Genomic DNA, 230,686 nt, shown 5'->3' on the forward strand with positions numbered 1-230,686 from the left:
AGCCGGGGCCTCCGGGCTCACGGACACGGCCACCGGTGAAGCGGTGAACCTGTCGCTCAACGGCACCGTGGTGGAAGGCCGCACAGCCACGACCAACCTGCTGGTGTTCACGGTCAGCGTGGCCGCCAATGGCGACGTCACCCTCGACCAGCTCCGCGCAATCGTGCATCCCGACACCACCAATCCTGACGATTCGAAGAGCCTGAGCTCGGACAATCTGGTAACGCTGACGGCGACCAAGACCGATGGGGACGGCGACAGCGCTCATGCCACCCTCAACATCGGACAGAACCTGGTGTTCAAGGACGATGGGCCAAGCATCAGCACCACCGGTACCGAGCCGACGCTGACGGTCGACGAGTCAAACCTGGCCATCAACGCCACGCAGAACTTTGCCGCCAACTTCAACTCGGCGTATGGCGCTGACGGTGCAGGCACACTGACCTATGCGCTGGGCGTGGTAGCCGGGGCCTCCGGGCTCACGGACACGGCCACCGGTGAAGCGGTGAACCTGTCGCTCAACGGCACCGTGGTGGAAGGTCGTACGGCCACGACCAACCTGCTGGTGTTCACGGTCAGCGTGGCTGCCAATGGCGACGTCACCCTCGACCAGCTCCGCGCAATCGTACATCCCGACACCACCAATCCTGACGATTCGAAGAGTCTGAGCTCGGACAATCTGGTCACGCTGACGGCGACAACGACCGACAAGGATGGCGACAGCGCTCATGCGACCCTCAACATCGGACAGAACCTGGTGTTCAAGGACGATGGACCAAGCATCAGCACCACCGGTACCGAACCAACGCTGACGGTGGACGAGACAAACCTGGCCATCAATGCCACGCAGAACTTTGCCGCCAACTTCAGTTCGGCGTATGGCGCCGACGGCGCCGGCACACTGACCTATGCGCTGGGCGTGGTAGCCGGAGGCTCCGGGCTCACGGACACGGCCACCGGTGAAGCGGTGAACCTGTCGCTCAACGGCGCCGTGGTGGAAGGCCGCACGGCCACGACCAACCTGTTGGTGTTCACGGTCAGCGTGGCTGCCAATGGCGACGTCACCCTCGACCAGATCCGGGCGTTGATACATCCCGACGCCACCAATCCCGATGACTCGATAACTCTGAGTTCGGACAATCTGGTGACGTTGACGGCGACCAAGACCGACAAGGACGGCGACAGCGCCCATGCGACCCTCAACATCGGGCAGAACCTGGTATTCCACGACGACGGCCCATCACTGGCGTACGGCAACCTGGTCGGAACCGGTAGCACCCTTGCGCAATACGGGTTCTGGGATCATTCAACCGGAGCCGACGGGCTAGGTGCAACCGGCCTGGATATTTCGTTGGTGAATGGCCAGTTCACCCTCGTCAGGCCAGACCACACGACCACGACCGGGACCGGCACGCTCACCGAGCAGGCGTCCTCACCGGACGCCAATGGCGCGTTCCATTTTGCAGGAACGTTGACCGGTGATTTCGACAACAACGCCGCAACACCGAACACCAGCGTCGACTACACGCTGACCGCTTTTGCGAATGGCACCTATGCACTGGATCTGGTGCAAGGCTTCAGTTCGACAATCGTGCTCAGCAGTGCCGACGGCTCGCTCTCTGCCGGCGGCCCGGATCCAGTGCGCACATTGGTAATTCCGACGACGAATCCTTCGGGATCTGAGGATGTTGTCTTCTTTTCCGCGAAGGCGCTCGCATCGACTTCGGACATCCTGACCGGTATCGGGCTCGGAGCTCCCGACCCCACCGAGGCCCAGCTACAGACCAATCCCCTGCCGTCGTACATCGACCCGGCGGCCATGAACGTCAGTACGTCCGGCATCGGCGTCGGCAATAACCTTCTCCAGGGAGACAACCTGGTGGCTATCGGCGCTGCCGATGAAAGTTTCGTCATCAATCCCCAGACCCTGCTGACGGGAATGAAGGTTTTTATCGACAACTCCGTGGGGGGTTACGACCCGGCGACCGAGGACCTGTACTACAGGATCTACTACGAGGATGGCACGTTTTCGAACCTCACCAAGGTGAACACCCTGACGCCAGAGGCCGGTGGAGAGGTGTCCTTCCTCGTTGAGAAGCAGGGATCGTCGTTAATCGATGCAGTCCAGCTCACGATGGGCCGGGGCGCAGTCAAGATCCCGGTGATCCAGTTCATTCAGCAAACCGATAACCTTGCCAGCGATGTCAAACTGTCGTTCAACGCGAAGCTGACGGACAAGGATGGGGACTCGGCGACGAGTACGTTTAACGCCAACCTGTTCGCCAATGACCCGCACAACGCAACCTTCGACTACACGCTGGTTGGCACGACCGGTGTGAATGATGCCTTCAACGTCGATTTGGCAGCCAATGAGAACAAGTACCAGATCACTGGGTTCGATGTGAACCCAGGCCAGAGAGACACCCTGGTGCTCAACGGCGACCACAACGCTACTGTCCAATCGATCGACAACACAGGAGCAAACAGCGTCGTGACGGTTGCCGAGTCTGGCGGACAAATAACGACCATCACCTTGGTCGGGATTGATCTTCAGGCTAGCGACATTGTTTTTGGCGCCTGATACATCGCGCGCGTGAAAAAATGCGAGGGTGGCGTAGGAGCCACCCTCGCATTGCTTCCAGCCGTTCTAATATGAAATCCGAACGATCGTATCCGCTGCGAACGCTTGAGGAGTTCAATCCAATTCCACCCAAGTAGACTCGGGCGGTTCTTCGTTGTTGGTGAGCCCGTGCTTCATCGCGTACATCAGCAAGTCGATGCGGTTGATGAGATCAAGCTTTTGATAGATGTTGCTGAGGTGGTTGTGCACAGTGTGCTCGCTGATGCCCAGGCGCTCGGCAATGCACGTGTATTTAGCGGACGGGTCCCCCACGATGGCGCGAATCAGTTCCCTCTCGCGCAATGTCAACCGCGCCTGTTTCGCCTGCTCCAGATTACATCTGCGGGGGACATACCTGGTTGTGGCATAGCCGGAAAGCCCACCAGCCCAGGCTCTGTCCAGTCCGATGTCGTTATGGTAGACCTTGATAATGGCTTGGGTGATCGATTCCGTCGGGTCTTCCGCCAGCACGATGCCGCGTGCGCCCGCCTCTATCGCCTGGGCAACGGGGACGGATTCGTACAATCCCTTGAGCACCAGCACTTTCATTTCGGCACTGCGAGCGAGTCCCGCGACGACCGCCAGCGGGTTCAGTGCATCCGGAAAAAAACTGAAAAAAATGACATCGGGACGCAACTGATCAGCAAGATTCAGCGCATGGGTATAGGTGGTGGCCTGGCCGCTCACTTCCATCTGGGGCTTCTTGGCATTGATCAAGTCGTGAAGGCCCATGAGAACGAGGGGACGACAATCGATCAGCATCACGCGTATCGGTTTTCTGTGGGCTGGCATTACGCGATTCCCTTGAAAATGAACTATGGCCCCCACTGACCTTCCTGGATCAACAGCTCGCTCACCTGACCAACGCGATTGAAGGACAGGTGCGAGCGCCGACAGGTGATGAAGTTCTCCCTCGAGCCGCTCAACTGAGTCTAGGCCAGCCCAATATACTGCCTGCCGTCCATCCGCCAGGCGTAAACGTTAGCCTCATGCGGATAGCCCGGCCGATGTCTGCCCTCACTCCTCGAAAATCAAGGTCTTAGGATTGTCACGGGCGACCTGCGACCAAAGTCTGGTCTCGATCAGAGTCGTCAATTACTCGACGAGTGGTGTGCAACCAAGCGCAACAGCAACGCAATCGTCAATTTCCCGGCGACAATATTTCTCTACGAGCCAAACCTTGGCGAAATCAGCAAATAGTACGGACCTCACCGCCCTGCTGGTGCGAAATGGCAACTGGCGCCCGCACCAGTCATGCAAGTGAGTCTCGCCGCGTTTTTTGCCTTGCAGGATCAGGGAGATGTGGGTTTTTGGCTGGAGCTGCCGGGGCTCAACCAGGCATTAACATTCTCGACACTCTCGGCAGGCGGCTTTCCCGCCCAGCGATTGAGCGTCAAGACATTGCTGACGAAATCGTATTGCGTCTTGAGCAGATCACGACGAGCCCGGAACTCGTTGCGTACGCTGGTCAGTACATCGACGGCATTGACCATACCGTAAGTGAGCGCTTTCTCTACTGCCACTCTGGACAGCTGTGCCGAAGCCAGGGCATGCCGGCTCGCGCTGACCTTTTCTCCGCTCGAGTTGGCGGTCAGGTAAGCGCTGGTGATCTCCTTGACCACCCGGCGCCGGACCGATTCCAGTTGCTGCTCGGCCGAAATCTGATCCTGGTAGAGCCCACGCACCCGCGCCGAGGTTGAGCCGCCGCTGTAAAGCGGCACTTGCAAGCCAATACCGGCAACATAACTGTCGGTGCGCGGCACCAGGGCATTGTTGTAGCCCTCGTTGGTCCGCTGCGCGCTCAGAGTCAGGCTCAGGGTCGGATAGTGCCCGCCTTTCCCGCTGCGCAACGCAGCGCCCGCCGCTTCGACGCTGCTTTCGTTGGCCTTGAGTGCCGGGTTTTGCGCTACCCCCTCGCGGACCCACGCTTCAAGACTCTGCGCTGATATTCGTAATGGAACATCGTCGCGAACGCGACTGAGTTTCTCCTTGACGGGACGGCCAACGATCTCCGCCAGCGCCTCCCGGCTGACGCTGACCTGGTTCTGGTTATCCAGCTCCTGAGCAGTCAGCCCATCGACCCTCGCTTTGAGGTCGAGCTGATCGGTAATCAATGCCAACTGCTTTTCGTACAATGCATTGACTCGATCCAGACTCTTTTGCGTGGTCCGAAGTTCGGCCCGGGTCAATTCCAGTTCGTCCTCGGCTGCCAACGCAGTGAAGTAACGCTGGGCCAGTTCCACCGTAGCTTCGGCCTGAGCCTCCAGCGCTTCGGACTCGGATTGTCTGGCCAGACTCTTGAGTTTTTGGTAGTTCTCCCACGCGGCCTTGTTGTAGAGGTACTGACGCAACACCAAGCTGTAGCTTTCGCTATCAAAACTGCGCTGCAGCAGGTCGTTTTCCTGGTGAATCCGATTCGCCCCTGCATTGAGCGAGACTTGCGGTAACAGCGTCCCCATCGCTTCCCTCTGGTATTCCTTGCCCGCCTGCGCTCGTGCATACGAGGCCAATATCCGCGGGTCCTCCAGCCGGGCCTCGCGATACAGCTGCATCAGATCGGTGGAGAACGCCGAGGCACTGACCCCGTTCGACGCCGACGCAGCGGATTGCGCCAAGGCAATATCGATTCCCAGTGCAAGCATGAGCAGACCGCCTGGCAGAGCTGCAAGCACTCGCACGGTCATTCCTCGATCATCGACTGAGAGAAGGCGTTACGGGCCGGCTGCATCAGGTAGTGCAACAGCGTGCGTTGCCCCGTGATGATCAACACATCCGCTGGCATTCCCGGCAGTAATTTGCGCTCACCCAAGGCGCGCGCACCGGCGTCGGTGACCCGGACCCGGGCCAGGTAATAGGGAGTCCCGGTCTTTTCATTGACCAGCCGGTCTGCCGAGACACTGCTGACCACGCCTTCGATCACCGGCGTCGTATAGCTATTGAACGCGCCGAAACGGATATCGGCACGCTTGCCGATGGCGATGCGATCGATATCGACGGGCGCTACCTGGGCCTCTATGACCAGCTCTGAAACCGAGGGAACAATATCCAGCAGCGGTGTCGCCGGGCGCACGATGCCCCCGATCGTATGCACCGTCATGCCAATCACCATACCTGGATCGGGTGCGCGGATGATGATATGGCTGAGCCGGTCCTCCAATGCGGAAGCTTTCTCTTGCAGGTCGTAAATCCTGGTCTGAACCTCGGCCAATTGTTTGGTGACGTCGGCATTGAAGTCTTTATCGATTTGTAGAATCTGCAGCTGTGTTTCGTTGATCTGCAGGCGAGTCTTGGTAATGGTGGAACGGTGTTCGACCATTTCGGTCCTGAGCATTTCGAGCTTGCGCTGCTGCTCAAGCAGACGTTGTTTGTCAACGAACCCTTGGGACAACAGGTCACTCAATTCAACTATTTCACCGCTGTAGGATTTATCCAGATGCCCCTTGGCACCGATCATCGCCTCCATCCCTTTGATATGTTGATTCAACTGACCAATACGCTCTTGCAGCACCGATATCTGGCCCAGCCGTGATCCCCGTCGTGCGTTGAATACCTGTGTCTCGCTCTGGCGCGCTTCGGCACCTCGCAGACTGTCGGGATCGGGCATGGTGCCAAAGCCGATTACCGACAGATTGTCCCGCTCAGCTCTGAGTCTTGCCTGCATGGCACTGGCTGCAACGAGCTGACTTCGGGTCGTCTCGTATTCGAATCGCAACTGGGCATCATCGAGAATAATCAGCGGGTCATCACGCTTGACGATGTCACCGTCATGGGCCAACACCTCTTTGACGATGCCACCTTCGAGGTGTTGAACCGTTTTTCGGTAAGCCTGCACGGTGACCACGCCAGGCGCGTAGGCAGCGCCATCGAGTGGTGCGAGCGCCGCCCAGGTGCCGAACAGTCCGAAAGTGACCAATACAATGCCAAAACCCAGACGACGTACTTTCCGGTCAGATACCGCCAGGTCAGCGAAGCTATCAATTTGATGACTGGGAATCGTACGATTCATCGACATCGCCCTTACCGGTAGCAACCGAAGCCGTACTTGCGACGGCTGCTTGCGCGGCATGCTTTTGCGCCTGCTGCTGCTGCTGCGCGTTTAGTTCGTCCAGCACGTTCTTGCGTGGCCCATAGAGACTGATAGCTCCACCGTTCATCACCATGAGCCGGTCAAGTTGGGACACGATGTTGGTTCGGTGGGTAATCACAAAAACGGTTGCGCCTGTCAGCTTGAGCTGCTGGATGGCCGCCGCCAGGGCGCGATCACCGACATCGTCGAGATTGGAATTGGGTTCATCGAGGATAATCAGCCGCGGGTTGCCATACAGGGCACGGGCCAGGCCTACGCGTTGGCGCTGCCCTGCCGAAAGCATGACGCCATCGCTGCCAATGACGGTGTCATAGCCATCCGGCAACATCAAAATCATTTCGTGAACGCCAGCCGACCTGGCAGCCAGAACGACCTTCTCGGAATCGACCTCGGCGAAGCGGGCAATGTTCTCGCTGATGCTGCCTTCGAATAATTCAATGTCCTGAGGCAAGTAACCTATATACGGCCCAAGCTCATGTTTGTCCCACGCGCTGATATCCGCACCATCGAGCCGAACCACGCCATGCAGCGGCACCCAGACCCCCATCAATGCCCTGGCCAGGGTGGACTTGCCCGCAGCACTTGGACCGATGATTCCGACAACACAGCCGGCAGGTACGCTGAAACTCATGTTTTTGATGATCGGGGTTTTCGAGCCGGGCGCCGCGACGATTAAACTTTCTACTTGCACGTGCCCCTGAGGCGCAGGCAATGACATACGTTCGGGCTGAGCCTGTTGTTTGCCGAGGATGTCGTTGAGACGACCGTACTGCGAGCGGGCGGCAATAAAGCCCTTCCAGCTGCCGATGATCAAATCGATGGGGGCCAATGCGCGCCCTAGCAGCACGGACCCGGCAAACACCATGCCGGCCCCCACCTGATGATCCACGGCCAGGTACGCCCCCAGGCCAAGGATCAATGATTGCACCAGGATCCGGAAGGACCTGGAAAGCGTGCTGACTATGGCACCCCGATCGCTCGCCCAGGCCTGCAGAAAAAGGACGTTTCTTTGCCGGCGCGCCCAACGGTCCATAAGGGTTTCAAGCATGCCCATGGACTCGATGACTTCAGCATTACGCAGATTTTTAGTGGTATGGAGCGTCGCACTTATATGTTCCTTGTTAGCCTGAGCGAGCGCCGGCCCTGTCAATTTCTCATTGATAAACGCAAGCAGTAACAACAACAGCGCACTGCCTATCGCTACCCAGCCAAACCAGGGATGAAACAGGAACATCACAGCGATATAGATAGGCAACCAGGGCGCATCGAAAAAGGCGAACAATCCATTACCGGTGAGAAACTGTCTCAAGCCCGTCAAGTCGTTGAGCGACTGGGCCGAAGCATCCATGCCGCCACTTTCCAGAGCCCGTTTGAAACTGGCCTTATAGACTTGGCGGCTCAGCAACACATCCAGCCGTGTACTGACCCGAACCATGATGCGCGAACGAACCCACTCCAGGGAGCCGAGCGTGACCACCAGTCCGGTCATGATCAGCGTCAGCATTGCCAGGGTGGTCAGACTTCCGCTGGTTATCACTCGCCCATACACCTGAAGCATATAGAAAGTAGGAACAAGCATTAATGCGTTAATGAATAAGCTGAAAAAACCAACGGAAACAAAGCTGCTCCTACAGGCTTTCAACGCATTTTGCAGACTATTTTCAGGTGGGCTTCGCATTGAAACTCCTGATAGAAAAGTCATCTTTCGTGGAGATTAGATCATGCCAAACGACTGTGCGTAGCAATTGGCGATATCGCCTCAGGCAACCAGAACTATCCCTGCCAAGCCCCGTCGGTGAAGAGTTCAAGCTACAAGCTGACCGGAGTCAATCATGTGCGTTATCGCAATCTGGCTACTGACGGGTCGGGAACTGTGCAAGCGCAGCAACAGGCTGCCCGGCAGCAAGTGGACGTTCTGAAAGCTGATCTGGAAAAAGCCAGGGCAGCGCTTGCCTGTGCGCATTCGCATCGATCCCGATCAGCCCGCTGCGGCGAAGCTGCGAGTCGGTATGTCCGTCACACCGAAAATCCGTATCGATCAATGACGTCATCAAATGGCCAAGAGACGCTGGCGATCGCGCTTAACGACCTCTGAAGATTTCTATCGGGCCGGCTTGATCGCTTGATCGAAAGCAGAGCTCGGATCGGGCGCTACCCAAGCAACTGACTCAACGCCGCTCGCAGCTTTCCGGGTTTGACCGGTTTGTTCAGCAGCGGCGCGCCGAGTCGTTGCAAGGAGCGGCGGCACTGATCGCTGCGGTCTGCGGTGATGATCACGGCGGGAATGGCGGCGGCGAAATGCTCGCGCAGGTGGCGAATCACGTCGCAGCCGATGACCCCATGGTCGAGATGGAAATCCGCCAGAATCAATTCCGGTGCCCGCCCCTGCAAGGCCAGCAGCGCACCGCTCTCGTCGGTTGCCGTCACCACCTCGCAGCCCCACTGGCCGAGCAATGCGCTCATGCTCTCGAGGATGCTCACTTCGTTATCCAGCACCAGCAAACGACGGCCCGGCAGAGGGTTGCCGGTACTCGGCTGCGGCGCCGCCTGATGGATGGGCAGCGGCACTTGCTCGCCGATCGGCACCTGAATGCTGAACATCGAACCACGTCCCGGCAACGAGCGGACCTCGACTTTGTGTTCGAGAATTCTCGCGATACGCTCGACGATAGCCAGCCCCAACCCGACGCCCTTGCGGTCGGCGGCACGTCCGACGTCCAACTGGTTGAACTCCAGGAAAATCGAGTCCAGACGGTCGGCCGGAATACCGCGACCAGTGTCCCAGACTTCCAGGCGCAGGTTCTTGCCACGTCGCCGGGCGCCCAGCAGGATGCTGCCCTGCTCGGTGTAGCGACAGGCATTGCTGAGCAAGTTACGGATGATCCGCGACATCAGCCGCAGGTCGGTGTGGATGGCAAAATTGCCCATGTGTACCCGCAGGTTCAACCCGGCCGCTCCGGCCACCGACTGGAACTCCGAGACCAACGGGCCCAGCAGTTCATCGAGGCGATACAGGGCGATGTCCGGTTTGACCGCGGCCTGATCGAGACGGGAAATATCCAGCAGATCGGTGAGCAGGTCTTCGGCGCCTTCCAGTGCCTGATGGGTGCGTTCGACCAGCACCTGTTCAACACTGGGCAACGGGCGTTCGCGTAAAGTGGAAATCAGCAGGCGCGCCGCGTTCAACGGTTGCAGCAGGTCGTGGCTGGCGGCGGCCAGGTATTTGTCCTTGCTGTTGTTGGCTGCCTGCGCTGCATCCCGGGCATCGCGCAAAGCCTGTTCGACCTGCTCACGCTGGGCGATCTGCTGTTGCAGGTTGCGGTTGGCTTCGAGCAATTCATCGGTGCGCGCAGTGACCCGTTGTTCCAGCTCATCGTTGAGCGTCTGCAAGCGTTGCTGGGCCAATTTGCGCTCGGTGATATCGGCGACAAAACCTTCCACCAGGCCCTCCTGATCCGGCTTGAGCAGCAGGTTCATCAACACATCGATGTGGCTGCCGTCCTTGCGTCGCAGCTGGGTTTCATAACCCAGCAGGCTGCGTTGAGCTTGCAGGGTCTCAGCGATGTCCTGCACTTCCTGCGCATCGCCGACGAACAACTGGCTTGCCAGATCGGCTCGGGAGAACAGCACTTCCTGAGGCGTCTCGTAACCCAGCATGTGCGCCAGCGCCGGGTTGGCGGCGAGCATGCCCTGTTGCAGGCTGGCCTGGAAAATTCCGTGGACAGCGTTTTCGAACAACCATTTGTAGCGGTTGCGTTCGGCTTCCAGCTCGTCGAGACGGGCCGCCAGCTCCGGGTAATGACTCTTGCGCGCCGAATGATTGCCCAGCCCCAGCAATCCGGTCAGCGCCCGTTGTTGCTCGTCAGAGGGCTTCGCCATAGACGACCTCGACATCACGCTGGCTGGACTCGCGGGGGTTGGTGAGAATGCACGGGTCATCCATCGCATGCTGGGACAGGAACGGAATGTCAGACGTGCCGACTCCGTGCAGTCCCAGGGTTTCGTGGAAGCCAATGGCGTGCTTCAGCGCGATCAGGTGCTCCACCAGGCGCCCACAGATCTGTCGATGATTGAGGCCGCGGCAGTCGATGCCGAAGGTCTCGGCAATCACTTTGAAACGCTCCGGTGCCGAGCTGTAATTGAACGCCACGACATGTTCCACCAGCACCGCGTTGCACAAGCCATGAGGCAGGTCGAGGAAACCGCCCAGGCTGTGCGACATGGCGTGCACCGCACCGAGAATCGCGTTGGAGAACGCCAGGCCGGCCTGCATGCTGCCCAGCATGATCTTTTCGCGCAGGGCGATATCTGTCGGGTTGGCGATCATCTGTACCAGATTGCCGTTGATCAGCCGCATGGCCTCCAGCGCATGCGGGTCGGTCAACGGGCCGTGACCGGTGGAGACGAATGCCTCGATAGCGTGCACCAGGGCATCGATGCCGGTACAGGCCGACAGAAACGGGTCCATGCTCAGGGTGGTTTCCGGGTCGATCAGCGACACGTCCGGCACCACCGCCTTGCTGACGATGGAGAACTTCATCCGCTCCTGCTGGTTGGAGATGATCACGAACTGCGAAACATCCGCCGAGGTGCCGGCGGTGGTGGGGATCAGGATCAGCGGCGGGCTCGGTACGCGGATCATGTCCACGCCCTCGAACTCGAGAATGCTGCGACCGTGGGCAACGACGATGCCGATGCCCTTGCCACAGTCCATGGGGCTGCCGCCGCCTACGGCGACGATCACATCGCAGTGGTTTTCACGGTAGATTTCGGCCCCCAGCATGACTTCTTCGACCCGCGGGTTGGGCGACACGGCGCTGTACAGGCAATAGTCGATGCCGAGGGCCTGCAGGCTGGCCTCGACATCGGCGACCCAACCGGCAGCGATCACGCCGGGGTCGCTGACCACCAACACCTTGCGCGCGCCGAAGGTCTTGGCATAGTTGCCGACGTTATGCCGGCAGCCGGCACCGAAGATGATTTCAGGCGAAACGAATTTACGCAGCTGGCTAAGATTCTGGCTCATTGGAAAGCCTGTTTTTATTGTTTTGGAAGGTAATAGCCAGCCTAAAGCATCCCGCTGCGAATGCAATCAGACCAAAGGGTAGCCCGCGCCTCAGCCGCGAAAGATCAACTGCGACGCCTTCTCGTTGCGCAAGGTCAGCTGCTCGATCCCCTGCCCCGGTGCTTCGGCTTGCCGGCGGGCCTCGAGGATCTTGCCATGGTGCGGTGACTTGCTGCACACCGGGTCCGCATTCGCGGCATCGCCGGTGAGCATGAACGCCTGGCAACGGCAGCCACCCAGGTCCTGGTGTTTTTCATCGCAGGAACGACAGGGCTCGGTCATCCACTCATCGCCGCGAAAGCGATTGAAACCGAAGGAGTCGTTCCAGATGTGCTCGATGCTGTGGTCGCGCACATTGGGAAACTGCACCGGCAACTGACGGGCGCTGTGGCACGGCAACGCGGTGCCGTCCGGGGTGATATCGAGAAACAGGTTGGCCCAGCCGTTCATACAGGTCTTGGGGCGTTCTTCGTAGTAGTCCGGGGTGACGAAGATCAGCTTGCAGGGGTGACCCTGCTGCTCCAGACGCTGGCGATACTCATTGGTAATGCGTTCGGCACGCTGCAACTGCTCACGGGTCGGCAACAGGCCGACGCGGTTGAGTTCGGCCCAACCGTAGAACTGGCAGGTGGCCAACTCGACGAAATCCGCCTCCAGCTCCAGGCACAGCTCGATGATCTGTCCGATCTGGTCGATGTTGTGCCGATGGGTGACGAAGTTCAGCACCATCGGATAGCCCTGGGCCTTCACCGCCCGGGCCATCGCCAGCTTCTGGGCGAATGCCTTGCGCGAGCCGGCGAGCATGTTGTTGACCGCCTCGTCGGCGGCCTGGAAGCTGATCTGGATATGGTCCAGTCCGGCCTCCTTGAACTGCCGGACCTTGCGCGTGGTCAGGCCGATCCCCGAGGTGATGAGGTTGGTGTAATAGCCCATGTCCCGGGCGGCCTTGATCAGCTCGGCAAGGTCCTGGCGTATCAACGGCTCGCCACCGGAAAATCCCAGCTGCGCAGCGCCCATGTCCCGTGCCTCGCGGAACACGCGGATCCACTCGGCGGTGCTCAATTCCTCACCGTGCAGGGCGAAGTCCAGGGGATTGGAGCAATACGGGCACTGCAACGGGCAGCGATAAGTCAGTTCCGCCAGCAGCCACAACGGCGGGCCCGGACGCGGGTCATCCGATCCAGTATTGAGCATGGGCCACCTCCAGGAACGCCAGCACATCTTCATCGATCCCCGGCACCTCGGGGAAACGCGCCGACAGCAGCTCGATGATCGACGCCACATTGCGCTGACCGTCCACCAGGCTGAGGATCTCGCCGGCACTGCGATTGAGTTTGATCATGCCTTCCGGGTAGAGCAGCACATGGCAATCCTGACGTGCTTCCCATTGCAGGCGAAAGCCACGGCGCAGTGCCGGTTGCAGGTGACGTTCGATGCCGCTCACAGGACAATCCCCCGATGCCAGACCGCCTCGCGGGTGACGCTGTGGTACGGCGGACGTTCCAGTTCATAGGCCATGCTCATGGCATCGAGCATGCTCCACAGCACGTCGAGCTTGAATTGCAGAATCTCCAGCATCCGCTGCTGCCCCTCATGCGTGACGTAATGCGCCAGGGTAATGCGCAAGCCATGTTCGACATCACGCCGCGCCTGACTCAGGCGTGTGCGGAAATACTCGTAGCCGGCAGGGTCGATCCACGGGTAGTGCTGCGGCCAGGCGTCGAGTCGGGATTGATGGATCTGCGGTGCAAAGAGTTCAGTGAGCGAACTGCTGGCGGCCTCCTGCCAACAGGCGCGGCGGGCGAAGTTGACGTAGGCATCCACCGCAAAGCGCACCCCCGGCAGGACCATTTCCTGAGAGAGCATCCGCTCACGCGCAATGCCCACCGCCTCCCCCAGCCGCAGCCAGGCCTCGATTCCGCCTTCGCTGCCGGGCACGCCGTCGTGATCGACAAGGCGTTGCAGCCACTCCCGACGCACCTCGCGATCCGGGCAGTTGGCCAGAATCGCCGCGTCCTTGAGCGGGATGTTCAGCTGATAATAAAAACGATTGGCGACCCAGCCCTGGATCTGTTCACGCGTGGCCCGGCCTTCGTACATCGCCTGATGGAACGGATGGTGAATGTGGTAATAGGCGCCCTTGGCGCGCAGTGCCTGTTCGAACTCAGCGGGAGCCAGTGGTGTGTCGGTCATTTCGGTTCTCCGGGGGAACGCTGCGGGCAACGCGTTCACAGCTCGATGCTCATGCCGTCATAGGCCACTTCAACGTTGCGCCGTGTCAGTTCGGCGCGTTCGGCCGAGTCTTCGTCGAGGATCGGGTTGGTGTTATTGATGTGGATGAGAATCTTGCGTTGGCGAGGAAATCCCTCCAGCACGTCGAGCATGCCGCCGGGGCCGCTTTGCGCCAGGTGGCCCATCTCGCTGCCCAGACTCTGGCCGACTTCGCACAGGCGCATTTCATCGTCGCGCCACAGCGTGCCGTCGAGCAGCAGGCAGTCGGCGCGCTGCATCCAGCCCAGCACCTCGGTATCGACCTCGCCCAGGCCGGGGGCATAGAACAGGCTCGCGCCGCTGCGCAGGTCCTCGATGAACAGGCCGATGGTGTCGCCCGGTTGCGGGTTGCCGCGATTGGGTGAATACGGTGGCGCGTTGCTGCGCAACGGGATCGCCCGCCATTGCAGGTGCGCGCAAGCCGCGATAGGGAATGGCTGACTGTCCAGCCCGATGGGCTGCCACTGCAAACCACCGTTCCAGTGGCTGAGCATGTTGAACAAAGGGAAGCCGCTGCTCAGGTCCTGATGGACCCGCTCGGTGCACCAGACCTGATGCGGGCAGCCTTCGCGCAGACTGAGCAGACCGGTGCAATGGTCGATCTGGCTGTCCAGCAGCACGACCCCGGCAATCGCCGTATCACGCAAGCGACGCGCCGGTTGCAGGGGGCCGAAGCTCTCGAGTTGGGTGCGGATGTCCGGTGAAGCATTGCACAAGACCCAGTCCACGCCATTGTCACTCAAGGCAATCGATGACTGGGTACGACGCTGCGCCCTCAGGCGGCCATTACGCACGCCGCTGCACTGGCGACAGTTGCAGTTCCATTGCGGAAAACCACCGCCAGCGGCGGAACCAAGAATACGGATATGCATGGACAGTGCTCCCGACAAGAGGCCCGGCCACCGTGCAGATGGCCGGACGGAACATCAACGATTGGCGAAATACATCGTCACTTCGAAGCCAATACGCAGGTCGGTAAACGCGGGTTTAGTCCACATGGGTCAATCCTCTTCTTGTGCCGGTGCATTCCGGTAGAGGCATTAATACACGCGAGGACTGACGCCCGAATGCTACTTTCGAAGGAGGTGGCGGGGTGCCTTGGTAGGGGGTACACGAGGCAGGGCCGAGACGGTTAAACGCGAAAATCAAAAGATCGCAGGCTGCGCCAGCTCCTACATCGCGGGAGTACATCCCGAGTCCTTAGAAGCTGCCGCAAGGCTGCGATCTTTTGGCCCGAACCTGTGGCAGCGTCTACGAGCGGTTAACGTTGCAGGTCAGAAGAAACCCAGCGGGTTGATGTCGTAGCTCACCAGCAGGTTCTTGGTCTGTTGGTAGTGGTCGAGCATCATTTTGTGGGTCTCACGGCCAACGCCGGACTTCTTGTAGCCACCAAACGCCGCGTGCGCTGGGTACAGGTGGTAGCAGTTGGTCCAGACGCGACCGGCCTTGATTGCCCGACCCATGCGATAGGCGCGGTTGATGTCGCGGGTCCACAGACCGGCACCGAGGCCGAACTCGCTGTCGTTGGCAATCGCCAGGGCTTCGGCTTCGTCCTTGAAGGTGGTAACACCCACCACCGGACCAAAAATTTCTTCCTGGAACACGCGCATTTTGTTGTGGCCCTTGAGCAGGGTCGGTTGGATGTAATAGCCGCTCGACAGGTCGCCTTCAAGACGTTCAGCCGCACCGCCGGTGAGCAGCTCGGCGCCCTCCTCCTGAGCGATTTTCAGGTACGAGAGGATCTTGTCGTATTGCTGCTCGGACGCCTGGGCGCCGACCATGGTCTCGGTGTCCAGCGGGTTGCCGCGCTTGATCTTGACGATCTTCTTCATGACCTCGGCCATGAACGGTTCGTAGATCGACTCTTGCACCAGCGCGCGGGACGGGCAGGTGCAGACTTCGCCCTGGTTGAAGAACGCCAGCACCAGGCCTTCAGCGGCTTTTTCGATGAACGCGGGCTCTGCCTGCATGATGTCGGCGAAGAAAATGTTCGGCGACTTGCCGCCCAGTTCCACGGTCGACGGGATAATGTTCTCGGCGGCGCATTTCATGATGTGCGAACCCACCGGGGTGGAACCGGTGAAGGCAATCTTGGCGATACGCTTGCTGGTGGCCAGGGCCTCGCCAGCTTCGCGGCCAAAGCCCTGGACGATGTTCAGCACGCCCGGTGGCAGCAAGTCAGCGATCAACTCGGCGAAGACCATGATCGACAGCGGCGTCTGCTCGGCCGGTTTGAGGACGATGCAGTTACCGGCGGCCAGGGCCGGAGCGAGCTTCCAGGCGGCCATCAGCAGCGGGAAGTTCCACGGGATGATCTGCCCGACCACGCCCAGCGGTTCATGGAAATGGTAGGCAGTGGTCAGTTCGTTGATCTCGGCGGCGCCACCTTCCTGGGCACGGATGCAGCCGGCGAAGTAGCGAAAATGGTCTGCCGCCAGCGGTACATCGGCGTTGAGGGTTTCGCGCACAGCCTTGCCGTTGTCCCAGGTTTCGGTCACCGCAAGCACTTCGAGGTTCTGTTCGATGCGGTCGGCGATTTTCAGCAGCACCAGCGAGCGATCCTGAGCCGAGGTCTTGCCCCAGGCGTCGGCCGCTGCATGGGCGGCGTCCAGGGCCTTGTCGATGTCTTCGGCGGTAGAGCGCGGGAACTCGGCGATCGGCTGGCCGTTGACCGGTGAAGTCGTGGTGAAGTACTGGCCTTTGACCGGGGCGACAAACTCACCGCCGATGAAATTGCCGTAGCGTGCCTTGAAGGAAACGACGGCGCCGGGTGTTCCGGGTTGAGCGTAAATCATGATAAACCTCTGCTGGGTCGAGGCCTGTCGGTCAACAGGCGATAGACCGATAGTAGAGAGCCCCACAGCCCGGACGAATGCGCCGTTGGCAGGGGGACTCTCGTCATTTGGTCGTAGTTTTGCCTTGAGGGTATTCAGGCCCCTCCAGGCTCAGATCAATGCTTGGCCACCAGGTCCTTGGGCAGTTTGAAGGTCCAGAGCATGCCGCCCTGGTTGAAGTCCTTGACCCGCTTGGCCACTTCGCCACCCCACAACGGGACAGCACCGCCCCAGCCGGACAGCACCGAGACGTACTGCTCGCCATCCATCTCCCAGGTAATCGGCGAGCCGAGCACGCCGGACCCGGTCTGGAACTCCCAGACCTTTTCCCCGGTCTTGGCGTTGAAGGCCTGCAGGAAGCCTTCCGGCGTACCGGTAAACACCAGGTTGCCCTTGGTGGTCAGCACCCCGCCCCAGAGCGGCGCGTAGTTCTTGTGCCGCCAGACTTCCTTGCCGGTTTTCGGGTCAATGGCGCGCAGCACGCCGATGTAGTCTTCGTTCAACGGCTTGATGGTGAAGCCGGCGCCGAGGAATGCCGCGCCCTTCTTGTAGGCGATGCCTTCGTTCCAGATGTCCATGCCCCATTCGTTGGACGGTACGTAGAACAGTCCGGTGTCCTGGTTGTAGGCCATGGGCATCCAGTTTTTCGCACCGAGGAATGCCGGTGCGACAAACACCGAACTGCCTTTTTCTTCACTGCCCGGCGCGCCCGGGCGGCTGGCTTCGTTGTAAATAGGCCGGCCGTCCTTGTCGAGGCCGCTGGCCCAGGTGATCTTGTCGACAAACGGGAAGCCACGGATGAACTTGCCGTTGGTGCGGTCCAGCACGTAGAAGAAGCCGTTGCGATCAGCGGTGGCCGCAGCCTTGATCTCTTTGCCGCCGTCCTTGTAATTGAACGAGATCAGCTCGTTGACGCCGTCAAAGTCCCAGCCATCGTGCGGAGTGCTCTGGAAGTGCCACTTGATGGTGCCGTCGTCCGGGTTCAGCGCCAGACGCGATGAGGAATAGAGGTTGTCGCCAGGGCGCAGGTGGGAGTTCCACGGTGCCGGGTTGCCGGTACCGAACAACAGCAGATTGGTTTCCGGATCGTAGTAGCCGCCGAGCCAGGGCGCGGCACCGCCGGTTTTCCAGAGGTCACCCGGCCAGGTCTTGCCGGCCTCTCCTCCAGAGATGCCGTTCTCGATGGCCTTGCCGTCCTTGTAGACGTACCCCATGTGCCCTTCGACCGTTGGCCGGGTCCACAGCAGGTCACCGTTTTTCGGGTTGTAGGCTTCGATCTTGCCCACCACCCCGAACTCGCCGCCGGCCACGCCGGTGATCAGCTTGCCGTTGATCACCAGAGGCGCGGCGCTGATGGAGTAGCCTTCCTTGTGGTCGGCCACTTTCTTGCTCCAGACCACTTTGCCGGTGTCCTTGTTCAGGGCCACGAGCTTGGCGTCCAGGGTGCCGAAAATCACCAGATCGTCGTACAGCGCCACACCACGGTTGATCACGTCGCAGCACGGCCGGATATCGTCCGGCAGGCGTGCATCGTACTGCCAGAGTTTCTTGCCGGTGTGGGCATCCACCGCAAACACCCGCGAGTAGGATCCGGTCATGTACATCACGCCATCCTTGACCATCGGCTGCGCCTGCTGACCGCGCTGCTTTTCACCGCCGAACGAAAAGGCCCAGACCGGGCGCAGTTCCTTCACGTTATTGACATTGAGGATGTCCAGCGGACTGTAGCGCTGGCCCTGGACGCCGAGGCCGTTGGTGACGACCTGCCCGGGGTTTTTCGGATCCTGGAGAATGTCCTGATCGGTGACGGCGGCCAGGGCCGAGCCGGACAGCAACATGGCACTGAGCAGCACACTGAGGGCGAAGGGTTGACGACGTACGGGGTGGGTCATGACGGCTACCTCTGCGGTTATTGTTGTACCCGGAAATTTCTCCGGTCTGACGCAGATTCTTGGGCGCCGCCGCCGACGCAACAATTGCCCGCAGTGCGGAGATTGCTAGTTCCTTAGTACATATCGAGGATGAGGGGAGCACGAGTGCCGGTACCGCCAGCGCTCGCCCGCAGCGCAACAGCCGACACAATGACGCCTATTGGTTATTGGTACATGTCGGGCACGTCATAGCGCAGACCATAGCTGGCATAGATCGCCTTGAGCGTGCCGTCGCGGATCAAGCCTTCCAGCGCTTCCTCTACCGCATAGGCCAGCTGACGGTTGCTTTCATGCACCGCCATGCCGATCTCCCAGAGCTGCTTGCCCATGTTCGGGTAGGCGTTTTCTGCCAGCGCCAATTGCGGATCGGCCGCCTCGTGCACCTGCCAGTCGATCTCGCCGCGCATCGCCATCACCGCATCGACCTCGCCGGCCTTCATGGCAGCAAAGGCCTGGGGTACGCCCGGATAGTGGTGAGTACTGGCCCTGAGCATGCCGCTGAATACCGAGGTCAGGTAGAACGACGGCACACTGTCGACCTCAACCCCGATGGGGTGATGCTCGAACACTGCAACGCTGCCTACCGACTCCAGTCGACGACGGTCGTAAGCGACCTGCCATTGCTCGTTCTGGTAAGGCCCGAACATCACCACGTGGCCGTTCTCCAGCTCACCGAGCTCGTTGCGCTTTTGTGAGTAGTCGCGGTCATACGGTACGCGCATCATCAGGTCGGCCAACTGCTGGTTGCGCAGTTGGCTGCCGCGCCAGATGTAGTCGCGCAAATCGTCGTCGAGCTTTTCTCCCGGCGGCGCCCAGATCAGCGTGAGACGGACACCGAGCGCCTTGGCCAGGGCCCGGGCCAGTTCAACATCAACCCCGCGTGGCGTACCCGCATCTTCGAAGCTGTAGGGAGCGAAATCCTTGTAGACCGCGACCTTCAGCTCCCCTTCGGCGATCATTTGGTCAAAGGTGCGGACCTGCGCCTGCACCGCCTGGCAACACAACAACACTGCACTGATGAACACCGCGAGCAGGCGCATGGGTCATTGCTCGACATGCACGCTGTCGAGGTAGGTGCGCACCGCCCACAGCGCTTCCTGGCTGAGGTAGTCGGCCATCTTCGGCATGTAGACCCGACCGTCGCGCACCGCGCCATTACGGACACGCTGGACGAACCATTCATCACCCGCTTCGCCGACATCCAGCAGGCGCAGGTCAGGGGCAATACCGCCGGACTTGGCTTCCAGGCCATGGCAGGCGGCGCAGTTCTGGTTGTAGGCCGAAGAGCCGATTTCCAGAGCCTTGTCATGTTCAGGGGAGGACCGATAGGGATTCGCCGCAGCCCAGCCATCGGCATCGACCTGCACGCCGGCATCCTTGATCGGGGTCAGGCCCTTGGTTTCCACTGCCTGGGGGACCACATTGCCATGAGCCCAGGTTGCACCGGCACCGAACAGGCCGGTCAGCAGCCCGGCAACCAGCAAGGCGTTGCGTTTTGTTGTCATTGTTTTGCCCTCAAGATTGCACGCAATACCTCTCTACAGAGGCTACGGACTCATCTTAGGAACAGCGCGGCACGATCCGAATGCTGCTTTGGTGGTCGCCCGCTCATCCCTTGGTAGTAGGGCTTGTGGCGAAGCGCTGGGCGATCGGCGGCGTGCGCACCTAATTCCCTGGGGTCACGGGGACCACCGGCACGGCGACAGGGCGGGCTCCGTGCAGTTTGTCGACGCCGATCAGGCTCAGGATCAGCAGCAACGGCAGGAGCAACGCTTTAAGAATTCGCATGATCGTTGTGCTCTGGATGGGTGGCTGTTACCCATGCTAAAACCGCGCCGCACGCGGCAAGTTACGACCTTGGTACTGGCTCACTGGTACTTTCTGCATATTTCACTGCCCTCCCGGACTTCCTATGCTGGCGCCATACGAAGTGGAGTGCCCTATGCGCCAGCTTATTGGTTACGCCCTGTTCTATTTGTTGGCGATCGCCTGCTCCGCGTTGCTGGCCACCCAGAGCCAGGCGGACGACGACCCGTTGCAAGTGCGCATCGGCTACCTGGGTTATCGCCCCGATCCCGGACCATTGCTGTCCACTGTCATTCCCGAACCCACCGATGCGGGATTGCGAGGTGCCGAGTTGGCAATCATCGACAGCAACAGCACCGGGCGCTTTCTCAAACACGACTATCACCTGCAAAGCACCGTCGTCGACAATCCCGAAGCGTTGCTCGAAGCCGCCAGAGTCCAGCACGCTCAAGGCTTGCGATTGTTCGTGGTGAATGTGCCGCTGGACAGTCTGCGCCAGCTCAGCGCCGCCCTGCCCGACAGCCTGCTGTTCAATGCCGGCAGTGCCGATGACAGCCTGCGCAGCACCGACTGCCTGGCCAACGTGCTGCACAGTCTGCCCAGCCGGGCCATGCTGGCCGATGCACTGGTGCAGTTCATGGTGGTGCGCAAATGGCAGCGGGCGTTGCTGATCGTCGGTCAGACGCCGGAAGACCAGGCCTATGCCGCCGCTCTGCGACGGGCCATGAAACGCTTCGGGCTGAAGATCGTCACCGAGAAACCCTGGACATTCGACAACGACCAGCGCCGCAGCGCCCAGGCCGACATGCCCCTGTTCACCCAGACCGCCGAATACGACGTGGTGCTGGTGGCGGATGAGCGCGGCGACTTCGGTGAATACGTCCCCTACCAAACCTGGTACCCGCGCCCCGTGGCCGGCACCCAGGGACTGACCCCAACCGGCTGGCACCACAGCGTGGAAACCTACGGGGCCGCCCAGTTGCAGAAGCGCTTCGAAGCCCTGGCCGGACGCAATATGAACGACCGCGACTTCGCCGCCTGGATCGCTGTGCGCAGTATCGCCAGCGCAGTCAGCAAACTGCGCCAGACCGACCCGGTCGCCATTCGCCAACTGGAACTCAGTGACCAGTTGCCACTGGACGGTTTCAAGGGCCGCAAACTCAGCTATCGCCCATGGAACGGCCAGTTGCGCCAGCCGATCCCCATCGTCCAGCCGCGAGCGCTGGTCAGCACCGCGCCCGAGGACGGCTTTTTACACCCCACCAATGAAATGGACAGCCTGGGTTTCGACAAACCTGAAGTGAGTTGCCGCTATCCCTGATCACACCACCACAACAATAAGGAATCCGCCATGCGCCGCACCCTGCTCACTTGCGCCCTCCTGCTCGCCGCCGGGCAAGCCGTGGCGAGCACCGCCTGGGTCTCCAACGAGAAAGACAACAGCCTGAGCCTGATCGACATGCAGACCCTGCAAGTCACCGAGACCCTGCCCGTGGGCCAGCGTCCGCGCGGGCTGTTGCTGTCCCACGACAACAAATTGCTGTACATCTGCGCCAGCGACTCGGACCGGGTCCAGGTGATGGATGTGGCCACCCGCAAGATCATCAAGGAGCTGCCCTCCGGCAAGGACCCGGAGCAATTCGCCCTGCACCCCAACAACCGCTGGCTGTATGTCTCCAACGAGGACGATGCGCTGGTGACGGTGATCGACACCGAAACCGCCAAGGTCCTGGGCCAGGTCAATGTCGGCGTCGAACCCGAAGGCATGGCGGTCAGCCCCGACGGCAAGTGGGCGGTCAACACCAGTGAAACCACGAACATGCTGCACTGGATCGACACCAGCACCCAGACCCTGACCGACAGTACCCTGGTGGATCAGCGGCCGCGTTTCGTCGAGTTCAATCGGGATGGCTCGCAACTCTGGGCTTCCGCCGAAATCGGCGGCACCGTAACCATTCTCGATGTGGCGACCCGCAAGATCCTCAAGACCCTGAAGTTCCAGATCAAAGGCGTGCACCCGGACAAGGTGCAACCGGTGGGCGTCAAGCTCAGCGCCGACGGCAAGTACGCCTTCGTCGCACTGGGCCCGGCCAACCATGTAGCCGTCGTCGATGCCAAAACCTTCGAGATCCTCGACTACCTGTTGGTCGGGCGACGTGTCTGGCAGATGTCGTTTACCCCGGATCAGAGCCAGCTGCTGGCCACCAACGGGGTCAGCGGCGATGTTTCGGTGATCGACGTCAACAGCCTCAAGGTCATCAACTCGGTGAAGGTCGGACGCTACCCATGGGGCGTGGTGGTCACGCCATGAACGCCCTTGATGTCTGCGACGTGAGCTTCGCCTACGGCCCACGCGAAGCGCTGAAACAGGTCAGTTTCAGCCTGGCGCCCGGGCGTTTCGCGGCACTGCTGGGGCCCAACGGCGCGGGCAAGTCAACGCTGATCGCCCTGCTCACCCGGCTCTATGACCTGCAGCGCGGGGACATTCGAGTCGGCGGTTGCTCGTTGCGCAACGCCGCGCGCCCGGCCTTGCGTCAATTGGGGGTGGTGTTCCAGCAAAGCACTCTGGACCTGGACCTGAGCATTGAACAGAACCTGCGCTATCACGCCGCGTTGCAGGGTATGTCGCGCGGCCAGAGCCAGCGACGGATCGATGCCGAACTGGCGCGCCAAAGCCTGAGCGAGCGACGGCACGAACGGGTTCGTGAACTCAATGGCGGGCATCGCCGGCGGGTGGAAATTGCCCGCGCCCTGCTCCACGAACCACGCTTGCTGCTACTGGATGAAGCCAGTGCCGGCCTCGACCCGGCCAGCCGCCTGGCGCTCAATCGGCACATTCGCACGCTGTGTCACGAACAACAGATCAGTGCGCTCTGGACCACCCACCTGCTGGACGAAGTGCACCCCAACGATGACCTGCTGATCCTCCATCAGGGCCGGCTGGTCGCCAGCGGACAGGCGGACGCGCTGAGCCGGGAGCACGGCGGCGACCTTGATACCGCTTTCGCCCGCCTCACCCCTTCACCCGGCCTTGCGGCCACTACCGGAGTCAGCTCCCGATGAACGCATACTGGCGGTGTTTCAGCGGTATCGTGTTGCGCGAATGGCTGCGCTTCGTGTTGCAACGCACGCGTTTTCTCAGCGCCCTGGTGCGCCCGCTACTGTGGCTGCTGGTGTTCGCCGCAGGTTTTCGCGCCGCCCTGGGTATCGCGATTATCGAACCCTACGACACCTACATTCCCTATGAGGTGTACATCATCCCGGGCCTGGCCTGCATGATCCTGCTGTTCAACGGTATGCAGGGCTCGCTGTCGATGGTCTACGACCGGGAGATGGGCAGCATGCGGGTGCTGCTGACCAGCCCTCTGCCGCGAGCCTTTCTGCTGGGCAGCAAACTAGTGGCCACCTCGTTGATTTCCCTGTTGCAGGTTTATGCTTTCCTCGCCATCGCCTGGCTGTACGGCGTGCAACCACCGGCGGCGGGACTGCTGCTGGCGTTACCGGTGTTGCTGCTGGTGGCCCTGATGCTCAGTGCCTTGGGGCTGCTGCTGTCCAACGCGATTCGCCAGTTGGAGAACTTTGCCGGGGTGATGAATTTCGTGATCTTCCCGCTGTTTTTCCTGTCATCGGCCCTGTATCCGTTGTGGAAGATGCTCGAGGCCAGTCAGTGGTTATACTGGCTCTGTGCCCTGAACCCGTTCACCCATGCGGTGGAGCTGGTGCGTTTTGCCCTGTACGAACGCCTCAATCCGTTGGCATTGGCGGTGTGCCTGGGGCTGACCCTGCTGTTCAGCGCGCTTGCGGTGCTGACTTTCAATCCCCAGCATGCGGCGTTACGCAAGGCCGGATAACCCGTCTCCTACTTTAGTACTGGTTTTCTTATCTATGGTCGCATTCACAAAGCACCGTCCCTGGCATGTAATGGGTCCATGACAAACAGGATGAGAGCCTGTGCCGAGTGCCTTGCGTCGCCGGCAGCCCCTTTCCCTGACGCCATAGCCTGAGAACCCTTGCCCCACCCTAATCACAATAACGAGGTGAAAGGCCATGTATAAAATTCTGATTGCCGACGATCACCCGCTGTTTCGCGAAGCCATTCACAACGTTATCAGCGACGGCTTTCCGGGCAGCGAGGTGATGGAGACCGCCGATCTGGACAGCGCCCTGACGCTGACCCGGCAGCACGACGACCTGGACCTGATCCTGCTGGATTTGAACATGCCCGGCATGCATGGCCTCAATGGCCTGATCAATCTGCGCAACGAGGCGCCGACCATTCCGGTGGTGATCGTCTCTGCCGAGCAGGACAAGCAGGTGGTGCTGCAAGCCATCACCTACGGCGCCGTGGGCTTTATCACCAAGTCTTCACCACGCTCGCAAATGACCGAGGCGATCGAGCAGATCCTCAACGGCAACGTCTACCTGCCGCCGGACATCATTCGCACGCAAAAAAGCGCCTTCACTCGACGCATGAGCGAAACCCCGAGCTTTCCTCCCGAATTGCTCCAGGCCCTGACCCGCAAGCAACTGCTGGTGCTCGAACGCATGACCAAGGGTGAATCGAACAAGCAGATCGCCTACACCCTGGACATCGCCGAAACCACGGTCAAGGCCCACGTCTCGGCGATCCTGCGCAAGCTCAACGTGCACAACCGGGTGCAAGCTATCCTCAGTGCCGGGGATATCGACTTCGGCGCTTATCTGCGGCGCTAAGTAATTCTGGCGCGAAAGCGAAAGATCGCAGGCTGCGATCTTTTACGCTTCGCTCGCACCTCAAGGCTGTCCGAGCAGATGGCTCATCGCAGTCTTGAGTTTCATCGGCCGCACCGGTTTGTGCATCAGGGTGTGGCCGCGTTCGCGGATCTGTTGCTTGAGTTCGTTGCTGTAGTTGGCAGTGATCATCATCGCCGGTATCGGCAGGGCCCGACGCGCGTTGATCCGCGCCACGGCATCGACACCGTTGCAGTCGTTATCCAGGTGGTAGTCGGCGATCAGCAGGTCGGCTTCGGCATGGTAATTGTCCACCTGACGCGCCAGGTCTTCTTCCGATAATGCCGTGACCACCAGGCAGCCCCAACCTTCAAGCAAGGTCCGCATGCCGGCGCAAATCGCAGCATCGTTGTCCAGCACCCACACCCGCGCACCGCGCAGGCGTTCGAGCATCGGCTCGCTGATCGCCGGGCTCGGCTGAGCCTTGGGCGCAGTGGCGCTGAGGGGCACTTCGACGGCAAACATCGAGCCCTTGCCCGGCCACGAGCGCACCCGAATCCGATGGCCGAGAATGCCGGATATTTTCTCGACGATAGCCAAGCCCAGGCCCAACCCGCGGTCCTGGTTCGGGCGCTGCACATCACCGCGTTTGAACTCCTGAAAAATCTCTTCCAGGCGCTCCTCGGCGATCCCGATGCCGCTGTCCCAGACTTCGATCGACAGGTGCCGGCGATGCCGTCGGCAGCCCAGCACTACCCGGCCGCCGGGGGTGTAGCGAATCGCATTGCTCAACAGGTTACGCAGGATCCGCGCCAAGAGCTGGATGTCGCTGCGCACCAGCGCCGAGCAGGCCACGAAGTGCAACTCAAGCCCTTCGCTGCGCGCTATCTGGGCATATTCGGTGGCCAGGTTGTCGATCAATTCGCTGAGGGCGAACGGCGCGATATCGGCCTTGATCACCCCGGCATCGAGCTTGGAAATATCCACCAATGTGCCCAGCAGATTCTCCACATCCTCCAGGGAATTGCTGACATTGCGCACCAGTGTCGCATTGGCTACCGGCTCGCGGCGCTCGAGCAGTGCACTGGTAAACAGCCGCGCCGCGTTCAACGGTTGCAGCAGGTCGTGACTGACGGCAGCGAGGAATTTGGTTTTCGACAGGTTGGCCTGTTCGGCCTCCAGCTTGGCCTCGCGCAAGCGCGATTCGACCCGGCTGCGTTCGTCGATCTCGCGCAGCAACTGGTCATTCAGGGTGGTCAGTTCGGCTGTGCGCTCGCGCACCCGTAGCTCCAGATTCTGATAGGCCTGGTGCAGCGCCTGCGCCGTTCTGCGACGCTCGGTGATGTCGCGGATCAGCACAAAAATCCCCACCACCTCACCACTGGCCAGGCGGTTCGGGACATAGGAGCGCAGCATGTAGCGCTCCTGATTATTGATGTTGGTTTCGGCCACTTCAAAGGTCACGCTCTCGCCCGCCAAGGCCCGCGCCACATAGCTCTCCAGCCGCTGATAATGCTGTTCGCTATGCACCTCGCGCAGACTCTGGCCGAGCATCACGCCCCGTGGCCAGCAGTACCATTCTTCATAGACCTTGTTGGTGAACTCGTAGACCAGGTCGGCATTCAGATAGGCGATCAGCGCCGGCACATGGTCGGTGATCAGGCGAATCCAGCGCTCGCTCTCACTGAGGGCCTCGGCATGCTGATAGCGTTCAGTGATGTCGGTGAAGGTGTTGACGAAGCCGCCGGTGGGCAGCGGATGGGTGCGGATTTCCAGTACCCGTCCGTCGTAAAGGCGCTGCTCGCATTCGTGGATGATCCTTCCGTTATCGTCGCGACTGTCCGGGGTCAGCAGGCGCAACTCACTGTCGCCGATCACCTCGGCAAAGGGCCGGTGAGCGGCCACCGGCGCCAGGCCGCTGAGTTCTAGGAAGCGCCGGTTCCACAACTCCAGGATGCCCTCGGCGCTGACCATGGCCACCCCTTGGGACAGGTTGTCCACCGCTCGCTGCAACAGACGGGATTTTTGCGCGACAGCCTGTTCGCGGCGCACGGTTTCGCTGAGCTTGACCTCGGTGATGTCGGTAAACAGCATCACCCGCCCGCCTTCCCGGGTGGAGCGCTCGCTGACTTGCAGCCAACAACCGCTCTGCAGTCGATAGAGCAGTTGCTCGTCGGCATGGCCCCGCGGTTCTTCGTTGAACAGCCCGGTGGCGGTCATCAGTCGCTTGACCTCGCCGAGCCGCATGCCAGCGATAATCCGCACCTTGCTGTTGGCCCAGAATGCCTTGAATCGACTGTTGAACAGCACAATGCGCTGGTCTTCGTCGAACAGCACGAAGGCATCGGAGATGCTCTCGATCGCGTCGATCAGATACCGGTGAGCAGTTTCGGCCCGTAGCCGGGCTTCGCTGAGCAAGTGATTGCCGGCCTTGAGTTCGGCCATGGCCTGGTTCAATGCATCGGTGCGCTCGCGGACCTGCTCGGCCAGCACCACCGAATGCTGAAAGGCCGAGTAAGGGTCATTGCCCCGCGTCACCCCGGACTCGATCCGCTCGATCAGCGCGTCATTGATGCGCTGTAACTTGCGGTTCTCATGCTGCAGTCGGGCGACCTGCTGTTGCAGTTCAACGACTGACAGGGGTTCGGTTCCGGGCAATGGCAACCCCGGTGAAGGTTTGGTTGATGTGCATGCCATTGAACTGTTCTCCATAGGTGTTGAAACCCATCACCCGCTGCTCGCGCAAGAACGCGCCGATCTGTTCCAGGCCATCACCGTCTTCCAGCTCCAGGCGCCGGAGAAAACAATCGCAACCGATGGTCAGCAGCAGCTCGCCGAGACGCGCCTGCAAACCGTCGAACAGATGTTGCAGATTCGGCAGCATGGGCCCGGGGGTCATGGCGGTCAGCACGATGCCGTTCTCCACCGCACAATAAAAACTCAGGCTCAGGTCCGGATGAACCTGCTGGATCGCCCGGACGTAATACTGGTCGTGGATCCGCACCGCCAGCGGGTGGGCGGCGAATACCCGGTGATCGAGCTCGGCCACCGGCACACCGATGTGGCGCGCGTACTCTTCGGCGGCGGGCTCGGCGTTAAGCTCAAAGACCCGACGCTGGGCGCTGTCAGCGCCAGTCACCACCAGTTTCTCTTCGCGGGGCAGGATGTGATGGGTGGTGAACACTTCGAAATCCAGCCAGGTATTGACCAGCACCACCACCGCCGCGCCGCAGTGGAATTCACCCTCGAAATAGACATGAGTGTGGGTCAGGTAATTGTCGTCGCCGGCTGAGCCACCGAAATGCGGAATGTCCCCCAGTGCCGCACTCAGGGCAGCCAGGACCATTTCCTCACGACTGGACAGGCCATCAAGCAGGGTCAGGGCGAAGCTGTTGCCCTTGATCGGCGCCAGGGTGTTGCTGCGACAGTCGCTGACCAGCCTCTCGACCATCCGCTGGGCGTCGATCAGGCTGAAGCGTTCCATTTCGTCGATCCGTTCGGTGGCGATGGAAAAGTGCCGATGATCAAAACCGACCGCTGTCACGCAATTGCGGCCATAGCCAAGGGGAGTGATTTCACCGGCGCTGGTGCAACCCACCAGGCGGATACCGCCGAAACTCTGCTCCAGGGCTTCGCCCAGCGCCTGCAAATCGTATTCGGCGGAACAGAAAAACAACACGAACCCCAAGTGCGGGTGTAACAGCTGCCGCGCCAGTTCCTGGGCCACCAGCCGGGCATCGGTCGCCTGGGACATTGCACTGACGACACCCTCGTTCTGGGCCTGCTGCATCTTCGCCTCCTGCCGGTGCGCACTATGAGGCCTGAGTGTACGAAGTCTGCCGGGGGCCACGAATGCTACTTGGGTAGGGGTTAACCGCTTCCATGGGATGAAAAGGCCAGTCGATCAGACGTTGCCGCCGAAGGATCGCAGCCTTCGGCGGTGCCTATGGGATGTGTGTGTGTGCAGCCATCTGAACAGGCACTGCAACAGGCGGCGATCCTGGCGATCGCGCCTGCAAAGACAGCCGGGCGGATGATCGGGGGGTTACCAGGTCAGCACGGCCCCGACGGCGAAGGTATCGGTATTCTCGTTCTGGGCACTGGTTTGATGGCCTTTGATTTCGAACTGGTTGTATTCGGCGACCAGCTTGAGGTTGTCATTGACCTCATGGAACAGTGCCACACCGTGGGTTTGATAATCCGCGCCGCTGCCGACTACGCCATTACCATCGTCCTTGGTTTTGCCATAAGACAGCGCCAGGCGATTCTTGCCGAGCGTGTAGGAGCCCTGCAGCAAGTAGCCATCGCTGTCGACATTTCTCAGGGTCGGCTGGCCGGCGTTGTTGGTAAAGAACGGATTGATACCCTTGGCCTGAAAGCCGGAACCGGTGAGCGACAGGCCGCCCATCTTCGCCTGCACGCCGTAACCGACGCCTTTGGAGGTGACCGAGTTGACGGTAGAGTCGGTGTTGTCCGAGGTCTGGTAGCTGCCGTTGACCCAACTGTAAATCTTCGCCCCCGCGACATCGAACTGGTAGGTGATCTCGCTCTCGGTGCGAGGGTTCTGCTGATAGGCCTTGCCGGTCGGACTGCTGTCGTTGGTGCTCACCGGATCCATGATGCCCACCGCGACTCGCAAGCCGTCCATGACCGGCGTGCGGTAGGTGATCTGCGAGGTGGGGAATGGGTACGGATAACCGCTGCCGATATTGCCGAACGACACCCCGCCGCCATCGACCAGGCCCAGGCTATCGCTGACCTGACCATACCCGGAGAGCAGTTCATCGAGCAGGATGTTGGAGCGCGCAAACAGCCCGAAATCCTTACCGATCAGTACCTCGCCCCATTCCGGATTGGCCACGGTGCCATAGAACTGGCGCACATCGATGGCGGTGTCGGTGCCCTTGGTCTGGCTGTCGTTGATGGTCACCCAGAAGGACGCCCGGGCCCCGAGTTTCAGGTCATCGACCTGCTTGCCCATGTTGAAGCCCAGATAGTTGGGCAGAAACCCCATCTTCACCCGGGCCTGGCGGCGGTCGAACTGATCGCCGGCGCGATCAACCTTGCTGTTCACGTAAAAGGCATTGATGTAGCCGTCGGTAGAGAACGTGGTCTGGTCCTTGTCGTACAGCATGATATCGGCCTTGGCGATGGCGCTCAGGCCAAGCATCGACAGGCCGACAATGACCGCGGGCAGAAGATGGGGCAAATTCTTATTGTTGTTGTGCATGGCGCGCTCCGAAATCGGGGGACGAAATGTCGGAGGCGATTATCGAAAGCTGGCGAACAGCCTTATACAGTGCCTTGGAGGGGGTTGGCAGATGCTTTGGGCCAGTGAGTGTGGCGCGATGATTTGGACCCTGACCGGGTCACGCCACGGTGCAATACTTAAGGTGCAAGCCTTGTGAGCAGCTGCAGAACGGCTACGACAACGCCATAGCCGAGAGTTTTTTCAGCGTCTAAAGCAGGAACGGATCACGCCAAAAATCCATACCACGCGGCAAGATGCCCGTTGCGATGTTTTCGATTAAATCGAGATGTTCTACAACGCGAACAAAGCACTGGGACGGTGACCAAACCGTCCCAATGCCAAACAAGCAGTGCTTTTTTTCCTTGAATCACCTAACGAAGGATATTCAGACACACCACCTTGGGTTGCGTCATTTCCTCATAGGCGAAGCGCACCCCTTCCCGCCCCAGGCTGCCGTACTTGAAGCCACCAAATGGCATCGCATCGAAGCGATAGTCGGAGGAGTCGTTGATCATCACGCCCCCGGCTTCGATCCTGCGCGCAGCCCTCATGGCCGTTGCCAGATTATTGGTGAAGATCCCCGCATGCAGGCTGTATTCCGGTTCGTTCGCCAGGGCGATAGCCTCATCGAAGGTCTCGAAGGGCTGCAACATCACCACCGGAGCAAACACTTCGTTGCGCCACAGCCGGCTGGCGTGATCGACATTTTCCAGCACGGTCGCTGTGTAGCATGCGCCCTGACGCTGATTACCGCACAGTAACCTGGCGCCCTCCAGCAGGGCTTCGCTCACCATTTGCTCAGCTTGTTTCGCCGCCTGCGGGGTAATCATTGGGCCGATGTCGGTGCCAGCCAGCGCCGGGTCGCCAACCACTAGAGCCTGAGCCTGATTGACGAAGCGCTCGCGGAAAGCCCCATAGATCGAGGCCTGGACCAACAGGCGCTGAGTGCCGATGCAGTTCTGTCCCGCCGCCCAGAAGGCCCCGGACAGGCAACTCTCGACGGCCGCGTCAAGGTCGCAGTCGCCCATCACGATCACCGGCGCATTGCCGCCCAGGTCCATGGTCAATTTCTTCAGGCCGGCGATACGGGCAATCTGCTCACCCGTGGCGAATCCACCGGTAAAGGAAATCATCCTCACCTCACGGGCGGCTACCAGGGCCCTGCCCAACTCTGCCCCGCCGGTGGCGACCGTGACCACTGACTCCGGCAGCCCGGACTCGACCAGATACCTCACCAACCTGATGGCCGACAACGGCGCCAGCTCGGACGGTTTGAGAATCACCGCGTTGCCGCCGGCAATCGCCGGGCCGAGCTTATGTGCTACCAGATTCAACGGATCGTTGTACGGGGTGATCGCCACAATCAAGCCCAGTGGTTCGCGGGAGAACCAGCCCTGCCGCGACTCGGAGCCTTCATAGGCGTCGAACGGCAACACTTCGCCAGCATTGCGCGTGGCCTCCTGCGCAGACAGCTTGAGGGTGTTGATACACCGTTTGACTTCTTTCTCTGCCTGCTTGAGGGTCTTGCCGGCTTCGTCGACGATCAACCGGGCAAAAGCGCGGGCATCGCGTTCGATACTCAATGCCGCCTGTTCAAGGATCCGCGCCCGGAGATAACGCGGTAACCCGGCGCTGGCCTGAGCTCCCTTGCGGCCTTGCTCCAGCAACTGCGGAACCTGTGTCATACAGACGTCCGCTACGGTCCCGACGACGCTGCCGTCAAAGGGGTTCAGTACATCAATTTGATTCTCCACAATGGCCAGGGCCGGACGCGATAGGTTCACAGGCCTTCTCCTAGTTGTGTGCAACGGACTGATGGATATTGATGATGTCCGAGAGCAGTGCGAATGCGGTTTCCGTGCGCCCGGCCCCCGGCCCCGAGACCGTCACCGTGCCGAGCAAACCGGTAGTGAATGACACCGCGTTAGTTGCACCGCAGATACCGGCCAGCGGGTGATCGTTGCTCAGCAGCCGGGGTTCGACATGGGCGCTGACCGAACCATCGGCATGCCGTGTGGCGGCGCCGATGAGCTTCCAGCGCGCACCGTCCTGACGGGCTCTTTCGATATCACTGAGGTTGAGGCCGCAAATACCCTTGCAGCTGACATCGCTGACGTTCAGTTTGGCGTCCAGCAGTTCATTGGCCAGGATCACTACTTTGAGGCGTACATCATGCCCCTCGACATCCGCAGTCGGGTCGGCTTCGGCGTAGCCCAGTTCCTGAGCCTTGCTGACCGCCTCGGCGAACCCCAGCCCGTCTTCCATGCTGCTCAACACAAAGTTGGAGGTGCCATTGAGAATCCCCTCGAAGCCGAGTATCGAGCTGCCCGCCAACGACTGCTTGGCCAGGCGGATCACCGGAGTGCCGCTCATCACCGAGCCTTCGTATTCAAAGGCGACGTTATTGCGTCGAGCGAGGTCCTTGAGCTCTGCAGCGTGCAAGGCAATCGGTCCCTTGTTGGTGGTGACCACATGCTTGCTGCCTTCCAGCGCCCAGCGACAGAACGAGGTGGCCGGCTCACCGTCGACCGGGTTGGTGAAAGTCGCTTCGACAACGATGTCCGCACCGGAGTGTTTGATCACAGCTTCATTGAAGGCTTCGGCATCCCCTCCCGGCAACTGCGCCAGAGCACCCTTGACCGCAGGCAAGTTAGCCAGCTGACCGGCATCCAGTCCTTCGCAGCCAATCACGCAGCCGAGGAACAGGTCGGTGACACCGACAATTTTCAGGGTAAAACCCAATTCTTTCTTCCAGCTTTCGTTACGCTCGGCAATCAGTTGAGCCAATGCCCGGTTGACACCACCGAAGCCGACCAGCGCCAGTTTGTATTCAGTCATTTTTTATTGCCCTTGATCCGAATGATGGGTTACTGGGCACTAGATTAGGCGGGCAGCCAAGGCAGTGAAATATGGCTATTTGCTCTATTTTATGGGCGTTTTGACCAGTGGCTGGGCAAAGCGTCAGGCATAAAAAAAGCCAACATGCGTTGGCTTTTATATCGGGGCAAAGCGGCTAGACAACAGACGAAAGCACGAATGAGGTTACGGTGTTTTCCACCCCAGGCAACGCGGATATTTCATTCCAGACTTTATGCACTCGCTCCGGGCTCGCGGCACCGACCCGCAGCATCAGATCGAACTCGCCGCTCATGACATCGCACTGGATAACTTCCGGAATCTGCCGCAGGGCCAGCAGCACTTCCGCGCCACGCATACGATCGTAGCGATAGACGAAAATCACCGCATTGATATTCGAAGAAGTCTGCCGCCCCTCCCCCGTACGCACCGTGTAGCCCTGTATCGCCCCGTCGCGCTCGAGCCGTTCGATGCGCTGGCGTACGGCATTGCGCGACAGGTTGACCCTGGCCGCCAACTCGGCGTGGGCGACCCGGGCGTTGAGCCGCAGTTCGGCGATGATGCGCTCATCGAGAGGGTCCAGAATTCGCTTCACTTAGCCTCCTTTACAGCGTCTTCACAGAGCGCCGAGCAGTTGATGGATGATCTCGAGGTCATCGGGCTGAATCCGGTAAACCTGTGACGGCCCTTGCCCCGGCACCGGGCTGCGCCGAGCCGGCGCGGTGATCCCCAGTTCGCCGAGCAGTAGCGCGGACTTGGCCGGTGATATCTCGCCCAGGGTGACCATGGGCGCCACAAGACTTCGGCGGTACAACCGGGCCGCGAGGACACCAGTGGCGGCATGAGGGTCAATGACGTAACCGGTATCGCTATACAGCGAGGTGATTTCCTTCAGGGTCTGCTCATCACTGACCGAGTAGGAATCGATGATCATCCGCGCCTGGAGCCAGAACTCGTTGGCGATGCTCATCTCGCCGCTGGATTCGAACTCGACCATCAATGCGCTCACCGCCTGATAGTCATGTCCATAGAGCTCCCAGAGAAAGCGCTCGAGGTTGGAAAAGATCGACAAGTCCATGGCCGGAGACAAGGTCTTGTTGGCCCGCAACCGGGAGTAGTGGTTCTTCAGGAACAACTGATGCAGCGCGTCGTTTTGATTGGTTGCGACAATCATCTGGGTAATAGGCAGGCCCATCTTTTGCGCAATATAGCCGGCGTAGACTTCAGCGAAACTCGCTGCCGGCACACTGAAGCCGATGGGGCGCTGCCCACCCCCCAGTTGCAGCACGGCATGGAAATAAAACACTAGCTGCGCCAGCACGCCGACCCAGTTGTTCGAGTTGAAACTGATGGCCTCGTATTGCGCGCACGGCCATTGCCGGAACAATCGGGTGACGATGGTCTGGCACTCGTCGAAGCTGCCATTTACCGCGAATCTGTGGACCCTGGGATGAGCCACCGCCTGCAGATCCTGTAACTGCTGCTCCGGCATGCCGGACTCCGGATAGATCACCACTACCATCGTATCGTCGCAGTGCTTGAACGCCTCGATGGCGGCCAGTCCGGTATCGCCGTTGGTGGCCCCCAGGACGATTCCGCGGCGCTGGCGTTTGCGCAGAAAGTATTGCACCAGTCGCGCCTGTAGCTGGGCGGCAAAGTCTTTCGAGGAACAGGTCGGCCCATGGAACAGTTCCAGCACCCATTCATTGCGGTCGACCTGGAGCAAGGGCGCGACGGAGCGATGGCTAAAGGTACTGTAGGCCTCCTTCAGCAGGCGTTTGAAATCCGCCTCGGGAATGGCATCGCCGACAAAAGGACTGATGACCCGATAGGCCAGTTCGTCATAGGGCAAGGTCGACCAATTGGCGATTTCCTGTGGCTCGAATAGCGGCAGGCCAACAGGCACGAACAGCCCGCCGTCGTCGGCAACGCCGGATAACACAACCTTCTCGAAATCAGCCTGTACGGCCGAACTTCGTGTACTCACATAGCGCATGGTTGACTCCGGCCATTCATTTATAACGATGTGCCTGCTCGACCAGCCAGGTGGAAAACATCACCGCGTCAGGGTGCTGATCGGCCTCGGCCCCCCGCACCAGGTAAAACGACTCGCTGGCCTCGATACGTTGCGCAAAGGGCTCGACCAGACGCCCGTCCTCAAGCATTTCGTCGACCATGGACGAGCGGGCCAGCGCAATGCCCTGCCCTAGCTCGGCCATGCGTAACGTGGAAATCAGGGTATCGAACTGCATACCGGTGGACGAGTCGACGGCGTGCGCACCGACCATATTCAACCAGTAACCCCAACCTTCTTCGTAACCCAGGACATGCAGCAGTGGATGGTGCACCACATCCTCTGGCACCTTCAGCGGCGAGCGGGCCATCAGAGCCGGCGAGCAAACCGGGAACAAGGTGTCCCAGGTCAGACGCTGAGACACCAGCCCCGGCCATTGTCCATGGCCCCAGCGTATCTCCATGTCGTCTTCGCCATCGAGCTCCTTGACCCAGATGTTGCTGATGTAACGGATGTCGACATGCGGATGGGCCTGCCGAAAGTCCACCAGTTTGGGCGCCAGCCAGTGCACGAAAAACGACAGGCTGCCGCGTACCTTGATGGGCCGGCGCTTGTGCTGACCAAAAATCTCGTTGGTCCCCACCGCCAGCCGGGTAATCGCATCCTGTACCACCGGCAGATAGGCTTGGCCTTCCTCGGTCAAACCCAGACCACGAGGCAAGCGCTTGAACAGCGCCACCCCAAGGTGGCTTTCCAATTGGCGGATCTGCTGGCTGATTGCGCCTTGAGTCAAAAACAGCTCTTCGGCGGCGTGGGTGAAGTTCAGACAGCGAGCGGACACCTCAAATGCTCGCAGCCAGTTCAATGGGGGTAACGTCTTTTGCTTCATGGCCTGGATCTCATTGACGCCCCCCGCACCGAGCACGTTTGCCCACCTCGTCGACAATGCCTAGAACGCATCGGACGGTTGTGCCAAGGGAGCAAGCGACAAGCGGCGCTCGCGGCTTTTGCGGGTAATGTAATACACGAAGTAGCACCAGGCGATGAACGGCACACCGAAGTACAGGGCCACCCGCTGCTCAGGGTCGAAGGCGATCCCGACACAGGCCAGGCTGCAGCTGGCCAGCGCCCCCAGTGGCACCCATGGGTAACCCCGCACGCGGAACTTCAGGTCGTGGATATCACCGCCATTGGCCACATAGTGTCGACGGAAAGCGATCTGGCTCGCAGCAATGCTCATCCATACCACCACCACTGCCAACCCGGAAATCGACACCAACGCCAGGTAGATAGTGTCGGCGGCAAACACACTACTGAGCAACGACGCCGCGCCACCGACCATGCTCAACACGATGGCATTCAACGGCGTGCCCATGCGGGTCAGGACCGAGAACTGCTTGGGCAGGTGACCCTGGTCGCTCAAGGTCCAGAGCATCCGCGAAGCGGCGTAAAGTCCGGAGTTGGCGGCGGACAGCAAGGCGCTGATGATCACGAAGTTCATGATGTCGGCGGAGTACGGAATACCGATGTAGGTGAATACCGTGACGAACGGACTCTCCACCAGCCCGGCCTGTTCCCGGGGAAGCAAGGTCGCCAGGACGAAGATGGTACCGACAAAGAAGATCGCCAGGCGCAGCACCGTGGTGCGAATGGCTCGCGGCACGTTGCGTTGCGGGTCCTTGGTTTCGCCGGCAGCGATACCGATCAGCTCGGTGCCAGAGAAGGCAAATGACACCGCGAGCAAGGTCATGGCAATCGACATGAACCCAGTGGGAAACAAGCCCTCACGGGTGAAGTTGCCCAGGCCAATACTGTGAGCCTGATCGATATGCAACAGGCCGAGAATAGCCCCGCCGCCGATCAGCAGGAACACTACCACCGTCACCACCTTGACCAGAGACAACCAAAACTCAGTCTCGGCGAACAAGCGCACCGAAATCACATTGGTCAGAAACACCACTCCAGCGAACAGCGCACTCCAGATCCATACCGGAGTCTGTGGGAACCAGCGCGCCATAAGGATACCGGCGGCAGTGAATTCCGAGCCAATAGCCACGGTCCAGGTCAACCAGTAAAGCCAGGCCACCGTGTAACCGGTCCCCGGGCCGAGAAAGCGTGTGGCGTAGGTGCTGAACGAGCCGGTTTCCGGCATCTGCACCGCCAGCTCGCCCAGGCACATCATGACCATGTAGACCATGAGCGCGCCGATGATATAAGCGATAACCGCCCCCAAGGGGCCGGCTTGGTTGACGGTGTATCCGGACGTAAGGAATAGCCCGGTACCAATGACACCGCCCAATGCCAACATGACAATATGGCGGGTCTGCATTTCCTGTTTAAAACCGGCACGCGCGTTGAGCTGTTGTTCTTTTATGGACATGATTGTTCTCATGAAAGTTATTAGGGCACGCATTCACTTCTGCGATGAGTTACTGGGCAGAATAAAAACAGGTTGCCACTAAGTTTTATTATTATTCCTCTTCATGAAGTCCTCATAGACTGCCTTGTCGTGAGGCATTAACTTTGAAACTTTAGTTGGGTACCTCGGTGCAAGATTCATTGATTGAGGGTTGTGTTTTTACCTGTACCTGTTCATGCCGTGAGCGCCTGACATAGGCGAATGCCTGCTTCAGATCGTCGAGCAAATCGTCGGTGTCTTCGATGCCGACCGAAACCCGCACCAGCCCTTCGGAAATGCCCAAGGCCAAACGCTCCTCCAGCGTGTTCTCCACATGACTGGTGGTCCTGGCCGGGCCGTAGATGGTTTCCACCGCGCCCAGATTCCCCGCGCAATGGGCAAAGCGCAGGCGTGGTAACAGTACTTTGACGGTGTCCATGCCACCGACCAGGACAAAACTGACGATGGCGCCGAACCCGCGCATTTGCGCGCACGCCACAGCGTGGTTCGGATGACCGGGCAAGCCGGGATAGTTCACCGATTCCACAAGGGGCTCGTTGCTCAGGAACTCTGCCAGGGCACGGGCACTGTGTTGTTGCTGACGCATCCGCAGTGCCAGGGTTTTCATGCCCCGGATGATCAAATAGGCCGAGAAGGGATCAAGCGCCGCACCGTTGATTTCCCGGTAATGACGAACCTTGGCCATCAAGGATTCAACGCCGCACACCAGACCGCCAAGCACATCGCCATGGCCGCTGAGGAACTTGGTCGCGCTGTGGATGACTACGTCTACGCCCAATGCCAGGGGATTCTGATTCAACGGAGTGGCGAAGGTATTGTCCGCCACCACCACGGCGCCGACGCGCTTGGCCGCACTCACCAGACGTTGGATATCGAGTATTTTCAGAGTCGGGTTGGTCGGAGTTTCCAGGTAGAGCACCTGGCAGCCTTTGGCGACTTCACGCTCGATCTCGTCATGATCGAAGGTTTCGCACAAGGTCACGTCCACCCCCATGCGCGGCAGGAACTCTTCGAAAATCTTGTTGGTGCCGCCGTAGCTGTCCTTGGTGGAAACTACCCGATTGCCGTGGGCAAGGAAGGTATAAAGCACACTGCTGATGGCCGCCATGCCGCTGCTGAAGGCCACCGCGGACTCGGCCTTTTCCAACTCGCAAATTTTCGCTTCGAGGGTCTCGACCGTCGGGTTGCTCATGCGGCTGTAGATAAATCCCGGAGCCTTGCCCAAAGCCACGTCGTACCAGACGTCAATGTCGTCGTAACCGTAGGCGGCACTGACCACGATAGGTGTTTGCGTGGCGTTATAGGGGTGCCTGACTTGCTCCCCGCCCCAGACCGCTCGGGTTCCCGTTCCGGCGTTATCAAGCCCTGCGCTGTCAGGTTTATTGTTCATTGAGACTACTCGCACTGAAGGGTGGCGACTGTTGAGTCATTCGCCGGGTCTGGTCGCCAATATAGTCAAAAGGATTGCACCCGAGAAACGATGTAATCAGTGCCAAAGGGCCGCTTTTATTAATGGCTGTTGATGTGCGAGGAAATCGAAATAGCTAACGCTTGTACCGTACGCCTCTCATTTTCCAGAGACTTATCCAAACCTCCCATTCATATACCAGTTGAAGGCTACGTCTTAACGTTCAGTCGAAAGGAAACCATATTTTCTGGCTCTTCACGGAATACCAGGAAACACAGAAACCAGAACGCCGATTTGATAGATGATGTTCGTGCGAGCAAACACATCTAACAAACCGGCGTTCTGATACCCAATATTAATACTTTCCTCCCTACAGTTTGCTCAGGAGTGGCCAGCGATGCGACAGACTCGTACCCACTGCCAATTTCCCAGACCCGCCGACCAGAATCGTTGAGAAGATGATCAGCAGCAGCCAGGCGAACTGGCCCTCGGCCAGGCTCCACTCGGGATGAACCCGGATAACCGATACAACCAGCAAAAAGAGCACAGGCAGTGTCGCAAGGCGCGTCAACAGTCCCACTGCGATGAATATCGGACAAAACACTTCCGCGAAAATTGCCAGCGACAAGGTCAACCGAGCCCCCATGCCAAACGGATCTTCGATCAACGTCAGTTCGTGCTCAAAATTGAACAGCTTAGGCAATCCGTGCACCAGCAACAGCATCAGTACACCGGTGATGCGTAGCCAACACAGCGCTACATCCGCTGCAGTCGTCGTATTCATATCAGATGTGGACATGTTCCATTGCTCCCCACCGCTCGCCTGAGTGCGCCTCCTCCCCTATCAAGGAAGAGGCGCAATTCAGATCAGTGACCTTCCGATGCGTTAAACATGGTTTTGGCATAAATCAAACCAAGACCATAAGCGCCGCCGTGAGCGATAGAGGTTTTCACCGTCTCGTTATAGGTGTCGCTGCGAGCCCAGTCACGTTGCAGTTCCAGCAGGTACTGGAGTGAGGTCATCGGACGCGCACCGGCTTGAATCATGCGCTCGATAGCGCGCTCATGAGCCTCATCCGAAACGTCACCGCACGCATCGCAAATGATGTAGACCTCGAAGCCTTGTTCAAGCGCCGAGATCGCCGGGCCGACAATGCAGACCGAAGTCCAGAGACCGGCAAGAACAATACGGTCGCGACCGATCTTGTTCACAGCGACAGCTATGCGCTCGTCTTCCCAGGTATTCATGCTGGTGCGGTCAATCAGTTCCTGACCGGCAAAAACCGAGGTGATTTCTTCAAACATCGGGCCCGAAAAGCTTTTTTCGGCGACGGTGGTAAGAATGGCCGGAACGCCAAACTCCTTCGCTGCCTTGGAGATCAGTGCAGCGTTATTGCGGAGTGAAACAGCGTCGATGGATTTGGTCGCAAATGACATCTGCGACTGAAAGTCGATCAGGATCAGAGCGTGGTTGCTTGGATTGATCAGACCTTTACCTGGTGCTGCTTTTGCGGTTGCCATAACACTTCTCCGGATATGTTTGAGAGGGGCTATTTTCGGCTTCGCTGTAGCAGAGCGATTGTATGGATGTGCGACTCTGGAAAAATCATGCTGATAAAATTTCTTTTTACGCCCACCGCCTCAGGCGTCCTCGGTCCGATCCAGCCGTTCACGCAAGAATTCGATCAACGCCTGCACCGGTCGCGAGCCCTGGCGATGCTGCGGATAAACTGCCGATAACGTCAACGGCGCAGGGCGGAAGTTGTCCAGCACCGGCACCAGCCGCCCGTCCTTCAAGGCCGAACCGACAATGAAGGTCGGCAAATAAGTAATGCCCATGCCGGCGATGGCCGCGTCCTTGAGCAATTCACCGTTGTTGACCCGCATCCTTCCGGTGACGTTCACGGTCAGTGGCTTGCCCTGCCCTTCGAACCGCCATTGCACCTGGCGACCGTGGCCGTAAGGCAGGCAGTCATGGCTGTGCAAGTCTTCGGGGTGAACCGGCGTGCCGCGCTCGGCCAGGTAGGCCGGGCTGGCGCAGTACACCCGCTGGATGGCGGCGAGGCGTCGGGCGATCAGCGTCGAGTCTTCCAGCACGCCAATGCGCAATGCCAGGTCGTAGCCTTCGCCGAGTAAGTCCACCGGACGATCACTCAAGTCCACTTCCACCGTGACGTCGCGATAGCGCTGCAAAAACACTGGCAGCAGGCACCCCAAGTGCGCCACCGCGAACGACAACGGCGCGCTCAAGCGAATGGTGCCGCGTGGCTCGGCGGTCTGCCCGGCGATGCCCTGCTCCACGTGTTCGACTTCGCTCAGTAGACGTAGCGCCGATTCGTAATAGCTCTGCCCCAGCGGCGTGACGTCCAGCCGCCGGGTCGAACGATTGAGCAGCCGCACGCCGAGGCGCTCCTCCAATTGCATCAGCCGGCGGCTGACGAACTGCTTGGACAGGCCCAACTGATCGGCCGCCGCCGTGAAGCTGCCGGAGTCCATGACCTGGCAAAAAATACGCATGTCTTCGAACGGGTTCATTGTCACTCCCTGGTTGACAGTTAAACGCTTTATAGCCGCTTTTTCACTTTCAGGCACCTCATTAATCTGTGCTCACGGTGTTGCTGAGACCTGAACCCCAGCGTCACAGCAGCCCGATCCCAAGGCATAAAAACTCGAACGATTGAAAAAGGAATTGACCATGAACATCAAGCAAACCCTCGCCGCGTCCCTCCTCGCCCTGTCCATCGGCAACGCTTTCGCCGCCGGCAGCCCCGGCGTCGAACACAACACCCAGGCCTTCCTCGATGCCCTCGCCGCCGGTGGTGGCAAACCGCTGGAGCAACTGAGCCCGAAAGACGCCCGCGCGGTGCTGACCGGTGCCCAGGCCTCGGTGAAGGTCGATCTATCCGGTGTTGAAGTCAGCGACAAGGCGATCAAGGTCGACGGCCAGACGATCAACCTGAAAGTGGTGCGCCCAGCCGGGGCCAAGGGCGAATTGCCGGTGTTCATGTTCTTCCACGGTGGCGGTTGGGTACTGGGCGACTTCCCGACCCACCAACGCTTGATTCGTGATCTGGTGGTGGGCTCCGGGGCAGTTGCCGTGTACGTCGACTACACCCCGTCGCCTGAAGCGCACTACCCGACCGCGATCAACCAGGCCTACGCCGCCACCAAATGGGTGGCCGAGCACGGCAAGGACATCGGTGTCGACGGCAAGCGTCTGGCGGTGGCCGGCAACAGCGTCGGCGGCAACATGGCGGCAGTGGTGGCGTTGATGGCCAAGGAACAGAACACCCCGGCCCTGCGCTTCCAGTTGCTGATGTGGCCGGTGACCAACGCCGGGTTCGATAACGGCTCGTACCAGCAGTTTGCCGAAGGCCACTTCCTGACCAAAGGCATGATGCAGTGGTTCTGGGACAGCTACACCACCAACCCGGCCGAACGCGTGCAGATCCATGCCTCGCCACTGAATGCCAGCGCCGAACAGCTCAAGGGCCTGCCCGCCGCGCTGGTGCAGACTGCCGAATTCGACGTGTTGCGTGACGAAGGCGAAGGCTACGCCCGCCACCTCGATGCGGCCGGCGTACCGGTGACCTCGGTGCGCTACAACGGGATGATCCATGACTTCGGCCTGCTCAATCCGCTGAGTCAGATTCCGGAAGTTAAGGCCGCAGTGCGACAAGCGGCGGCCGAGCTCAAGACCCATCTGAACTGAGTCCACATTGTGGCGAGGGAGCTTGCTCCCGCTGGGCTGCGCAGCGGCCCCAAAATCCTCAATACACCGACGATTTTGTGAGTGCTGCGCACTCAAGCGGAAGCCAGCTCCCTCGCCACAAATGTCATCCAGACTTTGGAGTTCCTCATGTCCTTTCTCCTCACCCACCTGCTGTCCTGGAGCGCCCTGCTTCTGGTGCTCGACACACTGCTCTGGCACCTCGCCCCGTTCAAACACCGCGCCTTGCGGGTCGGCGTGCGTCTGGGGTTGTTTCTGGCGTTCAGTGCGCTGGTCATCAACGCCGGTGTCAGCCCGTTGCAGGCGCCGTTGTTCGCCGATGACCCTGTTGCGCAACTGGGCGCCACGGCCCTGGGGATTCTCTGGTGGCTGTACGCCGCGCGGGTGCTGACCGAAGTGATCGGTCTGGCCCTGATGCGCCGCATCGGTCACAGCGGTCGGTTGTTGCAGGACGTGATCGGTGCGCTGGTGTTCCTGGCCGCCATTGTCGCTGCCGCCGGGTATGTGCTGGAGCTGCCGGTCAAAGGCCTGCTCGCGACCTCCGGGGTGGTTGCCATCGTGGTCGGTCTGGCGTTGCAGAGTACGTTGAGCGACGTGTTCTCCGGCATCGTGCTCAACACCACCAAGCCCTATCAGGTGGACGATTTGGTGATGATCGATGGTGTCGAAGGCAAGGTGCTCGATATCGACTGGCGCGCCACCCATCTGCTGACCAGCGCTGGCACCCTGGCCGTGGTGCCGAACTCGGTGGCGGCCAAGGCCAAGATCGTCAATCTCAGCCGCCCGACCCACCTGCACGGCGTGTCGATCAGCATCAAGGTGCCGAACCACGTCCGTCCGCGCCGGGTGCTCGATGCCCTCGAGCGGACTCTGCAAGGCAGCAGCAGTCTGTTGCTCGATCCGGCGCCGAAAGCGCTGCTCAAAGAGGCCGGTGAAGAAATGTCCGAATACGTGGCCAGCGGTTTCATCGCCGAACTGGGCAAGAAAGGCGACGTGCGCAATCAACTGTTCGACCTCGCCCATCGACACCTTGAAGCGGCGGGCATCTCGCGGCATCCAGACGGTTTGATCGAACCCTCGAGCCGCGCCCGCGCACTGCTCGATGAAGTGAAGATTTTCCGCTCGCTCAGCCATGAAGAACGTGACCGCCTCGCCGAATCGATGGTGCCGCAGCAGTACACTGCCGGCCAGGTGGTGCTGGATCTGGGCGAAGTGCCGGACAACCTGTTTGTGATTGCCACCGGTGTCGTCAGCGCCAGCGTGTCCGACGGCAATGGCCTGGCCGAGGCAGGTCGCATGGGGCCGAGCGAAGTCATGGGCGAACAGAGCATCCTTGCCGATACACCGTCCCAGGCGACGTTCACCGCGCTGACTTCCTCCATCATCTACCGTCTCGACAAGAACCTGACCCGCCAGTGTATGGAGCAGCGCAACGAAGTGGGCCAGGCGTTGAACAAGTTGCAAGCGGTACGGCAACAGAACAGTCGGCTGGCGTTGATGGCCAAGCCTGTGCCGGTCAGGAAAGGTGGATTTCTGGGGTGGTTGCAAAAACGTTGAGCAGAAAAATGCCCGCACATCGGCGGCAATGCTGTTCACTTAAGGAGGTCTGGAGGCCTGAGAAGTATCTGTGGCGAGGGAGCTTGCTCCCGCTGGACTGCGTAGCAGGCCCAATTCAGGGCCGCTTCGCGCCCCAGCGGGAGCAAGCTCCCTCGCCACAACTGCGGATATGCCTGAAGCATCGGCGTAAGTGAACAGCATTGCGCACATCGACGGGCATTTTTTTCAGCGGATTACTTGGCGGTGAACTTGGTATAGCTATTGATCAGATTGCGATAGTTCGGCAGACGCTGCGACAGCAGATTCGCCAAACCTTCCATGTCATTGCGCCAGTCGACTTGCAGCTCGCAGGCCACCGCGAACCAGTTCATCAGATGCGCACCGGCGGCCGACATCCGCGCCCACGCCGCTTGTTGCACGGTGGTGTTGAAGGTGCCGGAAGCATCGGTGACCACAAACACTTCAAAACCTTCAGCAAGCGCCGACAGGGTCGGGAACGCCACGCACACGTCAGTCACTACACCGGCGATGATCAGTTGCTTGCGACCGGTGGCCTTGATGGCTTTGACGAAGTCTGCGTTGTCCCAGGCGTTGATCTGACCAGGGCGGGCAATGAACGGCGCGTCCGGGAATTGCTCTTTGAGTTCCGGCACGATCGGGCCGTTCGGGCCGCTGTCGAAACTGGTGGTGAGGATGGTCGGCAGGTTGAAGAACTTGGCGATGTCGCCCAGCGCCAGGACGTTGTTCTTGAACTCGTTCGGGCTGAAATCCTGCACCAGCGAGATCAGGCCGGTCTGGTGGTCGACCAACAGCACAACGGCATCGTCTTTGTTCAGACGCGAGTAAGGAACGTTGCTCATGTGAAACTCCTCGATGGATGGTTGTTGCGGGGGAGCGCCGGTCACGAAGACCGGCGCTTTGTTTCGGAATCAGAAGGCGAAGCAGGAACAGCCGAATGCGCCCCAGAAACCGGCGAAATCGCTGACCGGCGCATTCGACTGGCGCGCCTTTTCATGGCTGTGCGTATGCACCGCGCACGGGCCGCTGCAATGGTGGACCTGAGCCTGCATCGGCGAATTCGGGCGCCAGTGGCCGGGGACTTTCATCACCGGCGACCAGTCCGGCAGTACCGGTACGCTGGCCGGCCCGAGTTTTTCGAAGTCGCCGGCGGCGTACACAACCTTGCCGCCGACCACCGTCAGTACCGACTCGATCCACTTGATCGCTTCTTCCTCGACGCTGAAGAAGTCCGCGCTCAACGCTGCCAGGTCCGCCAGTTGCCCGACCTTGATCTGGCCCTTCTTGCCCTGTTCGGACGAGAACCAGGCGCTGCCGTGGGTGAACAGTTCCAGCGCAGTGGTGCGCGGCAAGCCTTCCTCGTACAACGCCAGACCACCGACGGTGCGGCCGCTGACCATCCAGTACAGCGAGGTCCACGGGTTGTAGCTGGAAACGCGTGTGGCATCGGTGCCCGCGCCGACCGGCACACCCTCGGCGAGCATGCGTTTGATCGGCGGGGTGTGCTCGGCGGCTTTGCTGCCGTAACGGTCGACGAAGTATTCCCCCTGGAACGCCATGCGGTCCTGAATCGCGATGCCGCCACCCAGCGCCTTCACCCGCTCGATGTTTTGCGGGGTGATGGTTTCGGCGTGGTCGAAGAACCATGGCAAACCGTTGAACGGAATGTCGCGATTGACCTTCTCGAACACATCGAGCATACGGCTGATGGATTCGTTGTAAGTGGCGTGCAGACGGAACGGCCAGCGTTGCTCGACCAAGTGGCGAACCACCGGTTCCAGTTCCTCTTCCATGGTCTGCGGCAGGTCCGGACGCGGTTCGAGGAAGTCCTCGAAATCCGCCGCCGAAAACACCAGCATTTCACCGGCGCCGTTGTGCCGCAGGTAATCGTCGCCCTGATGCAGGGTGACGCTGCTGGTCCAGTTCTTGAAGTCGGTCAGCTCTTCCTTGGGCTTCTGGGTAAACAGGTTATAAGCAATGCGAATCGTCAGTTGCTGGTCCTTGGCCAACTGCTCGATCACTGCGTAATCGTCCGGGTAATTCTGGAAACCACCGCCCGCATCGATGGCGCTGGTCAAGCCCAGGCGATTGAGTTCACGCATGAACTGACGGGTTGAGTTGACCTGATAGTCCAGCGGCAACTTCGGCCCTTTGGCCAGGGTCGAGTAAAGAATCATCGCGTTCGGACGGGCCACCAACATGCCGGTCGGCTCGCCGTTGGCGTCGCGCACAATCTCGCCACCCGGTGGGTTCGGCGTGTTGCGCGTGTAACCGACAACCTTGAGCGCTGCGCGGTTGAGCAAGGCGCGGTCGTACAAGTGCAAAACGAACACCGGCGTATCCGGCGCAGCCTGGTTGAGTTCTTCAATCGTCGGCATGCGCTTTTCGGCGAACTGGAATTCGTTCCAGCCACCGACCACCCGCACCCATTGCGGCGTCGGCGTGCGATCGGCCTGGTCCTTGAGCATGCGCAGGGCATCGGCCAGCGATGGTACGCCCTCCCAGCGCAGTTCGAGGTTGTAGTTCAAGCCACCCCGAATCAAGTGCAAGTGCGAGTCGTTGAGGCCAGGGATAACGCAGCGGCCCTTGAGGTCAATGACCTGGGTGCCCGAACCGCGCAGGGCCATGGCCTCGGCATCGGTACCCACCGTGACGAAGCGACCATTGGTGATCGCGACCGCACTGGCGAGGGGTTTTTCACGGTCAACGGTATGAAATTGGCCATTGAACAGAATCAGATCGGCGTTCATTGGTTTTCCTCAGGCAGAGTGGGATGAGGTTGTCCGGCTTTCAGCCACGGCGCGAACAGACGCGTCGCCCTGGGCATGAACAGGTACACCACCGAAACCACAATGGTCACGGTGATCAGAAAAGTGGCAACCACGTAATTGGACAGAAAGGCGTTGAGCTTGAGCAGCGGGCCCCAGATCAGCGGCACCAGCAAGGTATGCGGCAGAATCACCAGCAGCGTCACCACGGCCTGTTTCCAGCGCGGCGGTGGCGAACCGGCATCGTCCTGTGGCGCGAACCAGAACTCCTTGACCGGGTTGACCTCAGTCTGGTCCCCATCCGCCAGCATCGGCTCGGCTTCGTTGACCAACTCCAGCCGTTGCGGCGATTCGAGCCAGCGCTGCATCGCCTCGGTAGAGCAAAAACGCAGCACGCAGGTAAACATGTCCAGGCCGGCGCTCTTGCCGCGAATCACATCCACCCCCAAATGCCCCTCGCTCTGCCCGGCAATACCGACAATCCGCCGCAGCCAGGCTTCATAGGGCACTTCAAAACCGGCCTTGACCCGGTGTTTGACGACCAGGGTCACGACTTCTTCGAAGCCACGCACCGGGTGGGTGGTTGCAGGGTCGAGTCGATTGGAATCAGGCATAACGAAAGGCTCCGGCGAAACGGAAATTGTGCGCAGCACAAGTGAAAACCAGCGGCGTTGATGCGCCAGGACTTGGTTCGATAATGCCGGTGTGAGGGAGGGGAAAATTGAACGTATGTGCTCTCTTTGCGAGCGGACTTGAGCCTGACACTTTCCTGTGGCGAGCGAGCTTGCTCGCGCCGGCCGGTCTGCGCTCGGGCGCGGCAGTCGTGGAACCGGCTGTCGTGTTCTACCTGATGAATCCCGGTGGCTGGTTTTGGGGCCGCTTCGCGCCCCAGCGGGAGCAAGCTCCCTCGCCACAGCAAGCTTGCTTGCCACAGAAGCGAAATCTGGCAGAAGTTTTTCCGCTATGAAGCTGGGATATTCAGCGGCTCGGACATGAACTGAGTAATCCGCGAGCGCAACCATCGCTCCGCCGGATCATTGTCGTGCACCCCGCTCCAGACCATCGACAACTGTGCCTTATCGATGGGAAACGGCGGATCTTCGGCCCTCAAGGCACAGCCTTCGACCAGCGCGCAGGCGGCATAGTCGGGAACGGTAGCGATCATTTCAGTCCCTGCGAGCAACGCCCGCAACCCACTGAACTGCGGCACCCCCAACACCACCCGCCGGGTGCGCCCGACCTTGGCCAGATCAAGATCAATGTTGCCGCTCAAATCCCCCGAGAACGACACCATCGCATGGGGCCGCTCACAGTACTCATCCAGCGTCAGTGCTTCTGGCCGGTTGTCTGCGCGCAGCACTTTGCAGGGGATATCCCGCAGTTTCTTGCGTTTGGCATTGGCCGGCAGTTCGGTGGTGTAACTGACCCCGACTGAAATCTCCCCGGACGCCAGCAACGTCGGCATCAGCAAATAATTGGCCCGGCGCACCACCACAATGATCCCTGGTGCCTCCTCCCGCAGATGGCTCAATAGCGACGGAAACAAACCAAACTCGGCGTCATCCGACAGACCAATGCGAAACACATCACAACTGGTAGCCGGATCAAACTCCCTGGCCCGGCTGACCGCCCCGGAGATGGTGTCCATCGCCGGCTGCAGCTCCTTGAGAATCGCCAGCGCCCGTGCCGTCGGCTCCATGCCGCGACCGTTGCGCAGCAACAGCGGATCGTCGAACAGATCACGCAACCGCCCCAATGCAGCGCTCACGGCCGGCTGCCCCATAAAGAGTTTTTCGGCGACCCGGGTCAGATTCTTTTCGAACATCAGAGCCTCGAAAATCACCAGCAGGTTCATATCGACGCGGCGTAGATCGTTACGGTTCATAGGTACGGTTCCATGGTGTTTTTTTAGCCAGGCAAAGTCTTTTGGACTTTACTCAATCAAAGGTTTGCGCTCGCTGTTAACCGGAGGAATTAACAACGTTTAACTCGCAAGCCAAAGCCCTGCGACCAACAATCAAACCTTCTACGCAAACCTGTTATTCCAAAAGGGATGGTGCTGACCCACCGTGCAGTGCGCCAGCGCATTCCCACCGACACGGACATTTGCCATGGCCCACGTTCAGCACAACGCCGCCCACGCATCAGCCACGCAAACGCGAAAAGCCACCACTGGCGGCCTCAGCCCCTGGCGGGAAAGCCTGGTCAAGCAATTGATCCTCGAGCGCCTCAGCGAAACCCTGGAAGTCACCGAACTGGCCCGGGCCTGCGCGATGTCGCGCAGTCATTTCTCCCGCACCTTCAAATGCAGCACCGGCCTGTCGCCTCAGGACTGGATTCGTTGCCAGCGTATCGCCCGGGCCAAGCAATTGATCCAGAACACCGACCTGACCCTGACTCAAATCAGTCTGGAGTGCGGGTTCTGCGATCAGGCGCACTTCTGCCACATGTTCACCCGCAGCGAGGGCATCAATCCGTTTGCCTGGCGTTGTCAGGCGGTGCGCGCCCTGCCCTCTCTCAACAGCAAAAGATCGCAGCCTGCGGCAGCTCCCGCGGGTGTACACATGTCCGTGTAGGAGCTGGCGCAGTCTGCGATCTTTTGATTTTGATCAGGCCTTGAGGAACGCCAGCAGATCGGCGTTGAGCTGATCCTTGTGGGTGTCGGTCAGGCCATGAGGCGCGCCTGGATAGACCAGCAGCTTCGAACCTTTGACGAGTTTGGCCGAGGCGATGCCGGCGGCTTCGATCGGCACGATCTGGTCAGCGTCGCCATGCACCACCAGGGTCGGCACGTCGAACTTTTTCAGGTCTTCGGTGAAGTCGGTTTCGGAGAACGCCTTGATACAGTCGTAGGCATTCTTGTGACCAGCCGTCATGCCCTGCATCCAGAACCAGTCGATCATGCCCTGGGAAGGTTTGGCACCCGGTTTGTTGAAACCAAAGAATGGCCCGCTGGCGACGTCTTTGTACAACTGCGAACGGTCCGCCAGGGACGCCTGGCGCAGACCGTCGAACACTTCCATCGGCAGGCCGCCTGGATTGGCCTCGGTCTTGAGCATCAACGGTGGCACCGCGGAAATCAGCCCGGCCTTGGCGACTCGCCCAGTGCCATGACGACCGATGTAGCGCGCCACTTCACCACCGCCGGTTGAGAAACCGAACAGCACCGCGTTTTGCAGATCCAGCAGCTCGATCAACTGCGCGAGGTCGTCGGCGTAGGTGTCCATTTCATTGCCGGACCAGGGCTGGCTGGAGCGCCCGTGACCACGGCGGTCATGGGCGATGACCCGGTAGCCCTTGGACGCCAGGTAGATCATCTGTGATTCCCAGCTGTCGGCATTCAGTGGCCAGCCGTGGCTGAAGACGATGGGCTGGCCGGTGCCCCAGTCCTTGTAGTAAATCTCGGTACCGTCGCGGGTGGTAAATGTGCTCATGGCGATTGCTCCTTAATTAAGGCGTGGGGGGGTGTTTGGGTGAGTCAATTCGATGGATGGCCCATGCGCTCGGCCAGGCGCGCCACCCGCTCGCCCAAGTGCGCGGCGGTGCGGCGATCTTCAAGAGGTGGCGCTTGTTCGGGAGACTGTTCGACATTCGACTGGGCCATGGCGCCCAGGGAGCTGCCCAGACGATTCAATTGCCCATCGAACACCCCGCTGCTGGAACGCGCCGGCAGCAGGTCGAGGCCGACCCAGATCATCGAGTGCTGAGCGGCGAACACGGCCATCTGCAGCAAGGTGTTGAGCTTGTCGCCGCACAGACAGCCGGAGTTGGTGAACCCGGCGGCCAATTTGTCGCGCCAGGGCTGCGCCAGGTAGAACGACGCAGTAGCCTCCATGAAGCCCTTGAACGACGCCGATGCGCTGCCCATGTACGTCGGGGCGCCGAAGATGATCGCGTCGGCGCGGTGCAAGCGGTCCCAGTGCCCATCCACTTCCTCGACCGCAATCAATTGGCAGGTACTGCCCAAGTGTCGCTCCACACCCTGAGCCACGGCTTCGGCGATAACCCGCGTATGACCATAGCCGCTGTGATAGACCACTACCACGTCGCTCATTCCGGCATCCTCCTGAAGTGTTCATCCCTTTTGCTGCACGAAGACCGGCGCCTTCGGTTGATGGACTGGAAGTAGTGTATTTTTGGGCGTAAACAGGGCGCAGGACGAGTTAAACGTTGTTAATTTTCAACGGTGCGCCTAAAGCCGCGACTCAGCCATTTGTCACCGCCGCGCCCAGTAAATACAGCGCTTGCGAACGGTGCCGCAAACGCTGCATACACTGCACACGCAGGACAGTCGCTCGGTCACTGCGTTGCGTTGACGAAAAAATCTGAAGAACATGCTCGAATACCGCGAGATAGAAGGACACAAGCAGGAGTGCCCCGTTGACCCTTTCCCCCGAACAGGCTGTGCATTTCGGCCCTTACCGGGTCTACCCCGGACAACGTCTGGTGCTGGAGGCCGACCAGCCGCTGCGCCTGGGTCGGCGCGCCATGGACATTCTGTTGATCCTGCTGGAACACGCCGGGAATGTCGTCAGCAAACAGCAATTGATCGCGCAGGTCTGGCCCAAATGCGTAGTCGAAGACATCAATTTGCGAGTGCACATCGCGGCGCTGCGCAAAGCCCTCGGCGACGGTCAAGCCGGCCAGCGCTACATCGTCACCGTGGCCCAGCGTGGTTACAGCTTTGTCGCGCCGTACTCGCTGGAGCACATCGAGCAACGTCCGCCGAGCAGCGGCCACGAGCAGAGCGTCCATAACCTGCCCATTCGTCGGACTCGCATGATCGGTCGCCAGGCCTTGGTCGACAGTCTGGTGACGAACTTGCCACGCCAACGCCTGATCACCCTCGTTGGCCCTGGCGGTATCGGCAAGACCACGGTGGCACTGCGCGTCGCCGAACAACTGATCGGTCGCTACCGGGACGGCATTCGCCTGCTGGACCTGGCCCAGATCAGCGACCCGTTGATGATCGCCACCCACCTGGCGACGCTGCTGGACCTGTCGTTGCACGACACTGAACCGATGAACTGTCTCACGACCTTCCTGCGCGAGCGGCAAATGCTGCTGGTCATCGACAACTGCGAACATCTGATCGACGCCGTTGCGTTGCTCAGCGAAAGCATCCTTCGTGGCGCGCCCGATGTGCACATTCTGGCCACCAGTCGCGAGAGCCTGCGGGCCGAAGGCGAATTCGTTCAGCGCCTCGAGTCCCTGGACTGCCCACCGCCCATCGCTGCGCTGGACCGCTCCCAGGCCTTGAGCTTTTCGGCTGTGCAATTGTTCATCGAACGGGCGATGGCCAGCCATGACAGCTTCGAACTGAGCGATGCTGAACTGCCTCTGGCGATCGAGATTTGTCGCCGCCTGGACGGCATTCCTTTGGCGATCGAACTGGCCGCAGCGCAAGTGAACAGCCTTGGTCTAAGTGGATTGCTGACGCAACTGCAAGGCAGTTTTCGTCTGCTCGCACAGGGCTGCCAGACGGCGCTGGGACGGCATCAGACCCTGCGCGCGACACTCGACTGGAGCTTCGAGCTGCTGAGTACCTGCGAACAAACCTGCCTGCGCCGACTGGGTGTGTTCAGGGGCGGTTTCACGCTGGAATCGGCGGCCGCGGTGATTGTCGGCGAACACATCGAACCCCGCGAGGTGTTTGGCGCGATTACGCAACTGGTGGCCAAGTCACTGCTGAACGTGGAGGTCGGCGACGAGCAGGTGTTCTACCGTCTGCTCGATACCACCCGCAGCTATGCCCTGGAAAAACTCGACCAGGCCAATGATTTGCCAGACACCCTGGAACGCCACGCCGAGCGCTGCCTGGCATTGATGCATCAGGCCCAGAACGACTGGGAGCACATCCAGACCGATATATGGATCGAGCGTTACGCCCGCAGTCTGGAAGACATCCGCTCGGCCCTGGACTGGGGCTTGAACGCTCAAGGACCGCAGGCTGTGGCGATCCGACTGGCTTCGGTTTCGACGCCACTCTGGCAAGAACTGTCGCTGCTCAAGGAACACGGCGTGTACGTGCGCAAGGCCCTGGCACTGCTCGAATTGACGCCCGAGCCCTGCCCTCGTCTGAAAATGGCCCTCAAGCTCGCCCTCGGCAGCTCCTGCTACCACACCCAAGGCGGCACCGCCGAAACCGTCGAAGCCTTTGTGAGCGCCAGAACCCTGGCCGAACGCTGCAACGATGTGGCCGGCCAGCTCAGGGCCGTGTCCGGGCACATGGCGGTCAACCTCAGTTGCGGCAACTACCAAACAGCTCTGGAACAGAGCCAGCAATTCGATCGCCTGGGTGTGCAAGGCAACGCCGCAGTGTCCCTGAGTACACACCGTTTGCAGGTGCTGGCCCTGCACTTTGCCGGGGATCAACAACGGGCACGGGAGAGTGCTGAACAGGTCATTCAGCGCATGGCCCAGAGCGGACACCTCAATCGCTTCACCCACGGCTTTGGCGTGCAGTACGACCAGAGCGTCGCCGCCCTGACCATTCTTGCGCGGATCCTCTGGCTACAAGGCCATCCGGAAAAGGCCTGGAGCACCGCGCGTCAGGCGTTGGACATTGCGCTTCAGATCGACCACGGCACGTCCATCTGCTACACGCTGGCACTGTCCGGTTGCCTGATCGCCCACTACAACGGCGACACTCAAACTGCCCGCGACCTCTTGCGCCTGCTGCTCGAACAAGCACAAAAACATTCGGTGCTGTTGTTCTACAACTGGGCCCGACACTATGCACAGGTGATCGATAGCCATGGTGCACATCCAGACCCGCAACCCGGCACCGGGCTGATCAAGGAAATCATGGTCACCCTCGATAGCGGTTTCGTCGATGACGCATTGCTGGCACGGGCTGAAAACGGCGCTGCGGGTTGGAGCACGGCGGAGATCCTTCGGGCCAGAGCGAATGCTCTGCTTGCAGAGAACAGCCGAAGTGCAGCCGAGACCGTGCTGCTCAAAGCGCTGGCAGTGGCAAAAGCCCAGGGCGCTCTGGCGTGGGAGCTGCGCACTGCCACATCACTGGCCGAGCTTTGGCAGCATCAAGGCCGCCTCCAACAAGCCTATGACCTGCTGGCGCCAATCTACAACCGCTTCACCGAAGGCTTTGCCACACCAGACCTAAGCAAAGTCCGCCGTTTGCTTGACGAGTTGCAACGGCATAGGCCGTCCTGAAACCCAGCGTGCCCGGCTGATGTAGCGGGCATAACGCATTTCAAATACTCGCCGCAGCCCGCTCAGTTCAAGCTTTTCCAGTACGTAAGTTCGGGTAGTGTTGAGAAACCGATAACGTGTCATGCCATCACCCTGTTCAACCGACAACAGCGATTTCAGCACCAGCCGTTCTATCACCTCTGCCAGACTGGTGGACCGCAGCACCGCACAACTGATGACGCCGATCGCAGCGTCCAACGTAAAAGCTATTTTGAACACCGCCAGCCCCTGCAGTACGGTCTGCTCCAGCGGGCTCAGCCGCTGATAGCTCCATTCCAGCGCGGCCTTGAGCGTCTGATGCCGTGGCACAGCGGTGCGCCGGCCTTGGGTCAGCAGTTGAAAACAGTTGTCCAGTTGTGCTCGCAGCCCAACCAGTGCCAGGGCATCGATCTGCGCCGCTGCCAGTTCGATGGCCAGGGGCAGACCGTCGAGGCGCCGACAGATTTCCCGCACAGCCTTGAGGTCCTGTTCACGCAGAGCAAAGCCTTGTTGGCGGGCACGGGCACGGCTGACAAACAGCTGCACCGCCGAATAGCTCATAACCTCGCTGACACTCTGCAGCGCCGACATCGGCGGCACCGCCAAGGCTGGCAATCGCTGGACCGTTTCCCTCGCCGCCCGCAGCGGTTCGCGGCTGGTGGCCAGGATCGAGACCCGTGGCGCCGAAACCAATAGACCTTCCACCAGTGATCGGCAACGTTCGAGCAGGTGCTCGCAATTGTCGAGCACCAGCAAAGCATGCCGTCGCGCCAGTGCATCCACGCCAACGTCCAGTTCAAGGGTCTGGCTCAGATAATCGACGAGCCGCGCGGGGTCATCGATTGCCGCCAGATCAACGATCCAGACGCCATCGCGATAGTGCGGCAACAGCAGTTCGGCCACACGCAAGGCCACCGTGCTCTTGCCAATGCCGGCGGGGCCGACCAAGGTCATGAAACGATAAACCGGCAACTGCCGGACCACACTGCCAACGATCGAATCTCGGCCGGTCACTGGCGTGATCCGTGCAGGCAGGTTGTGCTGGTGCTTTTGAACGGTCTCGATCGAGAAAAGCGCACCGTCCAACTCACACTGCACCGGGGCGATGAAGCTATAACCGCACCGGGGAATATTGACGATGTAGCGCTGCCCGTTCTGGCCGTCGCCGAGAGCCCGACGCAGGGCAGCTATGTGCACGCGCAGATTGATTTCCTCGACCACCGAGGTCGGCCAGACGCGGGCAATCAGTTCGTCCTTGCTGACCACGTTACCCGCGCGCTCGACCAGTACCTGGAGGATATCCAGTGCCCGTCCGCCCATACGCAGCGGCCGATCACCGTCCAGGATCAGCCGTTGACGAGTGTGGAACACGTACGGGCCAAACCGCAGCACCGCACTGCTATTTAAATCTCTGAGTCTGTTCATGCACGTTTACGTGCTGAAAACCTGGCCCGTCTCAAGGTACTGCATCATCCATTGCACGAGTTCGCCCAGGCTCCCGCACCTCCATTGCCAAGAGTCCACGAGTATCTTGGCAGGCATCGGTGACGGTACAACGGCGATGGAGGGAGCGTCACAGCCATCGCGGTGCGCTGGACGGACATGAACGCTTTAGCTGAATTGTTCGCGGTACTGGGCGGGAGTCAGACCCAGTTTTTCACTGAACAGAAAACGCATGTGCCGCACGCTGCCGAAGCCGCTCTTGTAGGCGACGGTCTTGAGCGGCAGGTCACTGGTTTCCAGCAGGTTCCTGGCGCAGTCGATGCGCGCGCTTTGCAGAAACTCCATCGGCGTCATATTCACTTCACGGGCAAACACCCGGGCGAAATGTCGCGCACTCATATTCGCCAGACTGGCCATGCGCTCGACGCTGAAGGCTTCATCAAGGTGTTCGAGCACATGGTTCTGCACCCGGGTCACCGGCGTTTCCTGGGGTGCCACCGCAGCCATCAACGGGCTGAACTGCGCCTGTCCGCCCTGGCGCTTCATCACCACCAGCAACACCTTGGCCACGTCCTGGGCGATTTTCTTGCCGTGATCCTGAGCGACCACCGCCAGTGCCAGGTCGATGCCGGCGGTGACCCCGCCAGAGCTGATCAGGTTACGATCCTGGACGTAAATCTGATCGGTCTTCACCGTCGCCTCGGGGAAGGCTCGAATCAACCGCTCCGTGTAATGCCAGTGAGTCGTCACCCGATAACCATCCAGCAAACCGGCATGCCCCAATATGAACGCCCCCGTGCAGATCGAGCCATAACAGGCCACCCGGCTGACGGCGCCCTGAAGCCAGGCGAGCAGCGGCGGATGTTTTTCGTTGTAGGCCCCTGGGCCGCCCGGTACCAGCAACAGGTCATAGCCCTCGCACGCCTGATCGATATGCACATCGGCCTGAACGCTGACACCGTTGGAAGCTCGCAGCAAGCCATGCTCGGTGCCGATCATCGACAGCAGATAACGGTCGCCCGGCTCCAGATAACGGTTGGCGATGGAAAACACCTCCATGGGCCCGGCCATATCAAGCAGGAGAAAGTCTGGAAACAGCACCATTGCCACGGTTTTCATGGGTTGGAAATCACTGATATCAAAGAAATAGGAAACGTAGCGTCAGCGCTGAACATTATGGCCATTTGTAACAACAAGAATACATGAACCCGCTCACATAACTGTCAACCTGATCGAGACAGTATTTCAATTTCCATCTACTTATTGCACCCACTGATAAACATTAACCTTCTCCTCACTCGGACGAACTCTCGTCCCAAACAGGAGATTTCATCATGCTGACCCTTCGCAAAGCCTCTGATCGCGGCGCGGCCAATCACGGCTGGTTGAAGTCGTTCCATACCTTTTCCTTTGCCAACTACCGCAACCCGCGGGAGCAGGGTTTTTCCGATCTGCTGGTGATCAACGATGACCGCGTGGCAGCTGGTAAAGGCTTTGGCCAACACCCGCACCGGGACATGGAGATTTTCTCCTATGTGCTCGAGGGTGCCTTGGAACACAAGGACACTTTAGGCACAGGTTCGGTGATCCGCCCTGGCGACGTGCAATTGATGAGCGCCGGCAGCGGCGTGGCGCATAGCGAGTACAACCACTCGGCAACCCGCCCGGTGCACTTCCTGCAAATCTGGATCGTACCGGACGTCAGCGGCGCCAAACCGCGTTATCAGCAAGAGCACTTCAGCACGCAGAAAAAACGCGGGCGCCTGCAACTGATCATCTCCCCCGATGGGGCCAACGGTTCGCTGCGGGTACGTCAGGATGCCCGGGTCTATGCCGGCCTGATCGACGGCAAGGAAACCGCCACGCTCACGCTCGCCGCGAATCGCTACGCTTATGTGCATGTGGCGCGTGGCAAGGTCGAGCTCAACGGCCTGCAATTGCAGGAAGGCGATGGCGTGCGGGTTCGGGAAGAACAAGCACTGACCTTGAGCAACGGCGTGGATGCTGAAGTGCTGGTGTTCGATCTGCGTCCACAAGAACTGCCAGAAATGCCTTGATCGTAACGTGCCTGGGGGCTTTGCTCCCCCCTGGCCTCACTCATTGGAATGCGTAAACACTTCGACACTATCAACGATCACCGCGCGGTGAGCACCACGTACAGTCCACGTCTCATAGGGAGGGAGGAGATTTGTATGGTTTCCGATGAGTGAATCCCCGGGGGCCAACACTGTCGTTCTAATGCTTGTCTGACACAAAGATGTGCGGCAATAAAAAACGACCTTTTGCCCGGTACAGTCATGTGTCTCATGCCGTTACCTTGCAAAAGATCGTCTCGATATTTCTGTCAATTTAGCGTGTATTAATACTGGCCTTAACCTCTGCCAGTTTTAAACTCCTTCATTGATTGATATCAATCACTTTGCAGCGTTCATCTCCACTCCTGGACTCAAAGTACCTAACCAAGCGACAAGACACACGATGACGACTGCCATTGAGAACTCAAAGATCATGCTACGCCGCAAAGCGTTGACCGCGACTGAATACTCTCCCTGTCGAACTGATCGTTCTAATAGCGGGCTCAGATGAAAACGATTGAGAATGGCCAGTACGATCATTCCGGAAAACAGCAGGACTTTCAGGAACAGCAATATCCCATAAGTGCTCAGCATCACCTCATCGAGGGTTGGACCTACGATAAACAGGTAATTCACTACGCCGGTGATACTCAGGATTACTACGATCACCGCGCCAGCCGATTCAAATCCAGTCAGTACCCGAGCAAGCATTCGTGCCTCTTGCTCGCCCTTCAGTGACTTCAAACGCAGCAGTAGAGCGAACGCCGCGAGGGCACCCAGCCAACCACCTGCGGCTAAAAGATGGAAGATATCGCTGATGAAATGCCAATAACGACGGCCACCTTCATCCATAGCACCATGTCCTGTCCACGCCAGGGTGGCCAGTGCAATGGCTCCACATGCGGTGACGATCCAGAGGCTGAGTGTCGGAAGGCGCTTATTCAATGCGACGCCAATCATTGCCACCACCAGAGCAGCTATTCGGACCATCCAGGTCAACCCGACGTCAGTCCCCATGAGGACCATTTGAAAAATATGGTGATGTAGCTCCATAAACCCCGACACACCGCTCATTGCTTTCGCAAGCAACAACATGGCGGCCAGGGATAGGGCTACACCTGCCACAGAAGTACCATAAAGAAGCGACTCAAAATTCAAGGTTGTGCCCGATACTCTTTCCTTTCCCCTGAGGCTGTATAAGCCAAAAATGGCCAATCCGAATAACAGCATCAGGTCGAAATAAAGAGCAAAACGAACCACGATATTTATTGAGTCGCTCATGAATCATTTCACTTTGAAAGAAAAGTTGCCGGTCATCGGGTGAGTGTCCGAAGAGACGGCACGCCATTCGACTTTGTAAGTACCCGTGGTCAATGGCGATGCGGGCGTAATAACCATCGTTTTCGGATCACTGCCACCCGCGACGCCGGCCTTAACGCCCATTGGAGAGTTCGGCATGCCAGGCATATCGGTCATGATCAGTTTTGCACCGGAGAACTGAGTCGTGAGGTTCTCGGAAAAGTGCAGTTCAATTTTCGAAGGGGCCGCTGCATCCGAACTTTCTGCTGGAGTGGAGGAAAGAAGTTTTGGATGTGCTTGAGCAACTGCACTCAGAAGCAAGCCAGCGGTCAGTACAGCCGCGACGGTGGTGGTTTTAAGGAATGACATGCAAGACTCCTCACAGCATGAGCTGTTAGTTCGAGGTTTGGTGGGGGGAAGATCCAGTTTTTACTTCTTGTTTTTTGTTAAAACCACAGACGAATACTCAGCGTATTCCACGTCCTGGTACGTACTGAACACAGGGAACTTGGCCAAGACTCCAGCGTTATAGTGCGACTACACGATGCCACATGAACGCAGGCCGTGCGATTACATTTCAGTCAGCTTTGGAGTGGCTCTTTGCCCTGAATAAGGACTGCCCAGCCATCCAGGCTGGGCATCATGAGGTGCACCTGCATTCTGCTTACACCTATGCTCAAGAAGGAAGTTGCAACCTGACAAAACGGTAATGCTGACTTAAGGCTTCTGACAGGGGGCGAGTTTTAAAGTTGTATCGAGCCTAACGCTCAACCCCAAGAATCATCATCCTGATGTGGACTCAAAGGGGTAAACAACACTCATCCAAGGATACCCAAATGAAATCTGTCAAAACCTTGCTTATCATCGCGGCCTTGACTGTCTCTTCTCTGGCGATGGCCGAAGGCGGCAGTGATCGCGTATTCGAACGCATGGAAGCTGCCAGACAGAACTCAATGCAAGCGTACCAAGTAGCCCAAACCCAAGGCACCCAACCTCCCGTCGCCGAAAGCAAAACCAAAGAGATGGACCACAAGAATTGCTGAAGAGCTTGGAGCATTCCAAGCTGACAGAAATGTAATCACTGCGGTGGTTCAAATGTGGCAATTTCCGGGCTCGCTTGCCGTATCAATTCGTCTCTGGCAACGGCGGGCGAAACTTATCCGGGACTAATACGAACTCCCGAGAGAGTGCCTTCAACCTGTATGAGCAACTCACTGGTTGTTTCGCACAGCTCCCCTTTTGATTGATTGGACATAAACGGCATGCACTCCAAAACCTCTAGGCGGACGTTCGTCAAAGGCCTGGCCGCGGGTGGAATTCTTGGCGGCCTTGGCCTGTGGCGTACGCCTGTATGGGCAGTCACCAGCCCGGGCCTGCCGAGCGTACTGAGCGGCAACGAATTTGATCTGTTTATTGGTGAAACACCGGTAAACATCACTGGTTCGCCGCGCACAGCCATGACCATCAACGGCACGTTGCCCGGGCCTCTGCTGCGCTGGCGCGAAGGAGAAACGGTCACATTGCGGGTGAAAAACCGCCTGGACCAGGATACTTCTATCCATTGGCACGGGATCATCCTGCCGGCCAACATGGACGGCGTACCCGGCTTGAGTTTCCACGGCATCGCCCCCGATGGCATGTACGAGTACACATTCAAGGTTCATCAGAACGGTACGTACTGGTACCACAGCCACTCGGGTTTTCAGGAACAGGTAGGCGTTTACGGTCCAATCGTGATCGACTCGAAAGAGCCCGAGCCTTTTCAATACCACCGCGATTACGTGGTGATGCTGACCGACTGGACCGATGAAGATCCTGGTCGTGTCATGGCCAAGCTCAAGAAGCAATCGGACTACTACAACCACCGCAAACGGACTGTTGGCGACTTCATCGACGATGTCAGCAAGCAAGGCTGGTCCGCGGCGGTGGCCGATCGGAAGATGTGGGCCGAGATGAAAATGAACCCCACCGATCTTGCAGACGTCAGTGGGGACACATACACCTATCTCATGAATGGCCAGGTCCCCAATGGCAACTGGACCGGCATTTTCAAACCGGGTGAGAAGCTGCGCCTGCGCTTCATCAACGGCTCGGCCATGAGCTATTTCGACGTCCGTATCCCGGGTTTGAAAATGACTGTTGTGGCTGCCGACGGCCAACACGTCAACCCGGTCAGCGTCGATGAATTTCGCATCGCCGTAGCAGAAACCTATGACGTGATCGTGGAGCCTTCCAGCCAGGAGGCTTACACCATCTTCGCCCAATCCATGGATCGAACCGGTTATGCACGCGGAACCCTGGCGGTACGCGAAGGGTTGAAGGCGCCTGTTCCGACGATCGATCCGCGCCCTCTTTTGACCATGGATGACATGGGAATGGGTGGTATGGCCGGCATGGATCACGGCAGCATGGGCGGCGACATGCCTGGCATGACCGTAATGGACCACGGCAATATGACCGGTATGGACCAGGGCGGCATGACCGGTATGGATAACGGCGACATGTCCAGCATGGCCGGCATGGATCACAGCAAAATGGCCGGGATGGACCATGGTGATATGTCGGGAATGGCTGGCATGGGTGGAGAAATGCAGACTCACCCGGCCTCCGAAACCAACAACCCCTTGGTTGACATGCAAGCCATGAGCCCAACGCCGAAGCTCAACGATCCTGGCATTGGCTTACGCAACAACGGCCGTCGTGTGCTCACCTATTCCGACCTGAAAAGTACCTTCCAGGATCCTGACGGCCGCGAACCCAATCGCACCATTGAGCTGCATCTGACCGGTCACATGGAGAAATTCTCGTGGTCGTTCAACGGCATCAAGTTCTCCGATGCCGAACCGTTGCGCCTCAAGTATGGCGAGCGTCTTCGCATCACACTGGTAAACGACACCATGATGACTCACCCCATCCACCTCCACGGCATGTGGAGTGACCTTGAGGATGAGAACGGCAAATTCATGGTGCGCAAACACACGATCGACATGCCCCCCGGAACCAGACGCAGCTACCGAGTCACCGCCGATGCCCTAGGTCGCTGGGCTTATCACTGCCACCTGCTGTTCCATATGGAAATGGGCATGTTCCGTGAAGTACGGGTTGATGAGTAAAGGAGACGGGTTATGCGCAAAAATCCAGAAAGGCAGCTTGAGACCATGACCAGTAAGCTTTTACGCCCAGCCCTGATTGCACTGGCGGTCGCCGTCAGTCCTGCTTTCTTTACCGTGGCCAACGCCGCTGAAGAGATGGCTCACGGTTCGATGGGAACCATGGATCACAGCAAGATGAACATGGACCTGGGCCAAATGGACGGTATGGACTCAGGAGCGACCACCACGAGTCGTACCCCCATTCCCGTACTAACCGACGCTGATCGTGCAGCCGCCTTTCCACCGGTGGCTGGGCATGGCGTCCACGACAAGAAACTCAACTCCTTCGTCCTGCTTGATAAGTTCGAATACCAGGATGCCGACAACGGCAGTGCACTGAGCTGGGATGCAAAAGGCTGGATTGGTGGAGACGTCGATCGCCTGTGGTTGCGTTCGGAAGGTGAACGGACCAACGGCGTAACCGAGAGCGCCGAACTCCAGGCGCTTTGGGGGCACTCGATCGGTCCATGGTGGGATGTCGTCACCGGCGTACGCCAGGACTTCAAACCCGGATCACCGCAGACATGGGGGGCTCTTGGTATTCAGGGAATGGCCCTTTACAACTTCGAAACCGAAGCGACTGCTTACATCGGCGAGAACGGCCAGACTGCCGCTCGGTTCGAGGGTGACTACGACATTCTGCTCACCAATCGCCTGATCTTGCAGCCGACCGCCGAGGCGAATCTCTACGGGAAAAACGACCCTCAGCGCGGCATTGGCTCAGGCTTGGCGAACACCGAAGTGGGCTTGCGTTTGCGCTATGAAATTGTCCGTGAGTTTGCCCCTTATATCGGGGTGACCTGGAATCGCTCCTACGGTAAAACCGCCGACCTGGCCGAAGACGAAGGACAAAAGACCAATGAGGCTCGATTTGTAGCCGGTATTCGGATGTGGTTCTGAGGCATTTGCCTGAGCAACACCCTCAATATCACGCACGCCCATGCAGTAATTCTGTTGCTTCGCCGAAGGTTCACACCGCTGCCGAGGCCAAGGAAAATAGCCATGCAAAGTAACTTCCGCCTGCGAGCATTACGCATCGCGACATTCGCGACATTCGCAACATTGTTCATTGGTTCAACGGCTCACGCAGCTCAAGCCCTGACCATCGATGTTCATCGAGACGCAAACTGCGGGTGCTGCAAGCAGTGGATTCAGCACCTTGAGGCCAACGGTTTCACCGTCATTGATCATCTGGAAACCAACATGAGCGCGGTTAAACAGGACCTTGGTGTTGCTCCACGACTCTCGTCTTGCCACACCGCAATGTTCAACGGGAAGTTTGTTGAGGGTCATGTACCCGCTGAGCAAATACTTGCGATGAGCAAACGCGATGACCTGCTCGGGATCGCTGCACCCGGAATGCCGGCAGGTTCGCCAGGGATGGAAGTCGATGGCAAGCACGACGCTTATCAGATTGTCGGCCTGACTAAAGCGGGCACCGATCAGATCATTGCGCAATACCCGGGAACCTGATCTGAATGGGTGCACATCGGGCTTGAGGATGTCGAGTTCAACGTCGATGAGCCAGAGAGCGCACCAAGCGGTCGCCAAGGCTCTGCACGCCTTGGACCAGGATCACCAGCACGACCACGGTGGCAACCATCACCTGGTTGTTGAAGCGTTGATAGCCGTAGCGAATCGCCAGATCCCCCAGCCCGCCGCCACCAATGACACCAGCCATGGAAGAAAACCCGATCAGCATCACCAGGGTCAAGGTGATGCCCGCCAACAACGCGGGCAGCGCTTCGGGCAGCAGCACCTTGAAGATCACATGGCGAATATCTCCCCCCATGGCAAGGATGGCTTCGATCCGGCCCTTGTCGACTTCGTCCAGGGCGTTCTCGACGATACGGGCAAAGAACGGAAAGGCGCCGATGGTGATCGGCACCACCGCGGCGGTGCTGCCGAGTGTCGTGCCGACTATCAACCGGGTCAGCGGGATCAAGGCAATCAGCATCACCACGAAGGGTAACGAGCGACCAAGGTTGACCAGGCCACCCAGGCCTTTGTTGAGCTTGGGCATCGGGTACAGACCACCCCTGCGGCTGATGAACAGCAACACGCCCAGAGGCAAGCCGATCAGCAGGGTAAAGAATCCCGCCAGCAAGACCATGTACAGGGTTTCGCCCGTCGCGTTGAGCACCAGTTGGAGGATCTCGTTCCAGTCGATGCTACGGTTCATGAGCGCTCCACCCTGACACCGCGCTGCGTGAGAAAGGCCAGCACCCGAGTCAATTTCAGCTTATCGCCGGGATGACTGAAAGCCACGCGCAAACGCCCGACCCGCCGCCCGCCGATGGACTCGACGCCACTGGCCAGCAAGTTCACCTCGACTCCTTGCTGCTGCACTAATTCGTTGAGCACCGGGGTGGCCAAAAGGTTGTCGAAAAAGCTCAGCTCCAACGTTCGGGGATCGTTGCCCAAAGGCGTGCTGTAACCGGGTAGCAGCGAACGGCCAAGGCTCGAATCCGGATTGGCCAACAACTGTGCAATCGGCCCCGCCTCGACCAACCGTCCATGGGCCAGTGAAGCCGCGTGATCACAAATGGACTTGACCACGTCCAGCTCATGGGTGATCAGCACGATGGTCAGTCCCAACTGGCGATTGATATCGCGCAGTAGCTCAAGAATCGAGTGGGTGGTTTCAGGATCGAGGGCGCTGGTGGCTTCGTCCGACAGCAGATAAGCCGGTCGCGCCGCCAATGCCCGAGCAATGCCCACCCGCTGTTTCTGCCCGCCGGAGAGTTGAGAGGGAAACGCCTGAGCCTTATCGCTCAGGCCTACCAGATCTAGTAGCTCTCTTACTCGAGAATGACGCTGCGTTTTAGTGACACGCGCTATCTCAAGCGGCACGGCGATGTTGTCGAAGACGTTGCGTGAGTGCAGCAGGTTGAAGCCTTGAAAGATCATGCCGATGCGCTGGCGTTGCCGGCGCAGTTCGATGTCGGACAAGGCTGTGAGGTCCTTGCCATCCAGCAGAATGCGCCCGGAACTGGGGCGTTCGAGCAGATTGAGGCAACGCAGCAGCGTCGATTTACCCGCACCGCTACGCCCCAGAATCCCGTAGATCGCTCCATCGGGAATGCTCAAGGACACCTGATCCAGTGCAGGAGCCTGCCCTGACGCGTAGGTTTTGCTCAACTGCTCGACGATGATCATGGCTTGCTGTCCGCCACCGTAACCGGGATCACCGAACCCGAGAAGTTGTCAGTGATGAACTTGGTCACCTGAGGCGAAGTCAGGTCTTTGGCCAGTTGCTTGATCCGCGGGTCGTCCCGCAACGTGGGCGTGGTCACCAGGATATTGGCGTACGGGTTGTGCTCGGCCTTTTCCAGCCCCAGCGCGTCCTTGGCTGGCACCAAACCGGCTTCCAGCGCGTAGTTGCCATTTATTACCGCAAGGTCCACGTCATCCAGGGCGCGGGGAATCTGCGGCGACTCGATTTCGAGGATCTTCAGCTGTTTCGGGTTCTCGGCGATGTCCTTGGGTGTCGCCTGATCGGTGGCCGGGTCGTTGAAGCCTGCCTTGAGTTTGATCAGGCCGTTATCCTGAAGCAGGTACAGGGCGCGACTGAGGTTGGTGACGTTGTTGGGGACGGCTACCGTGCCTTTTTGTGGCACCTGGGCGAAGCTTTTGTGCCGATGGGAATAGATCCCCAGTGGCTCGATGTGCACCGTCGCAGCCACCTCGAGTTTTTTGCCAAGGGCCTGTTCCTGAGACTTCAGGTAAGGCAAATGCTGGAAGTAGTTGGCATCTACGTCGCCATGCACCAGCAACTCATTCGAGTTCACGCCATTGGGGATCTCGATGACCTTGAGGTTCAGCTGGGGATCGATCTTCTGCACGTACGCCAGAATTTGCGCATGCGGTACGGGGTCCGCTGCCACTCGCAACGGCTCCAGGGCCAGGGCGCTGAAAGAAGCAACCAGCCCACCCAGCACTGCCAGGGTCAATCCTGTTTGTTTGAACATGCTCATAGTCCTTGATCAAATGATGGGGTCAGGCACTCAGGGCCTTGGGGATCAGTGCATCGGCGTAGTAACGCTGGGCAACGTCGGGATGGGAGCGCAGGCGGCCTTTGAGGTAGTTCCAGCCCACGTCACGAAACAAGGGATTGTCAGGATCACTGGCCGGGCCTCGCGCTTCACGCAGTAACGCCGTGGGCAAGGGGTAAAGCGGCACCACCGCATCCAGTTGCGCCCCAAGGAAAAACGCAATCGACAAGCGCTCGCGGCCCTTGGGTGGCGACAGCACCCGATGCACCGTGGCGCGCAGATAACCGTTGGTGGCCAGTTCCAGTAATTCGCCGATGTTCACCACCAGGGTATTGTCCCGAGGCAGCGCGTCGATCCAGCGCCCCTCCTCGATCTCGACTTGCAGGCCGGCCTGGTGATCCTGCAGCAGGAAACTCAGGAAACCCGAATCCTTGTGAGCCCCGACGCCTTGATTACTTTCGTCTGGCGCCCGCCCCGGATAACGCATCAATTTGATGTGTTCATTGGGCTTGTCGCCGTACAACTGATCGAAAGCCTCCTGCGGCAGCGACAGCGCCTGGGCGAAGGCACGCAGCAGGCGCAACGACATGCGGGTCATGGCTTGCTGCCAATCCAGCAGCAAGGGTTTGAGTGTCGGCAGCGAGGCCGGCCATTGATTGGGGCCTTGCAGACGTGCCCAGAGCGGGCTGTTCAGGTCCAGCGGCAAAGCCTCCCTCTCGGCACCCAGATCAAACTGCTCGCGCAGGTCAGGCTTGCCGCGAGTGACCTCCGAAGCCGCACGGTTATAACCGCGGAAATGTGGCGAGTTGATCATGCCAACTGCCGCCTTCTCGTGGTCCGGCAGGGCAAAGAACTGCCGGGCATGCTCCTGCACCTGCTTCAACAAGATGCTGTCGATGCCGTGGCCGGTCAGGTAGAGGAATCCGACATCCCGTGCGGCGTGGCGCAAATCGTCAAGAAACGCCTGACGCTGCACCGGGCTGCCGTCGAGCAATGAAAGATCCAGGGTCGGTAAGGTGGTGATGTCCCGTGTGTGCGGCATGGTTCACTCCCATGTGAATTGACTGAGCGCGCTCAGCCTAGCGTCCTGTTGAAGCTAAACGATCTTAAAAACCGCCAATAAATATCTTTTTTGCATTAGCTTAGGTTCGATTCTTGACAGCAAATTGAGCGTTTGAGGTCAGTCACTTGATATAGCTCGATACAAGCTTGTTATTCCACAAAAGAAGTACACATAGATTTTATAGTACGTTTCAATCTATACGCTTCTGGCGCACTCGCATGGCCGATCTTCTTGTCGCTATATCGAAATGCTCACCACCGCAGGCGTCATCTCTTGGCTGTTCTCCATCGGCCCGGAACTGATCCAGGTGCGCCTTGAGCGACATTCGACAAAGGGTTCAAGCACCAAAGGTGAATCCGCCCCTTCAACTACTTTTACTTTCTCTGGAGCGATGATGTCCGATGCAAAACCTCTGCTGTTTGCACTCTACGAACAAGCCAGCGTGGGCTGCGGCGGTGCTCCGAGCCTCTGGACGCACCCGGCCGACGAGCGTCTGGCAATCAACTCCCTGGGCTACTGGTCGAACCTGGCGCGCATTGCCGACCAGGCTAACCTCGATATGTTGTTCTTCGGCGACGTGCTGGGTTTCTACGACGTCTTTGGTGGCAATGCCGATGCCGCGATGAAATGGGCTGTGGAAGCGCCGGCCAACGACCCGCTGATGATCATTCCCGCCTTGGCCGCGGTAACGGACAACCTCGCGTTCGGCGTCACGGTCACCACCAGCTATGAACACCCCTTCACCCATGCCCGGCGTTTCAGCACCCTGGACCACCTGACCAATGGCCGCGTGGGCTGGAACATCGTGACCTCTTATCTGTCCAGCGCCGCGCGTAATTTCGGCCTTGAACAGATGATCAAACACGATGACCGCTATGAGCGCGCCGAAGAGTTCCTCGATGTGGTGTACAAGCTCTGGGAAGGCAGTTGGGCCGACGACGCCGTGGTTGCCGACAAGGCTCGTCATTTGTATGCCCGAGGTGATCGGGTACGGCCGATCAATCACGCTGGCGAGCATTATCGGGTAGCCGGTCCGCACCTGACCTCGCCGTCACCGCAACGCACGCCGCTGCTGATCCAGGCCGGCTGGTCGGGTCGCGGCCGTGAGTTCGCGGCGAAGCACGCCGAGCTGATTTTCATCGCTAAATCCAACCCTCAGGAAATCCGCCAGGGCCTGGAAGACATATGGGCCAAGGCCCAGGCACGCGGCCGTCAGCGTGAGGATGTAAAGTCCCTGACCGTGCTGCGTATCATCACCGCCAAAACCGAGATTGAAGCCCAGCGTAAATATGATGCGTTGCAAAGCAACTACCATCTGCAGGCGCAACTGGTCAGTTATGCGGGTGACACCGGCATCGACATCAGCCGCTACGCCGACAGCGATGCACTGTCGACCCATACCGAAGGGCTGACGTCCTATGTCATGCACCCTGATGGCAGTGGTAAACCGTTGACTGCCGGGGACGTGAAGCAACGTTTTGCCAAGGTCACCCGCGGCAGCGACCTGATCCTGGTGGGCACCCCGCAACAGGTAGCCGACCGGATCGAAGAACACGCGCGCATTTCCGGTACCAGCGGCTACATGATCAATCCATTGATCAGCCCCGGCACACTTGAAGACTTCGTAGAGTTGATCATTCCCGAATTGCAGAAGCGCGGCCTCTACAGAACCCAGCCGCAAAGTGGAACCTTCAGGTCCAGGCTGAGGGAGGATGGCAGCAACCACTTACCCGATTCGGCTTACGGAGCCTTATTCCGCTTCGACAAGGACCTATAGCCGCTGGGCGACTGCTTATGAGTTATTCAGCAGTCGTCGAGCGAGCGACGATTACCTCGCGGACCGGGGCTGGCCTGAAATGCGCTCGGTGGAGAACCAGATCCGGCCGTGGGCGTCGGGACGCATCATGAGGTATTGACTCCGCAAAGGCGTCGGGAGCGAAGCTTTTCCGCAGGGTGGCAACCTCATAAATCTTCAGGATTTTCCTGCTGTCACGCCCAGCCATTGCTGGTATGGTTTTGCCTGCCCGGCCTTGGGCCTGGAGTCTCCTGGGATGAAAGCCTTTGGTATGAGCATCTGGATTATGCCGGCGGTTGGATCTCGAACTTTTGTTTCAAACGTTACACCTACTACATTAATGCAGGGAGCAGAACCATGAGTAACAAAGCAGTTATCGTTTTTAGTGGCGGACAAGATTCAACAACCTGTTTAATCCATGCACTGCCTCTCTATGATGAAATACACTGTATTACGTTTGATTATGGTCAGCGCCATCGTGCAGAAATTGAAGTCGCACAACACCTTTCAAAAAAGCTTGGCGTGACAGTGCACAAAGTACTGGACACCTCCTTGCTAAATGAGTTGGCCATCAGCAGCCTGACACGCGACAACATCCCGGTTCCAACCATGAATAGCTCCGGAGAAAGTCTGCCAAACACTTTCGTACCCGGAAGAAATATTCTGTTTTTAACCTTGGCTTCTATTTACGCCTATCAAGTTCAAGCTAAAACTGTAATCACAGGGGTTTGCGAAACAGACTTCTCTGGGTATCCTGACTGTCGAAATGAGTTTGTCAAGGCATTGAACAAAGCCATTGAATTAGGCATGGAATATACATTGCAACTTGAAACTCCGCTTATGTGGCTGAACAAGGCGGAAACGTGGGCCTTGGCCGACTACCACAACCAATTAGACTTGATTCGCCACGACACACTCTCCTGCTACAACGGTATAAAAGGAAGTGGCTGCGCCAACTGCGACGCTTGCAATCTTCGCGCAAAAGGACTGAATGATTATCTGGAGAATAAAACAGACATCATGAACAGCTTAAAAGACAAACTGAAATTAAAATAGAAACTCGATAAAACACATTCAACAAACGCTCACTTAAGTATGATAGGCACACCCCTAATGATTGGCGCGCTTAGACGCGCTCGCACATGGGGTTCATTACGACAGCCACATACCAAGTGAGCGTTGAATCCATCAGCGTTGTGCAAAGAAACTATCAATACACCCTTGCTATTGGAGCAGCATGCTCTTTAAAAGCAACCCACACCCTATTTACTTAACAGGGCTTGCAGTTATATATTTTTTAAACAACGACCTTGCACCGTAGGCAGGCAAAACATTAAAGAAAGCAAAACACACCTTTATCGCTATCTGAACATAAATCATATTCAATATATCACTGTTTTCCATGCTTCCATAAAATGCAATGTAGCAAAAAAGGAAGCTGTCTATTATCACCGCAAAAAAAGTACTTAAAAACACACGCAAAAATAGAAACCTGGAATTTGTCAGCTCTTTTATTTTGCACAACAAATACGAGTTTATATTTTCAGAAAAAAGAAAAGAAACAGAGGACGCTACCAGCACAGAAGACACATGAGTAATAACCTGATTATAAGGCATATCAAGCTTCCAGCCAGGCAGCCCTGGGAGATAGGTCGAAGCGTTCAGCAAAACAATAATAAGAGCATTACTTGCAAAAGCAAATAATATGGCTTTCCTCGCAAGCCTAAGACCGTAAGCCTCATTCAGCAAATCAACGATTAAAAACGTCAACGGATAAAGAAAAGTGCCCGGAGTAACAATGATATCAAGGCTTTCTAAATAAATAGGCTTGGTCGCTGCAATACTGGTAAAAATATAAAATGTAAACAGCAGTAGATTTAGAACAATATAAATCATCCATGAGCTTTCATGGCGATCATTCATTTCGTAAGCGGTTACCGCCCCCCCTTGAGAATAAAATTTCTTATACAAGTTCTTGATTTCCATTTTATTTAAATTGTCCATTATTTCACTACTTAATACTTCGCTTAATTTTACCCTGATAACCTTACCGGTAGCGATGATCATAATCACAGCAAGATTTTTGCTGTTCTCAAACCCTAGCAACTTGTATTTGCTGTTTTCGACTTCGCCATCACGCGCCATTAAACCGCTCCTCTATTATATCCCCCACAACACAAATACGATCCGAACTAAAACAGGCCTCGCTTGTTATGAATAGTTTTTTGGTTATTTTGTCGTACACCAGCTTTTCTTTATCGTCACTCGACGAGCCTTTCTTTATTATCAATAGATCTCCTGGCTCATTCAGGCCAATAATTTCGTTCTCCAGAAGTACGCCTATTAAATTATAGGATGTGCCAAAATAGTAAGTCAAAGGGTAGAGGGTGGCCAATTCACCAATTCTTCTATCCAGGCTTTGAATAACCAAGCTCTCTTTAATGATAGGGACTGCAGCTGGATTCATATTCCCTTGCAGAGAGACACTACTCTCTATTACCTCCTTCTCTTCAAAATCAATAGTTTCTATTTCCTCATAAGACACGCCGAAGAAATCAGAAATCTTGCGAATGGTGGACTGCTGCACATTTGCCACCCGCCCTTCCAGAATATTATAGATAGTCGTTCTGGTCAGGCCGCTGGAATTGCACAAAGACAACTGCGTCTCTCCGCGACTTTTTATCAAGTACTTAATATTACTTTTCAAACACTCTATTTTTTCTCTTCTGTGCATCAAGTGCCCACCACTTCCTTATAGCTGTAACAAATCGCACTTCTGTGGATATCATGCCCTGAATGGTCATTCCACTGCTCGACGAAGATGATCAGGCCTGCGAGATCATTGCAGTAAAACTCTTCGCGATTTTTTCGTCACCGGTACCAACCCTGTACTTCTCCTTTTAACCAACCTACCTCCGTCCGTTAATGTTGCGGTGCCGGTACTTGAGGCGATCAAATCGTTGGGGAAGTCCGATTCGGGTTTGCGCTTCATGGTTCGCAGCGGGCTGAAGTGTTGCATGCGTTAGCTATAACAATAAAGACCCAGATGCTCGGAGTCGTAGTCCTTGTCAGCGAATGGTCACCGGCAACGCTTGGAAGGCAGCCCTTCCCGACCGTCGATTTTGACCTGTTCAAGCAAGGGGTGCACATACGAGATATCGCTGGCCTGGCCCCTGACAATTGGCGGCAAAGGAGTATCCCGTTGGTTTCGCAGGGTGTGTGAGCCTTAGTCGTCAAGGTCCTGCGGCTTCGACCCAACGCATGATCTGACGACTCTTCAAGCCCCCTTTTTTTCCCGGGGCCTGAAGCGCCTCCTGTTGTGGAGTCGATCATCCAGGTATCAAGACGGCTCAGCCTGGATGACTGGTATCGCCTCTTTTTTTGAATTTACTGCTCGCGAGATCCCATGGACAGCAAAAAAGAATCATTTAATTTGAAGAATGTTTAATTTTTTGATTAATTAAGTGGAGTTTCTTGCTAAAAAACCTATGCTTCTTGGTGCAATCCTGTTCTCACATCCTCACACGAGGAGAGGTAACCTCTAAGGGACTACTGGTTGCATATACAGATTTTGGTTTTTTGAGAGAACGGACGCCAAAAAACACAGCCCTCACGGGTAGGGTTGGATGGATCATGGACGAAAGGGAAGCTTCAAGGATGAAAACCTGGTTTTTATGATAAAAAAATCAATGCATTTCAATAGCTTATGTGAAAAAGCGCAAAAATCGAGATTGAGCTTCCTTTTCCACCTCACCTCGAACTTTGGGAAAGGCCTCATCGTCCCTCCTGCAGAGAACTCCAAAAGCAGTTCCTCTTCGGTTAACACTTCTTTCGATTCGACCCAAACAAACTCCACACGACAACGATTGCGACGAATCCAGGCATTCAGCGCTTTTTCCTCTGTGGTGGTCAGTCCCCCACTGTCCAGGACGATGTGATCGAGGCGCTGAGGTAAACGTTATTACTGCGAACCGGTCGCTCAGGTCAGTCGCAAATTGAGCTGAAAATCGCCTCGATAGCGCACCTCATACAGCCTGCGGTCAGGTTCGGCTTTGCCCTATTACCGCGATCTATTTCGCACAAATCGGGACATGCGTGTCTTCGGGGTGGGCTTCGGGTAGCTCGAAATAGAGGACGTAGCAGTTTTTTTCAGCGCGGGTTAACACCCTCGCCACAGCGATTGAAAAGATAGATGCCGATCAACTCATTGTTTAAGGACATTACGCTGGGGCAGCAATAGGGACCTGCATTGCTTCGTGCTGTCGTTCGCAGCACTCAACAAACAAGGAAGGGATACCGAATAATGGCAGTCAATACTGAACAGCTTAAGAACCAAGCTGACCTACTGCGACGAGGCTTGGCGGATCTGCGAGCAGAAGACGCCGAGCTGGCGAGGATCCTGGACGCTGAAGTCACGCGTCAACACCGAACACTGTCACTGGTCTCTTCTTCCTGTGCGGTCAAGCCTCGAACCTTGGTGGCATCAGCCTCGGCGCTCGTCAACGTCACGGCGGAGGGCACGCCAGGCAGGCGCTATCACACAGGCTGCGAGAACGTCGATTTGGTCGAGTCTCTGGCAATCCGAAGAGCTCGGGAACTGTTCGGCGCCCAATACGCAGGCGTGCAATCACACTCGGCATCGAACGCCAATTACCACGTCCTCTCTGCCCTACTTGAGCCTGGGGATACTCTACTTGGAATGGCCCTCGATCACGGAGGACATCTTGCACACGGCAACTCCGTCACATTCACTGGCACTTACTACAAGGCGATCAGATACGGCACGACATCAGAGGGACTCATCGATTACGACAAGGTGCGCAAACTGGCTCTCGCCCATCGCCCGCGCATCATCATCTGCGGTGCAACTGCCTACTCGCGGGTCGTAGATTTCGAACTGTTCCGCAAGATTGCCGATGAAGCCGGGGCCATCCTGCTCGCTGACATTTCGCATATCGCCGGACTTGTTGCCACGGGGCGACATCCGAGCCCGATCAATGCTGCCCACGTCACTACGACTTGCACACACAAGCAGCTTGCGGGTCCCCGCGGAGGCCTGATTCTTTCAGGCCGAGACGCCAACAAAAAGGTTCCAGGCCTGAAATCAACCTTTAGTCGTGTCCTCGATCAAGCCGTTTTTCCCCGGATGCAGGGCGCGCCAGCCGTCAACATGATCGCTGCAAAGGCCGCCGCGCTGGGCTACGCAATGTCCCCGGAGTTTGACGCCTACATGGAACGGATTCGGGCCACGGCTGATGAGATGGCCAGAGCATTTCAGGCCCATGACTACGAGGTCGTGGGAGGTCGCAGCGAAAACCACACGATTCTGATTCGGTTGCGTGGGGCCATCACTGGTTCCATCGCGGAGTCGGCGCTAGAGCGCTGCGGGATCATAGTTGATAAAAATCGCGTGCCGGGCGAGACCCGATCGTCATCCGCCACCAGAGGGTTGCGTATCGGCACCGGCTCCATGGCGCAACGCCACATCGACCCCCAGGGATGCCGCCAAGTCGTCGATTTGGTTTGCCGGATCCTGGACAAGGTGATGCCGCTCAACGAGCAAGAGTACACACTGGAACCCGCGCTGCAGGAGCAATTCCGTCTACAGGCCGAAGCGTTGTGCGCAATGTATCCCATAGATGACTACATGGAGCGCTGAGAGAGCCCATCGACCGCCACCAGCGCAAGCACCATGGTGGCTCGATGGGGGCTGACGACAAGACTATCCATCGTCGCCAAAGCACTCACGGTTACACACGGCAACAGGCAGCACCGCGTTCGTTGCGGATCGGGCAGGAACACTCAGCGCGGGTGATTTTCTTCGGCTATATCGATAGCTCGCAGATCACCCGCCTGCATCCGGTGACCAAGAAGATCGGGGCTGGATTTGGGTGCTTTTAAGGAGTATTGCGGGAACAGCCAAACAAAAAAACTTTCTTTGGACCAAAAAAATGGATCTCTTTTCAGAGATCCATTCCTTTCTTAACCGTACCTGCAATTGCTTAACGATCACGGCCGGTATTGTCCAAAGATGCGATCAATCTGAGAAAGCGAGGTTTGGTGTCCCAGCTTCAGTGTGACTGCCTTGAAGGTTCTCCATGCGAGGAAGACTGCGGTAACGAACGACCATTGCGGGCTTGCGCTAGATACCTTCATTCTCTGTCTTGTCTGTGACGATGAGGGACTCGATACCCCAGTCGCCAGGCAGATGCCAATCTTCCCCGAACAGCTCGGCCGGATGCATCGTACGGTCGGAACCATTGCCGCACGCCAGGGACTTGGCTGGACAATACCGGTCGCATCCCCAACAGATCCGCTCGGGGTGCTTGGGGTTGACGGGGAAGTTCTTGGCCATGTCGATCTCCAATCATTGAGAGACGTTTTTGCAAGCTACAGCCTTTGTGCAAAACCATCCTTGATCGATATCAAGAATCAACATCGAGCGACTGCCCGTTCATGCGGCGGCACAGATGACCCACAGCGTCGAGCGCGCCCAGCGCTTTCGCCAGCGTGACAAGCGATCGGTTTAAGTGCTCGAAACTTGATAACAATCATTATTGTTTGCATAAAAGCTTCCTAGACTCGGGTTCCTACTCGTTAGTGCCCAGGAAGACTTCATGCGTACTCACCTCTCACTCGCCCTGCTCTTGCTCGTACCGCTGGCTCACGCGAAGGAGTACCCGATCGGGGAACCCCAGCTGTGTCAGGGACTGGAAGTCGGGGCGGTGTATCTGCAACCCATCGAGATGGCCCCGGCGGGCATGATGCGGGCGACTGTCGATTCCGATGTTCACCTGGAAGCCGACATTCGGGCCACCGCGGACAATCGACAGGGCTTTCAGGAAGGTAGTTTCGTGCCTTACCTCAATGTCTCGTTCAACTTGAGCAGAGCGGGTAACCCGGACGAAATCAAGGGCGACTTCCATGCCATGGTCGCCAATGACGGTCCGCACTATGGCGACAATGTGAAGCTGCTGGGACCGGGCAAATATCGGCTGACCTTCACCGTGCTACCACCCACCGGTCACGGTTCCCTCGGGCGTCATACCGATAAGGAAACCGGTGTAGCGCCCTGGTTCGAACGCTGCGAACTGCACTACGAGTTCATTTATGCCGGCATCGGTAAAAAAGGTGGCTATTGAATGAAGCGCCTGCCGCTTGCCTGGCTGATGGTGGCCGGAGCCGTTGCGCCGTTGACCGTCCATGCCGATTTGCCAAGCTACGAACTGATCCTGCGCGATGGCCACTTCTCCCCTGCCTTACTCGAGGTTCCGGCCGGACAGCGTTTCAAGATTGTCCTGAGGAATAACGGTCAGGGGCCGGCCGAGTTCGAGAGCACACCGCTGCGGGTTGAAAAAGTGCTGTCACCAGGCGTGACCACCTTTGTCGTCATTCACCCCCTCAGATCCGGCCACTACCCCTTTTTCGACGAGTTCAATCCACAACTGCCCGAAGGCGGCATTCTCGCGAAATAACCCGCACCCGCACGGAGTTTCCATGAATCAATCAATGTTCATCGTCTGGCGCGAAAGCGTCGAGGCGCTGCTGGTGATCGGCATTCTCCAGGCCTGGACCTGCCAACAAGGTCCAGGCAATCGCCTGGTCAAATATCTGTGGGCCGGTGTGATGCTGGGATTGATGCTCTCGGGCCTGCTGGCGGTGCTGATTCTGTTTGCCGGCGAGGCCATGAGCGGTTCAGCGAGTGAATGGTTCCAGGCAGCACTGGCGTTGATTGCCAGCCTGTTGATGGTGCAAATGGTTGGCTGGATGCATCGCAACGGGCGCACGCTGAAATTTGACTTGCGACGACATGCCGATAGCCATCTGACCCGGCGAGGCGGCCTGGGGTTGTTGTTGCTGGCCATGCTCGCCGTCGGCCGCGAAGGCAGCGAAACCGTAGTATTTCTCTATGGTGCTGGCGCCCGCTTGCGAGGTCCGCAACTCGGTTTGTTTGCGGTCGGCGGCGTCATGGGGCTGGTGCTGTCGGCACTCACCCTTGCCCTGCTGCACAGCAGTCGCCGGTTCATTTCATGGCAGCGATTCTTTGCCATCAGCGAAGTCGTCCTGCTCATGCTCGGCGCGGCGTTGCTGGTCAGCGGCACCGAGCGAATCGGCGGCCAACTGCTCGTCCTCGATTTTCCAGAGCAGGTGTACAGCATCGTTGGTGAGGCGCTTTGGGACAGCAGCACACTGTTGAACGACAGCCATGGATTGGGTGGCTTTCTGGCCAGTTTTGCTGGTTATCGGGCAACCCCCAGTGGCCTGACCTTGTTGGTGTGGGTCGGTTACTGGCTGGTCGTCGGCGGCTGGCTACGGCAACAGACTGCGGACAACCTGCCATGCCCGACCTGAGCCGCCACAATCAATGGCTTCAGCGCCTGGGTGACGGGATGCGTCGCCATGCGTCCGTCATTCGGGCCGTGCAGTGGGTTGTCGTACTGTTTTACGCGGTGCTGTTGGTGACCCCGGCGCTATTGCCGCTACCGGATAGCCAGGCGCGGATACTCGACCACCTGACCTTGCTCGCGCAGTTTCTATTCTGGGGGATCTGGTGGCCGTTCGTGTTGCTGTCAATGGTGTTCTTCGGTCGACTTTGGTGTGGCGTTCTGTGCCCGGAAGGTTCGCTCAGCGAGTGGGCCAGCCATTACGGAAAAGGCCTGGGTGTGCCGCGTTGGGTGCGCTGGGGCGGCTGGCCCACATTGGCGTTCTGCCTGACAACCCTCTACGGCCAGTTGATCAGCGTTTATGACTACGCCCAGGCCGCGCTGTTGATTCTGGGTGGCTCGACCGTCGCAGCGGTCATCGTTGGGTTGTTATTCGCCCGGGGCAAACGGGTCTGGTGCCGTTACCTGTGCCCGGTCAGCGGCGTCTTCGCCTTGCTCGCCCGGCTGGCCCCTGTGCACTTTCAGGTCGATGAACAACGCTGGATAGAGAATGCCGCACCACGCCTGCCACCGCCCAACTGCGCTCCCCTACTCGATATCCGCCGCCTGCAAGGCGCCAGTGATTGCCACGCCTGCGGACGCTGCAGCGGGCAACGCGGTGCCGTTCAACTGATCGCCCGCTCCAGCAATCAGGAGATTCTTCACGCAAGCGCGCAGACGCTGTCGCCTTGGGATACACGCTTGCTGCTGTTCGGCGTGATCGGCTTGGCCATGGGCGCGTTTCAGTGGACGGTCAGCCCGTGGTTTATCGCCCTCAAACAACACCTGGCCCAGTGGCTGGTCGAACACAACCAGCTCTGGGCCCTGCAGGACAATGCCCCCTGGTGGTTGCTCACCCATTACCCGCAACTCAACGACAGCTTCAGTTGGCTCGACGGCTTCAGCATCGTCACTTACTTGAGTTTGAGTTCGATTGTGCTCGGCGCAGCGTTGACGCTGCTTCTGCGATTGACGGCCCGACTGGCGCGAGATCGCGCACTGTATTGGCCTCTGGCGCTGACACTCACACCTCTGGGGGGGGCCGGACTGTTTCTCGGGCTGTCGGCCACCACCGTCAAATTACTGCGTTATGAAGGTCTGCTGCTGGAGTGGGTACAACCCGCCAGGGCCTGTCTGTTATTGGCCGCCATGGGGTGGAGCCTGCTACTGGGTTGGAAACGGCTGAAACACGAAAATATTTCCCTGGTTCGGCGCGGGTCGGGGGGCGTTTGCCTGTTACTCGCCAACGGCCTGATCGGGTTTGGCTGGTGGTTGCAGTTCTGGGGCTGGGCTTGAGTTCCCTCAAGCCCCGTTACCCCCGTAGCACGAAGACTGGGAACAACTCGCGCATGGCCCCCCACAACTCTGGCAGCAAGGCTTGTGCCGAAACGCTCGGCAACAGCGGATCGAACATCCGCTCGGTGCGAACCAGTTGCACGGCGAAGCGTTTGACGCCAAGTGCATTCAAGCGTTTGGCCAGGATCAGCAGACGTGCAGGCTCGAACAAATGCCAATGCACGGTGGTGCGACATTCGTAGTCCACACCACTGGCCAACAGATACTCAAGGCTGCGCCAGTTGGCCGCTCCACTGCCCTCGACCCGGGTGATGGCCTGGCAATCCTCGGGCAATGCCTTGACATCGAAGCCGACCCAATCAGCACCGGTCAGTGCCTTGGCGAAGGCAGCAGGCTTGATGCCAGCGCTGTGCATGCCAATGCGAAATCCCATTTCCCGCACTTCATCCATGGCACCGAGCAAGCCGTCCTGCAGCGTCGGCTCACCGCCGCTGAACACCACGGCATCGAGCAGGTCCTGACGACGTTGCAGAAACGCCAACACCCGCCGCCAATCCACTTCCTCACTGCCACGAGGGGGAATCAGCTGCGGGTTATGACAATAACGACAACGCCAGGCGCAACCCTGGCAAAACAACACGCAGGCGAGCTGCCCCGGATAGTCGAGAGTGGTCAGGGGCACCATGCCCCCAACCCGAAGCGTTCGACTCATTGGCGCCCGACCAGCGCCGCGCTTTCAGTAAAGTGCACCCGCTCGCGGTGCTCCGACTGTTTACCCGGATTGAACGCTGACACGGGACGGTGATAGCCCATCACGCGGGTCCAGACTTCGCAGCGTTGACGTTGAGCCTGAGGCAGTGGTTGCGATGCAGTCATGGTGAAGCTCCTTGCGGTTGAGGGGATAGAAATCAATGAACAGTGCCGATTTTCTGCTCTTGCAGCAGCAGAACTTCGTCGCACTTGGGGCAGAACTCATGCTCGCCATCAAGGTAGCCGTGCACCGGGCAGATGGAGAACGTCGGGGTTACGGTCAGGTACGGCAGGCGGAAACGTCCAAGGGCCTTGCGCACCAGCTGCTTGCAGGCCTGGGTCGAGGAAATCCGCTCGGCCATGTACAGATGCAAGACCGTGCCGCCGGTGTATTTGCATTGCAGCTCGTCTTGAAGTTCCAGGGCTTCGAAGGGGTCTTCGGTGTAGCCCACGGGCAGTTGCGAAGAGTTTGTGTAATACGGCGCCTGCGTACTGCCCGCCTGGAGAATGTCCGGATAGCGCTTGAGGTCCTCCTTGGCAAAGCGGTAGGTGGTGCCTTCCGCCGGTGTCGCTTCCAGGTTGTAGAGATGACCGGTTTCTTCCTGGAAGCGCAGCAATGTGGCGCGCACATGGTCCAGCAGATTCAGGGCAAATCGCCGGCCATGCTCGGTGTGCATGCCCTCCTCGTCGCCGGTGAAATTGCGCAGCATTTCATGCAGGCCATTGAGGCCGATGGTGGAGAAATGGTTGCGCAAGGTCCCCAGGTAGCGCTTGGTGTAAGGGTACAAACCGGCATCCATGTGGTGCTGAATGACCTTGCGCTTGACCTCCAGGCTCTCCATCGCCAGCTCCATCAGCGTGTCCAGCCGTTTCAGCAAACCGCTGGTATCACCCTTGAACACATAGCCCAGACGCGCACAATTAATGGTCACTACGCCGAGCGATCCGGTCTGTTCCGCCGAGCCAAACAAGCCACCGCCGCGCTTGAGCAACTCGCGCACATCCAGCTGCAACCGGCAGCACATCGAACGCACTTGATTGGGCTGTAGATCCGAATTGAGGAAGTTCTGGAAGTAAGGCAAACCGTAACGCGCCGTCATCTCGAACAGACGGTCGGCGTTTTCACTGTCCCATGGAAAGTCATGGGTGATGTTGTAGGTCGGAATCGGAAAGGTGAACACTCGCCCTTTCGCATCGCCAGCCTGCATCACCTCGATGTAGGCGCGGTTGAGCACATCCATTTCGACTTGCAGGTCGCCGTAGGCAAACGGCATTTCCTCCCCGCCGATGACGGGTATCTGCTCGCGCAGATCCTGCGGGCACACCCAGTCGAAGGTCAGATTGGTGAAAGGTGTCTGGGTGCCCCAGCGTGACGGCACATTGAGGTTGTAGATGAACTCCTGGATCGCCTGGCGGACCTGCGGATAGCTCAGTTGGTCCTTGCGCACATACGGCGCCAGGTAGGTATCGAACGAGCTGAAGGCCTGGGCGCCGGCCCATTCGTTTTGCAGGGTGCCGAGGAAATTCACCATTTGCCCCAAAGCACTGCTCAAGTGCTTCGGTGGCCCGGCTTCAACACGTCCGGGCACACCATTAAGACCCTCATGCAACAAGGTGCGCAGCGACCAGCCAGCGCAGTAACCGGCCAGCATGTCCAAGTCATGTACATGCAAATCCGCCTCTCGATGAGCGTGGCCGATCGCCTCGCTGTACACCTCGTCCAGCCAGTAGTTGGCGGTAACCTTGCCCGACACGTTCAACACCAGCCCGCCCAGTGAGTAGCCCTGATTGGCGTTGGCCTGGACCCGCCAGTCTTCACGGTCCAGGTACTCGTTCATCGACGTCGCCACTTCGACCAGGGTCCGGCGGTCGCGACGCAAACGCCCGTGCTGTTCGCGATAAACGATGTAAGCACGCATGGCGAGGAAAAAACCGGAGTCCATCAGCACCCGCTCAACACGATCCTGGATCTGCTCGACATGCAGCCTTGGCAGCCTTTCCAATCGGGCGAGTACCGCTTCGAGCAGACCTTCGGCTTCAACGTCGGTGTACTCCCCGGTTGCCTTGCCGGCAGCGATCAATGCCTGACGGATCTTGTCGGCATCGAAGGCAACCAGACTGCCATCGCGCTTGTGCAAGCGGTTACATCCAACTGAGATCAGCGTGCTCTGCATTTGGCCTCCAGATACTACATATAGATGTTTGCAGACAAACAAACACAACATGCAGTTAAGACTACGGACAAAGCGCTGTTCTGCAATTGACCAACGTCAAGATTTGCCGGTGAAAAAACACTCGATGACGGTGAAGGGAGAATCCGCTGCGAACACTGTGGCGAGGGAGCTTGCTCCCGCTGGGTTGCGAAGCAACCCTAAATGAGGCAATAAGACTATTCAGACAGATCGAGCTAGCAGGATTACGACCGATTCGCGGCCGAGCGGGAGCAAGCTCCCTCGCCACAAGGATTGTGTTTAGCAAACTCTTTCCTTAACAGATCAGTTCACCCGCCGCTCATGTTCATGAACCGCACAATCTGCACCTCCCCTTCGGGGCCGAAGTCGTGGCGTAGCGGCTTGCCGCGCAAGGCCTTCTGCACCGCGTTGACCAGGGGTTGGTCATCCAGCGGGTAACGCCGCAGTAATCCGCGTAAATCCAGGGCATCGTCCTGCCCCAGACAGAGCAACAGCTTCCCCTCAACGGTCATCCGCACCCGGTTGCAGCTGCCACAGAAGTTGTGGCTGTTGGGTGAAATGAAACCGATCCGGGTATCGGAATGGTCTTCCAGGCGAACGTAGCGTGCCGGCCCGCCACTGTTTTCGGCGCTGTCGAGCAATCGATGACGACTGGCGATCAACGCCCGCACTTCGTCGCTGGAACAAAACGACTCGCCACGCGCGCGGCCAACATCACCCAAGGGCATTTCTTCGATAAAACTGATATCGATGTGTTGATCGATGGCGTATTGCACCAACGCCGGGACTTCATCGAAGTTGCGCCCCTTCATCACCACACAGTTCAGCTTGATCCGCTCAAACCCCGCGCCCCGCGCGGCTTCAATGCCGCCCAGCACCTGATCGAGATCGCCGTTGCGGGTGATCGCGCGAAACTTCTGCCCGTCCAGGCTATCGAGACTGATGTTCATCCGCTTGACCCCTGCCTCCGCCAACGGCCGGGCCAAACGGCCCAGTTGCGAGCCGTTGCTGGTCATCACCAGTTCGCGCAAACCGGGTAAGGCGGCGATGTTGCGGCACAGCCCGACAATACCGGGACGGATCAGCGGTTCGCCGCCGGTGAGGCGGATTTTGCGAACACCTTGGCCGACGAACAGCGCCGCCAGACGCTGCAGTTCTTCCAGCGTCAGGACCTGCTGACGCGGCAGAAACGTCATGTTTTTCGCCATGCAATACACACAGCGAAAATCACAACGGTCCGTCACCGACATCCGCAGATAGTCGATCTGCCGTCCAAAACCATCCTGCATGACAGCGTTCATCACATCTCCCCGTTTACCCCAAGGCTCACTGCACTAGCGGTGAGTCGGCGCCCTGCAAGTGGATGCCGCGAATATCCGCCGCACCGATCAGGGTTTGCAGGTATTGCACCAGGGCTTTTTGCCAGACGCCTTGCTGCAACTGCGTGCGGATCGCCGTCGACACCACTTCATAGGGCAACGGCATGCCTTCGACCCGCTGATCGACACTGACCACATGCCAACCGTAACGGCTTTCCAGCGGTTTACTCGCCAGCCCCGGCGCCAGGGTGAACAGCTGACGTTCCAGTTCAGGTACGGTCTGACCCTTGCTGATCTGTCCCAAAGAACCGCCTTGAGCTTTCGACGGGCAGGCCGAATATTTCACGGCCATCTCGGCGAAGCTGCCGGGAAAATCCTCCAGCCGCTGCAACAGAATTTCAGCTTGAACATGCGCAAGCGCGCGGGCCTCGGCATCGTCCGGCGCACATTCGAGCAGGATGTGCCGCACCGCCAGCAACGGCGCGCTGTGAAAGCGCCCGCGATTGTTTTCGTAGTAACGAAGGCTGGTTTCCTCATCGCACTGAGGCACCTGCACCTCACGCTCAAGCAACAAGCGCGTGGCCGCTTCTTCTTCGTTCTCACCGGAGCCGACTTCCAGCGACACGCCGAGTTCGGCAATGCGTTGCTGCAACAACTCGCGGATCACCAGCGCCCTGGCGGCCAGGTAGACCGCCTCCTCGCGGCTTTCCGCCGGGTGATATTGCAGTTCCTGAGCCATCGCCTCCGGGGTGATCGACACCGCGTTGACGCTGATGATCGGCCACTCCTGCTCACTGCTGGCGATCAACTGCGCCGGGGCGTCGTGGGCCGCCGGCGCAACCGGGAGTGCGTCAAACTGCACCGCCCCGGTCGGCGCGATATCCACAACATCGGGTTGCGCTTGTTTGGAAGAACCGCAGCCACCGCTGCCCCCGTTACCGCCACCACATCCACATCCACCTGACATGATTGTCTCCTCAGAACTTCTGACGAACGATTTGATAACGACGCCCCAAGTACCAGACCGGTGCACTGATCATGTGTACGAGACGGGTGAAGGGGAACAGCACGAACAGGGTCAAACCGAGAAACACATGCAGCTTGTAGATCAAGCCGACCGGCGCGATGGACGCCGCCGCTTCCATCGGCCGCAACAGCACGGTGTTCTGCGCCCAATCGGCGAGCATCACCATCACCGAGCCGTCCATGTGTTCGGTGGACGCCACAATCGTCAGCAGACCGAGCAGCAACTGCGCCAGCAGCACCAGCAACACCAGAATGTCCGAAGTGCTGGAAGTGGCGCGTACCCGTGGATCGCTCAGCCGCCGATTGACCAGCATCAGTAGGCCAACCAGGCACAACAGACCGAAAAGCCCGCCGGAGACCATTGCCAGCAGCTGCTTGTTCTCAGTGCTGATCACATGGTGATAAACCGACGCCGGGGTCAGCAGGCCGACGAAGTGCCCGGCCAGTATGAACAACACCCCGATGTGGAAAAAATTGCTCGCCACGCGCATGCCGCGCTGGTTGAGCATCTGACTGGAGCCTGCCTTCCAGGTGTACTGCGACAGATCGAAGCGGGCCCAACTGCCAATCAGGCAAATAGCCAGGGCGATATAGGGATAGATCCCGAACAACAACAGGTTCCATTTAGACATTGCCTACCTCCTTGGCCGGCACGGCGGCCAGCCCTTCATGCTGAAAATCCACCCAGTGCAACGGCACTGCGCTTTCTTCCCGGACCTTGCCCGGTGCGCTTGGCAGCGAACTGCAACGGTCCTGCTGTTCGGCCTGGAGAAAGTCCACGGCCTCCTCTTCCCAGATCTTGTCGAGGGCTTCAAGGGAGTCGTCACGCGGCTCGGCAGCCACCTGCGCCCGCAGGTCGGCCACCGCCTGATGCGGCTCGGCCCCGGCAATTTGCAGCAGCGCGCGGAAGCAACTGGCGTACGCACTTTCACGCTCATCCAGACGCGCCGCGAGCAAGGCCAACAGGTGCGACACATCTGCCAGGCCCTCGCGGGCCTCGATGTCTTCGCGAGTAGAAAGGAACTCCAGATACAGCGGGATATAGTCCGGAAGTTCTTTGACGCCGATGGCAAACCCGGCGGCTTCGTATTGCGCCATCATGTCGACCATCGCCTGACCTCGGTCACGGGACTCACCGTGCACATGCTCGAACAGCAGCAGCGACAGCGAACGCCCCCGGCCGAACAGCGCACCGTAGTGCTCCTGTCCGTCCATCAGGTCATTGGTGCAGATCAGCTCCAGCAACTCGAATAACGCACCGCGCTGCTTGGGGCTGATTTCCCGGGACTCGATGATCGCCTGCTCCAGTTCGTCGCGACCGCCAATCAATGCCTCGGTCGGGTAGTCGAGCAGCAGCGAAATCACTTTGAGAATTTGCATGCTCATTCCTCCCACAACTGAACGGTTTTGAGGATGTCGCGGCGGTTGGCTTTCTTGGCGCCGAACATGTTGGTGTCGGAGCTGCCGCTACAGCCGCTGCCGAAACTGAAACCGCAACCGGAGCGCTCGGCGAAGGCATCGCTCATCGCGTCTTCACGGTGGGCGCTGGGCACCACAAAGCGGTCTTCGTAGTTGGCAATCGCCAGGTAGCGATACATCTCTTCGACCTGGACCACGCTCAAGCCGACATCCTTCAGCACTTGCAGGTCCTGGACGCCATCGACTTGCTCGGATCGTTTGTAGGCGCGCATCGCCAGCAAGCGTTTAAGCGCACGCTTGACCGGTTTTTCATCGCCCGCTGTCAGCAGGTTCGCCAGGTACTTCAGTGGAATACGCAGGCTGTCGACATCCGGGATCACCCCGTTCATGCCCACGGTGCCGGCGGTCGCCGCATTCTGGATCGGCGACAGCGGCGGTACGTACCAGACCATCGGCAAGGTGCGGTATTCCGGGTGCAGCGGCAGCGCCAACTTCCAGTCCACGGCCATTTTGTAGACCGGCGAACGTTGCGCAGAGTCGATCACTGACTGCGGCACACCATCGGCCAAGGCCTGACGGATCACCGCCGGGTCATTCGGGTCGAGGAAGATCTCCAGTTGTTTCTCGTACAGATCCTGCTCATTGGCGGTGCTCGCCACTTCGCTAATGCGATCAGCGTCATACAGCAGCACGCCGAGGTAGCGGATACGGCCGACACAGGTTTCAGCGCAAACGGTCGGCATCCCGGCTTCGATACGCGGGTAGCAGAAGATGCATTTCTCGGACTTGCCGCTTTTCCAGTTGAAATAGATCTTCTTGTACGGACAACCGCTGATGCACATCCGCCAGCCACGGCATTTTTCCTGGTCGATCAGGACGATGCCATCCTCTTCGCGCTTGTAGATCGCCCCGCTCGGGCACGAGGCCGCGCAGGTCGGGTTGAGGCAGTGCTCGCACAGGCGCGGCAGATACATCATGAAGGTGTTTTCGTATTCGCCGTAAATGTCCGCCTGAATCTTGTCGAAGTTCTTGTCCTTGCGGCGCTTGGCGAACTCGGTACCGAGAATCTCCTCCCAGTTCGGGCCCCACTCGATTTTCTCCATGCGCTTGCCGGAGATCAGCGAACGCGGGCGCGCTGTTGGCTGGTGCTCGCCCAGCGGCGCGGTGTGCAGGTGCTGGTAATCGAAGTCAAACGGTTCGTAATAGTCGTCGAGGCTCGGCAGGTCAGGGTTGGCGAAAATGTTCGCCAACACCCGGAATTTCCCGCCAATGCGCGGGTTGATCGTGCCGTTGGCGTTGCGAATCCAGCCGCCCTTCCACTTGTCCTGGTTTTCCCATTCTTTCGGATAGCCAATCCCCGGTTTCGATTCGACGTTGTTGAACCAGGCGTATTCCATGCCTTCGCGGCTGGTCCAGACGTTTTTGCAGGTGATCGAACAGGTGTGGCAACCGATGCATTTGTCCAGGTTCAGAACCATGCCGATTTGTGAGCGAATCTTCATCTCAGTTCTCCTCGATATCGGTCGGCAGGGGACGTGGCAGGTCATCGCCACTTGAACCATCGAGCCAGTCGACTTTGGCCATCTTGCGCACCACGACGAATTCATCGCGGTTGCAGCCGACCGTGCCGTAATAGTTGAAACCGTAGGCCTGCTGGGCATAGCCGCCGATCATGTGGGTCGGCTTGAGCACCACCCGGGTGACTGAATTGTGGTGGCCGCCACGGGTCTTGGTGGTTTCTGAACCTGGCACGTTCACGATCCGTTCCTGGGCGTGGTACATCATCACCATGCCTTCCTTGACCCGCTGGCTGACCACCGCCCGGGCGGTCAGTGCGCCGTTGGCGTTGAAGCACTCGATCCAGTCGTTGTCCTCGATGCCGGCGCGTTTCGCGTCGACCTCCGAGAGCCAGACAATCGGCCCGCCACGGCTGAGGGTCAGCATCAGCAGATTGTCGCTGTAGGTACTGTGAATGCCCCATTTCTGGTGCGGAGTGATCCAGTTCAGGACGATTTCGGTCTCGCCGTTACTGCGCTTGCCTTTCACCCCTTCGATGGTCCGGGTGTTGACCGGCGGCCGATAACTCATCAGTTGCTCGCCGAATGCCTGCATCCACGGGTGATCCTGATAGAACTGCTGACGGCCGGTGATGGTGCGCCATGGGATCGCCTCGTGAACATTGGTGTAGCCGGCGTTGTAGCTGACGTGATCGTCTTCGAGACCCGACCAGGTCGGGCTGGAAATGATCTTGCGCGGCTGTGCCTGAATATCGCGGAAACGAATCGCCTCGTGGGCCTTGGACAACGCCAGGTGACTGTGATCGATGCCGGTGAATTCCGACAACGCGGCCCAGGCCTTGACGGCGACATGGCCGTTGGTTTCCGGTGCCAGAGACAGAATCACTTCCGCGGCATCGATCGCCGTGTCGATTTTCGGCCGACCATGGCTGATCCCGGCAGCCCCTTCGTGGTGATTGAGTTCACCGAGGAACTTCACTTCGTCATCGGTGTTCCAGCTGATGCCCTTGCCGCCGTTGCCATGTTTTTCCAGCAATGGCCCCAGCGAGGAGAACTGTTTGTAGATGTTCGGGTAGTCACGCTCGACCACATGCAGGTTCGGCGCGTTCTTGCCCGGTATCGGTGCCACGCCGGCGCTTTTCCAGTCGGTGCCGCCAAACGGCTGGGCCAGTTCGCCGACGCTGTCGTGCATCAGCGGGATGGTCACCAGGTCTTTTTCAACGCCCAGGTGCCCTTCCGACATGCTGGAAAACGCCTTGGCGATGCCTTTGTAGATCTCCCAGTCGGAACGCGATTCCCAGGCCGGATCGATAGCCGCCGACAACGGGTGAATGAACGGGTGCATGTCCGAGGTGTTCATGTCGTCTTTTTCGTACCAGGTTGCGGTCGGCAAGACGATGTCGGAGTAGACGCAAGTCGAGGACATGCGGAAGTCCAGCGTGGTGACCAGGTCAAGCTTGCCGATGGCACCCTCGTCCACCCATTCGGCTTCTTCGGGTTTGCAATCGCCGACCTGGCCGATGTCTTCGTTCATCACTCCGTTTTTGGTGCCGAGCAGGTACTTGAGCATGTACTCGTGGCCCTTGCCCGAGGAGCCCAGCAAGTTCGAACGCCAGATAAACATGTTGCGCGGGAAGTTCACCGGGCTGTCCGGCTGCTCGCAGGAGAACCGCAGCGAACCATCCTGCAGCGACTTGACCACGTAGTCTTTCGGGTCCATGCCGGCTGCGGCGGCATCGCGGCAAATGTGCAGCGGGTTGGTATTGAGTTGCGGTGCGCTGGGCAACCAGCCGGCACGTTCGGCGCGGATGTTGTAGTCCAGCGCATGCTCGGGAAATTGCGATTTATCGGCCAGCGGCGAGAGCACGTCGTGCATGCTCATTTTCTCGTGGCGCCATTGCGAACTGTGGGCGTAGAAGAAGCTGGTGCCGTTCATTTGACGGGGTGGACGATTCCAGTCCAGGCCGAACGCCAGGGGCAGCCAGCCGCATTGCGGACGGAGCTTTTCCTGGCCGACGTAGTGCGCCCAACCGCCACCGGTCTGACCGACACACCCGCAGAGCATGAGCATGTTGATCAGCCCGCGGTAGTTCATGTCCATGTGGTACCAGTGGTTCATTGCCGCGCCGACGATGATCATCGAGCGGCCCTTGGTCTTGTCGGCGTTGTCGGCGAACTCACGGGCGATCTGGATCGCTTTCTCACGGCTGACGCCAGTGATCTGCTCCTGCCAGGCTGGAGTTCCCGGCACCGAAGCGTCGTTGTAATCCTTGGCGACGTTAGCGCCACCGAGACCGCGGTCGATAGCCAGGTTGGCTGCCGACAGGTCAAACACCGTGGCAACTTTAGCGATGCTACCGTCTGCCAGCACCACGTTATGCACTGGCACACGGCGGTACTGCACGGCATCGCCAGCAACGTGCTGGAAGTGCTCGTGGGATTCGCCGGCAAAATACGGGAACGCCACTTCGGCGACGTCATCGCCAATCAGGCTCAGCTTGAGATCGATCTCACGGCCTTCGCCGCCTTCACGAGGGAGGATGTTCCACTTGCCCTTCTCGCCCCAGCGATAGCCGATGGAACCTTGAGGGGATACCAGTTCACCGTTGACATCCAGGGCGATGGTTTTCCATTGCGGATTGTTTTCCTGACCAAGGTTGTCGGTCAGGTCACTGGCGCGCAAGAAACGGTCCGGCTGATAACCGGCACCCGGTGCCTTGTCGGGCATTTGCTTGAGCAGCACCAGCACCGGCAAATCGGTGAAGCGCTTGGCGTAGTCAGTGAAATAAGCGCTCGGTTTGTCCAGGTGGAACTCTTTGAAGATCACATGGTTGAACGCCTGGGCCAGCGCTGCGTCAGTGCCTTGTTTAGGGTTCAGCCACAGGTCGGTGAGCTTGGCCACTTCCGAATAGTCGGGGGTGATGGCGACAGTCTTGGTGCCCTTGTAACGGACTTCGGTGAAGAAGTGCGCGTCCGGGGTGCGCGTCTGCGGGACGTTGGAGCCCCAGGCGATGATGTAGTTGGAGTTGTACCAGTCGGCCGATTCCGGCACGTCGGTCTGCTCGCCCCAGACCATCGGCGAAGCCGGTGGCAAGTCGCAGTACCAGTCGTAGAAACTCAGGCAAGCGCCGCCGATCAGCGACAGGTAACGCGAACCGGCCGCATAGCTGACCATCGACATGGCCGGGATCGGCGAGAACCCGACGATGCGGTCGGGGCCATATTGTTTGATGGTGTAGACGTTGGACGCGGCAATGATCTCGTTGACTTCCTCCCAGTTGGAACGAATGAAGCCGCCCATGCCACGCTTGCTTTTATAGGAGTCGGCCTTGACCTTGTCCTCGACGATGCTCGCCCACGCTTCCACTGGCGCCAGGGTCTGCCGCGCATCACGCCAGAGCTTGAGCAACGGCTTGCGGATTTTCGGGTACTTGAGCCGGTTGGCGCTGTAGATGTACCAGCTGTAACTGGCGCCACGCGGGCAACCACGGGGTTCATGGTTAGGCAGATCGTTGCGGGTACGCGGGTAGTCGGTCTGCTGGGTTTCCCAAGTGATCAAGCCGTTCTTGACGTAGATTTTCCACGAACAAGACCCGGTGCAGTTCACCCCGTGGGTGGAACGCACGATCTTGTCGTACTGCCAGCGCGAACGGTAGACGTTCTCCCAGTCGCGAGACTCTTTGCGGGTCTCGCCGTGACCGTCGGAAAACTCGTTTTGCTTGCGATTGAAAAACCGCAGTTGATCCAGTAAATGACTCACGGTGTGTCCTCTCAGGCTTGCTGCGGGGTTCTGTGCCCCGCCCACGCAGGTTGGATTCGGATCGTCTTAGCAGGGGGTTGCGGCGCCTTTGCGCGCGTACCACCACCAGGTCACCACAATGCAGCTCAGGTAAAAGCCGACGAACATGTAGAAAGCCATCTCAGGGCCGCCGGTCTGGGCCATCGAAGTGCCGAAGGATTTGGGAATGAAGAACGCACCGAAGGCGCCAATGGCCGAACTGAAACCGAGGACGGCGGCCGACTCTTTGCCGGCATCCTTGAGCGCTTGTTCGCGCACGGCGGGTGGTTTTCCGGCAGAGGCTTTTTCATGCTGGGTGCGAAAGATCACCGGGATCATCCGGAAGGTGGAGCCATTGCCGACACCGGTGGTGATGAACAGCAGCATGAACATGCCAAGGAAGCCGTAGAAGTTGCCGCCCGAACCGTTCTGGGGGAGGAAGTGCAATACGCCGAAGACCATCACGATCATCAGCATGAAGTTCCACAAGGTCACTTTCGCGCCACCGAGCTTGTCCGCCAGCCAGCCACCCAATGGGCGTACCAGCGCGCCGACCAATGGGCCGAGGAAGGCGAATTTCAAGGCGATGACATCAGGAAAGGAGGTCTTGATCAGCAGCGGAAACGCTGCGGAAAAACCGATAAACGAACCGAAAGTCGCCAGGTACAACCAGCACATCAGCCAGTTGTGCTTGCGTTTGAAGATAACGGCCTGGTCGCTGAACGAAGCGCGGGCACTGGACAGATCATTCATGCCGAACCAGGCCAGCAGCGTCACCAACACAATGAACGGCACCCAGATCAACCCGGCATTCTGCAACCACAATTGACCACCGTCGGCCAGGACTTGCGGTTTGCCGCCCATAAAGCCGAACACACCGAAGGTGATCACCAGCGGTACACAGAATTGCATCACCGAAACGCCCAGGTTACCCAACCCGGCGTTGAGGCCAAGGGCTGTACCCTGCTGAGACTTGGGATAGAAGAAGCTGATGTTGGACATGCTTGAGGCAAAGTTGCCGCCACCAAAACCGCAGAGCAAGGCGATCAATACGAACACGCTGTAAGAGGTGCTTGGGTTCTGCACGGCGAAACCCATCCAGATCGAGGGCAGCAACAGCGATGCGGTACTCAGGGCGGTCCAGCGCCGGCCACCGAAAATCGGCACCATGAATGAGTAGAAGACGCGCAAGGTCGCACCAGACAAACCCGGCAACGCCGCCAGCCAAAACAACTGGTCGGTGGTGAAGCTGAAGCCGATGGCATTCAAACGCACAATTACCGTGCTCCAGACCATCCACACCGCAAAGGCCAGCAGCAGTGCAGGAATGGAAATCCACAGGTTGCGGGTGGCAGTCTGTTTGCCGCTACGCCCCCAGAATGCGGGGTCCTCGGGGCGCCAGTCATGTATGACCGGGCCTTTGTCAGGCTTTTGCAGAACGGACATGTTCTTCTCCTTGGGCAATGCTGGAAAACGGGGAAGTGGTCACCGGCAGCTCTTTACCGAACACCGGGGTCTTGCGTATTTCGCTGAAGTACATCCAGGTGAGGGAGACCCAGACCACGCCGTACATCAACATGAAGCAGGAAGAGCGCACCCCGGTGAGGTCCACCAGGGCGCCGAACAGAATCGGCAACACGAAACCGCCCAGGCCGCCCGCCAGGCCAACGATGCCGGACACGGCCCCCATGTTTTTCGGGTAGTCATTGGCGATGTATTTGAAAACCGAGGCTTTGCCGAACGCGAAGGCGATGCCCATGACGAATAGCAGCACGGTAAACAGCGCGGGATTCAGGCCGATGTGAAAATCCATCGGACCATTGAGGGTCTGCACTTGCAGTTGGGTCTGTGGGTAGGAGAGCAGGAACAGGCAGATCCAGCTGACCCACAACACCCACCAGGTCACGCTTTGCGCGCCCCAGCGATCCGACATCCAGCCGCCGACGGCACGCAGGACCCCGCCGGGCAGGGAAAAACAGGCCGCCAGCAGCGCTGCGCTTTGCAGGCTGAAACCGTATTCCTGCACGTAGTACTTGGTCATCCACAAGGCCAGGGCGACGTAGCCGCCGAAGACGATCGAGTAGTACTGGCAGTAGCGCCACACCGCCGGATCTTTCAGCGAACGCAACTGTTCACGCAAGCTGGCGCCGGCGGCACTACGGTGGTTCTTGTTTTCGGCGCTGACGAACCAGAACAACAGCGCGGTAATGAACAGGATCGCGCTGAAGACCTTTGGCACCAGTTGCCAACTGCCGGCAGCGATCAGTGCCGGAGCGAGAAACTTGGTCACTGCGGCTCCCGCATTGCCGGCACCAAAGATGCCCATGGCGAAGCCCTGGTTCTCCTTGTCGAACCATTTGGCGACGTAGGCAATGCCCACTGAAAACGAGCCACCGGCCAGACCGACGAACAAGCCCAGTACCAGGAATTGCCAGTAGGCGGTGGCGTGACTGATCAGGTACAGCGGTGCGACGCAGGACAGCATCAGCAAGAAGAACACGCTGCGACCACCAAAGCGGTCAGTCAGCAGGCCCAGCGGTAAACGCACCAGCGAGCCGGTCAGCACCGGGGTTGCGGCCAAGAGGCCGAACTGGGTTTCGTTGAGCTGGAGCAGTTCCTTGATCGGTACCCCGAGCACAGCAAACATCATCCAGACCATGAAACAGACGGTGAAGGCCAACGTACTCATGCCCAGCACCAAGCCTTGTCGTACACGCGGTTGGATCACAATGCTCTCCAGTCAGTTAGCCATGGCGGCAGACTAGAGAGGCGAACCCCGCAAAAACTTGATCCACGTCAACGAAGCCCATGAGGGCAAGGGGCTATCCTTGCCCGGCCTACCTCCAAGGAGGTAGTTCGAGAAAACCTTGAAACCCTTTATTTATCAGCTTCTTAAGGTTTTCCAGTAACGCCATTGCCGACAGGGAGACGTCGGCAACTCTTTAGAGGTAGCGCACCCGGGACTGGCTGCAAAACCGCACTCCGGGACGCCGTATGCTCAGTTTCCGTGTCTTTCCCCAGGATCAGTACCGATGATGCGCTGGTTGCGCAGCTCCCTGCCCGCTCGCGCCGGGTTGGCAGTGATCCTTATCGCCATACTCGCCCTTGCCAGTTCATTGAGCGCCGGATTGATCGCCTGGTTCAGTCAGGGCGATGCCGCAGCGATCAACACCGCAGGCTCGGTGCGCATGGAGACGTACCACCTGAGCTGGAAACTGGCCGCTGGCGCACCTGGCGAAGAAGTCGCCAGCATCACCGACAGCCTGCAAACTCGCCTCAACAGCCAGTCACTCAAAGCGGTACTGGAAGATGGCCCGCCCACCGCTCTGCAAATCAGCTATGGGCAAATCCAGCAACGCTGGAACGAGGATTTACGCCCGGCACTCGAACGTGGCGATGCGGCCTCTTTTCAGGCGATGACCCAGCCTTTCGTTGAACAACTGAACCAGTTTGTCAGCCTGTTGCAGCGCGAAAGCGAACAAAAGCAAGGCTGGCAACAGGCGATCCAGGGCCTGGCCTTGTTCACCACCATGATCGTCCTGCTGGTTGGGCTATATGAACTGCAGTACGGCGTTGTCACGCCCTTGAAAGAATTGGTGGACGCCACCCAGCGCTTTCGTCGTGGCGATTTCAAGGTGCGGGTCAACCATCAGTCCCAGGACGAACTGGGCCAGTTGGCCATGAGTTTCAATGCCATGGCGGAAACGATCGAAGAATCGCATCGCACCCTGGAGAGCCAGGTCCAGCAAAAAACCCTGAACTTGCAACAAGCCAATGCAGCCCTGGAGCTGCTGTACCAAAGCAGTCGAAACCTGGCCACACGCCTGGCCAACGCCGAAGGCCTGGACGAGTTGATCCGGCGCTTCCAGCAACGCCTGCCCGGCTTGCGTCTGTCGCTGTGTCTACAAGGACACTTGCAGGCACCCGCCCAGCAATTACTCGCCCTGCATGGGGCAAACAGTCGGGATGTTTGCGCCAGCAGCGATTGCGCCACGTGCCTGAAGCACCAAAAAACCAACCCGCAGACTTTCAGCATCAGCAACCAGGGCAGCGAACTGGGGGAGCTCAAGGCGCATTTTGTCGACGGGCATCCGGCGCAGGCCTGGGAAACCCAGTTGATCCAGGCCCTGGCCAACCTGATTGGCACCTCGCTTTCGCTCAAACGCCAACGGGAACAGGATCATCGCCTGCTGTTGCTCGAAGAGCGCACGATCATCGCCCGCGAACTGCACGATTCACTGGCCCAGGCCCTGTCCTACATGAAACTGCAAGTCAGCCGCATGCAGACCCTGATGCGCCGTGGCGAACCAGTCGAAACCCTGGAAACCGTCACCGCCGAATTGCGCGAGGGGCTGAACAATGCCTACCGCCAGTTACGCGAACTGCTGACCACCTTTCGCTTGCAGATTCACGATGCGGGACTGGTGCAAGAGCTCAAGGACACCGCCGAGGAGTTCTCCCGTCGCGGAGAATTTCAGGTGCACCTGCACGTCGATGCGCTGGCCTTTCCGCTCTCCGCCAGCGAGCAAATCCACATTCTGCAGATCACCCGCGAGGCACTCTCCAACTGCCTGCGCCACGCCCACGCACAAAACGCCTGGCTACAACTGCGCCAGGACGGCGAAACCGTCAGGCTCATCGTCGAAGACGACGGGCGCGGCTTCAGCGGCAACGTCGACCAGCGCGAACACCACGGCCTGAACATCATGGACGAACGAGCTCGCAGCTTGCACGGCCAATTGCAGATATTTTCCAGGGAGCCGCAAGGCACCCGTGTCCAACTGGAATTCCAGCCGGAGTTTCTCGGGCAGCAAACAGAAGGTAGCGTCACATGAACCCGTCCCAACAACACACCATCCTGCTGGTAGACGACCATCCGATGATGCGTCACGGCATCCGCCAGATGCTCGAACTCGAAGATGATTTCAAGATCGTCGGCGAAGCCGGCAACGGCGAAGAAGCACTTAGCCTCATTGAGCCGCTGCAGCCGGATCTGGTTTTGCTCGATAACAACATGCCGCAGATGAATGGCATTCAAACCCTGCGCCGATTACGGGCGATGCATTACACCGGCAAGGTGCTGCTGTTCACTGTCTCGGATGCTGAAGACGATATTCGCGATGCACTGCGCCTGGATGCCGACGGCTATCTGCTCAAGGACATGGAGCCCGAACTGTTGATTCAGTACATCCGTGATGCGCTGAACGGCGCGTTGGTGGTCAGCCCGGGGCTGACCCAAGTCATGGCCCAGGCGCTGCGTGCTCCTGCGCGTCAGGCGGTGGTAGAACTGACCGAACGTGAGCGGCAGGTGCTGAAAATCATCGCCAGCGGCTTCAGCAACAAAGTCATCGGGCACAAGCTCGGCATCACCGAAGGAACGGTCAAGGTTCACGTCAAGAACCTGCTGCATAAACTCGGCTTGCGTTCACGGGTCGAGGCGGCGGTGTGGGCCATGGAGCATCTGCGCAACGCCGGCTGACGGGTATTCCTCTTTGGAGGTAGGCCTGCAGAGGCATAGGTCATCCGGGCCGCGCCCTCTACTATGACCGTCAGCGGAGGTACGCCATGCTGACCCACCCTTCTATCGTTTTAACGTTGCGCCGTCATCACCTGTTCAGCCAATTGCCGGAGAAAGTCTTCGAGGAAGTCTGCAGCCAGGCCATGCTCAAGCGCCTGAGTTGTCACTGCACACTCATGCACCAGGGGGATCCGGCCAAGCGTTTTTTCCTGCTGGTCAGCGGTCAGATCAAGTTGTACCGGCTCACCGGCGAAGGTCAGGAAAACCTCGTGGAGATCATCCAGCCAGGTCAGACTTTTGCCGAAGCCTTGCTGTTCAGCCAGGCCCGACTCTATCCAGTGAGCGCCACCGCGCTGAAAGACAGTGTGCTGGTCAGTATCGAGGGCAACCATTACCGCAACGCCCTGGAGGACCAGCCGAAGGTTTGCCTGGCGATTCTGGCCAGCATGAGCGTTCACTTGCACCTGCGTCTGCGGGACATAGACACGTTGACGCTGGCGAGCGCGAGCCGTCGGGTCATCAATTTCCTGCTCCAGGAACGCCATCCCGTCACTGGCCAGATCGTCTTGCAAGTATCCAAACGCCTGGTGGCATCGAAACTGGGGATTCAGCCGGAAACCTTTTCGCGGATTTTGCATCGGTTGGTCGAGTGCGGCCTGATTGCGATGGAACGACGCAATATCCGCATCCTCGCCAAAGAAGAGGCACTGGCGGCGTTCCAGTAGGCAGAATTGACCGCAATCAATTGAGTAACGTCATGCGCCTTGCACACTGGAAGAGCCCATCAATGGAGAGTGTCAATGCCCCCCTCAACTTTGCCTCTGGTTTACTCCTGCTCAGGCTGCTCCAACGTCGCCCAACTGGCCAACACCCTGGCCGTGCGGCTGGATCGCAGCGGCTTGGCTGAAATGTCCTGCATCGTCGGTATCGGAGGGCATGTGCCAGCGTTGCTCAACAAGGCGCGCTCGGGGCGCCGGATTTTCGCGCTGGACGGCTGCCCGCTGCAATGCGTCGAAAACTGCCTCAAGCAACATGGCCTGCATGCTGATGTGCACCTGATCCTGAGCCACTATGGGCTGCGCAAACGCCATGGCGAAGACTGCACGCAGGCGCAGAGTGATGAGTTGTTTGAGGGGATCAGGCAGTTGATTGCCAGTGATACTCGCCAGCATGAAACCGACAGCAAACGATGGCTTGAGGGCTGACGAAAATCTAATGTGGGAATGAGTCTGCTCGCGAAGGCGGTCTGTGGTTTGTTGATTGAGTACATATCCATTTCTGCCGTTACGGCGGCTTAGGGTTCCGCCCTTACGGCGGGTCACTTTCGAAAAGCGCGAAAGTAACCAAAGCGCTCTTGCCCCTTTCGTTCGGTGCCTCGCCCAGGCTCGGCATGCCCTCGCTCCGGTCCTGCTCCGTGGGCCCGCCGCCATCGGCCATCCATGGCCGGGGGCGGCTAACCCGGCATCCATGCCGGGTTGCCCACTGCGCAGAACCTCCACTCGGCCTCTCGAGGGGGCGTGCACCGCAAAGGCGAGGCGGCCTACCGGCCGGCCTGTCTCTTCAAACGTACTCATTTCCCTGTGGGAGCAAGCTCGCTCCCACAGATTCAATGCCACTTTGGCTCTAGCTGTTGATCTTGCTTTGGCTTTGGCTTTGGCTTTGGCTTTGGCTTTTGATCTTGATCTTGATCTTGATCTGCCCCGTCGGAAGGCCGAGTGGAGGTTCTGCGCAGTGGGCACCGCGGCAAGGATGCCGCGGTAGCCGCCCCCGGCCATGGATGGCCGATGGCGGCGGGCCCACGGAGCAGGACCGGAGCAAGGGTACCCTGAGCCTAGGCGAAGGGCCGCACGTCAGGGGCGAAAGCGTTTGGTTACTTTGCGCTTTTCAAAGTAACCCGCCGTAAGGGCGGAACCCTAAGCCGCCGTTACCGCAGAAATGGATATGTACTCCGACCAAAAATACAGGTCGGCTATCAGGCCGCCAACCCCTTCCCCGCCCGCTCCAGATTGCGCCACAACCAAACAGGCAAAACATCGGGATCAAGACTGTCGATCAGATTCTTCAACGCCAGCCCCAACTCCGTATCCCCTTCAATCACCAAACGCCTGCGAAAAAACAGCGTGTCCGGATCTTCCTGGCGACTGGCCAGGAGCAGAAACTCTCGCCAATTGCCGCTGATGGTCACGTGAGCCGTGGCCTGCCTGGCAATTTGCAAGCCCTCGCGGCCCAGCGTCAGATACCAGGACAAGCCCAGATCCGGAATCCGCAGGCACAGCCAACGCCCACGCAGCACGTCGAACTCACCCTCGCGCAATGGCTCGGCGAGGCAGCGATTCAGTGCCTGTTGCAACGCCAGGCGCTGCACGGCAAAAGGCACCCGACGCACCAGCGGCAATAAGCGGTCGGCGCCTTTCAACAGCCACTTTTTTCGGTTCAACACAGGCCAACCTCCTCGACGCGCAACATGCCGGCCTGGCCATGCCAGTAACCATTGCAGCCTTCGACGAACAGCGGCGGTGTCTCGCCCAGACGAACCCGTTGATAGGCGCCGATCACCTCGGCCATGCCCTGAGCACGCGGGCTCAGACGCAGCAGATCGGCGCCGCAGGCCACCAGCCCGGAATAATCGGCCAGTAGATTGGTCACCTGCGCCGACATCGTTTGAATGCCATTGAGGGTGAACAACGGCTGCCCTTCCTGGCTGGTCAGCGCGAGACCATCGGGGTAGTTGATACAGCAAAACTGGCAGTCGTCCTTGGGCCGATTTTCCGCACGGGCCGTAAAACACCGTGCGGAATAGGCCAACGGCAAATGCCCATAGGCGAAGATTTCCACTTCCGGTACTGTGCGGCCAAGTCCGCGGACCTGCTCGATCACATCGCCAATCAACGCTGCCGAACATTCTACTGGCGGCACCCAACGGGTCATTCCGCAGTCCAGCAATTGCGTCAGCGCGTGCCCGTTGTACAAATTGAGCGCCGGACCGCCCACGAACGGCAATTTGCGCTCGGCCAGGAACTGCACCGCGCCCATGTCGTTGGCCTCCACCAGCAATTGGCCGTTGTCGCAGAGTCGGCGCAGGCTGGAGAGTTCGGACGCGGCTTCGATCAGTGTCAGGCTGGAGATCACCAATTGCGCCTGGCTGCAGGCCTGTAACTCGCGCCCCAACCCCAGCCATTGATCCAGTGAAAAAGCCCGACGTTTCGAACACACGGTTTCCCCCAGGTAAATCACATCCAGAGGCAAGGCCGACATCTCGGCGTAAAAGTTGCTGAGTTGCGCTTTGTCCCAATAGAACAGGACTGGCCCAAGACTGAGCTTCATGTTCCGTCCCTCATTGCCATGATCGATGATAAGCACCCAGGGTGGTCTGGCTGCCTTCCGACAAGCCGGCCAGTACCTGACGCCATTCCTCCTTGACCCGAAAACTGCCCGGTGAACCACGATGGGCATCCAGTGCCGCCCGCCAGACGCGAGTGACTTGTTCGACATAGGCCGGACTGCGTTGTCGGCCCTCGATTTTTACCGCTTCGACACCGATGGCCGTCAGCTCCGGGAGCAAGTCGAGGGTGTCGAGGCTGGTGGGTTCCTCCAGCGCATGAAAGCGTTTGCCGTCGACCAGGAAGCGACCCTTGCACAAGGTCGGGTAACCGGCCGGTTCGTCAGGGGTATAGCGGTCAATCAGCACTTCGCTGAGTCGTGCGCTCAAGCCTTGAGCGTCCTCGCTCCAGCGCACCGCCTTGGCCGGCGAACAGACACCGCACAGGTTCGGCGACTCGCCGGTAATGTAGGAGGACAGGTGGCAACGCCCTTCGGCCATGATGCACAAGCTGCCGAAGCCAAACACCTCGATGGGTACCGGGCTGCTGGCGGCAACCTGGCGTACTTGCGCCAACGACAACACCCGCGGCAACACCGCGCGTCGAATGCCGTAGCGCTGGGCATAAAACTCCAGCGCTGCGGCATGGGTTGCCGAGCCTTGGACCGACAGGTGCAACGCCAGTTGCGGATGTCGCTGGCTGGCATAGTCGAGCACCCCCGGGTCAGCGGCGATCAGCGCATCCACGCCGAAATCGGCAGCACGATCGACTGCCCGCTGCCAGCGCTCCCAGCCCTTGGGTTGCGGGTAAGTGTTGACCGCGACGTAGAGTTTGCGTTGATGCTGACGGATGTGGGCGACTGCAGCGTCGAACTGCTTGTCGTCCATGTTGAGGCCCGCGAAATGCCGGGCGTTGGTGTCATCGCGAAAGCCGACATAGACGGCATCGGCGCCTTGGCGCACCGCCGCTTTTAGCGCAGGCAGGTTCCCTGCCGGGCAGACCAGTTGCATGGGTAATCCTCATGAAAAAACGCAGTCCGGGGCCTGATCAGTCATGGTTGGAGTGCGCTTGTGGCGAGCGAGCTTGTTCCGGGCGGCGTTCCGACGCTGGACTGCACAGCAGGCCTGAATAACAGGGCCGCTTCGCGACCCAGCGGGAGCAAGCTCCCTCGCCACACAGTCTAGCCAGACCGGCAGGCACGGCCTTGACGGCAATCAATTGCCATCAATGCATCAGGTCGGCGAAGGACAGGAACATCACGTTGTCGTGCTTGAGTACTTGCTGCTCGCACTCGATCACCGCCAGCCCGTCGGCCCAGCAGGCAGCAGTCAACATCGCCGAGCTTTGCTGAGGGTGCAGCTCCACGCTCAACTGGCCGTCAGCACCAGGCGTCAGCCTTGCCCGCAGGTACTGCCGGCGCTTGTTGCGTTGCAACCAGTCGAATCCGGCCGGGACGGCTAATGGCACCGGCAGCACGTCAGTCACGCCCTGGGCCCTGAGCAGGAACGGACGCACCACCACCAACGCGGTAATCAGCGCCGCCGAAGGATTGCCCGGCATGCCGATCCAGGGTTTGCCGGCGACTTCGCCATAAGCCAGTGGTTTACCCGGCTGAATGGCCAACCGCCAGAAATCCACGCTGCCCAGTTCCTCGATTGCCTGTTTGAGGTGGTCCTCCTCGCCTACCGACACGCCGCCGGAACTCAGCAACATGTCGCATTCCGAAGAAGCCAGGCTCAAGGCATGCCGACTGGCCGCCAACTCATCGGCCATGACGCCATAGTCGTGTACCTCAACGCCCCAACCGCGCAACAGCGCAGCCAGGCAATAGCGATTGCTGTTGTAAATCTGCCCCCGCACCAATGCATCGCCTGGCTCACGCAGTTCATTTCCGCTGCTGAGCAAGCACACCTGCAACGGTCGATAGACCTCGACCCGCGCTATGCCTGCGCCGGCCAGCAACCCCAGTTCTTGTGCGCGCAGGCGCTTGCCGGCCTTGAGTAACAGATCGCCTCGACGAACCTCTTCGCCTTTCTTACGCACGTGATCCCCCGCAATCACGGGCGGGAACCAGACACGCTCGCCCTCGATACGGCAGCGCTCCTGTGGCACCACCGTATCGGCCCCCGCAGGCAATGGCGCACCGGTAAAGATCTGCACCGCCTGCTGTGCGATCAAGGGCAAGCAGGCCTGATCCCCCGCCGCAATTCGCCCGCCAATCGGCAGATAACCACCTTCCGATGGCAGGTCGGCCGCCCTGAGGGCATAACCGTCCATGGCACTGTTGTCCCAGGCCGGCAGGTTCACCAGGGAGTGAAGGTCGGCTGCCAGAACTCGCCCCAAGGCTTGATCCAGACCGATCATTTGCGCCTGGGGTGGTGGCGGTGCCTGATCCAACAGACGATCGATGGCCTCGTCGACGGGTATCAGGTTGCCGAGATCGCACACCCGACCGGTCATGAGCGTGTCTCGCAGGCTTCGATGACCCGCTGCGTTTGCGGCTTCAAATGCGGGGCGAAGTTGCACGGGCCGGTACGACTGTCCAGTTGTTCCAACAGGATCATGTTCCAGGCTGTTCGGCAGGCCCCCGGCGAACCCGGAACGCAACACACCAGCACACCGTTGCTCATCCCGGCCAATGCCCGTGACTGCAAACTGGACATGCCGATTTCCGCCAGGGAGACCTGACGAAACAGTTCGCCAAAGCCTTCCACATGTTTGTCCAGCAAGGGCAAGACGGCTTGCGGCGTATTGTCGCGAGCGGTGAAGCCGGTGCCGCCGGTCATCAGTACAACCTGCACCTTGGGGTCGGCGATCCAGAGGGATACCTTTGCGCGGATCTGATAAATATCATCCTTGACCAGATCACGATCGACCAGCACATGCCCGGCCGTTTGCAGCAAATCAGTCAGGGTCTGTCCCGAGGTGTCGGTCTCGAAGGTGCGCGTATCGCTGATGGTCAACACGGCAATGTTCAGGGGTTCAAACGTGCGTTGCGCCAGATGGGCCATATCCAAGCCTTCCCGTAGATGAGGGTTTGGCCAAGCCTGAACCGCAATCGCGGCCTGGCCTATTCCTCCAAGGAGGTACCTCGACCGGGCAAATAGAGGCTCAAGGCGCCAGGCGGCTGCGATACCACACCCTGTCCTGCAGGCGGTAATCGAGACGGTCATGCAAGCGGTCGGCACGCCCCTGCCAGAACTCCAGGCGTTCCGGGTGCAGGCAGTAGCCGCCCCAATGCTCGGGTCGCGGCACGGTCTGGCCAACGAAACGTTTGATGGTGTCGGCCAACAGCGATTCCAGCGCTGCCCGACTGACCAGCGGCCGGCTCTGCGGTGAAGCCCAGGCACCCAGCCGACTGGCCATGGAGCGGGAATCGAAGTACGCGTCCGAGAGTTGCGGATCGAGCCTGGACACCTGCCCTTCAATACGAACCTGACGCTCCAGCCCCGGCCAGAAAAACGTCATGGCGGCATTCGGGTTAGCGGCCAGTTGCAGGCCTTTGTCGCTCTGGTAATTGCCAAAAAACGTAAAGCCGTCGTCGCTCAAACCTTTGAGCAGCAGAACCCGGCAATGTGGTCGCCCGTCACTGTCGACCGTCGCCAACATCATGCTATTGGCCTCGACAGGCGCGCACTCGGTGTCGCGTGCCTGTTGCAACCACTGTCGAAACATGGCCAGGGGATCGTCCAGCGCAGCCTCATCCTGCAGGCCATTAAGGGTGTAGTTACGGCGCATCTGAGCCAGGGAAAGGGGCATGACGGTGATCTCCGGATGGTTTTTCGCAGTGTGCGAGCCACTGCGCCAAGCCACCTTGACCGTCATCAACATGCTGCGCCGCCCAGACTTACTTAAGGCGAAGACGCCGGGCCAGTTTGTGCAGATTGCTGGGATCGACTTCCAGCAACCGCGCGGCGCTGGCCCAGTTTTCCCCGGAAAGGCTCAGGGCATGGAGAATTTTTTGCCGCTGACAATCGTCGACGGCGTCGCTCAGGGCCTGGAATGGCACATCAGACGTCACTTCCCGCGGCGGTTCGACGCTCACCCCTGCAGCGACCATCGTACTGTCGAGATCGAGGACTTGCGGCTCCAGCGTCATGATCAGTGCGCGACTGGTGCCACGGCTGAGCTGCTTCAACGCGGCGCGACTGATCACATGCTCCAGCTCGCGCACATTGCCCGGCCAGGTATACGCCAGCAAGGCCCGCTCGGCCGCAGGCGACAAGCGCAAACCACGCAGGCCGAGCCGCGCCCGATTGAGTTCCAGGAAGTGCCCGGCCAGCATCAACACATCGTGACCGCGTTCGCGCAGTGACGGAATCGGCACCGGGTACACCGAGAGCCGGTGATACAGGTCCGCACGAAACAGGCCATCGCGGATACTGTCTGGCAGATGCCGGTTGGTCGCGGCGATGATTCGCACATCGACATGCAACGGCTTGTCCGCCCCCAGTCGCTGGATCTCGCCGTTTTGCAACGTTCGCAGCAACTTCGCTTGAACGCTTAACGGCAATTCACCCACTTCATCGAGAAACAGCGTGCCGCCGTTGGCCGCATCGAAACGACCCGCGCGGTCGCTGGTGGCGCCGGAAAATGCGCCTTTGACATGGCCGAACAACTCACTCTCTGCCAAAGACTCCGGCAAGGCGGCACAGTTGACCTGTACCAGCGGCTTGTGGCTGCGACGCGAAAGACGGTGCAGCCGTCGGGCGAACAGCTCCTTGCCGACGCCCGTTTCGCCCAACAGCAACACCGGCAAATCGGAATCGGCCAGTACATCCAGCTCATTGAGCAACTGGTGCAACACCTCACTCTGACCGAGGATTTCACCTTCATCCGCAGGCATCCGCAGGTCTTGAAGATCGCTGCGGGACAAGCGCAAGCTGCGGTTTTCCTGTTCAAGCCGGGTGACGCGCACGGCGGCTTCGATCTGCAACGTGCAACGCTTGAGCTCCTCCCGCGCACGGCTGTCGAAGGTTCCGGCATGCAGCGCATCGAGGGTGATCGCGCCCCAGATGCGACCCTCCACATACAGGCTCACACCCATGCAGTCATGCACCGGCAACGGCTCGCCGACATGGTTGTCGAGCAGGCCGTCATAGGGGTCCGGCAGTCGACTGTCCGGCTCGAACCAGGTCGGCTCGCGCGACGCCATGATCGCTGCCAGCCGAGGATGCTGAGCAATGACAAACCGGCGTCCCAACGCCTCATGCACCAGCCCCACCGTCGCGACAGGCCTGAGACTGTCGTCGTCCAGACGCAGTAATCCCACCGCGCCACTGTTGAAGTATTCGCGCAGGGTCTGCACCAGTCGTTGCAAGCGTACGGCATTGGGCAACTCGACAATCAGGTCGGCTGCCAGGCTTTCTCGCAGCATGGTAGTAATTACCCTCTATGGTTGGATTCACCCTGAAGCGTCAGGGTATCTATCACCACAACTAAAAATTAATCCATATGAATCAGTCGTTTAAATATGGCATGCCGGATGCAATGAGCCTGGGGAACCGTTGAAACCCAAATAAGGAACCCCGATGAGCCAGACCCTACTGGAACAAAGCCTCGGCCAACTGGCCTGCGATATACCCGGTGCCACCCGGATATTTCATACCTTCAAACTGGACTTCTGCTGTGGCGGCCATAAAAGCCTGCGTGAAGCAGCCCAGGGCAAAAACCTCGACCCGATGCTGATTGCCGATGCCCTGCACACTCTGCAAGACGCCGGTGAAACCCAGCACGACTGGCGCAACGAGCCGTCGGAACTGTTGATCGCCCACCTCCTCACGCGCTATCACGCCCGCCACCGCGAGCAACTGCCGGAACTGATCCGTCTGGCCCGCCGGGTCGAGCACGTCCACGGCGCGCGCAGCAGCTGCCCCAATGGCTTGGCCGATCTCCTGACCGACATGCAACAAGAACTCGAAGGCCACATGCTCAAGGAAGAACAAGTGCTCTTCCCGATGCTGCAAAAGGGCATCGGTGCTCAAGCGGCTCCGCCGATCCAGGTGCTGCGCTTCGAACATGATCAACATGGCGAAGCGCTGGAAAAGATGCTCGCCCTGACCAATCACATAATCCCGCCCGCCGATGCCTGCAACACCTGGCGTGCGCTCTATCGCGGACTGTTGGAGTTCAAAGACGACTTGATGCAGCACATCCACCTGGAAAACAACGTGTTGTTCATTAACGCCCTGACCCCCCGCCATTGATCGCTTGCCGGCCACACCCAACCCGCGCCATCCCACCGGTTGACGCGGGTTTTGTTTATGAAGGACGTCTTGCGATCAGCCATGCCAATAGAACATGGCCTTGGCCAGGATCACGATCAACAGCATGTGCCCGAGGATGCTGCGGCGAATCCAGCTTGCGCGGGGCGCGGTCAGGCGCGCGTGGGTCAGCCAATAGGCCAGCAGCAAGTAATGACCAATGATGCTCAGGGCCAACAGGATTTTCAGGCTCAGCAACGTACCAAAACTGCTGGCCAGCGGCTGACTCAATGCGCCCCGGTACTGCCATGCCAAACCGATGCCGGCGCCATATAACAGCAACACCACGCCGTGCAGCACCTTGCGCGAGCGCACTGCAATCGTCTGGTCCGCGGTCAATTGCGCGGCCGCCATCAAATGCTGGCGGGCGTGATGCCAGATCACCACCTCGAAAAATAGCGTGCCGATAAAGGCAATCGCCGCCAACAGGTGTGTGACCAGCAGATAGGGATACATCAGCGTCCGCCTCCTTCAGTTCGTTGGCTCATCCCGGATGACCGTCAACTCGGGTGCGCAGCAACATCGGCCCATAACGCCAGGCGAACAACGCAAACGCCAGCGTCCAGCAAAGACCGGCCAGCCACAACGCCGGCAATGGGAAAAACAGGATCAACACCACTCGGCTCAGACATGCCAGGTTGAGCACGATGAACGCCAGAGTCATGCCCGGCGGCGGTTCCAGTGCACGGCCGGTGTGCCCGAGGCTGACCCGCGCGATCATCGCCAGCACCAGGCCGCCCATGGCCCCAATGGTCAGACAGTGCACCGCCAGACTCGGGTTAACCGGCACGCCAAAATGCCAGAACGCCATCCCGAGACACGCCACCGCCAGCCAGCCATAGGCCAGGTGCAACGACCACAGCAACGGCACGCGCCAGAGTGCCCGGTCATGCCAGCGCACCAGACGCACCAGATGCCCTGCCGCCAGCACCGCGAACAGCAGACCCACCCAGACATTGGGAACGAGCGCGGGTCCTGCGGCATACAACAACGCCACCAACGGCGAACCGACCAACAGCAGTCGATCCAGCCAGGGCCAGGCGGCAACACCTTCCACCCGACCAAGGCCACGCTGGGTGAAGAACGGAATCACCCGCCCGCCGATCAACCCCATCATCGCCGCCACCAGCCAGATGCCGGTCAGCACGCCCTGGCGCTGCCAGCCTTCATGCCCCTCGACCAAGCCATACAGGGACAACCCATCGGCCACGGCCAACAACAGCAAAACCAGCACAATCGGGTAGTTACGTTTCTGCCGCACCTTCCACAAGGTGAAGCCCATGAGGATCGCCACCGCCAACGGGAACGCCAGCTCCAGCACCGCGAGCAACGGCCACGGTGCGTTGGCCAGCCAGGCCACGCGCGCCAGTAACCACAGCAGCGCCAGCGCAGCCAACGGTTTGCCGCTGAGGCCGGGGCGACCGGTCCAGGTCTGCACGGCCGTCAGCAGAAAGCCCGCGATAATCGCCAGCGCAAACCCGAACAACAGTTCATGCCGATGCCAGCCCAGCCAACCGCCTGCCGGCTGCCAGCCGGAAATCCCACCACTGAAGGCGGCCAGCCAAAGCGGTATGACCAGCACCGCCAACAGGCAGCCCGCGAGGAAAAATGGCCGAAAGGCCAGCCGTAACAGCGGTGGGATCGCCAACGCTTTACGGCGCTCAAGCACTTGCATAAAGCCACTCCTCTGCCTTGTTGCGGACCTGGCACCAACCCGCAGGCGCCGAGGTAAATCCCGGGGCCATCATCGGGTATTACCGATCCATTGCCTTTGTCGCAGATCAAGTGTGCAAGGGGCGTGCCCCGATACTCATTCGAACCCCGGTGGCGAGGGGGCTTGCCCCCGTTGGAGTGCGAAGCGCTCCTGAAACCAGCATCCGCGACGCGTCATATAGAACCCATCAGCCAGTTTTACGACTGCTGCGCAGCCGAACGGGGGCGAGCCCCCTCACCACGGGGTGATCGGCTCAGGGTAGAAATGACCCTTTAATGGTTATTTACACCCCAGGCAGCATAGTCTTTTTTACCCTCACACCTGAGAACCCCACTAAACAAAGGCCTCCGAGCCTGGCCCACGTCTTGCTCTGCATGGGCAACCTTATAGAAATCCTGGATCCCTCTCGATTGCCCGGAGTCGTCATGAAAAAAATCATCCAGCCACTGGCCTGGTTTGTGGTGTTGACCTCAGTCCTGGCCCTGGCCAGCAGTCTCTCCCTGGGCCTCGTTTGACGGGATAACCGCTCCTTCCTCAATCTTCAGGATGAATTTCCATGGTGCTTCATCGTGTCCATCACCAGATTCTGCGCAGTCATCACTTGTTCGAGCCGTTGAATGAAGAACAGCTGGATGAGTTGATGAGTACCAGCCACTTGCTGAGCATCGACAAAGGCGAGCCGTTGTTCCGTCAGGGTGAGCCGGCAGATTCGTTTTATTTCATAATTGCCGGGGCGGTGAAAATCTACCGGTTGACACCCGATGGGCAGGAGAAAGTGTTTGAAGTCATCGGGGATCGACAAACCTTCGCCGAGGCGATGATGTTGATGGACACACCCAACTATGTAGCCTCGGCCGAGGCGGTCTGCCCCACCCAGCTCTACCGGCTGTCCAACAGCACCTACATGCGCCTGCTCCAGAGCAACAGCCGGTTGACCTTTGCGTTGCTCGGCAAGCTCTGCGTTCGCTTGCATCAACGGGTCAATGAAATCGAAACCTTGTCCCTGAAAAACGCCACCCACCGGGTCGTGCGTTACCTGCTGACGCAACTGGTGCGCCAGCAAACCGTAAACAGCCATTTCGAGCTGCCGATGGCCAAGCAGCTGATTGCCGGGCATCTGTCGATCCAGCCGGAAACCTTTTCGCGGATCATCCGGCGCCTGATCGATGAAAACATCATCACTCAGGACGGCCGCCAGATCGCCATTCTTGATCGTCTGCGCCTGGAGCAGTTTGAGTGAGCACCTTGCCCGTCTGCCTGTATTGCCAACACCCTAACCCGCCAAAACAATCCGAATGCCTCCAATGCGGCATGCCCCTGCCGGCGATGGCCGAACGTGCTCAGGAACGTCGGCTGCGCCGGTTCAGGTGGTTCTGTATCGGCCTGACAATCTTTTGCATAGCAATGTTTTTCGGGTTGCCGCGCGGCATCAGTTGATGCCGCTTGAGTCAGACCCGGGCTCAAGGCTGAGTCAGTTGGCGATACAACTGCGGCAAACGCAGCGGCAATTGCTCAGGCTGACGGATCACGGTGTAGCCATTGGCGCCAAACATGTACGGCAGGTAATCCCCGGCCTCACGATCAATGGTGATACAGAACGGCGTCAGTCCTTGACGCCGTGCCTCCAGCACCGCCTCGCGGGTGTCTTCAACACCGTAGCGGCCCTCGTACAAATCCAGATCATTCGGTTTGCCATCTGTCAGCAGCAGCAACAGTTTACTGCGCCGTTTGCTGCTGCCCAGCAGGCGCGTGGCCTGGCGAATCGCAGCCCCCATGCGCGTGTAATACCCAGGTTTGAGCCCTTGAATACGACCTCGGGTGTTGTCGTCATAGCGCTGGGTGAAGGACTTGAGTTCCTGCATGCGCACTTGCTGACGACGCAGTGAGGAAAACCCGTACAGGGCGAAATCATCCCCCAGCCCCGACAGGGTTTCGCCAAACAGCAACAGCGTGTCACGGATGACATCAATCACACGATGCTCATCGTTCAGGTGTGCGTCGGTGGACATCGACATATCGGCCAGTAACAGGCACGCCAGGTCGCGGCGCGTCTGGCGTTGCTCCATGAACAGACCGCGCTCGGCACACTGGCCATGCTCGCGTTCAACGTGAAAATCCAGCCAGGCCTGCATGTCCAGTTCCGAGCCCTGAAGTTGCTGGCGTAACCACTGACGGTCATTGCGCAAGTGCTCGAACTGGCGTCGCAGGCGCTGCGCCGAAACCTTCAACCGAGGCGGCAGCGGCTGCGCATCACAGTCACGGGGCACCATCATTTGCAGATTGACGAAGTCGCCCTGCATCTGCTGTTTTCGATAGTCCCACTCTGGCAACTTGATGCCCTCGCCCAAGGGAATATCGTCGACATCGGCCGGTGGCAAATCCAGGTGCAGCTTCAGCCCGCCGCCCTTGCGCAGCCGGGTGCGCGACAGGGTCAATTCGTCCAGATCATCAGCGACCCTGGCTGCGTCCTGGTCTTCGCTGTCATCCGACCAGCGATCCAGGTCCACGTGTTCGGTCCAACTGAACAGGTTCTCCAGACGCACCACCAACAATCCACCGTCACGGGGGCTGTCATCAATGCGTTTGGCGCGTTTGCGCCCACCTTTCTGCTCGCCGGGTGGAGTCGTCAACGATTCTTCGGATTCATCACCCAGATCGGCCGCCAGCGGGCTGGCGAGATGTTGCGGCGGGTACAACCACAACGGCAGCGGCCATGCCGCCCGTTCGCTACGCGGAAAATTCTCGACACTGCCCGGCTCGCGCAACGCCTGGCATAAGACGCGCTCCAGTGCCGCTTCACTACGGCTCAATGAGGCCGGGTCCGGGCGCAATTGCAGGTGGGCCTCGACCAATCGCTGGTAGCGCGCGCGTAGTGCTGGATAGCGCCGCAACAGCAATTGCGTCCAGCGCTGGTTGTCCCGCCCCCAATGCCGCATCCGACCAGCCTGCGCTGCCAGCAACGCGAGCCAACGATAGAGCTCCTCATTCAGTGCGACTTCAGGGAACACCGCGAGGCTCGACGGCAGCCGCAGGGTATTTTCGTCACACCACGCCAAGGGCACTTGTTTGCAGGTGCCGGCGATTTGCTGCAGCACGTTACGCCGCAGCAGCAGATCGCGGTCGCTGGCCGCTTCAAGCCCGATGCCATTGGCACCGCCCATGGCGCGGAACAACAGCGCCAGTGGGCGTTGCTGGTTGATCAGTTCAACCCGTGCTTCGGGGAAATCCGGGCTGGCGCGCCGGGTGATGAAGCGGTGCCAGGCACTGCCTACCCACTCTTCCAGTTCGACGGTAAAGGCCATGCTGTTTGCCCTTGTTGGACACCAAAAAAACGGCCCGCTGTATCAGCCGGGCCGACCTTTTCTAGCCGTTAACCCGGCTCATGAAGGCACCACGGCCGCCGGGGCGCGCAAGGCGGCACGCCCCCGCTGCTTGAAACTGAACAAATAGCAGAGCAGCCCGGCGAGGAAACCGACCCCGGCCCCCAGACGCGTCCAGAACAGCACCTGCAAATGTTCGACCGTGGCCATGAACGGCAAGGCAATTCCGTCAGCCTGCCAGCGTTGCAGGTAGATCTGTACAACACCGGCAGCGGTGAGCAACAACGTGATCATCACCATCGACAGGGTCATCATCCAGAAGCCCCAGATCTCCAGAGTCTGCGAGCGCTCGTCGCCGGCCTCACCCAACCCGCGCAAGCGTGGCATGGCGTAGCTGATCAAGGTCATGACGATCATCGCGTAAGCCCCGTAGAAGGCCAGGTGAGCATGAGCTGCCGTCAGTTGCGAACCGTGGGTGTAGAAGTTGACCGGGGCCAGGGTGTGTAGAAAGCCCCAGACGCCCGCACCGAAGAAGGCCGTCACCGTGGTGCCCTTGGCCCACAGCGTCGCGGCGCGGTTCGGGTGTTGCCGACGCCGGTTCTTCACTGTGCTGAAGGCGAATATCACCATCGCCAGGAAGGGCAGCGGCTCCATCGCGGAGAAGATTGAACCGACCCACAACCAGACCTCAGGTGCGCCAATCCAGAAGAAGTGGTGACCCGTGCCGATGATCCCGGTAATCAGCGCCATGGCGATAATCACATACAGCCATTTCTCCACGACTTCCCGGTCTACACCAGTGATCTTGATCAGCACGAAGGCCAGCATCGCCCCCATGATCAGTTCCCACACGCCTTCCACCCAAAGATGCACCACCCACCACCAATAGAACTTGTCGCGGGCCAGGTTGCCGGGGTTATAGAAGGAAAACAGGAAGAACACCGCCAGCCCGATCAGCCCGGTCATCATGACCATGCTGACGGTGGTCTTGCGACCTTTGAGCAGGGTCATGCCGATGTTGTAGAGAAAGCCCAGGCACACCAGCACAATGCCCATCTTGGTGATGGTTGGTTGCTCCAGAAACTCGCGCCCCATCGTCGGCAGCAACTCGTTGTGGGTCAACCTGGCCAGGCCGGCATAAGGCACCAGCAAGTAACCGAGGATAGTCAGCACACCAGCAGCGGCGAATACCCAGAACAGAATGAGCGCCAACCTTGGACTGTGCAGTTCGCGATCGGCCTCTTCCGGAATCAAGTAGTAGGCAGCGCCCATAAAGCCGAACAGTAACCAGACGATCAGCAGGTTTGTGTGGACCATTCGCGCCACGTTGAAGGGAATGATCGGGAACAGAAAATCCCCGATCACGTATTGCAGGCCCATGATCAAACCGAACAACACCTGACCAAGAAACAGCATCAAGGCGAACACGAAGTAGGGTTTGGCCACAGCTTGCGAGGCAAATTTCAGATGCGGATTAGCCATGCTCATCTCTCAGCCCTCCTTGTTTGGCGGCCAGCCATTGGTGTTGATTTTCGAGCTCCATTTGAGGAACTCGGCGATGTCGTCCACCTCCTGCTCACTCAACTTGAACTGAGGCATCGCTCGCCGGCCCGGTATGCCCAACGGCTGCATTTTCATCCAGGCATGCAGGAAGGGTTTGAAGCCGTCCTCCCCGCCCCGGCGCTGGAACACATTGCCCAACTCAGGCGCAAAGTAGGCGCCTTCGCCCAGTAATGTGTGGCAACCGATGCAGTTGTTTTGCTCCCAGACCGTTTTGCCGCGTATCACTGATTCAGTTAATTGCGCTTCATTGCTGCGCTTTGGAAAGGTTTGTTCCGTGTGATAGGTCAAAGCCAGGAATATCAGGAAGAAAAAGATGCTTCCCCCGAAATAGATGTTCCTGGCCATGCCTTTTGTGAAGGTCTCTGACATGGTCGCTTCCTCGTTGCTTGGCCCGTCCATGATAGGAAGCGAAGGGTTGAAACCCGCTTGATGGCGATCAAGAAAGCCAGATGGTTTTGGTCGGGTATAGGCACCAGGACGCCAGGCACTACCCGTGGCGAGGGAGCTTGCTCCCGCTCGGTTGCGAAGCAGCCGTAAACCTGTGCCTGCTTTCTATCTGAATATTCGCGGTGACTGGTTTTAGGGCCGCTGCGCGCCCCAACGGGAGCAAGCTCCCTCGCCACGGGTTGGCTAGTCGAGCAACACCAGCGTCAGCCCCACAACGACTGCCAAAACCAGCGCCCAGCTCACCATCAACCGGCGCCACAATCGCGGCGCATGGCGCATCTCCATGAAGCCATCGGTGATCAGCCAGGCCTTGCCAACCGCCACCAGCAAAATGGCAATGGACAACAGCCACGTCGCGCCGACTTGTGACAACACAACGGTGCACACGCTTAACGTGGCCAGCGCGGCCCAGCAGACCAGCAGTAACCTGGAAGCGGACATAAAACCTCCCGTCAATTCAGCACGTAGACCAGCGGAAACAGCACGACCCAGATCAGGTCGACCATGTGCCAATACAGCACACCGGATTCAAACCCGCTGCGATTGTCTTCGTTGTACAAGCCACAACGACAACGCTCGGCCAACCATCCGAGAATGACCATGCCAAGCAATACATGGAGAAAATGAAAACCGGTGAGGATCCAGTAAAGGGTGAAAAAAGTGTTGCGCTCCATGCCCAGCCCCGAGGCCAGCAAGTGCTGGTATTCGGTAAGTTTCAACACCACGTAGACGCTGCCGGCAAGCAACGCTGCCAGCAAAAGCACGGCGCCGTGACGGGACCGAGAGCGCCTGACTTGCTCCTGAGCCAGCGCGGCGAACAGCCCGGCGGTGAGCAGGCTCAGGGTCATCGCCAGGCCGGTAGAGGTGTTGAGCAACAGACGGTTTTCGCCGAACAGCTGCGGCTTGAGCGCCTGGGTCACGGCAAACGCCAGGATCAGAATCGCAAACACCGACAGTTCGGCCAGAATAAAAAACCACATCGCCAAGTCGCCCGGCAGGTGACCACGCACAACGCCCCTGGACTCAGCCGAAGTGGACATCAACCACGTCCATCAGCGCCGCAACCGTCAGCGGATCATCGCTCAACGGCTCGGCCAGGCAGGCCATGCACGCCTCACGCGGACTCATGCCGGAGCGGATCATTCGCGCCGTAAAAATCAGCAGCCGCGTCGAGGCGACCTCTTCCAGATCATGCTGATCGAGCCGGCGCAGCGCCTGCCCCAGCCTGACCACTTGCGCCGCCAGGGCGCAGTCCACCTGCGCTTCCCTGGCGACAATGCGCTCTTCGTCAGCCACCGGCGGATAGCCGAAGCGCATCGCCACGAAGCGTTGGCGGGTGCTGGGTTTCATGCCTTTGAGCAGGTTCTGGTAACCGGGGTTGTACGACACCACCAGCATGAATGAGGGCGGCGCCTTCAACACTTCGCCGATGCGTTCCAGAAACAATTCCCGACGATCATCGGCCAGTGGATGCAGTACCACCACGGTGTCCTGACGGGCCTCGACCACTTCGTCGAGGTAGCAGATACCTCCTTCTCGCACCGCGCGGGTCAACGGCCCATCCTGCCACCACGTGCCCTGGGCGCCGATCAAATGCCGGCCGATAAGGTCGGCGGCACTTAGATCATCGTGGCAAGCCACGGTGTAGAGCGGCAGTTTCAGCCGGTGGGCCATGTGCTGGACGAAACGGGTCTTGCCGCACCCGGTCGGGCCTTTGATCAGCACCGGCATGCCGTGACGCCAGGCCTGCTCGAACAGCGCCTGCTCATTATTCAGCGGTTGGTAGAACGGTTCGACGTGGTGTTCGCAAGACGGGATACGGTCCATGGGCTGCCTGTTCCAAAAGCGGATTCAAGCAACACGCTACGAGCGCCTGCGACAACCTGGCAAGTGACATGGCCGGCAAACTTGATCGCGGTCAAGCGAGCATTGGCCTGCTCGGGCATAGCCTTGCACGGCACTAAGAACCTGCGTTCTGCGCTGCCGTCAAAGCACATCGCAAAGGTCTTGCCTGAGGAGAAATGGAATGCTGATCAGCAATAGAAAAACGTTTGCTCTGACTGCCGCCACACTGTGTTCAACGCTGGCCCTGGCAATGAGTCATGCCGTTGCCGCTGAGGAACCTGCCGCAGGAGCAGCCACCCCGCCCATGGTCAAAACCGCGGGAGCGCCGGACCTGAGCCAGGCCGACTTCGACGCATCCAAGGAGATCTACTTCCAGCGCTGCGCCGGTTGCCACGGCGTTCTGCGCAAAGGTGCCACCGGAAAACCACTGACACCGGACATCACCCAGTCCCGTGGGCAACCGTATCTGGAGGCCTTGATTACTTATGGGTCACCGGCGGGCATGCCGAATTGGGGGACGTCCAACGCCCTGACCAAGGACCAGATCACGGCAATGGCCAAGTTCATTCAGCACACGCCGCCAACGCCGCCGGAATGGGGCATGGCCGAGACGCTGAAAACCTGGAAAGTACTGGTCAAGCCCGAGGACCGTCCGAAAAAACAGCTGAGCAAACTCAATCTGCCCAACCTGTTTTCGGTGACGTTACGCGATGACGGCAAGATCGCTCTGATCGACGGTGACAGCAAGAAAATCGTCAAGCTGATCGAGACTGGTTATGCGGTGCACATTTCGCGTATTTCAGCCTCCGGTCGCTACCTGCTAGTGATTGGTCGAGACGCCCGGATCGACATGATCGACCTGTGGCCGGTGGAGCCGACCAAGGTCGCCGAAGTCAAAGTGGGCATCGAAGCACGCTCGGTGGAGACCTCCAAGTTCAAGGGCTACCAAGACAAATACACCATCGCCGGTTCCTATTGGCCGCCGCAGTTCACCATCATGGATGGCGAAACCCTGGAGCCGAAGCAAATCGTCTCGACCCGTGGCATGACCGTCGACAAACAGGAGTACCACCCGGAACCCCGGGTCGCGGCGATCATCGCCTCCCACGAATGGCCGGAGTTCATCGTCAACGTCAAGGAAACCGGCAAGGTCATGCTGGTCAATTACCAGGACATCAAAAACCTCACCGTCACCTACATCGATGCCGCGCCGTTCCTGCATGACGGTGGTTGGGACAGCACTCATCGGTATTTCATGACCGCCGCCAACAACTCCAACAAGATCGCCGTGATCGACTCCAAAGAGCGCAAATTGACTGCTTTGGTGGACGTCGGAAAAACCCCTCACCCAGGCCGCGGCGCCAACTTCGACCATCCGGCTTACGGGCCAGTCTGGGCCACCAGCCATCTGGGAGATGACGGTATCTCGCTGATCGGCACCGACCCGATCAAACACCCGCAATACGCCTGGAAACAGGTCGCCTCGCTCAAGGGCCAGGGCGGCGGTTCGTTGTTCATCAAGACCCACCCCAACTCGCGCCACCTGTATGTCGACACCACCCTCAACCCGGACGCCAAGCTCAGTCAGTCGGTGGCGGTGTTCAATCTCGACAAGCTCGACGCCGGCTACACCGTGCTGCCCATCGCCGAGTACGCCGGCATCAAGCAAGGGGCCATGCGCGTCGTACAACCGGAGTACAACAAGGCCGGCGATGAGGTCTGGTTCTCCGTGTGGAGTGGCCAGGCAGACGAGTCGGCACTGGTGGTGATCGACGACAAAACCCTGAAGCTCAAATCAGTCATCAAGGACAAACGGCTGATTACGCCCACCGGAAAATTCAACGTCTACAACACCCAACACGACATTTATTGAGCTCCATCAATGAAAGGAATCGTCATGAAAAATACGCTGATATCACTGATCGTCCTGGCTGGCGCATTGAGCCTGCAACCGGTGATGGCGCAAGACGCGCCAGAGCTGTTCAAGAGCAAACCCTGCGCCGCCTGCCATGCCATCGACACCAAGCTCGTCGGCCCGGCGCTCAAGGAGGTGGCCGCCAAGAACGCTGGTGTCGCCGATGCCGCAAACACCCTGGCCAACCACATCAAGAACGGCACACAAGGCAATTGGGGACCGATACCGATGCCGGCCAACCCAGTAACGGATGAAGAAGCGCAGACCCTCGCGACCTGGGTCTTGAGTCTCAAATAGCCAACGGGAGGGCGTCATGAAGGTTTATCGACACGCGGTGCTTCTGGCGGCCCTCCTCCTCATTTGCGCAACCTCGGTAGCGACGCCGGACGCCAAGCGTCAGGCGCAACTCGAACACCTGCTGGCCCAGGATTGCGGTGCCTGTCATGGGCTGCGAATGACCGGTGGGCTGGGCCCTGAACTGACCCGTAGCGCACTGTCCGGCAAGCCCCGGGACAGCCTGATTGCCACCGTCACCCAAGGTCGCCCCGGCACCGCCATGCCCGGTTGGGGCCCGCTGCTCAGTGCTGACGACATCCGTTGGCTGGTCAATCTTCTTCTCCAGGGATATCCCGCATCATGACCCGTTCAATCCTGCTGTCAGCGGCGACCGGCCTCTTGTTATCCGCCTGCGTTCAGTCACCCCTGCGCGGCACGGGCGACCTGGGCGTAGTGATTGAGCGCACCAGCGGTAGCGTACAAATCATCGAAAGCGACACCCGCACCGCGCTGGCTCGCCTCGAAGGTTTGGGCGACCTGTCCCATGCCTCGGTGGTGTTCTCCCACGACCAGCGCTATGCCTATGTGTTCGGTCGCGACGGCGGGCTGAGCAAAATCGACCTGCTGACCCAACGCATCGACCATAGGGTCATCCAGGGCGGCAACAGCATCGGCGGCGCCATCAGTCAGGACGGCAAGTTGATCGCGGTGTCCAACTATGTGCCCGGCGGCGTCAAGGTATTCGATGCCAACACCCTGCAACAGGTGGCCGACATTCCCGCCACAGCCCTGGCCGATGGCAGCAAACGCTCTCGGGTGGTTGGTCTGGTGGATGCCCCCGGACAACGCTTCGTGTTCAGCCTGTTCGATAGCGGCGAAATCTGGACCGCCGACTTCAGCCGAGGCAACACACCGCAAATCAACCGCTTCAAGAACATCGGCCAACAGCCCTACGATGCCTTGATTACCCCGGATGGACGCTATTACATGGCCGGGCTGTTCGGCGAAGACGGCATGGCCCAACTCGACCTCTGGCATCTGGAGCGTGGCGTGCAGCGGGTGCTTGGTGATTACGGGCACGGCCAGGTGAAATTACCCGTCTACAAGATGCCCCATCTGGAAGGCTGGGCGGTTGCTGACAACCAGGCCTTCGTGCCCGCCGTCGGCCGCCATCAAGTGCTGGTAATGGATTCGCGCAGCTGGCAGCAGACCGCGGCCATCCCTGTGGCCGGGCAGCCGGTGTTCGTCACCTCACGGCCAGACGGTCGGCAGCTGTGGGTCAATTTCGCCTACCCGGACAACGATCGGGTTCAGGTGATCGATACCGAAACCCACGCCGTGGTCGCCGACCTGCGACCGGGGCCGGCGGTGCTGCACATGGAGTTCACCCCGCGCGGCGACCAGTTGTGGCTGTCATTACGCGATGGCAATCAGATTCAGGTCTGGGACCCGTACAGCCTGAAGCTGCTGAGCACCCTTCCCGCCATCGCGCCGAGTGGCATCTTCTTCAGCAGTCGCGCACAGAAAATGGGCTATTGAAATGAACCTCGACCTGCTCAGCCGCCAACTGATCGATCGCTTCCAGCACGACATGCCACTGTGCCCGGAACCGTATAAAGAGATCGCCAAAGTCCTCGGTTGCGACGAGGCGCAAGTGCTGGCCTGCCTGCAAGCAATGGATCAGGCCGGCACCCTCTCGCGGATCGGCCCGGTGTTCGAACACAGCCGCGCCGGGGCCAGCACCCTCGCCGCCTTCGCCGTGCCCGCCGAACGCCTGCAACAAGTCGCCGAGCGCGTCAGCCAGTATCCCGAGGTCAATCACAACTACGCACGGGAGCATTTCTACAACCTGTGGTTTGTGTTGACCGGGCCTGATCGCCCACACATCGAACGCGTACTCGACGAACTCGAGAAAGATACCGGCCTCACGCCGCTGGATCTGCCGATGTTGACCGCTTACCGCATCAACCTCGGTTTTGCCCTGGGAGAAGGCCCATGAAGCCGGGATTGAGCCCCAAACAGGCACTGGCGCTACGTCGGCATCTGGAAGGCGGATTGCCGAGAGTATCACGGCCTTATCAGGCCCTCGCGGAACAGATAAGCGCCGATGAAAACCAGGTGCTCGCGCAAATGCATCAGTGGCACGAACAAGGGCTGTTTCGGCGGGTCGGTCTGGTGCTCAACCATCGCGCGCTGGGTTTTGCTGCCAACGCCATGCTGGTGCTGGATGTTCCGGACGCGCTGATCGACGAAGTCGGCCAACGCCTGGGGCAAGCGCCCGGTATCACCCTCTGCTATCAACGGCCGCGGCGCCTGCCGCAGTGGCGCTACAACCTTTTCTGCATGGTTCACGGTCGCCAACGCGCGCAGGTCGAGGCGCAGATCCAGGCGTTGCTGGAAGAACACTTGCTGAGCGACCTGCCCCACCAACTGCTGTTCAGCACCCACGTCTTTAAACAGTGCGGCGGACGCTTTGCCGCCTCCTCAACGGGAACCACGCCCCATGGATGATCTTGACCGTCGGCTGATCAACCGTTTGCAACTGGGCCTGCCGCTGGTGCGTAACCCCTGGCAGGCACTGGCCAGCGAACTGGACAGCAGCAGTACTGAATTGCTCCACCGCGTCCACGAACTGCTCTGTGAGGGAATACTCACGCGCTTCGGTCCGATGTTCGACATCGAACGCCTCGGTGGCGCCTTCACCCTCGCGGCGCTGGCGGTGCCGGAAGAACGGTTCGAAGAGGTCGCCGAGCAACTGCACGCCCTGCCTGAAGTGGCGCACAACTATCGACGCGAACACGCCTGGAACATGTGGTTCGTACTCGGCTGCGCGACCGAACAAGGTATCACCGAAACCTTGCAGCACATCGAAACCCTGACCGGTTTGCCGCTGCTCAACGTGCCCAAAGAGGAGACTTACCATGTCGGTCTGTACTTCCCGGTCTGAAGACACCCTGGCACACCGACTGATCGAATTGACCCAAGCGGGCCTGCCGCTGCTGGACGACCCTTGGACCTGGCTAGCCGAACAGCTGAACCTGAGTATCGAATCGACCCTGGATTTGCTCAAGCGCTTGCAGGCCGAGGGCGCGATCCGACGCATCGCCGCCGTCCCCAACCACTATCGCCTCGGATATCGCTACAACGGCATGACAGTCTGGGATGTGCGCGACACCGATATGCCGCGCCTCGGTGCGCTGATCGGTGCACAGCCTTTTGTCAGCCACTGTTATCGACGCCCGCGACGAACCGCGTGGCGCTACAACCTGTTCGCCATGGTCCACGGTCGCAGCCGCGAGGAAATCGACAGCTACCGCGAACACCTGCGCTACTTGCTGGGCGACGCCTGTGTCGCCGACGAGATGCTGGTGAGCAGTCGCATCCTGAAAAAAACCGGTTTACGGCTACCGCCAGCACCACGCTGAACACACGCTGGCTCAAGGAGATTTGCATGTTGAGGATCAGCCAATATCTGCGCGCCCTGACCGGCCGGGTGCCTGCCCCCAGAACCAGCCCTCCGGGCAGCAACCGGCCGCCGGTGGTGATCTGGAACCTGCTCAGGCGCTGCAACCTGACCTGCAAACACTGCTACGCCACCTCGGCCGACAGTGTCTTTCGCGACGAACTGGATACGGCCGCCGCGCTGACCGTGATTGACGACCTGCACGACGCTGGCGTGAAGGTACTGATTCTTTCCGGGGGGGAACCGCTGTTGCGCGAGGATCTGTTTGTGCTCGGCGCCTATGCCCGCGCCAAAGGTTTTTTTGTGGCCTTGTCCACCAATGGCACGCTGATCGATGAGCAGAACATCGCGCAGATCAGCGCGGCGAGGTTCGACTATGTCGGGATCAGCATCGATGGCCTGGAAGCCACCCATGACACCTTCCGCCAGCTGAAGGGCAGCTTCGCCCGCTCCATGCACGCGATCCAGCTCTGTCGCGAACAAGGCATTCGCGTCGGTCTGCGAACCACATTGACCCAGGAGAACCATGCGCAACTGCCCCAACTGCTGGCGTTGATGCGCGAGTACGACGTGCAGAAGTTTTATCTGTCGCACCTCAACTACAGCGGTCGCGGCAAACGCAGCCGCCAGCTCGACGCCCGACAGCAGATGAGCCGCGAGGCGATGACGCTGATCTTCGAACGGGCCTGGGAAGACATCCAGCACGGTCGCGACAGCGATTTTGTCAGCGGCAACAACGATGCCGACGCGATTCTCTTGCTGCAATGGGTGGGCCTGCATCTACCCGAACATTACCCACGCCTGGAACATATGCTCCGCGCCTGGGGCGGCAACGCCTCGGGCAGCGGCATCGCCAACATCGACAACACCGGTGAAGTACACCCCGACACCTATTGGTGGCAGCACTCGGTGGGCAATGTCCGGCACACGCCGTTTCGCACACTGTGGCTGGATCACCCGGACGCCTTGTTGCAGCAGCTGCGCGCGCATCCTCGGGCCGTCGGTGGCCGCTGTGGTCAATGCCGCTGGCTAAGCATCTGCAACGGCAATACCCGCACCCGCGCCTGGGCCGAAGGTGATCTCTGGGGCCAGGACCCCGGTTGCCACCTCAGCGATGAAGAAATCGGCATACCACCCTCAACGATCATCCCTTGCGTCATGCACTGAAGCACCCGCCTGGCGAGCCATCTGACACAGGATGGGGCCGGACCACCTGATGAAGCACCAAGGACGTCCCATGCATCCATCGATTATTTTACCGGCTGCACTTGAGTCCCCGTTCAGACCGGGCGAAGTCGCCTTGGTCGGCGCCGGCCCCGGCGATCCACGCTTGCTGACCCTGCGTGCCTGGAGCCTGTTGATGCAAGCCGACGCCGTGGTTTACGACCGCCTGATCAGCCCCGAGCTGCTGACGCTGATCCCCCTCACCTGTGCCCGGCATTACGTCGGCAAGGCGAGCGGCTGCCACAGCCTGCCCCAGGAACAGATCAACGAACTACTCGCCGACCTCGCCGATCTGGGGCAGCGCGTGGTCCGGCTCAAGGGTGGCGACCCGTTCATATTCGGCCGCGGCGCCGAGGAGTTGGAGTATCTGCTGCAACGTAACATTGATTGCCAGGTGGTCCCCGGCATTACTGCCGCCTCCGGGTGTAGCGCTTACGCCGGCATTCCGCTGACCCATCGGGATCTGGTCAACTCCTGCCGTTTCATCACTGGGCACCTGCAACGCGATGGAGAGTTGGCACTGCCCTGGAGCAGCCTGGCCGACAGCACTCAGACCCTGGTGTTTTACATGGGGTTATCGAACCTTGGGATTATCGCGCAGCGCTTGATCGAGGCCGGAATGCCCGCCGACACGCCGGCGGCGCTGATCAGCAACGGTACGCGGCCCGACCAGCATGTTGCTCGAGGCAGGCTGCACCAGTTACCGACCCTGGCGCAGGATTGCCCACCTGGCATTCCGACGCTGACGGTGATCGGCAAAGTGGTTGATCTGTTCGCTACTCAACAACAGGAATACCCGGCGCGTTTTTACCCCGCCCCAGCGCTGCAACGCTACCCCAAGGTGGCGATATGAGGCGGATTCTGCTTGCCCCATTGTTGTGGATCGGTCCGGCTCATGCCGGTGCGGCGGTTCTGCCCTCCGATGCGGCCGCCAACCTCTACCAACAGCATTGCCAGAGCTGCCATGGCGCCAACCGTTTCGGCGGTGCGGGGCCGGCCTTGCTGCCGGAGAGTCTGAGCCGGATCAAACCTGACGAAATCCGCAGCGTTATCCAGAACGGTCGCCCCGCGAGTCAGATGACCGGGTATGCCAACGTGTTCAACCCCACGCAGATCGACGCGATGGTGGATTACCTTCAGCAACCACCCGCCACCCCTCCCACCTGGAGTAACGATGACATTCGCGGCAGTCATTCCATTCTCACTGATATCAACAAGCTGCCCGACACTCCTCAGCATGGCGCCGATCCACTGAACCTGTTCGTGGTGGTCGAAGCCGGCGATCATCACATCGACATCCTCGACGGCGACCGCTTTGAAGTGCTGGCACGGTTTGCTTCGCACTTTGCCGTGCATGGCGGGCCGAAGTTCTCGCCGGATGGACGCTTCGTCTACGTGGCCTCTCGCGATGGCTGGATCAGTCTGTATGACTTGCACAACCTGAAACTGATCGCCGAGGTCCGCGCCGGGCTCAACACCCGCAACCTGGCGGTGAGCAAGGATGGCCGCTGGGTACTGGTGGGCAACTACTTGCCAGGCAATCTCGTGGTGCTCGATGCCCGCGATCTGTCGCTGGTCAAAACGATCCCGGCGATCGGTCAGGACGGTACCGCGTCGCGGGTCAGCGCGGTGTACACAGCCCCGCCGCGTAACAGCTTCATCGTCGCACTCAAGGATGTGAAGGAAGTCTGGGAGCTGCCCTGCGCCGGCACACCTGACTTTGAACCGCGACGGATCAAGGCAGAGGATGTGCTGGACGACTTTTCCTTTTCACCGGACTACAAGCAACTGCTGGCCACATCGCGCAAAGCCAAGGGCGGCCAGGTGATCGACCTCGACAGTGGCAAGGTGGTCACCGACATTCCGCTGCCGGGCATGCCGCACCTGGGGTCGGGGACGTATTGGAAACGTAACGGTGAGTGGGTGTTCGCCACGCCGAACATCAGCAAGGGCCTGATCTCGGTCATCGACTTCAAGACCTGGAAACTGATCAAGGAAATACCGACCCTGGGGCCAGGATTCTTCATGCGCAGTCATGTCAATTCGCGGTATGCCTGGACTGATGTGTTTTTCGGTCCCGACAACGATGCGATTCACCTGATCGACAAACAGACTCTGGAAATCGCCCACACACTACGCCCGATGCCCGGCAAGACCGCCGCCCACGTCGAATTCACCCGCGACGGTCGCTATCTGCTGCTGAGTATCTGGGCCACCAACGGTGCGCTGATTGTCTACGACAGCAACACCCTCAAAGAGATCAAGCGCCTGCCGATGAACAAGCCCTCGGGCAAGTACAACGTCGGCAACAAAATCGAGTTTGCCGAGGGCACTTCACACTAGACCTTGTGCCGATCGCTCTATCCCAAGGTGTAACCGTTGTCGACTTCCCAGTCCTGAACGTAGACACCCCGAGCACCTTGGGACAGCTGAAAAACAATCACGTTGGCCAGCGCTGACGCATCCCCGGTGCCGGGGACTTCAAACGGTGCGTGAAAACCGGCCTTTTTGATCACCGTCCAGATAGGCGTCAAACGCCATCGCCGCGCTGCGCATCATCAAATGTCCATGAGGCAACAACACCAACGCATCTTCGTGAATCTCCAGCAATCCATCGCGAACATGCTCGTCCAGTTGCATCAGCGCATCGGCAAAGTACTCGGTAAAGCAGATGGCATGACGCGTTTCAAACTTGCCGAAGTCGATCCGGCCATGACACATCAGATCGCTGATCACTTCACGGCGAAGCTGATCATCGGCGCTCAAGCGGTAACCTCGATGGACCGGTAACAAGCCTTGATCCAGTCGTGCGTAATACTGCGAAAGCTCCTTGACGCTCTGGCTGTAGCTATCGCCGACCTTGCCGATCGAAGACACCCCGAGACCGATCAAATCGCAGTCGGCGTGGGTGGAATAACCCTGGAAATTACGCTGCAAGGTGCCATTGGCCCGGGCCAACGCCAACTCATCGTCCGGCAAGGCGAAATGGTCCATGCCGATATAGACATAACCGGCCTCGGTCAGACGGCGGATAGTCAGTTCAAGCAACTCCAGCTTGCGCTCGGGTGGCGGCATATCGGTCGGACGAATCAGCCTTTGCGCGCGCACCAGCTCCGGCAAATGGGCATAGCTGTAGGCGGCAATCCGGTCCGGGCGCAACGCGATGATCTTGCCGAGGGTGACGCCGAAACTGTTCACGGTTTGCAATGGCAGGCCGTAGATAAGATCGACGCTGATCGACTTGAATTGCGCCTGACGCGCAGCAGCGACCAGTGCGTAAATTTGCTCTTCACTTTGCTGACGATTGACCGCGGCCTGCACGTCGGGATCGAAGTCCTGCACGCCGAAGCTCAGGCGATTGAATCCCAACCGACGCAGCGACTGGATCTGTTCAGTGCTGATGGTGCGAGGGTCGACTTCAATGGAAAACTCATGGTCATCGCTATCATCCATGTCAAATGCCTGGTGCAGACAGTCCATCAGCTCAGCCAGCTGTTCACTGGTCAAATAGGTCGGCGTGCCACCACCCAGATGCAGTTGTGTGAGTTTGCGGGTGCGGTCGAACAAGGCGGCTTGCATCACGATTTCGCGCTTGAGATACGTCAGGTACTCCTCGGCGCGGTGGGTTTTCCGGGTAATGATTTTATTGCAGGCGCAGTAATAACAAAGGCTCTTGCAGAACGGGATGTGGATGTACACCGACAGCGATTTTGGCGTTGCCGCCTGGTTGCTGTCCGAGGCGGCACGCTGATAGTCATCGACGGCGAACGCCTGATGAAACTGCGGCGCAGTCGGGTAAGAGGTATAGCGCGGCCCCGGGCGGTCATACTTTTCGACCAGGGCACGATTGAAATCAAACGAGATTGTCATAATCAATCCACTCGCAATGGGGGTTCATGCCCCGCACTGCCCGAATCCTTTTCAAACAGGTTGCAGATGGCATCCACGTGCGGCCGACCGGCCGGAAGAATACTGATGAAACGATCAGACAACTCAATCAACCCGTCACGGGTCAATTGCTCCAGCACAGGCCAGACGGCGGAAAAGTACTGACGAAAAATCAGTCCATAGCGCGTCTCGATTGCCTGGATATCCAGCTCCAGATCACATGCCAGGCGCTCCACGACCATGTGCCTGACCTGATTCCCTGTCTCACAGCGCCAGCCACGGCTCGTCGGCAATTGATCCATGTCCAGTTGCTGCTGATACAGCTCCAGCTTGTCGGTGTTTTGCGCATACAAATCGTCGATCTGACTGATAGCGCCCAAACCGAACCCGATATGGTCGCAATATCCGTGACGGGTAAACCCCTCACTATTGCGACGTAATCGGCCGCGCTCCTGAGCAATCGCCAAATCGTCATCGGGCCGGACAAACTGCCCCAGCCCAATGTAGTGATAACCGGCACCGATCAACTGTTCAAAACAGATCTGGCGCATGGCGCCTTTATCTTCCTCACTGCAAAACGCCCTGATTTCGTCTGCGGCCTTTGGCCGATAGCGTTGAGGTGGCCGGGCGTAATCAAACACCAGCAGCCGGTCCGGCTCCAGTTCGATGATGGTTGCCAGTTTCAACGCAAAACTTTCTGGCGTCTGCCAGGTATGGCCATAACCCAGATCGACATTGATGGATCGATAACCGAAGGTACGAGCGGCATCGATAAGCGAATGGATCGGTGCCGGGTTCTGGTAGCAGGCCACCGACATCGCGCTGTCGGCACCGATGTCTGGAACTCCGATGCTGACATGGTTGAATCCCAGATCACGCAGCACGCCCATGGTCGACCAATCGGTATGGTGAAGGTCCACTTCTACGCTGTAGTCAGCGCACTCATGTCCAAGAAAGTTGAATCGACCACGAAGGTGATTCATCAGCCGTCTCAGGTGGGCGATGGCAGGTGTTCCGCCCCCCAGATGAAACTGCTCGACCCGCTGTCCGGTCCCCAGGTGACAACCGACGAGGTCGATCTCATGTTGCAGACGCTGAAGATAGTGTTCGACACCACTGTGTTCGCATGAAATATCGCGAGGGGAACACAAGGAAGGCTTCAGGTTAGAAGGCAGTTGCACATTCAGCGACAGCGGACGGCACTTCTGTCGGCTGACGCGTAATGCACGAAGCAAATCCAGAGAGCCGATACCGTCATGGAACTTTTCAGTGTCGACATGGCAGTTGGGATCGAGCACGCCTTGATCGCACCGAGCGTTCGGCTCGCCGGGGTTGTGGAATAAATTGAGCATGACGGGTCTCAGAGACTGGCTGCGGACCGCCAGTGTCGGGGTTTGGCGATCAATGCTCCTTGATTTGCATCAAGCGCGAGCAAGGTGCTTGTCGCGCAACAGACACCCGGTACGTACAGTCACCACGTCAGGTAAAACATCCACTTGGCCAACAGTACGATGACGACCATGTGGCAGAACAGGCTGCCATGGATGAAATGCAGGTATCGAGCACTCATTCGGCCACTTTTGAACAAAAACATGGCGACCAGGAAATGCAGCAGTACGCTGACGGCCACCACGATCTTCAACATCAGCAATGTGCCGAATGATGAGCTCATCGGCGTTGCAAGGACCGGTAAATAACGCAGCCAGACCATCCCCAGCCCGGCGCCGAACAATACCAGCAGAACCCATGGAATCAAGGTGCGGGCACGTCGACCGATCCCCTGCTCGACCAGCAACATGACCTTGACGGGCAGTTGCTTGCGGATGCTTTCAAGGAACAGGACTTCGAAGAACACCGTGCCGATAAAAATCAGTGCGGCAAACAGATGCAACGTCACAAATAGCGGATAGAGCATGGGATTCTCGCTCTCAATACAGCTGAATACGATTCACTCACAGCGAGGGAAACGTCAATCCCATCGTTGCGCCGCCTCGCGATCACTGTTGCGAGCCTCGACCCAATGGGAACTCTCGGCCGTCTGTTCTTTTTTCCAGAATGGCGCGCGGGTTTTCAGGTAATCCATCACGAACGCGCAGGCCTCGAAAGCCGCCTGACGATGACTGCTGCTGATGCCGACAAACACAATAGGCTCTCCCGGTTGCAACGCTCCGATTCGATGGATCAACACCAATCCAAGTAACGGCCAGCGCTGTCGGGCTTCATCGGCGATCTTGCCAAGCACCTTTTCGGTCATCCCGGGGTAATGCTCAAGAAACAGGCCGGCGACTTCCCGTCCGACGTTGGAGTCACGCACATACCCTACACAGCTCACCACCGCGCCGACATCAAGGCTCAAGGCATGCAGCGTGTTGATTTCGGTACCGGGGTCGAGGCTGCCTGTCTGGACTCGAATCATCGATTCAGCCTCCCGTTACGGTTGGGAAAAAACCCACTTCATCACCGTCTATCAACGGCTCATCGAGCCCACACATGTCCTGGTTGCGGGAACACATGAGGTTCTGTTCGGCCAGCACCCGCCAGACACCGGAACGATGTATCAGGTGCTGACGCAACTGATCGACAGAAGTGAAATCACCTTCAATCGTTTCATCGTCACGGCCCAGCGTTTCGCGGTACCGCGAGAAATACAAAACATTCAGCTTCATTGTTCCAACGCCTGATACCAACCGCTTTTACCACCCCGTTTCTCCAATAGCCGCACCGATTCGATACTCATGCCCCGGTCCACGGCCTTGCACATGTCATACAGGGTCAAGGCCGCCACACTCGCGGCGGTCAGTGCCTCCATCTCGACACCGGTCTGTCCGGACAACTTGCACCGAGAAACAATGCGTACGCGTTGGTCACCTTCAAAACTCAGCTCAACGTTAACACTGCTCAAAAGCAGCGGATGACAGAGCGGAATCAACTCGCTCGTGCGTTTGGCCGCCTGAATGCCAGCGATCCGCGCTACCGCAAAGACATCACCTTTAGGGTGAGCACCACTGGCAATCAGTTGTCGGGTCTCGGCAAGCATATGAACCCATGCCTCAGCCACTGCTTCTCGGGACGTCACGTCTTTATCCGTAACATCGACCATTCGTGCGCGTCCCAGTGAGTCGAGGTGAGTCAGCATCAATTCCGTCATAAGCGATAAGCCTTGCGCTACCAACAGTCGGTTTCAGCGCAGAATACAGAGCGGGCCGACACATACGGTTGACGTCAATCAAGTAATCCAGACAAGGCCATTGCTACAACCTTGCGTAAATCTGGACGAACGTATCGCTCCTCGTCCCGTCAACTTCCATCCAGCCTGCAGGTCGTCCCATAAACATCTCGATCAAAAGTGTTGCGATGACCGGTTGAATCCGCCCAGTATGCGAGTCGTTTATTTCGCCAGCGGCTCTGGCGTTATCGCATGCCCCACGGCATGAGTCGCCGGGGAGATTGCTGGGACAATGCGTCGATGGAGCGGGTATTTCGGAGTTTGAAAACCGAATGGATACCAACCACGGGCTACCGAACGGCCCAAGAGGCCCAATGCGATATCAGTCATTTTTTGATGCATCGGTACAACTGAATTCGGCCCCATCAATTCAACGGTGGGCTGGCACCCGCTCAGGCCGAGAAAAAACTTAACGTCGTGTCCGGGATCAGTTGACCACTACACCCCCTCTTACAAGCATTCATCCAAGAACCTCACCACAGTCCCCATACAAGCCATCCGCTCTTCGACATGGGGCATATGACTAGAGTTTTCGAACAGTGCCCAGCGAACATCCGGAATGTGATCCAGGTAGGGTTTGACCACGGTCGGGGTCGCTTCATCGTAGAGGCCAGAAATCAGTAGGGTCGGCACGCTGATCTGCCATAGCCGATCAATGATGGTCCAGTCTTTCATGCTGCCGATCACATGAAATTCGGTGGGGCCGTTCATGGCGTGATAAACGGTAGGATCGGCATCGATCTGGGCAAAGGTGCGGGAAACCTCTCCTGGCCACGGAGTAACTCGGCAGACATGGCGATCATAAAAGACGCGTGTTGCCTCAAGGTACTCGGCAGATTTCAAAGTACCGGCCCGTTCATGCTTAAGGAGGGTTTGCTGCACGTCGTAAGGTAGAAGCAGGCGTAAGCGGTGAGCTTCACGGATCCAGACACCCATATCCGCCGGGGAGTTGGCGACAATCAATGCCCGCAGCCCCGTAGGCCGAAGTACCGCATGTTCGCTGGCCAGCATTCCACCCCAGGACTGCCCCAGGAGTGCGTAATTGTCGCTAATGCCGAGATGATCCAGCAGATTCTCCAGCTCATCGAGAAACAACGCTACGTTCCAGAACGAGGAGTCTTTTTCCGGTAGGTGGGTGGAGCGACCATTGCCCAGTTGGTCGTAATGAATTACTGGATATCCACTCGTGGCAATATCCTTGAAAGCGTCAACGTAATCATGCGTGCAGCCCGGACCTCCATGCAGGATCACGAGTGGAGTGCGGCCATCGCCGAGATCACCAGTAATGCGATACCACGTCCGATACGGGCCAAAAGATGCGAAGCCTTCGCGTATTCCGATAAATTCCATTTTGTGTGCCGCCCCTGAAAACCGTACGGCACACGATAGCGGGAGCGAAGCCACGAAATAACTAGAGAAAAAGATAGGTTTTGCCCTATTTCAGCTATCGAGCAACCGATAGTGCGTAGCCCGAACCACTGACTGGACCCGATTCTTGGCACCGAGCTTATGCATGGCCGAGGTCAGATGCAGGGTGATGGTGGCCAATGAGCGATTCAGTCGAGTGGCGATCTCAACGGTGGTCAGGCCTTCAGCCGCCCAACTCAAGCACTCACGCTCGCGCCTGGTCAGGCGGAACGGGCTCGCACGAACTTCCTTGTTGAGCAGTGGATAGGCCACTTCTTGCAGGGAATGAGAAATCAGACTGAAGTCCCCCAGCGTCTGACGGACATCCTGTAATGCACTTGCGGAACTGCCTGAACGCAGGCCTGTCAGGGTAGCGAAGCCGCCTTTGGGTAGATGAATCGGCACAGTCACACCACAAGTCATCTGAGAGTCCTGCAGATAGCTCACCACTGGCGCATGACTCTGGCCGATGAACGACCGCAGTATGGTGTCGGCATCTCGCTGATAGGACCAGACAAAGGGTGAAACAGCATTCACCGCCAGATGTTGGACAGGGTCGATTTGGTAGTAGCCCTCCCCACACCAGAGCGAATACCAATCACGGGGGGTATTGCGCAGTTTGAGCACCGAAGGCGTGATCAGTGCGCCCTCATGGTCCAGCGGCACAGGACTGTAGTCGTAAACCAGGGCGTCGAAGCCCAGCTCCTTGACCATCAGCAACGCATTGTCCATCTGTTCGTCCAGATTCCTGCCGGACAGAAGACGACTATTGAAGTCGGACAGCTTGGTCTGCATCCATTCAGCTCCCTTATTAATTTCAATCCTGAAATCGGGCAAGTAGAATGCCACGCTTGGGCGAGGGACTGCCAGACAAACCTATAAGAATTGCTAGCTTATGGGGTCTCGGTTCCTCCAGTAGAATTGGGACGACGGCGTCGTATACCCGGCACGGCTGACATTTGACAGGGAGAGTAACAATGTGGCGTGAAATCGAGCCGGACCAGCGATATACCGTGGAGGTTGATGGCCACAATCTGGCGGTTTATGGCTTCGGTGACGGCCATGAGGTGCTGTTCTGCCTCAATGGCGGCCCGGGCTTGCCTTGCGATTACCTACGTGATGCCCACGGTTGGCTCAAGGACAAGGGCTTGCGCGTCATCGCCTTTGATCAACTGGGCACTGGTGCATCGGCCAAGCCTGTCGACAAATCTCTGTGGGACATTACGCGTTATGTCGCGGAGGTGGAAACCGTCCGCGAAGCCCTCGATCTGGGCGTAATACACCTGCTTGGGCACTCATGGGGCGGCTGGTTGGCGATCGAATATGCCATTCATCACCCCCAGTCGGTGAAAACCCTGATTTTGGAAAATACCGCCGGCGATATCCCGCACTTGTCCCAGGAACTGGAGCGTCTGCGCGGTGCCCTAGGCAGCGAAACTGTGGCGATGATGCAACGCCATGAAGCCTTGGGCACCCTCAACCACCCCCAATACCAGGCGGCCATCACACTGCTCAACTATCGCCATGTCTGTCGCCTGGACGAATGGCCTGCGCCGTTGGCACGCTCCCTGAGTAACTGGAACATGGGGCCTTACGTGACGATGCAGGGCCCTAACGAGTTTCTCTACACCGGCAATCTCAAGAACTGGAACCGCATCGAGCAGATGGTCGATTTCGACATGCCGGTGCTGATCACTACCGGCCAGCATGACGAACAGACGCCGGCCTGCGCGATGCGTATGAAAATGGCGCTCAAGGATGCCGAGCTGCATGTTTTCCCCAATAGCAGCCATATGCCGTTCTACGAAGAGCCTCAAGCCTATTTCCCGGTGTTACTGGACTTCCTGCAGCGCCATCGGAGCTAGCCAATGAATCTGGCGCGCTATCGTTTCATCCTGTCCCGTCCGCTGCAGTTGTTACCGGTGCTGTTTGGGATCAGCGTGATCACCTTTGTGCTCGTGCGTTCGATTCCTGGCGACCCGGCTCGGGCACTCTTGGGCTCACGCAGCACGCCGGATGCGCTGATCAGGATTCGTGCTCAGTACGGTCTCGATCAGCCGCTGTGGATGCAATATTTCTTCTTTCTCAAGAACCTGTTGAAGGGTGACCTCGGCCAATCGCTGCTCTATAAGGTCGATGCCCTAAAATTGATCAGCACCCGCATTGAACCCACCCTGTTCCTGGTACTGGGCAGCGTGTTGCTGGCGTTACTGATCGCCGTGCCTCTGGCAACGGTGGCCGCACGCAACAAAGGCGGTTGGAGCGATAGCCTGATTCGTCTGTTCACCACCGCCGGCCTTGGGATGCCGGCGTTTTGGCTGGGAATCATGTTGATACTGCTGTTCAGTGTGCAACTGGGGTTGTTTCCGGTCTCGGGTTATGGACGTACCTGGCTGGACAAGCTGCATCACATGCTCCTGCCGTGCCTGACTATTGCCTTGGCGCTGTCCGCGGTTCTGGTGCGCAACCTGCGAGCCAGTATGCTCATGGAGTTACAGGCCGATCATGTCACCGCGGCTCGGGCTCGCGGCTTGCCCGAGGGGGCGGTATTTCGGCGACACGTGCTGCCCAACTCACTGGTGCCAGCGATCAACCTGCTGGCGGTGAATATCGGCTGGTTGATCAGCGGTACGGTAGTCATTGAAAGTCTGTTCGCCATTCCCGGTATCGGCCAATTGCTGGTGCGTGGCATTTTCACCCGTGACTACATGGTGGTGCAGGGAGTCGCCATGGTGCTGGCCTGTGCCACCGTGGTAGTCAACGTCCTAGCCGACGTGGTAACGGTGGCGATCGATCCGCGGGTGAACATGCGATGAGCAGCCAGGTCATGATTCCAGGCTGGTGCTTGCGCCTGCGTTTCAGCGTGCGCAACGGCCGTCTGGCTATCGCGTCGGGGCTGGTGATTCTATTTGGCTGGCTGTTGCTGGCGCTCTTCGCACCATGGGTCGCGCCTTTCGATCCGATCGCCCAGAACACCGATATCCGCCTGCTGGCGCCGAGTCTGGTGCATCCGTTCGGCACGGATAATTTCGGCCGTGACATTCTTTCCCGAGTGATCTGGGGAGCCCGCATCGACCTGCAGATATCGGTTATAGGAGTGGTTTTCCCTTTCCTGATCGGCACCTGTATTGGAGCACTCTCCGGCTATATCGGTGGCCGCTTCGACACGATCTGCATGCGCCTGATCGATATCATCCTGGCCTTCCCCTTTTTGGTGCTGATGTTGTCAATCATGGCCATTCTCGGGCCAGGCTTGAGCAGCTTCTACGTTGCTATGGCCTTAGTGGGCTGGGTGTCCTATGCACGGTTGATCCGTTCGCAGATCCTGGTGCTCAAGGAAAGCGATTTCGCCTTGGCAGCGAAAAGCCTGGGGTTCGGCCATGGGCGCATTCTGTTTCGGCATCTGCTGCCCAACGCCTTATTCGGCTCAATCGTGTTTTCCATGTCCGATGCGGTGCTGGTGTTGCTCAACGGTGCAGCGGTCAGTTACCTCGGTTTAGGGGTTCAGCCACCTACCGCCGAGTGGGGTACGATGGTCGCTGAAGGTCAGAGTTTTATCACCAGTGCCTGGTGGATCTGCACCTTCCCTGGGCTGGCGATCGTCACCCTGGCAATGGGTTTCAGCCTGCTGGCCGACGGTGTTGCCGAACACCTCGGAGAGCGCTCATGAGTACACCGGCGCTGCACGTCGAGGAGCTCAGCGTGATCGCCCATAACGGTGAGCGCGACGTCACTCTGGTAGATCGCTTGTCGTTTGACCTGGCCGAAGGCGAAATCCTCGGTCTAGTCGGCGAAAGCGGTTCAGGCAAGACTATGGCCTGCCGCGCCTTGATGCGTCTGCTGCCATCGCCAAGCCTGCGGGTCCAGGGCAAGGCCGTGCAGCTTGCCGGTAAGAATCTGTTACAGCTGGACGAAGCCGGAATGCGCGCCATACGTGGTCGACGGTTGGGGATGATTTTTCAGAATCCCAGCAGTCACCTTGATCCGTTAATGCGTATCGGTGAGCAGATTGGCGAGGGTATTCGCCTGCATCAGGGCGCGTCCAAACGTGAAGCGCGGGCACAGGCCATCGAGGTGCTGCGTCAAGTGGGCATTCCCGACCCACCGCGGCGGGTCGACAGTTATGCCCATGAGTTTTCCGGTGGCATGCGTCAGCGGGCGATGATCGCTGTGGCATTGGCTTGCAACCCCCAGGTGCTAATCGCTGACGAGCCGACCACCGCCCTGGATGTCACCGTGCAGGCACAAATTCTGCGCCTGCTACTGGACTTGCGCGACCAACGCGGTTTGTCGATCATCTTGATCACCCATGACTTGGGTGTCGTCGCCCAGACCTGTGATTCCATCGCAGTGATGTATGCCGGTCGGCTCTGCGAGCACGGTAGCAAGCATGAACTACTGGTTCGACCGCGGCATCCCTATACGGCCGGACTGATCGACTGCCAACCCGCCTCCAGCGTCGGCCATGCCATGCTCAGGACCATCGCCGGCCAGCCTCCTCTGCTGGACGCGTTGCCCTCCGGTTGCCGCTTCAATCCACGCTGCCTGCAGCAAGGCAGCCAATGCACGATGTTGTTGCCGGATTTACAAATCATGGCTGAGGGGCAGCGGGTAGCCTGCCATTACCCGCTGACTGCGGCAGGTCAGTTATGACGCTGTTGCAAGTGAAGGATCTGCAGGTGCGCTTCGCCGCTCCCGGCAGTGGCCTGTTCAGGATGAACAGGCAATGGGTGAATGCAGTCAACGGTGTATCGCTAAGTCTGGCCGCAGGGGAAGTTCTTGGGTTGGTGGGGGAGTCGGGCAGTGGCAAGAGCAGCCTTGGCCGGGCCATCTTGCGCCTCAATGATATTGCCGCCGGGCAAGTACTGTTCGATGGGGTCGACATGGCCCTAGGCGGGAAGATCAACATCGAACGGCTGCGGCGCGAGACCGCCATGATATTCCAGGAGCCTTATGCTGCCCTTAATCCGCGGCTGAGCATCGGTGAAACCATTGCTGAAGTACTGCGGGTGCAACGCAAGGTCGCTACACCACTGATTCCCCGCCGAGTCGATGAATTGCTGACACAGGTCGGTCTGCGGTCGGAGCTGGCCAGCCGCAAGCCCGGCTCGTTGAGTGGTGGCCAATGCCAACGTGTAGGTATTGCCCGGGCGCTGGCCATCGAACCGCGGCTGATCATCGCCGACGAATGCGTGGCCGCTCTGGATGTTTCCATCCAGGGGCAGATCATCAACCTGCTGCTGGAGCTGCGCCAGCGCATGAACCTGGCGATTCTGTTCATCGCCCACGACCTGGCAATCATTCAGCGATTGTGTGATCGAGTAGCGGTAATGTACCTCGGCCAGATCGTTGAAGAGGGGCCAGTGGAGGCCGTATTCAGCTCCCCGCGCCATCCTTATACCGCCGCATTGATCCAGTCCATTCCGAACATCGATCCGACTCGCCCGTTGCCGAGCATGCCCCTGCCGGGTGAGCCGCCCAGTCCTTTGAATCGTCCATCCGGTTGCGCCTTTCACCCACGCTGCCAGCATGCACAACCCATCTGCGCCGAAACGCTCGCGCCAACCCATAACCTCAAGGGGCACCGCTACAGCTGCGTGCTCGGAGAGCCGTTGTTATAGAACCAACACATTCATCAAGAAGGATTTTGACCATGAAATCGAAACATCTGAAACTGTTGACCGCCGCTACGCTGGCTGCTTGTACACTTGCAGCCGGTGTCTCCCAGGCGGCAGGCGTACTGACCATCGGTTGCCGTGAAGAAAGCACAACCTTCGACCCGATCAAAAGCGCACAGAACCGTGATAACTGGGTGTTCTCCAATGTTTATGATGTGTTGGTGCGTGTCGACAACGCGGGTACCAAGCTGGTACCGGGGTTGGCTGAAAGTTGGAAAATTTCCGATGACGGCCTGACCTACACCTTCAAGCTGCGCTCGGCCAAGTTCTCCGACGGCTCACCGATTACCGCCAGCGATGCGGTGTTCAGCCTATTGCGCATTCGCGACAACAAAGGGTCGCTATGGAGCGACTCTTACAAGATTATCGACAAAGCTGAAGCGATCGACCCACAGACACTGGTAGTGACGCTCAAAACCCCTTCTGTGCCGTTCCTCTCGCAACTGGCATTACCCAATGTTTCCATCCTATCGCAGAAAGCCATGGAAAAAATGGGTGAGGAGGCCTACGCCCAGGAGCCTGTTGCGTCCGGTGCCTTTACCGTCAAAGAGTGGTTGCGTGGGGATCGCGTCGTACTGGAGAAGAATCCCAACTTCTGGCAGGCCGACAAAGTCAGTCTGGATGGCGTGGAGTGGATCTCCATACCGGATGACAATACGCGAATGCTGAAGGTACAGGCAGGCGAACTGGACTCGGCAATCTTCGTCCCCTTCTCCCGCGTCGAAACCCTGAAGAAGGACTCCAACCTGGTCGTGCACATGAACCCCTCCACCCGGGAAGATCACTTATTGATCAATCATGAACACGGACTGCTGGCCAAGCCTGAAGTGCGCCAAGCACTGGATCTTGCAATCAACAAAAAGTCCCTGGTCGATACCGTGACTTTCGGCCATGGCCAAGTGGCTTATTCATATATCCCTAAAGGTGCGCTTTATCACAATGCCGATAATCTGCAGCGCCCGTATAACCCGGAAAAAGCAAAAAAAATGTTGGCGGATGCTGGCGCTTCACGCCTGAAGCTCAACTATGTAGTCAACGCTGGCAACGAGGCCGATGAGCAGATCGCCGTACTGGTTCAGCAGCAGCTCGCAGCAGCGGGGGTGACTGTCACCTTGCAGAAAGTCGACCCGACCCAGAGCTGGCAAATGCTGATCGACGGCGATTACGATCTGTCCGTGATGTACTGGACCAACGACATCCTTGATCCGGACCAGAAGACCACCTTCGTTCTGGGGCACGACACCAACATGAATTACATGACCCGCTACAAGAACGGCAAGGTCAAGGATCTGGTCGCTACCGCACGAGTCGAAGTGGACCCGAGCAAGCGCAAGCAGATGTATACCGACCTGCAGACGATGGCCAAGCAGGACGTCAACTGGATCGACCTCTACTACAGCCCGTACATCAACGTTTCGCGCAAAAACATCGAACACTTCCAGCAAAATCCGTTGGGACGTTTTAGTCTTGAGGAAACGGTGAAGAACTAGTTGTTGTGATTCAAGAGGTTATTCATCCGCCCCTAAGCGATCAGCGTCGGGGGGTAGGCTCACCGGAGACATACATCGTAGTCGGGTAGATCACTGTGGCCGTCGTTGGGAAACGCCCCTTTGCATAGGGGACAAGGCTGTGGCCACAGCTGATAACACAAACTATACCCCCTTAAAAACCGGTTACATTTCATTTGGCGCCCCGGCCTATTCGATCTACTCAATCAACTCATCGCCTTGTGCCTGCCCAGGCGGGGTGTTCACTGTATTCTCGTTCGTCCTGTGATTACGTTTGCACGACATCGAGTAGTCACAACAGTCGGATACCCCGCCTTGAAGTGCTTGGCTGCCAGCTGATCACAGCCCCCTTCGGATCACTGGCGATCAGGCTGGCACCACAGGCGGTTTTCATACCGTCCAGCGCCACAGCAATTCCGCCCACCGTGTAGGTGCTGCTGCCCTCAGCTATGGGGAAGACGCCTTTGCACAGCGGGCAGCTGACTTTGTAACCAACAACCACCTGTCAGCACCGGACTCAACTTCCTCTACCCCTCATCAATCCATCAAGGGCGTCCCAGCTTCAGCGTGACTGCCTTGAAGGTTCGCCATGCGAGGAAGACCGCTGTAAAGGAGTTCTCATCAGCCGCCAAAGCGGTAAAACGATCCTCTCTTCAAGCTGCGCGAGGGTCAGCGCCCTTGGCAACCAAGGCTCGTACTTGATCGCGTGCCAGCCTAGCGTCTTTAAGGCTTATTTCCGGATACATTCCCAAGGAAATGCGAGCCGGTTTACCCAGCCAGTTAAAACGAAAATGCCAGCTCTTGGCACCCTTCGAGCTGACGAATAGGTGCAAGCCATCCATGTCCTTGAGGCTGTAATTTTTACGAGGTTTTTTACGTTGCGAATGGACGTACCAATAAAAAAACGCACAAAAAAAACGCCACTCATTGAGTGGCGTTTTTTTGTATTTGGAGCGGGAAACGAGACTCGAACTCGCGACCCCGACCTTGGCAAGGTCGTGCTCTACCAACTGAGCTATTCCCGCGTCTTGGTGTGGCGCATTCTATAGAATTTGGAAGTCTCGTCAACCCCTTGATTCAAAAAAGTTTTATTTTTTTTCTACATCGGTTTTCAGATGCGGCCAGGCAGCACGCAGATATTGCACCATGGACCACAACGTCAGGCCTGCGGAGACCATCAGCAAGGTATAACCCACCAGAACCCAAAAACTGAAGTCCGACGGATTGGCCAGCAGGATCACCAGCGCCAGCATCTGCGCAGCGGTTTTCCATTTGCCCAGGTTCGAGACGGCAACATGCGCACGCGCGCCCAGTTCGGCCATCCACTCTCTAAGTGCGGAGACGACGATTTCACGGCCGATGATCACCGCAGCCGGCAGCGTGAGCCACAGGTTGCCATGCTCTTGCACCAGCAGCACCAATGCCACTGCGACCATCAGTTTGTCGGCTACCGGATCGAGAAATGCGCCGAACGGTGTGCTTTGTTCCAGGCGGCGGGCCAAATAGCCATCCAGCCAGTCGGTAGCCGCAGCGAACGCGAAGACCGAGGCGGACGCCAGGTAGCTCCATTGGTACGGCAGGTAAAACAGCAAAATGAAGATTGGAATAAGTAGAACGCGTAGAACGGTGATCAGATTAGGGATATTCATCGGCACAACTGGCTACGAGGTGAGTTGGGCATTCTACTCGCTGTGCAGGTTTGCATAAATCAACTCAGCGAGCTTTTTACTGATCCCCGGTGCTTTGGCGATCTCTTCGATGCTTGCACGAGACAGCTCCTGCAATCCACCAAAATGTTTCAACAGGTCACGCCGCCGTGTCGGCCCTACCCCGGCAACGCCTTCAAGCGTTGAAGTGCGGCGGGTTTTGCCACGTCGCGCGCGGTGACCGGTAATGGCGAATCGGTGAGCTTCATCACGGATCTGCTGGATCAAGTGCAGCGCCGGAGAATCCCCGCGCAAGGTGAACTCGTGGGCGGCGTCATTGAGATACAGCGTTTCAAACCCGGCCTTGCGCGTCGCGCCCTTGGCCACGCCCAGAAGAATCAGGTCAGGCACGGCCAACTCGTTGAGCACATCACGCGCCATGGACAACTGCCCCTTGCCGCCGTCCACCAGCAGGATGTCCGGCAACTTGCCCTCGCCGTCCTTCAGCTTGCTGAAGCGTCGAGTCAGCGCCTGATGCATCGCCGCGTAGTCATCGCCCGGCGTGACACCTTCGATATTGTAGCGGCGGTAGTCGGACTTCAGCGGTCCTTCGGGGCCAAACACCACGCAAGACGCCACTGTCGCTTCGCCGCTCGAGTGACTGATGTCATAGCATTCCAGCCGTTGCGGCGGCTCATCCAGGTCAAGCACTTGCGCCAAGGCTTCAAACCGTGCAGCAACGTGCTGACGGTTGGCCAGACGCGCCCCGAGCGCCTGCTCGGCATTGGTCACGGCCAGTTGCTGCCAGCGTGCTCGCGTACCGCGGACCCGATGGCTGATAGTCAACTCGCGACCACGCAGCTCTTCAATGGCCGCGATCAGGGTCGGAAAGTCCTCGTGGACCACATTGACGATCAATTCGCTCGGCAAGTCGCGTTCGGGACTGCTGATGAAGTACTGGCCAAGAAACGCCGCCATCACCTCGGCAACATCTTCTTCAATACCCACCTGTGGGAAAAAGTTCTTGCTGCCCAGCACCCGTCCGCCACGCACACTGATCAGATGAACACAGGCACCGCCCGGGTTGATGAACGCCGCGATGACGTCGACATCCCCCGTTCCGCCTTCCATGCTCTGTTGATCCTGCACCCGGCGCAGCAGGGAAATCTGATCCCGCAGCTCGGCCGCCCGTTCGAAATCGAGGGTACTCGCCGCCTGCTCCATGCCTGCGGACAGCTCGTCTGTCAGCGCATTGCTGCGACCTTCGAGGAACATCACCGAGTGACGCACATCCTCGGCGTACACCTGCGGTTCGACCAGGCCAACGCAAGGTGCCTTGCACCGTTTGATCTGGTACTGCAGGCAAGGTCGCGTGCGGTTCTTGTAGTAGCTGTCTTCGCACTGACGAACAAAAAAGGTCTTTTGCAGCAGGCTCAGGCTTTCACGAATCGCACCGGCGCTCGGGTAAGGACCGAAGTACTTGCCCTTCAGCTTTTTCGCACCGCGATGGATGCTCAGGCGTGGAAAATCGCCATCCGAAAGAAATACGTACGGATAGGACTTGTCGTCTCGCAGGAGGATGTTGTAAGGCGGCCGCCATTCCTTGATCAGCGTCTGCTCAAGCAGCAGTGCTTCGGTTTCGTTGGCAGTGATGGTGGTTTCAATTTGGGCAATCCGGCCAACCAATGCAGCCGTTTTGGGTGCCAGACCGGTCTTGCGGAAATAACTCGCCAGACGTTTCTTCAGGTTCTTGGCTTTGCCCACATACAGCAGGCGCGCATCGCTGTCGAACATGCGATACACACCAGGGCGCCCACTGACGGTCGAAAGGAAGGCGCTTGGATCAAACGGGTCAGTCATTGTCAGAGGCTGGCATCGACCATGCCGTGACGAACCGCCAACAGCGTCAACTCAACATCGCTGCTGATCGAAAGCTTCTCGAAAATGCGGTAACGGTAGGTGTTCACGGTTTTTGGCGACAGGCATAGCTTGTCGGAAATGATCTGGACCTTCTGGCAGCCGACAATCATCAGGGCGATCTGGATCTCCCGCTCGGACAGTGCGTCGAAGGGCGAATCATTGCTCGGCTGGAACGACTTGATCGCCAACTGCTGGGCAATTTGCGGACTGATATAACGCTGCCCGGCAAATACCAGGCGAATCGCCTGCACCATTTCATTAAGCCCTGCGCCCTTGGTCAGATAGCCCGCGGCACCTGCCTGTAACAGTCGGGTAGGAAACGGATCTTCCTCGCACACGGTTACAGCGACGACTTTGATGTCCGGGTGGCTGCGCAGCAACTTGCGCGTGGCTTCAAGACCGCCGATCCCAGGCATCTTGACGTCCATCAGCACCACATCCGGTTTCAACTCACGCGCTTTAAGCAGGGATTCCTCCCCCGACTCAGCCTGGCCGACTACTTGCAGACCATCGATGTCAGCCAACATTCGTGTAATACCTGCACGAACGAGATCATGGTCATCGACTACTAGCACCCTAATCAAGCAGACACCTCGCGATATGGTCTTATTGGTTGCCGAACACCTTAGCAAAAAGCATCCGGTAGACCTAGCAGCAAGCGCTATATAAAAAGTTTCAATTCGTCTTGAATGGCTTGAGCTACAGGCTTTACAGAGGTTTCAGCGGGAACATTTGCGCTCCATCCTCAGGAAACAATCGTCCTGCCCGACAATCTCCAGGCCCATGCGTTGATAAAGCGCTTGGGCGGGATTGTCCTTGAACACAGTCAGACGCAGCGCCGGACGTCGCTCCGCACAGGCTTTCGAATACACCTGTTCGATCGTCCAGGCACCCGCGCCCTGATTGCGAAATGTCTCGATCACATGCAACTCGCGAATGTACAGGGCCTTTGAGTCGCGGCTCAGGCTGGTAAAGCCCAGAACTAATGAATTTTGGCAAATAAGCCAGTTTTCCCGACCCACCCAAGCCACATCGAAAGCCTCGTCGATCCACGGCAGGTCATGCCGAATGTAATAGCCAAGCATCGTCTGGCACGTCAGTGCTCGCGCAAATGACAAATGTTCCGCCGAGGCCGGCCGCAGTTCAAGATCCATTTGCCCTCCTCATGCACTGACCACGGGCAGGACCTCGCCGCTCCATTCGCTGGAATTTCGACGGGCGATCACCAGTAAATCCCCGGTTCCCGGGGCCGCTGTGATCAGCGAACCGTCCGGCGCCCAGATTGCACTGCGCCCCGCCGACTCCCAACCGCCCGTTGCACCGCCATGATTGGCCATCAGCACCACCATCGAGTGCTCGCGGGCATAACCCTGCAGCAATGTGGTGTCCGGAGCATAGCCACCTTCGGTAATCAGCACGCCTGCGGCGTAGAGGTTCGCCCCCTTGTCGGCGGCCGCAGTGGCATGACTGGCATGCGAAAAGTCAGCGCACACCGCCAACGCGATCGTATCGTCACCTATTGTCAGCAGCGAACCGCCCGACCCCGGTGCAAACGCCACCTCCTCGCCCGAATGCAGATGCTGCTTGCTGTAGACCCCCAGCGAACCATCGGCAGCCAGTACCAGCGCGCCAATCAGTACCGGCGAATCGGCCGCCAGGCGAATTGGCATTCCGACCACAGCGGTGATACCCAGCTCTTGAGCCAGATCCCGCAGTGGCTGCAAAACCGCTGCATCCGGCGCGATCGCCAATTGCGCCGCCAATCCACGCTCATACCCCGTGAGTGACAACTCGGGGAACACCAACAGTTGTACGCCCTGCTCGGCGGCGACCTGGATGAAGTGCTGGTGCCGAGTAATGTTGGCGCGAAGGTCCCCGGCAATCGAGATCGATTGTGCGGCAGCGATGGTCAGTGTCGTCATCTGCGTTGTCCTTGATGAGTGTCCGCGAGCAATCACCAAGTGTGGCACAAAGCTACGCCGTGCTTAAGCCATAGAAACTGACCTGCGAGCCGATAGTATTTACTGATTGAATCTGCACACCCGCCTCTAGTAAGCTCGGCGCATTCATCGGAGACAGACCATGCTGCATACCCCTTCACAGCTTCACATCGCCAGCGCCCCGCGCTCGGTTGCGGCTGCACGGGTAAATGGCGTCTGCGCACCGGTAAACTTTTATTTTGGGTATTGGTTTAGCCACTGGCGCGCCTGATACCCACACGGCGCCCACTACTCAAGGGGTCGCCTACCAGAGAATTCTCAACCCCCGGTCGGCTTCCCGACCGGGGGTTTTGTTTTTTCAGCCCCATACATTTTTAGCGACATCACTGACTTCAAGGAATCACGACATGAACTACGCCACTTATTACCGTTACGACAGTTTTTCCGCCTGGCGATTTACCAGCCTCCGCTCGGGACAGCCTGCCGCCTCCGATCGGCCACCCACAGGTGGCATGCACACACTCGAAGCCAACCCGGCCAATTGTCGAACACCCCAGTAGGGCCGAGCGCGCGGGACCGAACCCGCTGCCAGCCCAGGAAGCCTGAATATGAACTCGTCCATCTCTGCTCTGCCACTGTCCACCTTGAGCCCGGCCAATGAAGCGCTGACCCAGCGTTTGCCCAGCTCGCTGCAACTCAAGCACCAATTGCCACTCAGCCTCACGCTGACCCAACAGGTCGCTGCCCACCGTGAAGCGGTTCGCGCGATTCTCGACGGTGAAGACTCCCGTCTGCTGGTCGTCGTCGGCCCTTGTTCGATACACGATCCGCACTCCGCCCTCGAATACGCTGGCAAGCTCGCCCGGCTTGCGGCCGACGTCAGCGATGAAATGCTCGTGGTAATGCGCGCCTACATCGAAAAGCCTCGCACCACGGTGGGCTGGAAAGGCCTGGCCTACGACCCGCACCTGGATGGCAGCGACGACATGGTCGGTGGCTTGACCCTCTCCCGTGAATTGATGCGCGAAATGCTTCGCCTCGGTTTGCCGATCGCCACTGAACTGCTGCAACCCATGGCCGCCAGCTACTTCGATGACCTGCTGAGCTGGGTCGCAATCGGCGCACGTACCACCGAATCACAGATTCACCGGGAAATGGCCAGCGGCCTGGGCATGCCGGTCGGTTTCAAGAACGGCACCGATGGCGGTGTCGGTGTAGCCACCGACGCCATGCGCTCGGCAGCGCATCCGCATCGGCACTTCGGTGTCGACAGCCAGGGGCACCCGGCAATCATTCAGACTCAGGGCAACCCGGATACGCATCTGGTACTGCGCGGCGGGCATCGCGGGCCAAACTATGATGTTCAGAGCGTCGCTCAAATACAGAACGACTTGCAGAAACTGAAGATTGCCTCGCGGATCATGGTCGATTGCAGCCACGCTAACAGCGGTAAAGACCCGCTACGCCAGCCAGCCGTGTTCAACGAAGTGCTTGAGCAACGCCTGAGCGGCAATCGCTCGCTGATCGGCATGATGCTTGAAAGTCATCTGTTCGAAGGCTGCCAACCGTTAAGCACGTCGCTGCGCTATGGCGTTTCGGTGACTGACGGCTGCCTGGGGTGGGAGGCGACCGAGCAATTGTTGCGCAACGCCAGCCTGAAACTGCGCGGATCTGAAGCGGGCATCTGAACAAACCCACATACAAGTACTCAGCGATCAATTGCCCGGCACTGCCGTTCCAGTTGCACCTCTGGAACGGCAGTGCCAGACAATCACTGACGAAAAGATCTCAAAATGTTCCGAGCAATGCCTCGAAAAAATCTGATCTTTCCCGCTATTTCTATTCCGCTTTCAACAGTTTCTAGCGGTTTTTTCCCACACCGCTCGCCTGTCGCCCTGCATTAGAGTGAGGACGTGAACCCCACTCGAACTTACGGAATACAGGTACGCCCATGCAACGGAATGCAATCACGCAACACCCGATCCTGCTGGTCCATGGTCTCTTCGGATTCGAAAGCATCGGCAAACTGGAACTCTTCCATGGCGTAAAACAGGCACTGAGGAACACTGGTGCTCAAGTGTTCATACCCCACCTCTCGGCCACTCACTGCAATGAGGTCCGTGGCGAGCAACTGCTGGCACAAATCGATCGGGTGCTGGCAGGCACCGGCGCGAGCAAAGTCAATCTGATCGGTCATAGCCAAGGTGCACTGACCGCTCGTTATGCCGCAGCGATGGCCCCCCAGAACATCGCTTCGGTGACCTCGGTCAGCGGACCGAACCATGGCTCCGAGCTCGCCGACTGCTTGCGCAAAGCGTTGACCCCCGGCCACCTGCCAGAACACGTCGCAGTGGCAGTCTCGACGTTGTTTGTCGAATTCCTGTCGTTTATCAGTGGCAAGCCGAATATCCCGCAGAACGCCGTCGCCGCCCTCAACGCTTTAACCACCGACGGCGTCGCTGAGTTCAACGCCAAATACCCCCAAGGCCTGCCGAAGACCTGGGGTGGCAACGGCGAAGAACTGGTCAACGGCGTTCGTTACTACTCCTGGAGTGGCACATTGCAGGGCAACCTGCTGGATGCAGGGCTGCATGCGCTCGATCCACTGCACGCTTTTTGTCGAGGGTTTTCCAGGTTTTTCACTCGCGAGACCGAGCAAAACGACGGGATGGTCGGTCGCTACAGCTCGCACCTGGGCACCGTCCTGCGCTCCGATTACCCAATGGACCACCTGGATGCGATCAATCAAACGGCCGGTCTGATACGCAAAGGCATCGACCCCGTCGAATTGTACTTGCTGCATGCCGAACGCTTGAAAGGCGTCGGTCTCTAGGGTTTGTTGACGTTGGGTGACGGCGGCGACGGCAAGTCGTCGCGACAGCAGGCAATGGTTTGACGGAACTTTGACGAGAAATAGGTCACTGAATCCGGTAGGCTCAGCACCTTACTTGAACATTGAATGGAGATTTCTCTCATGGCCAAAGCCACTGCCCGCCACATCCTGGTTGCCACCGAAGCAAAGTGCAACGAACTGAAAGCCCAAATCGAAGGCGGCGCTGATTTCGCCGAAATCGCCAAAGCCAACTCCACTTGCCCGTCGAGCCGTGACGGTGGCAACCTCGGTTCGTTCGGTCCAGGCCAGATGGTCAAGGAATTCGACACCGTGGTCTTCAGCGCTCCGGTCAACACCGTACAAGGTCCGGTCAAGACCCAGTTCGGTTACCACCTGCTGGAAGTGACCAGCCGCCAGGACTGATTATTCCGCGATTTGCTCAAACAACGGCCCACCTTCTGGTGGGCCGTTGCGTTTGGATCGAATGATTATGGCTGGCGAGTCACGCGCTGCTAGCGTACAAATTGTGCTTATCGATCATCCGGCTCTTAAGGCTGACAATGCGACTGGCTTTCCCCTCATTGATCTTCACGGCCCTGGCCTTGCTGCTGAACACCGCAGGCGTGAACGCTGCGCCACAACACGCCTTGACCGTGTATGGCGAACCGGCCAAGTACCCTGCCGGTTTCAGTCACTTTGCCTACACCAACCTGCAAGCCCCCAAGGGCGGCAGCATGCGCCGCTCGGCGATGGAAATCGGCCACTTCGACCACGTGTTGCCGTACATCGACAAGGGGATTGGCGTGACTCAGGTCGACGGGATGATTTACTCGCCGCTGGCCCAGCGTTCGCTGGATGAACCCTACACCGTGTACGGGTTGGTGGCAGAGAAAATGGAGCGTGCCGACGATGGTCTATGGCTGCGTTTCTACCTCAATCCCAAGGCTCGCTTCGCCGACGGCACACCCATCACCGCCGAAGACGTGCGCTACACCTTTGACCTGCTGATGACCCAGGGCAGCCTGCGCTATCGCACCCAATTCGCCGACGTCAAAGGCGTCGAAGTCGAGTCGCCGAGCACTATTCGCTTCGACTTCAAGAGCAGCGAAAACCGCACCCTGCCCCTGGACATTGCGACCCTGCCAGTATTTCCCGAGCACTGGTGGACAACCCGCGACTTCGCCAATGGCGGTGGTTACGAAGCCCCCCTGGGCAGCGGCCCGTACCGCGTCGGCAAGGTTGATTCGGGGCGCAGCATTACCTTCGAGCGCAACGCCGACTGGTGGGGCAAGGACTTGCCTGTCAGCCGTGGCCTGTACAACTTCGACCATTTCAGCATCGAGTACTTCGGCGACACCGATGTCGCTCGTCAGGTCTTGCGCGGCGGTGCCTATGACTACAACCGCGAGTTCTCGGCCACTGCGTATTCCATCGGTTACGAAGGTCCGGCGTTGAACGACGGTCGCCTGCAAAAAGCTCATCTGGCCAAAGAGGCACCACAACCTTCCCAGGGTTTTGTGTTCAATCTGCAAAAGCCGATGTTCCAGGACCGCCGTGTACGTCAGGCCCTGGCGATGCTCTGGGATTTCGAGTGGAGTAACCGGCAGATGATGCGCGATATGTACATTCGCCAGCAGAGTTACTTTTCCAATAGCCTGTTGGCAGCCAGGCAACTGCCCGATGCCGGCGAACTGGCGATTCTCGAACCCTTGCGCGGGCAGATTCCGGACGAGGTCTTTACCGAGGTTTTCGAAGCACCGAAGACCGACGGCAGCGGCCTGATCCGTGACAAGCAATTGCAGGCACTGGCGCTGCTCGAACAAGCCGGCTGGAAAGCCGATGGCGATCGACTGGTCAACGCCGAAGGCGAGCCACTGGCGTTTACCTTCCTGATCGGCCAGAACGGCATGGACCGTCTGCTACTGCCGTACAAGCGCAACCTGGCGCAGATCGGGATCAATCTGGAGATCCGCCGGATCGACTCGTCACAGTACGTAAACCGCTTGATGAGTCGTGACTACGACATGATCGTCACCGGCTATCCGGTAACCACCTCACCAGGGAGCGAGCTGTACAACTACTTCGGCTCGGCCGCCGCCACCGACCCCGGCTCCAATAATTACATGGTGCTGAAAAATCCGGCCGTCGACACGCTGATTACCGGTCTGGTCAAAGCCACCACCCAGGCTGACATGTTGCGTTATGCCCACGCACTGGACCGGGTGCTGCAATGGAACTACTACTGGATTCCCAACTATTACCCGCCAGGCTCCTCGACCGTGTGGTGGAACCGTTTCGGCATTCCGGCGATACAAGCGAGCAATGACGAAGCCATCGAGAGCTGGTGGGAAATGAGCCCAACGCCGCTGACCAACGAACAGATGGCCGTCGAACGCATCAGCCGTGGCAAACCCGGAGGGCCGCATTGATGCTGGCTTATATAGTTCGACGTTTGCTGCTGATCATTCCGACGCTGGTGATCATTCTGCTGGTCAACTTCGTGATCGTGCAGGCCGCACCGGGTGGCCCGGTCGAACAGGCCATCGCTCACCTGCAAGGCATCGGCGGCCCAGCCATCGGATCTTCCGGTGATGCCATCAGCCACGGCTCGCGGGCCAGCCGCGGGCTTGATCCACAATTGATCAAGGACATCGAAAAACAGTATGGCTTCGACAAGCCGGCACCGGAACGCCTGTGGCTGATGATCACCAGCTATGCCCGGCTGGACTTCGGCAAGAGCTTCTTTCGCGGTGCCACGGTCACCGACCTGATCCTTGAAAAAATGCCGGTGACCATCTCCCTCGGGCTTTGGGCGACACTGATCACCTACCTGGTATCAATCCCGCTGGGCATTCGCAAAGCCGTGCATCACGGCAGCCTCTTCGATATCTGGAGCAGCACCATAATCGTCATCGGGTACGCATTGCCGGCGTTCCTGTTTGCAATGTTTCTGATCGTGGTATTTGCCGGCGGTACGTCGTTGAACTGGTTTCCGGTACGGGGACTGGTCTCGGAGAATTTCGATCAGTTGTCGACACTGGGAAAAGTGGCCGACTACTTCTGGCACCTGGTGCTGCCGGTGACGGCGCTGGTAGTCGGCGGTTTCGCTACCTTGACCATTCTGACCAAGAACTCGTTCCTCAACGAGATCACCCGTCAGTACGTGGTCACCGCCCGCGCCAAAGGCCTGAGTGAACGCCGAGTGCTCTACGGCCACGTGTTTCGCAACGCAATGCTGCTGGTGGTTTCGGGCATTCCCCAGGCGTTGATCAGCGTATTTTTTGCCGGTTCCCTGTTGATCGAAGTGATCTTTTCCCTCGATGGCCTGGGGCGGATGAGTTATGAAGCGGCGGTGTCCCGGGACTACCCGGTGGTGTTCGGTTCGCTGTTCATCTTCACCCTGTTCGGTCTTTTGATAAAAATCATCGGCGACCTTTGCTACACCCTGGTCGACCCGCGCATCGACTTCGCCGCGAGGAACGCTTGATGCTCAATCTCTCGCCCCTGGCGCGCCGACGCTTCGAACGCTTCAAGAAAAACCGTCGAGGCTGGTGGTCGCTGTGGCTGTTCATCGGCCTGTTCGTCCTCACCCTCGGTGGTGAGTTGATTGCCAATGACAAGCCACTGGTACTCAGCTATCAGGGTTCGTTGTACTACCCGGCGTTCAAGCGCTACACCGAGCAAGAGTTCGGCGGGCAACTGCCGTTCCAGGCCGACTACCGCAGTGATTACGTGCAGAAGCTGATCCACAAGGATGGCGGCTGGATGCTCTTCCCACCGATCCCGTTCAGCGACGACACGCCGAACTACGACCTCAATCAGCCGGCGCCGAGTCCACCCTCGAAGGTCAACTGGCTGGGCACCGATGATCAGGCGCGCGATGTCTTGGCGCGGGTGATTTTCGGCGCTCGGGTGTCGATACTGTTTGCGTTGGCGCTGACCTTCATCAGCGCACTGATCGGCATCGCCGCTGGCGCCTTGCAGGGCTACTACGGCGGTTGGGTCGACCTGCTCGGTCAGCGTTTGCAGGAAGTCTGGTCAGGATTGCCGGTGCTTTACCTGCTGATCATCCTGTCGGGTTTCGTCGAGCCGAACTTCTGGTGGCTGCTGGGGATCATGGCGCTGTTTTCCTGGCTGGCACTGGTGGACGTGGTGCGCGCCGAGTTCCTGCGCGGGCGCAACCTGGAGTACGTCAAAGCGGCGCGCGCACTGGGCCTGACCGACCGTAAAGTGATCGTGCGGCATATTCTGCCCAATGCGATGAACGCGACCTTGAGTTACCTGCCGTTCATTCTCACCGGGGCGATCTCGACCCTCACCGCCCTCGACTTCCTCGGCTTTGGCATGCCCGCCGGCAGCGCCTCGCTGGGTGAGTTGATCGGTCAGGGCAAACAGAATCTGCAAGCACCCTGGCTTGGGCTGACGGCGTTTTTCACTCTGGCGCTGATTCTTTCCTTACTGGTGTTTATCGGTGAAGCATTGCGTGATGCGTTTGATCCGCGCTCTTGAGCCGCGATCTTGAGCCGCGATCTTGAAACGGACATTGAATATGAATGACAACCTGATCGAAATCCGTGACCTCAACGTGGCCTTCAGTGGTCAGGCTGCAGTGCGCAATGTGTGCCTGGACATCCGTCCCGGCGAGTGCCTGGCGCTGGTCGGCGAATCCGGCTCGGGCAAATCGGTGACCGCCCAATCGATCCTCCAACTGCTACCTGACGGCGGCACCGAAACCCGGGGCAGCATTCGCTATCGTGGCCAGGAACTGATTGGCGCGGACATCGCGACCCTGCGAGCATTGCGCGGCAATCGCATCGCGATGATTTTCCAGGAACCGATGACCTCCCTCAATCCGTTGCACAGCGTCGAAAAGCAGATTGGCGAAACCCTGTTGGTGCACAAGGGACTGGGTGACAAGGCGGCGCAAAAGCGCACCCTTGAGCTGCTCGAACTGGTGGGCATCAAAAAACCCGAAGAGCGCCTCAAGGCCTATCCGCACCAGCTCTCGGGTGGCCAGCGGCAACGGGTAATGATCGCCATGGCGCTGGCTTGCGAACCCGAGTTGCTGATCGCCGATGAGCCAACTACCGCGCTCGATGTGACGGTACAGCGCAAGATCCTGCGGCTGCTCAAATCACTGCAACAACGCCTGGGCATGTCGCTGCTGTTGATCAGCCACGACCTCAATCTGGTGCGCAGCATCGCCCAGCGTGTCTGCGTCATGCACGCTGGGGAAATCGTCGAGCAAGCCGAGTGCGAGCGCCTCTTCAACCACCCGCAACATCCCTACAGTCGCCTGCTGTTGAACGCGGAACCGGAAGGCGAACCCCTGCCTCGTGACGAGCGTGAAGTGGTCTTGGATGTCAACGACCTCAATGTGCGCTTTCCGCTGGGCGGCGGATTGTTCCAGCGCAAAACCTGGCTGCATGCAGTCGACGGCATCAGCCTGAGTATTCAACGTGGCAAGACGCTGGGCATCGTTGGCGAATCCGGTTCCGGCAAATCCACCCTCGGTCAGGCGATCCTGCGCCTGCTCGACTCCGACGGCAGCATCCGCTTTCAGGGCGAGGCGCTCGACAGCCTGAACCAGAAACAGTTGCGGCCCTGGCGCAAGCAGATGCAGGTAGTCTTTCAGGACCCGTTTGGCAGCCTCAGCCCGCGAATGTCAGTCGCACAGATCATCAGCGAAGGGCTGGAAGTCCACAGCCAATCAAGCGCTGCCGAATGCGAGACCCAGGTCATTCAGGTGCTGAAAGAGGTTGGCCTTGACCCGCAAAGCCGCCACCGCTACCCGCACGAATTCTCCGGTGGCCAACGCCAACGGATTGCCATCGCCCGCGCCCTGGTACTCAAGCCCGCGCTGATCCTGCTCGACGAACCGACCTCGGCACTTGATCGCACGGTGCAAAAACAGGTGGTCGCCCTGCTCCGCCAGCTTCAGGAAAAATACGGCCTGACCTACCTGTTTATCAGCCATGACCTGGCAGTGATTCGCGCCCTGGCCCATGACATGATCGTGATCAAGGACGGTAAAGTCGTGGAACGCGGCGCCAGCCATGACGTGTTCGCCGCACCGCAGCACCCCTATACCAAAGAGCTGTTGGCCGCAGCGCATCCGGGCTGGGTATGATCGCGCACATGTCGTTTGCCCGCGTCGCATCCATCGCGGGCAAGCCTTGCTCCTACGGTTTTTGTATCGTTCCCATTATTGGGATCGGCGCGGACCTGTAGGAGCAAGGCTTGCCCGCGATGACGCCCGAACAGACACCACACATTCTGGACACGACACCGATGAACACCACCGAAAGCCTCAAGGACTACCAACGTGTGCGCATGCTGGCGATCCGCTCGCTGTTCGAGATCATCGAGCAATCCAGCGAAGGCACGGTGATCGTCGACCGCGACGCGAACATCGTCTGGATGAACGAACGTTATGCCAAGCGCTTCGGTCTGGCGTCAGCTGAAGTGGCAATCGGCAGGCCTTGCGAAAGCGTGATCCCCGGCAGCCTGTTGCGCGAGGTGGTGCGTACCGGTCGACCGATCCTGCTGGACATGCAGGACACGTCCAAAGAACCGCTGGTGGTGATGCGCCTGCCGATTCACGATGACACCGGTGCGGTGATCGGCGCCATCGGCTTCGCACTGTTCGATGAACTGCGCAGCCTGTCGCCGATGCTCAAGCGTTACCTGAGCATGCAGGAAGAGCTTGCGTCCACGCGTTCGCTGCTGCGGGCCCGGCAAGCCAAGTACACCTTCGCCCACTTCATCGGCACCAGCGCCGCCAGCCTGGAGGTCAAACGCCGCGCCCGACGTAGCGCCAGCACCGAATCCCCGGTCTTGTTGCTGGGTGAAACCGGCACCGGCAAAGAACTGCTGGCCCAGGCGATTCATGGGGCCTCGCCACGGGCGCACAAAGCCTTCGTCAGCATCAACAGCGCGGCGATCCCCGAAGCGTTGCTCGAAGCCGAATTTTTCGGCACCGCGCCTGGCGCCTTCACCGGTGCAAATCGCAAGGGCCGCTCCGGCAAGCTGCAGATCGCTCAGGGCGGGACCTTGTTTCTCGACGAAATCGGCGACATGCCGCTGCCGTTGCAAAGCAAACTGCTGCGGGTATTGCAGGAAAAAGAATTCGAACCGGTCGGCTCCAACGAAGTGATCCAGAGCGACGTACGGGTGATCGCCGCGACCTCCACCGACCTCGAAGCGGCGATCAAACGCGGCGAGTTTCGTGCCGACCTGTATTACCGCCTCAACGTGTTGCCGATCCAGGTGCCGCCCCTGCGCGAGCGCCTCGACGACCTGCCGGCCCTGAGCGAAGCGATCCTGGAAGAGCTGCGCAGTCAGCATGAGCTCGACAGCCAGGCCCTGGAGTTGCTCGGCCAACACGCCTGGCCAGGAAATATTCGTGAACTGCGCAACGTGCTGGAACGGGCCGCTTTGCTCAGCGATGACCTGATCCTCAATGCTGCGGAAATTCGCGCGGCGATTGGCAGTTTTGTGCCGGTACAGCGTTGCGCATCACTGGCCATTGAAACCCATGCCAACGAGACCTTCAGTGCCGCACGCGAACGCTTCGACCGGCAGTTGATTGAAAGTACGCTCGCGCATTGTGGTGGCAAGGTGATCGACGCGGCGGCGCGGCTGGGGCTGGGGCGTTCGACGCTGTACAAGAAGATGGTGGCGCTGGGGATTGCCGAGTCTCTATAAAGAGATGCTTGTCTCTGTTTATAGACATGCCTTGAAACCGCGTCGCGGCCATCGCGGGCAAGCCTTGCGCCTACAGGTTTCGGGTGTACGCATCATCCGCGATCGGCACAAAATCTGTAGGAGCGGCCGGGCGGCGTTCCGTTTGCCCGCGATGGCGTCAACTCGAACAGCACAATCTCAAAACAGAGACGAATATTTTAAGAGTTATCGCCGTATATAAAAATATCCTTACTTATCAATAACTTAACAAGTTGGCACAAAACTCGCTATAGCCCCCTCCACACCCGCTCCACCCCAAAAAAAATAACAATCCAGGAGACACACCATGAGTGTGATCATTGCCTTGGCAGCCCTCGCGCTGCTGATGCTGGCTGCTTACCGTGGCTACAGCGTCATTCTCTTCGCTCCGATTGCCGCCCTTGGCGCGGTCCTGCTCACTGACCCCTCTGCCGTTGCGCCCGCCTTCACCGGCGTGTTCATGGAGAAAATGGTCGGGTTCGTCAAACTGTACTTCCCGGTGTTCCTGCTCGGCGCGGTGTTCGGCAAGCTGATCGAGTTGTCGGGCTTCTCACGTTCGATCGTCGCTGCTGCGATTCGCCTGCTCGGCACCCGCCAGGCGATGCTGGTGATCGTGCTGGTCTGCGCCCTGCTCACCTATGGCGGTGTGTCGCTGTTCGTCGTGGTATTCGCGGTGTATCCGTTTGCCGCGGAGATGTTCCGTCAGAGCAATATCCCGAAACGGCTGATCCCGGCGACCATCGCCCTCGGCGCGTTCTCCTTCACCATGGACGCCCTGCCCGGCACCCCGCAAATCCAGAACATCATCCCCAGCACCTTCTTCAACACCACCGCCTGGGCTGCGCCGTGGCTGGGTTTGATTGGCACGATTTTCGTCTTTTGCGCCGGCATGCTGTTCCTCCAGCGTCAGCGCAATAAAGCCCAGCGCAACGGTGAAGGCTACGGCACAACGCTGCGTAACGAGCCGGAAACCGCCGAAGACGTGAAGCTGCCCAATCCGTGGATCGCGCTTTCGCCATTGCTGCTGGTGGGCATCATGAACCTGCTGTTCACCCACTGGATTCCGCTGTGGTACGGCAAGACCCACAGCCTGAGCCTGCCGGGCATGGCCGCGCCGGTGACCACCGAAATCGCCAAGCTCACCGCGATCTGGGCGGTCCAGGCGGCGTTGCTGGTCGGCATCATCATGGTGCTGGTGTTCGGATTCCAGGCGATCCGCGGCAAGCTCGCCGAGGGCAGCAGAAGCGCGGTCAGCGGCGCCTTGCTGGCGGCGATGAACACTGCATCGGAATACGGTTTTGGCGCGGTCATCGCCTCGTTGCCCGGCTTCCTGGTACTGGCCGACTGGCTGAAAAGCATCCCCAACCCGCTGGTCAATGAAGCGATCACCGTGACCCTGCTGGCGGGTATCACCGGTTCGGCCTCGGGTGGCATGAGCATCGCCCTGGCGGCGATGGCCAATGACTTCATCGCGGCAGCTCATGCGGCGAACATTCCGCTGGAAGTGCTGCACCGGGTCGCGGCCATGGCCAGTGGCGGCATGGACACCCTGCCGCACAACGGCGCCGTCATTACCTTGCTCGCGGTAACGGGCCTGACCCACCGCGAAGCCTATAAAGACATTTTCTGTATTACGCTGATCAAGACCCTGGCGGTCTTCGTAGTCATCGGTACTTTCTACGCCACCGGCATTGTGTGAGGCATTCATGACAACTCTTTCGGGCAAAACCGCATTGGTCACCGGCTCCACCAGCGGCATCGGTCTGGGCATCGCACTGAGCCTGGCCAAGGCCGGCGCCAACCTGATCCTCAATGGTTTCGGCGATGCCTCCACGGTCATCGCGCAGGTGCAGCAGTTTGGTGGCAAGGTCGGGCATCACCCGGCCGATGTCAGTGACCCTGCGCAAATTGCCGAGATGATCGCCTACGCCGAGCGCGAGTTCGGCGGCGTCGATATTCTGGTGAACAACGCGGGCATCCAGCATGTGTCTGCGGTGGAAGACTTCCCCGTGGAGCGCTGGGATTCGATCATTGCGATCAACCTGTCGTCGGTCTTCCACAGCACCCGTCTCAGCCTGCCAGGCATGCGTGCCAAAGGTTGGGGACGGATCGTCAACATCGCCTCGGTACACGGCCAGGTCGGCTCGGTGGGCAAGGCCGCCTACGTCGCTGCCAAGCACGGGGTGATCGGCCTGACCAAAGTGGTCGGCCTGGAAACCGCCACCAGCAACGTCACCTGCAACGCCATCTGCCCCGGCTGGGTACTGACGCCGCTGGTGCAGAAACAGATAGACGACCGCGCCGCAGCAGGAGTCGACCCACAACAGGCGCAACATGATTTGCTGGCCGAGAAGCAGCCGTCGCTGGAATTCGTGACCCCGTCACAACTGGGTGAACTGGTGCTGTTCCTGTGCAGTGAAGCCGGCAGCCAGGTGCGTGGCGCGGCGTGGAATATTGATGGCGGGTGGCTGGCGCAGTAAAAGGCTAGTCAGCCGCTGTGGCGAGGGAGCTTGCTCACGTCGGCCGGTCCGCGTTCGGGCGCAGCAGTCGTAAAATGATGAACGCGTTGCCATTGGAAGAACGCGCCAGCCAGTTTGGGCTCGCTTCGCGACCCAGCGGGAGCAAGCTCCCTCGCCACAAGAGCCAGTGAGCGTGTATTAAGAAAAAAAGAGGCCAATCATGTCAGAAGTTCTTTGGCAACCCAGCGCCGAACGCATCGGCAAGACCCGCATGGATGCCTTCCGCCGCTTCAGCAATCAGCGGTACAACCTGACACTCGCGGACTACCCCGCCCTGCACCAATGGAGCATCGATCAGCGCGAAGATTTCTGGCAGGCCATCGTCGACTTTTTCGAGATCAGGTTTCACCAGCCACCGAGCACGGTGCTGCGTGAGGGCCCGCAGATGCCCAGCGCCGAGTGGTTTCCCGGCGCCACGCTGAACTTTGCCGAACACCTGTTGCGTCGTCGCGATAACGCAATCGCGGTGATTGCCATCGCCGAGAATGGCCAGCGCGAAAGCTTGAGTTACCGTGAGCTGGCCGAACACGTCGCCGGCCTGCAAAAAAGCCTGAGAGCCGCTGGCGTCGGCCAGGGTGACCGGGTGGCGGCGTGCATGCCGAACACTTGGCAGACCCTGGTGGGCATGCTCGCAACTACCAGCCTGGGAGCGATCTGGTCCTGCTCGTCACCGGATTTCGGCACGCATGGAGTGGTCGACCGCTTCGGCCAGATCGAACCGAAAGTGCTGATCACCTGCGCCGGTTATCGCTACGCCGGCAAGAAAATCGACCAGACGACCAAGGTCAACGAAATCCTCGAGCGCCTGCCATCGCTGCAGCAACTGATCATCGTGCCTTATGCCCGGCCACAGGCCCGCGTTGACGATTACAAAACCCAAGCCAACGTCGCGTTGTGGGACAGTTTTTATCGCCCAGGCGGCGAGCCCGGGTTCGTCGCGGTGCCCTTCGCGCATCCGCTGTACATTCTCTACTCCAGCGGCACCACCGGCGTGCCGAAATGCATCATTCACAGCGTCGGTGGCGTGCTGCTGCAACACGTCAAGGAACACGGCTTGCACGTCGACCTCGGGCCTGACGACCGACTGTTCTACTACACCACCTGTGGCTGGATGATGTGGAACTGGCTGGTCTCGGCATTGGCGGTCGGCAGCAGCGTGGTGCTGTACGACGGCTCGCCTTTCCACCCCGGCCCGCAACGCTTGATCGACCTGATCGACAGCGAAGCCATCAGTGTCTTCGGCACCAGCCCGAAATACCTCGCGACACTGGAAAGCAATGAGATCCAGCCGCGTCTCAGCCACGACCTGGGCAGCCTGAAAGCCCTGCTCTCGACCGGCTCGGCACTGTCGCCGCAAAGCTACGATTACGTTTATCGCGAGTTCAAAAGCGATCTGTGCCTGTCGTCGATGTCCGGGGGTACCGACATCATTTCCTGCTTTCTGGCCGGTAATCCGGTTCTGCCAGTCCGCCGTGGCGAGATGCAGTGCAAGGGCCTGGGCATGGCGGTTGAAGTCTGGAATGAGGCCGGTCAGCCGGTGATCGGTGAAAAAGGCGAACTGGTCTGCACCCGGCACTTCCCGGCGATGCCGATCGGCCTGTGGAACGACCCGCAGCAGGAAAAACTCCGCGCCTCCTATTTCAGCCAGTTTCCGGGCGTCTGGGCTCAGGGCGACTACGCCGAACAACGGCCCAATGGCAGCTGGCTGATCCACGGGCGCTCCGACGCAGTGCTCAACCCTGGCGGCGTACGCATCGGCACCGCGGAGATCTACCGTCAGGTGGAAAAAATTCATCAGGTACTGGACTCGGTCGCCATCGGCCAGCAATGGCAGGATGACGTGCGCGTGGTGTTGTTCGTGCGCCTGCGTGACGGCGTAACGCTGGACGAAAAACTTGAGCAGGAGATTCGCCAGGTCATCCGCGCCAATACCACGCCTCGGCATGTGCCGGCGAAGATCGTCGCGGTGACGGATATACCGCGAACCATCAGCGGCAAGGTGGTCGAGCTGGCCGTCAGAAATGTTGTGCACGGCCAGCCGGTGAAAAATACCGATGCACTGGCCAACCCCGAAGCGCTGGAGCAATTTCGGGATCGACCGGAGCTGGCGAACTAAAAATCCGCGTAGGGGGAATGTCAGTCCATCAGCCCCCATTCACCGGTTTCGGTGGATGGGGGGGTGGCATTCGGCACACTGTCCGCGTGCAACTTCAGGCGCAAGCGCAAGTTATTCACCGAATCGGCGAATTTCAACGCCTCTTCTTCATCGATCGCGCCCTCGACAACCAAATCGAACAACGCCGTATCAAACGTCTTCATTCCCGACTCTGCCGACTTTTCCATGATCTCCTTGAGCTGGTGAAGCTCATTGCGCCGTATCAGATCGCCAATGGTTGGCGTACCCAGCATCACCTCCACCGCCGCCCGGCGCTGCCCATCGCGGGTGCGTACCAGACGTTGGGAAACGAAGGCCTTGAGGTTGTTACCCAGATCATTGAGCAACTGCCCACGGCGTTCTTCCGGGAAAAAGTTGATGATCCGGTCCAGCGCCTGACTGGCGTTGTGGGCGTGCAAGGTGGAGAGCACCAGGTGCCCGGTGTCGGCGAAAGCCAATGCATGCTCCATGGTTTCGCGGTCGCGAATTTCACCGATCAGCACCACATCCGGGGCCTGACGCAGGGTGTTCTTCAAGGCGGCATGAAAGCTGCGCGTATCGACGCCCACCTCACGCTGGTTGATGATCGACTGTTGATGGCTATGGATATACTCCACCGGGTCTTCGATGGTGATGATGTGCCCGCTGCTGTGGCGATTGCGGTAATCGATCAACGCTGCCAGCGATGTCGACTTGCCCGAATCCGTGGCGCCGACGAACAACATCAGTCCCTGTTTGAGCATCACCGTCTCAAGCAGCACGGCCGGCAGTTTGAGGTCTTCAAAGCGCGGGATATCGAGTTTGATATTGCGCGCCACGATCGACACGTCATTGCGCTGCTTGAAGATGTTGACGCGAAAGCGCCCGACTCCGACCAGAGAAACCGCCAGGTTCATTTCCAGCTCGCGGTCGAACTCTGCACGCTGCTCGACGTCCATAAGGGCCTCGGCAATCAGGGCGATCTCGCCGGGCTTGAACACTTCATGGGCCAGTGCTCGCAGTACCCCTTTGAAGCGCCCGGTAGGCGGTGCGCCAGTCGATAGGTAAAGATCCGAGCCATCCTGGCTGGCCAGCATTCTTAGCAGCGAGTGAATGTCCATGGCAAAAAAATATCCATTGAGCCTTCCATTGAACGAAAATTGCCAAGGCACGCCACTTTTCACGCGTCCGAGCGTCTACTCCTTCGAAGCATAGTAGATGCCCCAGTACCGATATGTAGCACGGACATGATGCAGGAACCCTTGATGAACGGATCCCCTACCGGCAGCGACGCCCAGGCCTTGATTGCCCGAATCGACTGGACACAAAGCCCGCTGGGCTCTGCCAGCCACTGGCCGCAAAGCCTGCGCACCGCCGTGGACATCGTGATTCACTCGCCCATGCCCATGCTGTTGTTATGGGGACCAGAGCTCTCGCAGATCTACAACGACGGCTTTGCGCTGCTGGCCGGCAACAAGCATCCGCAGGCTTTCGGACAACCCACGCACCAGACATGGCCAGAACTTAAAGACTTCACCGACCCCATTTATAGCGCTGTCTTACAAGGCCAAGTGCGTTCCTACAGCGAGCAGCGTTTCAGCCTGCAGCGCGATGGCGGCGAATCGGATGTCTGGCTGGACCTGACCTACAGCCCGATTCGTGACGAACGCGGGCAGGTCGCCGGGATCCTGGTCACTGCCATTGAAACCAATGAGCGCCGACGCATCGCCCTGGAGCTCAAACAACGCTCGGAGGCCAGTCTCAAGGCCCAGCACGAAACCGAAGAGCGCCTGCAACTGGCCCTCGCCGCCACCGACGCGGTGGGCACCTGGGATTGGGATATCGGCGAAGATCGCTTTATTGCCGATGCTCACTTCGCCCAGTTGCACAGTGTTGATCCGGCACTGGCCAGCCAACTGCCCATCACCGAATACCTCAACGGCGTGCACCCGGAAGACCGGGGCATGGTCGCCCGCAGCATCAAGCATTGCATCAGCCATGGCAGCGAATACGCCGAGGAATACCGACTGCTGCAAGCCAGTGGCGAAGTGCGCTGGGTCTTTGCCCGAGGCCGCTGCTACAAGGATCACCACGGTCGCCCCCTGCGTTTTCTCGGTGCCGCTCTGGACCTGACCGAGCGCAAGCACACCGAACAAGCGTTACGGCAAAGCCAGACCGAGCTGCAGCTGATCATCAACGCCATGCCGGTGCTGATCGGCTATGTCGATCATGAACAACGCTTTCGCCTGAACAACAGCGCGTACCTGGACTGGTACGGCATGACCCCGCAGGAGCTGTACGGTAAAACCATTCGCGAAATTCTCGGCGACGAACTCTATGCCACCCGCGTCGAACACATCAGCGCCGCGCTGGCGGGCAAAGCCTGCAGTTTCGAGGCCTATTCACCGCACCGCGACGGCCGACCGCGTTACGCACTGATGAAGTACCTGCCACGCTTTGGTTCTGACGGTGCGGTCAATGGCTTCTACATTTTCGTGATCGACGAAACCGAGCGCAAACAGACCGAGGAAGCCCTGCGCAACCTCAACGAGACGCTGGAAGAACGGGTCGACACACGCACCAAGGCACTGGCTGAAGCCAACCATCGCCTGCAAAACGAGATGTTTGAGCGTGAACGCGCCGAAGATGCGTTGCGCCATGCCCAAAAAATGGAAGCCGTCGGCCAACTCACTGGCGGTATCGCCCACGACTTCAACAACATGCTGACCGGGATTATTGGCAGCCTGGACCTGATGCAGCGCTACATTGCCGATGGGCGTAGCGATGAGATCGGCCGCTTTGCCGATGCGGCCGTGTCGTCAGCCAATCGGGCTGCCGCCTTGACTCACCGGCTGCTGGCATTCTCCCGCCGACAATCGCTGGACCGTCGACCGCTCGAGCCCAACACGCTGGTGCGTTCGCTCGAAGAGCTGTTGCGCCGCACCAAGGGCGAGCATATAGAACTGAAGTTTCAGCTGGCACCGGAAGTCTGGCCGGTCAACACCGATGCCAACCAACTGGAAAACGCCCTGCTCAACCTGGTGATCAACGCCCGCGATGCAATGCCTGAGGGCGGCGAGCTGGTGATTGAGACCGCTAATAGCTACCTCGATGGCAACGACATCAGCACCCTTGAGCCGGTCAAGGCCGGTGACTATGTGATGCTCGGCGTAAGCGACAACGGTACCGGCATGACTCCGCGCGTATTGGCCAAGGCCTTCGATCCGTTCTTCACCACCAAACCCATCGGCCAGGGCACCGGGTTGGGGTTGTCGATGATTTATGGCTTCGCCCAGCAATCCGGCGGCCACGTGACCCTCAGCAGTGAGCCGGGACAAGGCACGTCGGTGCGCCTGTATTTGCCACGCCTGCACAACGCGCCTCAGCACAGCTCGCTGGCGGCAGTCAGCCTGGGCAGCCCCTATGCAACGGCGGGCGAGTCGGTGGTGCTGGTCGAAGACGACCCTGCGGTGCGTATGCTGGTGCTCAATGTGCTGAACGAACTGGGCTACATCGCCCATGAGGCGCAAGATGCCAAAAACGCCCTGCCGCTGCTGGAGTCTGACCTGCGTATCGATCTGCTGGTAACCGATGTCGGCCTGCCCGGCATGAATGGCCGGCAACTGGCGGAAATCGCCCGTCAGCATCGACCTGGGCTTAACGTGCTGTTCATGACCGGCTACGCGGAAAAAGCCGCCGAACGTCAGGGTTTTCTCGACGAGGGCATGGACCTGTTGGCCAAGCCCTTCACCCTTGAACAACTGGCCGGCAAGATTCGCCACATGATCCGCCGAACCGGATGATTTGAGGCATAATCGCGCCCCGCCGCCACCACCGCTCCAAGGTAACTGCCCCAATGAAAGCTCAAGCCCGCCATATTCTGGTGAAAACCGCCGAAGAGGCCGAACAGCTCAAACAACGTATCGCCAAGGGTGAAGCCTTTGATGTGCTGGCCAAGAAGTATTCCACCTGCCCGTCTGGCAAACGCGGAGGTGACCTGGGCGAAGTTCGGCCCGGGCAGATGGTTGGCGCCATCGATGCGGTGATCTTCAAGAAACCGCTGCGTGTCGTGCATGGGCCGATCAAAAGCAAGTTTGGTTATCACCTGGTGCAGGTGTTTTACCGCGATTGAGAACACAGAGGGGGTCCTGTGGTGAGGGGGCTTGCCCCCTCACCACATTGACTGTATTTCAATCTTTGGGGATCAGTGCCCCCGGCACCTGGATCACCCGGCTCGCCAACCGATGCCCGGCTTCTGCAGCCTCTGCCGGGCTTGCGCCACGGAGCCGACTGGCCAGATACGCCGCGCTGAACGAATCCCCCGCCGCCGTGGTGTCCACCACCCGCTCGACGCGTAACGCCGGAACCTCGAACGACTCACCGTCACAGCGAATCAGACACGGCTCGGCGCCGCGCTTGAGCACCACTTCCGGTATGCCGATCTGCTCGTAGGCGGCGAACACCGCCGCCTCATCGGAAAAGCCGAACAACGCCTGTTCATCATCCACTGTCAGCAGTGCCAGATCGACATAGGGCAAGACTTCCCGGTACGCCGTCCGAGCCTGTTCGACGCTGCTCCACAGACGTGGCCGATAGTTGTTGTCAAAGACGATCCGCGCATCCCGCTGACGGGCTTCGATCAGTGTCTCGATGAGCTTTTTACGCCCTGCTTCGCCCAGCACCGCCAGGGTGATGCCACTGAAATACAGCACATCGTAATCCGCCAGCGCCGCAAGAATCGGTGCCGCCGCCGGCGTGGTAAAGCAATCGCGCACGGCGGCTTCGTTGCGCCAATAGAGAAAACGACGTTCACCCGACGCATCGGTCTGGATGCAGTACAAACCGGGCAAACGTCCCGGCAGTCGCTGGACCATGCCCAGACCGATACCTTCTTCGGACCAGCTCTGGCACATGGCATCGCTGAAGCTGTCATCGCCCAGCGCGGTGACGTAATCCACCGTGGCCCCATCACCCATTTCACGAGACAGGTAGACCGCGGTGTTCAGGGTGTCGCCGCCAAAACTCTGTTGCAAACTGCCGTCGGCACGCTGCTGCAACTCGATCATGCACTCGCCGATCAGCGCAATGCGCGGGGTGTCGGGGCCGAGAGGGCTGAGGGTGTTCATGGTTGTGGGCTCTCTGGGGTTTCGGTGTTGTCTGGTAGGGCCTCATCGCGAGCAAGCGTTGCTCCTACGCTCAGCACAAACGCGTAGGAGCAAAGCTTGCTCGCGATGGCCGCGCCTCGGTCTCAAACCTTAAAAGCAGGTTTCCATGCTTTCGATGACGTTCAACTGCTCATCCACCAGGCAACCGGTGCGCCATTTGTCGAAGGTCAGGCACGGGTGAGACGTACCGAAGGAAATGATGTCGCCCACACGCAACTGAACCCCGGGCGCGACCGTCATGAACGCATGCTGATCCATCACCGCCGTCACTGTGCAGGCACTGACGTCATCACCGATCGCTGGCAGCACACCCGCCCGGTAACGCAGCAACGGCACCGGCAGCCCCGCGTCATACGCTACATCGCGCTTGCCCAGGGCAATCACCGCAAACCCCGGCTCCGGCAACGACTGCACATGGGCCCAGACTTCCAGCGCCGGACGCAGGCCTTCATGCAAGTCGCTACGACGATCGAGCACGCAGCATTGCGCTTCCTTGTAGATGCCATGGTCGTGAGCCACGTAACTGCCCGGGCGCAGCACGCTGAGGAAACGCCCGCCGGCGTTCTGGGCTTCGAAGGACTCGGCGATCAGGTCATACCAGGCCGACCCCGACGCGGTGATGATCGGCTTGCTGATGGCGAAAGCGCCGCTGTCTTGCAACTGCACCGCGAGGCGTACCAGGGATGCAGCAAATTCGCGGATGCCGCTGACCGCCTGGTCGCCATGAATCACCCCTTCGTAGCCTTCAATGCCGGTCAATGCCAACCCCGGCTGCGCTTTGATCGCCTCAGCCAGTGCCAGCACTTCGGCTTCGCTGCGGCAGCCGCAACGGCCGCCAACCACGCCGTACTCGATCATCACGTTCAGGCGCAGACCGCGCGCGGCGAAAAATGCCCCGAGGTCGGCAACGTTGTCCGGGTGATCGACCATGCAGTAAAAGTCGAAAGACGGATCTGCCAGCAACTCGGCGATCAGCGCCATGTTTGGCGCCCCCACCAACTGATTGGCCATCAACACCCGGCGCACGCCATGGGCGTAGGCGGCACGAGTCTGCACCGCAGTGGCGAGGGTAATGCCCCAGGCGCCCGCCTCCAGTTGGCGACGAAACAACGACGGGGTCATGCTGGTTTTACCGTGCGGCGCCAGCTCGGCACCGCTGTGGCTGACGAATGCCTGCATCCAGTGAATGTTGTGCTCCAGCGCTTCGCGGTGCAGCACCAGCGCCGGCAGGCTGACGTCACGCACCAGGTTGGCGCCGGGTTGGCCGGCGCCCTTTTCCACGGCGGCGATGTTCAAGGCAGAAGACATGTTCTAACTCCTCACACGCGGCCGCGAACGGCCACTGTTATTCGTTGATGCGACGGGCCAGGTTGTTCGCACTTTCGATCAGCACCCGGCGATAGTCGTTGTAATTGTTCTTGGCATCGGCCCTTGGGGCGACGATGCACAGGGTCGCAATGGCGACGCCACTCGGGTCTTTCACCGGGGCGGCGAAGCAATGGGTAAAGGTGTCGGCGACGCTGTCGAAGGAGAAGAATCCGTCGATAGCGGCCTGACGGATTTCCGCCAGAAAACGCTCCAGCGGCAGGCGTTCGCCATCAGGCAGGATGAAGTCCTCTTCATCGATCAGGTCGACGATTTGCTGGTCACTCAAGTGCGCCAGCAACAAGCGCCCGGAAGCGGTCCACGGGATCGGCGCGTTCTCGCCAATGTCCGACGAAATGCGGAAATGCCGTTCGCCCTCCTTCATCAGCGCCACCGTGTACTTGCGCCCGTTGAGCAGGCACATCTGCGCGGTTTCGCGGGTCTGGCTGACGATTTCCTGCAAGGCATGATCGGCCTCGCGGCTCAGGTCGAAATGGCGCAAATGCGCTTGCCCCAGAAAGTACAGTTGCCGGCCAAGATAGACGTGACCTTCCTTGCCCACCGGTTCGAGAATCCGTCGTTCAAGCAGCGACGCGACCAGTTCGTAGACCGTGGATTTCGGGCTGCCGATACCGCTGGCGATATCGTTCGGGCGCAGCGGCTGGCCAATTTCCTTGAGGAAATCGAGGATATCGAACGCCCGGTCCAGACCGCGAGCCCGGCGCTTGATGGTGTCTTCGGTCATGTCAGTGGGTTCTCATTCAAATTCGCCGGGGAGTTTAACCAGAGTGAGGTCGCGACCGTTAGGCCCTCATCGCGGGCGCCTAGCTCTTGCCCGCGATGGGGCCACCTCGGTTCAGGCCTTCTTCTTATACGCCACACAATCAATCTCGACCTTGCAGTCGACCATCATGTTCGCCTGCACACAGGCGCGGGCCGGTGCGTGTTCCGGGCTGAAGTATTCGGAGAAGACTTTGTTGAAGCTCCAGAAATCCCGTGGATCTTCCAGCCATACGCCCGTACGCACCACGTCTTCCAGGCCATAGCCGGCTTCTTCGAGGATCGCGATCAGGTTGCGCATGGTCTGGTGAGTCTGCTCGACGATCCCGCCGGCAATGATTTCGCCGTCCACCGCTGGCACCTGGCCAGACACATGCAGCCAGCCATCCGCTTCGACCGCGCGGGCGAAAGGACGTGGCTGACCGCCACCGGCGGTGCTACCAGTGCCGTAACGAGTAATGCTCATGGGTGTTTCTCCTGATTCGATATTGAATATTAAAAACGCGTGTTCTTGAGAAACTCCGCCAAACGCGGAGATTGCGGGCGTTCGAACAGCTCCTTGGGTGGCCCCTGTTCTTCGATTCGCCCCTGATTCATGAAGACGATCTTGTCCGAGACTTCAAAGGCAAAACGCATCTCGTGGGTCACCAGCAGCATGGTCATGCCATCCTCGGCCAGGCCCTTGATCACGTTCAATACTTCGCCGACCAGTTCCGGGTCGAGTGCCGACGTCACTTCGTCGAACAGCATCAGGCTCGGGTTCATCGCGATCGCCCGGGCAATCGCCACGCGCTGTTGCTGACCACCCGACAACTGACCCGGATAGTGATCGCGACGTTCCAGCAGGCCGACACGCTCCAGCCATTTTTCCGCCAGCACCACCGCTTCGTCCTTGTGCAGCTTTTTGACTTTGAGCAGGCCAAGGGTGACGTTCTGCAACGCCGTGAGATGGGGAAACAGGTTGAACTGCTGGAACGCCATGCCGGTCATCGCCCGATGCTGGGCAATGACTTTTTCCGAGTGACGCACACGCTTGCCGTTGACCTCGTGGTAACCGATGGACTCGCCATCGAGCAGGATCCGCCCGCCCTGGAACTCTTCGAGCATGTTCACGCAGCGCAGCAGCGTGGTCTTGCCCGAGCCGCTGGAACCGATCAGCGTGACCACGTTGCCACGCTGCATGGTCAGGTCGACGCCCTTGAGCACTTCGAGCGGACCGTATTGCTTGTGCAGATCGCGAATCTCCAGCAGGGCCTGGCTAGCGTTCTGTGTCGAAACTTGAGCTTGAGTCATGGCAAGGCCACCCGCTTTTCAATATGCCGGCCGAGTAATTCGATGGCGTAGTTGATGATGAAAAAGAGAAAACCGGCAAACAGGTAAAACTCCAGGGTCATGAAGGTCCGGGCGATGATCTGCTGGGTACTCAGCAGCAACTCGGCCACACCGATCACCGAGAGCAAGGTCGAGGCCTTGACGATTTCGGTCGACGAGTTGACCCAGGTCGGCAAAATCTGCCGCAACGCCTGAGGCAACAGCACGTAAGCGAGGGCCTGATAAAACGTCAGGCCGATGGCCTTGCTCGCTTCCATCTGCCCACGTGGCAATGCTTGCAACGCACCGCGAACGATCTCGGCAACGTGCGAACCGCAGAACAGCGTCAGCCCCAGCACTCCGGCCTGGAACGCATCGATCTGCCAGCCCAGTGCGGGCGCCATGTAGAAGCAGGCCAGCACCAGCACAAACACCGGCGTGCCACGGATCAGGTCGACGTAAAAACGAAACGGTGCACGCATCCATAGCGTGCCGTAGGTCAGCACCAGCCCGGCAACGATGCCGATCAGGGTACCCAGCATGATCGCCAGGACAGAGCACTGCACACTGGTCAAAAAGCCCGACCAGAGGGTGTCGCGGGCGACCCATAACTCATGCAACCAACTTGGGGACTCGTACATGGGGGCGCTCCTAACGGCGAATCGCCAGACGCTGCTCGAGGTAACGCAGCAGCATCGCGATGAGATAACAGGCCGCAACATAGAGCGCTGTCGTCACCAGCCAGGTTTCAATCACCCGGTAGCTTTCGACGTTGATCTTGCGCGCGTAATAGGTCAGCTCCGGCACGGCAATCGCCGCCGCCAGCGAGGTGTCCTTGAACAGCGAGATGAAGTTGTTCGAGAGCGCCGGCAACACGTTGCGCAACATCACCGGCACGGTGACGTACGCCTTGACCTGCCACTCCCCCAGACCAATCGCCAGCCCGGCTTCACGCAGGCCTTTGGGGATGCTCAACAACCCGCCACGGAACACTTCGGTCAGGTACGCCCCGGCATACAACGACAGGGTGATGATGAACGACGGCAGCTTGTCCAGCCGGATACCCAGGCTCGGCAGCGCAAAGTAGATCAGCAGAATCAACACCAGAATCGGCGTGTTACGGATCACCGTCACGTACACCGACGCCAGCACCCGCAATGCGCGGTGCTTTGAGAGCAAAGCAAACGCCATCAGCAGGCCGATCACGCAACCGATGGCGATCGACACCAACGCCAGTTCAAGACCCAGGCCGAGCCCCGCCAGCAAGGTGTCGAAATCGCGCCAGACGGCGGCAAAGTTCAACTGATAGTTCATGGTCAGCAGTACCTTGAGCGGGGCGCGTTATGGGCGCCCCACTCTCACGGGATCATTTGAATTCGACAGGGAAGCCAATTGCCGGGGACGGCAGATCGACACCAAACCACTGTTTGAAGGACGCCGCGTAAGTCGGGAACTCAACGCCGGTCATGGCTTCATGCAAGACGGTATTGACGAAATTCAGCCAGTCCTGATCGCCGCGCTTAACCGCGCAGGCGTAGGTTTGCGGGCTCCAGGCGTAGGTCGGGCTACGATAGCGGCCAGGGTTCTGCACCATCAGGTATTTGACCGAAGACTGGTCGGTGGCAGCGGTGTCGGCACGGCCGGAGTTCACTGCCTGGTACATCAAGTCGACGCTGTCGTATTGGTCAACCTTGGCCTTGGGCAGCGCCTGGTGCACCAGTTCTTCGGCATAGACGTTTTGCAGCACCGCCACGGTGACGCTGTCGCCGGCCGCCTTCAGGTCTTCGATTTCCTTGTACTTGCTGTTGGCCGGCAACAGCAGGCCAACGCCTTCGCGGTAGTACGGCAGGGTGAACGCCACTTGCTGCGCACGGCTGGCGGTGACGGTAATGAACTGGCAGCTCATGTCGACCTTGTCGGTCAGCAAATTCGGAATCCGCGCGTCTGACGACTGCACCACGAACTCGACCTTGCTCGGGTCATTGAACAAACCCTTGGCGACCATCCGCCCGATGTCGATATCAAAACCCTGCAATTTGCCGTCTGCGCCCTGGAAGTGCCACGGCGCGTTGGTGCTGCCCGTGCCCACGATCAAATGCCCGCGCTTCAACACATTGTCGAGCCTGCTGTCCGCCGCCTGGGCAATGCCCACGGCAGAGGCTGTGGCCGCAAAGAGAAAAACACACGCTGTAAACAAGGAAAGTCGACGCTGCATGACGGGCACTCCAGGATGATGTTTATTCCGCTATACCGGAACATGGTATGTAACAACGGAATAGACAGCAGAAAGTGTGCCATAGCCCGAACGGAAAATCCCAAGGCAAATGAAATGTGAATCGAATCAACGGGATATGTGAAAGCACAAAAAAGGCGTTACCAAACGACGCAGCACACAAGCGCTACCGTTGGCTACAGGCACGGGTAGTTGGGCCCCAATTGAGGGCGAGCGAGCCGATACGTGTCATGAAAACCACCATCCACTCTGCTACCACCGTTCGTCGACTTTTGTACCTGACCTGTCAGATCTGACAGTTGTAGGTTGCTTGTTTCTGGCGCTCAATCTTTTTACCCCGACTTCAGAGGCCTTTCAGATGTCGCTGAGTCGTGATGATCAACTTCGCGTAACACCCACTTACAGGAGTTTCCAAATGCCCCTACAACCCGCAGAAAATAATTTGCTGCTCAATGGTGATTTTTCACGGAAGGGAGAGCACTGGACACCTAACTCGCCAGCGAAGGTCGAGTATTCCGAGGGGTACTGTGCCTTGCAGGTTTATGCCCAAATTACTCAGCGCGTTACGTTCGAAGGCGGGGGAGATTTCAAGTTTTCCGTAAAAATGAAAACGGACAGTGGTTCAGCGTGCCAGGCAACGGTCGTGATGCATCCCTCCAAGCAGAGCAAACAACTCGATCTGGGCGGCGGCATGCACTGGACTGAAAAAGAACTTCACTTCTCTGCTCCAGCTGACACTCAGCACATGGAAGTCGAGTTGCTGGCAAACGATGGTGCAAGCGGCGTCTTCGGGTCGCGCTTTGATGATGTGGTGCTCAAACGGCTCTGAATGACGCTGTGGCTTGACGGCGGTCCGTCAATTCTCCTGACGGACCCGTTCGAACTCGCAACTTCTTTTAGTCTTTAGGTCTTTGCCAGTGAACGCGGCACGAACAGCTCTCACGTTCCGATCATGTTGAATACGTACTTGTCCCAACGTTTTCTGTGCAAAGGAGTATTCCGTGAATCCAAAAACCGCTCCCATTACCCTGGCGCCGCAATACCGCCGGACATTGAAGACCTATCTCCCGGTTGTCCTGTATTTCGGCAGTCAGCACTGCTACGCCTGTGAGTTTGCCGGGCCGATATTTCGGGCGACGGCCGAGGCCTATAAAGATCGCGCCGAGTTTTACATGTTGAATACAGCCGAATCCCCCCGTCACCCCAAGGTCAGCGGCACCCCCACGGTGTTGTGCTATTGCAACGGGAAACTGCTGAGAAAGCTCAAAGGTTTTGATAGTGCGGAGACTTTGAACAACGTGTTTATCGCTCTCTTGGGCAAGGCTCGCGCTAAACCTGTCCCACGCAGACCGCGGCGTGACCTGCAATGGTTACGGCAAACCCTTGGCTCTTTACGCACCGTTCCACGGGCGCATCAGTTGCTCGCTCATCGCAGCGCGAAGACTTCGAAACCCTCGTCTCCAGTCTCTGCCGACGGTTGCACCAATCAGAACTGAACGCATCAGTGGTGCTTGAGCGTCGCCAGCACGCGCTCGGCGTTCTCCGAACACGCCATCCCCTCAGGCCGGTCCTTGATGGTCTCGATCATGCCCAGCAACTTCGCCTTGCTCTGCGCCAGATGCTGTTGCATCTCTTCGATCTGTCCGACCTTGTGCTCAAGGCTCGACACCAGTTCGTCGTGCCTGAGCTCACCCTGCTTTGGACTGGTGAGCAACTGCTTGAGCTCTTCCAGGCTGAACCCGGCCTGCTGCGCACACTGGATGATTTGCAGGGTTTGCAGCACCTCTGCCGGGTAGCGCCGATAACCGTTGGCCAAGCGCTGGACCTGGCCGATCAACCCCTGGCTTTCGTAAAACCGGATGCGCGAAGCGCTCAGGCCGCTCATTTGCGCCAACTCACCAATCTTCATCAGAACCTCATTACCACGCTTGACATTAAAGTTAACTTTAAGCTTAGCCTCACCTCTCCACTACTGAGGAGTCAAGCATGTCGCCCTTTCACGCGTTGAATCTGCCCAACGGCCAGACGATCGGCAATCGCATCGCTAAAGCGGCGATGGAAGAAAACCTTGCCGACACTGATCAAGCCCCCTCACAGGCCTTGATGCAGCTCTATCGGGCCTGGGCTGATGGCGAGGCCGGTTTGCTGTTGACCGGCAACGTAATGATCGACCGTCGGACCATGACCGGCCCCGGCGGTGTAGTGCTGGAGGATGAGCGGCACCTTGAACGTTTCCGTCAATGGGCTGCGATTGGTCGGGCCAAGGGCGCACAGTTCTGGATGCAGCTCAACCATCCCGGGCGCCAGACCATGGCCAATCTCGGTCAACCCGCCTGGGCGCCGTCTGCCGTGGCGCTGGAAATGGGGCAGTTCTCGAAGATGTTCGCCCAGCCCACACCGATGAGCGAAGACAACATCCAGGAGGTCATCCAGCGCTTCGCCAGCAGCGCTGCCCTGGCCGAAAAAGCCGGTTTTACCGGTGTGGAAATTCACGCGGCGCATGGCTACCTGATCAGTCAATTCCTGTCGCCATTGAGCAATCGACGAACCGACCGCTGGGGCGGTTCGCTGGAAAATCGCGCGCGCTTGTTGATTGAAGTGGTGAACGCCGTTCGTGCAGCCGTCACGGCAGACTTCTGCGTCGCGGTGAAACTCAATTCCGCCGACTTCCAACGCGGCGGCTTCGATGCCGACGATGCGCGGCAGGTCATCGACCTGCTCAACCCGCTTGCCATCGATCTGCTGGAGTTGTCGGGTGGCAGCTATGAAGCTCCGGCGATGCAAGGCGAAGCCCGCGACGGTCGGACTCTGGCGCGCGAGGCCTACTTCCTCGAAATGGCCGGTGAACTGGCGAGCCGGGCACAGATGCCGGTAATGGTGACTGGCGGTATCCGACGCCTGCCGGTTGTCGAACAGGTGCTGGCCAGCGGCATTGCCATGGCCGGTATCGGCACCGCGCTGGCGGTCGAGCCGTTGCTGGTCAAACTGTGGCGCGAGGGACATGACAGCCACCCACAATTGCCGCCGATCACCTGGAAGCGCAAGCCCTTGGCGGCACTGGCCAACATGGCCGTGGTGCGCTTTCAGATCCAGCGCCTGAGCCGCGGTCGCCAGCCAAAACCTGCGGTGTCGGCACTCTGGGCGTTGATTCTCGACCAGTTGTACATCGCCAAACGCACGCGCCAGTACCGGGCAGCGATGAGCAAATAGCCGGATGGCTTATGCAATCCTCGTGGAGCTACCTGCGGCCGCTCCACGGGTGAGGGTCAGCGAAACAGGCGGGGCCAGTGCCATCGAACGGGTCGAGGACGCTTGAACCGTTCCCAGAGCATCCAGCCCATGCTCACCAGCATCAGCGGCACATGCCCCTGCTCTGCCAGCATCGGCAACAACATCAGGGCCCAGCACGATCCGACGCACCAGCCTGCGCTGACCACACCATAGGCCAGACAATCCTTGATAAACCCCCAGCCGAACGCCGAAATCCTTGGCTGGTGATGACAGCGGTTCAGGTACCGTTGTTTGAGCGGCGAGGCCTGCCACACCAGGCACACGGCCAAAGTAACGACAAACGCCATCGCCTGCGAAACCCCAAGCATCACCCGCGCCGCGACTACCAAGGTCATGAGCAGCAGACCGGTTAGCGTCCAGACACTGGTGAAACCCAGCACAAACAACACCACTGCCTGCCAACGCTTCCTCAGCAAACTGCGTTGCCATACATACGTCAGCGGATGGACCAGCAGCAAAGGGGTCATCGCCAGCAACATCGATAGCCATGAAACCACCAACTGGCGAGGAGGATTGAACAGCAACGCCTGTTCAATCCCCTGCCAGCTCGCGGCATAAGCAAGCGGCACGAAGGCTCCGCAGAACGCCGGGATAGACAGCATCTGCACCGAACCGAGGAGCAGCCCCCAACCTGCCAGGCTGATCAGGATCAGCCACGGCAGGAAGCCTCGGGTCATGGCCTGGATGAGGTATGCCCCCATCTTCAGTCGCCTTGCCGATAGACACTCACACGACCGACCGTGATGTTGTCCTCGGCCTGAACATCGGTCACCGGCACAAAGCGCACTTGCAATTTCGCCAGAACCGGATGGCCGCTGGCACTGAGCTTGTCGAAGACATCAGTGATTTCCAGCACATGGCTCACACCCTTGCCGCCATGCTGGCTGTCCGGGCTGCTGGCCTTGCGCACGCCAAACAGCGAGATCGACCCAACGTATTGGTCAGGCAGCGCCGACAACTGTCCCTCGACCGGCAGACTGATGTACACGTCGAAGGTCGCCGCGTCATTGTTTCCGCGGATGTTTTCCAGGTTGAGGTACACCCGGTCCAGGGAATGCTCCGCAACCGTGGGGGCAAAGGCCCGGGATTTCAGGTTACCCATCAGCTTGCCCGAGGTGCTCTGATCGAGTTGCAACGGCGTCTCGACTGTAGCGCCGGTCAAGGCGATGGCTTTGTCATTGGCGCCGAGCAGTTCGGCGGGTGATTGGGCGCTCATGGATTTTTCCTTCACTACTGCCGCACCAAGAGGCTCGGGGCTTGCGCCCAAGGTTTCCAAGCGTTGTTGAAATGCCCGGGTACCGTGCAGCGGGTCGGACGTATCCTCATAACTATAATCCAGCTTCGGTGCCCGGGTATCGAGCATGTCAGACACCTTGAACGGCCACGAATCGCCGCTGACCGTCGGCACCACGAAACCCCGACCCGGGGTCGGCGGACCATTGAGCCACGCACTGTTGACCGGGTTGCGGTTCTGCCGGTCACGCTGCAGCCATACGTCCCAGAGCCGGTCGATGTTGGCGTGATGCAGCCAGAATATCGGGTCCAGACCAGCGGTATCCGGATCGATCATCAACCCCGGTACCCGGGTGCCCTGTTGCTGGCCGCCCACGGCGACGTGCACGTAGTTGTGCGGTTGCGACTCGAGCCGGCCGCTGACCTGACCATAGTGCTCGAACACCGTGACCGGGCCACCAAAACCTGGAGAGCCACCGCCGGAACCGCCGGCGAAATCATGATCGGTAAGGGCCGGACGCAGATTGATCCGCTGCTCGTTGAGCACCACCACCCCGTTACCGGTCGGGCCAAACCGGCGAGCTACAAACAAGGGATTCTGCTCACCGTTGGGCAACGTGGTCGCCGCGAAACAGGCCGGAAGCTTCAGCGTCTGCTGGTTCTCGTTGTAGTTCCAATACGGCAGGGCCCAATCACTTGGCCCTCCGAGGCTGACGATAGCCTTGCGGACGATCTGCTCGAATGAAGCAAGATAGCCGCGGTGCCACGGCAAAAAGTACCAGCTCTGGTGCTGACACTGGTTCCAGTAGGTGTCCTGATCTGCCTGGGACGGTAGCTGCTCACCCCGTCGCAGATAACCGGCGCTTTGCCAAAGGGGAATATCGATACCGTGAATCGCCGCCAGAAACCGCCAACTGGTGCGGTCAGTGATCGGTCGTTGTTGAAGGACTCCGACGCCACGCGCATACCACAACAAGGTATCGCTCCAGCCAGAACCCAGCTTCCATACATCACGCCGTACATGTGCCATGGTAGTTCTCCCTGAAAAACCGCGTGAATGAGGAGCGCACTCCTCAACAAGCAACGGTAGATCAGGTGCCGCACAGCCCCTGTGAAAGCAGACCGGCGGCATGACCTTCACGGCCAGGCAGAATCGGCGATCATTTACCGCCCGGAAAAACGCAACCGCGAGAGCATTCGCAGGTCGCCGTCCAGGTAATAGGCGTTGGTCCAACTGTCGTCCACCGCCAGGGGCGGAACCTGCTTGAGGTCCTCTTGCCTGGCGGCATAGCGGAATCGGTAATGCTCGTAGAAGCGCAGCAATTCCAGGCCGTAGCGGTCGGCCAGATCGGTGTCGCCGCGAATGATCAGGAAGTTCTCGTCGTTGCCTTCACTGGCATTGATGCTCAGGTTGTGGCTGCCGCTGATGATGATCGGCGCGTCGGTGGTGAAGTCGACGACGATGGCTTTGAGGTGCACCAGCAAATCGCCCTTCTGGCCTTTCATGCTTTCCTTGAGCCAACCTTCGATACCGGTGTTGAGCAACGCGGTGGCAGCGAAATCGGCCGTGCGGTCGGCGTGATAACCGGTGATGCGGCTGGCGGTGTTTTGCAGGCCATAGCGCAACACATCGTCGTGGGGCTGGCCGAGCAAGGCGTTGAGGATCTCGTCCGGCAGCGCGAACGCGGTGACAAACAGAACGTCCTTCTTCGCCGCATTGATGATCTCGACGAATTGCTGCAGATCGGCCTGGCCGGTACGCGGTGAGAATCCGACAAACAACGGCTGTGACGGGTCCATCGGGTTGTTCTTGGTCAACCAGCTGCGTGTAGCACCCACGTCGGTCGGCGCAGCCCAGATCTGCTCGAACACTTGCAAATAACGGACACCCACAGCGGTATTGTCCAGCACATGCACCACGTTGGCCTGGCGGTAGACGCCGTTGTCGGTGAAATTGGTACTGCCGCACAGCACCGATTGCGGCCGATATTCACCACCATCGATCTTGCTCAGCACGATGAATTTGTCATGGAAGATCGCGTGGGTTACCCGCCCCCGCTTGCTCTCGTCGGGAAGCTTCGCCAGGCTCTCTTCATTCATGGTGGTGTCGGCATCACCGGGCTTGGCGTGATACAGCACCCGAACCTTGGCACCGCGCCCAAACGCCGCGTTGACCGCATCGATAATGGTCGGCAGTTGATACTCGTAAATCGCGATGTCCAGCGCCCACTGGCCATCCACGGCGCGCTCGATGAAACCGGTGATCTGCTCCAGCAAGCCGTTCTCCAGCCATTGCCGTGGTGCGGCGGGCCAGTCGTCGAGGGACAGGTTCTTGTTGGCGCTCAGCTGTGCGTCGAGCTCGGGGAACTTGCGGGAGAATGCCTGGCTGGCCGCCACCGCACGATTGAAAATGACATGCTGGCCCGCCGGCAGGCCATTGTCGGTGGTAACCGTCACCGCCAGGGCCTCGCCCAATTGCGGCGCATCCGGCGTGCCATAGGCCAGATGCACCCGATAGTTGATCGTCACGCCCGGATTGACCGCGTAATCAGCCCAGCGAAATTTCTGCAACGGCGCGCTGTCGCTGGGCGTCGCGTTGTACTGGGGAAAGGTGTGGGCCTTGCCGGGGAAGGTCAGGCTGTTGAACAAAAACTCCCAAGGCCCGCTGCCTTGCTGTTTTTCGATGGCGAAACCGAGCAGGCCTTTGCGTCGGGGTTCGGCCAGGTCCATGGCCAGTAACACACCGTTGGTACCGGCATAGGCTTTGACCCGGAAATCGTCCTGACTGTTAGCGGCTAGAACACGCATGATCCACTCCTGTGATGAGCTGAATCCACAGCATAGGTGCTGTGGGTAATTCGGCAGATTAAAGCGTGTCGATATGTCGATAGTCTGCGTTCAATTCGTGCGCCAGGACCTTCGCCCACCCCAATCGAATCGGCCCGCGCTCGATGTCCACCAGCAGCGCCGGGCAATTGAGCGCCACCTGCATTGGCGTGTTTTTTAGACGGCCATCGGTCAACAGCAACACGCGTTGTTGCTCTGCCGGGAAACGCTTTTGCCGCAACGCCAACCACTTCGTAGCCTCATCCAGCGCGGCGAACAACGGCGTGCCTCCGCCCGCACCGAGTGCGTCGAGCCAGTCGCGCAGGCTGGCCGAGGCTTTCAGGCCTTGCACTTGCCACTTCGGCGCAGCACCACTGGCGGTCAACAGCGCGAGGCGCGCACGTTGGCGATAGGCGTCGTCGAACAATTGCGCCAGCAGGCCTTTGGCGTCGCTCAGCGCCTGATGACGCCGGGTCGAGGCCGAGGCATCGACAATCACCAGCCACAGCTCGTGAGGTGAACGACTGCGCAGGTGAAACAGCAGATCTTCGCGCTGACGCGGACGGCCGTTGAGCAGCGTGCCGGGCCAATTGACCGAGCCGTTTTGGCTGGCTCGACGCTGACCTTGCCTGCCATTTTTCAGGCGTCCTGCGCGGGGTTTGGCATTCGCCCCCGCATCAGATCGAGGGCGAATGCCTAGGGCTTTTTTGGCCAGCTCGGCACTTCACGGCGGGCGCCGGTGGGTAATGCCTGAGCCGGCATTTCACCCCACTGGCCCTGGCCTTCGCCGGGATTCGTTTGTTGGGCGGCGGACGCGTCTGGCGCGGGGTTCTGGCGCGGCGCGGACGGCGGCGTGTCGCGACGCCGATGGCGCAAGGCAAACTCGGCGACGGCATCGATGTCTTCCTCGCTGATCGCCCCGGCCCCACGCCACGCCGCATGGGCGCGAGCCGCACGCAGCCAGACCAGGTCGGCGCGCAAGCCGTCGACCCCGGCGGCAAAACAACGCTCGGTGATCTGCGCCAGCGCCTGATCATCCAGAGGAATGTTCGCCAGTGCCGCACGTGCACCTTGGCAGCGTTCACGCAATGCCTGCTGCTGAACTTCCCAGTCGGCGCAAAAAGCCTGGGGGTCGCTGTCGAAGTCCAGCCGGCGACGGATGATCTGACCGCGCTCAAGCGGCGCCGTGTGACCGCTGAGGGCGACGTTCAGGCCGAAACGGTCGAGCAGTTGCGGACGCAGCTCGCCCTCTTCCGGGTTCATGGTGCCGATCAGTACAAAGCGCGCCGAATGCCGATGGGAAATGCCGTCGCGTTCGATCAGGTTGGTGCCGCTGGCAGCGACGTCGAGTAACAGATCCACCAGGTGATCGGGCAGCAGATTCACTTCATCGACATACAACACGCCGCCGTCGGCCTTGGCCAACACACCGGGGGAAAACTGCGCACGGCCTTCACCCAGCGCGGCGTCCAGATCCAGGGTGCCGACCAGCCGCTCTTCAGTCGCGCCCAACGGCAAGGTGACGAATTGCCCGCTGGCGAGCAAATCCGCCAGGCCACGGGCCAACGTCGACTTGGCCATGCCCCGCGGGCCTTCGATCAGCACGCCGCCGATTTTCGGATCGATGGCCGTCAGGCACAGCGCCAGTTTCAGGGCATCGGCGCCGACCACGGCGGAGAGCGGGAAATGCGGGGTGTCGGTCATCGGGTTTTCTCGTTCGTGATCAGTAATTGCGGTGTGGCGAGGGAGCTTGCTCCCGTCGGCCGGTCCGCGTTCGGGCGTAGCAGTCGTTAAACCAGCCAATGCGGTATGCCTGACAGAATGCAATTGCAGGTTTTAGGGCCGCTGCGCAGCCCAGCGGGAGCAAGCTCCCTCGCCACAGTTGCAGGCAGGTATCCGGTCAGCCGTCTTCTTCTATATCCAGCAGCAAATTCTCCAGCGCCTCGCGGTACTCGCCCGGCTCCTGCCACATCCCGCGTTGCTGGGCTTCGAGCAGGCGTTCGGTCATGTCGCGCAAGGCGTGCGGATTATGCTGCTGGACGAATTCGCGGGTCGACGGGTCAAGCAAATAGGCGTCGGCGAGCAAGGCGTACTGGTGATCGTCGATCAACTGCGTGGTGGCGTCGAAGGCGAACAGATTATCAACGGTGGCCGCCAGTTCAAAAGCGCCTTTGTAGCCGTGCCGCTTGATCCCGTCGATCCACTTCGGGTTCGCCGCTCGGGAGCGGATCACCCGGTTCAGCTCTTCCTTGAGGGTGCGGATCTTCGGCAAATCCGGCTGACTGTGGTCGCCATGGTAGCTCGCCGCCGCTTCACCGCTGAGGCTTTCGACGGCGGCGAGCATGCCGCCCTGGAACTGGTAATAGTCGTTGGAATCGAGCAAGTCGTGCTCGCGATTGTCCTGGTTTTGCAGCACCGCCTGAACCTGGCTCAAGCGCTGGGCGAACTGTTCGCGAGCGGCCGTGCCCTCATCGGAACCGCCATAAGCGTAGCCGCCCCAGTTCAGATAGACCTCGGCCAGATCCTCGCGGCTCTGCCACAAACGGCCATCAATGGCGCCCTGCACGCCCGCGCCATAGGCACCGGGCTTGGCGCCGAAAATCCGCCAGCCGGCCTGTCGTGCGGCGGCCTCCTCGTCCAGACCGGACTGGATCAGCGCTTCGCGTTCGCCGCGAACCTTGGCCGCCAACGGGTTCATGTCGTCCGGTTCATCCAGCGCGGCAACCGCTTGCACGGCCGCGTCGAACAACCGAATCAGGTTGGCGAAGGCATCGCGGAAGAACCCGGAAACGCGCAACGTCACATCCACGCGCGGCCGGTCGAGCAGGCTCAGCGGCAGAATTTCGAAGTCGTCGACCCGCTGACTGCCCGTCGCCCAGACCGGACGCACGCCCATCAGTGCCATGGCCTGGGCGATGTCATCGCCGCCCGTGCGCATGGTCGCCGTGCCCCAGACCGACAAACCCAACTGGCGCAAATGATCGCCGTGGTCCTGCAGGTGCCGTTCAAGAATCAGGTTCGCCGACTGGAATCCAATGCGCCAGGCGGTGGTGGTCGGCAGGTTGCGCACGTCCACCGAGTAGAAATTACGCCCGGTGGGCAGCACATCGAGGCGTCCGCGACTCGGTGCGCCGCTAGGCCCTGCCGGAACAAAGCGACCACTGAGAGCATCCAGCAGACCGCGCATTTCTGCCGGGCCGCAGGCGTCCAGGCGCGGTGCGACGACGTCACGCAAGCTGCCGATGATCGCGCTGACGTCACCCCAGCCGGGCTGACTCAACAACTCGACATCAGCGCTGAGCGCCTGCTCGATCAACTGCGCGGCGAACAGCTCAAGACGTTCGCGAGTGTCGCCAGCAGTGCGCCATGCCTCAGCGCTGAGCGTCTGCAATTCAGTCGGTTTCGGACCGGACCAAGGATCGGATAACACACAATCCAGTGGATCGAACCCGAGCGTGAACGCCTTGGCCAAGGCCCGCAACAGGCTCGATTGCGCCCCTCGACCGTCACCGCGCGGAATGCGCAGCAACGCCAGCAAGGTGTCGATGCGCAGACGCCCGCTTGGCGATTCGCCGAACACGTGCAGGCCATCGCGAATCTGCGACTCTTTCAGGTCGCACAAATAGGTGTCCAGACGCGGTAACCAGATCGCGGCATCGGCGTCGCTGTCGAGCTTCTCGTCCAGCTGCAATTCACGGTCGATATGGGTTTCACGCACCAGATTGAGGATGTCGCGCTGCAACTCCCGCGCACGGCGTGGGTCGAGCAATTGGGCTTCGTAATACTCGTCGGCCAACAGTTCCAGATTGCGCAACGGGCCGTAGGTTTCGGCGCGGGTCAGCGGCGGCATCAGGTGGTCGATGATCACCGCCTGCGTCCGCCGTTTAGCCTGCGCGCCCTCGCCCGGGTCGTTGACGATAAACGGATAGATATTTGGCAGCGGTCCGAGCAATGCATCTGGCCAGCAACTTTCAGACAGGCCAACGCCCTTGCCCGGCAACCATTCGAGGTTACCGTGCTTGCCGACGTGAATCACCGCGTGGGCGCCGTAGGCCTGACGCAACCAGAAATAGAACGCCAGGTAACCGTGGGGCGGCACCAGGTCCGGATCGTGATAGACCGCGCTCGGATCAACCTGATAACCGCGCGCCGGCTGAATGCCGACAAAGGTCAGGCCAAACCTGAGCCCTGCGACCATCATTCGTCCGCTGCGGAACATCGGGTCGTTTTCAGGCGATCCCCAACGTTCCAGCACCGCTGCACGGTTGGCTTCGGGCAAGGCGTTGAACATCGAGTAATAGTCGTCCAGTGCCAGGCTTTGCTGGCACGGGCGCAGGTCGATGCTCTCCAGGTCATTGCTGACCCCACCAAGCAATTGCTGAATCAGTGCGGTGCCGCTTTCCGGCAAATCGGCAGGCAACGGATAACCTTCTGCGTGCAGCGCCCGCAGGATATTCAACGCCGCTGCCGGTGTGTCGAGACCAACGCCGTTGCCAATCCGCCCATCGCGGGTCGGGTAGTTGGCGAGGATCAGCGCAATGCGTTTTTCAGTATTCGCCACCCGCGCCAACTCGACCCAGCGCCGTGCCAGTTCAGCGACAAAATCCATGCGTTCAGGTTGCGGTCGATAGCAGACCACATCGGACTGACTGCGCTCACTGCGCCAAGCCAGGTCCTTGAAGCTGATCGGGCGGCTGATGATCCGCCCATCGAGCTCCGGCAAAGCGATGTGCATCGCCAGATCCCGTGGGCCGAGCCCTTGCTCGCTGGCACGCCAACCGGGTTCGTTGTCCTGGGCGCAGATCGCCTGGATCACCGGGATATTGCGCCGGAAGGGTCGCAGATGCGGGGCTTCGGGGCTCGATTGAGCAAACCCGGTGGTGTTGAGAATCACCGAGGCCTGCACCTCATCCAGCCAGTCTTCGACCACCGTCAGGCAGCCGGGCTCTTTCAAACTGGCCAGCGCTATCGGCAGCGGGTTCAGCCCCGCTGCCTGCAAGCGCTGGCAGAAAACATCGATGAAAGCGGTGTTCGCCGCCTGCAAGTGCGAACGGTAAAACAGCACCGCCGCCACCGGTTGATCAAGCTGCCAGTCGGCTTGCCAATCGCCCAGCGTCGCGTTGCTTTTGTGTGGGTGGTAAATCGCGGTACGCGGCAGGGTCTGCGGTTCGGACCAGTGGTAATCGCGGCCCAGCCAACGGCTGGCCAGACAGCGATACAAATCCAGCGCATTGCCCATGCCGCCCTGACGCAAAAAGTGCCAAAGCCGCTCGCGGTCTTCGACAGGCACGGTACTGAGGTCGCTGAGCTCCGGGTCAGGACGGTCATCGCCCGGCACCAGAATCAGTTGCACACCGCGTTGCGACAGCTCCACCAGACGTTCGATGCCGTAGCGCCAATAGGCAATCCCGCCGTGCAGCGAGATCAGAATCACCTTGGCGTGGCGCAGCACTTCGTCGACATACAAGTCGACCGAGGCGTGGTTCTGCACCTGCATCGGGTTGGCCAAACGCAGGCTCGGATAGTCCTCGGGCAACTGCTGCGCCGCTTCGGCGAGCAGCGCCAGACTGGAGTCGCCGCTGCACAGAATCACCAGCTCGGCGGGGGTTTGGCCAAGGTCGGCAATGTTGTCATCCGAGACGAAACCGCCGGGCTGGGTCCTGAGCAGGTGCATGGGTTAAACGCTGAGCGCGGCGCGCAATTGCGCTTCGAGCAAGACGGCGTCCAATTGCTGGCCGATCAGCACCAGACGGGTGCTGCGCGCTTCGTCTGCGCCCCACTGACGGTCGAAGTGCTTGTCGAAACGCGTACCCACGCCCTGGATCAGCAGGCGCATCGGCTTGCTCGGGATCGCGGCGAAGCCCTTGACCCGCAGGATGCCGTGCTGAACCACCAATTGGGTCAGGGCGTCAAGCAACAGGCTTTCGTCGGCTTGCGGCAGTTCGATGGAAATCGAATCGAAGGCGTCGTGATCGTGATCATCGTGGTCGTCGCCATCGTGGTGATGGTCGTGGTGGCTGTGACGTCCGTCGATGTGCTCTTCAGAGCCGGCGCCCAGACCGATCAGCACGTCCAGCGGCAAACGACCGCTGCTGGCTTCGATGATCTTCACCGCTGGTGGCAGTTCTTCGGCGACTTCCAGGCGCACTTTGGCCAGATCCGCAGGACTGATCAGGTCGGCCTTGTTGAGGATCACCAGGTCGGCACTGGCCAGTTGGTCGGCGAACAGCTCGTGCAGCGGCGATTCGTGATCCAGATTCGGGTCGAGTTTGCGCTGGGCGTCGACCTGGTCCGGGAAGGCGGCAAAGGTGCCGGCGGCCACGGCCGGGCTGTCGACCACGGTGATCACCGCATCCACGGTGCAGGCGCTGCGGATTTCCGGCCACTGGAAGGCCTGGACCAACGGTTTTGGCAGGGCCAGGCCAGAGGTTTCGATAAGGATGTGGTCGAGGTCGCCGCGACGGGCAACCAGTTCGCGCATCACCGGGAAGAACTCTTCCTGAACCGTGCAGCACAAGCAGCCGTTGGCCAGCTCATACACGCGGCCGTTGGCTTCTTCTTCGGTGCAGCCGATGGAACATTGTTTGAGGATTTCGCCGTCAATGCCCAGCTCGCCGAACTCGTTGACGATCACCGCGATGCGCCGGCCCTGGGCGTTATCGAGCATGTGTCGCAGCAAGGTGGTTTTGCCCGAACCGAGGAAGCCGGTAACGATGGTGACGGGAAGTTTGGCCAGTGTTTTCATCGGATGCCCTTTGGCAAGGTGGCGGGCATACGGGACGACAACCGGCAGCGCTTGAGCGCGCGGAAGAATTCGCCACCGGATCACCCCGCCCGGTTGTAGTGAGAATCTGTATCGAGGCAGGTCTCCTGGCTGACGGTGGGCCAGTCATTCGACTGGCGGTTCCTGCACCTTCCCGCGCCTGAAAACAAAAGAGCGCAGTGGCATGGCAGAAACAAAACCGTTCACAGTTGCGGGGGCAGCCGCGGCATCGACCGCGTTCCCTTCTTAGCTTCGGCGCACGCGCCAAAGAACCTCGAAAGCGCAAGGCTACGCATCGCATCGGGGCGGGTCAATGTTCGCGATCCACCGTGGCGAGGGAGCTTGCTCCCGCTGGGTCGCGAAGCGGCCCCTCATTCCCGCAAGTACCCCGCGTGCACACGATTTACGACGGCTGCGCCGCCGAGCGGGAGCAAGCTCCCTCGCCACAGGGTTCTGCTTAGATCTCAACTGAGAACGCGTGCCAATTGACGCCCCGCCCTCGCCCATGCTCTCCTACACGCCTTGTTACGGGTGCCCTTCACAGGGTGAAACGGGAAACCGGTGAATCATGTGCTTTACTCAAAAGCCATGTCAGTCCGGTGCTGCCCCCGCAACGGTAAGCGAGCGAAGAATCAGATCCACTGTGCCAGCAGTTCGGCATGGGAAGGCGATTCTTGCAGGTTCGGCGAATGCCAGCCCCTCGTGAGCCCGGAGACCGGCCCGCAACACATCAATAACAAACCCGCGGTGGGCGGGCGCTGTTTTAGCCTCTGCGTGCCCGGCTCGCGGGGGTTTACATGCGCTCGATTCACCCACTGACTGACCAGAGGGAAGCGCCATGTCGATCATCAGCAGCACTCGCCACGTCACCGCCAGCACCACCTCCACCCTGAACCAACGCCTCGTTGCCGCTATTGGCGCATCGATTCTGGGCGCGTGCCTTGTGTATTTCGCCGGTTTCTCGCACATCGACGCGGTGCACAACGCCGCCCACGATACCCGTCACAGTTCTGCGTTCCCGTGCCACTGAGACCTGCCGAGATGATCAAGCGTATAGCGCAAACCGCAGGTTTCACCGGCTTGCTGGCCGCCCTGCTGCTGACCCTGCTGCAAAGCTTCTGGGTCGCGCCGCTGATTCTGCAGGCGGAGACCTACGAAAAAGCCCCGGCGGCTGAAGTCCATGAACATGCCGAAGGCGCCATGGCTGGCCACACCCACGATGCAGAGGCTTGGGAACCGGAAGATGGCTGGCAGCGCGTGCTGTCGACCACTGGCGGTAATCTGGTGGTCGCCGTCGGTTTTGCGCTGATGCTCGCGGGTCTCTACACCCTGCGCGCGCCGACTCGCACTTCTCAAGGCCTGCTCTGGGGATTGGCCGGTTACGCGACCTTCGTCCTCGCTCCGACCCTGGGCTTGCCGCCGGAATTGCCGGGAACTGCCGCCGCAGACCTGACACAACGGCAGATCTGGTGGATCAGCACGGCAGCGTCCACCGCTGTCGGTATCGCGCTGATCGTGTTCGCCCGGCATTGGCTGCTGAAAGTGCTCGGTGTCGCCATTCTGGCCGTGCCGCACATCATCGGCGCACCGCAGCCTGAAGTGCATTCGATGTTGGCCCCCGAAGCCCTCGAAGCGCAATTCAAGATCGCCTCGCAGCTGACCAACGCCGCGTTCTGGCTGGCCATGGGCCTGATCAGCGCCTGGTTGTTCCGCCGCAAAAGCGATGGTCAATACCACGCATGAGTGAAGCGCGCGCAGCGCCGACCCTGGTGATCGGCCTGGGCTGCCAGCGCGGCTGCCCGGCCAGCACGCTGCGCACGTTGCTCGACCAGGCGTTGCAGGCTCATCACATCGAATTACGAACGATCAAGGCCTTGGCCAGCATCGATCTGAAACGTGATGAGCCCGGTCTGATCGAGTTGGCCCGGCAACTGTCACTGCCACTGATCTGCTTCAGCAGCGAACAACTTTCCAGCTATAAACCGCAACTCAGCCATCGCTCGCAAATCGCTTTCGAGCGCACCGGCTGCTACGGCATAGCGGAAAGTGCCGCGCTGGCCCTCGCCGAACAACTGGCGCAGGCACCGGTAAAATTGCTGATCCCGCGACAAAAATATGCCCAGGCGACGTTTGCGTTGGCCGGCGCCGCCTAAAATCCTCGATAATCCCCGCCTTCGATCATGAGCAATCTTCATCTGAAGCCTTGCTTTGACAATTTTTCACAGGAGCCGGCCATGACCGTCTACTTCATTGGCGCAGGTCCCGGCGACCCGGAACTGATTACAGTCAAGGGCCAGCGACTGATTCGCAGTTGCCCGGTGATCATCTACGCCGGCTCGCTGGTGCCTGAAGCCGTATTGGAAGGCCATCAGGCTGAACAGGTGGTCAACAGCGCCGAATTGCACCTGGAACAGATCATCGAACTGATCAGAATCACCCACGACAAAGGTCAGGATGTAGCGCGCGTGCATTCCGGCGATCCGAGCCTGTATGGGGCGATCGGCGAGCAGATTCGTTATCTGCGCGAGCTGAGCATTCCGTTTGAAATCATCCCTGGCGTCACCGCCACTGCTGCGTGTGCAGCGCTGTTGGGGGCCGAGCTGACGCTACCGGACATCTCGCAAAGCGTCATCCTGACCCGCTACGCCGACAAGACCGCGATGCCGCCAGGCGAAGAATTCAGCAGCCTGGCCCAGCATGGCACGACCATGGCGATTCATCTGGGGGTCAATCACCTGGAGAAAATCGTCGCTGAACTGCTGCCGCATTACGGCGCAGATTGTCCGATTGCAGTGGTTCATCGGGCCAGCTGGCCGGACCAGGATTGGGTGGTGGGAACGCTGACAGACATCGCCGAAAAGGTTCAGGCCAAGGGATTTCGACGTACGGCGCTGATTCTGGTGGGTCGGGTGCTGGGCAGTGACACCTTCAGCGAATCGTCGCTGTACCGCGCCGGGCATGCACATCTCTACCGCCCTTAGGTGCACACATAACCTGTGGTGAGGGGGCTTGCCCCCGTTGGGTCGCGAAGCGGCCCCCTGTGTTCTTTCAGACATACCGCTTTGCGACGGCTTCGCCGCCGAGCGGGGCGGTGCGGCGTTCCGACAAGCCCCCTCGCCACAAATCGCGGGCATAAAAAAACGGCGCTCACGGGCACCGTTTTTCATGTCGCAGCGAACACCTTAGTAGTAGGCGTTTTCTTTCTGCGTGTGGTCGGTCACGTCACGGACACCTTTGAGCTCGGGTATGCGCTCAAGCAGCGTGCGCTCGATGCCTTCCTTCAGGGTCACGTCAGCCTGGCCGCAGCCCTGGCAGCCGCCACCGAACTTCAATACGGCGATGCCGTCTTCAACCACATCGATCAGGCTGACCTGACCGCCGTGGCTGGCCAGCCCCGGGTTGATTTCGGTTTGCAGGTAGTAGTTGATGCGCTCATTGACCGGGCTGTCGGCGTTGACCATCGGTACTTTGGCGTTTGGCGCCTTGATGGTCAGTTGGCCGCCCATGCGGTCAGTGGCGTAGTCGACCACCGCATCGTCCAGGAATGCTTCGCTGAACGAGTCGATGTAAGCGGTGAAGCTTTTGAGCCCCAGCGCTGTGTCTTCAGGTTTTTCTTCGCCCGGCTTGCAATAGGCAATGCAGGTTTCGGCGTATTGAGTGCCAGGCTGGGTGATAAAGACCCGAATGCCGATCCCCGGGGTGTTCTGCTTGGAGAGCAGATCAGCCAGATAATCGTGGGCGGCGTCGGTAATAGTAATGGCGGTCATGGAAGTTCCTCGCAGGCTTGGGCGCAGTTTACGCCAATCATCGCGCCGGACAAAGTCCCAGTATTTTTGTCGGGAAAGAACCGGTCGCCGCCAGGGCGACCGGCAGGTAAATCACAGGTTTTCGTAGCGATTCATGTCCAGTACGCCCTCTTCCACCGGATCGGTCTCGTGGATATACCGGCTTAAATCGTGGAAATACTGCCAGAACTGCGGATGGCTGCGACGAATCCCCCAGTGCTCGACGATTTTCTCGAAGTCCTGGGCATTCTTGGCATTCTCCATCTCGGCGACAAATGCCGGTACTTGTTCAGCGGGAATGTTGAACATGAAGTTCGGGTAGCTGCTGAGCACACCGGGATAAATGGTCAAGGTGTCCAGCCCCGGCTGATAGCGCAACGCCTCGCCGAGCAGGAACGCCACGTTGCTGTGGGCACGGTTGCGCAGCAGGCTGTACACCTCGCGCTTGCCGCTGCGACTTTCGATGCGCAGCATCGTCGCTTCCGGCAACTGGTCGATCACCTTAAGCCCGGCCGCCGGGCGTGCGGTCAGGCGACTCAATGCCTGCTCGGCATTCTGCAAGGCCGGATCGATATTGGGCCGTGAGCAATAAGCGCCATCGCAGCGATTGATCGGATCAGGACTGGCGTTCAGGTCACCGTAACGCATCAGCAATTGCTGGACGAAATCGCGTTTCGGGTCTTTCTCGTCGAGTTTCAGTGCAGTCGGCTTATCGTTGTCGATGCTTTCGTAATCCAGCCACATCTTGAATTTGCCGCTGCTCTGATACCAGTCGTCCAGATACCCGTCACGCGAATCGGCCGGCATCAGGCGCAGGAAATTCTGCTCGGCGCCGTTACGGATCAAGTCGAAATACAGCCGGGTCTGCGCCTGATGGGAAACGTTGCCGAACACGTCGAAGTTGACCGCCAGCTGATAATAGGTGCGCTCCAGCAACGGGTAGTCGAATAACCACATGGTCTGTGGCACTTCACCGATCAGCCCCTTGTTCACTGAAGCACTGTCAAAATGCCGGAAGATGCTCAGCAAGGCGTTGTCGTTACCGGCCCACAAGGTCGACCAACTCGGCGCGTGTGCCTTGGCGTAGGTGTCACGGCGCAAGGCTTCGTACTCGTTACGCTTGTCGCGGTAGGCATGCCACAGGCTCAGCACGCTGCCGACATCGTCATTCTGGCCGGGCATGGCCAGCAATGGCGTGGCCTTGCCGCGATAACTCGGATCGGTGATGTACAGGTCATGCTCCGGCGCCTGGAAGAACGCCCAGAAGTTGTCGCGGATCACGTCGGTAGCGATCTGCCCGCGACAGACCGGGCCGCGGATAAAGGTGCGCACGAAGTATTCGGCGTTATCGAGCATGAACTGATACCGCGCCTGGGCCGGAATCGCCTGGAAGGTCTCGAACGGATTGGCCCGACGTTCCGGGCCATAACCAGGCAAGGCGTGAACCTGCCAGTTGCCGTTGTAGAACAGGGTTTTGATCCGGGCCATTTTCGCCGGGCTCAGCGGATAGGTGATGTGCGTCTTGTGCACGATCACCCCTTGCACCGGCCACAAGCGGTAATACACCTGGGTGCCCGGATCGTCGTTCGGGCGACGACTGTTGATCAGGTCGATCGGTTGGCCCGTCGGTGTGCGCGAACGCACCCACTGGAAGAAGTGCCCCGGCTCGCCATCCTTGAAGTAGATATGCGCCAGAAACCAGTGCTCGAACAACCAGCGTGCTACCAGACTTTCACGGGCGCCCGGTGCGTTCAGCAGGTTTTCCCACTGCACCACCTGCAAGGCTTCCCTGGCGCTCGGGACCAGGCCCTGCTGGTCGATAGGCGCACCGGAGGCCAGCCAGCGTTGCAGCGTCTGGTACTGCTGATCGGTCAGCCCGGTCACCGCCAACGGCATGCCTTCTTTCGGATGGGCGCCGGCGTAGGCCTCGAACTCTCCTGGCATCGGGCACATGTTCTCGCGCTCAAGCCCGAGCACAATCTCTTCCGGCAACTTGGCGTTAGGTTGCAGCGGCGTCCGGTGGCCGAGTTCAAGCATTCGCGCCATCAACGCAGCCTGACTGCCCTGGGCATCGAGTACCGAGTAGAAGTCCTTGCGTTGCCAGGCGGCTTTGCCAAAGGCGTCATAAAACAGCCGTGTCGGCTCCGACGCCTTACTGCGCTCGCCGGCATAGACCGGAATCTTGTTCGCGCCCCGCGCTGCACCTTCGCCACTGCCCAGATTGAGCTGACAGGCGGCGTCATAGCAGGCATGGCAGGCCACGCATTTTTCAGTGAAGATCGGCTGAACGTCGCGGGTGTATGAGATCGCCGGCGCCGTGCCTTGTGCTGTGGCGACACTGCTTATAAGCAGCACAAAGAGGCTGATGAAAACGCGATACGACATATCCCTGGTCCCGATCATGAAAAAACGTCGCGATTCTACCGTCCTGGCCCGCCCACCAACATGAGCGATATTCATGCAAAAGCAGCTCATGCTCTAATTGCACGCAGGTTTGCTATTATTCCGACCCTTCGTAATGGCCTTACCAGGTAGTCCTAATGTCCGATCGCAGCGCTCGCCTACACGTCCTCAAGCAAGCCCTCAAAGAGCGCATCCTGATTCTCGATGGCGGCATGGGCACAATGATCCAGAGCTTCAAGCTCGAGGAGCAGGACTACCGTGGCAAACGCTTTGCCGACTGGCCAAGCGACGTCAAGGGTAACAACGACTTGCTGGTACTGAGCCGCCCGGACGTAATCGGGGCGATCGAGAAGCAATACCTGGATGCCGGCGCCGACATTCTGGAAACCAACACCTTCAACGCCACCCAGGTATCCCAGGCCGACTACGGCATGCAGGGCCTGGCGTACGAGTTAAACGTAGAAGGCGCACGCCTTGCGCGCAAGGTGGCGGACGCCAAGACCCTCGAAACCCCGGACAAACCACGTTTTGTCGCCGGTGTCCTGGGCCCGACCAGCCGCACCTGCTCGCTGTCGCCGGACGTGAACAACCCTGGCTATCGCAACGTGACCTTCGATGAACTGGTGGAGAACTACACCGAGGCCACCAAAGGCCTGATCGAAGGCGGCGCCGACCTGATCCTGATCGAAACCATTTTCGACACCCTGAACGCCAAAGCCGCGATCTTCGCCGTGCAGGGCGTGTTCGAGGAAGTCGGTTTCGAATTGCCGATCATGATTTCCGGGACCATCACCGATGCCTCCGGCCGCACCCTGTCCGGCCAGACCACCGAAGCCTTCTGGAACTCCATTGCCCACGCCAAGCCGATTTCCGTCGGCCTGAACTGCGCCCTTGGCGCCCGTGAACTGCGTCCGTACCTGGAAGAACTGTCGAACAAGGCCAGCACTTACGTTTCGGCGCACCCGAACGCCGGCCTGCCGAACGAATTCGGTGAATACGATGAACTGCCGGCGCAAACCGCCAAGGTCATCGAAGAATTCGCCCAAAGCGGTTTCCTGAATATCGTCGGCGGTTGCTGCGGCACCACGCCGGGACACATCGAGGCCATCGCCAAAGCCGTCGCCGGCTACGCGCCACGGCAGATTCCGGACATCCCCAAGGCCTGCCGCCTGTCGGGCCTGGAGCCGTTCACCATCGATCGCAGCTCGTTGTTCGTCAACGTCGGCGAGCGGACCAACATCACCGGTTCCGCCAAGTTCGCCCGGCTGATCCGTGAAGACAACTACACCGAAGCGCTGGAAGTCGCCCTGCAACAGGTCGAAGCCGGTGCACAGGTGATCGACATCAACATGGACGAGGGCATGCTCGATTCGAAGAAGGCCATGGTGACCTTCCTCAATCTGATCGCTGGCGAGCCGGACATCTCCCGCGTGCCGATCATGATCGACTCGTCGAAATGGGAAGTGATCGAAGCCGGCCTCAAGTGCATCCAGGGCAAGGGCATCGTCAACTCCATCAGCATGAAGGAAGGCGTCGAGCAGTTCATTCACCACGCCAAACTGTGCAAGCGCTATGGCGCTGCCGTGGTGGTGATGGCCTTCGACGAAGCCGGCCAGGCCGACACTGAAGCGCGCAAGAAGGAAATCTGCAAACGCTCCTACGACATTCTGGTCAACGAAGTCGACTTCCCGCCGGAAGACATCATCTTCGACCCGAACATCTTCGCCGTCGCCACCGGTATCGAAGAGCACAACAACTATGCAGTCGACTTCATCAACGCCTGCGCCTATATCCGTGACGAACTGCCCTACGCGCTGACCTCGGGCGGCGTGTCCAACGTGTCGTTCTCGTTCCGTGGCAACAACCCGGTGCGTGAAGCAATCCACTCGGTGTTCCTGCTGTATGCGATCCGCAACGGCCTGACCATGGGTATCGTCAACGCCGGCCAACTGGAGATCTACGACCAGATCCCGGCCGAGCTGCGCGATGCGGTCGAAGACGTGATCCTCAACCGCACCCCGGACGGCACCGACGCGCTGCTGGCGATTGCCGACAAGTACAAGGGCGATGGCAGCGTCAAGGAAGCCGAGACCGAAGAATGGCGCAGCTGGGACGTCAATAAGCGTCTGGAGCACGCGCTGGTCAAAGGCATCACCACGCACATTGTGGAGGACACCGAAGAATCCCGGCTGTCCTTCGCCCGGCCGATCGAGGTCATCGAAGGCCCGCTGATGTCCGGCATGAACATCGTTGGCGACCTGTTTGGCGCCGGCAAGATGTTCCTGCCGCAGGTGGTGAAATCCGCCCGCGTGATGAAGCAGGCGGTGGCGCACCTGATCCCGTTCATCGAACTGGAAAAAGGCGACAAGCCGGAAGCCAAGGGCAAGATCCTGATGGCCACGGTCAAGGGCGACGTCCACGACATCGGCAAGAACATCGTCGGTGTGGTACTCGGCTGCAACGGCTACGACATCGTCGACCTCGGCGTGATGGTCCCGGCCGAAAAAATCCTGCAAGTGGCCAAAGAGCAGAAGTGCGACATCATCGGCCTGTCCGGCCTGATCACGCCTTCGCTGGACGAGATGGTCCACGTGGCCCGCGAGATGCAGCGCCAGGACTTCCATCTGCCGCTGATGATCGGTGGCGCGACCACTTCCAAAGCCCACACGGCAGTGAAGATCGAACCCAAGTACAGCAACGATGCGGTGGTCTACGTCACCGACGCTTCTCGCGCCGTCGGCGTGGCGACGCAGTTGCTGTCCAAGGAACTGAAGGCCGGTTTTGTCGAGAGAACCCGCGAGGAATACATCGAAGTCCGCGAGCGCACGGCTAACCGCAGCGCCCGCACCGAACGCTTGAGCTACCCGGCGGCGATCGCCAAGAAGCCACAGTTCGACTGGAGTTCTTACGAACCGGTCAAGCCGACGTTCACCGGCGCCAAGGTGCTGGACAACATCGACTTGAAGGTGCTGGCCGAGTACATCGACTGGACGCCGTTCTTCATCTCCTGGGACCTGGCCGGTAAATTCCCGCGCATCCTCCAGGACGAAGTAGTCGGCGAAGCCGCCACCGCGCTGTACGCCGACGCTCAGGAAATGCTCGCCAAACTGATCGACGAGAAGCTCATCAGCGCCCGTGCGGTGTTCGGCTTCTGGCCGGCCAATCAGGTGCACGACGATGACCTGGAAGTCTATGGCGATGACGGCAAGCCGTTGGCCCGCTTGCATCACCTGCGCCAGCAGATCATCAAGACCGACGGCAAGCCGAACTTCTCCCTGGCCGACTTCGTCGCACCAAAAGACAGCGGCATTACCGACTACGTCGGTGGTTTCATCACCACCGCCGGGATCGGCGCCGAAGAAGTCGCCAAGGCCTATCAGGACGCTGGCGACGACTACAACTCGATCATGGTCAAGGCACTGGCCGACCGTCTGGCCGAAGCCTGTGCCGAATGGCTGCACCAGCAGGTTCGTAAAAACTACTGGGGTTATGCCAAGGACGAGACCCTCGACAACGAGGCGCTGATCAAAGAGCAATACACCGGCATCCGCCCTGCCCCCGGCTATCCGGCCTGCCCGGACCACACCGAGAAAGGCACGCTGTTCGCCCTGCTGGATCCCGAGGCCAGCGAAATGCACGCCGGTCGCAGCGGGGTGTTCCTCACCGAACACTACGCCATGTTCCCGGCCGCCGCCGTCAGCGGCTGGTACTTCGCCCACCCACAGGCGCAGTACTTTGCCGTCGGCAAAATCGACAAGGATCAAGTGCAAAGCTACACCGCTCGCAAAGGCCAGGAGCTGAGCGTGAGTGAACGCTGGTTGGCGCCGAACCTGGGGTACGACAACTAAGGATCAAAAGATCGCAGCCTACGGCACACAATAAAGCGCAGCGCCCGCCTCCGCGCCCGCCCCCACCACTCAACAGGCCGAGCGTTAGCTCGCCTGCCGCCGTTGATCTTGATCCACCCGCCCCTATCGGGAGGCCGAGTGGAGGTGTTCATCAGGGGGTGGGCGCGCAGCGCCGTTCGACGAAGTCGAACACATCGAGAGGAGGTCGTAGCGAAGCAGACCGTAGGCGATGCCCCCTGATGAATACCGGAGTGAGGGAACGCCGAGCCTAGGCGAGGTGCCGTACGCTTGGGGCGAGCGTTTTTTTGCTTACTTTTTTTAGGCGCTTGTAAAAAAAGTGAGTCGCCGTAAGGGCGAAACCGCCAGCCGCCGTTACCGCAGAAATGGATATGTACACCTGCAAGAGATTGGTCGGCTGTCAGGCCGCCATCGCGAGCAAGCTCGGCTCCTACAGTAGTTCTGTGTACATCTGCGGGAGATGGGTCGGCTGTCAGGCCGCCAGGATCAACCGCCAAACGCATCCCTGAGAAAACCCGGCGCGATATAACGCTGGTAATGCGCTTCCGACAGCAGGAAAAACTCCCGATCAATGGCATCACGCAACTCCGGCAAGCTCCAATCGCGGAACTCCGGCAACAACACCATCCCATAAGCTTCCAGATTGTTGATCACCCGCGCCCCCCGGGCAATCAACTGGTACGCCCAGCAATATTCCGACTGATGCGGCACAAAACGGATCTTGCGCTGCTCCAGCTGCTCACGCAGCCGCCAGGGATCGAAAATCTCGATTTTCCCGGCCATCACCTGCACCAACAGCTGCTCAAGACGCAACCAGACGGCGCGCTTTTCTTCCTCGTTGTAACCGTTCCAGTGAATCACTTCATGGTGGAAACGCTTGCAGCCACGGCACACCAGATCACCGTAAACAGTGGAACAGAGGCCGACACAGGGAGTCTTGATGGTTTGATTGGGCATAGGTAGGCAGAACGCGAGAAAGCAAAACAGGTCGGCATGTTAGCCCTTTGTCTAACATTCATCACCCCTCAAAGTTCAGGGCCTAACTTACCTTTAATTTTTTTTTGCCGTAGAATCAGCCAGCCTTTTAAGGCGCCAATGTCCGTTAGAAGCTGTTTTCAAAGCGTCACGAGCACAGTCGTTCCTTCAGAGCGGTGTTGGCGATGAGTATTTCCAGCGGGGAAAAACTCAGCGCCAACCCTCATCAGCTCCCCGTTCTGCAGGCGTAAAACTTTGAAAGCAGCTTCTGTAAGGAATTGTCGGTAATTCTGGCTAAGCGGCCCACAACGCCACGCAGCGCATGAGTACGGCAATTTCGGGATGAGCGTCCCGGACACCCATTTGGGACCACTGATGAGGGTAATAACTGTGCTTGAAGCCTACCGCAAACATATCGAAGAGCGTGCAGCACTGGGTATCGTTCCCCAGCCGCTTAACGCCGAACAAACTGCAGGCCTGGTTGAGCTGCTGAAGAATCCTCCTGCTGGCGAAGAAGCTTTCCTCGTTGACCTGATCACCAACCGCGTTCCGCCTGGAGTGGACGAAGCAGCCTATGTAAAGGCCGGCTTCCTGTCTGCGTTGGCCAAAGGCGAAGCCACTTCTCCCCTGATCGACAAAAAGCGCGCTGTTGAACTGCTTGGCACCATGCAAGGCGGCTACAACATCGTGACCCTGGTTGACCTGCTCGACTCCGCCGAACTGGCCGCCGTCGCTGCCGCGCAACTCAAGCACACCCTGCTGATGTTCGACGCTTTCCACGATGTCGCGGAAAAAGCCAAGAACGGCAACGTTCACGCTCAAGGCGTACTGCAATCCTGGGCTGACGGCGAGTGGTTCAAGAACCGCCCGGTGCTGGCCGACAAGATCAGCCTGCGCGTATTCAAGGTCACCGGCGAAACCAACACCGACGACCTGTCCCCTGCTCCTGATGCCTGGTCGCGTCCAGACATCCCGCTGCACGCCCTGGCCATGCTGAAAATGGCCCGTGACGGTATCGTGCCGGACGAGCAAGGCGTTACCGGTCCGATGAAGCAGATCGAAACCATGCGCGGCGAAGGTTTCCCGATCGCCTACGTCGGCGACGTAGTGGGTACCGGTTCTTCGCGTAAATCGGCAACCAACTCGGTGCTGTGGTTCTTCGGTGACGACGTTCCTTACGTGCCGAACAAGCGCGCTGGCGGTTTCTGCTTCGGCAGCAAAATCGCTCCGATCTTCTACAACACCATGGAAGATGCCGGCGCACTGCCAATCGAATTCGACGTCACCAACATGAACATGGGTGACGTGATCGACCTGTACCCTCATGCCGGTAAAGTCACCAAGCACAACAGCGACGAAATCCTGACCACCTTCGAAATGAAGACCCCGGTCCTGCTCGACGAAGTCCGTGCTGGCGGTCGTATCCCGCTGATCATCGGCCGTGGCCTGACCGAGAAGGCGCGTGCCGAACTGGGTCTGCCACCGTCCGACCTGTTCAAGAAGCCGGAAGCTCCAGCTGAAAGCACCAAGGGTTTCACCCTGGCGCAGAAAATGGTCGGCAAGGCGTGCGGCGTAGCCGGCGTTCGCCCTGGTACCTACTGCGAACCGAAAATGACCACCGTCGGTTCCCAGGACACCACTGGCCCGATGACCCGTGACGAACTGAAAGACCTGGCGTGCCTGGGCTTCTCGACCGATCTGGTGATGCAGTCCTTCTGCCACACCGCGGCCTATCCAAAGCCGATCGACGTCACCACTCACCACACCCTGCCAGACTTCATCATGACCCGCGGCGGCGTTTCCCTGCGTCCGGGCGACGGCATCATCCACAGCTGGCTGAACCGTATGCTGCTGCCGGACACCGTCGGCACCGGTGGTGACTCGCACACCCGTTTCCCGATGGGCATCTCGTTCCCGGCGGGTTCCGGCCTGGTCGCGTTCGCCGCAGCCACTGGCGTGATGCCACTGGACATGCCGGAATCGATCCTGGTGCGCTTCAAAGGCAAAATGCAACCGGGCGTCACCCTGCGTGACCTGGTTCACGCCATTCCTTACTACGCGATCCAGGCTGGCCTGCTGACCGTAGAGAAGAAAGGCAAGAAGAACGCCTTCTCCGGCCGCATCCTGGAAATCGAAGGCCTGGACAACCTGAGCATCGAACAAGCCTTCGAGCTGTCCGACGCTTCGGCTGAACGTTCGGCTGCCGGTTGCACCATCAAGCTGTCGAAAGAGTCGATCACCGAGTACCTGAGCTCCAACATCACCCTGCTGCGCTGGATGATCGGCGAAGGCTACGGCGATGCGCGCACCCTGGAACGTCGTGCTCAAGCGATGGAAGCCTGGATTGCCAACCCTGAGCTGATGGTTGCCGATGCTGACGCCGAATACGCTGAAATCATCGAAATCGACCTGAACGATATCAAAGAGCCTGTGCTCTGCGCGCCGAACGATCCGGACGACGCCCGTCTGCTGTCCAGCGTTGCTGGCGAGAAGATCGACGAAGTGTTCATCGGTTCGTGCATGACCAACATCGGTCACTTCCGCGCTGCCGGTAAACTGCTGGATCAGGTCAAGGGTCAGCTGCCAACCCGTCTGTGGCTGTCGCCGCCGACCAAGATGGATGCTCACCAACTGACCGAAGAAGGCTACTACGGCATCTACGGCAAGGCTGGCGCGCGCATGGAAATGCCGGGCTGCTCGCTGTGCATGGGTAACCAGGCTCGCGTAGAACCGAACTCCACCGTAGTGTCGACCTCGACCCGTAACTTCCCGAACCGTCTGGGCGATGGCGCCAACGTCTACCTGGCTTCGGCCGAGCTGGCGTCGGTGGCTTCGATCCTGGGTCGCCTGCCGACCGTCGAGGAGTACATGGCCTACGCGAAAGAAATCGACACCATGGCCAGCGATGTCTATCGCTACCTGAGTTTCGACCAGATCGCCGAGTTCCGTGAAGCTGCAGCGAATGCCAACATCCCGGTCATTCAAGCTTAACGCCTGTGGCGAGGGAGCTTGCTCCCGCTCGGCTGCGGAGCAGTCGTAAAATCAGCCCCGCATTCTATCTGAATACTCGCGGTGTTTGATTTTTGGGCCGCTTCGCGACCCAGCGGGAGCAAGCTCTCTCGCCACAAAAAAACGCCGCGCATCGTAAGGTGCGCGGCGTTTTTTTTATGCACGAAGGTTTTACCCTTGGCCTTTAAGCGCCTCCTGCACCGCCCCGTCGACGCTCAAGTCACAGAGAGTGACTTGCAAACGCTTGACTTCCGGTAGCGCCGAGAGTGCCGCTTGCGCCTCGAGCTTGAGACGCGCCAGCACCAGGCGCTTGCCTTCGTTGCGTACCCGCAAGAAAAACTCCTGCAACGCCTCGATGCTGGTGCCGTCCAGGTTCGGTGACTCTTCCAGGCTGAGAATCACTGTGTGAATCGGCGTTTCAGAGTGCCGAATCAAGTGCAATGCGCCGCCGAGAATTCGCTCCGCGTTAGCAAAAAACAGCGCTTCGCCCGGTCGGACAATCAGCATCCCCGGCACGGCCCTGGCCAATGGATGACGTTGCACGTCGACAAAATCGTGCCCGGTGCCGATGTGCCCGAGAACCTGGATATCCGCCGCTGACATTTGCTTGAGCATCAGCAGCACACTGATCGCCACCGCCACCAGCAAGCCGTCCAGCACCCCCAATACCAACACGGCCGCCACGGCGCAGATCACCAGCAGGCGATCACGTCGCCAGACAAAATAGCGCCCCAACGGTTGCAGGCTCAAGCCACGGCCCAGCGCATGCATGACGATCGCGGCCAGTATCGGTTCAGGGGTCAAGGCGATATAAGGCAGCACTGTCAGGACGATGATCAGCACCACCAGCGCTGCCACGCCACCGGCCAAACGCGACGTCGCGCCGGCGGCCTCATTCGCGGAAGTCGCGGAATAGCCCGCCCCTGCCGGCATCCCGTGAAACAACCCGGACACCAGGTTCGACGCCCCCAACGCCAGCAAATCCCGGTTCGAGGACACCCGATCACCGTGCTTGAGTGCGAAGGAGCTGATCGAGCCGTAGGACTCCGCATACAGGATCATCACCATGGCAAAGCCCAGTTCTCCCAGGCGTAACCAGTCGGTAAAAGGCAGCACCGGCAGCTTCGGAACCTCAAGGCCAAGGTCGATAATCCCGATCATCCTGACTCCATAGGCCGGCAGGTTCAGCCATTGCCCCGCCGCGATGCCGATCACCACCACCAGCAAGCCACCCGGCAAGCGCCGGAACCGCCCGAACAACCACAACAAGGCCAGCGCCACTGCAGCCACGCCGGCGGCGACCCAGTTCCACTGAGGCAGTTGCTCCAGCAACTCCGGCAAAAAACGAATCGGATTGCCGTTGCTCAGGTGCACGCCGACTACGCTGGCGAGCTGTTTAAGGATGATCGTCAGCGCCAGGCCAAAGGCAAAGCCGCGTAATACCGGTTTGGCGATGAACGACGTCACCCTGCCAAGCTTGAACAATCCGGCCAGTAAAAAGAACGCGCCGGTCACCAGTACCAGGCCGATGGCCAGGCTTGCACGTAGTTGCGGGTCGCCATTGGCCAATGTCGCCGTGGCGGCCGCCAGCACGGCGGCTGACGAAGAGGTTGCGGAAACGATAGCAAATCGGCTGGTGCCAAACAGTCCATAACAGAGCAAGCCAGCGAACAGCGCAATTACCCCGGCCTGCGGCGCCAGGGCCGCAATACTCGAATACGCGACAGCCTCGGGCAGCAGCAGACCGGCAATCGATAAGCCGGCCAACAGGTCCTGCAAACGGTTAGGACGCTCGGTGGTGGTTTGGGGCGCTACAGTCGGTGGATCAGTCGGCAATCAGGTGTCTCCAGGCAATCAATTCCAAGCCGGCCAGATCGACAACGGCACAAAACAGAACATCGATCACACTGCTTTGCAGGCACAAGCGTAGCCTCAAATCCGCCATGACATGTGAGCTGGATCAGTTTGCCCCCGATAACCCGCGCAGAGGGTCTGCGCCAAGCTTTTCGACCGAGCAAAAAAAAACGGCCGCTGCGCATATAAAGCGCAGCGGCCGTTGCCTCACTGAATCAGGCGGTCAGCGAATAAATCAGCGCCGAAATCGCCACCAGGCCCACCAGCGTCACGAAGACGTTGGAGGCCTGGCCGCGATAACGTGCCATGGCTGGCACCTTGCGGATCGCGTACATCGGCATCAGGAACAGAATCGCCGCGATGACCGGGCCACCGAGGGTTTCGATCATCCCCAGGATGCTCGGGTTCAGCGTGGCGACGATCCAGCAGACCACCAGCATGAACGCTGCGGTCATACGGTCCAGGGTCTTCGGTGCCGGACGGCGACCGCTCTTGACGATCAGCCCCTTGAGGCCTTCGCTGGCGCCGATGTAGTGGCCCAGGAACGATTTGGAAATCGCCACGAACGCAATCAACGGTGCGGCGAACGCGATCGTCGGGTTGCTGAAGTGGTTAGCCAGGTACGACAGGATCGACAGGTTCTGCGCCTTGGCCTCGGCCAGTTGTGCTGGCGACAGGGTCAGCACGCAACTGAAGACGAAGAACAGCACCATCACCACCATCAAGGTGTGAGCGCGAGAAAGGATTTGCGAGCTGCGCTCTTCGGCGTGCGCGCCATAACGACGCTTCTGGTCCACCGCAAAGGCCGAGATGATCGGCGAGTGGTTGAACGAGAACACCATCACCGGAATCGCCAGCCACAGCGTGTGCAGCAATGCCGAAGGCTCGGGCAAGGTGCTCGCGGTTTCGAGAATGCCGCCGCTCCAGTGCGGAATCAGGAACACCGCCAGAAACAGCAGCGCCACGATGAACGGATACACCATCAGGCTCATGGCCTTGACGATCATCTGCTCGCCGCAGCGCACCACGGCCAGCAGACCGAGGATCAGCACGAACGACAGAATCGCCCGTGGCGGCGGCATGATGTGCAACTGGTGTTCGAGGAAACTGCCCACGGTGTTGGTCAGCGCAACGCTGTAGATCAGCAGGATCGGAAAGATCGCGAAGAAGTACAGCAAGGTGATCAGGGCGCCGGCCTTGATCCCGAAATGCTCTTCGACGACTTCGGTAATGTCTGCCCCCGCGCGACCGGATAACACGAAGCGGGTCAGGCCACGGTGTGCGTAAAAGGTCATGGGGAACGCCAACAACGCCAGGATCAACAGCGGCCAGAAACCGCCGAGGCCTGCGTTGATCGGCAAAAACAGGGTACCCGCACCAATCGCCGTGCCAAACAGGCCCAGCATCCAGGTGGTGTCATGGCGATTCCAGCTGCTGAGGCTCGCTGGTGCCGCCGCTTCATAGCGTTCATCAACGCTATTGGCCTGATCATTCATCCGGTCAGATCTCCGCATTCCGGTCACTTGCCACTCGGTCAGGACGAGTCAGAAAAAGCTGACAGGCAGCGCCCTGGCCGAAACAGGGGCGCGATTGTCCGGGATTAATCAGCAGAAGCAAAGACTTAGCTGAGGAATGGTTATGCAGATCAGATGCTCGGAAAAGGCGTTACGCGCCACAGCCCACACAATCCGCCGGCTGAACGCGAGCAATCCGAAGAAGCTGCTTTTTATGGGGGCGCTGAATCGGCGAGCCGAGTGCACTCAATAATCGCCTTGCGACTGCATTGACATGTTTGCCGAACCCACAGCATGATCGGCCTCATGAACTTCGCTGCGCTGAACCTCACCCGCACCACCACGACCGCTTCCGGCGGGTCGTGCGGTGGCTGGCTGAGATAAATACAGCGCAGTGAACCCCAGGCCCCGCCAGCAATGGACGGGGCCTTGTTGTTTCTCCCGTCCGTTCGGCACTTCATGGAGAAACACCTATGTCATCGGCACTTTTGATCATCGATATGCAGGTCGGTCTGTTCTACGGCCCGGACAAGCCCCACGACGGCGAGCGAGTACTTGCCAACATCCGCCAGCTCATTCACCGGGCCCGAGCGCGCGAAGTGCCGATTTATGCGGTACGCCACACCGGTCCTGAGGGTTCGCCCATTGAGGCAGGAAGCCCATTCTGGCAATTACTTCCCGAGCTGGAGCTGGATGCGAATGTCGACACCCTGTTCGATAAAACCCGCCCCAATTGCTTCCTCGGAACTCGACTGGCACAACAACTCACCAACGCCTCGATAAACCATGTGTTCATCGTCGGCATGAAAACCCAGTACTGCATCGACAGTACCTGCCGGGCCGCAGCCGAACAGGGCTTACAGGTTACGCTCGTCGCCGATGCTCACACCTGCATGGACACTGCGGCGTTATCGGCCAAAATGATCATTGAGCACCACAATGCAACCCTTGGCGGGGCGTTCGTGAAATTAATGAATACAGCGGACGCCAGGTTCTGATGCGCTGAAAAGATCGCAGCCTATCGCCGCTCCTACATTGACCACGTTCGCCGCAACGATTGTGATCGCGTAGGAGCTGCCGCAGGCTGCGATCTTTTGATCTTGCTTTATTGCTTTCGTCAGCTCCTACACTGAGTTCTGCAACTTTTGGTAATTGCCAAACCACTCTGTAGTCAGCAATCTGAACCGCTTATTCCAATGCCTACAGGAGCCCAGCATGCCTGCAACCGTACTGGTACTGGTTGAAACCATTAACGACTACCTGCCGATTCTCGAACATCAAGGCTTCCACCTGATTCTCGCCCCCACTCCCGCCGAGCGTGCCCAGGCCATCGCCAGTCATCGCGGGCAGATCGATGCCGTGCTGACGCGCGGCCCGCTGGGGCTGTATGCCGATGAAATCGCCGCGCTGGCGAACCTGAAAATCATCTGCGTAATCGGTGCCGGATACGAGCAGGTCGATCTGCAAGCCGCCAGCGACCGCGGTATAACCGTCACCAATGGTGCTGGCGTCAACGCCTCGTCGGTGGCCGATCATGCGATGGCCTTGTTGCTGTCGCTGGTGCGTGACATCCCTCGGTGCGACGCGGCGGTGCGCCGCGGTGAATGGCCGAAGATCATGCGCCCGTCACTGGCCGGCAAGCGCCTGGGTGTTCTGGGGCTCGGCGCCGTCGGCATGGCCATCGCCAAACGTGCCGCCAACGGCTTCGACATGACGGTGAGTTACCACAGCCGCCAGTTGCTCAGCGACATCCCCTACGACTTTTGCTCAACGCCCACCGAACTGGCTCGGGTCTCTGACTTTCTGATCGTTTGCACGCCCGGCGGCATCGGCACGCAGCACCTGGTCAACAAGCAGGTGCTGGATGCCTTGGGCCCCCAGGGTTTTATCGTCAACATTGCCCGCGCCAGCGTGGTTGCTACCAGCGATCTGATTAGCGCGCTCGAGCAACGGCGGATCGCCGGTGCCGCGCTCGATGTATTCGATGAAGAGCCTCAGGTGCCGGATGCGCTCAAGGTATTGAGCAACGTGATCCTCACGCCGCATGTGGCCGGCCTGTCGCCGGAAGCGACCAAGGGAACCGTTGAACTGGTCGGGCAGAACCTGATGGCGTTTTTCTCCGGTCATCCGGTGTTGACGCCCATCAAGTTGCCCAAGCCGCTCTGAGAGGCGCTGCGATGTTTAGAGCACACCCAATAACGTCCAGAGTCGGCGCGACTCCGCGTCAGCCGATATCAACTCGCCCAACAGTTCACTCAGCGGTTTATTGCCCCACTCCACTCCGCGCCTGATCAAGTAAGGCACCGGACTGTGGGGCTCGGTTCGCGCCAGGTACTCGGCAATCAGCAACAACTGCCGATAAGCCTCTTCGCGACTCGCCGGTTCACGCAGTGCCTGTTGGGCTGGCGCGGGCTCCGGCTCCAGAGTGTTTTGTGGCGCCCGGACCTGCGGTGGCTCGACCGGGGCCTGGGTGGGTTGACGTGGATGCATGGCGATGAACTCCTGAACGAGCGTCAACAGCGCCTCGATGATGCCCCGCAATGATTTGTAGCCTGGCGCCTGATTGCCCAGGTAGGCATCACTCCAGTCCTCCAGCCGTTGCAGATGCTGCAAGCTCAGTAACAGGCTGCCTTGGCTGCGCAACCAGAACGACAGCGGCGTCGCGCGAATCTGTTCGGTGAGTTTTTTCTGCTCGTTGCGCGCAGCTTCAGCTGAGGTCTTTGCGGCCTTGGTGTCATTGACCATCACCTGCTGCACTTGCAAGCGCCGCCAGTCATCCAGGCAGAAATCCGCAAATTCGCTGGTGCGCGTGTCGAACAGCGGCACCCGGGTGAGCAGGATTTCGCTGTAGCGTCGCGCCAGCCATTCGAGAGGAATCACCCGCCACGACTGATCGCCCTCCTCGGCCTGAGGGTGAAGTTGCTCGGGGTAGCGCTCGCATAGCCCCGCCACCAGCGCCAGGCTGCCCGGCAACCCTTCCAGGCCGTCCAAATGTAACCAGGCCTCGCCGAGCCAGGCACTGAGCATCAAGTCCTTGCTGCGCTCCAGCAGCAAACGGCTGGCGAGCTTTGCCTGTTCCGGCCATTGGGCACGCTTGATCGACGACTGCCAGACCCCTGTCGGCAAACTGGTATCGTCCTCGCGGCGCAGCTCGCGCAACTGATCGAACTCAGGCTCATAGCGCAGGTCCTGGCCACAGGGCGCTTCATCGCTGATCGGTTCGAGCAACTGTGCGATCAACTCCGGCAGCGGCGATGACAATGATAGTGACGGCAGACTCACAAGCCCTCCTCGTTCGTCACGATGGCCGCCGTCGAACCCGTCGAGACAAAGGGTGAACGCGGCGCACGGGTCGGCAACGGTTGAATGGACAACGGCAGTTTTGATCCCTGAGTCATCCATGACAGGCGCATGAACATCTGTGTCGGCTCCTCAATGCTGGTGCTCGCGGCGACCGGCAAGCGCAAGGTCAGTGGAAAATCGGTGTAGTCCATGCTTGGCTGGCGCTGATTCGACTGGTGCGAACGCATCAGCCGCAGCAACGACCAAGGGCCGCCGTACTCCCAGCCAGCTTCCAGGTCCCTGATCACCAGGTTCGGTTGCAACGGGTCGCTGACCGGCCGTTGGGGACCATTCCTGGCCCAGCGCAACGTCAACCTGACGGGTTGGCCGACCATCCAACGCAGGTTCTGCTGGGCCTCGCCGGGGTAGCTGATCTGTTGATTACCGGCATTCAAACCCCAGGCAATGACCTGATCGGCGCCGTGCTCTTCCTCGCGATCAGTGCGCCAGCGCACATCCATCTCCACCCCGAGAATGCCGCTTTTATCTCGCACAAACAGCGGCCCGAGCCAAGTGCTGGCCTGTTTCAAGCGATTGAGAAAGTCCTCGGCGGCCAAGCGTTCCGGCGTCCGGCTGAGTTGCAAACCGGCTTGCGCCACCGGCAGGCGCTTGTCGATCAATTCCAGCAAATGCTGGACCCGCGCCGGGTCGGCATCAGTCACCTGCGTGCCATTGGAGAACGGAAAACGCTCGGCCAGGTACTGATTGAAATAGTTGGCCAGGTCGTTCCACGCAGCCGAAGCCTGTTGCTGCTGCAGCGACTGGCAGCGTTGCATCGCGGTTTGCTGCAGTTCCTGAGCCCTCAGGGCAAGCGTCCCACGGCCACCGGAAAGGTTGGCGGTTTGCAGGATTTGTGCGCAGGACCCGGCATCCATGTCGATAAAGTCCCGGCTCACCAACTGTTCGATCTGTGCCGCAGAGCTGGCAGGATTCTGCTCCTTGTACTTGAGCAGTTCATCATTCAAGGCACTGAACTGCACAACCCGTTCGTAATCCAGTCCCGACAGATTCTGCTGCTGGACCTTCAGCCACTCCAACGCCGAAGTACGTTGTTCGGTAATACCCAACATGGTGTTGAACTGCTGCTTGAGGCTCAGCTTCAGGTCCTGCACATCACTGGCACCGTACAGCTGCAAGCCGAGGTTTTTCGAACCATCCCAGCGCGCAATACTGGTCCTTTCGCTGAACAGCGGCTGGGCGATTATTTCGTTCAGGCCATTGGCGACCTCGGCCAACGCGCGGCGGTTGAGTGCGTTCTGCAAACGGGTAGCCAGGTCACTGCGGCGCAACTCGACAAAGGCTTTTTGCAACGCCACCGCCTGCGAGGCCTGCACATTGAACCCTGTGCCTTGCTGCACCTGGCCGCCCTGTTCCTCCAGGCTGAGCCACATCGCCTTGGCCGCCGCCCCTTCCGCCGCCTGAAGCAGTGCGCCCCGGTAGGCTGGCGGGATACGTGGCAGCTCTTCGCTGACGTAGCTTTTGTAACTGGCGAAGTAATTCAATGCGCTGTTGAGACCATCGCTGTCGGCGTTCTGCCCCTGTGAAGCACTGAGGCTGGAATCATCCTGACGCAGTGCAATAGCCACGAAATCGCGCTTGAACAACGCCTGCACGGCGTTGTCCAGCTGGCTGACATGCTCTTGCAACGCCAGTTGTCCGCTGCCTTGCTGAACCAGCAAATTGCCACGCGAGCCTGCCTGGGCAATCCATTGATCACGAAAGCTCTGCTGCAACTTCGACGCCTGCATGTCCAGTTGTTGCTCCAGTTGCGGCCCGAGCAAGGCGCTTTGGCGGACTTTATCCATCAGCTCGCGGTAGCCCGGCACCAGGTCCTGGCCCTTGCCTCGTCCCCACGCCGAGTTGGTCAAGCCAATCAACGCTTGCAGGTCGTCAATCAGCGCCCTCAAGTCCTCGAGCTCGCTGAGTGAATTGCCACTGCCGGACTCCAGCCGCTCCAGGTGCAGCTTGAGATAGCCGGCCTGACGCACGAAGTTGTCCGCCAGAAAGTACTGGTCCAGCCAGCGCTCCATCAGTCCTTCAAAATTCGTCGAGATGGTCGAGCGCTCCGCGCTCAGGTCCAGCGCTTTCAACCCGCTGGTGTCGGAATTGAGCAGTACCCGGTTATAGAAGGCCGAGCGACGCAACGTGCCGACATTGAGGTTCAGCGACAAGGCGTTATTGCTCAACAGCACCAGGTCATCGAGCGGGCTCCGGGGATTGTTCAACGCCTGATTGAACCACTGGTTCTGTTGTTCGAGACGCACCGCGCGCTCGACCAGTTCCTTGGCCTTGACGTAGTTCTGCCATTGCGCCGGGTCTTCGCTTTCCACGTTCACTCGACGCTCGGTATTGCGGATCGCCTTGAGCTGCGCCAGGTCCGACACCAGCAACTCTTGCAGCGGCACCAGCAAGTGCCGCTGAGCAGTGAGCCGCAGTTCGTCCTCCAGCTGCGCATCCAGCGAGGAAAACCAGGAGGTGGGAAAGACCACCGAACTGAACGTCCAGCGCGGGGCTCGTTCCAGTACCCGCCAGAAACTTTCGACGTTACGTCGCGTCGGTTCCAGTCGATGGCTTTCGTCCGTGACCGCGACATAATTTTTCTGCGCACCTTGCAGCAAGCGTGACAACTCATGGGCATCCTTGACCGAGTCGTGCCAGACCCAAACCATACCGATCGCCCAGACCAGGCCGACCACCAGCGCCACCACGCCGGTCACCCGTTGCCAGCGTTGGCGCAGCCGCAAAATCCGCGGTACGACCTGAGCCACGCCACGTTCGGCGACAATCCGGCGCTGCCACAACTGCCGGGCAAACGCGCTCTGCTGCAACACCGTGTCATAGGCCGAGAAGCTCTCCCGAGTACTCTCCGGCGCTTGGTTGGCAGTGAAGTAAATCCCTCGAAAACGCGGCGCCTCACCTTGTGCGTTGCCCTGAAAAACCGGCTCAAGCAACGTTTGCAGTGTGCGCCGCAGCGCTTCGAAACGGTCCGGCAAGGCAAACAGTTCGTTGCTCAAATGCCCGGACAAGGCGCCGATCTCGATGATCGATTCAGACAATGCCCGGCTCACCTGATCCAGCGCCTGATCACTCCAGTGCGATTGCCAGACCGCCTCAGGCGAATACGGCGACGACCAGCCCAACGCCTGTTCACGTGCCTCGACCGGAAGTGCAGCAATCAACGCCTGAAAGCCCGGCACTTCCTCCATCCCGGTAATCACCACATACACCGGCAGGCTCAGACCGAAACGCTGTAACAGATCGATGAAGCGCCGCCGTGCCGCCAGACCGAGGCTGGCGGCCAGCTCCGGATCGCCCAGTTGACTGGCTGGCACGGTCCAGATCACCGCATCCAGTGGCCGCTGGCCACGCAGGCGTACAATCAACCCCAACAGACGCCACCAGCCACCCCGCTGCAGGTTCAAGCCTTCATCAGGCAGAAACAACGCCTGTGGCACCACCAGCACTGCGCCCTCGGGGTCCGACCACCAGCGCCCGAACCAGGCCGGTTTGTCGGTGGGTTGCAAGCGCCATTGGGCACACAGCTGGGTGCCCTGGGTTTCGTTGCCGAGCATCAGCAGCCACGGAATCTGATAGCGATCCTGCGTGCCCTGCTCCTGCTCCATGTGCCGGACCGACAGATAAAAACTGCGAATCGCCGCGCCGCTCTGGGTGCGCAACCACCACACCGCCACCAGCAATACTGCCAGCAGCAACAGCACCGCGACGACGGTTGCGACAATCCCCAGAGTGCTCATGAGTCTTGCTCCTGGGCCGCTGCCGTTTCGGAAAGGTGCATGACCGGCTCAAGCTCCTGACGGATGTCGCGCCAGAACATCTGCCCCACCCCGGTCATCAACAGCACGACACCGAGGATCGCCAGTGCCAGACGAAAGCCGTCAGGTAGCGACAGACGCGGGGGCAACTGCACGGGAGTCACCGCTGAAGGCTGCTCCAGCCGAGCGCTGACATCGGCGTAATCGGGCTCGTGTTGCCAGGCAAACGCGAACAACGCCAACCGCCACTTCTCATGCTGGAGCTGGTTCTGCTCGCCGCGCAGACGGCCTTCAAAACCCAGTACCAGGCATTGCAAATAGACATTGGCCAAATCCCGAGTGGCCGGCACCTGGTCGTCGAGCAATGTCTTGATCGCCAGTGGCAGCCGTTCGCCCGCCTGACGGCTGGCATACATCCGTGACTCCAGCGGTTTGTCCTGCCAGCCGAGCTGACCCGGCCAGGCGGTAAACAACAGGGTCTCGTCGATCAGCGCGACAAACGCATACACCACGGCGGTCACCTGCTCGGTGGCGGCATCACCGACTTTGGCAAACGCGGTTCGCCACAAGCGCTGGGTAATCTGCGTGGAAAACTCGACGACGGCTTCGACCAACGCTTCATCGTCACTGTCTTTGGACTGTTCGTTCCAGGCCAGCGACCACTCTTGCCAGGCCTGACGAAAAGCACTGCTCAGTGGCGCTTCGTGGAGGCCTCGTGCAGCGCTGCCGACGTTCCCTTCAGGCATTCGATTCCCCTTCCCTGATCAAGCGTTTTCACTGGCTTGAGCGACAAACAGCACCACTTGCCACGGGCTGCTCGCCAGCTGCGAGGCCGGCGCGACAATCTGCAGCGGCAGTTGCCCGTCGAACCATTGCCCCTCTGCGGTGACCACAAACAACCGGGTATCTTCGCCCACGCTGTAGGCCACCTGCTCATTGCGACTCATGGCCTCATGCGCCAGGCCGCGCATGCGTTGGCGACCGAGCAGGGCAACGTGCGGCGCGGAGGCGATGATCGCGCGGCTCAACCATTCACTCGCAGACTGCTCGCTGGCGCCATTGGGCATGCGCAAGCCGATCACCAGGCGCTGGCTTGGCTGATCGTCGGGCAACTGGATCGAGAAGAGGTGTTCATGGCGTTCGAACGGCAGGCTGCGATAGCCGGCGCGAATCAATTCGAGGGTCTTGTCCAGCCAGTCGAGTACGCTCTCGTAGCCGCGCTGCAACTCGAGAAAATCCAACGCGGCGAAGGCCGGCACCCCTGCCAGCGGATCAAGCGCCGACCAGGCACCGGCCAGCCCCAGCAGCAGACCATACAACGCCTGAGGCGTCGCCAGCCGACTGCTCAACAAACCCTCGACTTCCGGCAGACGCGCCCAGAGTGCGGTCAATTGGCGGCGAATTTCCGCAGCATCATCCTGATTGCCAGCCTGCTGTGCCTGGCGCAAGCGACCGGCCAGAAACATGCATTTCTCTCGGGCCCGGGCGCACAGGCCGGCGACCCGACGGCCCAACACCGACTCCGGTAGCAGACACGGCGTCGGCGCGGTATAGGGCAGCTGTAAAAAGCCACCGCCTTCCTTGCGAATACGCACCAGCGGTACACAGATCGAATCGGCCTTGTTCAACTGCGTGCACAAACGCGGATTGGGTCGCCACACCGTAATCGACTCGGGGTATTGACCGCTGGTGAGGTCTGGCAAGGCATCGCCGATTACCGATTGCAAGCGTCCGGTGAGTGGCAGTAATTGTCCGGCACGCCACAACGGACTAACCGCCAGGTACACGGTCACAGTGGCATTGTCCGTTGCATCGACCGCTTCGCTGACATCGAGCTCCAGCATCGGTCCCACACCGGCCTGCACGTTGATCGGCAAACCATCCGGCAAGGTCGCCTGCAAGGCGAGCAAGCGAACGTGCCCGGCACTCAGTGCCGAAGGGTCGATGTCGAGATGGGTGACACCCCAGAACCAGGGGTTGCAGGCCTTGGCAAAATGCGCGACCAACGCTTCGGCGCGCAGACCTTGCAACTGAAAATGCTGGGGCAGCAACTGCATGCCCTCGTGCCAGCAAACCGCGTCAGGTAGCAAACTCATACGATTCCCTTCGACGTCGAATGGCGCCGCTTGCCGCGGCCTGGCGATCTTTTCAGTGCAGATCAGTGCGCAGTGTCGCTGACCAGTGTCATCTCGCGACTGTCGAACTTCAGCCAGGCCTTGCTCTGATCGTCCAGTCGAAGTCGGTGCGCTCCGGGTGTGTTATAGCTCGCGAAGATCAAAAGTCCAGCGGCCCGCTTGCCGCCCAGGGGGAAGGGTTGTTGATCGATAAACTGCCCTGGAACCAGCTCCAGCCCCCAGACCGTCATCAGCTGTCGGTAGTCGCGTTGAAACTGCTCGCGCTCGCTGAACCATTGCCGAGCGGTCAGTGCCGACAGCTGTTTGAGCAGGTCCGGATCATTCACCGCGACAAAATCCACGGCAATCGGCGTGTCGTCATTGGCATGGGCGGCGACGTCCAGCGTCAGGCGATCGAGATCGACTCGCGGCCCGAACAACGAACAGCCCGCGAGTAACAGGAACGAGAGAGAGATAAAAAAACCTGCGCGCACAATGAATTTTCCTTTTCTCATGACGGTCCAAAATTGTTTTTGTTTGCATTTTTATAGACCTGTTCTAGCGTCTTGGGTAGTTCGGTCGGTACGACGAATGTGGAAGGTTCGTCAAAGGAATGACAGTTCCAACTGCCCTCCCTTTCTAACCTACGGTTCGGTAAGGGAATGCGATGAACGGACCCTCCGGTGCATTGCTCCCGCCCATGCATCGGAGTCAGCCACCATGGCAGAAAGTACTCAGCACAAGCTCGACAGGGTCCGTCCACCCCGTGTGCAAATCACCTATGACGTTGAAATAGGTAACGCCATCGAGAAGAAAGAATTGCCTCTGGTGGTCGGCATTCTTGCCGACCTTTCTGGCAAACCGCTGGAACCCCTCCCAAAACTGAATGAACGGCGCTTCACCGAGATCGATCGCGACAACTTCAACGAAGTGCTCGCCTCGATCGCCCCGCGCGCCACCTTACAGGTCAACAACACCCTCACCGGCGATGACAGCAAGCTCAACATCGAGCTCAAGTTCGGTCATATCGATGACTTCGATCCGGTCAAGGTGGTCGAGCAAGTAGCGCCGTTGCGGCGCCTGTTCGAAGCGCGTCAGCGTCTGCGCGACCTGCTGACCAAACTCGATGGCAACGATGACCTGGACAAGCTGCTGCGTGATGTCATCGCCAACACCGAAGGCCTGCAAGAGATCAAGTCGGCCCGGCCTGAAGCGCAGCCTGAAGCGCAGCCTTCTGCACCTGCCGGTGATGCCGACGCGGCGCCGCAAGATCAAGCCTGATCGTCCATTCACTTAGGGAGAAATTGCCATGCCCGCCTCATCCAGCGCCCAGGCCCAAGCCAGCGAGAGTGTGAACGAGACCTTGTCTCTGCTCGACCGAATCATCGCCGAAGGGCGAATGGCCCACGACGAAAGCCAGAAGGATTACGCCCGCGACATGCTTGCGGAATTCGCCACCCAGGTTCTTGACAAAGACATGGTCGTCGACAAGGACACCGTGGCGATGATCAATGACCGCATCAGCCGGATCGACAAGCTGATCAGCACCCAGCTCAACGAAGTCCTGCACCATCCGGACCTGCAAAAACTCGAAGCGTCCTGGCGCGGCCTGCACCTGCTGGTGCAGAACACCGAAACCAGTTCCAGGCTGAAACTGCGCTTGCTCAACGTGACCCAGAAAGAGCTGCAGAACGATCTGGAAAAAGCCGTCGAGTTCGACCAGAGCGCGCTGTTCAAAAAGATCTACGAAGAAGAATACGGGACCTTTGGCGGTCACCCGTTCAGCCTGCTGGTGGGTGACTACACCTTCGGCCGGAACCCGCAGGACATCGGCCTGCTGGAGAAACTCTCGAACGTCGCGGCCGCCGCCCATGCGCCGTTCATTGCCGCTGCCAGCCCGCGGCTGTTCGACATGAACAGCTTCACCGAGCTCGCGGTGCCGCGTGACCTGTCGAAAGTCTTTGAGAGCCAGGAGCTGATCAAGTGGCGCTCCTTCCGCGAAAGCGAAGACTCGCGCTACGTGTCGCTGGTGCTGCCGCACTTCCTGCTGCGCCTGCCTTATGGCCCGGACACCTTGCCGGTGGAAGGCATCAACTACGTCGAGGACGTCAACGGCAGCGACCACAGCAAATACCTCTGGGGCAATGCGGCCTGGGCCCTGTCGCAACGCATCACTGAAGCCTTCGCCAAATACGGTTGGTGTGCAGCAATTCGCGGCGCCGAAGGCGGTGGCGCCGTCGAAGGACTGCCCGCCCACACGTTCCGCACCACCTCTGGCGATCTGTCGCTCAAATGCCCGACCGAAGTGGCAATCACCGACCGTCGTGAAAAAGAGCTCAACGACCTCGGCTTCATCGCCCTGTGCCACAAGAAAAACAGCGACGTGGCGGTGTTCTTCGGTGGCCAGACCACCAACAAATCCAAGGTCTACAACACCAACGAGGCGAACGCCAACGCGCGGATCTCGGCCATGCTGCCTTACGTGCTCGCGGCGTCCCGCTTCGCCCACTACCTGAAGGTCATCATGCGCGACAAGGTCGGCAGCTTCATGACCCGTGACAACGTGCAGACCTACCTCAACAACTGGATCGCCGATTACGTGCTGATCAACGACAACGCCCCACAGGAAATCAAGGCGCAGTACCCGCTGCGTGAGGCCCGAGTGGATGTTTCGGAAGTCGCCGGAAAACCGGGCGTCTATCGGGCCACGGTGTTTCTGCGGCCGCACTTCCAGCTCGAAGAGCTGACAGCCTCGATCCGCCTGGTCGCCACCCTGCCGCCACCGGTAGCTGCCTGACCTGCCTCCCGCCGGCCTGGCCGGCGGGTTTTCCTTTGCTTATCTAACGCGATTTTCTTCAGGAGTTTCATGCGATGGATGCAATCATTCTCGACCTCGGCGGCGACATCAAAGGTGACAGCCTGCTCGAAGGTTACAAGGACAAGATCGAAGTCATGTCCTACAGCCACAACGTCGCGATGCAAGTGACCAACGACGTCAGCAACTCCGAGCGTACCTCCGGCAAGCCGCACATCGGCGAATTCACGCTGACCAAGTTCGTCGACAGCTCGACCCCGTCTCTCAACGAGTACTGCTGCGCCGGCAAACCGATCCCGGAAGCCAAGATCACCATCGGGCGCAACGCGGCCGAAGGCAGTGGCCAGTTGATGCCCTTCATCATTTACACCCTGAACAACGTGGTGCTGTCCAACGTCAGCGTCAGCGGTGGTACGGGCGGCAAACCGGTGGAAACCCTCTCGCTGAACTTCACCAAGATCAAGTGGGAACTCACCGCGCAGAAAGACGATGGCACCAAGGAAGGCACGGCCGCTTCGACCTGGGACCTGGCCGCGAACAAGCTGATCAAGGGCTGACGGAGTACCCCGAAAATGACCGGCACCGGCATTCTGCCGCCGCTGTTCGAACGCCTTTCCGCCAGTGAGGCGGATACCGTGCAGGCGTTCGATCGCCAGGCACTGTTGGAGTCGGTCCGTATCGAGTTGCTGCGCTTGTTCAACACCCGTCGTGGCCTGCGCCCGCTGACCACGCCGCCAAGCGTTATTGACTACGGCATCGCTGACTGGACTGCATTGCAGCAACAGCGCAGCGATGACCGCCGTCAACTGACGCGGCAGATTCGTGAAGCCATCGACGCCTTCGAACCACGCCTGCAACTCGGCACGGTCGATGTCACGCCGGTCCCCGAAAATCCGCAGCAGCTGAGTATCAGGCTGCAAGGTGAGCTACGCAGCGGCAAGCAGCATTGGCCTGTCGCATTCGTCATCGAGAACGCCGGCGATGGCCTTGAGGTGCGCAATGAGCGACTCGATTGACCCGCAACTGCTCGATTACTACCAGCGGGAACTGACCTGGCTGCGCCACGCCGGGAGCATTTTCGCCGAACGCTATCCCAAGGTTGCCAGACGCCTGGAACTGTCTCCCGGCGAATGCCCGGACCCGCATGTCGAACGCTTGCTGGAAGGTTTCGCCTTATTGGCTGCGCGCCTGCAACGGCGACTCGACGACGATTACGCCGAGTTCAGCGACGCGCTGCTGGAACAACTCTATCCGCTGACCATGCGGCCGCTGCCGTCCTGCGCCATCGTCCAGTTCGAGCCCGATCCAAGCAAGGGCAACCTGGCCGGCGGTTACCCGCTGCCGCGCGACACGCCGCTGTTCGTCACCACCCGCCACGGTGAAAGCATTCACTTTCGTACCAGCGCCGCCGTTCACCTCTGGCCGCTGGCAATCGACGAAGCCTTGCTGCTGGGAAGCGACGAAGCCCAGGCCCTGACCGGCGTCGCCCAGGCACGCTCGGCGCTGCGCTTGAGCCTGCGCTGCCTGGGCCAAAGCCAATGGGCAGAACTCGGCATCGAGCAGTTGCGCTTGCACCTGGCCGCGTCGCCAGTGATCAACGCCAAGCTCTACGACTTGCTCGGTGCCCATGCGATTCAGCTCCTCGCCGGGCCACCCGGCAGCACACCAAAAGTGCTGGCCGGGCTGCCGAAAATCGTCGGTTTCGCCAACGATGAAGTGCTGCTACCCGATGAAGACGGCGTGCATCCTGGGATGCGTTTGCTCGCCGAGTACTTTGCCTTTCCGGACAAATTCAATTTTTTCGACGTGCCGCTGGCGGGTGCAATCAGCGACAGCCAGACGCTGTATCTGTACATCGTTTTCGACCAGGCACTCGGCAGCCGCCTGCATTTACAAGCCAGCGATATCGCGCTGGGTTGCGCGCCGGTGATCAACCTGTTCCCACGGACTTCCGAGCCGCTTCGCCCGGACGGCACTCGTAGCGAATACCGCCTGGTTGCCGACAGCCATCGGGAAAACAGCGTCGAAATCCACAGCATTCGCGCCCTGCGCGCCAGCACCTCGCACGGCGTGCAGCGTGTGCCGGCGTATTACGGCAGCCAGCACGGCGGCAATCATCGCTGCTATTGGCACGCCCGGCGAATCAGCGGCATGACCCCAAACCGCTTGGGTACTGACCTGATGTTGAGCCTGGTGGACACCCAGCTCGACCCGTTTGAAGACGTGACTGAACTGAGCCTGACGGCCGAGCTGCTCTGCACCAATCGGCACTTGGCCCAGAGCCTGTCGGCTGGAACACCGCTGGGTTTCGAGCGGCCGGGGCCGGTCGCCTCGGCGCGCTTGCGTAATCCGCCGAGCCCGCAAAGCCTGCCGCGGCTGGACGGTGAATCGCGCTGGCGACTGGTCTCGCAATTGACCCTCAATCATTTGTCATTGGTCGAAGGTCCGCAGGCGCTGGACGCACTCAAGGAAATCCTCGCACTGCATAACCTGCGTGACGAGGCCAGTGCTCTGCGGCAGATCGAAGGCCTGCTGAGCCTGAGCTGTGAGCGCGTCATTGCGCATGTCGGTGAAGATGCCTGGCGCGGCTGGCGCAATGGGCTGGAGGTGCGCCTGCAACTCGATCCGCAGCATTTTGTCGGCACCAGCGCGGTGCTGTTTTCAGCGGTGCTGGCGCAGTTTTTCTCACTCTATGCCACGGCCAATCGCTTCGTGCGCACGGTGCTGGTTGAATCGGACAAGGAGATCAAGGCATGGCAACCCCAAGCCGGCATGCCGCTCTCCCTCTGAGCCTGAGCCAACGACTGCGCCGCGATCCTCAGGCGTTCGAGTTGTTGCAGGCCTTGTTGCTGCTCGAGCGTGAGCATCCGCAAGCCGAATCACTGGGCAGCGGCACCGCACCGCAGGCTGAAGCGCTGCGTCTGCGCGGTCCGCTGACGCCGTTGTTCGCCGCCAGCCAGGTTGAAAGCCTGACCGAGGAAACGGATCACAAGCCGACCCTGACCACTCCGGTTTTCGGTCTCGGCGGACCAGACGGACCACTGCCCTACGCCTATCAGGAGTGGCTGCAACAACGCGCCCGCGCCAAGGATTATGCGCCGGCCGAGTTCCTCGATCTATTCCAGCACCGACTGCTCAGTCTGCTCTACAAAGTGCTGCGCAAACACCGGATTGCCGTGGGCTTTTCAGTGCCTGGCGCAACACCGGTGCACGCTCAGTTGCGAGCGCTGACCGGCCTGCTGCCCAAGGCCCTGCATGATCGTCAGGCGATTCCCGATGCCGCCGTGCTGGCGTGCAGCGCGCTGTTCGCCGACGGGCGTCGTTCGCTCGCAGGCTTCGCTGCCATCGTGCGCGAACAGTTCGAATTGCCGGTCGAGCTCAACGCCTATGAAGGTGCCTGGCGCGAGATTCCAGCCGCCAGTCGCAGCCGCTTGCAGCCCGGTGGACGCAACCTGCAACTGGGGCGCAGCGCCGTGGCCGGCACGCGGGTCTGGGACGAACATGCCGGCATCCGTCTGACCCTTGGCCCACTGACACCCGCCCAGGCTGCCGCCTTCTTGCCGGACGGTGAAACGCACGCGGCCTTGGCCAGCCTCAGCGCACTGTATTTCGGGCCGGACCTGGAGTGCACACTGGTGCTGCTGGTGCGTGGCGCCAGCCCGATAAAACTCGGTCGTCAGACACCGCCGCTGTTGAGCTGGAACGGTGGCTTGCAACGCCAGTCCAGCCTCACTCTGCAACGCATCGAGACTCGTCTTCGTCAGCTGGAGATCACCTGAACATGGAACTGGCCAGCCTGATCGGACGCCTCAACCCAGACAACCGCCGCGCCCTGGAACGGGCTGCCCAGCGTTGCCTGCAACGCGGTCATCATTACGTTGAAATCGAGCACCTGTTGCTTGAACTGCTGGATATCGAAGGTGGCGACTTCGCCTACCTGCTACCGCGCTTCGGCCTGGAACCCGATGCCCTGACGGCGGAAATCAACAAGGCCCTGGAACTGTTCAAGACCGGCAGCACCCGCACCCCGGCACTCTCGGCACACACCATCGGCTTGCTGGAAGATGCCGTGGTGCAGGCCAGCGTGCTTGGCCTTGAGAGCATCCGTTCCGGCCTGTTGTTATTGGCGCTGCTTGACCGTGATGAACGCCGCAGCCTGTTGCTCAACAGTGCTTCGTCGCTGCTGCGGATTCCTCGGGACGCTCTACGCAACAATCTGCTGGAATGGACCGAAAGCTCCCGCGAGCACGTCGGCGCCGCCCGTGCGGTAGCCGCAACCGCCGGCAAAACGCAGCAGAAACAGGACTCGATACTTGATCAGTTCACCCAGGACCTGACCGCCGACGCGCATGCCGGGCGCATCGATCCCATCGTCGGGCGTGACGGCGAAATTCGCCAGTGCATCGACATCCTGCTGCGCCGTCGCCAGAACAACCCGATCCTGGTTGGCGCGCCGGGCGTCGGCAAAACCGCGGTGGTCGAAGGCCTGGCCTTGCGCATCGCCGCCGGCGACGTACCGCCGTCGCTGCAAGAAGTCAGTCTGCGGGTCCTAGACCTTGGCCTGTTGCAGGCCGGCGCCGGGGTCAAAGGTGAATTCGAGCAACGGCTCAAAGGCGTGATCGATGCCGTCCGCAGCGCGGAAAAACCGATCATCCTGTTCATCGACGAAGCCCACACCCTGATCGGTGCCGGCGGTGTCGAGGGTGGCAGCGACGCCGCCAACCTGCTCAAACCGGCGCTGGCCCGTGGTGAATTGCGGACCCTGGCGGCCACCACCTGGCTTGAATACAAGAAATACTTCGAAAAAGACCCGGCCCTCGCCCGGCGCTTCCAACTGGTGCAGGTCGAAGAACCGGATGAAATCACTGCCGTGGAAATGCTCCGCGGGGTGGCCGCCAAACTCGAACAGCACCACGGCGTGCAGGTCCTGGATGCGGCGATTCATGAGGCGGTGAAACTGTCCCACCGCTACATCTCTGGCCGGCAACTGCCGGACAAAGCCATCAGCGTGCTCGACACCGCTTGCGCGCGAGTCGCCCTCGGGCAACACGACGTACCGCCTCCACTGGAAAGCCTGCGTCATCGCCAGCAAAGCCTCAAGGATGAAGTCGAACGCCTGCGCCGCGAACAGGCCACCGGCCTCGATCACCGTGAGCGCATTACCGTGCTCGAGACCGAGTCCACCAGCAACGTGCAGGCCATTCGCGAACTGGAGATCCGCTGGGGCGAAGAACGCGTCGCCGTGCGCGAGCTGCTGGAAACCCGGCGCGAGCTGCTGGCCTTGAGCGAACGCGCCGACAACGACAAACCGGACGACGTCACCGATGGACGCCTCGACCATCTGGCCGCTGAACTGCTGCGCCTGGAAGCCGGCCTCGACGCCATTCGCCAGGACGACCCGCTGGTGCCGGAGCAAGTCGATGCGAAAACCGTCGCCGCGGTGATTGCCGGCTGGACCGGCATCCCGGTGGGCAAGATGCTCGCCGACGAAGCCCACGCCGTGCGCACCCTCGGCCAGCGCATGAGCCAACGGGTGATGGGCCAACGCACTGCGCTGAACACCATCGCCCAACGCTTGCAGGCGTATCGCGCCGGCCTCACCGACCCGCAAAAACCGGTCGGCGTGTTCCTGCTGGTCGGCCCCACCGGCGTCGGCAAAACCGAAACCGCCTACGCCCTGGCCGACGCGCTCTATGGCGGCGAACGCAACCTGATCAGTATCAACCTTTCGGAATACCAGGAAGCCCACACCGTCAGCCAACTCAAAGGCGCCCCACCCGGCTACGTCGGCTACGGCAGCGGCGGCGTGCTCACCGAAGCCGTGCGGCGCAAACCCTATTCCGTGGTGTTGCTGGACGAAATCGAAAAAGCCCACCCGGATGTGCTGGAGGCTTTTTATAACGTCTTCGACAAAGGCCTGATGGAAGACGGCACCGGCCTGGTGGTGGACTTCAAGAACACCGTGATGCTCGCCACCAGCAACGTCGGCGCCGAACTGCTGCTCGACACACCGACCGCGCAACTCGACAGCGATGCCTTCACCGAAGCCCTGCACAACGTGCTGCTGAAAGCCTTCCGCCCGGCGTTTCTCGCGCGCATGACCGTGGTGGCGTACCGGCCGTTGGATGAGGCGACGCTGGAAGGGATAGTGTTGGCGAAACTGGAGAAATTGCGTGGCCGGTACAAGGCCGCGACCGGCAAGCAATTCGAGTTTGATGCCGGGATTGTGCAGGCGGTGTTGGCCAAGTGCAGCGCTGCGGGTGCTCGGGATGTCGAGAATGTGTTGATGACGCAGGTGACGGGGAAGTTGGCGGAGTGGGTGCTGGAATAGCTGTCCTCCTCCGGTTGCCCAGTAATGATGAAAGCGGTTTTTTTGAATGCTTTTTCTTTTACAGGAGTGACGAAAATCATGGCATATGCGCAATCCACACTCACGGCGGCAAATATTTCCACACACGATCCCTGGACGCCCTTGGTGAACTCAATCATCAACACTGGAAAAATCTACGGCGAGGACGTGGAGGTGATTGGCGCGGTTGGTGGAACCGGGCTGGTGACGACTACCCGCGCCGGGATGCTGGTGCTTGACGGTCTCAAGATCGGTCAGAACAGGGCTCATATATCCATTGTCCCCAATGACTCCGGGATGTGGACTTATTTCCATGTCACGTTGGTCGGAGGAACAAACAATGGTTCGATTTATTACCAGCTTGAAGTTGACGAAGACAAAGAGCTTGATGTTAAAACATCTTCTAAAAGCCTGATGAAAGAAGAAGGCAAGAAGGCAAAAATATCCACAGCCACCCATACAATCACCTCCCAGCCAGAGAACCTGCTGGGTGAGCTAACAATACTGATGCAGAAACTGATCGGGAAGAAATTTTCAGAAGGCGAAGCGACTTAGTTATGGGGTTATTACATGCTTGATTGCGACCAGGAAAAGGAGGCAGATTTATTTTTAACAGCCGCGGACTACTTAGGCGACGCTGAAAATAGATCTACCCCCCTTTTCGCCTGCCCCTTTTCAACCCGAATGGTGAGCTTATGCCGCGCCTGACAATTGAACTCGGCCTAAGCGCCGCCATAAACCCAACCGATTGTTACCAAATAGATATGGATGACTGGGGCTACTCCGACTCTGCGCCCATTGGCACAACGGGCGCAGCACCCTGCTTGAATGTAGTGGTTCACAAGGAAAGTATTGGATGTCTGTCACATATCTGGAACAGCACGTTGAACCAGACAGAAAACTATCATAAGGCGTGCTTTACTATTCGCGACATGATTTTATGCATGGGCACACTAAACAATCTCGATATATGGCTTGGAGCAGGACACGCATTTGGCCCTAACCTTACGTGGGCAACCCAAGAAGTAGCAGCCATGGACTTCCCTGCTTACCTGAACTCTTTTTTGAGTGAGATGGGATGTACAGGCATCAAAATCATTGATTACCGCACCACTCACTCAAACACCTACTGGGACCCAGGCAGCATTGTCTACTCACCTCCACATGGCAAGATTTATCTTCTTTCAAACCGAGATAATGACAATGACAAAAATGGTGTTTTCGCCATACAAACGGGGAAAAAACCAAAAAAAGGCGGGAGAGCCAAATGAAATCCAATGTCGAAACAAGCCTATGTATCCAGTTATGCTCCCTCCACCGTAACGACCTCCCCTCATCCAACATTAAAACAGGACGCAAACAATGAAAGCGTCGGAAGCATTAAGCCTATTGAGAGTCGACCCATCTAAAGCCTGCTCCAACATGAGCTACCAATCAAAGCCGGATGAACAGCTGGTAAAAAAAGGCGGTGCGTGCAGCATAATCTGCAGCAAGCTGAGCGAAACGGTCTTCCAGCTCTCCGCGCAATCCGGAAATGGTGCAGATTACTTCTTCCCCTACCTACCCGGAGAAGTAGGCAATTGCAATATCCCAGGAAATTGCCCCACAGGAACAATAGCATTCACTGGCGGCATGAATGGATGCGCACTTCAAGTTGACAAGAGGGAGAACAGCTATATTTTTAACCATGATGCTAACGGGATACACCTGACCCCCAATGAGAATACCGTTTGCCGAGTCAACTACCGTGATTATGCTGGCCCGCCAGTGTCAGGTGGGGCAAACAAAGGCATTGGTCTTGGGATAGTGTTCGCAATGAACAAGCACCCGGGAAAGTTCGGACTGTATTTGTCAAATACAATAGTTTGCGTTAAACACGAAAACAACTGGGGCGTCTATTCATGCGGCGTATTGTCTTACCCAGACGAAAAAAACCACAACGCAACACTATACGAAAGCTATGTATCGTCTTTCACCTCCTGCATCACCACGTTTGAATAATAAAACCAAACCACTGCAAAGAAATTAGAGAAAAATGGAACGAATTTACTTTTAACTGTGCTGCTGAGCCATTAACCATCACCTGAGGTTGCTCGATGCCCCGCACCACCGACAGCAACACCAGCCTATCCCTCACCGCCACCTCACTGTCGGCGCTTTACCCTGAGTCGCTGTCCGGCGAAGAATCGCTTAACGCCCTCGGTTCGCAAACCCTCAACGGCCTCAACGACGGCGCGTCCCTCACCCTGGCCAGCGCCGTCGCCACCCACGTCACCACTACCCTGCACAACGACGCCCTGACCCGCCCGCTCGATGCACTGGTCGCCGAGATCCGCCAACTCCCCGCCGACGCCACCGCCGAGCGCTATCAGCTTGTTCTAAGGCCATGGCTCTGGTGGCTGACCCTGGCCAGTAACAACCGGGTGTTCCAGAACCTCGCCACCTCGGACATCGTCACCACAATCTTCAAGGCCCATGGCTTCACCGATTTCCAGCTGAAGCTCACCGGCAGTTACACCCCACGCGAGTACTGCGTGCAGTACGGTGAAACCGATTTCGCCTTCGTTTCGCGGTTGCTGGAAGAGGAAGGGATTTTCTGGTTTTTCACCCATGAAGACGGCAAGCACACGCTGGTGCTTGGGGACAGCAACGACGCTTTTGTGCCAATCCCCAACGGGCCGAAGGTGACGTATCTCGGGCAGCGAATGGGCGAGCGCGAATTGCATGGCATCCGTTCCGGACAAGTCTGTGTGCAGGCGGTGGCCGGGGTGTATCGGGCGACGGATTATGAGTTCACCACACCGACCACGTCCCTCTACGATCAGGCTGAAGCAGTGGCCGGGCCGCGCTCTATCTACGAACATCCGGGCGGTTACAACGCCAAGGCCCGGGGCGATGCGCTGACCAAGCAGCGGGTGGACGGTTTGCGCAGTCAGGAGAAACGCTTCGTCGGCGAGAGCGATTGCCGTTGGCTGGTGCCGGGGCACTGGTTCACGCTGGCCGGTCACGATGACCCGACGCTGAATATCGATTGGGTGGTGACGGCGGTCACCCATGAGGCCAGTCACGACAGCTACCGCAACCGCTTCGAAGCCATTCCCAAGGCCACGCCTTATCGCCCGGCGCGGATTACGCCCAAGCCGCGGATGCATACGCAAACGGCGCTGGTGGTCGGCAAATCCGGCGAGGAAATCTGGACCGATCAGTACGGCCGGATCAAGTTGCAGTTCCCCTGGGATCGTGACGGCAAGAATGACGAAAGCAGTTCCTGTTGGGTCCGCGTGGTGCTGCCGTGGAGTGGCAAAGGCTTCGGCATGCAGTTTGTGCCACGGATCGGTCAGGAAGTAATCGTGACCTTTATCGACGGCGACCCGGACCGGCCACTGGTCACCGGCTGCGTCTATAACGGCGATAACGCCCTGCCCTATGCGCTGCCAGCGAACCAGACCCAATCCGGAATCAAGACCCACTCATCCAAAGGTGGCGACGGGTTCAACGAGTTGCGCTTCGAGGACAAGAAGGACGCCGAAGAGGTGTTTCTGCAGGCGCAGAAGGACTTCAAGATCAACGTGCTCAACGACACCACCGCCAGCGTCGGCCACGACGAAATCCTCACGGTAAAGAACGCCCGCACGCGCACGGTCAAGGAAGGCGACGAGACCGTGACCCTGGAAAAAGGCAAACGCAGCGTGACGATCCAGACCGGCAGCGACAGCCTCGACGTCAAGGACAGCCGCACGGTGAAGGTCGGCGCCGATCAGAAGCACAGCACCGGCGGCAACTACGAGCACAAGGTCACTGGCGATTACAGCCTGACGGTGGACGGCAACCTGACCATAAAAGTGAGCGGCACTCTCACACTGCAAAGCGGTGGCAGTTTCGCGATCAAGAGTGGCGCCGATCTGGCGGTCCAGGCCAGCACCTCGATCAGTCAGAAAGCCGGCACCTCCCTGAGCAATCAGGCGGGCACGGAGCTGACCAACAAGGCCGGCACCTCGCTGACCAATGATGCAGGGGTCAGCCTGACCAACAAAGGCGGCGCCGAGCAGACCGTGGACGGCGGCGGCATGCTGACCATCAAGGGCGGACTGGTGAAGGTCAATTGAGGAGCGAGCGAGGATGTCATCGGACAAACTGGAACTGGAACGCGGTGACAGCCGGCTCGACGGACGAATGCTCGACGGCCGGCTGGAAGGTCCGCTGCACATCAAGGAAGCCGGAAAACCCCAGGCGGCCTTGAATTACAGCCAGGGCGAACTGCAAGGCAGGAGCCTGCTGTATCACCCCAATGGCAAGCTGTCGGCACAACTGCCTTTTGAGCATGACAAGTTACAAGGTGTCGCAACGTTTTATGCGCCGCAAGGCTGGCTGCAACGCAAAGCCACGTATCGCCGAGGCCTGCTGCATGGCGAAGCAACCAACTATTTCCCCGATGGGAAAGTGGCTGAATTGGAGTGTTATCGCGACGGTGTGCGTGAAGGGGTTTACCAGCGTTTTCACCCTAACGGCAAACCCGCCGTCAACGCCCGCTACCTCAACGGTCAGTTGCTTGAACCTGAACAAGGCTTTGCCAGCGATGGACGACCGTTGGATACCGAGGGCAAACCGATCTCGCGGATGCGCTGGTGGTACCGGCGCTGGGCCGATCCAACACAGGCCTGACGCAGACCTGTAGCAGCTGGCGTAGCCTGCGTTCGGCTGCGCAGCAGTCGTGAAGTCAGACGCCGCGGTCTTTCGGGTCGACCGCGTGTAATGGATTGACGACTGCTACGCAGCCGAACGCAGGCTACGCCAGCTGCTACAAGGGCAGCGGCGCTCTTCGGATCAGGGAATAAGCATCTGCATCTGCCCCGGCATTGCAATCTTGATCACCCCGCCCCAGTTGCACATCAAGCTGCAGTTGGCATCGAGGGCAGGCATTCCCCCCAGCAAAAGGGTCGGTGCTCCGGGCATCCACGGGGCGGCGGTGGCCGGAATGCACGGCATCGGCGTCAGCACGCCGAGGGCGGCGGCGGTGGCGGCGGCGACCATTGGATTGGCTGGGCTCATGCACATGCCAAACGGCATGATGTTCAGCAGCGGAATGTGATCCATGATGTTCGCCGCCGGCATGCCGCCGGTCAGCGTGCGGTTTACCGGCAGCACGTTGAGCACCCCCGGTGCCGCACCGAAACTGCATTGCAGGGTCGCGGTGGCGCACACTTGCGGACAGCCCATGTCGAATCTCCTTCCTGAAAGCGATGCTCCTCTGAACCATAGTTCGCCGAGCCTGCTCTCGCACATCAGGAACGCTGATTATCCAGCAACACGCTAACCTATAAGACCTTGCCGCGCTTGTGGCGACCCCGGCACGCCATTAGATTAGTCAATGATGTCTGGCCTCCAAAATAAGCAGAAGGGATAAGCATGGCGCTTACTGACCAGTCCACCCGTATCCGCTCTGGCGAAGAACTTGATGCCAGCCTGATCGATCCGTACCTCAAGGCGCACATTCCGGGCCTGAGCGGGTTGCCACAGATCAGCCAGTTCCCCGGTGGCGCTTCAAACCTGACATATCTGCTCGAATACCCCGAGCAAGAGTTCGTGCTGCGTCGGCCGCCGTTTGGCCACAAGGCCAAGTCCGCCCACGACATGGGCCGTGAGTTTCGCATTCTCAATCAGCTCAAGGACGGTTTCCCGTATTGCCCGAAAGCCTACGTGCACTGCACTGACGAATCGGTGATCGGTGCCGAGTTCTATGTAATGGAACGGGTCAAGGGGATCATCCTGCGCTCCGAACTGCCAGCGGAACTGGGCCTCGACGCCGCTAAAACCGAAACCCTGTGCAAGAGTTTCATCGACAAATTCGTCGAACTGCACCGCGTTGATTACCAGGCCTGTGGCCTGGCCGACCTGGGCAAGCCGCAAGGTTATGTCGCCCGGCAGATTCATGGCTGGAGCGAGCGCTACGAAAAAGCCCTGACGCCTGATGCGCCGAGCTGGCAAGCGGTCAAGGACTGGCTCAACGACAAGATGCCCGCCGACCACCCGACGTCAAGCATCGTCCATAACGACTACCGCTTCGACAACGTGATCCTCGACCCGAACAACCCGATGCAGATCATCGGCGTACTGGATTGGGAACTGACCACCCTCGGCGATCCGCTGATGGATCTGGGCAACACCCTCGCCTACTGGATCGAAGCCGGCGACCCGGCACCAGTGCAACTGATGCGCCGCCAACCGAGCCACGCCCCCGGCATGCTGACCCGGCGCGAATTCGTCGATTACTACGCCGAGCGCTCGGGGATCAAGATCGACAATTTCGACTTCTATTACACCTACGGGCTGTTCCGCCTGGCCGGTATCGTGCAGCAGATCTACTACCGTTTCTTCCATGGCCAGACCCAGGACAAACGCTTCGCGCAGTTCATCCACATGAACAAGCTGCTGGAGCAGATGAGCCTGCAAGTCATCCAGAAATCCAGCCTCTGATCACGCGCCCGGCGCCTGCCCACCTCAAGGAAAAACCATGTCCAAGACCCATTTGTTCGACCTCGACGGTAAAATCGCTTTCGTCTCCGGCGCCAGCCGTGGCATCGGTGAAGCAATCGCCAAACTGCTGGCCCAGCAAGGCGCCCACGTGATCGTATCGAGTCGCAAACTCGACGGCTGCCAGCACGTGGCCGACGCGATCATCGCCGACGGCGGCAAAGCCACCGCTATCGCTTGCCACATCGGTGAAATGGAACAAATCACTCAAGTGTTCGCCAGTATTCGCGAACAATTCGGTCGCCTGGACATCCTGGTCAACAACGCCGCAACCAACCCGCAGTTCTGCAATGTGCTGGACACTGATCTCAGTGCCTTCCAGAAAACCGTCGACGTGAACATTCGCGGCTACTTCTTCATGTCGGTGGAAGCCGGCAAGCTGATGCGCGAAAACGGTGGCGGCAGCATCATCAACGTCGCGTCGATCAACGGTATTTCGCCGGGTATCTTCCAGGGCATCTACTCGGTGACCAAGGCTGCGGTGATCAACATGACCAAGGTCTTCGCCAAGGAATGCGCGCAGTTCGGCATCCGCTGCAACGCCCTGCTGCCAGGCCTGACCGACACCAAGTTCGCCTCGGCGCTGGTGAAAAACGACGCGATCCTGAAGACCGCGCTGCAGCAGATTCCGCTCAAGCGTGTGGCGGATCCAAGCGAAATGGCCGGTGCGGTGTTATATCTGGCGAGTGATGCGTCGAGCTATACGACTGGGGTTTCGCTGAATGTGGACGGTGGTTTCCTGTCCTGATTTTCTGTCTCCTGTGGGAGCCGGGCTTGCCCGCGATTGCATCAGCGAGGTGCATCTGTCGTACCGTGGCGCTTGTATCGCGGGCAAGCCCGGCTCCCACAGGGAAGAAGGTCATCCCAGAGATTAAGGAATTTTAATTCCATCAATTGCATTTAGAGAATATTTATTCCATAACTAGGCATCCTGAAAACAAAAATCCAAAGGACCCAGTTATGCGCGAACTCGGAATCGGACTTATCGGCACGGGCTTCATGGGCCGTGCCCACGCCCTGGCCTTTCGCAATGTCAGCGCGGCTTTCGAACTGCCCTTCACGCTGCGCCTCGCCGCGCTTGCCGACGCCGATCCTGCTCGCGCACAAGCGTGCGCCACGGCCTGGGGCTTCGAACGGGCCCACAGTGACTGGCAACAGTTGATCGACGACCCCAAGGTCAACCTGATCGCTATCACCACCCCCAACCATCTTCACTACCCAATGGCCATGGCCGCTATAGCCGCCGGAAAACCGTTGTACTGTGAAAAACCGCTGGCAGTCAGCCTTGAGCAAGCCAACGCCATGCACCTGGCGGCCAAAGCAGCCGGCGTGGTCACCCGCGTGGGCTACAACTACCAGCACAACCCGATCATTGGCTTAGCCCGCGAGCTGATTCGAAATGGCGACCTGGGCGAGATCATCAGCTTTCAAGGCGAATTCAGCGAAGACTTCATGGCTGACCCGAACTCGCCGTGGTCCTGGCGCTGCGAGGCCGAACATGCCGGCGGCGCGCTGGCGGACCTGGGCAGTCATTTGCTGGCCATGGCACGCTATCTGGTGGGCGATGTCGAGGCGGTGTGCGCCGATACCCAAACGGTGCACCGTCAGCGTCCAGCTACAGCGGGCAGCCTGGAACAACGCAGCATTGCCGTCGACGATCAGGCCCACGCCCTGCTGCGCTTTGCCAACGGCGCTCGTGGCACTTTCAGCAGCAGTTGGCTCAAGCACGGCTACAAGAATCACCTGAGTTTCGAGATCAGCGGCACCCAGGGCACTCTGGCATTCGATCAGGAGCGTTTGAATGAGTTACGCCTGTGCCGCGCCGGCCAGGACGGTTTCCAGCGTTTACTGGCCGGACCGAATCTGCCCGGCTACGCGGCATTCAGCCCTGCACCGGGGCATCAACTGGGCTACAACGAGTTGAAGACGCTGGAAGTGCATGCGCTGATCATGGCCCTGGCCGGACAAGGCCAGGACGGCACGGATTTCGAGGAGGCCTGGGAAGTGGAGCGCCTGGCGGCGGCGATTCGACTGGCGGCGCGGGAGCAGCGCTGGGTCAATATCAGGGAGGTCTGATCGCTCCAGCGCTGCGTCATGGCAACGCTCAGCGCGCCAGCTGTAGTGCCAACGCCTTGGCCTGGCTCGCCACGTCAGTCACCGCCGTGCTTTCCCACCACATTCCACGCAGGGGCGGGCCCATGGCGAACAAGCGCTGGGCAACCTGCCCCTCGGCATCCATGACCGCCCCGCTCGGATCCGCTGCGATCCCCAGCGCCAATGGCCCCGGTTTTATCAAGCCGCGGGCCAGCAGTTGCTGCGGCAAGGGTCGGGCGACCCGGCGCCAGTCGTATTCGATGCCACTGGAGTTGATCAGCGCGTCGCCACTGACCACCGTCACTTCAGACTCCCCGCGCCGACGAATGAAAATGCTCACCCGTCCGTCCGCCGAGGGCGCCAGGCCTTTGAACGAAGCGGCCTGAATTCGCAAGCGCCCTGACTGATGCAAACGCGCCACCAGCTCTGCACTCAAGGGCGGCGACCGGTGATGATGGCTTTCCCACCATGGCCGCACATGACGCACAAACTGCCGGCGTTGCACATCCGTTGCCTGGCTCCAGAGCCGCCCGATATGCGCCCGCACGGTATCCAGCGGCGCCTGCCAGTCGATACCCTCCGCCATCGCCGCACGGCAATGCCGTCGCAGTTCATGCATCAACTGACGCGGGCTGCGAATGTCGGGATCTTCGGCCAGAAAATCCACCCACGCCGGCGGTTGCCGACGCACATGCGGCAGCAAGCCGTGACGGGAAAACACTTCGATCGGTCCACGATGCCCGGCCTGCTCCAGCGACACCACGGCATCGACCATGGTCAGGCCCGAGCCGATGATCAATACCGTCGATTGCGGATCAAGCCGTGTCATGGCCGCCACATCCCAAGGATCGACGGCTGCAGCGTTCAAGCCACTGGACTCGGTTTGTGGGGTTCGCGCAGCCGGGAACAAGCCGGTCGCCAGCACCGCAAAAGCGCCGCTTAACCGTGAACCATCACTCAAGGTCAGTAATGTCGCGTGTTCATCGGTTTGCAGGTCGACCACTTCCCCGCGCACATGCTCGACGCTTGAACCATAACGCGCGCCGACGGCCTGGGCTTCGGCCAACCGCTGCTGCACGTACAGACCAAAAATGCCCCGAGGCGGGAACAACTCGGCGACCGGCACCGACTGCTGGTCCGACTCCGGCCAACCGCCATTGGCAATAAATGCGCTCAGCCATTGGGTCAGGTCATCGGGGTTGTCCGGGTCGACACCCATCCGCGCGGCATTGCCATTCAGCGTATGGCCCAATTCAACCGCGCTATAGGCCTCGCCCCGGCCCAACTCGGCGCGAGGCTCGATCACCAGCACCTGACGCTTGCCGGGCAAACGCAGCAACTGCATGGCCAATAATGCGCCGCTCAAGCCACCGCCGACGATCAGGATGTCGGCGTTGCGAATAATGTCTGTTGCTTGTCCGCCAAGAGTTTCGGTCATGCGGTTCTCACGGATCGAGGGGAATGTCTGAAATGTATCACTGGATGGTTATCGGGACCGATGATCTGTTTCAGAGCACCACATTACGCACAAACCGCGTCGCCACCGTCCCATCATTGCGATAGGCGTGAGGCCGGTTACTGGCGAAGCTGACAAACTCGCCTGTCGCGAGAATCCGCTCTTCATCCCCCAGCACCAGCGTCAGGCTGCCTTCGAAGACATACAGCTGTTCACTCCAGCCATCGGCATCCGGCTCTGAAACGTATTCCTCGCCCGGTTCCAGTCGCCACTCCCAAAGTTCGACTTCACGACTGGCATTGGCCTTGGCCAACAGCACCGCTTTACTGCCGGGGATCAAACCGGCCCATGCCAGTTCGTTGATGCGGCTCGGGTCGCGCACTTCGGGGGCCTGAATCAGGTCGCTGAAGGCTACGTCCAAGGCTTCGGCCACCCGGTCGAGGGTGGTCAGGCTGACGTTTTTCTCACCGGCTTCGATGGCCACCAGCATCCGGCGGCTGACTCCGGATTTTTCCGCCAATGCGGTCTGGCTCAGCTCTGCGGCATGGCGCAGGCGTCGGACGTTCTGGCTGACGTGTTGCAGGACGGAGGCTCGTTGGCCGGAATCTTTGTGCACTATATTGCTCACTTAGTAGGTTTGCGCAGTATACTGCCCAACTTCGGGCGCATTGTGCGTCCCCCTCAGGTAGTGCGCAAGGCCATGACGTCGGTGAATACTTCCAAACCCTCTACCTTTTTCTCACGGTTCAGCAAGGCTGAATGCGTGCTGGTGCTGATCACCATGGTCTGGGGCGGGACGTTCCTGCTGGTGCAGCATGCGATGACGGTCAGCGGGCCAATGTTTTTCGTCGGCCTGCGCTTTGCTGCAGCGGCGAGTATTGTCGCGCTGTTCTCCTGGCGCAGCCTGCGTGAGTTGACCCTGTTTGAACTCAAAGCCGGCGCGTTCATTGGTGTGGCGATCATGCTCGGCTACGGCCTGCAAACCGTTGGCTTGCAGACCATTCTCAGCAGCCAATCGGCGTTCATCACTGCGCTTTACGTGCCGTTCGTGCCTTTGCTGCAATGGCTGGTGCTGGGGCGTCGGCCGGGGTTGATGCCGAGCATTGGCATCATGTTGGCGTTTACCGGGTTGATGCTGCTCTCCGGCCCTGCCGGGGCGTCGCTGAATTTCAGCTCCGGGGAAATCGCCACGCTGATCAGCGCCGTCGCCATCGCCGCCGAAATCATTCTGATCAGCACTTATGCTGGCCGGGTCGACGTGCGCCGGGTCACCGTGGTGCAACTGGCGACCACTTCGGTGCTGGCATTTTTGATGATTGTGCCAACTCAGGAAACGCTTCCCGGTTTCTCCTGGTTGCTGCTGGCCAGCGCGGTGGGCCTGGGCGCCGCCAGTGCGGCGATTCAGGTGGCGATGAACTGGGCGCAGAAAAGCGTTTCACCAACCCGTGCGACGCTGATCTACGCTG

At 59.4% G+C, this 230,686-nt stretch carries 202 protein-coding genes, 1 tRNA gene, 4 pseudogenes and 2 riboswitches (1 of these 209 running past the window's edge); of the genes and pseudogenes, 88 read left to right on the plus strand and 119 right to left on the minus strand.

Going from position 1 to position 230,686, the window contains the following annotated elements:
• On the plus strand, positions 1-2,581 hold a 2,581-nt coding region (locus tag AC1RJ3_RS08160; RefSeq protein ID WP_493078314.1), incomplete at its 5' end, for a DUF5801 repeats-in-toxin domain-containing protein.
• 114 nt (positions 2,582-2,695) lie between these two features.
• Here the strand turns inward: AC1RJ3_RS08160 and AC1RJ3_RS08165 are convergent.
• The 16 genes from AC1RJ3_RS08165 to AC1RJ3_RS08240 all read right to left on the minus strand — a co-directional run bounded on the left by AC1RJ3_RS08165 (position 2,696) and on the right by AC1RJ3_RS08240 (position 20,596).
• Positions 2,696-3,412: a response regulator transcription factor gene (locus AC1RJ3_RS08165; protein WP_347929765.1), complete on the minus strand. Its 717-nt coding sequence runs from the start codon at positions 3,410-3,412 to the stop codon at positions 2,696-2,698.
• A 500-nt stretch (positions 3,413-3,912) separates the two neighbouring features.
• On the minus strand, positions 3,913-5,304 hold the full coding sequence (locus AC1RJ3_RS08170; protein WP_493078317.1) for a TolC family outer membrane protein: 1,392 nt from the start codon (positions 5,302-5,304) through the stop codon (positions 3,913-3,915).
• Positions 5,301-6,626 carry an HlyD family type I secretion periplasmic adaptor subunit gene (locus tag AC1RJ3_RS08175; protein ID WP_493078642.1) on the minus strand — a complete coding sequence of 442 codons (1,326 nt, stop codon included), beginning with the start codon at positions 6,624-6,626 and terminating at the stop codon, positions 5,301-5,303. Before AC1RJ3_RS08175 ends, AC1RJ3_RS08170 begins: the two co-directional genes overlap by 4 nt.
• A complete protein-coding gene (locus AC1RJ3_RS08180; RefSeq protein WP_493078319.1) occupies positions 6,595-8,385 on the minus strand; it encodes a type I secretion system permease/ATPase in 1,791 nt (596 codons plus the stop codon). Before AC1RJ3_RS08180 ends, AC1RJ3_RS08175 begins: the two co-directional genes overlap by 32 nt.
• Positions 8,386-8,858: 473 nt before the next feature.
• Positions 8,859-10,586, minus strand: a complete 1,728-nt coding sequence (locus tag AC1RJ3_RS08185; RefSeq protein WP_054596937.1) for a PAS domain-containing hybrid sensor histidine kinase/response regulator — start codon at positions 10,584-10,586, stop codon at positions 8,859-8,861.
• On the minus strand, positions 10,570-11,733 hold the full coding sequence (gene ercA, locus AC1RJ3_RS08190) for an alcohol dehydrogenase-like regulatory protein ErcA (RefSeq protein ID WP_054596936.1): 1,164 nt from the start codon (positions 11,731-11,733) through the stop codon (positions 10,570-10,572). The genes AC1RJ3_RS08185 and ercA overlap by 17 nt, the downstream gene beginning before the upstream one ends.
• A 90-nt stretch (positions 11,734-11,823) precedes the next feature.
• Positions 11,824-12,966 carry a pyrroloquinoline quinone biosynthesis protein PqqE gene (pqqE, locus tag AC1RJ3_RS08195; protein WP_493078322.1) on the minus strand — a complete coding sequence of 381 codons (1,143 nt, stop codon included), beginning with the start codon at positions 12,964-12,966 and terminating at the stop codon, positions 11,824-11,826.
• On the minus strand, positions 12,944-13,216 hold the full coding sequence (gene pqqD, locus AC1RJ3_RS08200; RefSeq protein WP_493078324.1) for a pyrroloquinoline quinone biosynthesis peptide chaperone PqqD: 273 nt from the start codon (positions 13,214-13,216) through the stop codon (positions 12,944-12,946). Before pqqD ends, pqqE begins: the two co-directional genes overlap by 23 nt.
• The gene (gene pqqC / locus AC1RJ3_RS08205; RefSeq protein ID WP_493078326.1) at positions 13,213-13,965 is read right to left on the minus strand and encodes a pyrroloquinoline-quinone synthase PqqC; all 753 of its coding nucleotides are present in this window, start codon (positions 13,963-13,965) and stop codon (positions 13,213-13,215) included. Before pqqC ends, pqqD begins: the two co-directional genes overlap by 4 nt.
• Before the next feature lie 35 nt (positions 13,966-14,000).
• Positions 14,001-14,915 (minus strand): pyrroloquinoline quinone biosynthesis protein PqqB, encoded by a 915-nt coding sequence (gene pqqB, locus AC1RJ3_RS08210; protein ID WP_493078328.1) that lies wholly within the window; start codon positions 14,913-14,915, stop codon positions 14,001-14,003.
• A 54-nt stretch (positions 14,916-14,969) separates the two neighbouring features.
• Positions 14,970-15,041 carry a pyrroloquinoline quinone precursor peptide PqqA gene (gene pqqA, locus AC1RJ3_RS08215; protein WP_003253598.1) on the minus strand — a complete coding sequence of 24 codons (72 nt, stop codon included), beginning with the start codon at positions 15,039-15,041 and terminating at the stop codon, positions 14,970-14,972.
• Between the two features lie 276 nt (positions 15,042-15,317).
• Positions 15,318-16,838 (minus strand): acetaldehyde dehydrogenase ExaC, encoded by a 1,521-nt coding sequence (gene exaC / locus AC1RJ3_RS08220; protein WP_427527135.1) that lies wholly within the window; start codon positions 16,836-16,838, stop codon positions 15,318-15,320.
• Between the two features lie 155 nt (positions 16,839-16,993).
• Complete coding sequence (locus tag AC1RJ3_RS08225; RefSeq protein ID WP_493078331.1) at positions 16,994-18,769, minus strand: PQQ-dependent methanol/ethanol family dehydrogenase; 1,776 nt, start codon at positions 18,767-18,769, stop codon at positions 16,994-16,996.
• A 203-nt stretch (positions 18,770-18,972) separates the two neighbouring features.
• The gene (locus AC1RJ3_RS08230) at positions 18,973-19,848 is read right to left on the minus strand and encodes a substrate-binding periplasmic protein (RefSeq protein ID WP_493078333.1); all 876 of its coding nucleotides are present in this window, start codon (positions 19,846-19,848) and stop codon (positions 18,973-18,975) included.
• A 3-nt stretch (positions 19,849-19,851) separates the two neighbouring features.
• Positions 19,852-20,313 (minus strand): cytochrome c-550 PedF, encoded by a 462-nt coding sequence (gene pedF / locus AC1RJ3_RS08235; RefSeq protein WP_054596928.1) that lies wholly within the window; start codon positions 20,311-20,313, stop codon positions 19,852-19,854.
• A gap of 160 nt (positions 20,314-20,473) precedes the next feature.
• On the minus strand, positions 20,474-20,596 hold the full coding sequence (locus AC1RJ3_RS08240; protein WP_493078335.1) for a hypothetical protein: 123 nt from the start codon (positions 20,594-20,596) through the stop codon (positions 20,474-20,476).
• Positions 20,597-20,750: 154 nt separating this feature from the next.
• Between AC1RJ3_RS08240 and AC1RJ3_RS08245 the strand changes: the two genes are divergently transcribed.
• From AC1RJ3_RS08245 to AC1RJ3_RS08265, 5 genes are all read left to right on the plus strand, one after another.
• Positions 20,751-21,935, plus strand: a complete 1,185-nt coding sequence (locus AC1RJ3_RS08245) for an ABC transporter substrate-binding protein (RefSeq protein ID WP_493078337.1) — start codon at positions 20,751-20,753, stop codon at positions 21,933-21,935.
• Between the two features lie 30 nt (positions 21,936-21,965).
• Positions 21,966-22,925 (plus strand): YVTN family beta-propeller repeat protein, encoded by a 960-nt coding sequence (locus AC1RJ3_RS08250; protein ID WP_493078339.1) that lies wholly within the window; start codon positions 21,966-21,968, stop codon positions 22,923-22,925.
• Positions 22,922-23,677: an ABC transporter ATP-binding protein gene (locus tag AC1RJ3_RS08255; RefSeq protein ID WP_493078341.1), complete on the plus strand. Its 756-nt coding sequence runs from the start codon at positions 22,922-22,924 to the stop codon at positions 23,675-23,677. The genes AC1RJ3_RS08250 and AC1RJ3_RS08255 overlap by 4 nt, the downstream gene beginning before the upstream one ends.
• Positions 23,674-24,465 (plus strand): ABC transporter permease, encoded by a 792-nt coding sequence (locus tag AC1RJ3_RS08260; RefSeq protein WP_493078343.1) that lies wholly within the window; start codon positions 23,674-23,676, stop codon positions 24,463-24,465. The genes AC1RJ3_RS08255 and AC1RJ3_RS08260 overlap by 4 nt, the downstream gene beginning before the upstream one ends.
• 196 nt (positions 24,466-24,661) lie before the next feature.
• The gene (locus tag AC1RJ3_RS08265; RefSeq protein WP_477771932.1) at positions 24,662-25,327 is read left to right on the plus strand and encodes a response regulator; all 666 of its coding nucleotides are present in this window, start codon (positions 24,662-24,664) and stop codon (positions 25,325-25,327) included.
• A gap of 60 nt (positions 25,328-25,387) precedes the next feature.
• On the opposite strand, the gene nahK is transcribed toward AC1RJ3_RS08265, so the two are convergent.
• The 13 genes from nahK to AC1RJ3_RS08330 form a co-directional block, all read right to left on the minus strand.
• On the minus strand, positions 25,388-28,021 hold the full coding sequence (gene nahK, locus AC1RJ3_RS08270) for a hybrid sensor histidine kinase/response regulator NahK/ErcS' (RefSeq protein WP_493078345.1): 2,634 nt from the start codon (positions 28,019-28,021) through the stop codon (positions 25,388-25,390).
• On the minus strand, positions 27,951-29,114 hold the full coding sequence (gene nosP, locus AC1RJ3_RS08275) for a nitric oxide-sensing protein NosP (protein ID WP_493078347.1): 1,164 nt from the start codon (positions 29,112-29,114) through the stop codon (positions 27,951-27,953). The genes nahK and nosP overlap by 71 nt, the downstream gene beginning before the upstream one ends.
• 255 nt (positions 29,115-29,369) lie before the next feature.
• Entirely contained in the window at positions 29,370-30,554 is a 1,185-nt protein-coding gene (locus AC1RJ3_RS08280; protein WP_493078349.1) for a porin, read from the minus strand.
• 392 nt (positions 30,555-30,946) lie between these two features.
• Complete coding sequence (locus tag AC1RJ3_RS08285) at positions 30,947-32,359, minus strand: aldehyde dehydrogenase family protein (RefSeq protein WP_493078351.1); 1,413 nt, start codon at positions 32,357-32,359, stop codon at positions 30,947-30,949.
• Between the two features lie 10 nt (positions 32,360-32,369).
• Entirely contained in the window at positions 32,370-33,413 is a 1,044-nt protein-coding gene (locus tag AC1RJ3_RS08290; RefSeq protein ID WP_347929748.1) for a homoserine dehydrogenase, read from the minus strand.
• Between the two features lie 175 nt (positions 33,414-33,588).
• A complete protein-coding gene (locus AC1RJ3_RS08295) occupies positions 33,589-34,026 on the minus strand; it encodes an Lrp/AsnC family transcriptional regulator (protein WP_347929747.1) in 438 nt (145 codons plus the stop codon).
• Between the two features lie 21 nt (positions 34,027-34,047).
• Positions 34,048-35,427 carry a threonine synthase gene (thrC, locus tag AC1RJ3_RS08300; protein WP_493078353.1) on the minus strand — a complete coding sequence of 460 codons (1,380 nt, stop codon included), beginning with the start codon at positions 35,425-35,427 and terminating at the stop codon, positions 34,048-34,050.
• A 16-nt stretch (positions 35,428-35,443) separates the two neighbouring features.
• On the minus strand, positions 35,444-36,334 hold the full coding sequence (locus tag AC1RJ3_RS08305; RefSeq protein WP_103318038.1) for a LysR substrate-binding domain-containing protein: 891 nt from the start codon (positions 36,332-36,334) through the stop codon (positions 35,444-35,446).
• A 60-nt stretch (positions 36,335-36,394) separates the two neighbouring features.
• Entirely contained in the window at positions 36,395-37,825 is a 1,431-nt protein-coding gene (locus AC1RJ3_RS08310; RefSeq protein WP_103318041.1) for an amino acid permease, read from the minus strand.
• A 151-nt stretch (positions 37,826-37,976) separates the two neighbouring features.
• Positions 37,977-39,254, minus strand: a complete 1,278-nt coding sequence (locus AC1RJ3_RS08315; RefSeq protein ID WP_347929745.1) for a cystathionine gamma-synthase family protein — start codon at positions 39,252-39,254, stop codon at positions 37,977-37,979.
• Positions 39,255-39,642: 388 nt separating this feature from the next.
• A complete protein-coding gene (locus tag AC1RJ3_RS08320; RefSeq protein WP_371917648.1) occupies positions 39,643-40,071 on the minus strand; it encodes a DoxX family protein in 429 nt (142 codons plus the stop codon).
• Positions 40,072-40,139: 68 nt separating this feature from the next.
• Entirely contained in the window at positions 40,140-40,793 is a 654-nt protein-coding gene (locus AC1RJ3_RS08325) for a hydrolase (RefSeq protein WP_054596913.1), read from the minus strand.
• A gap of 120 nt (positions 40,794-40,913) precedes the next feature.
• Entirely contained in the window at positions 40,914-41,807 is an 894-nt protein-coding gene (locus tag AC1RJ3_RS08330) for a LysR family transcriptional regulator (protein WP_054596912.1), read from the minus strand.
• A gap of 160 nt (positions 41,808-41,967) precedes the next feature.
• Here AC1RJ3_RS08330 and AC1RJ3_RS08335 point away from each other — a divergent pair, with 160 nt between their 5' ends.
• Positions 41,968-42,984 (plus strand): alpha/beta hydrolase, encoded by a 1,017-nt coding sequence (locus tag AC1RJ3_RS08335; protein WP_493078357.1) that lies wholly within the window; start codon positions 41,968-41,970, stop codon positions 42,982-42,984.
• Positions 42,985-43,131: 147 nt separating this feature from the next.
• Positions 43,132-44,559, plus strand: a complete 1,428-nt coding sequence (locus AC1RJ3_RS08340; RefSeq protein ID WP_493078359.1) for a mechanosensitive ion channel domain-containing protein — start codon at positions 43,132-43,134, stop codon at positions 44,557-44,559.
• A gap of 233 nt (positions 44,560-44,792) precedes the next feature.
• Here AC1RJ3_RS08340 and ycaC read toward each other — a convergent pair whose 3' ends face one another.
• From ycaC to AC1RJ3_RS08360, 4 genes are all read right to left on the minus strand, one after another.
• A complete protein-coding gene (gene ycaC, locus AC1RJ3_RS08345; protein WP_019690857.1) occupies positions 44,793-45,419 on the minus strand; it encodes an isochorismate family cysteine hydrolase YcaC in 627 nt (208 codons plus the stop codon).
• 69 nt (positions 45,420-45,488) lie between these two features.
• On the minus strand, positions 45,489-47,327 hold the full coding sequence (locus AC1RJ3_RS08350; RefSeq protein WP_054596909.1) for an amidohydrolase: 1,839 nt from the start codon (positions 47,325-47,327) through the stop codon (positions 45,489-45,491).
• On the minus strand, positions 47,324-47,959 hold the full coding sequence (locus AC1RJ3_RS08355) for a putative antibiotic biosynthesis monooxygenase (protein ID WP_347929739.1): 636 nt from the start codon (positions 47,957-47,959) through the stop codon (positions 47,324-47,326). Before AC1RJ3_RS08355 ends, AC1RJ3_RS08350 begins: the two co-directional genes overlap by 4 nt.
• A gap of 347 nt (positions 47,960-48,306) precedes the next feature.
• On the minus strand, positions 48,307-49,230 hold the full coding sequence (locus AC1RJ3_RS08360; RefSeq protein WP_493078363.1) for a LysR substrate-binding domain-containing protein: 924 nt from the start codon (positions 49,228-49,230) through the stop codon (positions 48,307-48,309).
• A gap of 226 nt (positions 49,231-49,456) precedes the next feature.
• On the opposite strand from AC1RJ3_RS08360, the gene AC1RJ3_RS08365 reads away from it, so the two are divergent.
• Complete coding sequence (locus tag AC1RJ3_RS08365) at positions 49,457-49,921, plus strand: helix-turn-helix domain-containing protein (RefSeq protein ID WP_493078365.1); 465 nt, start codon at positions 49,457-49,459, stop codon at positions 49,919-49,921.
• Between the two features lie 33 nt (positions 49,922-49,954).
• Here AC1RJ3_RS08365 and AC1RJ3_RS08370 read toward each other — a convergent pair whose 3' ends face one another.
• Both AC1RJ3_RS08370 and AC1RJ3_RS08375 read right to left on the minus strand, forming a co-directional pair.
• Positions 49,955-50,779, minus strand: a complete 825-nt coding sequence (locus AC1RJ3_RS08370) for an alpha/beta fold hydrolase (protein ID WP_493078367.1) — start codon at positions 50,777-50,779, stop codon at positions 49,955-49,957.
• Between the two features lie 44 nt (positions 50,780-50,823).
• A complete protein-coding gene (locus AC1RJ3_RS08375) occupies positions 50,824-51,399 on the minus strand; it encodes a flavodoxin family protein (protein ID WP_493078369.1) in 576 nt (191 codons plus the stop codon).
• A gap of 326 nt (positions 51,400-51,725) precedes the next feature.
• Here AC1RJ3_RS08375 and AC1RJ3_RS08380 point away from each other — a divergent pair, with 326 nt between their 5' ends.
• On the plus strand, positions 51,726-54,521 hold the full coding sequence (locus AC1RJ3_RS08380) for an ATP-binding protein (RefSeq protein WP_493078371.1): 2,796 nt from the start codon (positions 51,726-51,728) through the stop codon (positions 54,519-54,521).
• Here AC1RJ3_RS08380 and AC1RJ3_RS08385 read toward each other — a convergent pair.
• Both AC1RJ3_RS08385 and AC1RJ3_RS08390 read right to left on the minus strand, forming a co-directional pair.
• Entirely contained in the window at positions 54,468-55,964 is a 1,497-nt protein-coding gene (locus AC1RJ3_RS08385; protein WP_493078373.1) for an ATP-binding protein, read from the minus strand. The genes AC1RJ3_RS08380 and AC1RJ3_RS08385 overlap by 54 nt on opposite strands.
• A 186-nt stretch (positions 55,965-56,150) precedes the next feature.
• Positions 56,151-57,101: a GlxA family transcriptional regulator gene (locus AC1RJ3_RS08390; protein WP_493078375.1), complete on the minus strand. Its 951-nt coding sequence runs from the start codon at positions 57,099-57,101 to the stop codon at positions 56,151-56,153.
• Between the two features lie 215 nt (positions 57,102-57,316).
• On the opposite strand from AC1RJ3_RS08390, the gene AC1RJ3_RS08395 reads away from it, so the two are divergent.
• Positions 57,317-58,039: a pirin family protein gene (locus AC1RJ3_RS08395; RefSeq protein ID WP_054596900.1), complete on the plus strand. Its 723-nt coding sequence runs from the start codon at positions 57,317-57,319 to the stop codon at positions 58,037-58,039.
• A 357-nt stretch (positions 58,040-58,396) separates the two neighbouring features.
• Here AC1RJ3_RS08395 and copD read toward each other — a convergent pair whose 3' ends face one another.
• Together copD and copC are read right to left on the minus strand one after the other, a co-directional pair.
• Positions 58,397-59,338: a copper homeostasis membrane protein CopD gene (gene copD / locus AC1RJ3_RS08400; RefSeq protein WP_493078378.1), complete on the minus strand. Its 942-nt coding sequence runs from the start codon at positions 59,336-59,338 to the stop codon at positions 58,397-58,399.
• Positions 59,339-59,341: 3 nt separating this feature from the next.
• Positions 59,342-59,725, minus strand: coding sequence for a copper homeostasis periplasmic binding protein CopC (copC, locus tag AC1RJ3_RS08405; protein WP_054596898.1), 384 nt, complete (start codon positions 59,723-59,725; stop codon positions 59,342-59,344).
• A gap of 467 nt (positions 59,726-60,192) precedes the next feature.
• On the opposite strand from copC, the gene AC1RJ3_RS08410 reads away from it, so the two are divergent.
• The 4 genes from AC1RJ3_RS08410 (at position 60,193) to AC1RJ3_RS08425 (ending at position 63,981) form a co-directional block, all read left to right on the plus strand.
• Positions 60,193-60,399 carry a co-regulatory protein PtrA N-terminal domain-containing protein gene (locus AC1RJ3_RS08410; protein WP_054596897.1) on the plus strand — a complete coding sequence of 69 codons (207 nt, stop codon included), beginning with the start codon at positions 60,193-60,195 and terminating at the stop codon, positions 60,397-60,399.
• Positions 60,400-60,618: 219 nt separating this feature from the next.
• Positions 60,619-62,469, plus strand: a complete 1,851-nt coding sequence (locus AC1RJ3_RS08415; protein WP_493078381.1) for a copper resistance system multicopper oxidase — start codon at positions 60,619-60,621, stop codon at positions 62,467-62,469.
• Positions 62,470-62,481: 12 nt separating this feature from the next.
• Positions 62,482-63,408, plus strand: coding sequence for a copper resistance protein B (locus AC1RJ3_RS08420; protein WP_493078383.1), 927 nt, complete (start codon positions 62,482-62,484; stop codon positions 63,406-63,408).
• Between the two features lie 102 nt (positions 63,409-63,510).
• Positions 63,511-63,981 carry a DUF411 domain-containing protein gene (locus tag AC1RJ3_RS08425; protein ID WP_493078385.1) on the plus strand — a complete coding sequence of 157 codons (471 nt, stop codon included), beginning with the start codon at positions 63,511-63,513 and terminating at the stop codon, positions 63,979-63,981.
• 37 nt (positions 63,982-64,018) lie between these two features.
• On the opposite strand, the gene AC1RJ3_RS08430 is transcribed toward AC1RJ3_RS08425, so the two are convergent.
• The 4 genes from AC1RJ3_RS08430 to AC1RJ3_RS08445 are packed head-to-tail and all read right to left on the minus strand — an operon-like array spanning position 64,019 to position 67,545.
• Positions 64,019-64,690: a methionine ABC transporter permease gene (locus AC1RJ3_RS08430; protein ID WP_493078387.1), complete on the minus strand. Its 672-nt coding sequence runs from the start codon at positions 64,688-64,690 to the stop codon at positions 64,019-64,021.
• Entirely contained in the window at positions 64,687-65,667 is a 981-nt protein-coding gene (locus AC1RJ3_RS08435; protein ID WP_103320133.1) for a methionine ABC transporter ATP-binding protein, read from the minus strand. The genes AC1RJ3_RS08430 and AC1RJ3_RS08435 overlap by 4 nt, the downstream gene beginning before the upstream one ends.
• A complete protein-coding gene (locus AC1RJ3_RS08440) occupies positions 65,664-66,479 on the minus strand; it encodes a MetQ/NlpA family ABC transporter substrate-binding protein (RefSeq protein WP_054596891.1) in 816 nt (271 codons plus the stop codon). Before AC1RJ3_RS08440 ends, AC1RJ3_RS08435 begins: the two co-directional genes overlap by 4 nt.
• A gap of 28 nt (positions 66,480-66,507) precedes the next feature.
• The gene (locus AC1RJ3_RS08445) at positions 66,508-67,545 is read right to left on the minus strand and encodes an isopenicillin N synthase family dioxygenase (protein ID WP_493078390.1); all 1,038 of its coding nucleotides are present in this window, start codon (positions 67,543-67,545) and stop codon (positions 66,508-66,510) included.
• Between the two features lie 415 nt (positions 67,546-67,960).
• Here AC1RJ3_RS08445 and AC1RJ3_RS08450 point away from each other — a divergent pair, with 415 nt between their 5' ends.
• Positions 67,961-69,343, plus strand: a complete 1,383-nt coding sequence (locus AC1RJ3_RS08450) for an LLM class flavin-dependent oxidoreductase (RefSeq protein WP_493078392.1) — start codon at positions 67,961-67,963, stop codon at positions 69,341-69,343.
• A gap of 375 nt (positions 69,344-69,718) precedes the next feature.
• A complete protein-coding gene (gene queC / locus AC1RJ3_RS08455; RefSeq protein WP_054596888.1) occupies positions 69,719-70,417 on the plus strand; it encodes a 7-cyano-7-deazaguanine synthase QueC in 699 nt (232 codons plus the stop codon).
• Positions 70,418-70,627: 210 nt separating this feature from the next.
• On the opposite strand, the gene AC1RJ3_RS08460 is transcribed toward queC, so the two are convergent.
• Together AC1RJ3_RS08460 and AC1RJ3_RS08465 are read right to left on the minus strand one after the other, a co-directional pair.
• On the minus strand, positions 70,628-71,506 hold the full coding sequence (locus AC1RJ3_RS08460; protein WP_103322126.1) for a queuosine precursor transporter: 879 nt from the start codon (positions 71,504-71,506) through the stop codon (positions 70,628-70,630).
• On the minus strand, positions 71,496-72,095 hold the full coding sequence (locus tag AC1RJ3_RS08465; protein ID WP_493078395.1) for a helix-turn-helix transcriptional regulator: 600 nt from the start codon (positions 72,093-72,095) through the stop codon (positions 71,496-71,498). Before AC1RJ3_RS08465 ends, AC1RJ3_RS08460 begins: the two co-directional genes overlap by 11 nt.
• Positions 72,096-73,664: 1,569 nt before the next feature.
• On the opposite strand from AC1RJ3_RS08465, the gene glyA reads away from it, so the two are divergent.
• Together glyA and AC1RJ3_RS08475 are read left to right on the plus strand one after the other, a co-directional pair.
• A complete protein-coding gene (gene glyA / locus AC1RJ3_RS08470; protein WP_103315293.1) occupies positions 73,665-75,020 on the plus strand; it encodes a serine hydroxymethyltransferase in 1,356 nt (451 codons plus the stop codon).
• A 44-nt stretch (positions 75,021-75,064) separates the two neighbouring features.
• Positions 75,065-75,262 carry a hypothetical protein gene (locus tag AC1RJ3_RS08475; protein ID WP_493078658.1) on the plus strand — a complete coding sequence of 66 codons (198 nt, stop codon included), beginning with the start codon at positions 75,065-75,067 and terminating at the stop codon, positions 75,260-75,262.
• Positions 75,263-75,503: 241 nt separating this feature from the next.
• Here AC1RJ3_RS08475 and AC1RJ3_RS08480 read toward each other — a convergent pair whose 3' ends face one another.
• Entirely contained in the window at positions 75,504-75,716 is a 213-nt protein-coding gene (locus tag AC1RJ3_RS08480; RefSeq protein ID WP_054596887.1) for a DUF3079 domain-containing protein, read from the minus strand.
• Between the two features lie 262 nt (positions 75,717-75,978).
• Between AC1RJ3_RS08480 and AC1RJ3_RS08485 the strand changes: the two genes are divergently transcribed.
• The 4 genes from AC1RJ3_RS08485 to AC1RJ3_RS08500 are packed head-to-tail and all read left to right on the plus strand — an operon-like array spanning position 75,979 to position 79,080.
• Complete coding sequence (locus AC1RJ3_RS08485) at positions 75,979-76,503, plus strand: iron transporter (protein ID WP_018927822.1); 525 nt, start codon at positions 75,979-75,981, stop codon at positions 76,501-76,503.
• Complete coding sequence (locus AC1RJ3_RS08490; protein WP_493078398.1) at positions 76,504-76,836, plus strand: cupredoxin domain-containing protein; 333 nt, start codon at positions 76,504-76,506, stop codon at positions 76,834-76,836.
• 22 nt (positions 76,837-76,858) lie between these two features.
• Positions 76,859-77,713, plus strand: a complete 855-nt coding sequence (locus AC1RJ3_RS08495; RefSeq protein WP_347929714.1) for an FTR1 family iron permease — start codon at positions 76,859-76,861, stop codon at positions 77,711-77,713.
• Positions 77,701-79,080, plus strand: coding sequence for a 4Fe-4S binding protein (locus AC1RJ3_RS08500; RefSeq protein ID WP_054596883.1), 1,380 nt, complete (start codon positions 77,701-77,703; stop codon positions 79,078-79,080). The genes AC1RJ3_RS08495 and AC1RJ3_RS08500 overlap by 13 nt, the downstream gene beginning before the upstream one ends.
• A gap of 16 nt (positions 79,081-79,096) precedes the next feature.
• On the opposite strand, the gene AC1RJ3_RS08505 is transcribed toward AC1RJ3_RS08500, so the two are convergent.
• From AC1RJ3_RS08505 to AC1RJ3_RS08555, 11 genes are all read right to left on the minus strand, one after another.
• Positions 79,097-79,792 carry an anaerobic ribonucleoside-triphosphate reductase activating protein gene (locus AC1RJ3_RS08505; RefSeq protein ID WP_493078401.1) on the minus strand — a complete coding sequence of 232 codons (696 nt, stop codon included), beginning with the start codon at positions 79,790-79,792 and terminating at the stop codon, positions 79,097-79,099.
• The gene (nrdD, locus tag AC1RJ3_RS08510) at positions 79,789-79,956 is read right to left on the minus strand and encodes an anaerobic ribonucleoside-triphosphate reductase (protein ID WP_054596881.1); all 168 of its coding nucleotides are present in this window, start codon (positions 79,954-79,956) and stop codon (positions 79,789-79,791) included. The genes AC1RJ3_RS08505 and nrdD overlap by 4 nt, the downstream gene beginning before the upstream one ends.
• A gap of 32 nt (positions 79,957-79,988) precedes the next feature.
• Positions 79,989-82,004, minus strand: a complete 2,016-nt coding sequence (locus AC1RJ3_RS08515; RefSeq protein WP_493078403.1) for a ribonucleoside triphosphate reductase — start codon at positions 82,002-82,004, stop codon at positions 79,989-79,991.
• Positions 82,005-82,330: 326 nt separating this feature from the next.
• The gene (gene moaA, locus AC1RJ3_RS08520) at positions 82,331-83,323 is read right to left on the minus strand and encodes a GTP 3',8-cyclase MoaA (RefSeq protein WP_054596879.1); all 993 of its coding nucleotides are present in this window, start codon (positions 83,321-83,323) and stop codon (positions 82,331-82,333) included.
• 25 nt (positions 83,324-83,348) lie between these two features.
• Positions 83,349-84,308 (minus strand): peptidylprolyl isomerase, encoded by a 960-nt coding sequence (locus tag AC1RJ3_RS08525; protein WP_347929709.1) that lies wholly within the window; start codon positions 84,306-84,308, stop codon positions 83,349-83,351.
• 10 nt (positions 84,309-84,318) lie between these two features.
• Positions 84,319-84,999, minus strand: coding sequence for a respiratory nitrate reductase subunit gamma (gene narI / locus AC1RJ3_RS08530; protein ID WP_103315284.1), 681 nt, complete (start codon positions 84,997-84,999; stop codon positions 84,319-84,321).
• The gene (gene narJ, locus AC1RJ3_RS08535; RefSeq protein WP_054596876.1) at positions 84,992-85,747 is read right to left on the minus strand and encodes a nitrate reductase molybdenum cofactor assembly chaperone; all 756 of its coding nucleotides are present in this window, start codon (positions 85,745-85,747) and stop codon (positions 84,992-84,994) included. Before narJ ends, narI begins: the two co-directional genes overlap by 8 nt.
• Before the next feature lie 2 nt (positions 85,748-85,749).
• Positions 85,750-87,288: a nitrate reductase subunit beta gene (gene narH / locus AC1RJ3_RS08540; RefSeq protein WP_493078406.1), complete on the minus strand. Its 1,539-nt coding sequence runs from the start codon at positions 87,286-87,288 to the stop codon at positions 85,750-85,752.
• A gap of 1 nt (position 87,289) precedes the next feature.
• Positions 87,290-91,063, minus strand: a complete 3,774-nt coding sequence (locus AC1RJ3_RS08545) for a nitrate reductase subunit alpha (protein ID WP_103315282.1) — start codon at positions 91,061-91,063, stop codon at positions 87,290-87,292.
• A gap of 66 nt (positions 91,064-91,129) precedes the next feature.
• Positions 91,130-92,527 carry a NarK family nitrate/nitrite MFS transporter gene (locus AC1RJ3_RS08550; RefSeq protein ID WP_054596873.1) on the minus strand — a complete coding sequence of 466 codons (1,398 nt, stop codon included), beginning with the start codon at positions 92,525-92,527 and terminating at the stop codon, positions 91,130-91,132.
• Positions 92,505-93,809: an MFS transporter gene (locus AC1RJ3_RS08555; RefSeq protein ID WP_054596872.1), complete on the minus strand. Its 1,305-nt coding sequence runs from the start codon at positions 93,807-93,809 to the stop codon at positions 92,505-92,507. Before AC1RJ3_RS08555 ends, AC1RJ3_RS08550 begins: the two co-directional genes overlap by 23 nt.
• Before the next feature lie 304 nt (positions 93,810-94,113).
• Between AC1RJ3_RS08555 and AC1RJ3_RS08560 the strand changes: the two genes are divergently transcribed.
• The 4 genes from AC1RJ3_RS08560 to AC1RJ3_RS08575 all read left to right on the plus strand — a co-directional run bounded on the left by AC1RJ3_RS08560 (position 94,114) and on the right by AC1RJ3_RS08575 (position 97,804).
• Entirely contained in the window at positions 94,114-95,916 is a 1,803-nt protein-coding gene (locus tag AC1RJ3_RS08560; RefSeq protein ID WP_493078409.1) for a HAMP domain-containing protein, read from the plus strand.
• The gene (gene narL, locus AC1RJ3_RS08565) at positions 95,913-96,560 is read left to right on the plus strand and encodes a two-component system response regulator NarL (RefSeq protein ID WP_103315278.1); all 648 of its coding nucleotides are present in this window, start codon (positions 95,913-95,915) and stop codon (positions 96,558-96,560) included. The genes AC1RJ3_RS08560 and narL overlap by 4 nt, the downstream gene beginning before the upstream one ends.
• Positions 96,561-96,646: 86 nt before the next feature.
• Positions 96,647-97,324, plus strand: a complete 678-nt coding sequence (locus AC1RJ3_RS08570; RefSeq protein WP_054596869.1) for a Crp/Fnr family transcriptional regulator — start codon at positions 96,647-96,649, stop codon at positions 97,322-97,324.
• A 75-nt stretch (positions 97,325-97,399) separates the two neighbouring features.
• A complete protein-coding gene (locus tag AC1RJ3_RS08575) occupies positions 97,400-97,804 on the plus strand; it encodes a putative zinc-binding protein (RefSeq protein ID WP_347929706.1) in 405 nt (134 codons plus the stop codon).
• A 767-nt stretch (positions 97,805-98,571) separates the two neighbouring features.
• Here AC1RJ3_RS08575 and ubiT read toward each other — a convergent pair.
• The 7 genes from ubiT to norR form a co-directional block, all read right to left on the minus strand.
• Positions 98,572-99,039, minus strand: a complete 468-nt coding sequence (gene ubiT, locus AC1RJ3_RS08580) for a ubiquinone anaerobic biosynthesis accessory factor UbiT (RefSeq protein ID WP_054596867.1) — start codon at positions 99,037-99,039, stop codon at positions 98,572-98,574.
• Entirely contained in the window at positions 99,033-99,923 is an 891-nt protein-coding gene (locus AC1RJ3_RS08585; protein WP_103315274.1) for a U32 family peptidase, read from the minus strand. The genes ubiT and AC1RJ3_RS08585 overlap by 7 nt, the downstream gene beginning before the upstream one ends.
• Positions 99,924-99,933: 10 nt before the next feature.
• Positions 99,934-100,929 carry a ubiquinone anaerobic biosynthesis protein UbiU gene (ubiU, locus tag AC1RJ3_RS08590; protein WP_054596865.1) on the minus strand — a complete coding sequence of 332 codons (996 nt, stop codon included), beginning with the start codon at positions 100,927-100,929 and terminating at the stop codon, positions 99,934-99,936.
• 214 nt (positions 100,930-101,143) lie between these two features.
• Positions 101,144-102,379: a molybdopterin molybdotransferase MoeA gene (locus AC1RJ3_RS08595; protein ID WP_493078413.1), complete on the minus strand. Its 1,236-nt coding sequence runs from the start codon at positions 102,377-102,379 to the stop codon at positions 101,144-101,146.
• On the minus strand, positions 102,376-102,930 hold the full coding sequence (moaB, locus tag AC1RJ3_RS08600) for a molybdenum cofactor biosynthesis protein B (RefSeq protein WP_054596863.1): 555 nt from the start codon (positions 102,928-102,930) through the stop codon (positions 102,376-102,378). The genes AC1RJ3_RS08595 and moaB overlap by 4 nt, the downstream gene beginning before the upstream one ends.
• Before the next feature lie 100 nt (positions 102,931-103,030).
• Positions 103,031-103,678, minus strand: a complete 648-nt coding sequence (pdxH, locus tag AC1RJ3_RS08605) for a pyridoxamine 5'-phosphate oxidase (protein ID WP_054598298.1) — start codon at positions 103,676-103,678, stop codon at positions 103,031-103,033.
• 88 nt (positions 103,679-103,766) lie between these two features.
• Positions 103,767-105,296 carry a nitric oxide reductase transcriptional regulator NorR gene (gene norR / locus AC1RJ3_RS08610; RefSeq protein WP_493078416.1) on the minus strand — a complete coding sequence of 510 codons (1,530 nt, stop codon included), beginning with the start codon at positions 105,294-105,296 and terminating at the stop codon, positions 103,767-103,769.
• Between the two features lie 154 nt (positions 105,297-105,450).
• On the opposite strand from norR, the gene ytfE reads away from it, so the two are divergent.
• Positions 105,451-106,125 carry an iron-sulfur cluster repair protein YtfE gene (gene ytfE, locus AC1RJ3_RS08615; protein ID WP_489111424.1) on the plus strand — a complete coding sequence of 225 codons (675 nt, stop codon included), beginning with the start codon at positions 105,451-105,453 and terminating at the stop codon, positions 106,123-106,125.
• A gap of 75 nt (positions 106,126-106,200) precedes the next feature.
• Here the strand turns inward: ytfE and AC1RJ3_RS08620 are convergent, their stop codons facing one another.
• Positions 106,201-106,638 carry a hypothetical protein gene (locus AC1RJ3_RS08620; RefSeq protein WP_054596860.1) on the minus strand — a complete coding sequence of 146 codons (438 nt, stop codon included), beginning with the start codon at positions 106,636-106,638 and terminating at the stop codon, positions 106,201-106,203.
• A 28-nt stretch (positions 106,639-106,666) separates the two neighbouring features.
• Positions 106,667-107,857, minus strand: coding sequence for an NnrS family protein (locus AC1RJ3_RS08625; protein WP_493078418.1), 1,191 nt, complete (start codon positions 107,855-107,857; stop codon positions 106,667-106,669).
• A 595-nt stretch (positions 107,858-108,452) separates the two neighbouring features.
• Here AC1RJ3_RS08625 and AC1RJ3_RS08630 point away from each other — a divergent pair.
• Both AC1RJ3_RS08630 and AC1RJ3_RS08635 read left to right on the plus strand, forming a co-directional pair.
• Positions 108,453-109,136 carry a Crp/Fnr family transcriptional regulator gene (locus AC1RJ3_RS08630; protein ID WP_054596857.1) on the plus strand — a complete coding sequence of 228 codons (684 nt, stop codon included), beginning with the start codon at positions 108,453-108,455 and terminating at the stop codon, positions 109,134-109,136.
• Positions 109,133-109,333 carry a protein DnrP gene (locus AC1RJ3_RS08635; RefSeq protein ID WP_081013795.1) on the plus strand — a complete coding sequence of 67 codons (201 nt, stop codon included), beginning with the start codon at positions 109,133-109,135 and terminating at the stop codon, positions 109,331-109,333. The genes AC1RJ3_RS08630 and AC1RJ3_RS08635 overlap by 4 nt, the downstream gene beginning before the upstream one ends.
• Positions 109,334-109,356: 23 nt before the next feature.
• On the opposite strand, the gene AC1RJ3_RS08640 is transcribed toward AC1RJ3_RS08635, so the two are convergent.
• The 6 genes from AC1RJ3_RS08640 to AC1RJ3_RS08665 all read right to left on the minus strand — a co-directional run bounded on the left by AC1RJ3_RS08640 (position 109,357) and on the right by AC1RJ3_RS08665 (position 115,053).
• A complete protein-coding gene (locus tag AC1RJ3_RS08640) occupies positions 109,357-111,198 on the minus strand; it encodes a nitric oxide reductase activation protein NorD (protein WP_493078421.1) in 1,842 nt (613 codons plus the stop codon).
• Positions 111,199-111,276: 78 nt separating this feature from the next.
• Positions 111,277-112,704, minus strand: a complete 1,428-nt coding sequence (locus AC1RJ3_RS08645) for a cbb3-type cytochrome c oxidase subunit I (protein WP_054596855.1) — start codon at positions 112,702-112,704, stop codon at positions 111,277-111,279.
• A gap of 3 nt (positions 112,705-112,707) precedes the next feature.
• Positions 112,708-113,148, minus strand: coding sequence for a c-type cytochrome (locus AC1RJ3_RS08650; RefSeq protein WP_054596854.1), 441 nt, complete (start codon positions 113,146-113,148; stop codon positions 112,708-112,710).
• Between the two features lie 261 nt (positions 113,149-113,409).
• Positions 113,410-113,667 carry a cytochrome C oxidase subunit IV family protein gene (locus AC1RJ3_RS08655; RefSeq protein WP_493078424.1) on the minus strand — a complete coding sequence of 86 codons (258 nt, stop codon included), beginning with the start codon at positions 113,665-113,667 and terminating at the stop codon, positions 113,410-113,412.
• Positions 113,668-113,678: 11 nt separating this feature from the next.
• Positions 113,679-114,266 carry a cytochrome c oxidase subunit 3 gene (locus AC1RJ3_RS08660; RefSeq protein WP_493078426.1) on the minus strand — a complete coding sequence of 196 codons (588 nt, stop codon included), beginning with the start codon at positions 114,264-114,266 and terminating at the stop codon, positions 113,679-113,681.
• Positions 114,250-115,053: a CbbQ/NirQ/NorQ/GpvN family protein gene (locus AC1RJ3_RS08665; protein WP_054596851.1), complete on the minus strand. Its 804-nt coding sequence runs from the start codon at positions 115,051-115,053 to the stop codon at positions 114,250-114,252. The genes AC1RJ3_RS08660 and AC1RJ3_RS08665 overlap by 17 nt, the downstream gene beginning before the upstream one ends.
• 199 nt (positions 115,054-115,252) lie before the next feature.
• Between AC1RJ3_RS08665 and AC1RJ3_RS08670 the strand changes: the two genes are divergently transcribed.
• From AC1RJ3_RS08670 to AC1RJ3_RS08720, 11 genes are all read left to right on the plus strand, one after another.
• Positions 115,253-116,944, plus strand: coding sequence for a nitrite reductase (locus tag AC1RJ3_RS08670; RefSeq protein ID WP_054596850.1), 1,692 nt, complete (start codon positions 115,253-115,255; stop codon positions 116,942-116,944).
• Between the two features lie 24 nt (positions 116,945-116,968).
• Entirely contained in the window at positions 116,969-117,283 is a 315-nt protein-coding gene (locus AC1RJ3_RS08675) for a c-type cytochrome (protein WP_489111428.1), read from the plus strand.
• A 16-nt stretch (positions 117,284-117,299) separates the two neighbouring features.
• A complete protein-coding gene (locus tag AC1RJ3_RS08680; protein ID WP_103315261.1) occupies positions 117,300-117,626 on the plus strand; it encodes a c-type cytochrome in 327 nt (108 codons plus the stop codon).
• Complete coding sequence (locus AC1RJ3_RS08685) at positions 117,623-118,801, plus strand: cytochrome D1 domain-containing protein (protein WP_493078429.1); 1,179 nt, start codon at positions 117,623-117,625, stop codon at positions 118,799-118,801. Before AC1RJ3_RS08680 ends, AC1RJ3_RS08685 begins: the two co-directional genes overlap by 4 nt.
• Before the next feature lies 1 nt (position 118,802).
• On the plus strand, positions 118,803-119,261 hold the full coding sequence (locus AC1RJ3_RS08690) for an Lrp/AsnC family transcriptional regulator (protein ID WP_054596846.1): 459 nt from the start codon (positions 118,803-118,805) through the stop codon (positions 119,259-119,261).
• A complete protein-coding gene (gene ahbB / locus AC1RJ3_RS08695) occupies positions 119,258-119,773 on the plus strand; it encodes a siroheme decarboxylase subunit beta (protein ID WP_347929693.1) in 516 nt (171 codons plus the stop codon). The genes AC1RJ3_RS08690 and ahbB (AC1RJ3_RS08695) overlap by 4 nt, the downstream gene beginning before the upstream one ends.
• Positions 119,766-120,209 carry an Lrp/AsnC family transcriptional regulator gene (locus tag AC1RJ3_RS08700; protein ID WP_054596844.1) on the plus strand — a complete coding sequence of 148 codons (444 nt, stop codon included), beginning with the start codon at positions 119,766-119,768 and terminating at the stop codon, positions 120,207-120,209. Before ahbB (AC1RJ3_RS08695) ends, AC1RJ3_RS08700 begins: the two co-directional genes overlap by 8 nt.
• Positions 120,184-120,687 carry a siroheme decarboxylase subunit beta gene (gene ahbB / locus AC1RJ3_RS08705; protein ID WP_054596843.1) on the plus strand — a complete coding sequence of 168 codons (504 nt, stop codon included), beginning with the start codon at positions 120,184-120,186 and terminating at the stop codon, positions 120,685-120,687. Before AC1RJ3_RS08700 ends, ahbB (AC1RJ3_RS08705) begins: the two co-directional genes overlap by 26 nt.
• 26 nt (positions 120,688-120,713) lie before the next feature.
• Positions 120,714-121,892 (plus strand): heme d1 biosynthesis radical SAM protein NirJ, encoded by a 1,179-nt coding sequence (gene nirJ, locus AC1RJ3_RS08710; protein WP_493078433.1) that lies wholly within the window; start codon positions 120,714-120,716, stop codon positions 121,890-121,892.
• A gap of 70 nt (positions 121,893-121,962) precedes the next feature.
• Positions 121,963-122,802 carry a uroporphyrinogen-III C-methyltransferase gene (cobA, locus tag AC1RJ3_RS08715; RefSeq protein WP_054596841.1) on the plus strand — a complete coding sequence of 280 codons (840 nt, stop codon included), beginning with the start codon at positions 121,963-121,965 and terminating at the stop codon, positions 122,800-122,802.
• Positions 122,799-124,292, plus strand: a complete 1,494-nt coding sequence (locus AC1RJ3_RS08720; RefSeq protein WP_493078435.1) for a cytochrome D1 domain-containing protein — start codon at positions 122,799-122,801, stop codon at positions 124,290-124,292. Before cobA ends, AC1RJ3_RS08720 begins: the two co-directional genes overlap by 4 nt.
• Before the next feature lie 17 nt (positions 124,293-124,309).
• Here the strand turns inward: AC1RJ3_RS08720 and AC1RJ3_RS08725 are convergent.
• The 7 genes and pseudogenes from AC1RJ3_RS08725 to moaC all read right to left on the minus strand — a co-directional run.
• A pseudogene (locus AC1RJ3_RS08725) lies at positions 124,310-124,414 on the minus strand (short-chain dehydrogenase); the annotation flags it as partial.
• 16 nt (positions 124,415-124,430) lie between these two features.
• Complete coding sequence (gene hemN, locus AC1RJ3_RS08730; protein WP_493078437.1) at positions 124,431-125,819, minus strand: oxygen-independent coproporphyrinogen III oxidase; 1,389 nt, start codon at positions 125,817-125,819, stop codon at positions 124,431-124,433.
• Positions 125,820-125,821: 2 nt separating this feature from the next.
• Complete coding sequence (locus tag AC1RJ3_RS08735; protein WP_493078439.1) at positions 125,822-127,189, minus strand: oxygen-independent coproporphyrinogen III oxidase; 1,368 nt, start codon at positions 127,187-127,189, stop codon at positions 125,822-125,824.
• A 119-nt stretch (positions 127,190-127,308) separates the two neighbouring features.
• Complete coding sequence (locus tag AC1RJ3_RS08740; protein ID WP_054596837.1) at positions 127,309-127,752, minus strand: CopD family copper resistance protein; 444 nt, start codon at positions 127,750-127,752, stop codon at positions 127,309-127,311.
• 54 nt (positions 127,753-127,806) lie between these two features.
• On the minus strand, positions 127,807-128,253 hold the full coding sequence (gene moaE, locus AC1RJ3_RS08745; protein WP_493078441.1) for a molybdopterin synthase catalytic subunit MoaE: 447 nt from the start codon (positions 128,251-128,253) through the stop codon (positions 127,807-127,809).
• A gap of 4 nt (positions 128,254-128,257) precedes the next feature.
• On the minus strand, positions 128,258-128,503 hold the full coding sequence (locus AC1RJ3_RS08750; RefSeq protein WP_054596835.1) for a MoaD/ThiS family protein: 246 nt from the start codon (positions 128,501-128,503) through the stop codon (positions 128,258-128,260).
• Positions 128,500-128,973, minus strand: coding sequence for a cyclic pyranopterin monophosphate synthase MoaC (gene moaC, locus AC1RJ3_RS08755; protein WP_054598297.1), 474 nt, complete (start codon positions 128,971-128,973; stop codon positions 128,500-128,502). The genes AC1RJ3_RS08750 and moaC overlap by 4 nt, the downstream gene beginning before the upstream one ends.
• 228 nt (positions 128,974-129,201) lie before the next feature.
• Between moaC and AC1RJ3_RS08760 the strand changes: the two are divergent.
• Positions 129,202-129,498: pseudogene (locus AC1RJ3_RS08760) on the plus strand (integrase core domain-containing protein); the annotation flags it as partial.
• A gap of 15 nt (positions 129,499-129,513) precedes the next feature.
• On the opposite strand, the gene AC1RJ3_RS08765 reads toward AC1RJ3_RS08760, so the two are convergent.
• Together AC1RJ3_RS08765 and AC1RJ3_RS08770 are read right to left on the minus strand one after the other, a co-directional pair.
• Positions 129,514-130,413, minus strand: a complete 900-nt coding sequence (locus tag AC1RJ3_RS08765) for a proline iminopeptidase-family hydrolase (protein ID WP_054596834.1) — start codon at positions 130,411-130,413, stop codon at positions 129,514-129,516.
• Positions 130,414-130,503: 90 nt separating this feature from the next.
• Positions 130,504-131,265 (minus strand): LuxR family transcriptional regulator, encoded by a 762-nt coding sequence (locus AC1RJ3_RS08770; protein ID WP_489111438.1) that lies wholly within the window; start codon positions 131,263-131,265, stop codon positions 130,504-130,506.
• Between the two features lie 182 nt (positions 131,266-131,447).
• Here AC1RJ3_RS08770 and AC1RJ3_RS08775 point away from each other — a divergent pair, with 182 nt between their 5' ends.
• The 6 genes from AC1RJ3_RS08775 to AC1RJ3_RS08800 are packed head-to-tail and all read left to right on the plus strand — an operon-like array spanning position 131,448 to position 137,638.
• A complete protein-coding gene (locus tag AC1RJ3_RS08775; protein WP_054596832.1) occupies positions 131,448-132,335 on the plus strand; it encodes a proline iminopeptidase-family hydrolase in 888 nt (295 codons plus the stop codon).
• Between the two features lie 3 nt (positions 132,336-132,338).
• Positions 132,339-133,286, plus strand: coding sequence for an ABC transporter permease (locus AC1RJ3_RS08780; protein WP_493078445.1), 948 nt, complete (start codon positions 132,339-132,341; stop codon positions 133,284-133,286).
• Positions 133,283-134,140 carry an ABC transporter permease gene (locus tag AC1RJ3_RS08785; RefSeq protein WP_054596830.1) on the plus strand — a complete coding sequence of 286 codons (858 nt, stop codon included), beginning with the start codon at positions 133,283-133,285 and terminating at the stop codon, positions 134,138-134,140. Before AC1RJ3_RS08780 ends, AC1RJ3_RS08785 begins: the two co-directional genes overlap by 4 nt.
• On the plus strand, positions 134,137-135,123 hold the full coding sequence (locus AC1RJ3_RS08790) for an ABC transporter ATP-binding protein (protein WP_103315250.1): 987 nt from the start codon (positions 134,137-134,139) through the stop codon (positions 135,121-135,123). The genes AC1RJ3_RS08785 and AC1RJ3_RS08790 overlap by 4 nt, the downstream gene beginning before the upstream one ends.
• Positions 135,120-136,091, plus strand: coding sequence for an ABC transporter ATP-binding protein (locus AC1RJ3_RS08795; RefSeq protein WP_493078447.1), 972 nt, complete (start codon positions 135,120-135,122; stop codon positions 136,089-136,091). The genes AC1RJ3_RS08790 and AC1RJ3_RS08795 overlap by 4 nt, the downstream gene beginning before the upstream one ends.
• A gap of 32 nt (positions 136,092-136,123) precedes the next feature.
• A complete protein-coding gene (locus AC1RJ3_RS08800) occupies positions 136,124-137,638 on the plus strand; it encodes an ABC transporter substrate-binding protein (RefSeq protein ID WP_493078449.1) in 1,515 nt (504 codons plus the stop codon).
• 310 nt (positions 137,639-137,948) lie between these two features.
• Here AC1RJ3_RS08800 and AC1RJ3_RS08805 read toward each other — a convergent pair.
• The 8 genes and pseudogenes from AC1RJ3_RS08805 to AC1RJ3_RS08840 all read right to left on the minus strand — a co-directional run.
• Positions 137,949-138,152, minus strand: a pseudogene (locus AC1RJ3_RS08805) (PAAR domain-containing protein); the annotation flags it as partial.
• A gap of 157 nt (positions 138,153-138,309) precedes the next feature.
• Positions 138,310-138,519: pseudogene (locus AC1RJ3_RS08810) on the minus strand (Arm DNA-binding domain-containing protein); the annotation flags it as partial.
• Positions 138,520-138,605: 86 nt separating this feature from the next.
• Positions 138,606-138,681, minus strand: a tRNA-Gly gene (locus AC1RJ3_RS08815).
• A 63-nt stretch (positions 138,682-138,744) separates the two neighbouring features.
• Positions 138,745-139,305, minus strand: coding sequence for a CDP-diacylglycerol--glycerol-3-phosphate 3-phosphatidyltransferase (gene pgsA / locus AC1RJ3_RS08820; RefSeq protein ID WP_054596826.1), 561 nt, complete (start codon positions 139,303-139,305; stop codon positions 138,745-138,747).
• A gap of 33 nt (positions 139,306-139,338) precedes the next feature.
• Positions 139,339-141,162, minus strand: a complete 1,824-nt coding sequence (gene uvrC, locus AC1RJ3_RS08825) for an excinuclease ABC subunit UvrC (RefSeq protein ID WP_054596825.1) — start codon at positions 141,160-141,162, stop codon at positions 139,339-139,341.
• A 2-nt stretch (positions 141,163-141,164) separates the two neighbouring features.
• Positions 141,165-141,806 carry a response regulator transcription factor GacA gene (gacA, locus tag AC1RJ3_RS08830; protein ID WP_081013790.1) on the minus strand — a complete coding sequence of 214 codons (642 nt, stop codon included), beginning with the start codon at positions 141,804-141,806 and terminating at the stop codon, positions 141,165-141,167.
• Between the two features lie 135 nt (positions 141,807-141,941).
• Positions 141,942-142,376 carry a GNAT family N-acetyltransferase gene (locus tag AC1RJ3_RS08835; RefSeq protein ID WP_493078452.1) on the minus strand — a complete coding sequence of 145 codons (435 nt, stop codon included), beginning with the start codon at positions 142,374-142,376 and terminating at the stop codon, positions 141,942-141,944.
• Between the two features lie 9 nt (positions 142,377-142,385).
• Positions 142,386-143,144 carry a carbon-nitrogen hydrolase family protein gene (locus AC1RJ3_RS08840; protein ID WP_493078454.1) on the minus strand — a complete coding sequence of 253 codons (759 nt, stop codon included), beginning with the start codon at positions 143,142-143,144 and terminating at the stop codon, positions 142,386-142,388.
• Between the two features lie 626 nt (positions 143,145-143,770).
• Between AC1RJ3_RS08840 and AC1RJ3_RS08845 the strand changes: the two genes are divergently transcribed.
• The 11 genes from AC1RJ3_RS08845 to AC1RJ3_RS08895 all read left to right on the plus strand — a co-directional run bounded on the left by AC1RJ3_RS08845 (position 143,771) and on the right by AC1RJ3_RS08895 (position 158,355).
• Positions 143,771-144,850 (plus strand): 3-deoxy-7-phosphoheptulonate synthase, encoded by a 1,080-nt coding sequence (locus AC1RJ3_RS08845; RefSeq protein WP_347929682.1) that lies wholly within the window; start codon positions 143,771-143,773, stop codon positions 144,848-144,850.
• A gap of 263 nt (positions 144,851-145,113) precedes the next feature.
• A complete protein-coding gene (locus AC1RJ3_RS08850; protein WP_489111451.1) occupies positions 145,114-145,995 on the plus strand; it encodes an esterase/lipase family protein in 882 nt (293 codons plus the stop codon).
• A gap of 141 nt (positions 145,996-146,136) precedes the next feature.
• Entirely contained in the window at positions 146,137-146,418 is a 282-nt protein-coding gene (locus AC1RJ3_RS08855; RefSeq protein ID WP_054596819.1) for a peptidylprolyl isomerase, read from the plus strand.
• A 137-nt stretch (positions 146,419-146,555) separates the two neighbouring features.
• Entirely contained in the window at positions 146,556-148,424 is a 1,869-nt protein-coding gene (locus tag AC1RJ3_RS08860; protein WP_493078457.1) for an extracellular solute-binding protein, read from the plus strand.
• On the plus strand, positions 148,424-149,482 hold the full coding sequence (locus AC1RJ3_RS08865) for a microcin C ABC transporter permease YejB (protein ID WP_054596817.1): 1,059 nt from the start codon (positions 148,424-148,426) through the stop codon (positions 149,480-149,482). Before AC1RJ3_RS08860 ends, AC1RJ3_RS08865 begins: the two co-directional genes overlap by 1 nt.
• Positions 149,482-150,504 carry an ABC transporter permease gene (locus AC1RJ3_RS08870; RefSeq protein ID WP_054596816.1) on the plus strand — a complete coding sequence of 341 codons (1,023 nt, stop codon included), beginning with the start codon at positions 149,482-149,484 and terminating at the stop codon, positions 150,502-150,504. The genes AC1RJ3_RS08865 and AC1RJ3_RS08870 overlap by 1 nt, the downstream gene beginning before the upstream one ends.
• A 40-nt stretch (positions 150,505-150,544) precedes the next feature.
• Positions 150,545-152,125 carry an ABC transporter ATP-binding protein gene (locus AC1RJ3_RS08875; RefSeq protein WP_493078460.1) on the plus strand — a complete coding sequence of 527 codons (1,581 nt, stop codon included), beginning with the start codon at positions 150,545-150,547 and terminating at the stop codon, positions 152,123-152,125.
• Between the two features lie 161 nt (positions 152,126-152,286).
• A complete protein-coding gene (locus AC1RJ3_RS08880) occupies positions 152,287-153,702 on the plus strand; it encodes a sigma-54 interaction domain-containing protein (protein WP_493078646.1) in 1,416 nt (471 codons plus the stop codon).
• 325 nt (positions 153,703-154,027) lie between these two features.
• A complete protein-coding gene (locus AC1RJ3_RS08885; RefSeq protein WP_477773559.1) occupies positions 154,028-155,419 on the plus strand; it encodes a GntP family permease in 1,392 nt (463 codons plus the stop codon).
• Positions 155,420-155,426: 7 nt separating this feature from the next.
• Entirely contained in the window at positions 155,427-156,200 is a 774-nt protein-coding gene (locus AC1RJ3_RS08890) for a 3-hydroxybutyrate dehydrogenase (RefSeq protein WP_123583858.1), read from the plus strand.
• A 199-nt stretch (positions 156,201-156,399) separates the two neighbouring features.
• A complete protein-coding gene (locus tag AC1RJ3_RS08895) occupies positions 156,400-158,355 on the plus strand; it encodes an acetoacetate--CoA ligase (protein ID WP_493078463.1) in 1,956 nt (651 codons plus the stop codon).
• Between the two features lie 20 nt (positions 158,356-158,375).
• On the opposite strand, the gene AC1RJ3_RS08900 is transcribed toward AC1RJ3_RS08895, so the two are convergent.
• On the minus strand, positions 158,376-159,494 hold the full coding sequence (locus AC1RJ3_RS08900) for a PilT/PilU family type 4a pilus ATPase (RefSeq protein WP_493078465.1): 1,119 nt from the start codon (positions 159,492-159,494) through the stop codon (positions 158,376-158,378).
• A gap of 144 nt (positions 159,495-159,638) precedes the next feature.
• Here AC1RJ3_RS08900 and AC1RJ3_RS08905 point away from each other — a divergent pair, with 144 nt between their 5' ends.
• Positions 159,639-162,176 carry a PAS domain-containing hybrid sensor histidine kinase/response regulator gene (locus AC1RJ3_RS08905; protein WP_493078467.1) on the plus strand — a complete coding sequence of 846 codons (2,538 nt, stop codon included), beginning with the start codon at positions 159,639-159,641 and terminating at the stop codon, positions 162,174-162,176.
• Between the two features lie 53 nt (positions 162,177-162,229).
• Positions 162,230-162,505, plus strand: a complete 276-nt coding sequence (locus AC1RJ3_RS08910) for a peptidylprolyl isomerase (protein ID WP_019690952.1) — start codon at positions 162,230-162,232, stop codon at positions 162,503-162,505.
• 58 nt (positions 162,506-162,563) lie between these two features.
• On the opposite strand, the gene kdgK is transcribed toward AC1RJ3_RS08910, so the two are convergent.
• From kdgK to AC1RJ3_RS08950, 8 genes are all read right to left on the minus strand, one after another.
• Positions 162,564-163,499, minus strand: a complete 936-nt coding sequence (kdgK, locus tag AC1RJ3_RS08915) for a 2-dehydro-3-deoxygluconokinase (protein ID WP_054596808.1) — start codon at positions 163,497-163,499, stop codon at positions 162,564-162,566.
• Positions 163,500-163,628: 129 nt separating this feature from the next.
• A complete protein-coding gene (locus tag AC1RJ3_RS08920) occupies positions 163,629-164,846 on the minus strand; it encodes an amino acid deaminase (RefSeq protein WP_493078470.1) in 1,218 nt (405 codons plus the stop codon).
• 37 nt (positions 164,847-164,883) lie between these two features.
• Entirely contained in the window at positions 164,884-165,648 is a 765-nt protein-coding gene (locus AC1RJ3_RS08925) for an IclR family transcriptional regulator (protein ID WP_493078472.1), read from the minus strand.
• Between the two features lie 111 nt (positions 165,649-165,759).
• On the minus strand, positions 165,760-166,149 hold the full coding sequence (locus tag AC1RJ3_RS08930) for a RidA family protein (protein WP_054596805.1): 390 nt from the start codon (positions 166,147-166,149) through the stop codon (positions 165,760-165,762).
• Positions 166,150-166,178: 29 nt separating this feature from the next.
• Entirely contained in the window at positions 166,179-166,976 is a 798-nt protein-coding gene (locus tag AC1RJ3_RS08935; protein ID WP_427531596.1) for an amino acid ABC transporter ATP-binding protein, read from the minus strand.
• Positions 166,973-167,635, minus strand: coding sequence for an amino acid ABC transporter permease (locus tag AC1RJ3_RS08940; protein ID WP_054596803.1), 663 nt, complete (start codon positions 167,633-167,635; stop codon positions 166,973-166,975). The genes AC1RJ3_RS08935 and AC1RJ3_RS08940 overlap by 4 nt, the downstream gene beginning before the upstream one ends.
• 10 nt (positions 167,636-167,645) lie before the next feature.
• Positions 167,646-168,308, minus strand: coding sequence for an amino acid ABC transporter permease (locus AC1RJ3_RS08945; RefSeq protein ID WP_054596802.1), 663 nt, complete (start codon positions 168,306-168,308; stop codon positions 167,646-167,648).
• A gap of 52 nt (positions 168,309-168,360) precedes the next feature.
• Positions 168,361-169,209: a transporter substrate-binding protein gene (locus AC1RJ3_RS08950; protein WP_054596801.1), complete on the minus strand. Its 849-nt coding sequence runs from the start codon at positions 169,207-169,209 to the stop codon at positions 168,361-168,363.
• A 433-nt stretch (positions 169,210-169,642) separates the two neighbouring features.
• Here AC1RJ3_RS08950 and AC1RJ3_RS08955 point away from each other — a divergent pair, with 433 nt between their 5' ends.
• Positions 169,643-170,056 (plus strand): carbohydrate binding domain-containing protein, encoded by a 414-nt coding sequence (locus AC1RJ3_RS08955; protein WP_493078476.1) that lies wholly within the window; start codon positions 169,643-169,645, stop codon positions 170,054-170,056.
• Between the two features lie 172 nt (positions 170,057-170,228).
• Complete coding sequence (locus tag AC1RJ3_RS08960) at positions 170,229-170,723, plus strand: thioredoxin family protein (protein WP_493078478.1); 495 nt, start codon at positions 170,229-170,231, stop codon at positions 170,721-170,723.
• A gap of 5 nt (positions 170,724-170,728) precedes the next feature.
• Here the strand turns inward: AC1RJ3_RS08960 and AC1RJ3_RS08965 are convergent, their stop codons facing one another.
• A complete protein-coding gene (locus tag AC1RJ3_RS08965; RefSeq protein ID WP_054596799.1) occupies positions 170,729-171,136 on the minus strand; it encodes a MerR family transcriptional regulator in 408 nt (135 codons plus the stop codon).
• A 77-nt stretch (positions 171,137-171,213) separates the two neighbouring features.
• On the opposite strand from AC1RJ3_RS08965, the gene AC1RJ3_RS08970 reads away from it, so the two are divergent.
• Positions 171,214-172,437 carry an NADH:flavin oxidoreductase/NADH oxidase family protein gene (locus AC1RJ3_RS08970; protein ID WP_493078480.1) on the plus strand — a complete coding sequence of 408 codons (1,224 nt, stop codon included), beginning with the start codon at positions 171,214-171,216 and terminating at the stop codon, positions 172,435-172,437.
• A gap of 56 nt (positions 172,438-172,493) precedes the next feature.
• Here the strand turns inward: AC1RJ3_RS08970 and AC1RJ3_RS08975 are convergent, their stop codons facing one another.
• From AC1RJ3_RS08975 to cobW, 7 genes are all read right to left on the minus strand, one after another.
• Positions 172,494-173,219 (minus strand): copper chaperone, encoded by a 726-nt coding sequence (locus AC1RJ3_RS08975; protein ID WP_493078482.1) that lies wholly within the window; start codon positions 173,217-173,219, stop codon positions 172,494-172,496.
• Between the two features lie 2 nt (positions 173,220-173,221).
• Positions 173,222-174,781: a tyrosinase family protein gene (locus AC1RJ3_RS08980; RefSeq protein WP_493078484.1), complete on the minus strand. Its 1,560-nt coding sequence runs from the start codon at positions 174,779-174,781 to the stop codon at positions 173,222-173,224.
• A 134-nt stretch (positions 174,782-174,915) separates the two neighbouring features.
• Positions 174,916-176,559: a phospholipase D-like domain-containing protein gene (locus AC1RJ3_RS08985; protein WP_493078486.1), complete on the minus strand. Its 1,644-nt coding sequence runs from the start codon at positions 176,557-176,559 to the stop codon at positions 174,916-174,918.
• 58 nt (positions 176,560-176,617) lie between these two features.
• Positions 176,618-177,220 carry a vWA domain-containing protein gene (locus tag AC1RJ3_RS08990; RefSeq protein WP_493078648.1) on the minus strand — a complete coding sequence of 201 codons (603 nt, stop codon included), beginning with the start codon at positions 177,218-177,220 and terminating at the stop codon, positions 176,618-176,620.
• 53 nt (positions 177,221-177,273) lie between these two features.
• On the minus strand, positions 177,274-178,281 hold the full coding sequence (locus AC1RJ3_RS08995) for a magnesium chelatase ATPase subunit I (RefSeq protein WP_493078488.1): 1,008 nt from the start codon (positions 178,279-178,281) through the stop codon (positions 177,274-177,276).
• Between the two features lie 196 nt (positions 178,282-178,477).
• Complete coding sequence (cobN, locus tag AC1RJ3_RS09000) at positions 178,478-182,251, minus strand: cobaltochelatase subunit CobN (protein WP_493078490.1); 3,774 nt, start codon at positions 182,249-182,251, stop codon at positions 178,478-178,480.
• 3 nt (positions 182,252-182,254) lie between these two features.
• Entirely contained in the window at positions 182,255-183,322 is a 1,068-nt protein-coding gene (gene cobW, locus AC1RJ3_RS09005) for a cobalamin biosynthesis protein CobW (protein WP_347929663.1), read from the minus strand.
• Positions 183,323-183,420: 98 nt separating this feature from the next.
• Positions 183,421-183,632: riboswitch (cobalamin riboswitch) on the minus strand.
• Between the two features lie 220 nt (positions 183,633-183,852).
• Positions 183,853-184,078: riboswitch (cobalamin riboswitch) on the plus strand.
• Between the two features lie 100 nt (positions 184,079-184,178).
• Here cobW and AC1RJ3_RS09010 point away from each other — a divergent pair.
• The 4 genes from AC1RJ3_RS09010 (at position 184,179) to cobM (ending at position 186,321) form a co-directional block, all read left to right on the plus strand.
• Complete coding sequence (locus tag AC1RJ3_RS09010) at positions 184,179-184,370, plus strand: CbtB domain-containing protein (protein ID WP_493078492.1); 192 nt, start codon at positions 184,179-184,181, stop codon at positions 184,368-184,370.
• A gap of 11 nt (positions 184,371-184,381) precedes the next feature.
• Positions 184,382-185,083, plus strand: a complete 702-nt coding sequence (locus AC1RJ3_RS09015; RefSeq protein WP_216744543.1) for a CbtA family protein — start codon at positions 184,382-184,384, stop codon at positions 185,081-185,083.
• Positions 185,080-185,493, plus strand: a complete 414-nt coding sequence (locus AC1RJ3_RS09020; RefSeq protein ID WP_493078494.1) for a cobalamin biosynthesis protein — start codon at positions 185,080-185,082, stop codon at positions 185,491-185,493. The genes AC1RJ3_RS09015 and AC1RJ3_RS09020 overlap by 4 nt, the downstream gene beginning before the upstream one ends.
• Positions 185,494-185,574: 81 nt before the next feature.
• Positions 185,575-186,321, plus strand: coding sequence for a precorrin-4 C(11)-methyltransferase (cobM, locus tag AC1RJ3_RS09025; protein ID WP_493078496.1), 747 nt, complete (start codon positions 185,575-185,577; stop codon positions 186,319-186,321).
• Positions 186,322-186,522: 201 nt separating this feature from the next.
• On the opposite strand, the gene nfuA is transcribed toward cobM, so the two are convergent.
• Positions 186,523-187,107: a Fe-S biogenesis protein NfuA gene (gene nfuA / locus AC1RJ3_RS09030; protein ID WP_007946504.1), complete on the minus strand. Its 585-nt coding sequence runs from the start codon at positions 187,105-187,107 to the stop codon at positions 186,523-186,525.
• A 111-nt stretch (positions 187,108-187,218) separates the two neighbouring features.
• Positions 187,219-189,510, minus strand: coding sequence for a fatty acid cis/trans isomerase (locus AC1RJ3_RS09035; protein ID WP_493078498.1), 2,292 nt, complete (start codon positions 189,508-189,510; stop codon positions 187,219-187,221).
• Positions 189,511-189,665: 155 nt separating this feature from the next.
• Between AC1RJ3_RS09035 and metH the strand changes: the two genes are divergently transcribed.
• Positions 189,666-193,376: a methionine synthase gene (metH, locus tag AC1RJ3_RS09040; RefSeq protein WP_347929657.1), complete on the plus strand. Its 3,711-nt coding sequence runs from the start codon at positions 189,666-189,668 to the stop codon at positions 193,374-193,376.
• 504 nt (positions 193,377-193,880) lie between these two features.
• Here the strand turns inward: metH and AC1RJ3_RS09045 are convergent.
• Positions 193,881-194,351 (minus strand): DUF1289 domain-containing protein, encoded by a 471-nt coding sequence (locus AC1RJ3_RS09045; protein ID WP_054596783.1) that lies wholly within the window; start codon positions 194,349-194,351, stop codon positions 193,881-193,883.
• A gap of 408 nt (positions 194,352-194,759) precedes the next feature.
• Between AC1RJ3_RS09045 and acnB the strand changes: the two genes are divergently transcribed.
• Positions 194,760-197,360: a bifunctional aconitate hydratase 2/2-methylisocitrate dehydratase gene (gene acnB / locus AC1RJ3_RS09050; protein ID WP_347930020.1), complete on the plus strand. Its 2,601-nt coding sequence runs from the start codon at positions 194,760-194,762 to the stop codon at positions 197,358-197,360.
• Positions 197,361-197,549: 189 nt separating this feature from the next.
• On the opposite strand, the gene AC1RJ3_RS09055 is transcribed toward acnB, so the two are convergent.
• On the minus strand, positions 197,550-199,214 hold the full coding sequence (locus AC1RJ3_RS09055) for a SulP family inorganic anion transporter (RefSeq protein ID WP_493078501.1): 1,665 nt from the start codon (positions 199,212-199,214) through the stop codon (positions 197,550-197,552).
• Between the two features lie 233 nt (positions 199,215-199,447).
• Positions 199,448-200,728 (minus strand): serine/threonine transporter, encoded by a 1,281-nt coding sequence (locus AC1RJ3_RS09060; RefSeq protein WP_493078502.1) that lies wholly within the window; start codon positions 200,726-200,728, stop codon positions 199,448-199,450.
• 491 nt (positions 200,729-201,219) lie between these two features.
• On the opposite strand from AC1RJ3_RS09060, the gene AC1RJ3_RS09065 reads away from it, so the two are divergent.
• Both AC1RJ3_RS09065 and AC1RJ3_RS09070 read left to right on the plus strand, forming a co-directional pair.
• Positions 201,220-201,744 (plus strand): cysteine hydrolase family protein, encoded by a 525-nt coding sequence (locus AC1RJ3_RS09065; RefSeq protein ID WP_103315212.1) that lies wholly within the window; start codon positions 201,220-201,222, stop codon positions 201,742-201,744.
• 217 nt (positions 201,745-201,961) lie between these two features.
• Positions 201,962-202,912 carry a 2-hydroxyacid dehydrogenase gene (locus tag AC1RJ3_RS09070; protein WP_493078504.1) on the plus strand — a complete coding sequence of 317 codons (951 nt, stop codon included), beginning with the start codon at positions 201,962-201,964 and terminating at the stop codon, positions 202,910-202,912.
• 15 nt (positions 202,913-202,927) lie between these two features.
• Here AC1RJ3_RS09070 and tssA read toward each other — a convergent pair whose 3' ends face one another.
• The 5 genes from tssA to AC1RJ3_RS09095 form a co-directional block, all read right to left on the minus strand.
• The gene (tssA, locus tag AC1RJ3_RS09075; RefSeq protein WP_493078506.1) at positions 202,928-204,028 is read right to left on the minus strand and encodes a type VI secretion system protein TssA; all 1,101 of its coding nucleotides are present in this window, start codon (positions 204,026-204,028) and stop codon (positions 202,928-202,930) included.
• The gene (locus tag AC1RJ3_RS09080) at positions 204,025-207,843 is read right to left on the minus strand and encodes a type VI secretion system protein (protein ID WP_493078508.1); all 3,819 of its coding nucleotides are present in this window, start codon (positions 207,841-207,843) and stop codon (positions 204,025-204,027) included. Before AC1RJ3_RS09080 ends, tssA begins: the two co-directional genes overlap by 4 nt.
• A complete protein-coding gene (locus AC1RJ3_RS09085; protein WP_493078510.1) occupies positions 207,840-208,607 on the minus strand; it encodes a DotU family type IV/VI secretion system protein in 768 nt (255 codons plus the stop codon). Before AC1RJ3_RS09085 ends, AC1RJ3_RS09080 begins: the two co-directional genes overlap by 4 nt.
• Before the next feature lie 18 nt (positions 208,608-208,625).
• Positions 208,626-209,957 carry a type VI secretion system baseplate subunit TssK gene (gene tssK / locus AC1RJ3_RS09090; protein ID WP_493078512.1) on the minus strand — a complete coding sequence of 444 codons (1,332 nt, stop codon included), beginning with the start codon at positions 209,955-209,957 and terminating at the stop codon, positions 208,626-208,628.
• A gap of 62 nt (positions 209,958-210,019) precedes the next feature.
• Entirely contained in the window at positions 210,020-210,490 is a 471-nt protein-coding gene (locus tag AC1RJ3_RS09095) for a type VI secretion protein (protein ID WP_347929649.1), read from the minus strand.
• A 205-nt stretch (positions 210,491-210,695) separates the two neighbouring features.
• Here AC1RJ3_RS09095 and tssB point away from each other — a divergent pair, with 205 nt between their 5' ends.
• The 12 genes from tssB to AC1RJ3_RS09155 all read left to right on the plus strand — a co-directional run bounded on the left by tssB (position 210,696) and on the right by AC1RJ3_RS09155 (position 223,801).
• The gene (gene tssB, locus AC1RJ3_RS09100) at positions 210,696-211,256 is read left to right on the plus strand and encodes a type VI secretion system contractile sheath small subunit (RefSeq protein WP_347929648.1); all 561 of its coding nucleotides are present in this window, start codon (positions 210,696-210,698) and stop codon (positions 211,254-211,256) included.
• 28 nt (positions 211,257-211,284) lie between these two features.
• Positions 211,285-212,772 carry a type VI secretion system contractile sheath large subunit gene (tssC, locus tag AC1RJ3_RS09105; protein ID WP_054596771.1) on the plus strand — a complete coding sequence of 496 codons (1,488 nt, stop codon included), beginning with the start codon at positions 211,285-211,287 and terminating at the stop codon, positions 212,770-212,772.
• 74 nt (positions 212,773-212,846) lie between these two features.
• Positions 212,847-213,347 carry an Hcp family type VI secretion system effector gene (locus tag AC1RJ3_RS09110; RefSeq protein ID WP_054596770.1) on the plus strand — a complete coding sequence of 167 codons (501 nt, stop codon included), beginning with the start codon at positions 212,847-212,849 and terminating at the stop codon, positions 213,345-213,347.
• A gap of 15 nt (positions 213,348-213,362) precedes the next feature.
• Positions 213,363-213,806 (plus strand): type VI secretion system baseplate subunit TssE, encoded by a 444-nt coding sequence (gene tssE / locus AC1RJ3_RS09115; RefSeq protein ID WP_493078516.1) that lies wholly within the window; start codon positions 213,363-213,365, stop codon positions 213,804-213,806.
• Positions 213,790-215,580 carry a type VI secretion system baseplate subunit TssF gene (gene tssF, locus AC1RJ3_RS09120; RefSeq protein WP_493078518.1) on the plus strand — a complete coding sequence of 597 codons (1,791 nt, stop codon included), beginning with the start codon at positions 213,790-213,792 and terminating at the stop codon, positions 215,578-215,580. The genes tssE and tssF overlap by 17 nt, the downstream gene beginning before the upstream one ends.
• The gene (gene tssG / locus AC1RJ3_RS09125; protein WP_347929645.1) at positions 215,544-216,569 is read left to right on the plus strand and encodes a type VI secretion system baseplate subunit TssG; all 1,026 of its coding nucleotides are present in this window, start codon (positions 215,544-215,546) and stop codon (positions 216,567-216,569) included. Before tssF ends, tssG begins: the two co-directional genes overlap by 37 nt.
• Positions 216,570-216,571: 2 nt before the next feature.
• Positions 216,572-219,121 carry a type VI secretion system ATPase TssH gene (gene tssH / locus AC1RJ3_RS09130; RefSeq protein ID WP_493078520.1) on the plus strand — a complete coding sequence of 850 codons (2,550 nt, stop codon included), beginning with the start codon at positions 216,572-216,574 and terminating at the stop codon, positions 219,119-219,121.
• A 24-nt stretch (positions 219,122-219,145) separates the two neighbouring features.
• Positions 219,146-219,694, plus strand: a complete 549-nt coding sequence (locus tag AC1RJ3_RS09135; RefSeq protein ID WP_493078522.1) for a hypothetical protein — start codon at positions 219,146-219,148, stop codon at positions 219,692-219,694.
• 140 nt (positions 219,695-219,834) lie between these two features.
• The gene (locus AC1RJ3_RS09140) at positions 219,835-220,410 is read left to right on the plus strand and encodes a hypothetical protein (RefSeq protein WP_493078524.1); all 576 of its coding nucleotides are present in this window, start codon (positions 219,835-219,837) and stop codon (positions 220,408-220,410) included.
• Between the two features lie 91 nt (positions 220,411-220,501).
• The gene (locus tag AC1RJ3_RS09145; protein ID WP_493078526.1) at positions 220,502-221,140 is read left to right on the plus strand and encodes a hypothetical protein; all 639 of its coding nucleotides are present in this window, start codon (positions 220,502-220,504) and stop codon (positions 221,138-221,140) included.
• Positions 221,141-221,235: 95 nt separating this feature from the next.
• On the plus strand, positions 221,236-223,245 hold the full coding sequence (locus AC1RJ3_RS09150; protein ID WP_493078528.1) for a type VI secretion system Vgr family protein: 2,010 nt from the start codon (positions 221,236-221,238) through the stop codon (positions 223,243-223,245).
• A 13-nt stretch (positions 223,246-223,258) separates the two neighbouring features.
• The gene (locus AC1RJ3_RS09155; protein ID WP_493078529.1) at positions 223,259-223,801 is read left to right on the plus strand and encodes a toxin-antitoxin system YwqK family antitoxin; all 543 of its coding nucleotides are present in this window, start codon (positions 223,259-223,261) and stop codon (positions 223,799-223,801) included.
• A 162-nt stretch (positions 223,802-223,963) separates the two neighbouring features.
• Here AC1RJ3_RS09155 and AC1RJ3_RS09160 read toward each other — a convergent pair whose 3' ends face one another.
• Entirely contained in the window at positions 223,964-224,356 is a 393-nt protein-coding gene (locus tag AC1RJ3_RS09160; RefSeq protein WP_054596762.1) for a DUF4280 domain-containing protein, read from the minus strand.
• A 189-nt stretch (positions 224,357-224,545) separates the two neighbouring features.
• On the opposite strand from AC1RJ3_RS09160, the gene AC1RJ3_RS09165 reads away from it, so the two are divergent.
• The 3 genes from AC1RJ3_RS09165 (at position 224,546) to AC1RJ3_RS09175 (ending at position 227,746) form a co-directional block, all read left to right on the plus strand.
• Entirely contained in the window at positions 224,546-225,613 is a 1,068-nt protein-coding gene (locus tag AC1RJ3_RS09165) for a phosphotransferase family protein (RefSeq protein WP_103315198.1), read from the plus strand.
• Positions 225,614-225,650: 37 nt separating this feature from the next.
• Positions 225,651-226,418 (plus strand): SDR family oxidoreductase, encoded by a 768-nt coding sequence (locus AC1RJ3_RS09170; RefSeq protein WP_347929639.1) that lies wholly within the window; start codon positions 225,651-225,653, stop codon positions 226,416-226,418.
• Positions 226,419-226,630: 212 nt separating this feature from the next.
• Positions 226,631-227,746 carry a Gfo/Idh/MocA family protein gene (locus AC1RJ3_RS09175; protein ID WP_347929638.1) on the plus strand — a complete coding sequence of 372 codons (1,116 nt, stop codon included), beginning with the start codon at positions 226,631-226,633 and terminating at the stop codon, positions 227,744-227,746.
• 28 nt (positions 227,747-227,774) lie between these two features.
• Here the strand turns inward: AC1RJ3_RS09175 and AC1RJ3_RS09180 are convergent, their stop codons facing one another.
• Both AC1RJ3_RS09180 and AC1RJ3_RS09185 read right to left on the minus strand, forming a co-directional pair.
• Positions 227,775-229,202, minus strand: a complete 1,428-nt coding sequence (locus AC1RJ3_RS09180; RefSeq protein WP_347929637.1) for an FAD/NAD(P)-binding protein — start codon at positions 229,200-229,202, stop codon at positions 227,775-227,777.
• A gap of 70 nt (positions 229,203-229,272) precedes the next feature.
• Positions 229,273-229,836, minus strand: coding sequence for a helix-turn-helix domain-containing protein (locus AC1RJ3_RS09185; protein ID WP_054596757.1), 564 nt, complete (start codon positions 229,834-229,836; stop codon positions 229,273-229,275).
• Between AC1RJ3_RS09185 and AC1RJ3_RS09190 the strand changes: the two genes are divergently transcribed.
• Positions 229,831-230,686, plus strand: partial view of a DMT family transporter gene (locus AC1RJ3_RS09190; protein ID WP_347929636.1) — the 5' portion only. The gene runs 173 nt beyond the window's last position; 856 of the gene's 1,029 nt are visible here — the first part of the coding sequence; its start codon is at positions 229,831-229,833; the stop codon falls past the right edge of the window. The two genes, AC1RJ3_RS09185 and AC1RJ3_RS09190, sit on opposite strands and share 6 nt — an antisense overlap.

It is taken from the genome of Pseudomonas sp. GW822-FHT04C11, assembly GCF_058800905.1.

What these genes read in the sequence shown, in the direction of transcription:
- AC1RJ3_RS08165 (WP_347929765.1), bottom strand. Translation starts at nt 3,412, where the DNA reads ATGCCAGCCCACAGAAAACCGATACGCGTGATGCTGATCGATTGTCGT.
- AC1RJ3_RS08170 (WP_493078317.1), bottom strand. Translation starts at nt 5,304, where the DNA reads ATGACCGTGCGAGTGCTTGCAGCTCTGCCAGGCGGTCTGCTCATGCTT.
- AC1RJ3_RS08175 (WP_493078642.1), bottom strand. Translation starts at nt 6,626, where the DNA reads ATGAATCGTACGATTCCCAGTCATCAAATTGATAGCTTCGCTGACCTG.
- AC1RJ3_RS08180 (WP_493078319.1), bottom strand. Translation starts at nt 8,385, where the DNA reads ATGCGAAGCCCACCTGAAAATAGTCTGCAAAATGCGTTGAAAGCCTGT.
- AC1RJ3_RS08185 (WP_054596937.1), bottom strand. Translation starts at nt 10,586, where the DNA reads ATGGCGAAGCCCTCTGACGAGCAACAACGGGCGCTGACCGGATTGCTG.
- ercA (WP_054596936.1), bottom strand. Translation starts at nt 11,733, where the DNA reads ATGAGCCAGAATCTTAGCCAGCTGCGTAAATTCGTTTCGCCTGAAATC.
- pqqE (WP_493078322.1), bottom strand. Translation starts at nt 12,966, where the DNA reads ATGCTCAATACTGGATCGGATGACCCGCGTCCGGGCCCGCCGTTGTGG.
- pqqC (WP_493078326.1), bottom strand. Translation starts at nt 13,965, where the DNA reads ATGACCGACACACCACTGGCTCCCGCTGAGTTCGAACAGGCACTGCGC.
- pqqB (WP_493078328.1), bottom strand. Translation starts at nt 14,915, where the DNA reads ATGCATATCCGTATTCTTGGTTCCGCCGCTGGCGGTGGTTTTCCGCAA.
- exaC (WP_427527135.1), bottom strand. Translation starts at nt 16,838, where the DNA reads ATGATTTACGCTCAACCCGGAACACCCGGCGCCGTCGTTTCCTTCAAG.
- AC1RJ3_RS08225 (WP_493078331.1), bottom strand. Translation starts at nt 18,769, where the DNA reads ATGACCCACCCCGTACGTCGTCAACCCTTCGCCCTCAGTGTGCTGCTC.
- AC1RJ3_RS08230 (WP_493078333.1), bottom strand. Translation starts at nt 19,848, where the DNA reads ATGCGCCTGCTCGCGGTGTTCATCAGTGCAGTGTTGTTGTGTTGCCAG.
- pedF (WP_054596928.1), bottom strand. Translation starts at nt 20,313, where the DNA reads ATGACAACAAAACGCAACGCCTTGCTGGTTGCCGGGCTGCTGACCGGC.
- AC1RJ3_RS08240 (WP_493078335.1), bottom strand. Translation starts at nt 20,596, where the DNA reads ATGCGAATTCTTAAAGCGTTGCTCCTGCCGTTGCTGCTGATCCTGAGC.
- AC1RJ3_RS08245 (WP_493078337.1), top strand. Translation starts at nt 20,751, where the DNA reads ATGCGCCAGCTTATTGGTTACGCCCTGTTCTATTTGTTGGCGATCGCC.
- AC1RJ3_RS08250 (WP_493078339.1), top strand. Translation starts at nt 21,966, where the DNA reads ATGCGCCGCACCCTGCTCACTTGCGCCCTCCTGCTCGCCGCCGGGCAA.
- AC1RJ3_RS08255 (WP_493078341.1), top strand. Translation starts at nt 22,922, where the DNA reads ATGAACGCCCTTGATGTCTGCGACGTGAGCTTCGCCTACGGCCCACGC.
- AC1RJ3_RS08260 (WP_493078343.1), top strand. Translation starts at nt 23,674, where the DNA reads ATGAACGCATACTGGCGGTGTTTCAGCGGTATCGTGTTGCGCGAATGG.
- AC1RJ3_RS08265 (WP_477771932.1), top strand. Translation starts at nt 24,662, where the DNA reads ATGTATAAAATTCTGATTGCCGACGATCACCCGCTGTTTCGCGAAGCC.
- nahK (WP_493078345.1), bottom strand. Translation starts at nt 28,021, where the DNA reads ATGGCATGCACATCAACCAAACCTTCACCGGGGTTGCCATTGCCCGGA.
- nosP (WP_493078347.1), bottom strand. Translation starts at nt 29,114, where the DNA reads ATGCAGCAGGCCCAGAACGAGGGTGTCGTCAGTGCAATGTCCCAGGCG.
- AC1RJ3_RS08280 (WP_493078349.1), bottom strand. Translation starts at nt 30,554, where the DNA reads ATGCACAACAACAATAAGAATTTGCCCCATCTTCTGCCCGCGGTCATT.
- AC1RJ3_RS08290 (WP_347929748.1), bottom strand. Translation starts at nt 33,413, where the DNA reads ATGACTGAATACAAACTGGCGCTGGTCGGCTTCGGTGGTGTCAACCGG.
- thrC (WP_493078353.1), bottom strand. Translation starts at nt 35,427, where the DNA reads ATGCGCTATGTGAGTACACGAAGTTCGGCCGTACAGGCTGATTTCGAG.
- AC1RJ3_RS08305 (WP_103318038.1), bottom strand. Translation starts at nt 36,334, where the DNA reads ATGAAGCAAAAGACGTTACCCCCATTGAACTGGCTGCGAGCATTTGAG.
- AC1RJ3_RS08310 (WP_103318041.1), bottom strand. Translation starts at nt 37,825, where the DNA reads ATGTCCATAAAAGAACAACAGCTCAACGCGCGTGCCGGTTTTAAACAG.
- AC1RJ3_RS08315 (WP_347929745.1), bottom strand. Translation starts at nt 39,254, where the DNA reads ATGAACAATAAACCTGACAGCGCAGGGCTTGATAACGCCGGAACGGGA.
- AC1RJ3_RS08320 (WP_371917648.1), bottom strand. Translation starts at nt 40,071, where the DNA reads ATGTCCACATCTGATATGAATACGACGACTGCAGCGGATGTAGCGCTG.
- AC1RJ3_RS08325 (WP_054596913.1), bottom strand. Translation starts at nt 40,793, where the DNA reads ATGGCAACCGCAAAAGCAGCACCAGGTAAAGGTCTGATCAATCCAAGC.
- AC1RJ3_RS08330 (WP_054596912.1), bottom strand. Translation starts at nt 41,807, where the DNA reads ATGAACCCGTTCGAAGACATGCGTATTTTTTGCCAGGTCATGGACTCC.
- AC1RJ3_RS08335 (WP_493078357.1), top strand. Translation starts at nt 41,968, where the DNA reads ATGAACATCAAGCAAACCCTCGCCGCGTCCCTCCTCGCCCTGTCCATC.
- AC1RJ3_RS08340 (WP_493078359.1), top strand. Translation starts at nt 43,132, where the DNA reads ATGTCCTTTCTCCTCACCCACCTGCTGTCCTGGAGCGCCCTGCTTCTG.
- ycaC (WP_019690857.1), bottom strand. Translation starts at nt 45,419, where the DNA reads ATGAGCAACGTTCCTTACTCGCGTCTGAACAAAGACGATGCCGTTGTG.
- AC1RJ3_RS08350 (WP_054596909.1), bottom strand. Translation starts at nt 47,327, where the DNA reads ATGAACGCCGATCTGATTCTGTTCAATGGCCAATTTCATACCGTTGAC.
- AC1RJ3_RS08355 (WP_347929739.1), bottom strand. Translation starts at nt 47,959, where the DNA reads ATGCCTGATTCCAATCGACTCGACCCTGCAACCACCCACCCGGTGCGT.
- AC1RJ3_RS08360 (WP_493078363.1), bottom strand. Translation starts at nt 49,230, where the DNA reads ATGAACCGTAACGATCTACGCCGCGTCGATATGAACCTGCTGGTGATT.
- AC1RJ3_RS08365 (WP_493078365.1), top strand. Translation starts at nt 49,457, where the DNA reads ATGGCCCACGTTCAGCACAACGCCGCCCACGCATCAGCCACGCAAACG.
- AC1RJ3_RS08370 (WP_493078367.1), bottom strand. Translation starts at nt 50,779, where the DNA reads ATGAGCACATTTACCACCCGCGACGGTACCGAGATTTACTACAAGGAC.
- AC1RJ3_RS08375 (WP_493078369.1), bottom strand. Translation starts at nt 51,399, where the DNA reads ATGAGCGACGTGGTAGTGGTCTATCACAGCGGCTATGGTCATACGCGG.
- AC1RJ3_RS08385 (WP_493078373.1), bottom strand. Translation starts at nt 55,964, where the DNA reads ATGAACAGACTCAGAGATTTAAATAGCAGTGCGGTGCTGCGGTTTGGC.
- AC1RJ3_RS08390 (WP_493078375.1), bottom strand. Translation starts at nt 57,101, where the DNA reads ATGAAAACCGTGGCAATGGTGCTGTTTCCAGACTTTCTCCTGCTTGAT.
- AC1RJ3_RS08395 (WP_054596900.1), top strand. Translation starts at nt 57,317, where the DNA reads ATGCTGACCCTTCGCAAAGCCTCTGATCGCGGCGCGGCCAATCACGGC.
- copD (WP_493078378.1), bottom strand. Translation starts at nt 59,338, where the DNA reads ATGAGCGACTCAATAAATATCGTGGTTCGTTTTGCTCTTTATTTCGAC.
- copC (WP_054596898.1), bottom strand. Translation starts at nt 59,725, where the DNA reads ATGTCATTCCTTAAAACCACCACCGTCGCGGCTGTACTGACCGCTGGC.
- AC1RJ3_RS08410 (WP_054596897.1), top strand. Translation starts at nt 60,193, where the DNA reads ATGAAATCTGTCAAAACCTTGCTTATCATCGCGGCCTTGACTGTCTCT.
- AC1RJ3_RS08415 (WP_493078381.1), top strand. Translation starts at nt 60,619, where the DNA reads ATGCACTCCAAAACCTCTAGGCGGACGTTCGTCAAAGGCCTGGCCGCG.
- AC1RJ3_RS08420 (WP_493078383.1), top strand. Translation starts at nt 62,482, where the DNA reads ATGCGCAAAAATCCAGAAAGGCAGCTTGAGACCATGACCAGTAAGCTT.
- AC1RJ3_RS08425 (WP_493078385.1), top strand. Translation starts at nt 63,511, where the DNA reads ATGCAAAGTAACTTCCGCCTGCGAGCATTACGCATCGCGACATTCGCG.
- AC1RJ3_RS08430 (WP_493078387.1), bottom strand. Translation starts at nt 64,690, where the DNA reads ATGAACCGTAGCATCGACTGGAACGAGATCCTCCAACTGGTGCTCAAC.
- AC1RJ3_RS08435 (WP_103320133.1), bottom strand. Translation starts at nt 65,667, where the DNA reads ATGATCATCGTCGAGCAGTTGAGCAAAACCTACGCGTCAGGGCAGGCT.
- AC1RJ3_RS08440 (WP_054596891.1), bottom strand. Translation starts at nt 66,479, where the DNA reads ATGTTCAAACAAACAGGATTGACCCTGGCAGTGCTGGGTGGGCTGGTT.
- AC1RJ3_RS08445 (WP_493078390.1), bottom strand. Translation starts at nt 67,545, where the DNA reads ATGCCGCACACACGGGACATCACCACCTTACCGACCCTGGATCTTTCA.
- AC1RJ3_RS08450 (WP_493078392.1), top strand. Translation starts at nt 67,961, where the DNA reads ATGTCCGATGCAAAACCTCTGCTGTTTGCACTCTACGAACAAGCCAGC.
- queC (WP_054596888.1), top strand. Translation starts at nt 69,719, where the DNA reads ATGAGTAACAAAGCAGTTATCGTTTTTAGTGGCGGACAAGATTCAACA.
- AC1RJ3_RS08460 (WP_103322126.1), bottom strand. Translation starts at nt 71,506, where the DNA reads ATGGCGCGTGATGGCGAAGTCGAAAACAGCAAATACAAGTTGCTAGGG.
- AC1RJ3_RS08465 (WP_493078395.1), bottom strand. Translation starts at nt 72,095, where the DNA reads ATGCACAGAAGAGAAAAAATAGAGTGTTTGAAAAGTAATATTAAGTAC.
- glyA (WP_103315293.1), top strand. Translation starts at nt 73,665, where the DNA reads ATGGCAGTCAATACTGAACAGCTTAAGAACCAAGCTGACCTACTGCGA.
- AC1RJ3_RS08475 (WP_493078658.1), top strand. Translation starts at nt 75,065, where the DNA reads ATGGGGGCTGACGACAAGACTATCCATCGTCGCCAAAGCACTCACGGT.
- AC1RJ3_RS08480 (WP_054596887.1), bottom strand. Translation starts at nt 75,716, where the DNA reads ATGGCCAAGAACTTCCCCGTCAACCCCAAGCACCCCGAGCGGATCTGT.
- AC1RJ3_RS08485 (WP_018927822.1), top strand. Translation starts at nt 75,979, where the DNA reads ATGCGTACTCACCTCTCACTCGCCCTGCTCTTGCTCGTACCGCTGGCT.
- AC1RJ3_RS08490 (WP_493078398.1), top strand. Translation starts at nt 76,504, where the DNA reads ATGAAGCGCCTGCCGCTTGCCTGGCTGATGGTGGCCGGAGCCGTTGCG.
- AC1RJ3_RS08495 (WP_347929714.1), top strand. Translation starts at nt 76,859, where the DNA reads ATGAATCAATCAATGTTCATCGTCTGGCGCGAAAGCGTCGAGGCGCTG.
- AC1RJ3_RS08500 (WP_054596883.1), top strand. Translation starts at nt 77,701, where the DNA reads ATGCCCGACCTGAGCCGCCACAATCAATGGCTTCAGCGCCTGGGTGAC.
- AC1RJ3_RS08505 (WP_493078401.1), bottom strand. Translation starts at nt 79,792, where the DNA reads ATGAGTCGAACGCTTCGGGTTGGGGGCATGGTGCCCCTGACCACTCTC.
- nrdD (WP_054596881.1), bottom strand. Translation starts at nt 79,956, where the DNA reads ATGACTGCATCGCAACCACTGCCTCAGGCTCAACGTCAACGCTGCGAA.
- AC1RJ3_RS08515 (WP_493078403.1), bottom strand. Translation starts at nt 82,004, where the DNA reads ATGCAGAGCACGCTGATCTCAGTTGGATGTAACCGCTTGCACAAGCGC.
- moaA (WP_054596879.1), bottom strand. Translation starts at nt 83,323, where the DNA reads ATGAACGCTGTCATGCAGGATGGTTTTGGACGGCAGATCGACTATCTG.
- AC1RJ3_RS08525 (WP_347929709.1), bottom strand. Translation starts at nt 84,308, where the DNA reads ATGTCAGGTGGATGTGGATGTGGTGGCGGTAACGGGGGCAGCGGTGGC.
- narI (WP_103315284.1), bottom strand. Translation starts at nt 84,999, where the DNA reads ATGTCTAAATGGAACCTGTTGTTGTTCGGGATCTATCCCTATATCGCC.
- narJ (WP_054596876.1), bottom strand. Translation starts at nt 85,747, where the DNA reads ATGCAAATTCTCAAAGTGATTTCGCTGCTGCTCGACTACCCGACCGAG.
- narH (WP_493078406.1), bottom strand. Translation starts at nt 87,288, where the DNA reads ATGAAGATTCGCTCACAAATCGGCATGGTTCTGAACCTGGACAAATGC.
- AC1RJ3_RS08550 (WP_054596873.1), bottom strand. Translation starts at nt 92,527, where the DNA reads ATGTCCGTTCTGCAAAAGCCTGACAAAGGCCCGGTCATACATGACTGG.
- AC1RJ3_RS08560 (WP_493078409.1), top strand. Translation starts at nt 94,114, where the DNA reads ATGATGCGCTGGTTGCGCAGCTCCCTGCCCGCTCGCGCCGGGTTGGCA.
- narL (WP_103315278.1), top strand. Translation starts at nt 95,913, where the DNA reads ATGAACCCGTCCCAACAACACACCATCCTGCTGGTAGACGACCATCCG.
- AC1RJ3_RS08570 (WP_054596869.1), top strand. Translation starts at nt 96,647, where the DNA reads ATGCTGACCCACCCTTCTATCGTTTTAACGTTGCGCCGTCATCACCTG.
- AC1RJ3_RS08575 (WP_347929706.1), top strand. Translation starts at nt 97,400, where the DNA reads ATGCCCCCCTCAACTTTGCCTCTGGTTTACTCCTGCTCAGGCTGCTCC.
- AC1RJ3_RS08585 (WP_103315274.1), bottom strand. Translation starts at nt 99,923, where the DNA reads ATGAAGCTCAGTCTTGGGCCAGTCCTGTTCTATTGGGACAAAGCGCAA.
- ubiU (WP_054596865.1), bottom strand. Translation starts at nt 100,929, where the DNA reads ATGCAACTGGTCTGCCCGGCAGGGAACCTGCCTGCGCTAAAAGCGGCG.
- AC1RJ3_RS08595 (WP_493078413.1), bottom strand. Translation starts at nt 102,379, where the DNA reads ATGACCGGTCGGGTGTGCGATCTCGGCAACCTGATACCCGTCGACGAG.
- moaB (WP_054596863.1), bottom strand. Translation starts at nt 102,930, where the DNA reads ATGGCCCATCTGGCGCAACGCACGTTTGAACCCCTGAACATTGCCGTG.
- pdxH (WP_054598298.1), bottom strand. Translation starts at nt 103,678, where the DNA reads ATGCCCCTTTCCCTGGCTCAGATGCGCCGTAACTACACCCTTAATGGC.
- norR (WP_493078416.1), bottom strand. Translation starts at nt 105,296, where the DNA reads ATGCTGCGAGAAAGCCTGGCAGCCGACCTGATTGTCGAGTTGCCCAAT.
- ytfE (WP_489111424.1), top strand. Translation starts at nt 105,451, where the DNA reads ATGAGCCAGACCCTACTGGAACAAAGCCTCGGCCAACTGGCCTGCGAT.
- AC1RJ3_RS08620 (WP_054596860.1), bottom strand. Translation starts at nt 106,638, where the DNA reads ATGTATCCCTATCTGCTGGTCACACACCTGTTGGCGGCGATTGCCTTT.
- AC1RJ3_RS08625 (WP_493078418.1), bottom strand. Translation starts at nt 107,857, where the DNA reads ATGCAAGTGCTTGAGCGCCGTAAAGCGTTGGCGATCCCACCGCTGTTA.
- AC1RJ3_RS08630 (WP_054596857.1), top strand. Translation starts at nt 108,453, where the DNA reads ATGGTGCTTCATCGTGTCCATCACCAGATTCTGCGCAGTCATCACTTG.
- AC1RJ3_RS08640 (WP_493078421.1), bottom strand. Translation starts at nt 111,198, where the DNA reads ATGGCCTTTACCGTCGAACTGGAAGAGTGGGTAGGCAGTGCCTGGCAC.
- AC1RJ3_RS08645 (WP_054596855.1), bottom strand. Translation starts at nt 112,704, where the DNA reads ATGAGCATGGCTAATCCGCATCTGAAATTTGCCTCGCAAGCTGTGGCC.
- AC1RJ3_RS08650 (WP_054596854.1), bottom strand. Translation starts at nt 113,148, where the DNA reads ATGTCAGAGACCTTCACAAAAGGCATGGCCAGGAACATCTATTTCGGG.
- AC1RJ3_RS08655 (WP_493078424.1), bottom strand. Translation starts at nt 113,667, where the DNA reads ATGTCCGCTTCCAGGTTACTGCTGGTCTGCTGGGCCGCGCTGGCCACG.
- AC1RJ3_RS08660 (WP_493078426.1), bottom strand. Translation starts at nt 114,266, where the DNA reads ATGTCCACTTCGGCTGAGTCCAGGGGCGTTGTGCGTGGTCACCTGCCG.
- AC1RJ3_RS08665 (WP_054596851.1), bottom strand. Translation starts at nt 115,053, where the DNA reads ATGGACCGTATCCCGTCTTGCGAACACCACGTCGAACCGTTCTACCAA.
- AC1RJ3_RS08670 (WP_054596850.1), top strand. Translation starts at nt 115,253, where the DNA reads ATGCTGATCAGCAATAGAAAAACGTTTGCTCTGACTGCCGCCACACTG.
- AC1RJ3_RS08675 (WP_489111428.1), top strand. Translation starts at nt 116,969, where the DNA reads ATGAAAAATACGCTGATATCACTGATCGTCCTGGCTGGCGCATTGAGC.
- AC1RJ3_RS08680 (WP_103315261.1), top strand. Translation starts at nt 117,300, where the DNA reads ATGAAGGTTTATCGACACGCGGTGCTTCTGGCGGCCCTCCTCCTCATT.
- AC1RJ3_RS08685 (WP_493078429.1), top strand. Translation starts at nt 117,623, where the DNA reads ATGACCCGTTCAATCCTGCTGTCAGCGGCGACCGGCCTCTTGTTATCC.
- AC1RJ3_RS08690 (WP_054596846.1), top strand. Translation starts at nt 118,803, where the DNA reads ATGAACCTCGACCTGCTCAGCCGCCAACTGATCGATCGCTTCCAGCAC.
- ahbB (WP_347929693.1), top strand. Translation starts at nt 119,258, where the DNA reads ATGAAGCCGGGATTGAGCCCCAAACAGGCACTGGCGCTACGTCGGCAT.
- AC1RJ3_RS08700 (WP_054596844.1), top strand. Translation starts at nt 119,766, where the DNA reads ATGGATGATCTTGACCGTCGGCTGATCAACCGTTTGCAACTGGGCCTG.
- ahbB (WP_054596843.1), top strand. Translation starts at nt 120,184, where the DNA reads ATGTCGGTCTGTACTTCCCGGTCTGAAGACACCCTGGCACACCGACTG.
- nirJ (WP_493078433.1), top strand. Translation starts at nt 120,714, where the DNA reads ATGTTGAGGATCAGCCAATATCTGCGCGCCCTGACCGGCCGGGTGCCT.
- cobA (WP_054596841.1), top strand. Translation starts at nt 121,963, where the DNA reads ATGCATCCATCGATTATTTTACCGGCTGCACTTGAGTCCCCGTTCAGA.
- AC1RJ3_RS08720 (WP_493078435.1), top strand. Translation starts at nt 122,799, where the DNA reads ATGAGGCGGATTCTGCTTGCCCCATTGTTGTGGATCGGTCCGGCTCAT.
- hemN (WP_493078437.1), bottom strand. Translation starts at nt 125,819, where the DNA reads ATGACAATCTCGTTTGATTTCAATCGTGCCCTGGTCGAAAAGTATGAC.
- AC1RJ3_RS08735 (WP_493078439.1), bottom strand. Translation starts at nt 127,189, where the DNA reads ATGCTCAATTTATTCCACAACCCCGGCGAGCCGAACGCTCGGTGCGAT.
- AC1RJ3_RS08740 (WP_054596837.1), bottom strand. Translation starts at nt 127,752, where the DNA reads ATGCTCTATCCGCTATTTGTGACGTTGCATCTGTTTGCCGCACTGATT.
- moaE (WP_493078441.1), bottom strand. Translation starts at nt 128,253, where the DNA reads ATGATTCGAGTCCAGACAGGCAGCCTCGACCCCGGTACCGAAATCAAC.
- AC1RJ3_RS08750 (WP_054596835.1), bottom strand. Translation starts at nt 128,503, where the DNA reads ATGAAGCTGAATGTTTTGTATTTCTCGCGGTACCGCGAAACGCTGGGC.
- moaC (WP_054598297.1), bottom strand. Translation starts at nt 128,973, where the DNA reads ATGCTGACTCACCTCGACTCACTGGGACGCGCACGAATGGTCGATGTT.
- AC1RJ3_RS08765 (WP_054596834.1), bottom strand. Translation starts at nt 130,413, where the DNA reads ATGGAATTTATCGGAATACGCGAAGGCTTCGCATCTTTTGGCCCGTAT.
- AC1RJ3_RS08770 (WP_489111438.1), bottom strand. Translation starts at nt 131,265, where the DNA reads ATGCAGACCAAGCTGTCCGACTTCAATAGTCGTCTTCTGTCCGGCAGG.
- AC1RJ3_RS08775 (WP_054596832.1), top strand. Translation starts at nt 131,448, where the DNA reads ATGTGGCGTGAAATCGAGCCGGACCAGCGATATACCGTGGAGGTTGAT.
- AC1RJ3_RS08780 (WP_493078445.1), top strand. Translation starts at nt 132,339, where the DNA reads ATGAATCTGGCGCGCTATCGTTTCATCCTGTCCCGTCCGCTGCAGTTG.
- AC1RJ3_RS08785 (WP_054596830.1), top strand. Translation starts at nt 133,283, where the DNA reads ATGAGCAGCCAGGTCATGATTCCAGGCTGGTGCTTGCGCCTGCGTTTC.
- AC1RJ3_RS08790 (WP_103315250.1), top strand. Translation starts at nt 134,137, where the DNA reads ATGAGTACACCGGCGCTGCACGTCGAGGAGCTCAGCGTGATCGCCCAT.
- AC1RJ3_RS08795 (WP_493078447.1), top strand. Translation starts at nt 135,120, where the DNA reads ATGACGCTGTTGCAAGTGAAGGATCTGCAGGTGCGCTTCGCCGCTCCC.
- AC1RJ3_RS08800 (WP_493078449.1), top strand. Translation starts at nt 136,124, where the DNA reads ATGAAATCGAAACATCTGAAACTGTTGACCGCCGCTACGCTGGCTGCT.
- pgsA (WP_054596826.1), bottom strand. Translation starts at nt 139,305, where the DNA reads ATGAATATCCCTAATCTGATCACCGTTCTACGCGTTCTACTTATTCCA.
- uvrC (WP_054596825.1), bottom strand. Translation starts at nt 141,162, where the DNA reads ATGACTGACCCGTTTGATCCAAGCGCCTTCCTTTCGACCGTCAGTGGG.
- AC1RJ3_RS08835 (WP_493078452.1), bottom strand. Translation starts at nt 142,376, where the DNA reads ATGGATCTTGAACTGCGGCCGGCCTCGGCGGAACATTTGTCATTTGCG.
- AC1RJ3_RS08840 (WP_493078454.1), bottom strand. Translation starts at nt 143,144, where the DNA reads ATGACGACACTGACCATCGCTGCCGCACAATCGATCTCGATTGCCGGG.
- AC1RJ3_RS08845 (WP_347929682.1), top strand. Translation starts at nt 143,771, where the DNA reads ATGAACTCGTCCATCTCTGCTCTGCCACTGTCCACCTTGAGCCCGGCC.
- AC1RJ3_RS08850 (WP_489111451.1), top strand. Translation starts at nt 145,114, where the DNA reads ATGCAACGGAATGCAATCACGCAACACCCGATCCTGCTGGTCCATGGT.
- AC1RJ3_RS08855 (WP_054596819.1), top strand. Translation starts at nt 146,137, where the DNA reads ATGGCCAAAGCCACTGCCCGCCACATCCTGGTTGCCACCGAAGCAAAG.
- AC1RJ3_RS08860 (WP_493078457.1), top strand. Translation starts at nt 146,556, where the DNA reads ATGCGACTGGCTTTCCCCTCATTGATCTTCACGGCCCTGGCCTTGCTG.
- AC1RJ3_RS08865 (WP_054596817.1), top strand. Translation starts at nt 148,424, where the DNA reads ATGCTGGCTTATATAGTTCGACGTTTGCTGCTGATCATTCCGACGCTG.
- AC1RJ3_RS08870 (WP_054596816.1), top strand. Translation starts at nt 149,482, where the DNA reads ATGCTCAATCTCTCGCCCCTGGCGCGCCGACGCTTCGAACGCTTCAAG.
- AC1RJ3_RS08875 (WP_493078460.1), top strand. Translation starts at nt 150,545, where the DNA reads ATGAATGACAACCTGATCGAAATCCGTGACCTCAACGTGGCCTTCAGT.
- AC1RJ3_RS08880 (WP_493078646.1), top strand. Translation starts at nt 152,287, where the DNA reads ATGAACACCACCGAAAGCCTCAAGGACTACCAACGTGTGCGCATGCTG.
- AC1RJ3_RS08885 (WP_477773559.1), top strand. Translation starts at nt 154,028, where the DNA reads ATGAGTGTGATCATTGCCTTGGCAGCCCTCGCGCTGCTGATGCTGGCT.
- AC1RJ3_RS08890 (WP_123583858.1), top strand. Translation starts at nt 155,427, where the DNA reads ATGACAACTCTTTCGGGCAAAACCGCATTGGTCACCGGCTCCACCAGC.
- AC1RJ3_RS08895 (WP_493078463.1), top strand. Translation starts at nt 156,400, where the DNA reads ATGTCAGAAGTTCTTTGGCAACCCAGCGCCGAACGCATCGGCAAGACC.
- AC1RJ3_RS08900 (WP_493078465.1), bottom strand. Translation starts at nt 159,494, where the DNA reads ATGGACATTCACTCGCTGCTAAGAATGCTGGCCAGCCAGGATGGCTCG.
- AC1RJ3_RS08905 (WP_493078467.1), top strand. Translation starts at nt 159,639, where the DNA reads ATGAACGGATCCCCTACCGGCAGCGACGCCCAGGCCTTGATTGCCCGA.
- AC1RJ3_RS08910 (WP_019690952.1), top strand. Translation starts at nt 162,230, where the DNA reads ATGAAAGCTCAAGCCCGCCATATTCTGGTGAAAACCGCCGAAGAGGCC.
- kdgK (WP_054596808.1), bottom strand. Translation starts at nt 163,499, where the DNA reads ATGAACACCCTCAGCCCTCTCGGCCCCGACACCCCGCGCATTGCGCTG.
- AC1RJ3_RS08920 (WP_493078470.1), bottom strand. Translation starts at nt 164,846, where the DNA reads ATGTCTTCTGCCTTGAACATCGCCGCCGTGGAAAAGGGCGCCGGCCAA.
- AC1RJ3_RS08925 (WP_493078472.1), bottom strand. Translation starts at nt 165,648, where the DNA reads ATGACCGAAGACACCATCAAGCGCCGGGCTCGCGGTCTGGACCGGGCG.
- AC1RJ3_RS08930 (WP_054596805.1), bottom strand. Translation starts at nt 166,149, where the DNA reads ATGAGCATTACTCGTTACGGCACTGGTAGCACCGCCGGTGGCGGTCAG.
- AC1RJ3_RS08935 (WP_427531596.1), bottom strand. Translation starts at nt 166,976, where the DNA reads ATGACTCAAGCTCAAGTTTCGACACAGAACGCTAGCCAGGCCCTGCTG.
- AC1RJ3_RS08940 (WP_054596803.1), bottom strand. Translation starts at nt 167,635, where the DNA reads ATGTACGAGTCCCCAAGTTGGTTGCATGAGTTATGGGTCGCCCGCGAC.
- AC1RJ3_RS08945 (WP_054596802.1), bottom strand. Translation starts at nt 168,308, where the DNA reads ATGAACTATCAGTTGAACTTTGCCGCCGTCTGGCGCGATTTCGACACC.
- AC1RJ3_RS08950 (WP_054596801.1), bottom strand. Translation starts at nt 169,209, where the DNA reads ATGCAGCGTCGACTTTCCTTGTTTACAGCGTGTGTTTTTCTCTTTGCG.
- AC1RJ3_RS08955 (WP_493078476.1), top strand. Translation starts at nt 169,643, where the DNA reads ATGCCCCTACAACCCGCAGAAAATAATTTGCTGCTCAATGGTGATTTT.
- AC1RJ3_RS08965 (WP_054596799.1), bottom strand. Translation starts at nt 171,136, where the DNA reads ATGAAGATTGGTGAGTTGGCGCAAATGAGCGGCCTGAGCGCTTCGCGC.
- AC1RJ3_RS08970 (WP_493078480.1), top strand. Translation starts at nt 171,214, where the DNA reads ATGTCGCCCTTTCACGCGTTGAATCTGCCCAACGGCCAGACGATCGGC.
- AC1RJ3_RS08975 (WP_493078482.1), bottom strand. Translation starts at nt 173,219, where the DNA reads ATGGGGGCATACCTCATCCAGGCCATGACCCGAGGCTTCCTGCCGTGG.
- AC1RJ3_RS08980 (WP_493078484.1), bottom strand. Translation starts at nt 174,781, where the DNA reads ATGGCACATGTACGGCGTGATGTATGGAAGCTGGGTTCTGGCTGGAGC.
- AC1RJ3_RS08985 (WP_493078486.1), bottom strand. Translation starts at nt 176,559, where the DNA reads ATGCGTGTTCTAGCCGCTAACAGTCAGGACGATTTCCGGGTCAAAGCC.
- AC1RJ3_RS08995 (WP_493078488.1), bottom strand. Translation starts at nt 178,281, where the DNA reads ATGACCGACACCCCGCATTTCCCGCTCTCCGCCGTGGTCGGCGCCGAT.
- cobN (WP_493078490.1), bottom strand. Translation starts at nt 182,251, where the DNA reads ATGCACCTGCTCAGGACCCAGCCCGGCGGTTTCGTCTCGGATGACAAC.
- cobW (WP_347929663.1), bottom strand. Translation starts at nt 183,322, where the DNA reads ATGAAAACACTGGCCAAACTTCCCGTCACCATCGTTACCGGCTTCCTC.
- AC1RJ3_RS09010 (WP_493078492.1), top strand. Translation starts at nt 184,179, where the DNA reads ATGTCGATCATCAGCAGCACTCGCCACGTCACCGCCAGCACCACCTCC.
- AC1RJ3_RS09015 (WP_216744543.1), top strand. Translation starts at nt 184,382, where the DNA reads ATGATCAAGCGTATAGCGCAAACCGCAGGTTTCACCGGCTTGCTGGCC.
- AC1RJ3_RS09020 (WP_493078494.1), top strand. Translation starts at nt 185,080, where the DNA reads ATGAGTGAAGCGCGCGCAGCGCCGACCCTGGTGATCGGCCTGGGCTGC.
- cobM (WP_493078496.1), top strand. Translation starts at nt 185,575, where the DNA reads ATGACCGTCTACTTCATTGGCGCAGGTCCCGGCGACCCGGAACTGATT.
- nfuA (WP_007946504.1), bottom strand. Translation starts at nt 187,107, where the DNA reads ATGACCGCCATTACTATTACCGACGCCGCCCACGATTATCTGGCTGAT.
- AC1RJ3_RS09035 (WP_493078498.1), bottom strand. Translation starts at nt 189,510, where the DNA reads ATGTCGTATCGCGTTTTCATCAGCCTCTTTGTGCTGCTTATAAGCAGT.
- metH (WP_347929657.1), top strand. Translation starts at nt 189,666, where the DNA reads ATGTCCGATCGCAGCGCTCGCCTACACGTCCTCAAGCAAGCCCTCAAA.
- AC1RJ3_RS09045 (WP_054596783.1), bottom strand. Translation starts at nt 194,351, where the DNA reads ATGCCCAATCAAACCATCAAGACTCCCTGTGTCGGCCTCTGTTCCACT.
- AC1RJ3_RS09060 (WP_493078502.1), bottom strand. Translation starts at nt 200,728, where the DNA reads ATGAATGATCAGGCCAATAGCGTTGATGAACGCTATGAAGCGGCGGCA.
- AC1RJ3_RS09065 (WP_103315212.1), top strand. Translation starts at nt 201,220, where the DNA reads ATGTCATCGGCACTTTTGATCATCGATATGCAGGTCGGTCTGTTCTAC.
- AC1RJ3_RS09070 (WP_493078504.1), top strand. Translation starts at nt 201,962, where the DNA reads ATGCCTGCAACCGTACTGGTACTGGTTGAAACCATTAACGACTACCTG.
- AC1RJ3_RS09080 (WP_493078508.1), bottom strand. Translation starts at nt 207,843, where the DNA reads ATGAGCACTCTGGGGATTGTCGCAACCGTCGTCGCGGTGCTGTTGCTG.
- AC1RJ3_RS09085 (WP_493078510.1), bottom strand. Translation starts at nt 208,607, where the DNA reads ATGCCTGAAGGGAACGTCGGCAGCGCTGCACGAGGCCTCCACGAAGCG.
- tssK (WP_493078512.1), bottom strand. Translation starts at nt 209,957, where the DNA reads ATGAGTTTGCTACCTGACGCGGTTTGCTGGCACGAGGGCATGCAGTTG.
- AC1RJ3_RS09095 (WP_347929649.1), bottom strand. Translation starts at nt 210,490, where the DNA reads ATGAGAAAAGGAAAATTCATTGTGCGCGCAGGTTTTTTTATCTCTCTC.
- tssB (WP_347929648.1), top strand. Translation starts at nt 210,696, where the DNA reads ATGGCAGAAAGTACTCAGCACAAGCTCGACAGGGTCCGTCCACCCCGT.
- tssC (WP_054596771.1), top strand. Translation starts at nt 211,285, where the DNA reads ATGCCCGCCTCATCCAGCGCCCAGGCCCAAGCCAGCGAGAGTGTGAAC.
- AC1RJ3_RS09110 (WP_054596770.1), top strand. Translation starts at nt 212,847, where the DNA reads ATGGATGCAATCATTCTCGACCTCGGCGGCGACATCAAAGGTGACAGC.
- tssE (WP_493078516.1), top strand. Translation starts at nt 213,363, where the DNA reads ATGACCGGCACCGGCATTCTGCCGCCGCTGTTCGAACGCCTTTCCGCC.
- tssF (WP_493078518.1), top strand. Translation starts at nt 213,790, where the DNA reads ATGAGCGACTCGATTGACCCGCAACTGCTCGATTACTACCAGCGGGAA.
- tssG (WP_347929645.1), top strand. Translation starts at nt 215,544, where the DNA reads ATGGCAACCCCAAGCCGGCATGCCGCTCTCCCTCTGAGCCTGAGCCAA.
- tssH (WP_493078520.1), top strand. Translation starts at nt 216,572, where the DNA reads ATGGAACTGGCCAGCCTGATCGGACGCCTCAACCCAGACAACCGCCGC.
- AC1RJ3_RS09135 (WP_493078522.1), top strand. Translation starts at nt 219,146, where the DNA reads ATGATGAAAGCGGTTTTTTTGAATGCTTTTTCTTTTACAGGAGTGACG.
- AC1RJ3_RS09140 (WP_493078524.1), top strand. Translation starts at nt 219,835, where the DNA reads ATGCCGCGCCTGACAATTGAACTCGGCCTAAGCGCCGCCATAAACCCA.
- AC1RJ3_RS09145 (WP_493078526.1), top strand. Translation starts at nt 220,502, where the DNA reads ATGAAAGCGTCGGAAGCATTAAGCCTATTGAGAGTCGACCCATCTAAA.
- AC1RJ3_RS09150 (WP_493078528.1), top strand. Translation starts at nt 221,236, where the DNA reads ATGCCCCGCACCACCGACAGCAACACCAGCCTATCCCTCACCGCCACC.
- AC1RJ3_RS09155 (WP_493078529.1), top strand. Translation starts at nt 223,259, where the DNA reads ATGTCATCGGACAAACTGGAACTGGAACGCGGTGACAGCCGGCTCGAC.
- AC1RJ3_RS09160 (WP_054596762.1), bottom strand. Translation starts at nt 224,356, where the DNA reads ATGGGCTGTCCGCAAGTGTGCGCCACCGCGACCCTGCAATGCAGTTTC.
- AC1RJ3_RS09165 (WP_103315198.1), top strand. Translation starts at nt 224,546, where the DNA reads ATGGCGCTTACTGACCAGTCCACCCGTATCCGCTCTGGCGAAGAACTT.
- AC1RJ3_RS09170 (WP_347929639.1), top strand. Translation starts at nt 225,651, where the DNA reads ATGTCCAAGACCCATTTGTTCGACCTCGACGGTAAAATCGCTTTCGTC.
- AC1RJ3_RS09175 (WP_347929638.1), top strand. Translation starts at nt 226,631, where the DNA reads ATGCGCGAACTCGGAATCGGACTTATCGGCACGGGCTTCATGGGCCGT.
- AC1RJ3_RS09180 (WP_347929637.1), bottom strand. Translation starts at nt 229,202, where the DNA reads ATGACCGAAACTCTTGGCGGACAAGCAACAGACATTATTCGCAACGCC.